At 70.0% G+C, this 230686-nt stretch carries 193 protein-coding genes, 2 tRNA genes and 5 pseudogenes (2 of these 200 cut by a window edge); 114 read left to right on the forward strand and 86 right to left on the reverse strand.

The annotated features are described in order from the left end of the window. Nucleotides 1-204 carry the 5' end (the start) of a 3-hydroxyacyl-CoA dehydrogenase family protein gene (locus tag OHA73_RS33910; protein WP_327656942.1) on the reverse strand. It extends 1587 nt beyond the left edge of the window, so 204 of the gene's 1791 nt are visible here — the first part of the coding sequence; it begins with the start codon at nucleotides 202-204; its stop codon lies beyond the left edge, outside the window. 365 nt (nucleotides 205-569) lie between these two features. Here OHA73_RS33910 and OHA73_RS33915 point away from each other — a divergent pair, with 365 nt between their 5' ends. After that, on the forward strand, nucleotides 570-1142 hold the full coding sequence (locus OHA73_RS33915; protein ID WP_266715420.1) for an adenylosuccinate lyase: 573 nt from the start codon (nucleotides 570-572) through the stop codon (nucleotides 1140-1142). A gap of 57 nt (nucleotides 1143-1199) precedes the next feature. On the opposite strand, the gene OHA73_RS33920 is transcribed toward OHA73_RS33915, so the two are convergent. After that, the gene (locus tag OHA73_RS33920) at nucleotides 1200-1598 is read right to left on the reverse strand and encodes a RidA family protein (protein ID WP_266719003.1); all 399 of its coding nucleotides are present in this window, start codon (nucleotides 1596-1598) and stop codon (nucleotides 1200-1202) included. Between the two features lie 26 nt (nucleotides 1599-1624). After that, a complete protein-coding gene (locus OHA73_RS33925; RefSeq protein WP_327656943.1) occupies nucleotides 1625-2668 on the reverse strand; it encodes an Rv2578c family radical SAM protein in 1044 nt (347 codons plus the stop codon). Nucleotides 2669-2938: 270 nt separating this feature from the next. Here OHA73_RS33925 and OHA73_RS33930 point away from each other — a divergent pair, with 270 nt between their 5' ends. Together OHA73_RS33930 and OHA73_RS33935 are read left to right on the forward strand one after the other, a co-directional pair. Continuing rightward, complete coding sequence (locus tag OHA73_RS33930; protein ID WP_267068637.1) at nucleotides 2939-3382, forward strand: SRPBCC family protein; 444 nt, start codon at nucleotides 2939-2941, stop codon at nucleotides 3380-3382. Nucleotides 3383-3604: 222 nt separating this feature from the next. Next, nucleotides 3605-6010, forward strand: coding sequence for an MFS transporter (locus OHA73_RS33935; RefSeq protein ID WP_327656944.1), 2406 nt, complete (start codon nucleotides 3605-3607; stop codon nucleotides 6008-6010). A 391-nt stretch (nucleotides 6011-6401) separates the two neighbouring features. Here OHA73_RS33935 and OHA73_RS33940 read toward each other — a convergent pair whose 3' ends face one another. Beyond that, nucleotides 6402-6602 (reverse strand): hypothetical protein, encoded by a 201-nt coding sequence (locus OHA73_RS33940; RefSeq protein ID WP_327656945.1) that lies wholly within the window; start codon nucleotides 6600-6602, stop codon nucleotides 6402-6404. A 1812-nt stretch (nucleotides 6603-8414) separates the two neighbouring features. Between OHA73_RS33940 and OHA73_RS33945 the strand changes: the two genes are divergently transcribed. From OHA73_RS33945 to OHA73_RS33985, 9 genes are all read left to right on the forward strand, one after another. After that, nucleotides 8415-10796 (forward strand): ATP-binding SpoIIE family protein phosphatase, encoded by a 2382-nt coding sequence (locus OHA73_RS33945; RefSeq protein WP_327656946.1) that lies wholly within the window; start codon nucleotides 8415-8417, stop codon nucleotides 10794-10796. An 85-nt stretch (nucleotides 10797-10881) separates the two neighbouring features. Then, entirely contained in the window at nucleotides 10882-11607 is a 726-nt protein-coding gene (locus OHA73_RS33950) for a class I SAM-dependent methyltransferase (RefSeq protein WP_266715427.1), read from the forward strand. Between the two features lie 127 nt (nucleotides 11608-11734). Then, nucleotides 11735-12568 (forward strand): M55 family metallopeptidase, encoded by an 834-nt coding sequence (locus OHA73_RS33955; RefSeq protein WP_327656947.1) that lies wholly within the window; start codon nucleotides 11735-11737, stop codon nucleotides 12566-12568. Beyond that, nucleotides 12561-13907, forward strand: a complete 1347-nt coding sequence (locus tag OHA73_RS33960) for a M20/M25/M40 family metallo-hydrolase (protein ID WP_327656948.1) — start codon at nucleotides 12561-12563, stop codon at nucleotides 13905-13907. The genes OHA73_RS33955 and OHA73_RS33960 overlap by 8 nt, the downstream gene beginning before the upstream one ends. A gap of 108 nt (nucleotides 13908-14015) precedes the next feature. Next, nucleotides 14016-16058: a prolyl oligopeptidase family serine peptidase gene (locus OHA73_RS33965; protein WP_327656949.1), complete on the forward strand. Its 2043-nt coding sequence runs from the start codon at nucleotides 14016-14018 to the stop codon at nucleotides 16056-16058. Continuing rightward, a complete protein-coding gene (locus OHA73_RS33970) occupies nucleotides 16055-16975 on the forward strand; it encodes a S66 peptidase family protein (RefSeq protein WP_327656950.1) in 921 nt (306 codons plus the stop codon). The genes OHA73_RS33965 and OHA73_RS33970 overlap by 4 nt, the downstream gene beginning before the upstream one ends. Before the next feature lie 359 nt (nucleotides 16976-17334). Next, entirely contained in the window at nucleotides 17335-19104 is a 1770-nt protein-coding gene (locus OHA73_RS33975; protein ID WP_443063231.1) for a CocE/NonD family hydrolase, read from the forward strand. Between the two features lie 117 nt (nucleotides 19105-19221). Further along, nucleotides 19222-19464 carry a LapA family protein gene (locus OHA73_RS33980; RefSeq protein WP_266715433.1) on the forward strand — a complete coding sequence of 81 codons (243 nt, stop codon included), beginning with the start codon at nucleotides 19222-19224 and terminating at the stop codon, nucleotides 19462-19464. 78 nt (nucleotides 19465-19542) lie between these two features. After that, nucleotides 19543-20127 (forward strand): GNAT family N-acetyltransferase, encoded by a 585-nt coding sequence (locus OHA73_RS33985; RefSeq protein WP_327656952.1) that lies wholly within the window; start codon nucleotides 19543-19545, stop codon nucleotides 20125-20127. Between the two features lie 9 nt (nucleotides 20128-20136). Here the strand turns inward: OHA73_RS33985 and OHA73_RS33990 are convergent, their stop codons facing one another. Next, nucleotides 20137-20478, reverse strand: coding sequence for a DUF6204 family protein (locus tag OHA73_RS33990; protein ID WP_266715435.1), 342 nt, complete (start codon nucleotides 20476-20478; stop codon nucleotides 20137-20139). Between the two features lie 250 nt (nucleotides 20479-20728). On the opposite strand from OHA73_RS33990, the gene OHA73_RS33995 reads away from it, so the two are divergent. Continuing rightward, nucleotides 20729-22708 carry a DUF5107 domain-containing protein gene (locus OHA73_RS33995; RefSeq protein WP_327656953.1) on the forward strand — a complete coding sequence of 660 codons (1980 nt, stop codon included), beginning with the start codon at nucleotides 20729-20731 and terminating at the stop codon, nucleotides 22706-22708. Between the two features lie 73 nt (nucleotides 22709-22781). On the opposite strand, the gene OHA73_RS34000 is transcribed toward OHA73_RS33995, so the two are convergent. The 4 genes from OHA73_RS34000 to OHA73_RS34015 all read right to left on the reverse strand — a co-directional run bounded on the left by OHA73_RS34000 (nucleotide 22782) and on the right by OHA73_RS34015 (nucleotide 26765). Continuing rightward, entirely contained in the window at nucleotides 22782-24101 is a 1320-nt protein-coding gene (locus tag OHA73_RS34000; RefSeq protein ID WP_327656954.1) for an amidohydrolase, read from the reverse strand. Nucleotides 24102-24222: 121 nt separating this feature from the next. Continuing rightward, the gene (locus OHA73_RS34005) at nucleotides 24223-25503 is read right to left on the reverse strand and encodes an amidohydrolase family protein (protein ID WP_327656955.1); all 1281 of its coding nucleotides are present in this window, start codon (nucleotides 25501-25503) and stop codon (nucleotides 24223-24225) included. A 139-nt stretch (nucleotides 25504-25642) separates the two neighbouring features. Further along, complete coding sequence (locus OHA73_RS34010) at nucleotides 25643-26335, reverse strand: GntR family transcriptional regulator (RefSeq protein ID WP_327656956.1); 693 nt, start codon at nucleotides 26333-26335, stop codon at nucleotides 25643-25645. Nucleotides 26336-26390: 55 nt separating this feature from the next. Continuing rightward, complete coding sequence (locus OHA73_RS34015) at nucleotides 26391-26765, reverse strand: VOC family protein (protein ID WP_266715440.1); 375 nt, start codon at nucleotides 26763-26765, stop codon at nucleotides 26391-26393. A 102-nt stretch (nucleotides 26766-26867) separates the two neighbouring features. On the opposite strand from OHA73_RS34015, the gene OHA73_RS34020 reads away from it, so the two are divergent. From OHA73_RS34020 to OHA73_RS34085, 14 genes and pseudogenes are all read left to right on the forward strand, one after another. Next, complete coding sequence (locus tag OHA73_RS34020; RefSeq protein ID WP_327656957.1) at nucleotides 26868-27224, forward strand: phage holin family protein; 357 nt, start codon at nucleotides 26868-26870, stop codon at nucleotides 27222-27224. A gap of 5 nt (nucleotides 27225-27229) precedes the next feature. Beyond that, the gene (locus tag OHA73_RS34025; protein ID WP_327656958.1) at nucleotides 27230-28630 is read left to right on the forward strand and encodes an NAD(P)/FAD-dependent oxidoreductase; all 1401 of its coding nucleotides are present in this window, start codon (nucleotides 27230-27232) and stop codon (nucleotides 28628-28630) included. Beyond that, on the forward strand, nucleotides 28627-30486 hold the full coding sequence (locus OHA73_RS34030) for a transketolase (RefSeq protein WP_327656959.1): 1860 nt from the start codon (nucleotides 28627-28629) through the stop codon (nucleotides 30484-30486). The genes OHA73_RS34025 and OHA73_RS34030 overlap by 4 nt, the downstream gene beginning before the upstream one ends. A gap of 248 nt (nucleotides 30487-30734) precedes the next feature. Then, a pseudogene (ligD, locus tag OHA73_RS34035) lies at nucleotides 30735-30983 on the forward strand (non-homologous end-joining DNA ligase LigD); the annotation flags it as partial. A gap of 104 nt (nucleotides 30984-31087) precedes the next feature. Continuing rightward, on the forward strand, nucleotides 31088-31429 hold the full coding sequence (locus OHA73_RS34040; protein WP_266715444.1) for a gas vesicle protein GvpO: 342 nt from the start codon (nucleotides 31088-31090) through the stop codon (nucleotides 31427-31429). A gap of 82 nt (nucleotides 31430-31511) precedes the next feature. Further along, nucleotides 31512-31946 (forward strand): gas vesicle structural protein GvpA, encoded by a 435-nt coding sequence (locus OHA73_RS34045; RefSeq protein ID WP_266715445.1) that lies wholly within the window; start codon nucleotides 31512-31514, stop codon nucleotides 31944-31946. After that, nucleotides 31943-32692, forward strand: a complete 750-nt coding sequence (locus OHA73_RS34050; RefSeq protein ID WP_327656960.1) for a GvpL/GvpF family gas vesicle protein — start codon at nucleotides 31943-31945, stop codon at nucleotides 32690-32692. Before OHA73_RS34045 ends, OHA73_RS34050 begins: the two co-directional genes overlap by 4 nt. A 4-nt stretch (nucleotides 32693-32696) precedes the next feature. Beyond that, a complete protein-coding gene (locus OHA73_RS34055; RefSeq protein ID WP_266715447.1) occupies nucleotides 32697-32921 on the forward strand; it encodes a gas vesicle protein GvpG in 225 nt (74 codons plus the stop codon). Continuing rightward, nucleotides 32918-33664, forward strand: a complete 747-nt coding sequence (locus OHA73_RS34060) for a DNA primase (protein ID WP_327656961.1) — start codon at nucleotides 32918-32920, stop codon at nucleotides 33662-33664. Before OHA73_RS34055 ends, OHA73_RS34060 begins: the two co-directional genes overlap by 4 nt. Continuing rightward, a complete protein-coding gene (locus OHA73_RS34065; protein ID WP_327656962.1) occupies nucleotides 33657-34790 on the forward strand; it encodes an SRPBCC family protein in 1134 nt (377 codons plus the stop codon). The genes OHA73_RS34060 and OHA73_RS34065 overlap by 8 nt, the downstream gene beginning before the upstream one ends. Next, nucleotides 34787-35104, forward strand: a pseudogene (locus OHA73_RS34070) (gas vesicle protein); the annotation flags it as partial. The gene OHA73_RS34065 and the pseudogene OHA73_RS34070, both read left to right, overlap by 4 nt. Nucleotides 35105-35325: 221 nt before the next feature. Continuing rightward, nucleotides 35326-36117 carry a GvpL/GvpF family gas vesicle protein gene (locus OHA73_RS34075; RefSeq protein WP_267068621.1) on the forward strand — a complete coding sequence of 264 codons (792 nt, stop codon included), beginning with the start codon at nucleotides 35326-35328 and terminating at the stop codon, nucleotides 36115-36117. After that, entirely contained in the window at nucleotides 36114-36311 is a 198-nt protein-coding gene (locus tag OHA73_RS34080) for a gas vesicle protein (RefSeq protein ID WP_266715452.1), read from the forward strand. Before OHA73_RS34075 ends, OHA73_RS34080 begins: the two co-directional genes overlap by 4 nt. Continuing rightward, complete coding sequence (locus OHA73_RS34085) at nucleotides 36304-36585, forward strand: gas vesicle protein K (RefSeq protein ID WP_266715453.1); 282 nt, start codon at nucleotides 36304-36306, stop codon at nucleotides 36583-36585. Before OHA73_RS34080 ends, OHA73_RS34085 begins: the two co-directional genes overlap by 8 nt. 48 nt (nucleotides 36586-36633) lie before the next feature. Here the strand turns inward: OHA73_RS34085 and OHA73_RS34090 are convergent, their stop codons facing one another. Both OHA73_RS34090 and OHA73_RS34095 read right to left on the reverse strand, forming a co-directional pair. After that, complete coding sequence (locus OHA73_RS34090) at nucleotides 36634-37455, reverse strand: class I SAM-dependent methyltransferase (RefSeq protein WP_267068620.1); 822 nt, start codon at nucleotides 37453-37455, stop codon at nucleotides 36634-36636. Between the two features lie 142 nt (nucleotides 37456-37597). Then, nucleotides 37598-39109, reverse strand: a complete 1512-nt coding sequence (locus OHA73_RS34095) for a bifunctional phosphatase PAP2/diacylglycerol kinase family protein (protein ID WP_266715455.1) — start codon at nucleotides 39107-39109, stop codon at nucleotides 37598-37600. Between the two features lie 126 nt (nucleotides 39110-39235). Here OHA73_RS34095 and OHA73_RS34100 point away from each other — a divergent pair, with 126 nt between their 5' ends. Beyond that, entirely contained in the window at nucleotides 39236-40858 is a 1623-nt protein-coding gene (locus tag OHA73_RS34100) for an ABC-F family ATP-binding cassette domain-containing protein (RefSeq protein ID WP_327656963.1), read from the forward strand. A 160-nt stretch (nucleotides 40859-41018) separates the two neighbouring features. Here the strand turns inward: OHA73_RS34100 and OHA73_RS34105 are convergent, their stop codons facing one another. From OHA73_RS34105 to OHA73_RS34115, 3 genes are all read right to left on the reverse strand, one after another. Beyond that, nucleotides 41019-42023 carry a baeRF2 domain-containing protein gene (locus OHA73_RS34105; RefSeq protein ID WP_327656964.1) on the reverse strand — a complete coding sequence of 335 codons (1005 nt, stop codon included), beginning with the start codon at nucleotides 42021-42023 and terminating at the stop codon, nucleotides 41019-41021. A 49-nt stretch (nucleotides 42024-42072) separates the two neighbouring features. Continuing rightward, nucleotides 42073-42615, reverse strand: a complete 543-nt coding sequence (locus OHA73_RS34110; protein WP_266715458.1) for a type 1 glutamine amidotransferase domain-containing protein — start codon at nucleotides 42613-42615, stop codon at nucleotides 42073-42075. A 96-nt stretch (nucleotides 42616-42711) separates the two neighbouring features. Next, a complete protein-coding gene (locus OHA73_RS34115; RefSeq protein WP_327656965.1) occupies nucleotides 42712-43152 on the reverse strand; it encodes a CBS domain-containing protein in 441 nt (146 codons plus the stop codon). A 423-nt stretch (nucleotides 43153-43575) separates the two neighbouring features. Here OHA73_RS34115 and OHA73_RS34120 point away from each other — a divergent pair, with 423 nt between their 5' ends. Further along, the gene (locus OHA73_RS34120; protein ID WP_266715460.1) at nucleotides 43576-44394 is read left to right on the forward strand and encodes an RNA polymerase sigma factor SigF; all 819 of its coding nucleotides are present in this window, start codon (nucleotides 43576-43578) and stop codon (nucleotides 44392-44394) included. Between the two features lie 22 nt (nucleotides 44395-44416). Here the strand turns inward: OHA73_RS34120 and OHA73_RS34125 are convergent, their stop codons facing one another. Further along, nucleotides 44417-45544 (reverse strand): PAS domain-containing protein, encoded by a 1128-nt coding sequence (locus OHA73_RS34125; protein WP_327656966.1) that lies wholly within the window; start codon nucleotides 45542-45544, stop codon nucleotides 44417-44419. 74 nt (nucleotides 45545-45618) lie between these two features. Here OHA73_RS34125 and OHA73_RS34130 point away from each other — a divergent pair, with 74 nt between their 5' ends. The 3 genes from OHA73_RS34130 (at nucleotide 45619) to OHA73_RS34140 (ending at nucleotide 49201) form a co-directional block, all read left to right on the forward strand. Continuing rightward, a complete protein-coding gene (locus tag OHA73_RS34130; RefSeq protein ID WP_266715462.1) occupies nucleotides 45619-46383 on the forward strand; it encodes an ANTAR domain-containing response regulator in 765 nt (254 codons plus the stop codon). A gap of 467 nt (nucleotides 46384-46850) precedes the next feature. Beyond that, nucleotides 46851-48149 (forward strand): aminotransferase class I/II-fold pyridoxal phosphate-dependent enzyme, encoded by a 1299-nt coding sequence (locus tag OHA73_RS34135; RefSeq protein ID WP_267068617.1) that lies wholly within the window; start codon nucleotides 46851-46853, stop codon nucleotides 48147-48149. Then, complete coding sequence (locus OHA73_RS34140; protein WP_327656967.1) at nucleotides 48146-49201, forward strand: MBL fold metallo-hydrolase; 1056 nt, start codon at nucleotides 48146-48148, stop codon at nucleotides 49199-49201. Before OHA73_RS34135 ends, OHA73_RS34140 begins: the two co-directional genes overlap by 4 nt. Here the strand turns inward: OHA73_RS34140 and OHA73_RS34145 are convergent. Together OHA73_RS34145 and OHA73_RS34150 are read right to left on the reverse strand one after the other, a co-directional pair. Further along, complete coding sequence (locus OHA73_RS34145; protein ID WP_266719005.1) at nucleotides 49181-49810, reverse strand: DedA family protein; 630 nt, start codon at nucleotides 49808-49810, stop codon at nucleotides 49181-49183. The two genes, OHA73_RS34140 and OHA73_RS34145, sit on opposite strands and share 21 nt — an antisense overlap. 127 nt (nucleotides 49811-49937) lie before the next feature. Next, the gene (locus tag OHA73_RS34150) at nucleotides 49938-50711 is read right to left on the reverse strand and encodes an MBL fold metallo-hydrolase (protein ID WP_327656968.1); all 774 of its coding nucleotides are present in this window, start codon (nucleotides 50709-50711) and stop codon (nucleotides 49938-49940) included. 89 nt (nucleotides 50712-50800) lie between these two features. Here OHA73_RS34150 and OHA73_RS34155 point away from each other — a divergent pair, with 89 nt between their 5' ends. The 3 genes from OHA73_RS34155 (at nucleotide 50801) to OHA73_RS34165 (ending at nucleotide 55078) form a co-directional block, all read left to right on the forward strand. Further along, nucleotides 50801-51226 carry a hypothetical protein gene (locus OHA73_RS34155; protein ID WP_327656969.1) on the forward strand — a complete coding sequence of 142 codons (426 nt, stop codon included), beginning with the start codon at nucleotides 50801-50803 and terminating at the stop codon, nucleotides 51224-51226. A gap of 288 nt (nucleotides 51227-51514) precedes the next feature. After that, a complete protein-coding gene (locus tag OHA73_RS34160; protein ID WP_443063232.1) occupies nucleotides 51515-53602 on the forward strand; it encodes an alkaline phosphatase family protein in 2088 nt (695 codons plus the stop codon). A gap of 90 nt (nucleotides 53603-53692) precedes the next feature. Beyond that, nucleotides 53693-55078 carry an amino acid permease gene (locus OHA73_RS34165; RefSeq protein WP_327656971.1) on the forward strand — a complete coding sequence of 462 codons (1386 nt, stop codon included), beginning with the start codon at nucleotides 53693-53695 and terminating at the stop codon, nucleotides 55076-55078. 8 nt (nucleotides 55079-55086) lie between these two features. Here the strand turns inward: OHA73_RS34165 and OHA73_RS34170 are convergent, their stop codons facing one another. Next, a complete protein-coding gene (locus tag OHA73_RS34170; protein WP_266715469.1) occupies nucleotides 55087-56715 on the reverse strand; it encodes a DUF6345 domain-containing protein in 1629 nt (542 codons plus the stop codon). A gap of 170 nt (nucleotides 56716-56885) precedes the next feature. Between OHA73_RS34170 and OHA73_RS34175 the strand changes: the two genes are divergently transcribed. Next, complete coding sequence (locus OHA73_RS34175) at nucleotides 56886-57311, forward strand: OsmC family protein (protein WP_327656972.1); 426 nt, start codon at nucleotides 56886-56888, stop codon at nucleotides 57309-57311. Nucleotides 57312-57627: 316 nt separating this feature from the next. After that, nucleotides 57628-58461, forward strand: a complete 834-nt coding sequence (locus OHA73_RS34180) for a tyrosine-type recombinase/integrase (RefSeq protein WP_327656973.1) — start codon at nucleotides 57628-57630, stop codon at nucleotides 58459-58461. A gap of 53 nt (nucleotides 58462-58514) precedes the next feature. On the opposite strand, the gene OHA73_RS45815 is transcribed toward OHA73_RS34180, so the two are convergent. After that, nucleotides 58515-58988, reverse strand: a complete 474-nt coding sequence (locus OHA73_RS45815; RefSeq protein WP_443063154.1) for an HNH endonuclease signature motif containing protein — start codon at nucleotides 58986-58988, stop codon at nucleotides 58515-58517. Between the two features lie 712 nt (nucleotides 58989-59700). Between OHA73_RS45815 and OHA73_RS45820 the strand changes: the two genes are divergently transcribed. The 14 genes and pseudogenes from OHA73_RS45820 to dnaK all read left to right on the forward strand — a co-directional run bounded on the left by OHA73_RS45820 (nucleotide 59701) and on the right by dnaK (nucleotide 74962). Beyond that, on the forward strand, nucleotides 59701-60012 hold the full coding sequence (locus tag OHA73_RS45820) for an HNH endonuclease (protein ID WP_443063155.1): 312 nt from the start codon (nucleotides 59701-59703) through the stop codon (nucleotides 60010-60012). Nucleotides 60013-60647: 635 nt separating this feature from the next. Beyond that, the gene (locus OHA73_RS34185) at nucleotides 60648-62222 is read left to right on the forward strand and encodes a DNA primase family protein (RefSeq protein WP_327656974.1); all 1575 of its coding nucleotides are present in this window, start codon (nucleotides 60648-60650) and stop codon (nucleotides 62220-62222) included. 319 nt (nucleotides 62223-62541) lie between these two features. Then, a complete protein-coding gene (locus tag OHA73_RS34190) occupies nucleotides 62542-62856 on the forward strand; it encodes a hypothetical protein (protein ID WP_327656975.1) in 315 nt (104 codons plus the stop codon). A gap of 328 nt (nucleotides 62857-63184) precedes the next feature. Further along, on the forward strand, nucleotides 63185-63346 hold the full coding sequence (locus OHA73_RS34195) for a hypothetical protein (RefSeq protein WP_327656976.1): 162 nt from the start codon (nucleotides 63185-63187) through the stop codon (nucleotides 63344-63346). A 21-nt stretch (nucleotides 63347-63367) separates the two neighbouring features. Then, complete coding sequence (locus OHA73_RS34200) at nucleotides 63368-63748, forward strand: hypothetical protein (RefSeq protein WP_327656977.1); 381 nt, start codon at nucleotides 63368-63370, stop codon at nucleotides 63746-63748. A 142-nt stretch (nucleotides 63749-63890) separates the two neighbouring features. Continuing rightward, complete coding sequence (locus OHA73_RS34205; RefSeq protein ID WP_327656978.1) at nucleotides 63891-64262, forward strand: hypothetical protein; 372 nt, start codon at nucleotides 63891-63893, stop codon at nucleotides 64260-64262. Nucleotides 64263-64264: 2 nt separating this feature from the next. Next, entirely contained in the window at nucleotides 64265-64552 is a 288-nt protein-coding gene (locus OHA73_RS34210) for a hypothetical protein (RefSeq protein WP_327656979.1), read from the forward strand. After that, nucleotides 64549-64905, forward strand: coding sequence for a hypothetical protein (locus tag OHA73_RS34215; protein WP_327656980.1), 357 nt, complete (start codon nucleotides 64549-64551; stop codon nucleotides 64903-64905). Before OHA73_RS34210 ends, OHA73_RS34215 begins: the two co-directional genes overlap by 4 nt. Next, entirely contained in the window at nucleotides 64902-65807 is a 906-nt protein-coding gene (locus tag OHA73_RS34220) for a hypothetical protein (protein WP_327656981.1), read from the forward strand. The genes OHA73_RS34215 and OHA73_RS34220 overlap by 4 nt, the downstream gene beginning before the upstream one ends. Beyond that, nucleotides 65804-66124 carry a hypothetical protein gene (locus OHA73_RS34225; protein WP_327656982.1) on the forward strand — a complete coding sequence of 107 codons (321 nt, stop codon included), beginning with the start codon at nucleotides 65804-65806 and terminating at the stop codon, nucleotides 66122-66124. The genes OHA73_RS34220 and OHA73_RS34225 overlap by 4 nt, the downstream gene beginning before the upstream one ends. Before the next feature lie 241 nt (nucleotides 66125-66365). Further along, nucleotides 66366-69725 carry a transglycosylase SLT domain-containing protein gene (locus OHA73_RS34230; RefSeq protein WP_327656983.1) on the forward strand — a complete coding sequence of 1120 codons (3360 nt, stop codon included), beginning with the start codon at nucleotides 66366-66368 and terminating at the stop codon, nucleotides 69723-69725. Between the two features lie 634 nt (nucleotides 69726-70359). Beyond that, nucleotides 70360-71101: pseudogene (locus tag OHA73_RS34235) on the forward strand (XRE family transcriptional regulator). After that, nucleotides 71101-71571: an NUDIX domain-containing protein gene (locus OHA73_RS34240; protein ID WP_327656984.1), complete on the forward strand. Its 471-nt coding sequence runs from the start codon at nucleotides 71101-71103 to the stop codon at nucleotides 71569-71571. The pseudogene OHA73_RS34235 and the gene OHA73_RS34240 overlap by 1 nt, the downstream one beginning before the upstream one ends. 1510 nt (nucleotides 71572-73081) lie before the next feature. Next, nucleotides 73082-74962 carry a molecular chaperone DnaK gene (gene dnaK / locus OHA73_RS34245; protein ID WP_327656985.1) on the forward strand — a complete coding sequence of 627 codons (1881 nt, stop codon included), beginning with the start codon at nucleotides 73082-73084 and terminating at the stop codon, nucleotides 74960-74962. Between the two features lie 39 nt (nucleotides 74963-75001). Here dnaK and OHA73_RS34250 read toward each other — a convergent pair whose 3' ends face one another. The 5 genes from OHA73_RS34250 to OHA73_RS34270 are packed head-to-tail and all read right to left on the reverse strand — an operon-like array spanning nucleotide 75002 to nucleotide 82501. Further along, entirely contained in the window at nucleotides 75002-75865 is an 864-nt protein-coding gene (locus tag OHA73_RS34250) for a helix-turn-helix domain-containing protein (protein ID WP_267068614.1), read from the reverse strand. A gap of 21 nt (nucleotides 75866-75886) precedes the next feature. After that, a complete protein-coding gene (gene narI / locus OHA73_RS34255) occupies nucleotides 75887-76609 on the reverse strand; it encodes a respiratory nitrate reductase subunit gamma (protein WP_266715473.1) in 723 nt (240 codons plus the stop codon). Then, complete coding sequence (narJ, locus tag OHA73_RS34260; RefSeq protein WP_266715474.1) at nucleotides 76606-77193, reverse strand: nitrate reductase molybdenum cofactor assembly chaperone; 588 nt, start codon at nucleotides 77191-77193, stop codon at nucleotides 76606-76608. The genes narI and narJ overlap by 4 nt, the downstream gene beginning before the upstream one ends. Next, nucleotides 77193-78815, reverse strand: coding sequence for a nitrate reductase subunit beta (narH, locus tag OHA73_RS34265; protein ID WP_327656986.1), 1623 nt, complete (start codon nucleotides 78813-78815; stop codon nucleotides 77193-77195). The genes narJ and narH overlap by 1 nt, the downstream gene beginning before the upstream one ends. Continuing rightward, complete coding sequence (locus OHA73_RS34270) at nucleotides 78815-82501, reverse strand: nitrate reductase subunit alpha (protein ID WP_327656987.1); 3687 nt, start codon at nucleotides 82499-82501, stop codon at nucleotides 78815-78817. Before OHA73_RS34270 ends, narH begins: the two co-directional genes overlap by 1 nt. A gap of 183 nt (nucleotides 82502-82684) precedes the next feature. On the opposite strand from OHA73_RS34270, the gene OHA73_RS34275 reads away from it, so the two are divergent. Beyond that, nucleotides 82685-83104, forward strand: a complete 420-nt coding sequence (locus OHA73_RS34275; RefSeq protein ID WP_327656988.1) for a hypothetical protein — start codon at nucleotides 82685-82687, stop codon at nucleotides 83102-83104. On the opposite strand, the gene OHA73_RS34280 is transcribed toward OHA73_RS34275, so the two are convergent. Further along, on the reverse strand, nucleotides 83086-83898 hold the full coding sequence (locus OHA73_RS34280) for a helix-turn-helix domain-containing protein (protein ID WP_327656989.1): 813 nt from the start codon (nucleotides 83896-83898) through the stop codon (nucleotides 83086-83088). The genes OHA73_RS34275 and OHA73_RS34280 overlap by 19 nt on opposite strands. A 38-nt stretch (nucleotides 83899-83936) precedes the next feature. Between OHA73_RS34280 and OHA73_RS34285 the strand changes: the two genes are divergently transcribed. The 3 genes from OHA73_RS34285 to OHA73_RS34295 all read left to right on the forward strand — a co-directional run bounded on the left by OHA73_RS34285 (nucleotide 83937) and on the right by OHA73_RS34295 (nucleotide 86875). Next, complete coding sequence (locus OHA73_RS34285) at nucleotides 83937-84236, forward strand: 4a-hydroxytetrahydrobiopterin dehydratase (RefSeq protein WP_327656990.1); 300 nt, start codon at nucleotides 83937-83939, stop codon at nucleotides 84234-84236. 128 nt (nucleotides 84237-84364) lie between these two features. Continuing rightward, nucleotides 84365-84904 (forward strand): hypothetical protein, encoded by a 540-nt coding sequence (locus OHA73_RS34290; RefSeq protein ID WP_327656991.1) that lies wholly within the window; start codon nucleotides 84365-84367, stop codon nucleotides 84902-84904. 93 nt (nucleotides 84905-84997) lie between these two features. Then, nucleotides 84998-86875, forward strand: coding sequence for a rhamnogalacturonan lyase (locus OHA73_RS34295; RefSeq protein ID WP_327656992.1), 1878 nt, complete (start codon nucleotides 84998-85000; stop codon nucleotides 86873-86875). A 60-nt stretch (nucleotides 86876-86935) separates the two neighbouring features. On the opposite strand, the gene OHA73_RS34300 is transcribed toward OHA73_RS34295, so the two are convergent. The 3 genes and pseudogenes from OHA73_RS34300 to OHA73_RS34310 all read right to left on the reverse strand — a co-directional run. Further along, nucleotides 86936-87325, reverse strand: coding sequence for a DUF2568 domain-containing protein (locus OHA73_RS34300; RefSeq protein ID WP_267068606.1), 390 nt, complete (start codon nucleotides 87323-87325; stop codon nucleotides 86936-86938). 61 nt (nucleotides 87326-87386) lie between these two features. Further along, entirely contained in the window at nucleotides 87387-89705 is a 2319-nt protein-coding gene (locus tag OHA73_RS34305; protein WP_327656993.1) for a xyloglucanase, read from the reverse strand. A gap of 111 nt (nucleotides 89706-89816) precedes the next feature. Next, nucleotides 89817-91733, reverse strand: a pseudogene (locus OHA73_RS34310) (glycoside hydrolase family 48 protein); the annotation flags it as partial. A gap of 360 nt (nucleotides 91734-92093) precedes the next feature. Here OHA73_RS34310 and OHA73_RS34315 point away from each other — a divergent pair. The 3 genes from OHA73_RS34315 to OHA73_RS34325 all read left to right on the forward strand — a co-directional run bounded on the left by OHA73_RS34315 (nucleotide 92094) and on the right by OHA73_RS34325 (nucleotide 95696). Beyond that, on the forward strand, nucleotides 92094-93272 hold the full coding sequence (locus tag OHA73_RS34315; RefSeq protein WP_327656994.1) for a glycoside hydrolase family 5 protein: 1179 nt from the start codon (nucleotides 92094-92096) through the stop codon (nucleotides 93270-93272). 14 nt (nucleotides 93273-93286) lie between these two features. After that, a complete protein-coding gene (locus OHA73_RS34320) occupies nucleotides 93287-94648 on the forward strand; it encodes a glycoside hydrolase family 6 protein (RefSeq protein ID WP_327656995.1) in 1362 nt (453 codons plus the stop codon). Nucleotides 94649-94766: 118 nt separating this feature from the next. Continuing rightward, nucleotides 94767-95696 carry a class I SAM-dependent methyltransferase gene (locus OHA73_RS34325; protein ID WP_327656996.1) on the forward strand — a complete coding sequence of 310 codons (930 nt, stop codon included), beginning with the start codon at nucleotides 94767-94769 and terminating at the stop codon, nucleotides 95694-95696. A gap of 68 nt (nucleotides 95697-95764) precedes the next feature. Here the strand turns inward: OHA73_RS34325 and OHA73_RS34330 are convergent, their stop codons facing one another. The 6 genes from OHA73_RS34330 to OHA73_RS34355 all read right to left on the reverse strand — a co-directional run bounded on the left by OHA73_RS34330 (nucleotide 95765) and on the right by OHA73_RS34355 (nucleotide 104539). Continuing rightward, entirely contained in the window at nucleotides 95765-96556 is a 792-nt protein-coding gene (locus OHA73_RS34330) for an aldo/keto reductase (protein ID WP_266719007.1), read from the reverse strand. 154 nt (nucleotides 96557-96710) lie between these two features. Beyond that, nucleotides 96711-97451 carry an ABC transporter ATP-binding protein gene (locus OHA73_RS34335; protein WP_327656997.1) on the reverse strand — a complete coding sequence of 247 codons (741 nt, stop codon included), beginning with the start codon at nucleotides 97449-97451 and terminating at the stop codon, nucleotides 96711-96713. Then, nucleotides 97448-100117, reverse strand: coding sequence for an ABC transporter permease subunit (locus tag OHA73_RS34340; protein WP_327656998.1), 2670 nt, complete (start codon nucleotides 100115-100117; stop codon nucleotides 97448-97450). Before OHA73_RS34340 ends, OHA73_RS34335 begins: the two co-directional genes overlap by 4 nt. A 22-nt stretch (nucleotides 100118-100139) precedes the next feature. Then, entirely contained in the window at nucleotides 100140-101402 is a 1263-nt protein-coding gene (locus OHA73_RS34345; protein ID WP_327656999.1) for an ABC transporter substrate-binding protein, read from the reverse strand. A 132-nt stretch (nucleotides 101403-101534) separates the two neighbouring features. Continuing rightward, nucleotides 101535-103364, reverse strand: a complete 1830-nt coding sequence (locus OHA73_RS34350; RefSeq protein ID WP_266715488.1) for an AMP-dependent synthetase/ligase — start codon at nucleotides 103362-103364, stop codon at nucleotides 101535-101537. Between the two features lie 311 nt (nucleotides 103365-103675). Next, nucleotides 103676-104539, reverse strand: a complete 864-nt coding sequence (locus tag OHA73_RS34355; protein ID WP_327657000.1) for a LysR substrate-binding domain-containing protein — start codon at nucleotides 104537-104539, stop codon at nucleotides 103676-103678. Nucleotides 104540-104664: 125 nt separating this feature from the next. Between OHA73_RS34355 and OHA73_RS34360 the strand changes: the two genes are divergently transcribed. After that, nucleotides 104665-105723, forward strand: a complete 1059-nt coding sequence (locus OHA73_RS34360; protein ID WP_327657001.1) for a bile acid:sodium symporter family protein — start codon at nucleotides 104665-104667, stop codon at nucleotides 105721-105723. On the opposite strand, the gene OHA73_RS34365 is transcribed toward OHA73_RS34360, so the two are convergent. The 3 genes from OHA73_RS34365 to OHA73_RS34375 all read right to left on the reverse strand — a co-directional run bounded on the left by OHA73_RS34365 (nucleotide 105653) and on the right by OHA73_RS34375 (nucleotide 109935). Further along, the gene (locus tag OHA73_RS34365) at nucleotides 105653-106897 is read right to left on the reverse strand and encodes a DUF4185 domain-containing protein (RefSeq protein WP_327657002.1); all 1245 of its coding nucleotides are present in this window, start codon (nucleotides 106895-106897) and stop codon (nucleotides 105653-105655) included. The two genes, OHA73_RS34360 and OHA73_RS34365, sit on opposite strands and share 71 nt — an antisense overlap. A 114-nt stretch (nucleotides 106898-107011) precedes the next feature. After that, nucleotides 107012-108817, reverse strand: a complete 1806-nt coding sequence (locus tag OHA73_RS34370) for an exo-alpha-sialidase (protein ID WP_327657003.1) — start codon at nucleotides 108815-108817, stop codon at nucleotides 107012-107014. Between the two features lie 194 nt (nucleotides 108818-109011). Then, entirely contained in the window at nucleotides 109012-109935 is a 924-nt protein-coding gene (locus OHA73_RS34375) for a quinone oxidoreductase family protein (RefSeq protein WP_327657004.1), read from the reverse strand. Nucleotides 109936-110061: 126 nt separating this feature from the next. On the opposite strand from OHA73_RS34375, the gene OHA73_RS34380 reads away from it, so the two are divergent. After that, a complete protein-coding gene (locus OHA73_RS34380; RefSeq protein WP_327657005.1) occupies nucleotides 110062-110556 on the forward strand; it encodes a MarR family winged helix-turn-helix transcriptional regulator in 495 nt (164 codons plus the stop codon). Nucleotides 110557-110570: 14 nt separating this feature from the next. On the opposite strand, the gene fdhD is transcribed toward OHA73_RS34380, so the two are convergent. Next, nucleotides 110571-111419, reverse strand: a complete 849-nt coding sequence (gene fdhD / locus OHA73_RS34385; RefSeq protein ID WP_266715494.1) for a formate dehydrogenase accessory sulfurtransferase FdhD — start codon at nucleotides 111417-111419, stop codon at nucleotides 110571-110573. A 159-nt stretch (nucleotides 111420-111578) separates the two neighbouring features. Here fdhD and OHA73_RS34390 point away from each other — a divergent pair, with 159 nt between their 5' ends. The 21 genes from OHA73_RS34390 (at nucleotide 111579) to OHA73_RS34485 (ending at nucleotide 137410) form a co-directional block, all read left to right on the forward strand. Continuing rightward, nucleotides 111579-112931: an L-lactate MFS transporter gene (locus OHA73_RS34390; RefSeq protein ID WP_327657006.1), complete on the forward strand. Its 1353-nt coding sequence runs from the start codon at nucleotides 111579-111581 to the stop codon at nucleotides 112929-112931. Continuing rightward, a complete protein-coding gene (locus OHA73_RS45825) occupies nucleotides 112888-113034 on the forward strand; it encodes an MFS transporter small subunit (protein ID WP_327660694.1) in 147 nt (48 codons plus the stop codon). The genes OHA73_RS34390 and OHA73_RS45825 overlap by 44 nt, the downstream gene beginning before the upstream one ends. 153 nt (nucleotides 113035-113187) lie before the next feature. After that, nucleotides 113188-114135, forward strand: a complete 948-nt coding sequence (locus OHA73_RS34395) for a beta-ketoacyl-ACP synthase III (protein WP_327657007.1) — start codon at nucleotides 113188-113190, stop codon at nucleotides 114133-114135. A gap of 149 nt (nucleotides 114136-114284) precedes the next feature. Beyond that, complete coding sequence (locus tag OHA73_RS34400) at nucleotides 114285-114962, forward strand: GntR family transcriptional regulator (protein ID WP_266715497.1); 678 nt, start codon at nucleotides 114285-114287, stop codon at nucleotides 114960-114962. 158 nt (nucleotides 114963-115120) lie between these two features. Next, entirely contained in the window at nucleotides 115121-116872 is a 1752-nt protein-coding gene (locus OHA73_RS34405; protein WP_327657008.1) for a serine/threonine-protein kinase, read from the forward strand. Between the two features lie 250 nt (nucleotides 116873-117122). Continuing rightward, nucleotides 117123-118304: an ROK family transcriptional regulator gene (locus tag OHA73_RS34410; RefSeq protein WP_266715499.1), complete on the forward strand. Its 1182-nt coding sequence runs from the start codon at nucleotides 117123-117125 to the stop codon at nucleotides 118302-118304. A gap of 160 nt (nucleotides 118305-118464) precedes the next feature. Next, nucleotides 118465-119949, forward strand: a complete 1485-nt coding sequence (locus tag OHA73_RS34415) for a sugar ABC transporter ATP-binding protein (RefSeq protein WP_327658581.1) — start codon at nucleotides 118465-118467, stop codon at nucleotides 119947-119949. Between the two features lie 65 nt (nucleotides 119950-120014). Continuing rightward, on the forward strand, nucleotides 120015-121025 hold the full coding sequence (locus OHA73_RS34420) for an ABC transporter permease (protein WP_266715500.1): 1011 nt from the start codon (nucleotides 120015-120017) through the stop codon (nucleotides 121023-121025). Nucleotides 121026-121045: 20 nt separating this feature from the next. Beyond that, complete coding sequence (locus OHA73_RS34425) at nucleotides 121046-122095, forward strand: substrate-binding domain-containing protein (protein ID WP_266715501.1); 1050 nt, start codon at nucleotides 121046-121048, stop codon at nucleotides 122093-122095. A 154-nt stretch (nucleotides 122096-122249) separates the two neighbouring features. Further along, the gene (locus tag OHA73_RS34430) at nucleotides 122250-123404 is read left to right on the forward strand and encodes a Gfo/Idh/MocA family protein (protein ID WP_327658583.1); all 1155 of its coding nucleotides are present in this window, start codon (nucleotides 122250-122252) and stop codon (nucleotides 123402-123404) included. 28 nt (nucleotides 123405-123432) lie between these two features. Continuing rightward, complete coding sequence (locus OHA73_RS34435; RefSeq protein ID WP_327657009.1) at nucleotides 123433-124431, forward strand: sugar phosphate isomerase/epimerase family protein; 999 nt, start codon at nucleotides 123433-123435, stop codon at nucleotides 124429-124431. A gap of 255 nt (nucleotides 124432-124686) precedes the next feature. Further along, nucleotides 124687-127131, forward strand: a complete 2445-nt coding sequence (locus OHA73_RS34440) for a PQQ-dependent sugar dehydrogenase (RefSeq protein WP_327657010.1) — start codon at nucleotides 124687-124689, stop codon at nucleotides 127129-127131. Nucleotides 127132-127146: 15 nt separating this feature from the next. Next, nucleotides 127147-128532, forward strand: a complete 1386-nt coding sequence (locus tag OHA73_RS34445) for a ThuA domain-containing protein (RefSeq protein WP_327657011.1) — start codon at nucleotides 127147-127149, stop codon at nucleotides 128530-128532. Nucleotides 128533-128737: 205 nt separating this feature from the next. Next, nucleotides 128738-129901: an inositol-3-phosphate synthase gene (locus OHA73_RS34450; protein WP_327657012.1), complete on the forward strand. Its 1164-nt coding sequence runs from the start codon at nucleotides 128738-128740 to the stop codon at nucleotides 129899-129901. Beyond that, nucleotides 129898-131070 (forward strand): SCO3242 family prenyltransferase, encoded by a 1173-nt coding sequence (locus OHA73_RS34455; RefSeq protein WP_443063156.1) that lies wholly within the window; start codon nucleotides 129898-129900, stop codon nucleotides 131068-131070. The genes OHA73_RS34450 and OHA73_RS34455 overlap by 4 nt, the downstream gene beginning before the upstream one ends. Beyond that, a complete protein-coding gene (locus tag OHA73_RS34460; RefSeq protein ID WP_327657014.1) occupies nucleotides 131067-131954 on the forward strand; it encodes a sugar phosphate isomerase/epimerase family protein in 888 nt (295 codons plus the stop codon). The genes OHA73_RS34455 and OHA73_RS34460 overlap by 4 nt, the downstream gene beginning before the upstream one ends. Next, nucleotides 131951-132649 carry an EboA domain-containing protein gene (locus OHA73_RS34465; RefSeq protein ID WP_327657015.1) on the forward strand — a complete coding sequence of 233 codons (699 nt, stop codon included), beginning with the start codon at nucleotides 131951-131953 and terminating at the stop codon, nucleotides 132647-132649. Before OHA73_RS34460 ends, OHA73_RS34465 begins: the two co-directional genes overlap by 4 nt. Next, nucleotides 132649-133500, forward strand: coding sequence for a TatD family hydrolase (locus OHA73_RS34470; RefSeq protein WP_327657016.1), 852 nt, complete (start codon nucleotides 132649-132651; stop codon nucleotides 133498-133500). Before OHA73_RS34465 ends, OHA73_RS34470 begins: the two co-directional genes overlap by 1 nt. 3 nt (nucleotides 133501-133503) lie before the next feature. Continuing rightward, entirely contained in the window at nucleotides 133504-134682 is a 1179-nt protein-coding gene (eboE, locus tag OHA73_RS34475; protein WP_327657017.1) for a metabolite traffic protein EboE, read from the forward strand. Beyond that, nucleotides 134679-136241 (forward strand): nucleotide pyrophosphatase/phosphodiesterase family protein, encoded by a 1563-nt coding sequence (locus OHA73_RS34480; RefSeq protein ID WP_443063157.1) that lies wholly within the window; start codon nucleotides 134679-134681, stop codon nucleotides 136239-136241. The genes eboE and OHA73_RS34480 overlap by 4 nt, the downstream gene beginning before the upstream one ends. An 11-nt stretch (nucleotides 136242-136252) precedes the next feature. Continuing rightward, complete coding sequence (locus OHA73_RS34485; RefSeq protein WP_327658585.1) at nucleotides 136253-137410, forward strand: sugar phosphate isomerase/epimerase family protein; 1158 nt, start codon at nucleotides 136253-136255, stop codon at nucleotides 137408-137410. Between the two features lie 107 nt (nucleotides 137411-137517). On the opposite strand, the gene OHA73_RS34490 is transcribed toward OHA73_RS34485, so the two are convergent. The 4 genes from OHA73_RS34490 to frc (OHA73_RS34505) form a co-directional block, all read right to left on the reverse strand. Further along, nucleotides 137518-138897 (reverse strand): OFA family MFS transporter, encoded by a 1380-nt coding sequence (locus OHA73_RS34490; protein ID WP_266715511.1) that lies wholly within the window; start codon nucleotides 138895-138897, stop codon nucleotides 137518-137520. A gap of 1 nt (nucleotide 138898) precedes the next feature. After that, nucleotides 138899-140284, reverse strand: a complete 1386-nt coding sequence (locus OHA73_RS34495; protein ID WP_266715512.1) for an OFA family MFS transporter — start codon at nucleotides 140282-140284, stop codon at nucleotides 138899-138901. 123 nt (nucleotides 140285-140407) lie between these two features. Further along, complete coding sequence (locus OHA73_RS34500) at nucleotides 140408-142561, reverse strand: acetate--CoA ligase family protein (RefSeq protein WP_267068579.1); 2154 nt, start codon at nucleotides 142559-142561, stop codon at nucleotides 140408-140410. A gap of 3 nt (nucleotides 142562-142564) precedes the next feature. Beyond that, entirely contained in the window at nucleotides 142565-143794 is a 1230-nt protein-coding gene (gene frc / locus OHA73_RS34505) for a formyl-CoA transferase (protein WP_327657018.1), read from the reverse strand. Between the two features lie 186 nt (nucleotides 143795-143980). Here frc (OHA73_RS34505) and sucC point away from each other — a divergent pair, with 186 nt between their 5' ends. From sucC to OHA73_RS34570, 13 genes are all read left to right on the forward strand, one after another. Beyond that, the gene (gene sucC, locus OHA73_RS34510; RefSeq protein ID WP_327657019.1) at nucleotides 143981-145120 is read left to right on the forward strand and encodes an ADP-forming succinate--CoA ligase subunit beta; all 1140 of its coding nucleotides are present in this window, start codon (nucleotides 143981-143983) and stop codon (nucleotides 145118-145120) included. Between the two features lie 11 nt (nucleotides 145121-145131). Then, complete coding sequence (gene sucD / locus OHA73_RS34515; RefSeq protein WP_327657020.1) at nucleotides 145132-146016, forward strand: succinate--CoA ligase subunit alpha; 885 nt, start codon at nucleotides 145132-145134, stop codon at nucleotides 146014-146016. Between the two features lie 138 nt (nucleotides 146017-146154). Continuing rightward, complete coding sequence (locus OHA73_RS34520) at nucleotides 146155-147690, forward strand: aldehyde dehydrogenase family protein (protein ID WP_327657021.1); 1536 nt, start codon at nucleotides 146155-146157, stop codon at nucleotides 147688-147690. A gap of 222 nt (nucleotides 147691-147912) precedes the next feature. Beyond that, nucleotides 147913-148587 (forward strand): GntR family transcriptional regulator, encoded by a 675-nt coding sequence (locus OHA73_RS34525; protein ID WP_443063233.1) that lies wholly within the window; start codon nucleotides 147913-147915, stop codon nucleotides 148585-148587. A 130-nt stretch (nucleotides 148588-148717) separates the two neighbouring features. Then, nucleotides 148718-149947, forward strand: a complete 1230-nt coding sequence (frc, locus tag OHA73_RS34530; RefSeq protein ID WP_327657022.1) for a formyl-CoA transferase — start codon at nucleotides 148718-148720, stop codon at nucleotides 149945-149947. Between the two features lies 1 nt (nucleotide 149948). Beyond that, entirely contained in the window at nucleotides 149949-150446 is a 498-nt protein-coding gene (locus tag OHA73_RS34535; RefSeq protein WP_267068574.1) for a beta-class carbonic anhydrase, read from the forward strand. Between the two features lie 137 nt (nucleotides 150447-150583). Further along, entirely contained in the window at nucleotides 150584-151306 is a 723-nt protein-coding gene (locus OHA73_RS34540; RefSeq protein WP_327657023.1) for an acyl-CoA dehydrogenase family protein, read from the forward strand. A 134-nt stretch (nucleotides 151307-151440) separates the two neighbouring features. Further along, nucleotides 151441-151935: an NAD(P)H-dependent oxidoreductase subunit E gene (locus OHA73_RS34545; RefSeq protein ID WP_327657024.1), complete on the forward strand. Its 495-nt coding sequence runs from the start codon at nucleotides 151441-151443 to the stop codon at nucleotides 151933-151935. 3 nt (nucleotides 151936-151938) lie between these two features. Beyond that, nucleotides 151939-153564, forward strand: a complete 1626-nt coding sequence (locus OHA73_RS34550) for a formate dehydrogenase beta subunit (RefSeq protein WP_327657025.1) — start codon at nucleotides 151939-151941, stop codon at nucleotides 153562-153564. After that, entirely contained in the window at nucleotides 153561-156371 is a 2811-nt protein-coding gene (gene fdhF, locus OHA73_RS34555; protein ID WP_327657026.1) for a formate dehydrogenase subunit alpha, read from the forward strand. Before OHA73_RS34550 ends, fdhF begins: the two co-directional genes overlap by 4 nt. A gap of 1 nt (nucleotide 156372) precedes the next feature. Next, the gene (locus OHA73_RS34560; protein WP_266715524.1) at nucleotides 156373-156585 is read left to right on the forward strand and encodes a formate dehydrogenase subunit delta; all 213 of its coding nucleotides are present in this window, start codon (nucleotides 156373-156375) and stop codon (nucleotides 156583-156585) included. A gap of 182 nt (nucleotides 156586-156767) precedes the next feature. Continuing rightward, the gene (locus tag OHA73_RS34565) at nucleotides 156768-157739 is read left to right on the forward strand and encodes a 2-dehydropantoate 2-reductase (protein WP_327657027.1); all 972 of its coding nucleotides are present in this window, start codon (nucleotides 156768-156770) and stop codon (nucleotides 157737-157739) included. Nucleotides 157740-157778: 39 nt separating this feature from the next. Then, entirely contained in the window at nucleotides 157779-158699 is a 921-nt protein-coding gene (locus OHA73_RS34570; RefSeq protein WP_443063234.1) for a LysR family transcriptional regulator, read from the forward strand. Nucleotides 158700-158755: 56 nt separating this feature from the next. On the opposite strand, the gene OHA73_RS34575 is transcribed toward OHA73_RS34570, so the two are convergent. Then, nucleotides 158756-160171 (reverse strand): AMP-binding protein, encoded by a 1416-nt coding sequence (locus OHA73_RS34575; protein ID WP_327657029.1) that lies wholly within the window; start codon nucleotides 160169-160171, stop codon nucleotides 158756-158758. A 280-nt stretch (nucleotides 160172-160451) separates the two neighbouring features. On the opposite strand from OHA73_RS34575, the gene oxc reads away from it, so the two are divergent. The 5 genes from oxc to OHA73_RS34600 all read left to right on the forward strand — a co-directional run bounded on the left by oxc (nucleotide 160452) and on the right by OHA73_RS34600 (nucleotide 166410). Beyond that, nucleotides 160452-162191 (forward strand): oxalyl-CoA decarboxylase, encoded by a 1740-nt coding sequence (gene oxc, locus OHA73_RS34580; protein WP_266715527.1) that lies wholly within the window; start codon nucleotides 160452-160454, stop codon nucleotides 162189-162191. A 111-nt stretch (nucleotides 162192-162302) separates the two neighbouring features. Beyond that, nucleotides 162303-162387, forward strand: a tRNA-Leu gene (locus OHA73_RS34585). Between the two features lie 176 nt (nucleotides 162388-162563). Further along, a complete protein-coding gene (locus OHA73_RS34590) occupies nucleotides 162564-163631 on the forward strand; it encodes a quaternary amine ABC transporter ATP-binding protein (protein WP_266719021.1) in 1068 nt (355 codons plus the stop codon). After that, nucleotides 163624-166236: an ABC transporter permease/substrate binding protein gene (locus tag OHA73_RS34595; protein ID WP_327657030.1), complete on the forward strand. Its 2613-nt coding sequence runs from the start codon at nucleotides 163624-163626 to the stop codon at nucleotides 166234-166236. Before OHA73_RS34590 ends, OHA73_RS34595 begins: the two co-directional genes overlap by 8 nt. An 89-nt stretch (nucleotides 166237-166325) precedes the next feature. Beyond that, a tRNA-Leu gene (locus OHA73_RS34600) sits at nucleotides 166326-166410 on the forward strand. Between the two features lie 64 nt (nucleotides 166411-166474). On the opposite strand, the gene OHA73_RS34605 is transcribed toward OHA73_RS34600, so the two are convergent. The 17 genes from OHA73_RS34605 to OHA73_RS34685 all read right to left on the reverse strand — a co-directional run bounded on the left by OHA73_RS34605 (nucleotide 166475) and on the right by OHA73_RS34685 (nucleotide 184302). Next, nucleotides 166475-167245, reverse strand: a complete 771-nt coding sequence (locus OHA73_RS34605; RefSeq protein WP_327657031.1) for a FadR/GntR family transcriptional regulator — start codon at nucleotides 167243-167245, stop codon at nucleotides 166475-166477. A 4-nt stretch (nucleotides 167246-167249) separates the two neighbouring features. Next, nucleotides 167250-168284, reverse strand: coding sequence for a D-erythronate dehydrogenase (gene denD / locus OHA73_RS34610; protein ID WP_327657032.1), 1035 nt, complete (start codon nucleotides 168282-168284; stop codon nucleotides 167250-167252). Next, nucleotides 168281-169078 carry a 2-oxo-tetronate isomerase gene (otnI, locus tag OHA73_RS34615; protein ID WP_266715531.1) on the reverse strand — a complete coding sequence of 266 codons (798 nt, stop codon included), beginning with the start codon at nucleotides 169076-169078 and terminating at the stop codon, nucleotides 168281-168283. Before otnI ends, denD begins: the two co-directional genes overlap by 4 nt. 29 nt (nucleotides 169079-169107) lie before the next feature. Then, nucleotides 169108-170415: an MFS transporter gene (locus tag OHA73_RS34620; RefSeq protein ID WP_327657033.1), complete on the reverse strand. Its 1308-nt coding sequence runs from the start codon at nucleotides 170413-170415 to the stop codon at nucleotides 169108-169110. 50 nt (nucleotides 170416-170465) lie between these two features. Continuing rightward, on the reverse strand, nucleotides 170466-171146 hold the full coding sequence (locus OHA73_RS34625; protein ID WP_327657034.1) for a class II aldolase/adducin family protein: 681 nt from the start codon (nucleotides 171144-171146) through the stop codon (nucleotides 170466-170468). Continuing rightward, nucleotides 171143-172429: a 3-oxo-tetronate kinase gene (otnK, locus tag OHA73_RS34630; RefSeq protein WP_327657035.1), complete on the reverse strand. Its 1287-nt coding sequence runs from the start codon at nucleotides 172427-172429 to the stop codon at nucleotides 171143-171145. Before otnK ends, OHA73_RS34625 begins: the two co-directional genes overlap by 4 nt. 1 nt (nucleotide 172430) lies before the next feature. Continuing rightward, nucleotides 172431-173408 (reverse strand): L-threonate dehydrogenase, encoded by a 978-nt coding sequence (gene ltnD / locus OHA73_RS34635; RefSeq protein ID WP_327657036.1) that lies wholly within the window; start codon nucleotides 173406-173408, stop codon nucleotides 172431-172433. A 170-nt stretch (nucleotides 173409-173578) separates the two neighbouring features. Then, a complete protein-coding gene (locus OHA73_RS34640; RefSeq protein ID WP_267068558.1) occupies nucleotides 173579-174751 on the reverse strand; it encodes a sialidase family protein in 1173 nt (390 codons plus the stop codon). Nucleotides 174752-174785: 34 nt separating this feature from the next. Continuing rightward, the gene (locus OHA73_RS34645) at nucleotides 174786-175637 is read right to left on the reverse strand and encodes an ABC transporter ATP-binding protein (protein ID WP_267068557.1); all 852 of its coding nucleotides are present in this window, start codon (nucleotides 175635-175637) and stop codon (nucleotides 174786-174788) included. A gap of 55 nt (nucleotides 175638-175692) precedes the next feature. Then, nucleotides 175693-176517, reverse strand: a complete 825-nt coding sequence (locus OHA73_RS34650; RefSeq protein WP_267068556.1) for an ABC transporter ATP-binding protein — start codon at nucleotides 176515-176517, stop codon at nucleotides 175693-175695. Further along, nucleotides 176514-177419, reverse strand: a complete 906-nt coding sequence (locus OHA73_RS34655; RefSeq protein ID WP_267068555.1) for an ABC transporter permease — start codon at nucleotides 177417-177419, stop codon at nucleotides 176514-176516. Before OHA73_RS34655 ends, OHA73_RS34650 begins: the two co-directional genes overlap by 4 nt. 3 nt (nucleotides 177420-177422) lie before the next feature. Then, nucleotides 177423-178358, reverse strand: a complete 936-nt coding sequence (locus tag OHA73_RS34660) for an ABC transporter permease (protein WP_266715540.1) — start codon at nucleotides 178356-178358, stop codon at nucleotides 177423-177425. A gap of 3 nt (nucleotides 178359-178361) precedes the next feature. Further along, the gene (locus OHA73_RS34665) at nucleotides 178362-179933 is read right to left on the reverse strand and encodes an ABC transporter substrate-binding protein (protein ID WP_267068554.1); all 1572 of its coding nucleotides are present in this window, start codon (nucleotides 179931-179933) and stop codon (nucleotides 178362-178364) included. Nucleotides 179934-179977: 44 nt separating this feature from the next. Beyond that, nucleotides 179978-181402: an Nramp family divalent metal transporter gene (locus OHA73_RS34670; RefSeq protein WP_267068553.1), complete on the reverse strand. Its 1425-nt coding sequence runs from the start codon at nucleotides 181400-181402 to the stop codon at nucleotides 179978-179980. Nucleotides 181403-181531: 129 nt separating this feature from the next. Then, a complete protein-coding gene (locus OHA73_RS34675; RefSeq protein WP_267068552.1) occupies nucleotides 181532-182485 on the reverse strand; it encodes a phosphoglycerate dehydrogenase in 954 nt (317 codons plus the stop codon). Further along, nucleotides 182485-183270: an HpcH/HpaI aldolase family protein gene (locus tag OHA73_RS34680; protein ID WP_267068551.1), complete on the reverse strand. Its 786-nt coding sequence runs from the start codon at nucleotides 183268-183270 to the stop codon at nucleotides 182485-182487. The genes OHA73_RS34675 and OHA73_RS34680 overlap by 1 nt, the downstream gene beginning before the upstream one ends. A 51-nt stretch (nucleotides 183271-183321) precedes the next feature. Beyond that, nucleotides 183322-184302 carry an aldo/keto reductase gene (locus OHA73_RS34685; RefSeq protein ID WP_267068550.1) on the reverse strand — a complete coding sequence of 327 codons (981 nt, stop codon included), beginning with the start codon at nucleotides 184300-184302 and terminating at the stop codon, nucleotides 183322-183324. 392 nt (nucleotides 184303-184694) lie between these two features. On the opposite strand from OHA73_RS34685, the gene OHA73_RS34690 reads away from it, so the two are divergent. From OHA73_RS34690 to OHA73_RS34705, 4 genes and pseudogenes are all read left to right on the forward strand, one after another. Further along, entirely contained in the window at nucleotides 184695-185996 is a 1302-nt protein-coding gene (locus OHA73_RS34690; RefSeq protein WP_267068549.1) for a four-carbon acid sugar kinase family protein, read from the forward strand. Between the two features lie 44 nt (nucleotides 185997-186040). Further along, nucleotides 186041-187048 (forward strand): 4-hydroxythreonine-4-phosphate dehydrogenase PdxA, encoded by a 1008-nt coding sequence (gene pdxA, locus OHA73_RS34695; RefSeq protein ID WP_327657037.1) that lies wholly within the window; start codon nucleotides 186041-186043, stop codon nucleotides 187046-187048. Between the two features lie 183 nt (nucleotides 187049-187231). Beyond that, nucleotides 187232-188053 (forward strand): DeoR/GlpR family DNA-binding transcription regulator, encoded by an 822-nt coding sequence (locus tag OHA73_RS34700; protein ID WP_327657038.1) that lies wholly within the window; start codon nucleotides 187232-187234, stop codon nucleotides 188051-188053. Between the two features lie 230 nt (nucleotides 188054-188283). Further along, nucleotides 188284-189393: pseudogene (locus OHA73_RS34705) on the forward strand (pectate lyase family protein); the annotation flags it as partial. Nucleotides 189394-189507: 114 nt separating this feature from the next. Here OHA73_RS34705 and OHA73_RS34710 read toward each other — a convergent pair. From OHA73_RS34710 to OHA73_RS34720, 3 genes are all read right to left on the reverse strand, one after another. Next, nucleotides 189508-189999, reverse strand: coding sequence for a lamin tail domain-containing protein (locus tag OHA73_RS34710; RefSeq protein ID WP_327657039.1), 492 nt, complete (start codon nucleotides 189997-189999; stop codon nucleotides 189508-189510). A gap of 118 nt (nucleotides 190000-190117) precedes the next feature. Further along, nucleotides 190118-191683 (reverse strand): AbgT family transporter, encoded by a 1566-nt coding sequence (locus OHA73_RS34715; RefSeq protein ID WP_327657040.1) that lies wholly within the window; start codon nucleotides 191681-191683, stop codon nucleotides 190118-190120. Then, nucleotides 191680-192921, reverse strand: a complete 1242-nt coding sequence (locus OHA73_RS34720) for a metal-dependent hydrolase family protein (RefSeq protein WP_267068545.1) — start codon at nucleotides 192919-192921, stop codon at nucleotides 191680-191682. The genes OHA73_RS34715 and OHA73_RS34720 overlap by 4 nt, the downstream gene beginning before the upstream one ends. A 90-nt stretch (nucleotides 192922-193011) precedes the next feature. On the opposite strand from OHA73_RS34720, the gene OHA73_RS34725 reads away from it, so the two are divergent. Then, nucleotides 193012-194067 (forward strand): Lrp/AsnC family transcriptional regulator, encoded by a 1056-nt coding sequence (locus OHA73_RS34725; RefSeq protein WP_327657041.1) that lies wholly within the window; start codon nucleotides 193012-193014, stop codon nucleotides 194065-194067. Here the strand turns inward: OHA73_RS34725 and OHA73_RS34730 are convergent. The 20 genes from OHA73_RS34730 to OHA73_RS34825 all read right to left on the reverse strand — a co-directional run bounded on the left by OHA73_RS34730 (nucleotide 194048) and on the right by OHA73_RS34825 (nucleotide 215067). Next, a complete protein-coding gene (locus OHA73_RS34730; protein ID WP_267068543.1) occupies nucleotides 194048-195523 on the reverse strand; it encodes an MFS transporter in 1476 nt (491 codons plus the stop codon). The two genes, OHA73_RS34725 and OHA73_RS34730, sit on opposite strands and share 20 nt — an antisense overlap. Before the next feature lie 207 nt (nucleotides 195524-195730). Then, nucleotides 195731-197053 carry an amidohydrolase/deacetylase family metallohydrolase gene (locus tag OHA73_RS34735; protein ID WP_327657042.1) on the reverse strand — a complete coding sequence of 441 codons (1323 nt, stop codon included), beginning with the start codon at nucleotides 197051-197053 and terminating at the stop codon, nucleotides 195731-195733. A 35-nt stretch (nucleotides 197054-197088) separates the two neighbouring features. After that, nucleotides 197089-197580: a RidA family protein gene (locus OHA73_RS34740; RefSeq protein WP_327657043.1), complete on the reverse strand. Its 492-nt coding sequence runs from the start codon at nucleotides 197578-197580 to the stop codon at nucleotides 197089-197091. An 81-nt stretch (nucleotides 197581-197661) separates the two neighbouring features. Further along, complete coding sequence (locus OHA73_RS34745; RefSeq protein WP_327657044.1) at nucleotides 197662-199254, reverse strand: aminotransferase class V-fold PLP-dependent enzyme; 1593 nt, start codon at nucleotides 199252-199254, stop codon at nucleotides 197662-197664. Nucleotides 199255-199320: 66 nt separating this feature from the next. Continuing rightward, nucleotides 199321-200334 carry a LysR family transcriptional regulator gene (locus OHA73_RS34750; RefSeq protein ID WP_327657045.1) on the reverse strand — a complete coding sequence of 338 codons (1014 nt, stop codon included), beginning with the start codon at nucleotides 200332-200334 and terminating at the stop codon, nucleotides 199321-199323. 119 nt (nucleotides 200335-200453) lie between these two features. Further along, nucleotides 200454-200732: a hypothetical protein gene (locus OHA73_RS34755; protein WP_327657046.1), complete on the reverse strand. Its 279-nt coding sequence runs from the start codon at nucleotides 200730-200732 to the stop codon at nucleotides 200454-200456. A gap of 49 nt (nucleotides 200733-200781) precedes the next feature. Further along, nucleotides 200782-201585: an ABC transporter ATP-binding protein gene (locus OHA73_RS34760; protein ID WP_327657047.1), complete on the reverse strand. Its 804-nt coding sequence runs from the start codon at nucleotides 201583-201585 to the stop codon at nucleotides 200782-200784. Nucleotides 201586-201622: 37 nt separating this feature from the next. Continuing rightward, entirely contained in the window at nucleotides 201623-202447 is an 825-nt protein-coding gene (locus OHA73_RS34765) for an ABC transporter permease (RefSeq protein ID WP_327657048.1), read from the reverse strand. Next, complete coding sequence (locus OHA73_RS34770) at nucleotides 202447-203304, reverse strand: ABC transporter permease (protein ID WP_327657049.1); 858 nt, start codon at nucleotides 203302-203304, stop codon at nucleotides 202447-202449. Before OHA73_RS34770 ends, OHA73_RS34765 begins: the two co-directional genes overlap by 1 nt. After that, nucleotides 203301-204443, reverse strand: a complete 1143-nt coding sequence (locus OHA73_RS34775) for an ABC transporter substrate-binding protein (protein ID WP_327657050.1) — start codon at nucleotides 204441-204443, stop codon at nucleotides 203301-203303. The genes OHA73_RS34770 and OHA73_RS34775 overlap by 4 nt, the downstream gene beginning before the upstream one ends. Nucleotides 204444-204458: 15 nt before the next feature. Beyond that, nucleotides 204459-205433, reverse strand: a complete 975-nt coding sequence (locus tag OHA73_RS34780; RefSeq protein WP_327657051.1) for a sugar kinase — start codon at nucleotides 205431-205433, stop codon at nucleotides 204459-204461. A gap of 7 nt (nucleotides 205434-205440) precedes the next feature. After that, complete coding sequence (locus OHA73_RS34785; protein ID WP_327657052.1) at nucleotides 205441-206094, reverse strand: RraA family protein; 654 nt, start codon at nucleotides 206092-206094, stop codon at nucleotides 205441-205443. Between the two features lie 67 nt (nucleotides 206095-206161). Beyond that, nucleotides 206162-207145: a LysR family transcriptional regulator gene (locus tag OHA73_RS34790; protein ID WP_327657053.1), complete on the reverse strand. Its 984-nt coding sequence runs from the start codon at nucleotides 207143-207145 to the stop codon at nucleotides 206162-206164. A 96-nt stretch (nucleotides 207146-207241) separates the two neighbouring features. Continuing rightward, nucleotides 207242-207745 (reverse strand): 2,4'-dihydroxyacetophenone dioxygenase family protein, encoded by a 504-nt coding sequence (locus tag OHA73_RS34795; protein WP_327657054.1) that lies wholly within the window; start codon nucleotides 207743-207745, stop codon nucleotides 207242-207244. Between the two features lie 44 nt (nucleotides 207746-207789). Continuing rightward, the gene (locus OHA73_RS34800; protein ID WP_327657055.1) at nucleotides 207790-208518 is read right to left on the reverse strand and encodes an SDR family NAD(P)-dependent oxidoreductase; all 729 of its coding nucleotides are present in this window, start codon (nucleotides 208516-208518) and stop codon (nucleotides 207790-207792) included. A 143-nt stretch (nucleotides 208519-208661) separates the two neighbouring features. Further along, complete coding sequence (gene dgoD, locus OHA73_RS34805; protein WP_327657056.1) at nucleotides 208662-209810, reverse strand: galactonate dehydratase; 1149 nt, start codon at nucleotides 209808-209810, stop codon at nucleotides 208662-208664. 31 nt (nucleotides 209811-209841) lie between these two features. Continuing rightward, the gene (locus tag OHA73_RS34810) at nucleotides 209842-210741 is read right to left on the reverse strand and encodes a carbohydrate ABC transporter permease (RefSeq protein WP_403991931.1); all 900 of its coding nucleotides are present in this window, start codon (nucleotides 210739-210741) and stop codon (nucleotides 209842-209844) included. Next, nucleotides 210738-211724: a carbohydrate ABC transporter permease gene (locus tag OHA73_RS34815; RefSeq protein ID WP_327657057.1), complete on the reverse strand. Its 987-nt coding sequence runs from the start codon at nucleotides 211722-211724 to the stop codon at nucleotides 210738-210740. The genes OHA73_RS34810 and OHA73_RS34815 overlap by 4 nt, the downstream gene beginning before the upstream one ends. Before the next feature lie 10 nt (nucleotides 211725-211734). Continuing rightward, the gene (locus OHA73_RS34820) at nucleotides 211735-213066 is read right to left on the reverse strand and encodes an ABC transporter substrate-binding protein (RefSeq protein ID WP_327657058.1); all 1332 of its coding nucleotides are present in this window, start codon (nucleotides 213064-213066) and stop codon (nucleotides 211735-211737) included. Between the two features lie 12 nt (nucleotides 213067-213078). Then, on the reverse strand, nucleotides 213079-215067 hold the full coding sequence (locus tag OHA73_RS34825) for a beta-galactosidase (protein ID WP_327657059.1): 1989 nt from the start codon (nucleotides 215065-215067) through the stop codon (nucleotides 213079-213081). A 160-nt stretch (nucleotides 215068-215227) separates the two neighbouring features. On the opposite strand from OHA73_RS34825, the gene OHA73_RS34830 reads away from it, so the two are divergent. The 6 genes from OHA73_RS34830 to OHA73_RS34855 all read left to right on the forward strand — a co-directional run bounded on the left by OHA73_RS34830 (nucleotide 215228) and on the right by OHA73_RS34855 (nucleotide 221839). After that, complete coding sequence (locus OHA73_RS34830; protein ID WP_327657060.1) at nucleotides 215228-215995, forward strand: SDR family NAD(P)-dependent oxidoreductase; 768 nt, start codon at nucleotides 215228-215230, stop codon at nucleotides 215993-215995. 82 nt (nucleotides 215996-216077) lie between these two features. Next, nucleotides 216078-216809, forward strand: a complete 732-nt coding sequence (locus OHA73_RS34835) for a FadR/GntR family transcriptional regulator (RefSeq protein ID WP_327657061.1) — start codon at nucleotides 216078-216080, stop codon at nucleotides 216807-216809. Nucleotides 216810-217022: 213 nt separating this feature from the next. Beyond that, on the forward strand, nucleotides 217023-218258 hold the full coding sequence (locus OHA73_RS34840) for an ABC transporter substrate-binding protein (protein ID WP_327657062.1): 1236 nt from the start codon (nucleotides 217023-217025) through the stop codon (nucleotides 218256-218258). A 54-nt stretch (nucleotides 218259-218312) separates the two neighbouring features. Continuing rightward, nucleotides 218313-219251: a carbohydrate ABC transporter permease gene (locus tag OHA73_RS34845; protein ID WP_267068525.1), complete on the forward strand. Its 939-nt coding sequence runs from the start codon at nucleotides 218313-218315 to the stop codon at nucleotides 219249-219251. Further along, on the forward strand, nucleotides 219248-220135 hold the full coding sequence (locus tag OHA73_RS34850; protein WP_267068524.1) for a carbohydrate ABC transporter permease: 888 nt from the start codon (nucleotides 219248-219250) through the stop codon (nucleotides 220133-220135). Before OHA73_RS34845 ends, OHA73_RS34850 begins: the two co-directional genes overlap by 4 nt. A gap of 3 nt (nucleotides 220136-220138) precedes the next feature. Further along, nucleotides 220139-221839 carry a hypothetical protein gene (locus OHA73_RS34855; RefSeq protein ID WP_327657063.1) on the forward strand — a complete coding sequence of 567 codons (1701 nt, stop codon included), beginning with the start codon at nucleotides 220139-220141 and terminating at the stop codon, nucleotides 221837-221839. A gap of 12 nt (nucleotides 221840-221851) precedes the next feature. Here OHA73_RS34855 and kdgD read toward each other — a convergent pair whose 3' ends face one another. Next, a complete protein-coding gene (gene kdgD / locus OHA73_RS34860; RefSeq protein WP_327657064.1) occupies nucleotides 221852-222766 on the reverse strand; it encodes a 5-dehydro-4-deoxyglucarate dehydratase in 915 nt (304 codons plus the stop codon). 205 nt (nucleotides 222767-222971) lie between these two features. Then, nucleotides 222972-224150, reverse strand: coding sequence for an L-talarate/galactarate dehydratase (locus OHA73_RS34865; RefSeq protein WP_443063158.1), 1179 nt, complete (start codon nucleotides 224148-224150; stop codon nucleotides 222972-222974). Nucleotides 224151-224259: 109 nt separating this feature from the next. Between OHA73_RS34865 and OHA73_RS34870 the strand changes: the two genes are divergently transcribed. After that, nucleotides 224260-225135: a LysR substrate-binding domain-containing protein gene (locus tag OHA73_RS34870; protein WP_266715578.1), complete on the forward strand. Its 876-nt coding sequence runs from the start codon at nucleotides 224260-224262 to the stop codon at nucleotides 225133-225135. Between the two features lie 134 nt (nucleotides 225136-225269). After that, entirely contained in the window at nucleotides 225270-225692 is a 423-nt protein-coding gene (locus OHA73_RS34875) for a PPOX class F420-dependent oxidoreductase (RefSeq protein ID WP_266715580.1), read from the forward strand. A gap of 23 nt (nucleotides 225693-225715) precedes the next feature. Here the strand turns inward: OHA73_RS34875 and OHA73_RS34880 are convergent, their stop codons facing one another. Then, entirely contained in the window at nucleotides 225716-226771 is a 1056-nt protein-coding gene (locus OHA73_RS34880; RefSeq protein ID WP_327657066.1) for a lipoate--protein ligase family protein, read from the reverse strand. Between the two features lie 220 nt (nucleotides 226772-226991). Between OHA73_RS34880 and OHA73_RS34885 the strand changes: the two genes are divergently transcribed. Continuing rightward, on the forward strand, nucleotides 226992-227792 hold the full coding sequence (locus tag OHA73_RS34885) for an SDR family NAD(P)-dependent oxidoreductase (protein ID WP_327657067.1): 801 nt from the start codon (nucleotides 226992-226994) through the stop codon (nucleotides 227790-227792). A gap of 179 nt (nucleotides 227793-227971) precedes the next feature. After that, on the forward strand, nucleotides 227972-230686 hold the 5' portion of the coding sequence (locus OHA73_RS34890; RefSeq protein ID WP_327657068.1) for a glycoside hydrolase family 2 TIM barrel-domain containing protein. 420 nt of this gene lie beyond the right edge of the window; only the first 2715 of its 3135 coding nucleotides appear in the window; its start codon is at nucleotides 227972-227974; its stop codon lies off the right edge, out of view.

A 230686-nucleotide genomic window follows, 5' to 3' on the forward strand; every position in this document is an offset into this window, starting at 1 on the left:
CTGCTGCTCGGTGAGGTGCTCGCGGCGCACCGCACGCGCCGTCGAGGCCTCCACGGACGCCACGGCCTGCGCGGTGGCGGACTCGCTGATGTCGATGCCGACGACCTCGCGCCCGGCACGGGCCAGGACCTCGGCGATGCCGGTGCCCATCGTGCCGAGGCCGACGACGGCCACAGTTGAGATACGGGACAGGGGAGCGTCCATCTGGGGACTCCAGAAAATGAGGGTGAGGACTGCTGCGACTGATCCGCCGCACGCACGCGAACCGGGCAGGAATGAACTGCGCGAGCTGTGTGAGCTGCGCGTGCTGCCAACGGGTGTGGGCGGTGCGGGAGTTGAATCGAACCGGCGGCCCTGTCCCGGGGCCGAGCCGTACTGCGGTACACACGGGTACCGAACCGACTGACACTCACGACGGCTGCGTCACCAGGCCGCCGCGAGCGGTGCTGCGGGAAGTATGCCCCGCTCACCTGAGCTTAACCAGCGAGTAACGAGCGCGCCAGCCCTCGCCGTTGAAAGGTCGCTGTGATCTACGTCGCCGCAGGCCGTGCGCGTCTACCCTCGACGTCATGGACGAAGAGTCGCGAACGGTAACGGAACGCATCCGGAAGGAATCCGGCGGAACGCCCGCGTTCGAGCAGCTGGCCGCCTCCCACGACCGGGATGAGCTGGCGGCGGTGCTGACCGCGCCGCAGCAGCCGCTGTGGGCGCGGGAACTGGCGGCGTACCGGCTCGGCATGGCGGGCGACGGCCGCGCCTTCGAATCCCTCGTCCTGCTGCTCAACCACCGTGACCCGCAGCGCTGCGCCGCGGCGGCGCAGGCGCTGGCCGCGCTCGACGACCCGCGTACGGCGCGGGCGGCCGCCGCTCTGGCGACGAACGAGCTGCGCGTCGCCTACGCCCTGCACCCCATCCGCCTCCTCACCCAGCTCCGCGCCCCGGAGTCGGCCCCGGCCCTGATCGCCACGCTCCGTCGCCGCCTCGTCCCGCACGACCCGTACCGGAAGGTGGCCCTCGCCTGCGTGGAGGGCCTGGGCAGCCTCGCCGACCCGCGGGCCCGCGAGGTACTGAAAGAGGCGGCCACGCACCAGCGCCTCGCGATGGCCGCGGAGGCGGCGCTGGCGAGGCTGCCGCAGGGGTGAGGCGGGGCTGCCGCAGGGGCGGGCGGGGCGGCTGGGGCCTGTCGTTCGGGTCGGGCCCTACTCCGGCGTGACGGCCAGGGCCTCGATCTCCATCAGGAAGTCCGGCGACACCAGCGACGCGACCTGCACCGCGGAGGCGGCGGGCAGCCGCGCCGGGTCCAGGAACTCGTCGCGGGCCTGCCGCACGGCCGGCATATGGGCCACGTCCGTCACGAAGTACGTCACCTTCACCACGTCGTCGAAGGACGCCCCCGCCGCCGCCAGGCACCGGCGCAGATTCTCGAACACCTGCCGCGCCTGCGCCAACGGGTCGCCCGCGCCGACCAGTTCGCCCTTCTCGTCGAGGGCGAGCTGGCCGGACACGGCGATGAAGCGACCACTGCCCATGACCACGTGGCTGTAGGCGGCGGCCGGCGCGACGCCGTCGGGGGTGGGGATGTGGGTGAGGTGTGTCATGGGTTCATGTGTCATGGGTTCCATCCTCACAGCAGTGTGAGCTGGGTCGGCGCCGGCTCGGGGGCCGGCTCCTCCTCGCGGGCGGGGATGCGTCGGGGTGCGGCCGCCCGGGACGGGCCGATGCCGAACTCCTCGGCCAGTTCGTGGACTTGGCGGGTCACGCGGCGCTGGTACCACTTCGGGGCGTAGGCGCCCTCCGCGTACAGCCGCTCGTAGCGGCGCACCAGGTGCGGGTGGTGCTGCGCCAGCCACCCCATGAACCACTCGCGGGCGCCGGGGCGCAGATGCAGCACCAGCGGGGTCACGGACGTCGCGCCCGCCTGGGCGATGGCGCGGACCGTCGCCCGCAGCTGATCGGGGTGGTCGCCGAGGAAGGGGATCACCGGGGCCATCAGGACCCCGCAGCCGATCCCCGCGTCGGTGAGAGCGCGTACGACACCGAGGCGGCGCTCGGGCGCGGGCGTGCCCGGCTCGACGGTGCGCCACAGCTCGCGGTCCACGAAGCCGACCGAGACCGATATCCCGACGTCCGTCACCTCCGCCGCCTGGCGAAGGACCGGCAGGTCGCGCAGGATCAGCGTGCCCTTCGTCAGGATCGAGAACGGGTTCGCGAAGTCGCGCAGCGCCTCGATGATGCCGGGCATCAACTGGTAGCGGCCCTCGGCCCGTTGATAGCAGTCGACGTTCGTGCCCATCGCGATGTGCTCGCCGTGCCAGCGGCGCGAGGCGAGGTGGTGGCGCAGCAGCTGCGGCGCGTTCATCTTCACCACGATCTGACTGTCGAAGCCGAGCCCGGTGTCGAGGTCCAGATAGCGGTGGGTGTTGCGGGCGAAGCAGTAGACGCACGCGTGAGTGCAGCCGCGGTACGGGTTGACGGTCCACTCGAACGGCATCCGGGACGCCCCCGGCACCCGGTTCACGATCGACCGGGCCCGGATCTCGTGGAACGTCACGCCTGCGAATTCAGGGGTGTCGAATGTGCGGCTCACGACCGCGTCCGCGCCGAACAGCGCGGCATCCCGGGCTCGCCCATGGTCGGCGGGTTCGTCCGTGAGGTTCTCCCAGCGCATGACGCCTCCTCGGTAGCACTGACCACAGAATAGAACACATGTTCCCTTGATCGTGCGAACCCGGTGCGATCCCCGTACGACCCCCGTACGACCCCCGTACGACCCCCGTGCGAACGCCCTACGTAGCAGGTGTGGCCGGGGTCCGGCCCCGATTTGGGCGGCCGGTACGGAGGGTGGTTGGCTTGACACCGCCCATGGGCCGGTCGTCACGCTCCCGTCTGCCCGGCGGCCCGGGCGGTCCCTGAAGAACCAATTGCTGGAGGAAGTGTCATGGCGCAGGTCGAGGCCACCACGGAACGTGTCGTCGCCGCGAAGCCGGACGACGTCTTCGACGCCCTCGCCGACTACAGCGGCACGCGCGCGAAGATGCTGCCCGAGCACTTCAGTGAGTACGAGGTGCGCGAGGGCGGCGACGGCGAGGGCACGCTCGTGCACTGGAAGCTCCAGGCCACCAGCAAGCGCGTGCGCGACTGCCTGCTCGACGTGACCGAGCCGACCGACGGCGAGCTCGTCGAGACGGACCGCAACTCCTCCATGGTCACGACGTGGCGCGTCACGCCGGCCGGTGAAGGCCAGTCGCGCGTCACCGTCACGACCGTGTGGAACGGTGCGGGCGGCATCGGCGGCTTCTTCGAGAAGACCTTCGCCCCCAAGGGGCTCGGCCGCATCTACGACGCCGTGCTCGAGGGGCTGGCCGCCCAGGTCGAGAAGTAACCCGCGTGGGCGGCCAGTTGTGAGGCTCGCGTCGTGACCCTCGCGCACTGATTCGCCGCTCACCGTTTCGAGTGGTTCTCGTTCTGCCGCCGTTGTACGCCGTAGGGCTCCTACCGGCGGATACGTCGATCCGGCCCACCTGAACAGCGACTCGTCGCGCTTGCTCCCAGTTGTCGCGTAATGCGAGAAATGGCCGCGCAAGGGCGACGAGGGGAGCTTCAGGTGGGCACGGTGACGCTGGTGACCGATCCGGTCGGGGATCCGGTGGCCCCACCCGACCACCCGCAGGTGCCGCAACGGCCCGCGGAGCCCGCCGAGTTGCCCGGCCACGGGCTCAGCCCGCGCCGCGTCCGCATGGTCTTCGTCGGCCTGATGCTGGCGCTGCTGCTCGCCGCCCTCGAGCAGATGATCGTCGCCACGGCGCTGCCCCGGATCGTCGGCGAACTGCACGGCCTGGACAAGATGTCCTGGGCGATCACCGCCTACCTGCTGACCTCCACCATCGGCCTGCCGATCTACGGAAAGCTCGGCGACCTCTTCGGCCGCAAGGGCGTCTTCCAGTTCGCGATCGTCGTCTTCATCGTCGGCTCCGCGCTCGCGGGCCGCGCGCAGACGATGGACCAACTCATCGCGTTCCGCGCCCTCCAGGGCGTCGGCGCGGGCGGACTCATGATCGGCGTACAGGCGATCATCGGCGACATCGTGCCGCCGCGCGAACGCGGTCGCTACATGGGCCTGATCGGCGCCGCGTTCGGCCTCGCCTCGGTCGCGGGCCCGCTGCTCGGCGGCTACTTCACCGACCATCTGTCCTGGCGCTGGTGCTTCTACATCAACGTCCCGTTCGGCCTGCTCACCCTCGCGGTGACGGCGGTCGTCCTCAAGCTCCCCAAGCCGACGAAGAAGGCTCGACTCGACGTCATGGGCGCGCTGTTGCTGGCCGCGGCCTCCACCTGCCTTGTGCTGCTGACCAGTTGGGGAGGGACCGAGTACGAGTGGGGCGACCGCGTCATCATCGGGCTCGGCGCGGGCGCCCTCGCCTCGACGCTCCTCTTCCTCCTCGCCGAGAAGTTCGCCGCCGAACCCCTCATCCCGCTGCGGCTGTTCCGCGACTCGGTGTTCAACGTCAGCGGGCTCGTCGGCATGGTCGTGGGCGTCGCGCTGTTCGGCGCGGCGAGCTATCTGCCGACGTTCCTCCAGATGGTCGACGGGGCGTCGGCCACCGAGTCGGGCCTGCTGATGCTGCCCATGATGGGCGGGGTGGTCATCGCCTCCATCGTCTCCGGCCAACTCATCAGCCACACGGGCCGCTACAAGCTCTACCCGATCCTCGGCGGCGCGCTGTCCACGGCGGGCATGTATCTGCTCTCCCGCCTCGAAGTGGACACCCCGCGCCTCGAATACAGCGTCTACATGGCCGTGTTGGGCGCAGGCATCGGCCTGATCATGCCGGTCCTCGTGCTCGCCGTGCAGAACTCCGTACGCGCCTCGGACCTCGGCACCGCCACCAGCGCCAACAACTACTTCCGGCAGATCGGCGGCAGCGTGGGCGCCGCGATCTTCGGCACGCTCTTCGCGGACCGGCTCGCCGATTCCCTCGCCGACCGCGTCCCCAGCGGCGGGCGGCTGCCCGACGCCGAGTCCATCACCCCGCAGCTCGTGCACGCGATGCCCGCGGCGCTGCGCACCCCGTACATCGAGGCATACGCCGACGCGATGCCCCGGATCTTCCTCTACCTGGTGCCGGTCCTCGTCCTTGGCCTGCTCCTCGCCTTCTTCCTCAAGGAGACACCGCTGTTGTCCAGTTCCGCCGGCTCCGTCGGCTCCGAGGCCCATGTCATTCCCGCGCAGGAGCGCACCTCCGGATACGCCGCCGGGCTCCCGGTCTGCGGGACCGTACGGCACTCCGACGGCACGCCGGTGCCGCGCGCCGCGCTCACCCTCATCGACGTGGGCGGCTCACAGATCGGCCGCGGCGCGAGCGGCGACGACGGTCGCTACGCGCTCGCGACGCCGGGTACGGGGTCCTATGTCCTGATCGCGGCGGCCGGTGGCCACCAGCCGCAGGCCGTGACGGTCACGGTCGGCGAGCGCCCCGTCGACCTCGACGTGGTCCTCGGCGGCGCGGGTCGCCTGGCCGGATCGGTGCTCACGGCGGACGGAACTCCCGTACGCGAAGCGATCGTTACGTTGACGAACGTGCACGGTGAAGTGGTGTCGACGACGCGCTCCGGCCGCGAAGGCGGCTACGTCATCACGGAGTTGGTGGCCGGCGAGTACACCCTGGCCGCCAGCGCCCCCGCGTTCAGGCCGGCCGCGCTGCCGGTGACGGTGATGGCCTCCCGCGAGACCCGCCAGGACGTGGAGCTCGCGGGCGGAGCGATGCTGAGGGGGACGGTGCGGGCGGGTGGTGGCCGTCCGGTGGAGGATGCGCGGGTGACGCTGCTCGATGTCGCGGGCAACGTGGTGGACACGCTGACGACGGGCCCGGACGGCACGTTCCGCTTCGTGGACCTGGCGTCCGGCGAGTACACGGTGATCGCGGCGGGTTACCCGCCGGTGGCGACGGTCCTTCAGGTGGCGGGTGGGGGGCGCACGGAGCGTGACCTTCAGCTGGGGCACGAGGACTGACGTCGGGCCGGGCGCGGGGCTGCGCGGCACGGTCCCGTTCGGCCTGCGCCGCGGCCCCATCTCCCACGCGGGGCGTCGGCCGCCGTGTTCCGGGCGTGCCAGATGCGCGGCACCGGGCCCTTGCCGTGGTGGGCCCGCCCGTCCCCGCTGAACGTCCCCGTCCCCTCTCCGGCTGCGCCGGTGCCCGGCCATCTCCCACCCACCCGCCCCCTCCGGGGGCTTCGGCCTCCGTTGCCCTGGCGTAGGCAGGTGCGCGGCATCGGGCCCTTGCCGTGGTGGGCCCTGCCGTCCCGGCTGTACGGCCCCGTGCCCTCTCCGGCTGTGCCGGTACCCGGTCATCTCCCACCCGCCCGCCCCCTCCGGGGGCTTCAGCCCCCGTGTCCCTGGCGAGTCAGGTGCGCGGCACCGGGAGCGTGCCGTGCTCGGCCCTCTCGGCCTCGTCGCGCGGCACCGCCCCGTTCAGGCTGCGCCGCATGCCCATCCCCCCGGGGCTTCGGCGCCTGCGCAGCACTGGGGCCTTGCTGTGGTCGGCCCTCTGGCGCCGTTGGGCGGCACCGTTGCGTTGGGGCTGCGCGGCTGGCTCATCTCCCACCCGCCCGTCTCCTCCGGGGGCTTTGGCCCCCGTGTCCCTGGCGTGACAGGTGCGCGGCACCGGGGCCTTGCCGTGGTCGACCTCCCCGGTTCCGCTGCGCGACACCGCCCTGTCCAGGCGGCGCGGCTGGCTCATCTCCCTCCCGCCCGCCTCCTCCGGGGGCTTCGGCCCGTCCGGGGTCCGGTTGCTGCGCCGGGGCGGGGCCTTCCGTGAGGGGTGTGCTGCACCGGGGTGCCGCCTTGCCCACCCTGCCGCCCCAGGCGGCAGATTGCCCGAGGCGGCGACGGCCGACGGCCTGGGGTGGGGAGCCGTGTTCGCGGCGGGTTGCCCGAGGCGGTGGTGGCCGACCGTCTCGGGTGGGGAGCCGTGCTTGCGGCGGGTTGCCCGAGGCGGTGGTGGCGTCGACCGCAACGGGTGGTGAGCCGTGTTCGCGGCAGATTGCCCGAGGCGGCGACGGCCGACGGCCTGGGGTGGGGAGCCGTGTTCGCGGCGGGTTGCCCGAGGCGGTGGTGGCCGACCGTCTCGGGTGGGGAGCCGTGCTTGCGGCGGGTTGCCCGAGGCGGTGGTGGCGTCGACCGCAACGGGTGGTGAGCCGTGTTCGCGGCAGATTGCCCGAGGCGGCGACGGCCGACCGCCTGGGGTGGGGAGCCGTGCTCGCGGCGGGTTGCCCGAGGCGGGGGTGGCGTCGACCGCAACGGGTGGGGAGCCGTGGCTGCCAGCGGGTTGCTCAAGGCGGCGACGGTCGACCGTCTCGGGTGGGGAGCCGTGCCTGCGGTGGATTGCCCAAGGCGGGGGTGGCGTCGACCCCAACGGGTGGGGAGCCGCGGCCGCCGCCGGATCGCCCAAGGCGGTGGTGGCCGACCGTCTCGGGTGGGGAGCCGTGCCTGCGCCGGATCGCCCAGGGCGGGGGCGCCCCTCGCCGTCACGGGTGGGGGCCGTGGCTGCTGGCGGTTCGCCCAAGGCGTGGCGCGGCCTCCGTCGGGCCGACGCCCCCGGAGGGGGCGGGTGGGTGGGAGATGGGCGCGCCAACGGCGGGCATTTCAAGCGTAACGGCGAGGGCGGCCCCTCAAGCCTCACGGCGGTCGCGGCCCCTCAAGCGCCACGACGGTGTCGGCCCCCAAGCGCCAGGGTGAGGGCGGCTCCTCAAGCCCCACGGCGGTGTCGGCCCTCAAGCGCCAGGGTGAGGGCGGCTCCTCAAGCCCCACGGCGGTCGCGGCCTCTCAAGCGCCACGATGGTGGAGGCCGCTCAAGCGCCACGATGGTGGAGGCTCCTCAAGCGCCACGATGGTGGAGGCTCCTCAAGCGCCACGACGGTCGCGGTCCTCAAGTCCGTAGGCGGCGACGGCACTCTCGAGCCCCGTGTCGGGTGGGCCCCCAAACCCCTGCGGCGGGTGGGCATTTCAAGCCCCCCCTCTGGGACGAGACTCGCGGGGTTCGGGGCAGAGCCCCGTGGCGTGGGACACAGCAGGCCGTGAGTCACGTGGGGCCGCGCACAACAAGCCCCGTCGGCGATTGAGGCGCGGGGTCCGGGGCGGAGCCCCGTGTCCGTAACGCCGGTTCGGCGAAATCAGCCCCGCCGGCGATTGAGGCGCGGGGGCCGGGGCAGAGCCCCGAGGCCGTAACCCCGGTTCGGCACGATCAGCTCCGCCGCCGATTGACCCCCGAGGCCGTGGACCCGCGGGGCCGCAGGGGCCCGTGGCGTCAAGGCCCATGACGTAATTACCGGCAAGAAGCCACCCGCCAACCGGCGGAGCCGTACCGTGGAAAGAGGCGGCGCGCACCCCCGGCGCGCCGGAGGGAAGGAACGCGGCGATGGACGGCACCGGTCAAGCCCCGCAGGGCCGCGTCCCGCTCGCCGTCGTGGTGATCGACCACGCGGGCCGCGTCTCGCACTGGAGCAGCGGCGCCCGCCGCCTCTTCGGCCCGCCGAAGGAGGACGCGGTGGGTCGCCCCGCCGCCGACCTCCTGCCGGTCTCCGGCGCACTCCCGCAAGAGAGCCCCGCGCCGCACGACTTGGAGGAGTCGCTCGGCGGCCAGCTGTCCTACCCGGCCGCGGGACGCGCCCGCCTCGACACCAGCGCGGAGCCCCGCGACCGTATCGACGTCCTGTGGTGGGCGTACCCCCTGGTGGGCCCGGGCCCCGAGCGGCTGCTCGTGCTGGCCGCCGACGCCCAGAAGTTGGGCGGCGACGAGGGGCCGGGGGTCGAGCGGATAGCCCCCGCGTTCGCGCTGCACACGGACTTCCCCGCGGCCGACGAACTCGCCCGCAAGCTGCCCGAGATCCTGCCGAGCATGAGCGTCGCCGAGAGCGCCCGGATCGTGTCGCAGGTGCTCGAACTCGGTTATCCGGTACTCGAGTTCAGTCAGCATGAACAGGTTCCTGTTACCGCGGACTGGGGCGTCTCCCGGCGTACCGAACGCAAGGCGCGCCGCGCGCAGGCCGCCCGCGCCACCGCGCTGGGCGTGCCCTCCCCCCGCGCACCGCTCGACGACGCAGACACCGCGGAGGACCTCGAATACGCGGCCGTGCGCGACCGCCTCGAATTCCTCAATGAGGTGAGCGGGCGCATAGGTTCGTCCCTCGACCTGTCCCGCACCATCGTCGAGGTCAGCCGCGCGGTCGTGCCCCGCTTCACCGATGTGGCGGGCACGTATCTGCGTGAGCAGGTCGTCGCGGGCGAGGGCTTTCCCGAGGGCGCGCCCGACGCCACCACGATGTGGCACCGCGTCGCCCTGGAGCACACCGACGAGCCGGGCCGCTGGGACGATGTCGTACCGGTCGGCGAGTCCATGCCGTTCCCGGTGCACACCCCGTTCTTCCAGTGCATGACCAGCGGTGACCCGGTCCTCGTGCCGTACATCTCGGAGGAGATGGGCAACGCGATCGCGTCGCAGTTCGAGAAGCGCGACATCCGGCCACTGATCAACCACCGGTCGATGCTGGTGGTGCCGCTGAAGGCGCGCAATGTGGTGCTCGGTTTCATGATTCTGCTGCGGCACCAGGAGCGGCCCGTCTTCAACGACATGGACCGCGTGACCGGCGCCGAACTCGCCGCGCGGGCCGGCCTCGTACTCGACAACGCGCGCATGTACACCTACCAGGAGGCCGTCGCCGAAACGCTCCAGGACAGCATGCTGCCGCAGATCGAGCCGCACATGCCGGGCTGCGACATCGCCACCCGCTATCTGCCGGGCACGCTGCTCGGGCGGGTCGGCGGCGACTGGTTCGACTCCATCAAGCTGCCGGGCGCGCGCACCGCGCTCGTCGTCGGTGACGTGATGGGGCACGGGCTCAACTCCGCGGCGATGATGGGGCAGTTGAGGACCGCCGTGCAGACCATGGCGGCGCTCGACCTGCCACCCGCTCAACTCCTGCGCAATCTGGACGACTTGGCTCAGCGGCTCGGCGACAACTATCTGGCGACGTGCCTGTACGCCGTCTACGACCCCATCGTCGGTGAGCTGCACCTCGCCAACGCCGGGCACATCCCGCCCGTTCTGGTGCGCGCTGCCGACGGTGGCAGTGAACTGCTCGAACTGCCCACGGGCGCCCCGATCGGCGTCGGCGGCGTGCCGTTCGAATCCGTACGGGTCCCGGTCGCGCCCGGCGACCGCCTGGTGATGTGCACGGACGGCCTGGTCGAGGTGCGCGGCGAGGACATCGGCGTGGGGCTCGCGACGCTCTGCGAGTCCGCCGCCCACCCGGCCGCCTCCATGGACGACGCCTGCGACACCATCATCCGCTCGCTGGCCACGAGGGGCGGCCGCAAGGACGACGTGGCCCTGCTGCTCGCGCGGCTCAACGGGTTCGAGGCGGACGACGTCGCCCACTGGACCTTCGCCCCGGAGCCCGCCGAGGTGCCACGCGCGCGTGGTCTCGTACGCGAGCGGCTCGCGCGGTGGCGCCTGTCGGGGATCTCGGACTCCGCGGAACTGATCGTGAGCGAACTCGTCAGCAATGCCGTACGTCATGCGCGCGGCGGCCCTGTGCAGTTGCGCCTGGTGCGCTCGAGGACGCTGCTGTGCGAGGTCGAGGACACCGAGCACGCGCTGCCGACGTTGCTCAGCGTGGAGCCCGGCGACGAGTTCGGGAGGGGGCTTCGCGTGGTGGCGCGGCTCTCGCGCGCGTGGGGCACGAGTCGCACGGCGACGGGAAAGACCGTGTGGTTCGAACTTTCCGCGTCGTCTCGGTGAAGGTGCGTACGGCGTTCTTGTGGGGCGTGTCCCGGAGCGGTAGACCGAGCTGACACTTCGGCTGCCGCACCCTGGGGAGGGCTCCATGAGCGTGAGCGAGCGCTACAAGGAAGCGTGGGAGAGCTTCTGGGAGGACGCCTCGCCCGAGCCGGGAGGTGTCTTCTGGGACTCCGAGCCCGCTGTCACGGCGGGGCTTCATCTAGCCCTTTTCGAGCCGGAGTTGGCGGCGCCGGACCTGCCGATGCTTGACCTCGGCTGCGGGAACGGCACGCAGACCCGCTTCCTCGCCGACCGCTATCCGAGAGTCGTCGGCGCCGACCTGTCGGCGGCCGCCCTCGGCCGGGCCCGCGAGGCCGATCCTGCGGGACAGGCCGACTACCGGGAGCTCGACGCCACCGACAACGACCAAATGGGCTCCCTGCACGCCGAGTTGGGCGACGTCAACGTCTATATGCGGGGCGTGCTGCATCAGAGCGAGCCCACCGACCGGCAGTTGCTCGTCGACGCGATCGCGGCGCTCGTCGGCGAGCGCGGGCGCGGCTTCGTGGTCGAGCTGTCGGAGCGGGCGCGGCCGATCCTGGAGGAGCTCGCGACGGGACCGGCAGGGCCGCCGCCCAAGCTGGGCGAGGTGTTCTCGCACGGCATCGCGCCCGGCGAGGTCTCCGACGAGGTGGTGCCGGAGTACGTGGCGGCGGCGGGCCTCTCGGTGCTCGCCGCGGGGGAGCTGCCGCTCGTGACGACGGATTTCTCGGCCGACGGCGGTCGCATCGAGCTGCCCTCGACATGGCTGGTGGTGGGCCGGTCAGACTAATTCCGGGTGCCGCCGCAACGCGCTGACGAGCGAGAACTCCTCTCAACGGGTGGGAAATTGGTATACACCAGTGAGAGTTATCCACAGGTCTGGTGCGTGCTGGCCGGATCCGCGTACCGTTCTGGCCATGAAGATCCTCATCAGCGCCGACATGGAGGGTGCCACGGGCGTGACGTGGCCCGCGGACGTCCTCCCCGGCACACCGCAGTGGGAGCGCTGCCGTTCCATGTTCACGTCGGATGTGAACGCGGCGGCGCTCGGTTTCTTCGACGGCGGCGCCGACGAGGTGCTGATCAACGAGGCGCACTGGACGATGCGCAATCTGCTGCTCGAACAGCTCGACGAGCGGGTGCAGATGCTCACCGGGCGGCACAAGTCACTGTCCATGGTGGAGGGCGTCCAGCACGGCGACGTCGACGCCATCGCGTTCATCGGCTACCACGCGGGCGCCGGCATGGAGGGTGTGCTCGCGCACACCTACCTGGCGAACCAGATCACGGGCGTCTGGGTCAACGATGTGCGCGCGAGCGAAGGCCTGCTGAACGCGCATGTGGTGGCCGAGTACGGGGTGCCCGTCGTCCTCGTCACCGGCGACGACCACGCGTGCGACGACGCGCTCGGGTACGCGCCCGAGGCCCGCAAGGTCGCCGTCAAGGACCACGTCTCCCGGTACGCGGCCGTCTGCCGCACCCCCGCGCGGACCGCCGGCGACATCCGGGCCGCCGCGAAGGACGCCGCGTCGATAGCGGTGCGCCACGAGCCGGTGCGGGGCGGGCCGTTCACGATCCAGGTGGAGTTCGACGCCGAGCACCTCGCCATGGCGTCGACCGTCGTGCCGGGCGTCCAGCAGATCGGCGAGCGCAGGATCGCGTACACCCACGAGACCATGTACGAGGGCATCCGCACCTTCAAGGCGGTCACCACGATCGCCTCGGCCGCGGTGGAGGAACAGTATGGCTGAGCAGACCGTGCCAACCCTGGGGGGCGTGGACCGGCAGGCGCTGGACGAGGTCGTCGCGTTCACCTCCGAGTTGATCCGCATCGACACCACGAACCGCGGCGGGGGCGACTGCCAGGAGCGGCCCGCCGCCGAGTACGCGGCAGAGAAGCTGTCCGAGGCGAACCTGAAGCCGACGATCCTGGAGCGCACCGCGGGCCGCGGCAATGTCGTCGCCCGCATCGAGGGCACCGACCCCACCGCCGACGCCCTGCTCGTCCACGGCCACCTGGACGTCGTGCCCGCCGAGGCGGCCGACTGGAGCGTGGATCCGTTCTCCGGCGAGGTGCGCGACGGCGTCGTGTGGGGCCGCGGCGCGGTCGACATGAAGAACATGGACGCGATGATCCTGGCGACCGTACGCCAGTGGGCTCGCGTCGGATTCCGGCCCCGGCGCGACATCGTCATCGCCTTCACCGCCGACGAGGAGGCCAGCGCCGAGGACGGTTCCGGCTTCCTCGCCGACCAGCACCCCGGTCTCTTCGAGGGCTGTACGGAAGGGATCAGCGAGTCCGGCGCCTTCACCTTCCACGACGGCAGCGGCAAGCAGCTGTACCCGATCGCGGCGGGGGAGCGCGGCACCGGCTGGCTGAAGCTCACCGCGCGCGGCAAGGCGGGCCACGGCTCCAAGGTCAACAAGGCGAACGCGGTGGGCCGGCTCGCCGCCGCGGTCGCCCGTATCGACGAGCACGAGTGGCCGGTGCGGCTCACGCCGACGGTGCGCGCCGCGCTGACCGAGATGGCCGCGCTGTACGGCATCCGGGCCGACGTGGACGCGCCGGACTTCGACGTGGACGCGCTGCTCGCGGCGCTGGGCCCGGCCGCCGACCTGGTGGAGCCGACCGTCCGCAACAGCGCCAACCCGACGATGCTGTCCGCCGGTTACAAGATCAACGTGATTCCGGGGGAGGCCGCGGCGTACGTCGACGGGCGCTATCTGGCGGGCGGCGAGGACGAGTTCAAGGCCACCCTCGACCGGCTCACCGGGCCCGACGTCGACTGGGAGTACCACCACCGCGAGGTCGCGCTGCAGGCGCCGGTCGGCTCGCCCACGTACGCGCGGATGCGCGCGGCCGTCGAGGAGTTCGCGCCCGAGGGCCACGTCGTCCCGTACTGCATGTCGGGCGGCACGGACGCCAAGCAGTTCTCCCGGCTCGGCATCACCGGCTACGGCTTCGCCCCGCTCAAGCTGCCCGAGGGCTTCGACTACCAGGCGCTGTTCCACGGCGTGGACGAGCGGGTTCCGGTGGAGGCGCTGCACTTCGGGGTACGCGTGCTCGACAGATTCCTGCGCACGGCCTGAAGCGCCCGCACACGTATCAGTAGAAACACCCGCAGGGACACGGACTAGGAAAAGATGGCGGACGCGAAGAACATGGGGGCCACCGGACAAATGCGGGGCGGGGACGACATGCTGCACACCCGAGAGTACGGATCCTGGCCGTCGCCGATCGACGCCGCGCTGGCGGCGGCGCACGACGGGCAGCCCGAGTACGTCGGCTTCGTGGGCGCCGAGGCCTGGTGGACCGAACCCCGGCCCACCGAGGCCGGCCGCCGCGCCCTGGTGCGCCGTCTCGCCGACGGCACGGAGCGGTCGGTGCTCCCCGCGCCGTGGAACGTGCGCAGCCGCGTCATCGAGTACGGCGGCCGCCCCTGGACCGGGGCCGAGCGCCCCGCGGGCGGCCCCCTCGTGGTCTTCGTGAACTTCACCGACCAGCGCCTGTACGCGTACGAACCCGACGCCCCCGGCGCCGAGCCGCGCCCGCTCACCCCCGTCTCGGATCTCGGCGGCGGACTGCGCTGGGTCGACCCGCAGCTGCACGTCGAGCGCGGCGAAGTGTGGTGCGTTCTGGAGGAGTTCACCGGTGAGGGCCCCGGCGACCTGCGACGCCTGGTCGCGGCCGTCCCGCTCGACGGTTCGGCGGCCGAGGACCGGGCCGCCGTGCGTGAACTCACCGGCGACGCCCACCGGTTCGTCACGACCGCCCGGCTCTCGCCCGACGGGCGGCGCGCCGCGTGGATCGCATGGGACCACCCGCGGATGCCGTGGGACGGCACGGAACTGCTGCTCGCGGAGGTCACCGACGACGGCTCCTTCGGCCCGGCGCGGACCGTGGCGGGCGGCGTCGACGAGTCCGTCTGCCAGGTCGAGTGGGCGCTCGACGGTGGGCTCCTGTACTCGGGCGACCGCAGCGGCTGGTGGAACCTGTACCGGCTCGACGTGCAGTCGGCGCCCGCGCCGGGTGGGCCGCAGGAGCCCGGAGCCCTGCCGGGCCTGCTCACCAGGGAACGGCCCTTGTGCGCCCGCGACGAGGAGTTCGGCGGGCCGATGTGGAAGCTCGGCCTGAGCTGGTTCAAGCCGCTTGAGGCCGGGCTCATCGCCGTCGTGCACGGCGTCGGCGCCACCGCGCTCGGCATCCTCGACCCGGAGACCGGCGAGGTCGTCGACACGGCCGGGCCCTGGACGGCGTGGTCGGCCACGCTCGCGGTGCACGGCAGCCGCGTCGTCGGCGTCGCCGCGAGCCCGCGCACCGCGCCCGAGGTCGTCGAGCTCGACACCGGCACCGGGCACACGCGCGTGATCGGCGCGGCGCACGACGACCCGGTCGACCCCGCGTACTACCCGGAACCCCAGATCCGCACCTTCGGCGGCCCCGACGGGCGGGACGTCCACGCCCACATCTACCCGCCGCACAGCCCCACCCACGTGGCCCCCGACGACGAGCTCCCGCCGTACGTCGTGTGGGCGCACGGCGGCCCCACCAGCCACGCACCCCTCGTACTCGACCTGGAGATCGCCTACTTCACCTCGCGCGGCATCGGCGTCGCGGAGGTCAACTACGGCGGCTCGACCGGATACGGGCGGGAGTACCGGAACCGGCTGCGCGAGCAGTGGGGCGTGGTCGACGTCGAGGACTGCGCGGCCGTCGCGCTCGCCCTCGCCGAGGAGGGCACCGCCGACCGCGAGCGGCTCGCCATCCGTGGCGGCAGCGCCGGGGGCTGGACCAGCGCGGCATCCCTGACCAGCACGGACGTCTACGCCTGCGGCACGATCATCTACCCCATCCTCGACCTCACCGGCTGGGCCGAGGGGGAGACCCACGACTTCGAGTCCCAGTACCTGGAGTCGCTCGTCGGCCCGCTCGCCGAGGTGCCCGCGCGCTACGCGGAGCGCTCGCCGGCCGAGCACGCCGACCGCCTCTCGGCCCCGTTCCTGCTCCTCCAGGGCCTCGACGACGTGATCTGCCCGCCCGTCCAGTGCGAGCGGTTCCTGGAGCGGGTGGAGAGCGAGGGGCGGCGGGTGCCGCACGCGTACATCGCCTTCGAGGGCGAGGGCCACGGGTTCCGCCGGGCGGACACGATGGTCCGCGCCCTGGAGGCGGAATTCTCCCTGTACGCCCAGGCGTTCGGGCTCCACGCGACCGGCGTCCCCACCCTTGAGCTGACCAAGTGAGGCCACTGCGCCGCCCGGAGCGGCTGGCTCCGGGCGCGCGGGTCGCCGTCGTCGCGCCCAGCGGACCGGTCCCCGAGGAGGCGCTCCAGACCGGCCTCGACATCCTGCGCGGCTGGGACCTGGAGCCGATCGTGGCGCCTCATGTCCTGGACGCCCACGAGGAGTTCGACTACCTCGCCGGCACGGACGCCGACCGAGCGGCCGACCTCCAGCGGGCCTGGTGCGACCCGGACGTGGACGCCGTCCTCTGCGCCCGCGGCGGCTACGGTGCGCAGCGGATGGTCGACCTCCTCGACTGGGACGCGATGCGGGCGGCGCCGCCCAAGGTGTTCGTCGGCTACAGCGACATCACTGCGCTGCACGAGGCGTTCGCGGTGCGGCTGGGTGTGAGCACGTTGCACGGGCCGATGGTCGCCACGGCCGACTTCCTCAAGAACCCGCGGGCCCAGGAGCATCTGCGGGCGACGCTGTTCGAGCCGGAGACGGTGCGGGTGATCTCCGCCGGTGAGGGCCGCGGCGTCCTTGTGCCCGGTACGGCGCGGGGTGTCACCCTGGGCGGCTGTCTGTCGTTGCTCGCGGCGGATCTCGGTGCGGCGGGGGCGAGGGTCTCGGCGCGGGGTGGGCTGTTGTGCCTGGAGGACGTGGGCGAGGAGGCGTACCGGATCGACCGCTACCTGACCCAACTCCTACGTGGGGGCCTGCTGGACGGCGTGACCGGGATCCTCCTCGGCTCCTGGTCGGACTGCGACCCGCTGCGCGCGCTGTTCGCGGACCGGTTGGGCGGGCTCGGGGTGCCGGTGGCGGAGGACTTCGGATTCGGCCACTGCGAGGGGTCGTTGACGTTGCCCTTGGGTGTGGCGGGTCAACTGGACGCCGAAGCCGGGACATTGACGCTGGACGTGCCCGCACTGACCTGACCCGTGGCCCGGGCCCCCGGACCTGTTACGCGGCACCGGGGGCCGCCTTGCCCACCCTGCCGCCCAAGGCGGCAGATTGCCCAAGGCGGTGGCGGCCACCCGATGTGCCCCAGGTGGCGAGCGGGCAAAATTAAGCCCCTGCGGCGTTTGAGCAGCGGGGTCCGGGGCGGAGCCCCGTGGGGTGCAACCCATTCCACCCCACGGCGATCACCCACTTCACGGAATCTCCGCCCAAACACGCAGATTCACCCGGCACGGTCATTGCTCCTTGATGACACGTGCCACACGATGGCCCCGCGCTCACCGCTACCCGCCGGTAAGGCACCCGCACCGTGGAGGTCGCCGTGCTCAGATCCCGCATCACGCTCGCCGCCGCCCTGTCCGTCATCGCCGCGGCCACCCTGGCCACACCCGCCACCGCCGCCCCCGCGGCCCCCGCCCCCGAAGTCACGGTCACACCCCTGAAGCTCACCGTCGACGCCGGCGGCCGCAGCTGCACGGTCGACGCCGACCTCTACCGCCCCGCCGGCGTCGACGCCGCGCACCCCGCCCCCGCCGTGCTCACCACGAACGGCTTCGGCGGCAGCAAGTCGGACGGCTCCACCGACGCGAGCGCCAAGGCCTTCGCCCAGCGCGGCTACGTCTCGCTCGCCTACTCCGGCCTCGGCTTCGGCAAGTCCGGCTGCCTGGTCTCGCTCGACGACCCCCGCATCGACGGCAAGGCCGCCTCCGCCCTCATCGACCTCCTCGCAGGCACCCGCGCCGCCGACGGCGGCACGAAGATCGACTACGTGACCGCCGACAAGAAGGGCGACCCGCGCGTCGGCATGATCGGCGGCTCGTACGGCGGCGCCGTCCAGATGGCCACCGCCGCCGTCGACCACCGCGTCGACGCGCTCGTCCCGCTGATCACCTGGAACGACCTCGCGTACTCCCTCGACCCGCAGAACGCGCAGGGCCCCGAGGCCGCCGACGTGCCCGGCGCCTTCAAATGGCAGTGGACGAACGGGTTCTACCTCATCGGCGAGGGCCAGCCGCTGCTCTCCCCGTCCCTCGACCCCTCCCGGATCAACAAGCTCAGCTGTCTGCACTTCGTCGACGACGCCTGCGCCACGATCCGCACGCTCAACTCCGGCCGCTACCCGGCCGCCGAGACCCAGCGGCTCCTCTCCTACGCCCGCAGCGTGTCCCCGGTGTCGTATCTGAAGCAGGTGAAGGCGCCGACACTGCTCGTGCAGGGGCAGGCGGACTCGCTGTTCAACCTGAACGAGGCCCGCTCGACGTACGACACACTCGCCGCCCAGGGCACCCCCGCCAAGATGATCTGGCAGTCCTGGGGCCACAGCGGCGGTCTCACCGACCCGGCCGCCGGTGAACTCAACCTCTCCAAGGGGAACCTGGAGACCAGCTACGTCGGGCGGCGGGTGCTCTCCTGGTTCGACCGGTATCTGCAGAAGAAGGACGGCACCGACACCGGGCCCGCGTTCGCCTACTACCGCGACTGGATCACCGACCCGAACGGGACGTACGCGACCGCGCCGAGCGTCCCCGCGCTGAACCGCACGCTGTACCTCTCCGGCGACGGAAAGCTCGTCGACAACCGGAAGAAGGTGGCCCGCGGCAGCCGCGAGTACCGCAACTGGCTCGTCCCGACCAGCCACTCCGAATCCTCGCTCGCCGGCCTCATCGGTCTGCCCGACCCCGCCCCGTACGACACAAAGGGCACCCACCTCGACTGGACCACCGAGCCGCTGACCGCCGCCACCGACGTCGTCGGCGCCCCGAAGGCGACGCTCAAGGTGATCTCGCCCAAGGCGGAGAGCACCCAGAACTCCGGCGACGCGGCCGACAAGCTGGTGCTCTTCGCGAAGCTGTACGACGTGGCGCCCGACGGCTCGAAGACGCTGGTGCACCGGCTCGTCGCCCCGGTTCGCGTGCCCGACGTCACGCGCCCCTTCACGGTCTCCCTGCCCGGCATCGTGCACCGCTACGAGAAGGGGCACCGGATCCGGTTCGTGATCGCCGCGAGCGACGACGCGTACGGCGGCAACAAGGGGGTCAAGCCGGTCACCGTCACCAGCTCTCCGGACGACACGGGGACGGTGCAGCTGCCCGTGGTGCCCCAGTAACCTCGGGGGCCGTCACCCGTACGGGCCCCTGACCTGTGCGTTCGCGCCGCTTCCCCGGACATCCTTGGCAGGGGAGGCGGCGACCGGCCTCCGGGGGAACGACGGAAGGGTCCACCGATGAGCCCCAAGGGCGCTTCGAACTCCTCGAGTGGCGGCGGCTCCAGCGCGTTCACCCCGGCCAGGATCGGCGTGATCGTCCTGGCCGTGCTCGGCCTGGTCTTCATCTTCGAGAACACCCGGCACGTGAAGATCCGGCTGCTGATCCCCGAGGTCACCGTGCCGCTGTACCTGGCGCTGCTGATCACGGCGGTCATCGGTGCGATCTGCGGTGGCTACTTCGTGTCGCGCAGACGCAAGTGAGGCAGACGGAAGTGAGCAGGGTGGTGTGATCGCGGACCCCGGCGTCGGGGCCGGTCAACCGCTTCTTAAGCTGGCCCGATGGCCGACCTTCCCACTCCCGACCTCCCCGCTCCGGGCTTTCTCGCCACGGGTGACCGCGTGGGTATCCGCCCCTACTCCCTCGACGCGGCCGACGTCGCCGAGTTCACGTCCCGCGCGCGCGAGAGCGTCGAACTGCACCGGCCCTGGCTGTTCCCGCCGACCGGAGACACGGCCTACACGGAGTACGCGGGGCGGCTCATCGAGGATCCGACCCGGCACGGGTTCCTGGTGTACGAGCGGGACGGCGACGAGAACGGCGCCCTCGCCGGGTTCATCAACATCAACAACGTGGTGCACGGCGCCTTCCGCTGCGGCGCCCTCGGTTACGGCGCCTTCGCGCACGCGGCCGGGCGCGGGCTGATGTCCGAGGGCCTCGACCTCGTCGTCCGGCAGGCGTTCGGCCCGCTCGGGCTGCACCGTCTGGAGATCAATGTGCAGCCCGGCAACACGGCGTCGATCGCGCTGGCCCGCCGGGCCGGTTTCCGCCTGGAGGGGCTCTCGCCGGACTTCCTCTTCATCGACGGCGCCTGGCGCGACCATGAACGCTGGGCGCTCACGGCCGAGATGACGCGACAGCCCTAGAGACGGGTGTCAGCGGCGCGACTTCCGGTTGACCTTCATGGTGTCCATGTCGGTCACCGTCGAGCGCAGCGCCCCGTGCCCGTATCCGCGCTCCTTCAGGTAGGCCTCCGCCTTCTCCTCGGCGAGCGCCGCCGCCATCTCCTCGCCGTCGTCCGGGTCGGACTCGACGACGTAGCGCATGGAGAAGTGCTTGAGCGTGCGGTCGTACGCGAGCGAGCCCTCGGGGCCGAACTTCATGCCGGCGATGCCCTCGTGCTCGGCGACCTCGGAGAGCAGTCGCTCCCGCGCCGCGTCGGTGAGGGCCTCGAAGGTGGCGCGGACGATGACGCGGTAGGTGTGGCTCTCGGCCATGGTGGTGCGTTCTCCTCGGGCGTACGTACTGCCTGCCGGTCTGTCGGCCTGCCGGCCCGTCGCGGCGAAGGCAGGAAAGAGCCAGCGTACGTCGATGCGGACGGGACGCCCACGGAATATTGCGGTGCCCGACGCGGCCGCCTTCCCGGCTTTGCGTAATCCTGACCGGAGGACACCCTGGTCAGCTCCCGCAGGACCCTGTTCGATGGTGATCGGGGCGGGCGGCGTCCCCTGGCGACAGGAGGCACACGTGACCGAGATCCGCCGTGCGGTACTGACCCTGCCGGGCGTGCCCCTGGGCCCGGACAATCCGTTGCCGCCGCTGCGGCCACTCGACGAGATGCACGAGGTCGACGAGCGCGCCAAGGACGACATGCCGCTCGACATGGCACGGCAGGTCGGCTACCGGCCGCTGCGCAGCGTGCTGCCCGAGCGGATCCGCGACGGGTACGGGCGCGACCGGGAGCCGGTCGACCTCGACACGATCGTGATCGAGAACGACCGGCTGCGGGTGACGGTGCTGCCGGGCCTCGGCGGTCGCATCGCATCCCTGTTCCACAAGCCGACCGAACGCGAACTCCTCTACCGCAACCCGGTGTTCCAGCCCGCCGACTTCGCGCTCAACGGCGCCTGGTTCTCCGGCGGCATCGAGTGGAACATCGGCGCGACCGGCCACACCGCCCTGTCCTGCGCGCCATTGCACGCCGCGCGCGTGCCGGCCCCCGACGGTGGCGACATGCTGCGCCTGTGGGAGTGGGAACGGCTGCGCGACCTCCCCTTCCAGGTCGACCTGTGGCTCCCGGACGGCTCCGACTTCCTGTACGTAGGGGTACGCGTCCGCAATCCGCACGAGAAGCCCGCGCCCACCTACTGGTGGTCCAACATCGCGGTGCCCGAGGAGCACCGGGTGCTCGCGCCGGCCGACGAGGCCTGGTACTTCGCGTACGAGCAGACGCTGAGCCGGGTGCCCGTGCCGGAGCACGGGGGAGTGGACCGCACGTACCCGCTCAACAGCGAGTTCCCCGCCGACTACTTCTACGAGGTCGAGGACGGGCGGCGCCGCTGGATCGCCGCGCTCGACGACGCCGGGCGGGGCCTGGTGCAGACGTCGACCGATCTGCTGCGGGGCCGGAAGCTGTTCGTGTGGGGCGCGGGGACGGGCGGGCGGCGCTGGCAGGAGTGGCTGACCGAGCCCGGCACGGGTGGCTACTCGGAGATCCAGGCCGGTCTCGCGCGTACGCAGTTGGAGCACGTACGCCTGGAACCGGACGGGGAGTTCAGCTGGCTGGAGGCGTACGGGCCGCTGTCGGCGGACGCCGAAACCGTGCACTCGACCGGGAGTTGGGCTCGTGCGGTCGACGAGGTGGAGCGGCGCCTCGAGGACGCGCTTCCGCGTGCCGACGTCGACGCCGCGTACGAGGCGTGGCGGGCCTGCGCGGACACGGAGCCGGGGGAGCGGCTCGCCGTCGGCTCCGGGTGGGGTGCGCTCGAAGTGCTGCGTGCGGGGCTGAAGTTGACGGGGACGCCGTTCGACGAGTCGACGCTCGGTGAGGCGCAGGCGCCGTGGCGCGAGCTGCTCGAGTCCGGTGACCTGCCGGAGCAGCGCCGGGTGGGGCCGCCCGGGCCCACCCTGGTTGCTCCGCCCTGGCGGGACATGCTGGAGACGGCGCCGGCCCGGCCGCAGTCCGAGTACCACCTGGGCATCGCGCAGTGGCATGCGGGCGATCGGGCGCAGGCCGTACGCAGTTGGGAGCGCGGGCTCGAACTGGCGCCCTCGCAATGGCCGTTCCTGCGCTGCCTCGCCGTGGCCGACGCGGCGGACGGCAACGTGGAGCGCGCCGCGGACCGCTACGCCGAGGCCTTCGACGACCTGTGCGCGGAGCGGCGCGACGAGGGGGAGCGGTGGCTTGCGGCGTGCGGGGCCCTCGGGCGGGAGGCGATCGGGGCGTTGCTTGCGGTGGGGCGGGTGAGGGTGGCCCGGGGTGTGTGGGACCGGCTGCATCCGGCTACGCGGGAGCGGGGGCGCTTCCGCTTGATCGAGGCGCAACTCCTGTGTGCGGAGGGTGACTTGGGCGCGGCCCGTGCGATCTTCGACGAAGGCTTCGAGGTGGCGGACCTCCGTGAGGGGGCGGAGACGCTCGGCGAGGTATGGGCGGCGGTGGCTCCGGCGGGGGAGCCGTTGTCGCGGCGCTACGAGTTCCGGATGCGGCCGGATTCGACGCCGTCGTAATCGCCGCGCGGCACCGGGGGCCGGGGCGGAGACCCGTGGCGTGGGGGCGAGGGGCCGCCACGCCACGGGGTGGCTAGACCAGTTCCCCGTTGCGTGCCACCACGTGGCCCCCGTGCACGACCACGTCCCGCTGCGGCATGTCCACCACGACCTGAGGCACGCACTCGCCCCGCAACAGCGCAAAGTCCGCCGGATCCCCCGGCTTGAACTCCACCCGGGGCAGCCCCATGACATCCGCACCGCCATGCGCCCCCGCCGTAAAGCACGCGGCAAGCTCATCGTCGAGGCGTACATCGGTGACCCAGCCGAGGAGGTGCGCCCGGTGCAACATGTCCGCGTTGCCGAACGGGCTCCAGGAGTCCCGCACCCCGTCCGACCCGAGCCCGACCCGCACCCCGTGCTCCTTCAGCTTGGCGATGGGCAGCACCAGCTCCGCACTCGGCGCGACCGTGGTGAGGGCGATGTCCAGGTCCGACAAGTCCTCTGCCATTGCCGCCAGTTCGGCATCCTTCAAGAGCGGCAGGCAGAAGACGTGGCTCACCGTCACCTTGCCCCGCAGCGACAGCGACCTCGTGCGCTCGATGATGCCGCGCAGCACCTTCGTGCCCTTCTCGTCGCGGTCGTGGAGGTGGATGTCGACGCCGACGCCGTAGCGGTCCGCGAGGTCGAAGACCAGGTCGAGCTGTTCGTCCATGGCGTTGTCGAAGCTGATCGGGTCGATGCCGCCGATCATGTCGACGAGCCCGTTCCGCGCCGCCGTCCTCAACAGCTCCGCGGTGCCCGGCGTGCGCACCACCCCGTGCTGCGGGAACGCCACGATCTGCACGTCGAGCGCGTCCGCGAGCCGGTCCCGCGCCTGCGCGATGCCCTCGACCCCGGCCAGGCCGTACGCGGGCGCCACGTCCGCGTGCGCCCGCATCGCGCGGGTACCGCGGGTCACCGCGTGTGCCATCAGGCCGTACGCCCGCTCGCCGACCGGGCGCTTCTGCGTACGGAACACCTCGACGTCCTGCTCGCAGTAGTCGGCGATGCCGTCCGCCGGCTTGCGCGAGATCCAGTCGCTGCCCCAGGTCGTCTTGTCGGGATGGATGTGCGCGTCCACCAGGGAGGGCAGGGCGATCCGGCCGCCACCGTCGACGATCTTCGCGTGGGCTGGGGCGGGCCCGTCCGTGAACTTCCCGTCTACCACGGTCAGATCCACTGACTCCCGGGCACCGAAGGGCCGGACGTCACGGAAGACCACGGCCCTGCCGGGACGACGGGCCTCCGCGGCCTGCGCCTGCGCCTGCTTCTGAGACTGTGCCTGCGCCTGTGTTGCCGTCGCTCCAAGGGCCGCTCCGCCGATCGATGCCGCACCCGCGAGGACGCCGCGCCGGGACAGGGGAGGAGTCATGCCGTTCTCCTTCGTTCGAGGGGGAATGCGAGGGGAAGGTGACTGTGCGAGTGAAAGTGACTGGATCGGTGATGGGGAAGGTGGCCAGGTAGGTGACCGAGCAGGTGACCGCGTCCTCCGCTCAGACCGCGATGCCCGAACGCACCACACCCACCGGCTTCTTGAGCACCGACACATCGGCCAGCGGGTCGCCGTCGACCAGCAGCACGTCACCCGCGCTGCCGCGCGCGAGGCGGCCCACGGTGCCTTCGAGGCCGAGCAGCTTCGCCGCGCCCGTGGTGGCCGTACGGATCGCGTCGAGCGCGCTCAGCCCCGCCGAGTGCATCAGCTCGACCTCGCCGCCGATCGGGTCCACGGTGCCGCCGGAGGAGTCCGTGCCGGCGGCCAGCGGCACACCCATCTCGTGCGCGGCCAGCGCCGCCTTCTTGAGCAGCGGCAGATAGGTGCGGCCGCGCTCGTCCAGGACCGGGTCGTCGGAGCCGATCATGCCCGCGATGGCGCTGAGGGTCGGGGTGAAGAACGTGCCGCGGCGGCGCATCTCGGCCAGCGTGCGCTCACTGACGAACGCGCCGTGCTCCAGGGAGTGGATGCCCGCGACCACCGCGTCGTGGCAGCCCTTTTCGCTGTAGCTGTGGCAGAGCACGCCCTTGCCGCCGCGCTTGGCGGCCGCGACGATCTCGGACAGCTGCTCGCGCGAGTAGACCTGCTCCAGCGGGTCCTGCTCGGCAAGGCCCGCACGCTCGTTGACCCGCGTCTTGATGACGTCGGCGCCGCGCTTGAGGTTCACCTCGACGACGCGGCGCAGCGCCTCGGCGGACCGCACGCCGTCCTTGAGGCGGGCCAGCGGGGTGAGGTCCGGGTCGCCGAGGACCGTGTCGCCGAGGTCGGGCGTGACGAAGATGCCGGCGGCCTTCAGGCGGGGCGCCAGTTCGGGGGCCTGGCGGGCCAACTCCCGTACGGCGATGTCCTGGTAGAAGTTCGTGGAGCCGCTGCGCGCGCTGGTGGCGCCCTTGCGGACCGCGTCGAGGGCCTCGGTCGCGGTGTTGAGGTGGATGTGCGCGTCGACGAGTCCGGGCAGCACCCAGCGGCCGTGCGCGGCGAGGCGCGGCACGTCCTTGGGCACGTCGACGCGGCCACGGGCGCCGGCCGCGCGCACCACGCCGTCGCGGATCACGACGACCGCGTCCTCGGTCACCTCGCCGGTGGCCGGGTCGAGCAGGGTGCCGCCGTCGACGACCAGGTCACCGGCGCGGGGTGCGGCGGCCGGGCGGCGGGGTGCGGCGGATGCCGTGGCCGCGCCGGAGCCGAGGGCGGTCGCGGTGCCCGCGAGCACGGCGGACGCGGCGAGGACGCCGCGGCGGGTCAGTCGGCTGGACGGCGGCTCGGCGGGCTCGACGCACATGGGGGCTCCTGGCGGGGATCTACGAGATGAGCTGGCCCGCCTTTTTGTATACCAAGCCCGAGCGCGCGACAAGGCTGCCCCCGCCTATGCGGCTAAAGGTCCTGTTTGTGCAGCGAGCGCCCCGCAAGTGCCCGAGGGTTCACTGGTCCCCGGTATACAAAGTGGTGTCGCCGAACAGCGACCGCAGTGCGACCGCCCGACTGTCCCTGACATGCAGCAGCGAGCTCGCCGCCGCCAACTCCTCGTCGCCCGCCGCGATGTGCCGGAAGATGTCCGCGTGCTGCGCCCGCATGTGCGCGGGCTCCTCGCGCAGCCCGAACAGCAGCTGCAGCTGCCAGCTCAACTGCTCCATCGTGCGGGCGAGCAGCGGGTTTCCGCCGAGCGCCACGATCTCCTCGTGGAACTCGGTGTGCGCGGCCACCTCGCGGGGGCCTTCGTCGGCCGCGGCCGCCCGCTCGGCCCGGTCGAGGCAGGCGCGCAGCGGCTCCAGGGAAGGCGGGTCCTGCGCCGTGAGCGCCCGCGCCGCGAGCCGCGAGGCCTGCACGGCGAGCGGCTCCCACACCTCGTACAGATGACGCACATCGGTCCGCTCCAGGCGGCGCACCCGCACGCCACTGCGCGGCAGCAGTTCCAGCAGGCCCTCGGCGACGAGCGCGCGCAGCGCCTCCCGCACCGGGACCCGCGACATCCGCAGCTCCTCGGCGACCTCCCGCTCCACGAGCCGCGCGCCCATCGGGTAGCGGCGGTCCACGATGCGCTGCCGCACCGCCTCCCGCGCCTGTGCGCTCAGGGACGTACGCCCCTCGTCCGACCCCGCCGTGCTGCCCGCCACGTGCACCGTCCTTCGCCCGTCGTGCCCCGGGCGAGGATACGTGCCGCGCCGCCGGTCAGGCCTGTGCGGCGGATCCTTCGGGCTGTACCTGACGGTCCACGTACTCGAAGACCGAGCCGTCGGGGTGCATCGCGATCAGATTGCGGCCCGCCGGGCTCGGCACCGGGCCCGCGATGACCTTGGCGCCGGAGGCGGCGAGCAGCGTGCCGGCCTGTTCGACATCGGCGACCGCGATCGTCGCCGCGACCTTGCGCAGCACGTCGATCTCCGCCTTGGGGCCGCTCATGAGCAGGAAGCAGCCGACCGCGGCCACCGAGACCCCGCCGCGCTCGAACCGCAGCGCTTCGCTGCCAGTGAGGTTCTCGTAGAACGTGACCGAGGACTCCAGGTCCTCGACGCAGATGCGCAGCGTGGTTCCCAGGATTTCCATGGGGAGAAGCCTAGTCGGACGGGCCCGGGGCGCGTGATCGTTTCACGGAAGCGGGCGCGACGGCCGTCGTTACGCGGCGCGGGGCACGGGTACCCGGCGCGCATGGAACGCATGGGCGAACACATCAACGAGCAGTTGGCCGACGAGCTGGCCGGACGGGTCACGCACGCCGTGCGCGAGTCGCTGCGCGAGGAGTTCACCGCGAGCATGCGGGCGCAGCGCCGCAGGGCCATCCTGTACGCGGGAGCCGGCGCCGCCGCGCTGTACGCGGGGGCGGCCGTGGCGCTCGCGATCGGGCTCGTCCTTGCCCTCGGCATGCCGGACTGGGGTGCGGCCCTGGTGGTCGCCGTGGTGCTTGGCATCGCGGCGTACGTGCTGCGGGGCGCGGCGCGGCCCGGACGGCCCCCGGCGCCCGACGCGCCGCCGATGCCGACCGCACCGCCGACGCCGGGAGCATGAGCACCGTGAGCCGATCCCGAGTCGTCGTTGTCGGTGCCGGGTTCGCCGGATACCGGGCCGCCCGCATGCTGACGCGGGTGGCCCGCGACAGGGCCGACGTCACCCTGCTCAACCCCACCGACTACTTTCTCTACCTCCCTCTGTTGCCGCAGGTGGCCGCGGGCGCGCTCGAGCCGCGACGGGTGACCGTGTCGCTGTCCGGGACGCTGCCGCACGTGCGGCGTGTGCTCGGTGAGGCCGACGGCGTGGACCTCGACGGGCACGTCGTCTCGTACACGGACCCGGAGGGCGGGCGCGGCACCCTGGAGTACGACCGCCTCGTGCTGGCCGTCGGCAGCGTGAACAAGCTGTTGCCGGTGCCGGGCGTCGCCGAGCACGCGCACGGCTTCCGCGGCATGCCGGAGGCGCTGTACCTGCGGGACCACGTGACCCGCCAGATCGAGCTCGCCGCGGCCGCGGACAGCCCGGAGGAGTGTCGGGCCCGCTGCACCTTCGTCGTGGTCGGCGCCGGCTACACCGGCACCGAAGTCGCCGCGCAGGGGCAGCTGTTGACCGACGCGCTGGTGAAGAAACAGCCGCTGCCCCACGGGATCCGCCCGCGCTGGATGCTGCTCGACATCGCGCCGCGCGTCCTGCCGGAACTCGACCAGCACCTCTCCCGGACCGCCGACAGCGTGCTGCGCCGGCGCGGCGTCGAGATACGGAACAGGACCTCCGTGAAGGAGGCCACGAAGGCCGGAGTCCTGCTGGACGACGGCGAGTTCGTCGACACCCGTACGCTCGTGTGGTGCGTCGGCGTCCGCCCCGATCCGCTCGTCGCCGAACTCGGGCCGCCCCTCGAACGGGGGCGGCTGCTCGTCGACCCGTATCTGAACGTGCCCGGCCACCCCGAGGTGTTCGCGTGCGGCGACGCGGCCGCGGTGCCCGATCTGGAGAAGCCGGGCGAGTACACGCCGATGACCGCGCAGCACGCCTGGCGGCAGGGGCGCGTCGCGGGTCTGAACGTCGCGGCGTCCCTCGGCAAGGGTGAGCGCCGCGAGTACCGGCACAAGGACCTCGGCTTCACCGTCGACCTCGGTGGCGTGCAGGCCGCCGCGAACCCGCTCGGTATCCCGCTGTCGGGTCCGATCGCGGGCGCCGTCACCCGCGGCTACCACCTGGCCGCGATGCCCGGGAACCGGGTGCGGGTCGCCGCGGACTGGCTGCTCGACTCCGTACTGCCGCGCCAGGCCGTCCAGTTGGGCCTCGTCCGCTCCTGGTCCGTGCCGCTCGACACGGCCTCGCCGGAGCTGGCCCGCGTACCCGACGACAGCCGCGACGACCACAGTCGCGACGACCACAGCCGCGACGAAGGCAGTCGCGACAAGCAAAAGGCAGAACAGCACGACCAAGGAGGTGCCTCGTGACCACCACGTACAGCGACGCCGAACTTCAGGCACTCGGGCAGCAGTTGAGGGTCGACTCGGTCCGCGCGGCCGACGCCGCGGGCTCCGGGCACCCCACCTCGTCGATGTCCGCCGCCGACCTGATGGCCGTCCTCCTCGGTCGCCACTTCCGCTACGACTTCGACCGCCCCGCCCACCCCGGCAACGACCGCTTCGTCCTCTCCAAGGGGCACGCCTCGCCGCTCCTGTACTCGGCGTACAAGGCGGTCGGCGCGATCAACGACACCGAGCTGCTCACCTTCCGCAAGCAGGGCAGCCGGCTCGAGGGGCATCCGACGCCGCGGCGCCTGCCGTGGGTCGAGACGGCCACCGGATCGCTCGGCCAGGGGCTCCCCGTCGCGGCCGGCATCGCCTGGTCGGGCAAGCGGCTCGACCGGGTCGGCTACCAGGTGTATGTCCTGTGCGGGGACAGCGAGTTGGCGGAGGGCTCGGTGTGGGAGGCCGCCGAGTACGCCGGGTACGAGCAGCTCGACAACCTCACCGCGATCGTCGACGTCAACCGGCTCGGCCAGCGCGGACCCACCCGGCACGGCCACGACCTCGACGCCTACGCCCGCCGCTTCAAGGCCTTCGACTGGCACACCATCGTCATCGACGGGCACGACGTGGCGGAGATCGACCGCGCGTACGCGGAGGCCGCATCGACCGTCGGCCGGCCCACGGCGATCCTCGCCCGCACCCTCAAGGGCAAGGGTGTCGCGGCGGTGGAGGACCGCGAGGGCGCGCACGGCAAGCCGCTGCCGGACGCCGCGGAGGCCATCGAGGAGCTCGGCGGCGACCGCGGCGTACGCGTGTCGGTGCAGGAGCCGCCGGCCGCGCGCATCCTGCACGCGGTGCGCAGCGGGCGCCTCGACCTGCCGCGCTTCGACGTCGGCGACGAGGTCGCCACCCGCGACGCCTACGGACAGGCGCTCACCGCCCTCGGTTCCGCGCGCGGCGACGTCGTCGCGCTCGACGGCGAGGTCGGTGACTCCACGCGCACGGAGATGTTCGCGAAGGAGCACCCCGAGCGGTACGGCGAGCTCTACATCGCCGAGCAGCAACTCATCGCCACGAGCGTGGGGTTGAGCGCCCGTGGGTGGCTTCCGTACGCGGGGACCTTCGCGGCGTTCCTCACCCGCGCGCACGACTTCATCCGCATGGCGTCCATCAGCGGGGCGGACATCAACCTCGTCGGTTCGCACGCGGGCGTCGCGATCGGGCAGGACGGCCCGTCCCAAATGGGTCTCGAGGACCTGGCGATGTTCCGTGCGATCCACGACACCACCGTCCTCTACCCCTGCGACGCGAACCAGACTGCCCAACTCATCGCGAACATGGCCGACTTGACCGGAATCCGCTACCTGCGTACGTCGCGCGGGGCGGCGCCGGTGATCTACCCGCCGCACGAGGAGTTCCCGGTGGGCGGCAGCAAGGTGCTGCGCTCCGGGGACGGTGACCGGGTGACGGTCGTCGCGGCGGGTGTCACGGTCCATGAGGCGCTGAAGGCGGCGGACGAGCTGGCCGCGGCGGGCATTCCGGTCCGCGTGATCGACCTGTACTCGGTGAAGCCGGTCGACCGGCGCACTTTGCGGGAGGCGGCGCGGGCCACCGGGTGTCTGCTGACGGTGGAGGACCACCGGGAGCAGGGTGGCATCGGGGACGCGGTCGCGGAGGCCTTCTCCGACGGGGAGCCGGCTCCGAGGTTCGTGCGGTTGGGGGTCCGTACGATGCCGGGGTCTGCGACGCCGGGGGAGGAGTTGGCGGCGGCGGGTATCGATGCGGCGGGGATCGTGGCGGCGGTCGGCTTGCTGGTCGAGCACGCGGTGACGTCATGACCCCGTGGTTACGCCCCTGGGGCTCCGCCCCAGACCCCGCGCCTCAATCGCCGGCGGGGCTTAAAAGATCGGGGCTCTGCCCCGGACCCCGCGAGTCTCGTCCCAGAGCGGGGCTTGAAATATCAAGCCCCGCCGGCGATTGAGGCGCGGGGGCCGGGGCAGAGCCCCGCAGCCGTAACGCCGGTGCAGCGGATCAGGAAGGAGGCCCCCCAAGACGGACCACCGTGACGTGGAAGTTCAGCGGCCCGTGCGACGACACCGCCACCCTGATCTTCCTCGTCGACCAGGCCGCCCTCACCCTGCACCGCTGGCTGTCCCGCGTCGACGACATCGACCACCCCGACCGGCTGGTCTTCGACCTTGACCCGTACGAGGACGGGAACGGGGACGACTTCGAGGCGGTGCGCGAGGCCGCCCGCCAACTGCACGCGCTGCTGTACGAACTGGGCCTGCCCAGCGCCCCGATGGCCACCGGCTCCCGCGGCGTCCACGTCGTCGGCAGGGGCCGCTCGCTCGGCCCGGCCTGGAGCAAACTCCGGTCACGGTAGGGGAGTTGAGGTTTGCTTCGGGGGGTTGTGGAGACTCGGTGACCGAGGCTGCCATGACATACACAAAGAAGACGCAAGCGTCGTCGGAGCGAGAGCCCGACGACGAAGAGACCACCGAGGCGGGCGGCGCACCAGGCCCGATGGAAGTGCTGCGCGAGGCGCGCACCCAGCTGGCGGAGCTCACCGGGATGGCGGCCGAGACGGTGTCGTCCTTCGAACGCACCGAGGACGGCTGGGAGTTGGAGATCGAGGTGCTCGAAATGGCCCGGGTCCCCGACACCATGAGCCTGCTGGCGAGCTACCAGGTGAGCCTGGACCCGCACGGCGTCCTGACCGGCTACCGGCGCATCCGCCGCTACGAGCGGGGACGCTCCGAGTCGGCACACGGCCAATAGGCCCCCGCGCCCCGCCTCGAACGACCGCGCATCGAACGCTGCGCACTACACAGACCTACACAGACAGGGAGGGCCGGCCTTCATGACCGTTGTCCCCGCACAACAGTCAGGCGGCGGTGGTGGCACCAGCGGCCTGTACGACGTACTCGAACTCGTCCTGGACCGCGGGATCGTCATCGACGCGTTCGTCCGTGTCTCGCTGGTCGGCATCGAGATCCTGAAGATCGACGTCAGGGTCGTCATCGCCAGCGTCGACACCTATCTCCGCTTCGCCGAGGCCTGCAACAGGCTCGACCTGGAGGCCGGGCCGAAGCGCAGTCCCGGACTGCCCGACCTCGTCGGTGAGATCACCGAATCCGGCGCGCGCGGCAAGTCCAAGGGCGCGCTCTCCGGTGCCGCGCAGACCGTCTCCGACGCCTTCAACCAGGCGCGCGAGGAGGGGCAGGCGGAGCCGAGGCGGTCCGGTTCCGGCGGTCGCAGGCCGTCGACGAGCCGTCGGAAGGAGGAGCAGGAGTGAGCGGCACATACATCTACGGCATCGCGAGCACCGAACACCCCTCGCTGCCCGCCGGAATGGGCGGCATCGGTGAACCGGCCCGCGAAGTGCGCGTCGTGAAGGAGGGGCCGCTCGCCGCGATCGTCAGCGAGTCCCCGGAGAATCTGCGGCCCAAGCGCCGCGACCTGCTCGCCCACCAGAGCGTGCTCTCCGAGGCGGGCGCCGGGGGACCGGTGCTGCCGATGCGGTTCGGCTCCCTCGCCCCCGACGACGAGTCGGTGACGGCGGTCCTCGCCGAGCGCGCCGACCACTACCTGGAGCGGCTGCAGGCACTCGACGGCAAGTCCGAGTACAACGTCAAGGCGCAGCACGACGAGGAAGCAGTGCTGCACCAGGTGATGGTCGACAACCCCGAGCTCCGCTCCCTGACCGAGGCCAACAGGAAGTCGGGCGGCGGCAGTTACGAGGACCGGCTGCGGCTGGGCGAACTGGTCGTGTCCGCCGTGCAGACCCGCGAGTCCGAGGACGCCGTCGAGCTCCAGCAGCTGCTGGAACCCACGGCCGCCGCGGTGTCGACGGGGCCCGAGAGCACGGGCTGGCTGGCCAACATCTCGTTCCTCGTCGACAAGAAGGCGGCCGAGCACTTCCTCGCCGCCGTCGAGGAAGTGCGACAGAGCCACTCCCACCTCGACATCACCGTCCACGGGCCGCTGCCCCCGTACAGCTTCGTCGATCCGGGCCCTTCGGAGCCCGCGGCCACGGAGTGAGCCCATGGGCCTGATCTCGGAGGTACTGCTGCTGCCGCTCGCTCCGGTGCGCGGATCCCTGTGGGCCATGGAGCAGGTGCTCGCCGAGGCCGAGCGGCAGTACTACGACCCGGCGGCCGTACGGGCCGAACTCTCCCGCCTGGAAGAGAAGTTGGTGGCCGGTGAGATCGACCAGGAAACGTTCGACCGCGTCGAGGACGAGCTCCTCGACCGTCTGGAGGGACCGTGAACCGAACAGCGCTCGGCCTCGCGATAGGGGCCGGTTACGTCTTGGGACGTACGAAGAAGATGAAGCTGGCGATCGCCGTCGGCACGATGGTCGCGGGCAAGCGGCTGAACCTGAGCCCGCGTGCGCTCGGCGAGATGGTGACCACGCAGTTGCAGAACAACCCGCAGTTCAAGGAGATCGGCGACCAGCTCCGTGAGGATCTGCGCGGAGTAGGAAAGGCGGCCTCGGGCGCGCTCGTCGAGCGCCAGATCGAGGGCCTCGCGGGACGGCTGCACAGCCGTACGCAGGGCGTGCGCGACCAGATCTCGGGCGTCGCCCCTGACGTGGACGACGTGCGCGACGCCGGGCGGAAGGTCACCGGGGTCGTTCCTGGCTCCCGCGGCGCGGACGACGAGCGGGCCGAGGACGAGCCGTACGACGACGCGTACCCGGAAGAGGCCTCGTACGACGAGGACAAGGACCGCGACGACGCCTCGTACGACGAGACCGAGGACAGGAGCGAGGCCGCGGACGAGGGCGAGGCCGAGAACCGGAGCGACGAAGGTGACGGCCGCCGTCGGCGGAGTCCCGCCCGGGCGAGCGGCTCCGGCGGGGAGAAGCGGGCCGCCACGGAGCGGGCCTCCGGCAAGGCGCCCGCCAAGAAGAAGAGCGCCGCCGCGAAGGCGACGGGCGGCGCGCGTGGCACCGTCAAGACCGGGCGCGCCGCGTCCGGCGCCGCGAAGGGAGGCCGGAGCCGTGGCTGACAACAACAAGGCCGGCACGGGGGCGATCGGCGGCCTCGCCCAGAGCGCCGCCGCGGATCACCTCAAGTCCGAACTCCAGGAGTACCTCGCCGCGCAGGCCCAGCGGCTGCTGATGGGCGCGGGTCGCCAGCTCGGCGGGGCGACGGTCAAGCTCAATGACATCGCCCAGGGCAACAGCCCCGGCTTCGCGAAGCTGGCGCTCGACGGCGGCCGCAAGCTCGCCGAGGGCAAGGGCCCGGTGCGCAGCGCCGTGGAACTCGGCGCCGGACGCCTGAAGGACAACGTGAAGAACGCCTTCAAGGGGCTCGCGGGCGGCAAGGGGAAGAGCAAGGGCGGCGCGGGCAAGAAGCCCACCGTCATCATGGAGTTCATCGACGTGGGCGTCGATCTGCGGACCGCCTACGACCAGTGGACGCAGTACCAGGAGTTCAGCACGTTCGCGAAGGGCGTCAAGAGCGCGAACCGGGCCGACGACACCACGTCGGACTGGCAGCTCAAGATCTTCTGGTCCAACCGGAGTTGGAAGGCCACCACCACCGAGCAGGTGCCGGACGACCGGATCCAGTGGACGTCGGAGGGGGCCAAGGGTACGTCGAAGGGTGTCATCTCCTTCCACCCGATGGCCGACCGGCTCACCCGGGTGCTACTGATCATCGAGTACTACCCGAAGGGCCTGTTCGAGAAGACAGGAAACATCTGGCGCGCCCAGGGCCGCCGGGCCCGCCTCGACCTCAAGCACTTCGCGCGGTTCGTGACACTGCGCGGCGAGGCGAGCGACGGATGGCGCGGCGAGATCCAGGACGGCGAGGTCGTCCTCACCCACGAGGACGCGCTCGCCCAGGAGGAGGAGGCCGGAAAGCCCTCGGACGAGTACGACGCCGAGCACTCCGACTCCGAGGACGCCGAAGGGGCCGAGGGCTCCGAAGAGACCGGAGAGTACGGCTCCCAGGAGTACGAGGACGAGGACTCCGAGCGCGGGCCCGAGGACTCCGAACCCTTGCCCGAGGAGGACGAGGGCGAGCTCGAGGACGAGGTCGAGGAGTACGAATCCGATGAGGAGCCCGATGACGAGCCCGAGCCGCCGGCCCGGCAGCGTCAGCGGGCCGGTGCCGGGGCCCGTCGATGACGACGGCGAGCCGACATCCGGAGCCGTTCGGGGGTGGCGGCGGGGCCAACCTCGCCGACATCCTGGAACGGGTCCTGGACAAGGGCATCGTGATCGCGGGTGACATCCGCATCAACCTGCTCGACATCGAACTGCTCACCATCAAACTGCGTCTCATCGTCGCCTCGGTCGACAAGGCCAAGGAGATGGGCATCGACTGGTGGGAGGACGACCCCGCCCTCTCCTCGGGTGCCCGCCGCAAGGAACTCGCAAAGGAGAACGCCGAGTTGAAGCAGCGGCTGGCCGAGCTCGAGGAGGGGAGCGGGAGCCGGCAGATCGAGGCGCGCGACGACGCGCGCGGCGAGAGGCGCGAAGAGAGGCGTGACGAGAGGCGCGGCGAGAGGCGCAGGGAGACCCGAGGAGAGAGCCGCGGAGACAGCCGAGCAGAGAGCCGCGGAGACACTCGTGGAGAGAGCCGCGGGGACAGTCGCGGGGACAGTCGCGGAGAGGGCCGCGGCGAGAGGCGTACTGAGAGGCGCAACGAGAGGGGGACGGCGTGACCACCGACGAGCCGTACGAGCCGCGCGAGCTGCGCTACGTGTACGCCGTGTGCCACCCGCTCGATGCCCCGCTCCAGGCCGAACTCACCGGCGTGGCGGGCGCCCCGCCCCGGCAGCTCGAGCACCAGGGCCTCGTCGCGGTCGTCGGCTCCGTGCCCGAACGGGACTTCGCCGAGGCGCCGCTCCACGCCCACCTGGAGGACCTGGACTGGCTCACCGAGACGGCCCGCGCCCACCAGAACGTGATCGCCGCGCTCACCACGGTCACCAGCCCGCTCCCGCTGCGCCTCGCCACGGTCTTTCGTGACGACGCGGGCGTACGGCTCATGATGGAGCAGGAGGAGCGGCGCTTCCGCGCGGGCCTCGACCGCCTCGCGGGGCGCGTGGAGTGGGGTGTGAAGGTGTACGTCGAGGAGCCTGAGGCCCCCGCGCCCGCCGCTGGGCCGGCCACCTCCGGCCGTGACTATCTGCGCCGCCGCCGCGCCGAGCGCACCGCGCGCGACGACACCTGGCGGCGCGCCGAAGGCTTCGCACAGGAGCTGCACGACGAGCTGTCCCTGCACGCCGCGCACACCCGCGTGCACCCGCCGCAGAACCCGGAACTCTCCCGCGTCAGCGGCCTGAACGTGCTCAACGCGGCGTATCTCGTGGAACGTTCGGACGCCGAGGAGTTCGTGGAGCGGGTCGACGCGACGAAGGACCGCGAGCCGGATCTGCGGGTCGAGCTGACCGGGCCGTGGGCGGGCTACTCGTTCACGGCCGACGACGATGAAGAGGGGCAGACGTGACGGTCGTCGAACGGCGCGAGATCGCCCTGGTGGACCTCCTCGACCGGCTGCTCGCGGGCGGCGTCGTCCTCGCAGGGGACGTCACCCTGCGCATCGCCGATGTCGACCTGGTGCGCATCGATCTCAACGCCCTGATCAGCTCGGTGAACGAGCAAGTGCCCTCGCCCTGGCCGGAGGTGATGAACGATGAGTGAACGCCGCCGCATCGAACTGGAACCCGACACGGTCGAGCGCGACCTGATGAAGCTCGTCCTCACCCTCGTCGAGCTGCTGCGCCAGCTCATGGAGCGGCAGGCGGTCCGCCGCTTCGACCTCGGTGATCTGACGGAGGACCAGGAGGAGCGGGTCGGTCTCACCCTGATGCTCCTGGAGGACCGCATGGAGCAGCTGCGGGAGCGCTACGGGCTGCGGCCCGAGGACCTGAACATCGACCTCGGACCGCTGGGCCCGCTGCTGCCCCGCAGCTGAACCACCTTGTCGGCTGCGGGACTTACGGCATCAGCGGGACTTGTGGCGTCAGCGGGGCTTGCGGCAGAGGATCTCCCCGTGCAGCACGCCGAACCACGCGTCCTCGTGCGTGCCCCACTCGCGCCACGCCTGCGACACGGCCGTCAGCTGCTCCGGCGTCGCGTGGCCGCCGCCCGTCGCCCGCTCGGCGTACGCGGAGGCCAGCGTGCGGTCCGCCCACAGCCCGCTCCACCAGGAGATCTCCTCGGGCGTCGAGTAGCACCAGTTGCCGGCGGAGCACGTGATGTCCTCCTGCGCGAAACCGGCCTTCAGGGCCCATGACTTGAGGAAGCGCCCGGCGTCCGGCTCGCCGCCGTTGGCGCGGGTGACCCGCTCGTACAGGTCCAGCCAGTCGTCCATGGCGGGCAGCCGCGGGAACCAGGAGAACGCCGCGTAGTCGGACTCCCGCACGGCGATGTACCCGCCCGGCTTCGTCACCCGGCGCATCTCGCGCAGCGCCTGCACCGGGTCGCCCACGTGCTGGAGCACCTGGTGCGCGTGCACGACGCAGAACGTGTCGTCCGGCCAGTCGAGCGCGTGCACGTCGGCCGTCGTGAAGTCGACGTTGGTCAGGCCCCGTTCGGCGGCAGTGGCGCGCGCCTGGTCCAGGATGCCCTCGGCGTGATCGGCGCCGGTGACATGCCCGTCGGGGACCAGTTCGGCCAGATCCGCGGTGATGGTGCCGGGGCCGCAGCCGATGTCCAGGATCTTCATGTGCGGCTTGAGCGAGTCGAGCAGGTAGGCCGCCGAGTTGGCGGCGGTGCGCCAGGTGTGCGAGCGGAGCACGGACTCGTGGTGTCCGTGGGTGTATACGGCGGTCTCCTGAGGCATGACTCGGTCCCTTCGCGTACGGCGGACTGCCGGGAACGCCTGCCCCCGACGGTTCGATCACCGTACGCCCGCGAGCCGCATTGTGAGATACCCGTCTTGAATAGTGGACCGATGAAGGTTGCTGGAGGATCGCGGGATCGGGTCAGAGCACCGAGTGCGGCCGGTACACGCGCAGCCCCTCGTGCTCCTTGTCCACCCACAACTCCCCACCGCACTCGGTGACTTCACCGTCGAACGCGAGGGGGGTGCCGGGTGCCACGCCGTCCACCCGCAGTCGCGTCAGGCGGGTCGCCGTGTGGAACGGCGAGCGGGACAGCGGCCCCGAGAGGGCCGCCGCGAGCAGCCGCACACCGGGCAGCCGGCCGCCGTCCACCGTGCGCACGTCGAGCAGGCCGTCGGCCAGGTTCGCGCGCCGGCCCGCGGTGAGGCCCATCCGCCGGTACGTGCAGTTCCCGGCGAACAGCAGCCACAACGGCCGCTTCCTGCCCTGCAGTTCGACGCTCAGCGGATGGTCGCGGCGCAGCACGTACATGGCCCCCACGACATCCGCGAGCCGTCCGCCGACCCGCCCCGACCAGCGCTCACGCTCCCGCACCAGCTCCGGATAGGCGCCCAGGCTCAGGGTGTTGAGGAAGATCCCGGAGCCGTGCCCGGACGAGAAGCGGCCCACGTCCACGGCGACCGCGTGACCGCCCTCGACGGCGCCCACCAGATCGCCGGTGTCCTCGATGCCGAGGTCGTACGCGAAGTGGTTGAGGGTGCCGCCGGGCAGCACCGCGAGCGGCAGATCGTGCCGGAGCGCCACGCGCGCGGCCGTGTTCACGGACCCGTCGCCGCCCGAGATGCCGAGCGCGCGGGCGCGCGGCGCCGCCTTCTCCAGCTGCTGCTCGAGGTCGCCGCCGGTGCACTCGATGTATTCGGCGAGGGGCAGCGCGTCCCGCAGGGCCCGCACACGCTCCGGGGTGCCCGCCCCGGTGTTCACGACCATCACGAGGCCCTCGCCGCCCGGCAGCGCCGGCACGTCGTCCACCAGGGGACGGCCCGGCGCCGGCAGCTGGTCGCGGGTAGGCACCAGGCCGCGTACGGCGAACGCCGCACCCGCGCCGAGGGCCGCGCCCGCGAGGACGTCGGCGGGGAAGTGGGCGCCGGTGTAGACGCGGGAGGCCGCCACGGAGAAGGCCACGGGGGCGACGAGCGCGCCCAGACCACGGGACTCCAGGGCCACGCCCGTCGCGAAGGCCGCGGCGGAGGCCGAGTGCCCGGACGGGAACGAGGTCGTGAACGGCTGCCGCTTCAGCCGGCGGACCAGCGGCACCGGGTCGAGATCCGGCCGCGCCCGGCGCACCGAGCGCTTCCCGAGGGTGTTGATGGTGGCCGAGGCGAGCGCGAGAGAGGCCACTCCGCGCACGGCGGCCCGGCGGGCGCGCGGCGATCCGGACACCGCGAGGGCCCCGCCCACCGCGAACCACAGCACACCGTGGTTCGCGGATTTGCTCAGGCGCGGCAGGATCCGCTCGGCGCCCGGCCAGTTCGCTCCCGCGGCGAACTCGAAGACGCGCAGATCGAGTGCGGCGAGCCGGGCGCGCAACGTCGGGGGCGCGGGTGGCGTCGAATCAAGGAGGGGACCCGAGGTGAACGGCTTCAGCGAATTCATGGACTTCAAATTCAGTGACTTCAGGGGCGACATGCGTGACTGGTACCCCGGCGAGGGGTCCGCATCCGGTGCGCTCAGGCCAATTCGTTTGCCCGTCACCCGCACGGGCGTCCAGAATGCGGGATCATGGGACATCTGGAAGCGGCACATCTTGAGTACTACCTCCCCGACGGGAGGGCGCTGCTCGGCGATGTCTCGTTCCGGGTCGGCGAGGGCGCGGTCGTCGCGCTCGTCGGGCCGAACGGAGCGGGCAAGACGACCCTCCTGCGACTGATCTCCGGCGAGCTGCGGCCGCACGGAGGCTCGGTCACCGTCGGCGGCGGCCTCGGCGTGATGCGCCAGTTCGTGGGGTCTGTCCGTGACGAGACGACCGTCCGTGACCTCCTCGTATCGGTGTCCACGCCGCGCATCCGGGAGGCGGCGAAGGCGGTCGACGAGGCCGAGCACCTGATCATGACCGTCGACGACGAGGCCGCGCAGATGAGCTACGCGCAGGCCCTCTCCGACTGGGCCGAGGCACAGGGCTACGAGGCGGAGACCCTCTGGGACATGTGCACGACGGCGGCGCTGGGCATGCCGTACGACAAGGCGCAGTTCCGCGAGGTGAGCACCCTCTCGGGCGGCGAACAGAAGCGCCTCGTCCTGGAGGCGCTGCTGCGCGGCACGGACGAGGTCCTCCTCCTCGACGAGCCGGACAACTATCTGGACGTCCCCGGCAAGCGCTGGCTGGAGGAGAAGCTCCGCGAGACCCGCAAGACGGTCCTGTTCGTCTCCCACGACCGGGAGCTCCTCGCCCGCTCCGCGGAGAAGATCGTCAGCGTCGAGCCGAGCCCCGGCGGGGCCGACGCGTGGGTGCACGGCGGCGGCTTCGCCACGTACCACGAGGCGCGCCGCGAGCGTTTCGCGCGCTTCGAGGAGCTGCGCCGCCGCTGGGACGAGAAGCACGCGCAGCTGAAGAAGCTCGTGGTCAACCTGCGGCAGGCGGCTTCCGTCAGCCACGAAATGGCGTCCCGTTACGCGGCGGCGCAGACGCGGCTGCGCAAGTTCGAGGAGGCGGGCCCGCCGCCGGAGCCGCCGCGCGAGCAGGACATCACGATGCGCCTGAAGGGCGGCCGCACCGGTATCCGGGCGGTGACCTGCGAGAACCTTGAGCTGACCGGCCTGATGAAGCCCTTCTCGCTGGAGGTCTTCTACGGCGAGCGGGTCGCGGTCCTCGGTTCGAACGGCTCGGGAAAGTCGCACTTCCTGCGGCTGCTCGCGGGCGACGACTCCGTGGGGCACACCGGCGCGTGGAAGCTCGGTGCGCGCGTGGTGCCGGGGCACTTCGCCCAGACCCACGCCCACCCCGAGCTCCAGGGCCGGCCGCTCCTCGACATCCTGTGGCGCGACCACGCGAAGGACAAGGGGGCGGCGATGTCCCTGCTCCGTCGCTACGAGCTGACGGCGCAGGCGGAGCAGAAGTTCGAGCGGCTGTCGGGTGGCCAGCAGGCCCGCTTCCAGATCCTGCTGCTCGAGCTCGAGGGGGCGACCGCGCTGCTGCTGGACGAGCCCACGGACAACCTCGACCTGGAGTCGGCGGAGGCGCTTCAGGAGGGCCTGGAGTCCTTCGACGGCACGGTCCTCGCGGTCACCCACGACCGCTGGTTCGCCCGCGCCTTCGACCGCTACCTGGTCTTCGGCTCGGACGGCCAGGTCCGCGAGACGCAGGACCCGGTCTGGGACGAACGCCGGGTGGACCGCGCCAGGTAACGGGGCTCCGCCCCGGACCCCGCTGCTCAATCGCCGCAGGGGCTTGATCCATCAAGCCCCTGCGGCGATTGATGGATCAAGCCCGATCGCCGGTGGGCATTTCCAGCCCCGCCGGCGATTGAGGCGCGGGGTCCGGGGCAGAGCCCCGCGGCCGTAACCGCTAGTGGGTCCAACGCAGCAGCGCACCCAGGCCACCCGCCGGCCCCGCAGAGGGATCCGCTCCGGCCACGGACAACGCCCCCGCCCCACTCGCGGCAGCACACCGCATGAGGGCGTCGTCGGCCCGCGCCGACACCACCTCACCGGCACCGAGCGCCTCCGCGTCCGTGCGCCGCACGCCCAGCTGGTCCGGGCTCTCGCCCACCCACACCTCACGGTGCGCGTCGGGCCCGTCCGAACGGATCAGCAGCTCCGCGATCCGGTGCTCACGCGCCGCGTCCACCAACGCCGGCACGCCCTCGGCCGCCGCTTCGCCCTGACCGCGCGCCTCGGCGAACAGCGCCAGGTCGTGCGCGGCGCGCTGTGCCACCTGCTGGGCCCTGGCCTGTTCCAGCTCGCTGTCGAGGAGCCGGCTCTCCGCCCCGTGCCGGGCGCGGACGACCGAGCCGTGCAGGTCGGCGGGGAGCCGGTCCCGTACGGCGGCGCACTCCCGGTCCTCGCCGACCAGGACGACGAGATCGGCCCGGGTATCGGCCTGGCAGCGCGCCAACGCCCCGGCGATCTCACCGTCGTTGTGCTCCCAGGTGTGCTCGCCGCGCGCGGAGCGCAGTTCGAAGTCGGCGCCGGCCCGGTCGACGTACGCGACGAGGCACAGCGGGTCCTCGCCCGCGAGGTCGAGCAGCGGCGTCGTGTGCGGCAGCGCCGCCCAGCGCGCCGATGTCCGCCCCGGCGGGGTGCTCAGCGGCGGGTCGAGGACGACCTCGCCGTCGCGTGCGAAGAAGGCCCGGCCGACCGGTTCGCGCGAGTGCCGCAGGTCCTCGACCGCGGCCCGCATCGCGTGGCACGTCGCCTCGTCCGCGCCGGCCGCGGCGAGCGCGCGCTGCACCCCGAGCGCTTCCAACGACCGCTCGTCGGGGGTGGATTCGTTGTGCCGTGACGTGTCGACGTACACGGAGGCCCAGGGGCCGGGTTGATTGCACAGGGGGTTGAGAAACGCCAGGTCCATGGCTGCCTCCCGAAAGTCGTGGGTGCGGTAGTCGTGGGTCCGGTGCGCCTCAGACTCCGCTGACCTGCTTCAGCAGCGCCGCGTCGAAGGCCTTGAGGTCGTCCGGGCGGCGGCTGGTGACCAGCACGTTCGGCCCGGCCGTGCAGACCTTCACCTGCTCGTCGACCCAGGTGCCGCCCGCGTTGCGGATGTCGGTGGCCAGGCTCGGGTACGAGGTCAGCGTGCGGTCGCGCACCACGTCGGCCTCGACCAGCGTCCACGCCGCGTGGCAGATCGCCGCGACCGGCAGGCCCCGGTCGAAGAAGTCCCGTACGAACGCGACCGCTTCGGGGTCCGTGCGCAGCTGGTCCGGGTTGGCCACGCCGCCCGGCAGGACCAGCGCGTCGAAGCCGTCCGCCGACGACCCGAGGGACGCCACCGTCTTGTCGACGGGAAACTTGTCCGCCTTGTCGAGGTGGTCGAAGGCCTGGATCTCACCCTGCTTGGTCGATACGAGCACGGGTTCGCCGTCCGCGTCCCGCACCGCCTGCCAGGGGTCGGTCAGCTCAATCTGCTCGGCCCCTTCGGGTGCCACCAGGAACGCGATCCGCATCGTCGGTCAACTCCTTTGCTACGTAGTGCTGTTCGGTGCTCTCGGGATGCTCTGGTCGGGGTCGGGGTCGGGGTCGGGGTCGGGGTCGGGCCGGGGTCAGGTCGGCGTGCCGCGCGCCCAGCCGTCCGGGTCGGCGCCGCTGATGTCGGCGAGCGCGGACGCCGGGTCCTGGGTCAGCGCCAGATCGCCCAGGCTGACCATCCCGACGGCCTGCCCGTCCTGCACCACCGGCAGGCGACGCACGGCGTACTCGCGCATCAGCGCCACCGCAGCGGAGACGTCGTCGTCCGGGCCGATCGCCACCGGATGCGGAGTGCACACCGCCTCGGCGCTCACCGTGAGCGGATCGGCCCCGTCGGCGACGGCCCGCAGCGCGATGTCCCGGTCCGTGAGCACGCCCACGACCTGCATCTCGTCCGCCACCAGTACATCCCCGATGTCCTGCGCCCGCATCAGCTGGGCGGCCTCGACCAGCGAGGCGTCGGGGCGTACCGCGACCACGCCGGGCGTCATGACTTCCCTCACTACATCGGCCATCGCATTAGGCCTTCCTGCATCTTCGGGTGCACCGGGATCCCGGCCAGGTACCCGACCGACCCGGAGCCAATCCCGCTCATTTATAAGGGCTTCCTCTCCTCCAATGGCTCGGCGGTGCACGACGCGTACCCGACCGCTTCGCGGTGACACCTGGTGGTTTGCCCGCGCGGGGAGGCGGACCCGCGTGAACATGCGGGCCCGGACCGTTGAGGGAACGCTGGAGGGGTCGCGGTGTTTGCGGCCATGCCCCAGGGGCAGGCGAATGACAGTGCTTCGGACAGGAGGCACGTCCGTGGGAGGGATACGACCGCGTCGTATCCGGTCGATCCGCAGGATCGCCCCGGGTGTGTCCGACAGTCTGTGCGGGCGCTACTCCCACGGTGACCACTGAACCCAAGGCACCCTTCAGGGAGTTGCGACCAGATGCGCACGCGTACCAGCTCACCCCAGAACTCGGTGAAGCCCGGTGGACGCCACCCGCACGATGACGCCCCCGACACCGCCGAGGCCTTCGCCCAGATGTCCGACATGCCCGACGGTCCGGAGCGCGATGAACTGCGCCAGGAGGTCGTCGAGGCCTGGCTGCCGATGGCCGACCGGCTCGCAGGGCGTTTCCGCAACCGCGGCGAGGCGTACGAGGATCTGCGGCAGGTTGCCGCTCTCGGCCTGGTCAAGGCCGTGGACCGATACGACCCGGAACTCGGCAACGCCTTCGAGAGCTACGCCGTGCCCACCGTGACCGGCGAGATAAAGCGGCACTTCCGCGACCACATGTGGACGCTGCACGTGCCGCGCCGCGTCCAGGACCTGCGCAACAGGGTCCGGTTCGCACAGCAGGAACTCTCCGCGACCATCTCGGGGCGCGCCCCGACCCTCGCGGAGATCGCCGAGCACGCCAACATGACCGAGGACGAGGCCCGTAGCGGCCTGGAAGCGCTGGAGAGCTTCACCGCGCTCTCCCTCGACGCGGAGCTGCCCGGCAGCGAGGACGGTTACTCGCTGTCGGACGCGCTCGGCGTCGCGGACCCGGCGCTCGACATCGTCGTCGACCGCGAGGCCGTCAAGCCGCGGATCGCGGCGCTGCCGGAGCGCGAGCGGGAGATCCTGTACATGCGGTTCTTCGGCGACATGACACAGAGCCGGATCGCCGAGCAGCTCGGCATCTCGCAGATGCACGTGTCCCGGCTGATCAGTCGCTGCTGCGACCGCCTGCGGGACCAGGTTCTGGCGGACGCCGCATAGGCCGGTGCATCGGCCGACGGCCCTACTTCCGCATCGCCAACGCGATGTGACGGGCCATCATGTCCAGCGTCTTCGCCTCCGCCATCGAGAAGGCGAGGCGGCCCGCGGACCGGAACAGGGTGAGCACGCCCTGGACCGGTTCGCCGGGCGCGGGAATCAGCGGGACACACAGCAGGGAGGTGACATCGGCACGGACGAGAACCGGCGCCCCCGACGCGTCGTCGCCCAGGGCCCGCAGGTCCTCCGGGCGCACGAGCAGCGCCGGGGCGCCGCCGCGCGCCGCCTCGGCGACGAGCGGGGCGGCGGCCGGATCCTGCGCGGCGATGTCCCGAACGGCGTCGTCGTCCGGGCCGAGCACCTCTATTCGCTCCAGGTGCGCGGCCCCCTTGTCGGCCACCACCCAGTCGGCGAACCGGCCGTGCAGCACGTGGGCGGCGTGCCGCAGGAGTTCGGCCGGGTCGCCCAAGGGGCCGCCGAGCAGTTCGCGCGCCATCGCGTCGAGCAGGTCGGTGAGCGCGGCGTGCCGGGTCGTCTCCGCGAGGTCGGGGACCGGCGCGGCGGGCCGGGCCGACGTGGGCCCGAGACCGGCGGCGTCCGCGGGCTGCAGGATCGCGAGGACCGTGGTGCGCCGCTCGTTGCCCGGGCGCAGGCCCGTGAGAATCGTGCGGACGGGGGCCTGCGGGTTCTGCTGCAGATGCACGGTCAGCCCGCGGTCCCCCTCGCCCCGGGCCACCGCCGCGACCTGCGAGCGGAACGCGGCCCGGTCGGCGTGCGCCAGGAACCCGGTCATCGGGCGGCCCGTCGCGTATCCGGCGCGTACGCCGGTGAAGGTCGTCGCCGCGAAGTTGAGGCGGCGCACCACCGCTTCGCGGTCCACGAGGGCAACCGGCAGCGGAAGGCGCTGGAAGACGGCGCGCAGCAGCTGCTGTTCGTGCCGCTCGGCAGCCGCGTTGCGGCTCGTACCCGTGCCCGTGGCCCCACCTTGCTGGGGGTGCGGCCACAACTTCGCTGCTACATGGTCGAGTTCGAAGAGTGCTGCGTCGAGGACGGCGGGCAGTTCCGCCGTCGACACCGAGCGCGCTGTTTTCAACTCCGCCACACGGCGCACGAAGTCCGCAAGCTCTTCATCGAATTCCTCCATCTGCGCCATGCTGAGAACGTATCCCGTCCCGCGTTTTCGGGAGCCCGGTACGGGAAGCCGACCGACGAGGAGGCGTGAACCCGATGCGACAGTACGTGCGGGCCGATCAGGACGACGAAGCGGATCACGTCGGAAGGTATCCGGTGGCGCTGGGCCAACGCGCCACGGGGACACCGGAGTCGGGGCTTCCCGCCCGGCGGCTCTCCGAGCTCGCCGAGGGGGCGCTCCGGTGCACCGCGGAGTGCTGCGGCGCCGTCGCCACCGCGAGCGACGGCACCGACGAGCGGCCGACCGCGGTGACCCACCCCGACCTCGCCGCGCTCGTCTCCGTGCAGGACCGCTTCGGCGACGGGCCCATACCGGCGGCCGAGGAGGGCGGCGACCCGGTCGACGCCGGCGACCTGCTGAACGACCGGCGCTGGCCCGACTACCGTGCGCTCGCCCTGGATTCCGGGGTGCGCTCCAGCATCACCATTCCCTTCCGCAGCGGCGACCTCACGGTCACGCTCAGCCTGTACAGCTTCCGGGCCGGCTCCCTTGAGGCCGCGTCGCACGGGCCGATCCGCGCCCTCGGCGATCTGGCCGCCAGTTGCCTGGTGCGCGACCGCTCCTACCAGGAGGCGCTCACCGAGGTCGACCAGCTGGGCTCGGCGCTGCGCACACGGCCCGTCGTGGACCAGGCCTGCGGCATCGTCATGCATGTGCTGGGGTGCACACCGGACGAAGCGTTCACCGTGCTGCGCCGAATCTCGCAGACGACCAACCGGAAACTGGCGGATGTCGCCTCCGCCGTCGTCGAGCGGCGCGGACGCGGCCTGGAGCGCGAGTTCAGCGCCGTGGCGGACTGACCGCCCGCCCCACTTCCGGCAGCCGCGGTCACCCGACCGGCAGCCGCGGTCACCCGACCGGCCCAGCCGCCCCTTCCCGCCCCGCCTGCCCTGGGGCCTGTCTTCAAACTCCCGTCTGCCCGGCGACGTCTGGCACGCACGCTCGCGGCGTTGCCGAAAAGCCCTAGTAGCTCCGCTACGAGGACTTCCCGGCGCCTTGCGATCGCACGCCCCAGACGCCGCCGGGCCGCCCTCCGGGCGACGACGGGAGTTTGAAGACAGGCCCCATTGCCCGCACGGGTACGTACAGGGGCAGGAGGCCGACACCAGGGCCACGCCGCGCGCGGACACCCGGTCAGGTGTGACGCTGGAGGCAGGACCTGGCGCCGGTCTCCCGGCTGCCCGGACCCGGTGGCCCGCCTGCCCACGGCGGCCGCCCCCGTACAGCGACCCCCACCCGCACAGCGAGCGGACGGCACGGAGGCAGCATGCGGCCATCGGAACCCACGGCCAGGACCTCAGGACCCGGCGCCGCGCGGGCCCGGGCCCCCGAAGGCCGTGGGCCCGTGCGATACGGCCCGCCGCTGCCCGAGCCCGGCCTCCCGGTGCTGCCCGAACTGGCCGCCGTCACCGCGAGCGCCGCGGGGCGCCCGGACTCGGAGCCGCCGGGCGGGCCGCCCGCCCTCCTAGAAGCGGCCTGCGGCTACTGGCAGCGCCGCGGCCTCGACACCGAACGCGAGCAGCTCGGCGCGGCGCCCGGCGCGGCCCCGCTGCTGCTCGCCCTCACCGCCGCGCTCGGCGGCGACATGCTGGTGCCGCGCCCCTGTCCGGCCTGGTGGGTGCCGCAGGCCAGGCTCCTGGGCCGCGCCGTCTACCACGTGCCGACGCCCGCCGAGTGCGGCGGCGTCCCCGACTCCTCGGCCTTCCTGGAGACGGTCCGCCGGGTCAGAGCCGAGGGCGGCGACCCGCGGCTGCTCGTGCTGTCCGTGGCCGACGACCCGACGGCGACCGTGCCGCCGCCCGAGGTGCTGCACGAGGCCGTGGAGGCGGCCGCGTCCGAGGGGCTGCACGTGGTCAGCGACGAGACGTGGCGGGACACCCTGCATCCGGGCGCCGACTCCGTCCTGTTCAGCCCCGCCGAGATGTACCCGCTCGACGTCACCGTCCTCAGCGACCTCACCGGCGCGTTCCTGCCGCCCTCGCTGCCCGCGGCCTGCGCCCGGTTCCCCGCCACCGAGCGCGGCGCCAGGCTGCGCGCCCGCGTCCTCGACTTCCTCACCGCCACGGGGGCGCTGCTCGCGGCGCCGGTCGCCGCCGCGGCCACGTATGTCCTGAACGAGACCGAGGAGATCACCGAGCGCCGCCGCGTCGGTGCCGCGCTGCACGCGCAGGTCGCCGGTGCCCTGCACCGCGCCGTGCTCGGCGCGGGCGGCCTCGCGAGGCCCCCGCGGGCCGGCCGGCACCTCTACATGGACCTGGAGGAGCTGCGGCCCCGGCTCGCCGCGCTCGGCGTCAGCGACTCCCAGGACCTGGAGGACTTCCTCGGCGAACGGCTCGGCATGCCGGTCCCCGGCGGCCACCGCTTCGGCGACGAGCAGGGCGCGCTGCGGGCACGCCTGTCGACGGGACCGCTGCTCGGGTCAACCCCCGAGGAACGCAGGGCGTCCCTCACCTCACCGGAGCCCTTGGAATTGCCGCACGTCGCAAGGCTGTTGACCATGGTGGAGTCGACGCTCCGCGCCATCGGCGGGGAACCGGCAGGCGAAGGATGGGAGACCGAGCGATGACGCAGGCGTCCGAAGCACCGTCGGCCGTGCAGCGAGCCGATGCCACCGCGGCCCCTCCGCCCCTCGTCGAGCCGCGACCGCTCGGCGGGGGCGACGCAGGAGCGCAGGACGTACCGCGCCGCTGGCCCAAATCCTTCGCCCACCGGCTGACCGCACCGCTGCCGGGCCTGCGGGCCTTCGCCAGATTCGCCCGCGAGGGAGCGCTCCGGCCGCCCGCCGAGAGCCTCGCCGACATCCCGAACCTGCCCTTCGCACCGGGCCCGCTGCCGCAGGTCGACGCCCGTACGGCGGCCGTCACCTGGGTCGGGCACGCCAGCTGGATCGTCCGCATCGGCGGCCTCACGGTCCTCACCGACCCCGTCTGGTCCCGCAAGATCCTCGGCACCCCGGCCAGGGTCACCCCCGCGGGCGTCGCCTGGAGCGCGCTGCCCCGCGTCGACGCCGTCGTCATCAGCCACAACCACTACGACCACCTGGACTGGCCGACCGTCAAAAGACTCCCGCGCGACACCCCGGTCCTCGTCCCCGCGGGCCTCGCCCGCTGGTTCACGCGGCGCGGCTTCACGCAGGTCACGGAGCTGGACTGGTGGGAGGCGGTGGAGATGAAGGGAGTCCGCTTCGACTTCGTGCCGGCCCACCACTGGTCCAAGCGCAGCCTCGTCGACACCTGCCGCACCCTGTGGGGCGGCTGGGTGCTCACCGACTCCGAGGGGCAGCGGATCTACTTCGCGGGCGACACCGGCTACGGCCACTGGTTCTCGCAGATCGGCCGCCGCTACCCGGGCATCGACCTCGCGCTGCTCCCCATCGGCGCGTACGACCCGCGCTGGTGGCTCAAGGACGTGCACTGCGACCCGGAGGACGCGGTGCGGGCGGTGCAGGACGTGGGCGCGCGCCGGATGGCGCCGATGCACTGGGCGACGTTCCTGCTGTCGGCGGAACCGGTCCTCGAACCGCTGCACCGGCTGCGCGCCGCCTGGGACAAGGCGGGCCTCCCGCGCACGGCCCTGTGGGACGTGCCGGTGGGCGGCTCACGCGTGCTGACTGCCTGACTCCCGCCCCCGCACCTTGCGCCACACACTCGGCACCGTGCTGACCAGCACCGTCAGCGCGACCGCCGCGACGACGCCCTGCCACGGCTCCGGGAAGAGGGAGCCGCCGAGGATGCCGATGACCTGGTACGTCGCCGCCCACGCGAGGCAGGCGGGGACGTCGCCGCGGGCGAACTGCCGCAGCGGCATCTTCGCCATCAGGCAGGCCAGCATCACGGGGATCCGCCCCGCGGGCACGAGCCGCGACAGCACGAGCACCATCACCCCGTGGTCGGCGAGCTTGTCCTGAGCCTGCGCGAGCCGCTCCTCAGGGGCCCGAGAACGGATCGCCTCAAGCCACTTCGACCCGTTTTTCGAGTGCATGCCGCGCCGCCCCAGCCAGTACAGGACGATGTCGCCGAGGAACGCGGCGAGCGCCGCCACCGCGAAGACGAACAGCAGCGAGAGCGGCGAGCTGTGGTGGAACGCGACGACCGCCGCGGAACTCACGAGCGCGCCGGTCGGAATGACCGGGACGAGCGCCCCGAGGAAGACGAGCAGGAACAACGAGGGGTAGCCGACGGCCTGTTGGGTCGTCTCGGGCGGCACCTGGGTGGCGGCGGAGAGCATCACCGGCGCGCTCCCGACCGAGGGGTTCCGGAGCGAAGGGATCTGAGGGGAAGGGACCCGGGCCGAAGGGTTCCGGGGCGAAGGGATCTGGGTCGACGGGACCCGGGGCGAAGGTTCGCGGGCCGTCTCATCCGGCCACCTCGGGACGTACGCTCTCGCCCTGGTCGAGCCGGTGCACCGCCACGCCCGGCGCGCGCAGCGCCGCCTGCCGGACGAACTCGTCGCCCGGCGCGTGGAACTCGTGCGGCCGCACCGCGTCCATGCCGATCGGCCAGTACGTCCCGTAGTGCACGGGCACCGCGCTGCGCGGGGCGATCCGGGCGAGCGCCTCGGCGGCCCGCCCCGCGTCGAGATGCCCAGAGCCGAGGTACGGACCCCAGCCGCCCACCGGCAGCAGCGCCACATCGACCTCGCCCACGGTCTCCGCCATGCCGTCGAAGAGCCCGGTGTCGCCCGCGAAGTACGTACGGGCCTCGCCGTTCACGACGTAGCCGAGCGCGGGGGCCATGTGCGGACCGACCGGGATCCTGCGCCCGTCGTGCTCGGCGCGGACCACCTCTATCGCCACGTGCCCGATCTCGACGCGCGCGCCCGCCTCCACCTCGATGATCTTCAGCGTGCGGAGCTTGCGCAGCGCGGGCACGGCGCGCGGGGCGCCCTTCGGCACGAGCACCCGCGTACCGGGCGCGAGTCGGGCGAGCGAGGGCACGTGCAGGTGGTCGGCGTGCAGGTGGGAGACCAGGACGACGTCCGCCTCCGCCGCGCGCGGTGGCGGGGGCGCGCCGCGCCGACGGCGCAGATGTGCGAGGCGCCGCGCGAAGAGCGGATCCGTGAGGACGCGCGTGCCCGCGTCCTCGACGGTGCAGGTGGCATGACCCCACCAGGTGATCTCCACCGGCACGCGCTCCTCCTTGTGCTCCTTCGGGCGACTCCCTTGAGCCTACGTGCAGGAGTAGGGTCGGGGCCGAAAGCTGTGGTGAGGGGGGACGCATGGGGGCATCCGACGGGAGCGGCGAAGCGGTGCGGGTCGCGGCGATCGCCAGCCTGATCCCGCTGGAGGAGCTGGACGCCGACCCCTTCCTGGTGGACTCGCGCAGCCAGCACGCCATGTGCGCGCGCTGGGCCGCCGAACGTGGGTATGTGGTCACCCGCGAACTCCTGGTGCACGGGGTCCGTCCCGACCACGAGGTGCTGTGGGCGGACGTCGACGCGGGCCTCGTCGATGTGTTCGTCGCGCCCTGCGAGCGGGTTCTGCGGGCGGCGCTGCGGTCGGTCGACGCGTTCTCGGCGGAGTGCGAGCGGCGCGGTGTCCGCCTGGAGACGGCGGGGTTGGCGGAGCCGGCCTACGACGCGGAAATGAAGGCGCGGGTCCACCGCCGCTTGTCGATGCCGACGGCGGGTTACGACGGCTGCTAGCCGCTGCCGCGTTTCGGCCCCACGTGCTCGACGCCTCGGGGCTCCGCCCCGGACCCCGCTGCTCAATCGCCGCAGGGGCTTGATAGATCAACCCCCGCCGGCGTTTGAGGCGCGGGGTCCGGGGCGGAGCCCCGAGGCCGTAACGCCGGGTGGGCGCAAAAGGTGTGAAACCCTGACCCCACGTGACCAAATGAGGGGAGCCGCAACGTGGCCGGAGGCCGTTGGTGGAGGCGGGCCGGAAGCACCGCCTGGCGATCGGTCGCCGTCTGGGCGGCCTGCACGGTCACCATGATGGTCCTCGCAGGCCTGCTGCCCGACTTCAAGCTGACGTCCGACGACGGCGACAGCATGACCCGTATCGCCGTGACCGCCGCCCTCGGCGCCGCCGCCTTCGCCGTCCTCTCGGCCCTGGTGTGGCCGATCCTCGTACGCGCCCTGCTGCTCGTCCCCGCACTCGTCCTCGGCCTCGTCGTGTTCTTCCTCAACGGCGCCCTGCTGCTCATCGCGCTGCACCTCATCCCCGACGGCAGGGGAGAGGCAGGACCCGAGACCGCGGTCGTCGTGGCCGCGGTGATGTCGGCCGTGGCGTCGGCGGCCGGTGGTGCGCTGGCCGTCCGGGACGACGACGCGTACCGCAGGCGCCTGTACCGGCTCGCCGACCGCAGGCGCCGCAGGGGCTCCGACGCCGACGCCACCTGCCCGCCCACCCCCGGCACCGTCTTCATCCAGCTCGACGGCGTCGGCCACGAGGTGCTGCGCCGCGCCGCACGCGACGACGTCATGCCGACGATCAACGGATGGCTGCGCGACGGCGGCCACCGCCTCACCCCGTGGCGCACCGACTGGTCGAGCCAGACCGGCGCCAGCCAGCTCGGCATCCTGCACGGATCCAATGACGACGTCCCGGCCTTCCGCTGGTACGAGAAGGACACCGGCGAGACCCAGGTGTCCAACCGGCCCACCAGCGCCGCCGAGCTCCAGCGCCGCGCCGTCGCGCACACCGGCGACGGCGGCCTGCTCACCGTCGACGGCGCCAGCCGCGGCAACCTCTTCAGCGGCGGCGCCGAACAGGTCGCGCTCGTACTGTCCGTCGCCGCCCGGCGCGGCAAGGAGAACCGCTCGCGGGCCGGCTACTTCGCCTACTTCTCCGACCCGGCGAACGCCGTCCGTACCGCGCTGTCGTTCTTCGCCGAGGTCGGCCGCGAGATCGGGCAGTCCACGCGGGCCCGCATGTGCAAGGTGCGGCCGCGGATCGGGCGCGGTGGCCTGTACCCGTTCATCCGCGCCTTCGCGACCGTCGTCGAGCGGGACGTCGTCGTCGCGGCCGTCATCGGCGACATGCTCGCGGGCCGCAGCGCCGTCTACGCCGACCTCGTGGCCTACGACGAGGTGGCGCACCACTCGGGCCCGTTCGGCCGCGACGCGCAGAAGGTGCTCGAACGCCTCGACCGCTCGCTCGCGCTGCTCGTCAAGGTCGCCGACCACGCGCCGCGCCCGTACCGCATCGTCGTCCTCTCCGACCACGGGCAGAGCCCCGGCGAGACCTTCCGCGGCCGCTACGGGCTCACCCTTCAGGACCTCGTCCGCGCGGGCTGTGGGCTGCCCGTGCCGCGCAAGGCGGGGCGCACCCGCAGCGGCGCCGAGGCCCGCGCCGCCGTGCGGGCCGCGCTGCACCGGCCCGTCGAGGAGGGCGCGGGCAAGGGAAAGCGCAGCGAACCGATCGTGCTGGCCTCCGGCAACCTCGGCCTCGTCTCGTTCCCCGACGTCCCGCACCGCATGACCCGCGAGGAGATCGACGCCCGCAACCCCGCCCTGCTGCCGACCCTCGCCAACCACCCCGGCATCGGCTTCCTCCTCGTACGCAGCGAAGAGCACGGCGCGGTCGTGCTCGGGGCGCGGGGCGCGGAGGTGCCGCTGGCCGAGCTGGCCGACGGCGAGGGGCCGCTCGCCGACTTCGGTCCCGGCGCCGCCGACGCCGTGCGCCGCACCGACTCCTTCCCGCACACCGCCGACATCATGGTCAACTCCATGTACGACCCGGTGGAGGGCGAGGTCCTCGCCTTCGAGGAGCAGATCGGCTCGCACGGCGGGCTCGGCGGCGCCCAGAGCCGGCCGTTCCTGCTCTCGCCCGCGGAGCTGTCGGAGCCGGTGCCGGAGGTCGAGGCCCTGGTCGGCGCCGAGCAGGTGCACCAGGTGCTGCGCCGCTGGCTGACCGAGGGACACGGACCGCAGATCCCGATGCGGGTCGTGCCGCTGTCCCTGGACCCACCTGCGACGAAGCGGCTGGAACGGCCCGTGGAGAATTCCCTACGGCGCGAGCCCGGCGGTGCATCATTTGCGGCCACGCCCCCCGAGCCGCAGGACAATTCCGCCTGATTTGGAGCGCGGCGGGAGCCCACCGGACCATGGGCCCCGCCATCCGGCGATCCCGCGGTGGCCCAGCACAATCGAGAGGCACTTCCCCCCATGCTCGACACCGGGACTGCCCCCGCTCCCGAGACGGCTCCGGCAGCGGACGAGGACCAGAACCAGGACGGCAAGCACGCCCGCAGGTTCGGTCTTCCCATCGCGACGGCCCTCGTCATGGGCAACATCATCGGCGGCGGCATCTTCCTGCTGCCCGCGTCCGTGGCCCCGTACGGCACGATCTCGCTGGTCGCCTTCGGCGTCCTGACGGTCGGCGCCATCGCCCTCGCGCTCGTCTTCGGGCGGCTCGCGAAGCGGCATCCGCAGACCGGCGGCCCCTATGTGTACGCCCGTGAGGCCTTCGGCGACTTCGCCGGGTTCCTCGCCGCGTGGAGCTACTGGATCACCTCGTGGGTGTCGAACGCGGCGCTCGCCGTCGCGGCCGTCGGCTACCTCAATGTGCTCCTGCCGATCCACGGATCGACGTTCTGGACGATCGTCGCGGCGCTCGCCTGCCAGTGGCTGCCCGCGCTCGCCAACCTCGCCGGCACCCGCTACGTCGGCGCCGTCCAGCTGGTCTCCACCGTGCTGAAGTTCGCGCCGCTGGTGCTCGTCGCGGTCGGCGGCCTGTTCTTCTTCGACGCCGACAACCTCGGCCCGTTCCAGACGGGCGGGGAATCCCCGGTCGGCGCGATCTCGGCGTCCGCAGCGATCCTGCTCTTCAGCTACCTGGGCGTCGAGTCCGCCTCCATGAGCGCGGGCGAGGTCCGCGACCCGGAGCGCAACGTCGGCCGCGCCACCGTCCTCGGCACGGGCCTCGCCGCCCTCGTCTACCTGCTGTGCACGGTCTCCGTCTTCGGCACCGTCGCCCACGACAAGCTGGTGGACTCCACCGCGCCGATGACCGACTCCGTCAACGTGATGTTCGGCGGTACGTGGGGCGGCACGGCGGTCGCGATCGCCGCGGTCGTCTCGATCCTCGGCGCGCTCAACGGCTGGACGCTGCTCTCCGCGCAGGCGCCGTACGCCCCTGCGAAGGACGGCCTGTTCCCGGCCGCGTTCGCGCGCAAGAAGCGCGGCGTCCCGACGTTCGGCGTGCTCGTCGGCGTCGCGCTCGCCTCGCTCCTGACCATCTACAACTACACGGCGGGGTCCGAAGGCGTCTTCGAGAGCCTCGTGCTCATCACGACGTTCACGGCGACGGTCCCTTACCTCCTCGCCACCGCCGCTCAGATCTACTTCCTGCTGTCGGGCCAGGGCCACCGGGTGAGCAAGGGCCGGCTCGCGCGCGACATGACGCTCGCGCTCGCCGCGTTCGGCTTCTCGATGTGGCTGGTCGGCGGCGCCGGCTACGCGGCCGTCTACCAGGGCGTCATCTTCCTGTTCGTGGGCGTCCTCGTCTACGCGTGGATGGCGGCCCGCAAGAAGCGGACCGCCACCACCTGACGCGTCTGTCACCTGGCGATAGGTGCCACCACCCACCGCTGTGTCTTGAACATGCTGTCCCGTGAGCCGATCTCGATCAGCTTCCGCGCAGCGGGATACGCCTCGTTGCCCTCGATCTCGTAGCCGACCTCGAGGGACCCGGGTACGTCCCTGATCTCCAGCTGCGCCTCGATGTCGGCCGCCGACCGTTCACCGTCGGCGGCCATCGCGGTCAGATGGGCGATGCGCCGCTGCTGCGCCTCCTCCAGCGCCTGCCGCGGGTCGCGCGACCCGGGCGAGGCGAGCGCCTGCTGGCCCTTCCCCGACGGGGGCGCGACCGCGGAGGCGGGCGTGCGGGTGTCGCCGGTGGGCGTGCGCGTCGACAGGGTGGCCTGGACGACCGTGCCGTCGTTGTCGAGCGCGACCCGGAACTCGCCGCGGCCCGGCGTGATCACCGGTACGCCGTCGAAGACCTGCCGGAACGTGACGTGCGTCTGCAGCGACACCGGCTCACCGATCTCCGAGCCGTCCTTCTTGCCGCTGTTCTGCATCAGGTCGTGCACGCTGTCCACGACCAGCTCGACGCCCTCCGCGTTCTCCTGCGCGAACCGTTGCGCGATCTCGACCGCGCGCTCGGTCGGCAGCTGGTGCGTGTTGCGGTGGTTGGCCTCGGCGAGCTTCACCCAGCGCACGGCCTGCGGCGCCGTCGACACGAACCGGTCGCCCGAGCTCGCGCTGAGCACGCCCTGCCGCTCGACCTGCACCTCTTGCAGCGCCGCAGCCGGGAAGTGTGCGAGACGGCCCATCGTGGCGAGTTCCTCGCTCGGGTCGCGCGGCGCGAGCTGCACGATCTGCGGGGTCGCCGGCGCCTGCGTCAGCGGGTCGCGCAGGCCCTGGCGCGCGTAGTACCAGCGCCACACGTACCAGTTGTCCGGAACGTGCTCCCGGTAGAAGTTGCGCTCCGAGTTCAGCCGGTTCTGCGCCTCCGCCTGGGTCGCACCGGTGGCGCACACCGAGGGCGCCTGACCGTGGTAGATGTCCCAGCTGGCGTTGAGCCACGCGTCGCAGTACGTCTGGCCGGCCCGCCACTTCTCCCAGAACTTCTTGCCGTAGTCGCCGCTGTCGATGCTCGTCGTCTCGAAGCCGAAGATCATCCGGGAGCCGAGGTTGGGCCCGGCCCACGTGCGGATGGGGGAGTGCCCGTCGAGGACGCGCAGCGAGCTGCACGTCGACCAGAACACGTAGTTGGCCTTCTCGTTGCCGAACGCCATCCGGTTGGAGACCGCGTCCGAGCGGTTGTCCCACTTGGCGCCGAGCGGCGCGAAGAACACTCCGTTGCCGTCCATGCCGCCGTGCCCCGAGTGGTACACCGCGACGACGGCGTCCACTCCGTACCGGTCCTGCCAGTTGTCGTACGTCTCCTCGTACGCCCACACCTGGGCGCCCGCGTCGGCGAACCAGAAGTTGCGGTCGTAGAACTGCTGCAGATACGCGAGCCAGCCGGTCGCGTCCTCGTGCGTGTGGGAGAGCGGGTTCTGGTTGACGAACTTCTGGATGCTGAACGCACCCCACCAGCCGAACGTCGAATCCCGGTCGGTCGCGCCCGGCTTCCCGGTCTCCAGTGGTGACGGACCTTGGTCCGCGTAGATCATGCGCATGGTCTGCCCCCCTGCGAAGCCCCCTGAAACCCCCCCTGGGCGGGAGGCCCCAAACTGTCACCATCGTGCCGACTTGCCCAGTTCGCTTTCCGGCCATGGTGGCGTGCCACGGGCGCGTCGGATGTGGTCGGATAGGAGTCCGAAGCATCCGGAAACGGAAAGGAACCACCGTGGCAACCACGCGCTCCGCACACACCGTGTGGGAAGGCAACCTGTTCGAGGGCAACGGCACCGTCACCTTCGACTCGTCGGGCATCGGGCAGCAGCCGGTGTCCTGGCCGTCCCGCGCAGAGGAGGCGAACGGCAAGACCAGCCCGGAGGAGCTGATCGCGGCCGCGCACTCCTCCTGCTTCTCCATGGCGCTGTCCAACGGTCTGACCGGCGCGGGCACCCCGCCCACCAAGCTGGTCACGTCCGCGGACGTGACGTTCCAGCCGGGCGAGGGCATCACCGGCATCCACCTCACGGTCGAGGGCACCGTCTCCGGCCTCGACGAGCAGGGCTTCCAGGCGGCCGCGGAGGACGCCAAGAAGAACTGCCCCGTGAGCCAGGCGCTCACCGGCACGACGATCACCCTGACCGCCAAGCTGGGTTGACCAGGGAGAACACCGTTCACGGGGTGGGTTGACCAACTCCACACAGGGAGCTAGGCAAGCTGCTCGACAGACAGGGGCTTGCCTAGCGACCGGACTGGGATACCCCGTGAACGAGCTGAGAAGCCCTCTGCGGACCGCAACGAACCGTGCCCCTGTAAGGCCCTTGGCGCTGCGCCCCGAGACGGCACAAAGCGACCCATGGAATCAGGCCAGAGCAGCCCAAGTAGATGAGCTGGTCGTGTACTTGAGTACGACGGTCAACTCGAAGGGGCGACCGTACGCCCCTCGTACCATCACGGCGTACCGGGATGCTGCCGTGTCGTTCAACACCTGGCTGACGCTGGAGGAACGGCACGAAGGTGACTTCACGACCATCACCACAGACCTGTTGAACAGGTACTTCCTGTGGTATCTGAAGACTCACTCAGGACCGGCAGCAACGAACACCAGGCAACGCAACCTCCACCCGCTGTTCTTGTACCTCGTTGAGGACTACGGGCACCCGGACCCCTACTCAGGGCCGTTCCGCTGGTATTCCGGAGAGAGCAGCACCCCGAAGACTCTCAGCCCGGAGTTCATATCCGCGATGCTGGCTGTCACAGGCGGTGGGTCCGCCAAGATCAGGGACTTTCAGACCGTGCGGGATCACGCCATTGTCCGTGTTCTCACAGAGGGGCTACGGGCTGAAGAACTGCTCTCGCTGACTGTGAACTCAGTGGACCTTCCCCGAGGGGTTGTCACCGTGGTGCCGCTCAAGGAAGCCAGGGCAACCGGTACAGGGCGCATCGTGCCAATCCAACCCCCAACCGTGCAGGCGGTTCGCCGTTACCTCCGTGTCCGTCAAAGCCACAAGTATTCGGAGGTTGATTGGTTGTGGCTGGGCACCCGAAACCGAGGACACCTGAAGTACAACGGCCTGTGGCGTCTGATCAAGCGTCTCGCAGAGCAGTGCGGGTATGACCCCTCGTTGTGCTCTCCACACGGGTTTCGGCATTCTTGGGCATCCGATTTGATGGAAGCCGGTATCTCGGACGGAGACATAATGCAGGCGGCCGGTTGGAAGTCGAGCGACATGCTCAGGACTTACGGCCGGGACGTGGCCGGAGATCGCGCCGTAACGGCCATTCACCGGTTGGGTAGCCGCTACTAGCACCGGACAGCAAAAAGCCCCTAGACCGGCGTCTGGGGGCTTTGTTGTGGCGTCTATCGCTGCTGTCGTTGCCGTGCTCCGCGACGGGCGTCAGAGTCTCTTTTGCATGTGCGGCAGTAGCGGTGACCCGCATCGTTTCGACGGGTGTTCTCATTGTCGTAGGCGTGACCCTGGGGACAGTGCGTTATCGTCCTACTGTGATGGGTGCCGTGCCGTAGACAGTCGGCCATGTTCTCCGACTTTGAACCCCACCGCAGATTCCACAGGTGGTTGTTCAGCTGATTTCCGTCACCGTGTAGTACGCACGGCTTGCCGTCCGGAGCGGGCCCGAGGAACGCAAGGGCTACCAAACGATGGACCCTGAGCGTGTATTCCTTGCCGTCCACACAAAGCTTCACACGGGGGTACCCCTCGCTAGGTGGTGTCTTCAGCCACCGGCCCGACTTCTCGGACCACACTCGACCGTCATTTGTGATCTTGTATCCGGGCGCCCAAGGGATCTTTTGCATTCTGAGAATGGTCTCCATGCCAGGGATGAACCCTCGGAACGCAACCGAAATGCGACTTCCCTGAAACGCATCCTAAGAACGGCATGATCACGACCCACGCAAGACCCACAGCACGTCGAATCCAGGCGAAAAGCCGCAATTAGTGAGCGGGTAACTACGTTGAGAGAGGGCGCAAGGTTTTCCCAGGTGGTCTAGACCACTCATTCCGAGCAAGCAAGATCATTCTCACCTGCATTGACCTGGGAAAACGTACTCCATACAGTGTCAACCCGAGGTTGACGACTCCAGGCTGCTTCGAATACCGCACCTATACCGGAAATGACCCCTGAAAGAGCCCTGGAGGGGCTAGGACCCTTCGACCGGTGGGGAAAACCATTTTCCCCGGACCCCAAGTCTCTGACCTGCGCTTTCCTCTCGTTTTTGGCCTCTGGAAGCAAAAAATGCCATTTTTCAAAAACTTCTCTCCACGACATACCCTCTTCTACATATATAGTTTTCTAAATCTTTTTCCCATTTTCCCCTAAGTAGTATTTTTAAGGTTGTTTGTGCAGGTCAGAGGGTGTTTCGAGGTCGGGGAAAATGGCGGGGAAATGGCGGTGAAATGGGGAAAACGGACGTAGAGGGACGCCACGACAGCGTTAAATGTAACGAAACGTGACGGAACGGACGCGCTTCGAGGTCGCCGGCTGGGGGAGCGCTTTCCAATCACGTACCGGGCGTTGACCCAAGCATGAACACATACAAGAGCACGCTTTTTCAGACCAAGCGCATACCTGGATTCCCCAGCTACATCGTCACCGATTCGGGAATCGTATTCGGCCCCAGGAACGGCTTCGACGAGCCCCTGAGTTCCACCCTGCGACCCGACGGGCGCCTGTGGGTCCAACTAGTCGCCCCGAACGGGACGGGCCGCCACAAGGGCATAGACAGGCTTGTCTGCATGACGTTCAACGGGCCATCGCCTACCCCGCGCACGCGGGTACGGCATATTGACGGAGACCCGAGGAACAACCGGGCCGAGAATCTCGTATGGGCCGCGTAGCCGCCATGGCAAAGCCCCGCTACCGGGTTCGAGGCAGTAGCGGGGCTTGACCGCGCGGCCGGGGGAGTTGTTGTGCACCGCATCCCGCGTCCATCGCCATGACTTCCGGCCGCGCAGTCTGATCAACGCACCAGGGCCGGATTGGTTCCGCACGTGCCCGAAGATCACCCTTGGGTATGAACGGGTATCAGGTGTTGACGCATTCCACCCGCGTACCGGGCGTATTACGCAATCGAGAGACCTTCCGGACGCTCCTGTTCCCTCAGCCGCCCGGAAGTATCTCCACCTCGGGGGTTGCGGATAGGGCTCCGAGGCCTTTCTGTCCGTTTATCGAACATTCCCGTATGTCCGTTTCGCGTGGTATCATATAACCACGGGCTAACTCTAGCCAACAAACCCCTTCTAAACCTCAAGGGATACCCCTATGCCTGAACAGCGATCGAATCCAGCAAACACCAAACGAACTGTAATGCGATTCCACTGTCCCGCATGGCTACAGGAAGCCATCGTGGAGGCGTGCAACGAATATGAAATGTCCGCTAGCGAATACGTCCGCATGGTTCTCACCAAGGACCTGTCCGCCCGAGGGTTCTTCGAGAACAAGTGATCCTGAGATGCCAGAGGAGGCACAAGGAATGAGTAAGACCATCATCACAGTTGGTAAGAATCACGAGTATGACCTGGTCGGGCCGCCGTTGGGTGAAGGTGTACCCGGTGCACTGAACGACCAGGACGTTACTCCAGAGCAGTTTGAGAAATACCAAAGGATGTTCCCCAACGTCCGCGTCAGGCGCTGGTCTGACAGTGGCCTTGCGGAAAGGGTGATTGATCTTTACGGAGACCGCATCCGCTACAACCCCGCCTTCAAGACCCACTACGTGTGGAACGAGGAGACGCGGCTTTGGCAAGAGACCGACCACGGGGCGTTCGTACACCTTGTGGGGAAGGTCATTACGGAGCACCTCCCTTGTGAGGATCTGTTCTACAGCGAAGCCAAGGTGGAGCGTGGGGGGAAGCTCGTAAGTGAGCGGGACGACTTCCGCAGATGGCGTCGAAGCGTGGACACGGAAGCCCGCTTCAACGCAGTGGCGCGGTTCCTAACCAGCTTCCCGGAGCTACGCATAACGTTGGACGATTTCGACAAGGACCCTTGGACTCTCAACACCCCGAACGGCGTGATCGATATGCGTGAACGCAGCCGGTCACCGCGCCCCGCCGAGCCCGGAGACATGCTTACCCGTGTGACGGGCGTGGGTATCGACGAGGTAGGGACGGAGCCATTCGAGTTTGAGAAGTTCTTGCACCTGGTGCAGCCCAACCCGGAGCACCGCAAGTACCTACAGGTACTGCTCGGTATGGCCGCGTATGGCGACCCCGGTGAGCACATGTTCGTGTTCCACCAGGGAGAGGGCGGAAACGGCAAGGGTGTGCTTCTGAGGCTCTTGAATATGGTCCTGGGGGACTACTACCGGACGGCCTCACGAACGGGCCTCACAGTGGCAGGTAACACCTTTGAAGAGTCGACGTGGCCCGGTGTTCGTCTACTCGTCGGGGACGAGATGGGTAACGCGGACCTTGACCAGAACAAGCTCAAGGACCTTACGGGTGGTGGCCAGATCATGGCGAACGCCAAACACAAGCCACACGCTCCGTTCACGCCCAGGTTCTCTCTGCACCTCTGTGGGAACGAGTGGCCCACGCTGGCCAACACGGATTCAATCGAGCGCCGCTATCGCCCTGTGGCCTGGACGGTAAAGCCGTCGAGCGACGAATGGGCGCAGTTCCAGCGGAACGGCCAGAAGGACCCTGCCGACTACCTGTTTGAGGAGGAGGGGGAACAGATCCTCTCTTGGATTCTGGCCGGATACCTGACGTACAGGGTCCACGGCCTCAACGTGCCTCAAGATCTTCAGGACATGGCCGCCGAACAGTTGCTAGCCAATGACTCGGTGACCCTTTTCGCGACATCATGCCTTGTGGCCGATGACGGGTGGGACGACGACAGCGCAGACGGTTGCTTCAAAATCTCGCAGAAGGAGATGTACTCGCAGTACAAGAGGTGGTGTCGACAGGCTGGACACACTGCGCAGGGGGTTAAGCAGTTCAACCGGGATCTGAGAAAGTGCGCATCCGGGCTTGGTTTCGCTCACAACGCTTCACGCGGGCGCCCGGCATGGGTCGGCGTGCGGTATGAGGAGTCCGACGACTGACACCGCCACCACAACTCCCGTACAGAATCCGGGAGTTGAGGGCACCGGCTGCTCGCCGGCCTCGGGACGCGTCGGTCCTAGATCGGCGCTCCCCAAACCCGGCCACGTTTCCTAGGACTGCTGTCCGTCTGTGTCGCTCACCGGTGCGGGAGGGTCGTTGTTCAGTTGGTCCATAAATGTCTCTTATGTCCACCAGGGCGTCAAGGGTTTCCGAGGGCATTTCTTTACGTGCCGGTAACATCACGCAAAGTTTTTCAGGGAATTCCGACAAGTGGGCGTAATCTTAACCATATCAACCAAATTCAATAGAGTAAGGAAGGTGAACGTCATGTTCAATAAGCAGAACAAGGAAGACAGGAAAGCCGCAAAGGAGACCGTGAAGGACCAGAAGGGGTCGGTAGAAGATCTCTCAATCACGATCATTCGCACCACCCGGCTGGACGCCGGTTTCGCAGACTGCAAGTGGGGGATAACCAACGGCTACGGCTATCTCGTCAAGGCCGGAGTTTTCCCCGGTTATAACCGGACCCTGACGCACGCTAGGAAGGCGGCTGACAAGCTCCGGGCCAAGGCGGGACTAGAGCCCCTGGAGTATGCCGTGAAGACCGTGAACGCGGTTCGTACGGTCTCGTGATGGACCCGAACCTGAACGCCCGCCTGCGGCACTCAGACGCTTGCCCGAGCTGCGGGCAGCCCCGGCCTGCCAACAAGCCCCCAGGGCCCACAGGGAAGCTGCTTTACAACTGCTCAGGCTGTCAGCGCCGATGGGCGCGATGGCTTCCCTGAGATACGAGCGAAAAGAATCCCTGTAGGCCTCCGAATTTCTCTCCGGAGGCCTTCTTTGTGGGAATTCGCAGGTCAAATGCAATTACGCCCTACATACCATCGAGTATGCGAAATGTCAAGCTGGACCTGCTATAATTAATACATGAGTCACACTGAATCATGAGAAGGGAGTGAGAATGCAGCGCAAAGAGCTGAAGAAGTACCCCGAGCACCTCAATGGGTATTTCCCAAAAGACCAGGCTGACAGCATCCACGCACTCGCCGAGGCGAGAGATGTACCGGCCGCCCACATACTTCGCGAAGCCGTGAAGTTCTATCTCCGAGTACTTGCTGAATAGTTCCTAGAAAGGAATTTGAAAATGTCGAATGTTGAAGTAACCCCGAACTATCTGACCGTGGACACGTCCACCCCCGAGCCAGCAGGGCAAGCCGTCGGTACCGGTGACACCGCCGTACTCACTCCCGACGAGCACAAGCCTTTCAAGGGCCGGTATCTGCTCATCCGCATGAAGGAAAGTGGCTCTGTGGCCACCTCTACCGCCACCGTCAAGGCAGGCGACCGCGCTTCACAGCACGTTCGCGGTGACCGTACCGCCGAGACGTTCACGTCAGGTCAAGTCAAGTATGTACAGGTCGACTTGAACCGGTACCTCCAGGCCGATGGAAGCGTCCACATCGACGTGGGCGGCGTCAGCGGATCGGTGACCTTCACGGTCATCCAACTGAGCAACCGCACCTGAGCAACACCCCTTTTTTTTTTGCAGCACAAGCGTTGACACGAGTCAACGAGGCTAGAAGCCACAGCAACACCAAACCCCGGCCAGGTGCCGGAGATTGAGGGCAAGACCATGACCAATGACTTCTTAAAAGTGAGGCATCACAATGCAGTTCATCAAAAATCACGAGACCCCGCCCATCTGGCCGGATGAGGTCGCCGCAGCGATCTGCGATCCCAACGAGGACTTTGGCGACGGGCCTGCCCCCGCCGACTATGACCCGTACGAGAACTACTTCCTGAACGACGCTTGGGCCAACAAGATCGGATCGTTCGACTCGCTCTATCTTCAGCAGTTCCGACCGTCCGAACCTTGTGGGTGTGGCCAGGAGTTCGACACAGCGGCCGTGTTCGTGATCCACGCCGAGGACTGTCTCCAGGCGCCGGAGTACCGCTACGAGCCCGCCTACCGGGCGATCTTCACTCGCAGGTCTTTCCTAGCCTCACAGCGCGCGCTCAGCGCCAAGGTCGGTGAGTGACCGTGGATTTCATCGTGATCAACCGTGACGCGGTGCTCGACGAGTCGCTGTCCGATATCGAGCTTGCCCACCACTTCAAACCCGCTCGCCCCTGTGACGACTGTGGCCAGGCGTTTGAAACGGCGGCCTTGTACATCGCCCATCACGCCGACTGCCCTGGGCTGGCTTTCAGTTCAACACCGTTCGAGTTCCACAGCGCCACCGAAATTGAGGCCTCCCGCCGCTGGCGAGATGGCGTCGTACGCGCTCTCACAGCACCTGCCACTTTTTGGGGAGGCAACACCAAATGAAGAACACAGAAAACCACCGCAAGCACCCCGTACATGACCTGTCTGTAGACATCACCACTGGTGACATGACGACCGGCTTCTACTACGCCTTTTACAACGTCGACACCAAGCGGAAGTACGTGACGATCGACTTCGTCCAGCACGAGCTTTCTCGACTTGTCGTCGAGTGCTTCCTGGACCGGGAGTTGACTGCCGACGAGCACGTCCACCACCTCAACGGACAGACCGCCCAGGACAGCATCGCGAACCTGGAAGTCCGCGACTACGCCGAGGAACTTCCTCCCGTCGGCACTGTGCCGACGCCGACGTTCAACTTCAACAAGTCACCCAAGAAGCTGGGGGTTTGGTCATGACCGACGTTTTCGATTCTCTACGAAAGGCCGACCCCGAGCGCGAGGCGACCGAAGCGGCAAGGGCAGCCGGTCGACAGAGCAAGCTCGCAAAGGCCGGAGCGCTCGCCCAGGGTGATCTGGAAGCCGCCGCGATAATCGAAGTCGACCGTATCGAGGCGCAGTTGAAGGCCGCGGAGGAGGCGGAAGGTGAGATGCTGTTCCGGCTCACATCGGGGACCGGCGCCCCTGTGAAGCGGGAGGCTCTTGAACAAGCCCGGCGTGACGTCGACTTCTTCGCGAAGCAACTCGTCGGCGCGGGTGCCAAGCTCGACCGTGCCAGGGACGAGATGCGTCGCCGCGAACTGGCGCAACTGGCCAAGGAAGTCGCGGAGTTCGCCGACAGCCCCAGCTCGCCGGCTCGCCGCGCAAGCAAGGCGTACAGGGCCGCTGACGAAGCCCTCCGAGAAGCCCTTGCTGCTGTGGAGGAGCACAACAGTGCAGTAGCAGCCTTCAAGCTCCGTGCACGCGAGCTGGACGCCAAGGAGAGCCGAGGGCCCGCCTATCCGGCTGAGCCTGTGGCGTTCGACTTCAGCAAGCTGGTCAGTGGTCCATACGTCCTTGACCGGGTCGATGGGCGCCAAATGGCCGCGTACGTGGTGAACATCGTGAACCCGGACATCGACACTCGCCCCCACGGACGGGCCGTCACGCACCCGTACAAGGACGTTGGCGCTCTGGCGTCCGTTGTCTCGGGGGTCTGCAACCGGAAGATGCCTGACGCCGAGCGCCTCTACTACCGCGACGCAGACGGCTATAGCTTCGCGTTCGACCAGGCGCCCGGCCTAGTCGAGGTCGCTAACAAGGGCCTGTCGAAGATCTCCCACGATGACGTCTGGGACTGGAACCGGAAGGCTCGCCGATGAGTGAGATCAACGTCTACAACGTCGGCGACGACGACACGGGCTATCAACCGCCAAAAATTCCCGATGTGGTCACACAGGAATGGATCAACGAGGCCAGTCCGGCCGAGATGATGCTAGCGGCGAGTCAGGGCAAGCTCCGAGGGTCCGGCGCCTACGCGGTGCCGGTCGACCCCAACGAGAAGCCCCAGAAGCCGTTCCGGCCGTTCGCTCCCGAGCCTACGGGCCCGACGATTACGCGAGATGACCTCAAGCGCATGAGCACCGAGGACATCAACCGCGCGTACGCCGAGGGCCTACTCGACGATCTCCTCTACTGATACCAGCCTCCGCCTCTTACGACCTTTCGAAGCGGAGGCTTCAAGACCCAACTCCCTGTGGATACACCACATTTCGCGCCACAGGGGGTTGCACCACCCGATAACTCCCGCTGATCGCACCACACACACACAGCTCTGGCCAGCGCTTCCTGTGATCAGCAACCAAGGGCAATCGACGATGTGTCGATTGCCCTTTGTCGTATCCGAAATCAATTTGCTTACTACACCGAAAGGACTTCACATGAGCGAAGTAGCCAGGCTCTCGATAACCGTAAATGCCAATACCCGAAGGGCCGTCACTGAACTCGCCTCACTGGACGCCGTTGTCAGGCGAACCGGTGACTCGATGTCCCGTCACTCGGCCGTCATGGACCGTCAGCGCGACACCATCAACCGGCTTTCACAGAGCCACAGTCGACTGTCCGGGGTTACCCGTCGGAATTCCGGCGACATGGACCGCCTCGGGAACGCCACAGACAACAGCTCTGGCCACATGGGGCGATTCGCCAAGATAGTTGTGGCTACGTCCGTAGCCGCTACTGCACTGTTCCCTGTGATGCAGGGTGGTCTCGCCGTCATAGGTGGTCTGACCAGCGCCTTTACCCTCGCCGGCTCGGCGGCAACAGTGTTCGGCATAGCCGTTACGTCCTACCTGAAGAACACGAAACAGGGACAGGCCGAACTCACCCGGTTGAGCCAGGCATTCGACAAGTTCGGGAAGTCGACTGCCGGGTTCGTATCCCAGCCGGTTCACACGTTCTTCTCGGGCCTGGTTCGATCTCTCCGTAACCTTGTACCCCTTGTGGCCGCAGTAGCCCCGGTAGCCAACAAGGTTGCTGAGGCCTTCCACAAGTGGTCCGGTACGCGACTTCAGCAATGGGTCTCGTTCATTGCATCCAAGGGCGTCCCTATCCTCGCGCACTTCGTGTCTATAGGTAGGTCCCTGGGCAAGACGTTCGGCGCGGCTGTAATTCAGTTCCAGCCGTTCGGTACAACGATCCTGAGCGTCCTGGACAAGGGCGCTGCTGCAATGGCCCGTTGGGCCCAAGGCGGCGGTTTCTCGGCCTTCATGCAGACTGTCCATGCGAACGGTCCCATGGTCGCCAACTTCTTCAAGACCCTGTGGCAGGCCCTTAGCAACATCACACAGGCAATGAGCATTCTCGGCCCGCTCGGGCTCGGCCTTACGACGATGTTCCTGAAGCTGATCGCGGTTCTGCCTCCGCAAGTCCTCGCCCTGATGGCTGTGGGAATCAGCGCTATTGCTATCGCCACAAAGCTTTGGAAGATCCAACAGCAGGGTCTGAACCTGACGATGCTGGCTTCCCCGTTCTTCTGGGTCGTTGCAGCAATCGTCGGACTGGTAGCGGCAATTGTGTGGGTGGCTACCAAAACGACTTGGTTCCAGACGGCATGGAAGTACACGTGGAATGCCATCAAGGCCGCTACTAGCGCCACGCTGAACTTCCTGAAATCCATATTCCACACAGTGATCAACTTCCTCACTGGTAAGTGGGGTTGGCTGATTGCAGTGATCGGCCCTGTGGGTTGGCTGATTGCCCTCGGGGCTCACTGGCGTCAAGTCTGGGGCTTTGTAAAGGCCGTTGGCCAGGCAATCTGGAATTTCCTTAAGCGTGCCTGGTCCGGAACGGTCAACTTCTTCCGCAATGCAGCGAACGCGCTGAGCGGAGCCGTCCACCGTATTTGGTCCTCTCTGTGGAACTGGGCCAAATCAAAAGCCTCTGCTGTTTGGAACTGGCTAAAGGGTGCGTGGTCTCGGACCACAGGCGCTCTCCGTAATTCAGCCCGCTGGGTTAGCGGCGCCGTGACCGGAATTTGGCGCGGCCTGTGGAACTGGGTCGGAGATAAGGCCAAGGCGGTCTGGAACTGGGTTCTGGACAGGGCCAAGAGTTTCGGCAAATCCATCATCAGCCGGTTCAAGGACATCAAAGACAAGATCGGCGATGCCTGGAACAAGCTGAAGTCTATCTTCAAGGCGCCGGTCAAATTCCTGATCGATGTTGTCATCAACAAGGGAATTATCGGCTCGGCTAACTGGCTGATCGATAAGCTTGGTGGCGGTAAGAACACCATTAAGCCGGTCAAGTCCCCCAAGGGGTTCGCCACTGGTGGTTACACCGGTAATGGCGGGAAGTACACCCCCGCCGGTGTTGTTCACCGTGGCGAGTACGTTCTGAACAAGGAATCTACTGCCAAGATCGGTGTTAACCGACTTCACCACATGAACCGTACCGGTCAGGTGCCTGGCTACGCCAAGGGCGGATTTGCCGGAATGGAGCAGAGTTTCCCGAAGATTGCGTCTCTAAAGAGCACCATCTCTGCAAACAAGAAGAGCGAAGGCAACGTCGAGAAGTTTCTCGACTTCGGGGCCAGCGCTCTAGGCTTCGGTGCAGCCGTCGATATCAAGGACGTTCTTAAGGGGGCCGGTAAGTGGATCGGCAACGTCAAGGGCGCGGCGGGTAGTCTCGGCGGCATCATGGGTCCGATCTTCAAAGGACTTGTCGGCAAGCTGTGGCCGCTTCTGAAGGAAGTGTTCAAGTCCGTCTTTGAAGCTAACCAGGCGACCGGTAACGGCTATGTTGCGGGTCCGGACTGGAAGGGGGGAGACGGAAACCGGGTTTCGTACCATGGCGCCACCATGGACGCGTACACGATGCGTCTGCTCAAAAAGGCCGAGAGCATTTACGGTGCGCTGTTCAGTATCTCGCAGGGCTCGTTCCACGCGGGCGTGGGCGCCTCTGCGGGTACCCACGATGGTGGTGGTGTCGTTGACATCGCGCAGCATTCCAACAAGGTTGTTGGCGCTCTGCGCGCGTCAGGCTTCGCGGCCTGGGCACGTACACCGTCTGAAGGTTTCTCACCCCACACGCACGCTGTAGCTGTGAAGGACAAGCTTCTTTCTCCGCAGGCGCGTAACCAGGTATCGGACTTCTTCAAGGGTCGCAACGGCTTGGCGGACAACGGTCCTGACACCTACACCCCTCCGGGTGGTGGCAAGGGTTCGTCCAAGGGTTCCAACCGTTCCATCGTGTCCCGAGTTCTGGCCGAGCTTCACCAAAGTCAGAGCAACATCGACAACGTGATGCGGGCCATCAACAAGGAGTCTGGCGGCAACCCTCGGGTTGTCAACAACTGGGACAGCAACGCCCGACGGGGAACCCCCTCAAAGGGCCTCCTACAGGTCATTGACCCGACGTTCAAGGCTTACGCAGGTAAGTACAAGAACCGTTCGATCTTTGACCCGTACGCCAATATCTACGCAGCTATCAACTACGCCATGCACACATATGGCTCAGGTTGGTCCGCTCGTATGGCCCGGCCGGGAGGCTATGCAACCGGCGTTCGCAACGCCCCTCGCGGGCTCGCGTGGGTCGGCGAGAATGGTCCGGAGCTGATGAACTTCCGAGGCGGGGAGAGCGTTACTCCGAACCGGCAGTCACTGGCTATCGCAGGGTCCGGTGGAGGAGACATCATCGTGAACATCAGTCTCAACGGTGCGAACCTCGCTAGCTCACGACAGATAGAAGACGCTGTGGTTGCCGCTATTGAGTCAGCTAAGCGAAAGGGTCGGAGGATCTAAAAAGCGCGAAAAACCCGTCTCTCCTGTGGAAGCCATCCACAGTGGGGCGCGGGTTTTGCCGTTTAAAGGGGCCTGTACGGCCGCCTGAGCGCCTTTAAGGGGTCGGTGCGTGTAGTTGGTCGCGCGGCGCGTACGCGGCCTGCTAGCGGGCTCACAGAGGACAAGGGGTATCCCTCTGTGAACCCGCCGCTTGTGATCCGGACGCCCGAGGCTTCGCCGTCGTCACCCGGGCGCCCGGAATCCTTGGGCCGTGGCGGCAAGCTAGTGCCTTGTGGACTGATCGGGCCGAGCGTCAAGCCGCCTTGCCGGGGCATTCGCCGTAGTGGCGGTATGGCCCTGGTGCCGGTGGCCCCGAGGGGCGGTCGACAGCCAGTCGCCACACGCGGTCGAGAGCCTTGATCTCCTGTCGACAGAAGGCGCATTTCTCGCCCGCTGGCGCGAACGTCACGTACTCGCCCTGCCTGGCGTCTGTGGTGTCTGTGGTTGCAGCCATGTCCCCGACTCCTCTTGCTCCCTGGGGGTCCAGGGTGTGGCCGGTCGCTGGGACGGGGGTACCTCGTACGTTTCCCACTTGGGGACGTCCCAAGGGTGCTAGAACGTCCCTATGGCTGCTAACGAACGCCTCCGGGCATCCATGACCGGTGGGGGGTGGACCCATGCCACGCTCGCCGAGCAAGTCGGCATAGATCCCAAGAGCGTTGAGCGTTGAGCGTTGGGTGAATCTGGGCCGGGTACCGCGACGGACCACAGCCCACAGAGCCTCGGAGATCCTGGGCGAGGACGTACACGCCCTCTGGCCCTCACTCCGTCAGGCGCGTAACGCTAGGGCCGTGAGTCCAGAACTGGTCGCCCTGTACGAGCGTCGCGCCGATCTGCCCGTGTCGGCGTTCATTGACCTCATCTCGGCCGCTCGCTCGCGGGTGGACATCCTCGTCTACGCGGGGGTGTTCTTGCATGAGGCGTATCCGGGCCTGAACGATCTTCTGGCGCGGGTCGCCGGCTCGGGTGGCCAGGTGCGCATCGCGGTGGGGGACGCCGACTCAACGAACGTCCGAGCGCGTGGACTTGAAGAAAAGTTCGGGCATGGCATCGAGTCGCGTTGCCGACTGGCCCTCATGCACTACATGCCGCTTGTCGGGACTCCGGGGGTCGAGGTCCGGACGCATTCGACCACCCTCTACAACTCGCTCTATCGCGTCGATGACCAGATGTTCGTCAATGCCCACGTGTGGGGCGTGAACGCCTACGGTGCCCCCGTCTGGCACCTGCGGCGAGCCGAGGGCGGGACCATGTTCGCCACGTACTCCGATTCATTCGATGCCGTCTGGGCAACCGGAACCCCCACCCCTGTGGCTACGACTACGGAGGTCAGCTAATGGCGCGCACGGAGTACTACGACGACCCGGACGCCCCGAAGCCGAACAGCATGGTTGTGGCGGCCTCTGCGGTCGTGCTCGACGAGCAAGGCCGGGTGCTGCTCCAGAGGCGCGCAGACAGCGGCCTGTGGGCCTTGCCGGGCGGCGGGATGGAACTGGGGGAGTCCCTGCCGGGGTGTGCCGTCCGGGAGGTCAAGGAAGAGACCGGGCTCGACGTCGAGATCACAGGGCTTGTCGGCACCTACACCGATCCGCGACACATCATCGCTTACACCGATGGCGAGGTGCGGCGGCAGTTCAACATCTGTTTTACGGCCCAGATCGTCGGCGGGTCCCTTGCGATTTCCGATGAATCCACAGAGCTGCGGTTCGTCGCTGTGGGCTCGATTCCCTCGCTCGACATGCACCACACACAGCGTCTACGCCTTGAGCACTACGCCGCCCGCCGTTCCGGGCCGTATCTCGGGTGATTTTCGGAATGTGGACTTCCCCGCGCGGTGAGGTCACCTAGACTTCAGCTTCTGTGAGGCCGTGGACCCACCGGAGTGGCGGGTACCTAGTCGCAGAGTTCAGGCCCCGGACCTTGTGGCCGTCCTGATGAACGAGCGGCGGTCTAACGGTGCCGAGGGAACTTCTTCAGGGCGAATTACCCTTGGCACCCCTACTCGTGAACGCAAAAATACCCGCCTTCCACAGAGAGAGTATGGGCTCTCCGTGAATTGCGGGTATTTCTGTTTAGGGCGAGGCATCGTCCTAGAAAGGGTTCCCAACGGCCAGCCGTGAAGTGAGCCATTGTGAACTAGTTCCCATTCTATCAGCCGCTAAGCCATTTCCTTCAAGATCATTTAGGAATTGGTCTCTGGGATTTTATTCGACCTCGCCTTTGTGTGATCTGTGTCACATTCACCTTTTGAGGCTTGGGTTTAACGAGGTGTCACCGCGCAATATACCCAGGGGGGCCATTTAGGACTTATTAACTATCGACCTGGGGTCTCGATAACCACATGAGCGACTCAATCTGTGGAATGTCGACGTAATCGAGACGAGATCTCTGATCTCTCATCGACCGACAGTCGCGCTCGTCGAGTCGCGAATCAATCATGTCGTGACCAGGAAGAACGTCCGAACGGTGCGCTTCAGGATTCCTACGTTTCAAAGACGAGACATCCGAAACACCTTGGAATCGTATGACCTAAGCTCGCGTTTCCGCAGTAAACGTTCCGCGCTGCCTGTGAGACAGGTACGTGAACTGATCACATAGATGATGTGAACTCAATCGAGAATCGATCAACGACATGACATGACGAACACAACACGATGAACATGATGATGACGAACATGAATGATTGAACGCGATGATGAATGAATGAGATCACGAACAACTCAACACGAATGAACCAAAGAGAACTGTGAACGAACTGAACGAATGAACTAACTCAACGAACCTGAATCAACACAACGAGTAAGAACAACTGAGACAACAACAACGCGTAACTGTGTGGATACACAGAACCAACAGCGCCATTGCGTGTCAGACCACAGTGAGCCTGAGCAACATGAGGGTCACCAAAGGTAGGGGTGTCTGTACGTGGGTATGTCCGAGTAATGTGGGGGTTGCACGCAACCTGCCCCGTGAGCCAGGCGCTCACCGGCACGACGATCACGCTGACCGCCAAGCTGGGTGGCTAGACCTAGGGTCTGTCGTTTGGATCAGGCCGGATCAGGGAGCGGGGTAGTGGGGCCTCCCCTGCTCGAGCGAAGCCGAGAGCTTGGGGAAGCGTGCGATCGCAAGGCGGAGGGGGGAGTCGACGCGGAGCGTCGGCGACCGACGACAACGCCGCGAGCGTGCGTGCCGGGCCCCGCGAGCCCGGACTGATCCAAACGACAGGCCCTAGGCGTCCGCGCTCTTGACGTAGGCCCGCTCACGCCCTGTGCTGGATCCGGACGTGGGCGGGCCTTCGCATGGAATGGGGACGTGTCATGGGGCGTGCGGTAGGTATCGATCTCGGTACGACGAACTCGGTGGTTGCCGTGCTCGAGGGCGGTGAGCCCACCGTCATCGCCAACGCGGAGGGCGCGCGCACCACGCCCTCGATCGTCGCCTTCGCCAGGTCGTCGAGCGCCGAGGTGCTCGTCGGCGAGGTCGCCAAGCGGCAGGCCGTGACGAACGTCGAGCGCACCGCGCGCTCCGTCAAACGGCATATGGGGGACGGGAGTTGGCGCTTCCCCGACTCCGGTGACATCGACGGTCACCGCTACAGCGCGCAGGAGCTCGCCGCCCGCGTCCTGCAGAAACTCAAGCGCGACGCCGAGTCGTACCTCGGCGAGGACGTCACCGACGCCGTCGTCACCGTGCCCGCCTACTTCGACGACGCGCAGCGCCAGGCCACGAAGGAGGCCGGCGAGATCGCGGGCCTGAAGGTCCTGCGCATCGTCAACGAGCCGACCGCCGCCGCGCTCGCGTACGGGCTCGACAAGGGCGACGAGCAGACGGTCCTCGTCTTCGACCTGGGCGGTGGCACCTTCGACGTGTCGCTCCTGGAGATGGGCGAGGGCGTCATCGAGGTCAAGGCCACCAATGGCGACACCCAACTCGGCGGCGACGACTGGGACCAGCGGATCGTCGACCATCTCGCGCGGCAGTTCAAGAACGCCCACGGCATCGACCTCGCCGAAGACAAGATGGCCGTGCAGCGGCTGCGCGAGGGCGCCGAGAAGGCCAAGATCGAGCTGTCCTCGTCCAGCGAGACGACCATCAACCTGCCCTACGTCACGGCCTCCGCCGCGGGCCCCCTGCACCTCGACGAGAAGCTGACGCGCGCTCAACTCCAGGAACTCACCGGGGACTTGCTCGACCGCTGCAAGAAACCCTTCCACCAGGCCGTCAAGGACGCGGGCGTCGAGCTGAAGGACATCGACCACGTGATCCTGGTCGGCGGGTCCACGCGCATGCCCGCCGTCACCGACCTCGTGAAGGAACTCACCGGGAAGGACCCGCACAAGGGCGTCAACCCGGACGAGGTCGTCGCTGTCGGCGCCACGTACCAGGCCGGTGTGATCCGCGGCGATGTGAAGGACGTGCTGCTGCTCGACGTCACCCCGCTGTCGCTCGGCATCGAGACCAAGGGCGGGGTGATGACCAAGCTCATCGAGCGCAACACGACCATTCCCACCCGCCGTTCGGAGAGCTTCACGACCGCCGCCGACAACCAGCCCTCCGTCGGCATCCAGGTCTTCCAGGGTGAGCGGGAGATCGCCGCCTACAACAAGAAGCTGGGCGTCTTCGACCTCACAGGACTCCCGCCCGCGCCGCGCGGCGTGCCGCAGATCGAGGTCACCTTCGACATCGACGCCAACGGGATCATGCACGTCGGCGCCAAGGACCTCGCCACGGGGCGCGAGCAGAAGATGACGGTGACCGGCGGCTCGGCGCTGCCCAAGGACGAGATCGACCGGATGATGAGGGAGGCCGAGGCGCACGCCGAGGAGGACCGCACGCGCCGCGAGGCGGCCGAGGTCCGCAACGAGGCGGAGCAGCTCGTCTACCAGACGGAGCGCTTCCTGCGGGAGAACGACGAGGACACGGGGCGCATCCCCGCCGCGACGCGGGCCGAAGTGGAGGATTCCGTACGGGAGTTGAAGACCGTACTGGAGTCCAAGGAGCCGTCCACGCAGGAGTTGCGCGAGGGCGTGCGCAAGCTGGCCGAGGTCAGCCAGCGGATGGGTCAGGCGATGTACCAGGCGGCCTCGTCGGCCCAGGGAGACGCGCCGCCGTCGGGCGAGCGGCCGCCTCAGGACCGGGAAAAGGACGCCCCCGAGGACGTGGTCGACGCCGAGATCGTGGACGACGACAAGCCCTAGGTGGACGACGACAGGCCCGAGTCGGTCACTGCCGGCCGGTCATCCGAGGGCTGCCCGCTCCCGCTCCAGGATCTCCACCGTCCGCTCGGCCCCGGCCGCCTGTGCCACCAGGTGGTCGAGCACCTCCAGGTGCATGCCGACCTCGTCCCGGGCGTCCAGGTACAGGGCCCCGGTCACGTACTCGCTGTAGACCATGTCCGGCAGCTCCCTGACCGGGAACCGGAACAGCGTGAACGGGCCGAACGTGCCGGGGTGCGGCCCCGACGCGAACTCGGCTATCTGGAGCGTCACGTTGGGGCGCCGCGTCACTTCGATGAGCCGGTCCAGCTGGCCGCGCAGCACCTCGGGGCCGCCGGGCGGGCGCCGCAGCACCGTCTCGTCCATGACGACCCACAGGTGCGGCGAGTCCTCCCGGTCGAGCAGCGACTGGCGGGCCATGCGCAGGTCGATGTGCCGGTCGACCTCCTCGGGCCGGGAGCGGCCCACCGTGCCGGCGTCGAAGACGGCCCGCGCGTACGCCTCCGTCTGCAACAGGCCTGGCACGAAGTGCGGTTCGTAGGCGCGGATCATCGAGGCCGCGCCCTCAAGGCTGACGTACAGGCTGAACCAGTCGGGGAGCACATCGTGGAACCGCTGCCACCAACCCGGCAGATTCGCGTCCTCGGCGAGCGCCACGAAGGCCTCGATCTCCCGCTCCGGCACCTCGTACAGCTCCAACAGCATCTGCACGTAGGGGATCTTGAGCGCGACCTCCGCGGTCTCCATCCTGCGGATCGTCGCGCTCGCCACGCGCAGCGGCCTGGCCGCCTCCTCGCGCTTGAGTCCGCGGGCCTCGCGCAGATCACGCAGGCGGCGACCGAGGACGACCTGGCCCACGGTGGGCGCGGGCCGACGTTCACTCACCTTGGTACGTCTCCCCAGGAGTTAGGAGCCGGTGCGCTCCCACCCCCGACGCTCCGGCCGCGCGCCGAGACGCCGCGGATCGCGGCTGCGGTAAACGACGTACGGGCGGAACAGGTACTGCACCGGCGCGCTGAACATATGCACGAGCCGGGTGAACGGTACCAGCGCAATCAGTAGCATGCCCACTACTGCGTGGATCTGATAGAGCGTAGGCACCCCGTCCATGAGCACCACATCGGGGCTCAGCGTGAACAGGCTGCGCGACCAAGGGGCGATGGTCTGCCGGTAGTCGTAGCCGTTGCCGCCCGAGTGCGTGAGCTTGGCCGTCATGCCGAGGACGATCGCGCCGAGCAGGAACACGTACATGGTCTTGTCGTTGCGCGTCGTGGCCAGCAGCACCGGGGCCTTGGTGCGGCGCCGGTAGACCAGCATCGCGATCCCGACCACCGCGAGCACGCCCGCGAAGGTGCCGCCGATCAGCGAGAACATGTGGTACGTGTGCTCGCTGACGCCGACCTTCTCGGTCCACGACTCCGGGATGAACAGGCCGACGATGTGGCCCACGAGCACGAAGAGGATGCCGTAGTGGAACATCGGCGACGCGATGTTGAGCAGCTTCGACTCGTAGACCTGCGACGAGCGCGTCGTCCAGCCGAACTTGTCGTAGCGGTAGCGCCAGATGGTGCCGGCGATCAGCAGGACGAACGCCACGTAGGGCAGGACACCGAAGAGCGCTGTGTTCACCGCGCGTGCTCCTTCTCGAGGAGGGGAAGTGCGAAGGGTTCGAGACCGACGTCCTCTTGGGGCGGTCCCGACCGGGCGAGCGCCTGTGCCTCTGCACGGTCCTTGGGGGAGGGCCCCGGCAGGGCGGCGCACACCGCGTTGAGGACGGTCGCGTACGGGGTGCCGTGGTCGGTGAGGGCGAACCGCAGCAGTTCGAGGCCCGCGCGGTTGTCCTCCAGCAGGAACGTGCCCTCCTGCGCGGAGAATTCGAGGACGGCGGGCAGGAAGTCCGGGAGTTCCTCGCCGGTGAACTCCATGCCGTGCTCCCGGTAGACCTCCTTCATCCGCACCAGGGACATGCCGCGCCTGCGGGTGTCGCCGTCGCGCCACCACGTCAGATACAGGCTGTGCCGGTTCTTGAAGTCGAAGACCTGGACGTAGTGGGCCGCCAGATCCTGCATCGGCGTGGCCTCGGCGTGCTCGACGAAGGGGGCGAGCGGCGGCGCGGCCGCGCGGATCAGCGGAAGCCGCTGGTAGAACTCCTCGTCCGGGTACGTGAGACAGAGCGCGGAAGCCTGAAGGAGCAGGGAGGTCCGGTCGGTCATCAGCTGTCCTCCTTGTCGGTGCTGTCTGCTGTCTGCCGTTCCTTGCTGAGCTGGAAGTTCTCGACGGAGACGACGGGCAGCAGCTTGCGGCCGTCGGCGACGGTCGTCCCGGAGTCGCCGCCGAAGGGGCCCTCGCCGCCCATGCCGGGGCCGCCCTCGTGGTCGAGCGAGCAGGTGTCCGACGGCAGTGCGGACTCCTCCAGGCGCTGCGCGTCGCCGACCGCCGCGGTCGGGATCACGTAGCGGTCCTCGTACTTGGCGATGGCGAGCAGCCGGTACATCTCCTCGATCTCGTGCGGTGACATGCCGATGGACTCGGCGATCGAACTGTCGGGCAGGTCACCGAGGTTGATGGCCCGCATGTGCGAGCGCATCGCGGCCAGCTTCTCCAGCGAGGCACGTACGGGCTTGGTGTCGCCCGCCGTGAAGATCTCCGCCAGGTATTCGAGGGGGATGCGCAGTGTGTCGATCGCGCCGAACAGGTTCGAGTGGTCCTCGCCGTCGTGCCCGGTCTCGGTGAGCGCGTCGACGACGGGGGAGAGCGGCGGGATGTACCAGACCATCGGCATCGTCCGGTACTCCGGGTGCAGCGGCAGCGCCACCTTGTACTTGCTGATGAGCGCGTGCACGGGGGAGCGCCGCGCGGCCTCCATCCAGTCGTACGGGATGCCCGCCTCCTCGGCGGCCCGCTGCACCGCGGGGTCCTCGGGGTCGAGGAAGATGCCCAACTGCTCCTCGTACAAGTCGTGTTCGTTCTTCGAGGAGGCGGCCTCCGTCACCTTGTCGGCGTCGTAGAGCATCACGCCGAGATAGCGGAGCCGGCCCACGCAGGTCTCCGAGCAGACCGTCGGCAGACCCACCTCCAGGCGCGGATAGCAGAGCGTGCACTTCTCGGCCTTGCCGGTGCGGTGGTTGAAGTACACCTTCTTGTACGGGCAGCCGGTGACACACATCCGCCAGCCGCGGCAGGAGTCCTGGTCGACGAGGACGATGCCGTCCTCGACGCGCTTGTACATCGCGCCCGAGGGGCAGGACGAGACGCACGACGGGTTGAGGCAGTGCTCGCAGATCCGCGGCAGATAGAACATGAAGGTCTGCTCGAACTGGAACTTGACCTTCTCCGCGGCCTGTTCGCGGGTCTTCTCCACCATCGGGTCGAGATCGCCGTACTGGGCGGAGCCGCCGAGGTTGTCGTCCCAGTTGGAGGACCACTCGATCTTCATCGGCTTGCCGCTGATCAGGGAGCGGGGCTCCGCGACGGGATAGTCGTCGCCGAGCGGGGCGTTGGTGAGGTTCTTGTAGTCGTACGTCCAGGGCTCGTAGTAGTCCTTGATCTCCGGCAGCTTCGGGTTGGAGAAGATGCCGAGGAGCTTCTTGAACCGGCCGCCGCCCTTCAGCTTCAGGGCGCCCTTCTTGTTGAGCTCCCAGCCGCCGCGCCACTTCTCCTGGTCCTCGTAGCGGCGCGGATAGCCCTGCCCGGGGCGGGTCTCGACGTTGTTGAACCAGACGTACTCCATGCCGTTGCGGTTGGTCCACGCCTGCTTGCAGGTGACCGAGCAGGTGTGGCAGCCGATGCACTTGTCGAGGTTCATGACCATCGCGACCTGAGCCATGATGCGCATCAGTACTGGACCTCCTGGGAGCGGCGGCGGATGACCGTGACCTCGTCGCGCTGGTTGCCCGTCGGGCCGAGGTAGTTGAACGCCCAGCTCAACTGGGCGTAGCCGCCGATGAGATGGGACGGCTTGAGGATGAGTCGGGTGAGCGAGTTGTGGATGCCGCCGCGCTTTCCGGTCGTCTCCGCCTTGGGCACGTTGACGGTGCGTTCCTGCGCGTGGTGCATGTAGACCGTGCCGGCCGGCATGCGGTGGGAGACGATCGCGCGGGCGACGACGACGCCGTTGCGGTTCACGGCCTCGATCCAGTCGTTGTCCTTGACGCCGATCGAGTCGGCGTCCTGCGGGGACATCCAGATGGACTGGCCGCCGCGGGACAGCGCCAGCATGAACAGGTTGTCCTGGTACTCGGAGTGGATGGACCACTTGTTGTGCGGGGTGAGGTAACGGACCGTCACTTCCTTCTCGCCGTCCGGCCCGAGCCGTGGCTCACCGAACAGCCGGTTCATGTCGAGTGGTGGCCGGTAGACGGGCATCGCCTCGCCCAGCTCGTGCATCCAGTCGTGGTCGATGAAGAAGTGCTGGCGACCGGTGAGGGTGTGCCACGGCTTGAGGTGCTCGGTGTTGAGGGTGAACGCCGTGTAGCGGCGCCCGCCGGACTCGCTGCCCGACCACTCGGGCGAGGTGATGACCGGTACGGGCGCGGCCTGCGTGTCCGCGTACGTGATGCGCTTGCCCTCGTGCTCGGCGGAGAGGTGCGCCATCTCCTGGCCCGTACGGGCTTCAAGGGTGTGGAAGCCCTGCGTGGCGAGGCGGCCGTTGGTGGTGCCGGACAGGGCGAGGATGGTGTTCGCCGCCTTGACCGCCGTGTCGAGCGACGGCCGGCCGTCGGCGGGGCCGCCGCGCACGGCGCCGTTGCGCTCGCGCAGCTCCGTGACCTCCTGGTCGGGCTTGAGGGCGATTCCCTTGGCGGGCAGGCCGAGTTGCTCGACGAGCGGGCCGAGCGCGGTGAACTTGGCGCCGATCGCCGTGTAGTCCCGCTCGACGACCGTGAGGTTCGGCATGGTCTTGCCCGGCACCGGCTCGCACTCGCCCTTGTGCCAGTCCAGGACGATGCCGCCGGGCTGCGCGATCTCACCGGGAGTGTCGTGCTGGAGCGGCGTCGCCACCAAGTCCTTGCGTACGCCCAGGTGTTGGGCGGACAGCTCGCTGAGCTTGTGGGCGAGCGCCTTGAACGTGTCGAAGTCGCTGCGCGCCTGCCACGGCGGGTCCACGGCGGGCGTGAACGAGTGCACGTAGGGGTGCATGTCCGTGGAGGCGATGTCGTGCTTCTCGTACCAGGTCGCGGCGGGCAGCACGACGTCGGACAGGAGCGTGGAGGACGTCTGCCGGAAGTCGAGGGACGTCAGCAGGTCGATCTTGCCCTCGGGTGCCTCGTCGTGCCAGGTCACCGTCGAGGGGCGCTCCTCGGGGGAGGCCTCCTCGGCGCGCAGCGAGGAGTGCGTGCCCAGCAGGTGCTTGGTGAAGTACTCGGCGCCCTTCGCGGACGAGCCGAGCAGGTTCGCCCGCCACAGGGTCATCACGCGCGGCCAGTTCTCGGGCGCGTCCGGGTCCTCGCACGCGAACTTCAGCGAGCCCGCCTTGAGTTCGGAGACCGTGTCCTCCACGGACTGCTCACCGAGCGCGAGCGAGCTCCGGTCGAACGTCGGATACGACGGCATCCAGCCCGAACGGGCCGACAGGGACAGCACATCGGCGCCCGTCATGCCCTCGAAGGCGCCCTTGCCGAGCGGGGACGCGAGCACGTCGGCGCTGAACCTGTCGTAGCGCCACTGGTCGGTGTTGAGGAAGAAGAACCCGGTACCGATCATCTGCCGCGGCGGCCGCGACCAGTCGTTGGCGGAGGCGAGCGAGGCCCAGCCGGTGACCGGGCGGCACTTCTCCTGGCCGACGTAGTGGGCCCAGCCGCCGCCGTTCCTGCCCTGGCAGCCGGTGAGCTGAAGGAGGGACAGGAAGCCACGGTAGGTGGTCTCGGAGTGGAACCAGTGGTTCGTGCCGGCGCCCATCAGGATCATGCAGCGCCCGCGCGACTTCTCGGCGGTCTGCGCGAACTCCCGTGCAATCTTTACGCACTTGGCGGCCGGTACGGAGGTGTGCATCTCTTGCCAGGCCGGTGTGCCGGGCGTCTCCGCGTCGTCGTACGAGGCGGGCCACTGGCCCGGGAGGCCGTCGCGCCCGACGCCGTACTGCGCGAGCAGCAGGTCGAACACGGTCGTCACCAGCGGGCCGCCCTGCCCGCCGAGCCGGGTCGCCGGCACACCGCGCCGCACGACCTCGCCGCGGCCCTGCCCGTGCGTGCCGCCGTCGGTGTCGAAGCGGGGGAGCAGCACCTCCACGCCACCGGCGATGTCCGAGTCGTGCAGGCTCAACTTCGGCTGGATATTGCCCAGTTCGAGGTTCCACTTGCCCTTGCCGGACTCGGTCCAGCGAAAGCCGAGGGAGCCGTTCGGAACGACCGGCTGGCCCGTCGCCTCGTCGAGCACGGCGGTCTTCCACTCGGCGCCCTCGCCGCCCTGACCGAGATCGGTGGCGCGCAGGAACTTCGACGGCACGTACGCCCCGTCGCGCTCCTCAAGTGTCACCAGGAACGGCAGGTCGGTGAACTTCTTGACGTAGTCCGTGAAGAACGGCGTCTGCCGGTCGACGAAGAACTCCTTGAGGATCACATGCCCCATGGAGAGCGCGAGCGCGCCGTCGGTCCCGGGGTGCGGGTGCAGCCACTCGTCGGCGAACTTCGCGTTGTCCGCGTAGTCGGGCGCGACGACGACGACCTTCTGGCCGCGATAGCGCGCCTCCGCCATCCAGTGCGCGTCGGGCGTCCTGGTGACCGGGACGTTCGAGCCCCACATCATCAGGTACGCGGCGTCCCACCAGTCACCCGACTCGGGGACGTCGGTCTGGTCGCCGAACACCTGCGGCGAGGCCACCGGCAGGTCCGCGTACCAGTCGTAGAACGACAGCATCGGGGCGCCGATCAGCGAGTGGAACCGGGCCCCCGCCGCGTGCGACACCATCGACATCGCGGGAATGGGGGAGAAGCCGGCGATCCGGTCGGGCCCGTACGTCTTGATGGTGTGCACGTGCGCCGCGGCGATGATCTCCACGGCCTCGTCCCAGGTGGCACGCACCAGGCCGCCCTTGCCGCGGGCCTGCTGGTACCTGCGGCGCCGCTCGGGGTCGGCCTGGATGTCGGCCCACGCGAGCACCGGATCGTGCAGCCGCGCCTTCGCCTCCCGGTACATCTCCACGAGGACGCCCCGGATGTACGGGTAGCGCACCCGGGTCGGCGAGTACGTGTACCAGGAGAACGCGGCGCCGCGTGGGCAGCCACGTGGCTCGTACTCCGGCCGGTCGGGGCCCACGCTCGGATAGTCCGTCTGCTGGGTCTCCCAGGTGATGATGCCGTCCTTGACGTACACCTTCCACCGGCACGAGCCGGTGCAGTTCACGCCGTGCGTGGAGTTCACGACCTTGTCGTGGCTCCAGCGGTCCCGATAGAAGACGTCCCCGTCCCGGCCGCCCTTGATCTGCACGCTGTGCAGGTCCTCGGAGGCCGTCCCCCTCCGGAAGAACCGCCCCGCGCGCAGCAGCGCGGCGTCCGGCTCGGTCGGGGTGCGTGTCGTATCCGTCACCGTTTGCTCCCTCGATGTCCCGTTCTGGGCACGCTAAGGGTCGTGCGGCGGGGGCACACGTCGGCCGGGGCCGTACGAGTCGGGCGCGGGGCCGGCGGCCGGGCATTACCCCGGACGTAATCGACCCGCCATCCGGGCACGGGCAGGGTGGTGTCACCGACCCGATGACGGAGGGTGATCCCCATGTCCGCCACCACGCTCACCAGCACCCCGGTCCAGGCCCGTCGCACCTGGCTGCGCCGCCTGCTCGGTGCCGACGCGCTGGGCACCGGCCTCAACGGCCTCGCCTACGTCGCCGCCTCCGGGCCGATCGGCCGCTTCCTCGGCATCGATCCGGGGCTGCTGCTCGGACTGGGCGCCGGACTGATCGTCTACGCCGCCGCGGTCGCGGCGCTCGCCGCGCGCAGCAGCCCGCCCGCGCTCGGCGTGCGCACCGTGGTCGAGGTCAACCTCGCCTGGACGGTGCTCAGCTTCGTCGCGCTGTTCGCCTGGCTGGAGCCGAGCACGGCCGGGATGGTGTACGGGTCGCTGCAGGCCGTGGTGGTGGCGGCGTTCGCGGGGCTCCAGTACGCCGCGCTGCGGGGTCAGCCCAGCGCGGAGTGAAGGTATTTCGCCGTCGCCGGGTCGGCCGGGAGCAGCGTCTCCACGGCCAGCTCGGCGACCGTCACGTCCATCGGCGTATTGAACGTCGAGATCGACGACACGAACGACAACAGGTGCCCCTCGTGCTCGATCACCATCGGCAGCGCGAAGTACGGCAGCAGGGGCGCGACCGGCTCGTTCCCGGCCGGGCGGCCAGGCGGCAGCGGATACGCGGACACCTCCTCGTACAGCTCCCGCAGCGGCTGCGACCCGGTCAGCGCGATCTGCTGCTCCATCTGTGCCAGCAGATGCCCCCGCCACTCGCGCAGATTCCTGATCCGCGGCGCGAGGCCCTCCGGGTGCAGGGTGAGCCGCATCGCGTTCAGCGGCTCGGTGAGCAGGTGCGCGGGCGCCGAGGACATCAGCAGGGCGATGCCGCCGTTCGCCGCGATCACGTTGAACGTCGCGTCGACGATGAACGCCGGGTACGGCTCGTAGCCGCGCAGCAGCGTTTCGAGCCCTTCCCGCAGCACGCCGAGCGAGGGATCGTCGAGCGGGGTCTCCTTGAACCGCGGCGCGTAACCCGCCGCAAGGAGAAGGGCGTTGCGCTCCCTCATCGGTACGTCGAGATGCTCGGCGAGCCGCAGCACGAGGTCCTGGCTCGGCCGCGAACGCCCCGTCTCCACGAAACTGATGTGCCGCGCCGAGGAGCCCGCCCGCAGCGCGAGCTCCAGCTGGCTGACCCGCCGCCGCTCGCGCCAGCCGCGCAGCAGGGCGCCCACTTCTGACGTGTTCTTGCGCGCTGCGGCAGTCATGGGAAGACCGTAGCCGGATCCGGTGGCACGCTGGAGGCATGCCTACTGAACCGCTCTCCCAGAAGGACATCGAGGACCGCCTCACCGAACTGCCGGGCTGGTCCGTGGAAGACGGCGCGCTCACGCGCACGTACCGCCTGGACTCGCACTTCGCGGCGGCGGCACTCGTCATGCACATCGCGCAGACCCAGGAGGCCCTGAACCACCACTCGAACCTGACGCTCGGCTATAACACGGTGACCCTCGCGGTGAACACGCACGACGCGGGCGGCGCCCTCACGGCGAAGGACTTCGCGCTGGCGGAGCGGGTCGAGAAGCTGGCTGGGGGACATCTTTAAGCCCCGCCCTGGGACGAGAGCCAGCGGGGTCCGGGGCGGAGCCCCGGTTTCGGGAAGGGGCGGGGTGGGGGAGATCCGCCCACCGCAACCACCCCACCCGACGGACCGCGCAGCTTAAGGTGTCGGTCATGTTCAAGTCAGGGGTGGGGTTCCTCGCACTGTTCGGGCTCGGTTGGTGGTTACTGGCCACGAGCACATTCGAGAGTTCGGCGCGGCTGATCGCGATGGTGGTCGGCTGCGCCGCCGCGATCGGGCTGATGCTCGCCGCGCGGCGTCTTCTTCCCGCGTCGGCCAGCGAACCGTTCCCCGCCGACCTGCGTCGGCGGTTCCTCCAGGTCAACGGCATCCAGTGGCTGCTGATCCTGGTCGTCTCCCAGGTGTGCGTCAGGACCGGTACGGCCGTGCTCATTCCGCCGCTGGTCGCGGTCGTCGTGGGGTTGCACTTCCTGCCGCTCGCGGCGATGTTCGAGCAGCCCCGACTGCGCGTGCCTGCCGCCCTGTTGACCGCGGCCGGAGTCGCGGGCGTGGCGGTGTGGTTCCTGAACGGCCCGGACCCGGTCGTCCGTCTCGTCGTGGGCCTCGTCTCGGCGCTCTCCCTGTGGGGCATGGCCGTCTGGACGGTCACGGAGGCGGCGTCGTCCGCCGCCGTTCAAGTCGTGCCGGAGTAAGTCGTGTGGGAGTAAGGGGCAACCTCGACCGGCCCGGCGGCGACAGATGTACGCACACATCTCACCCGCACGCCTTCACCGAGGAGACCCCCGATGCCCCGCCGCCCCCGCCCCCACCGAAGACGCCGTCGTCTGTTCCTCGCCGCCGCCACGGCCGCCGCCTTGGCCGGAACGGGGCTGACGCTCCTGCCCGGCGACGACGCGTCCGCCGCCACCGCCCGGCAGGCCGAGAAGCTGGACCGCGGACTGGTCAGCGTGCACACCGACGCCGGCAACCTGGTCAGCTGGCGGTGGCTCGGCACCGACCCGGACGACGTGGCGTTCAACGTCTACCGCGCCGGTACGAAGGTCAACTCCGCCCCGATCACCGGCTCCACGAACTTCTTTATCGACGGCGCGCCCAGCTCCGCCGACTACACGGTCCGCTCCGTCGTGAACGGCACGGAACAGCCCGATTCGGCGCACGCGATCCAGCTCCGCAGCGGCTACGCGGACGTACCGATCACACCACCGGCAGGGGGCACGACCCCCGACGGCGTCGCCTACACCTATGAGGCCAACGACGCCTCTGTCGGTGACCTCGACGGCGACGGCGTCCTCGAGTTCATCCTCAAGTGGCAGCCCACCAACGCCAAGGACAACTCCCAGTCCGGCTACACGGGCAACACCGTCGTCGACGCGGTGAAGCTCGACGGCACGCGGCTGTGGCGCGTCGACCTCGGCAAGAACATCCGTTCCGGCGCGCACTACACCCAGTTCCAGGTGTACGACTACGACGGCGACGGCAAGGCCGAGGTCGCCATGAAGACGTCGGACGGGACGAAGGACGGCAAGGGCACGGTGATAGGAAGCTCGTCGGCCGACCACCGCAACTCCAGCGGTTACGTGCTCTCCGGGCCCGAGTACCTGACCATGTTCAACGGGCAGACCGGCGCCGCCATGGGCTCCGTCGACTACGTTCCCGCGCGCGGCACGGTGTCGTCGTGGGGCGACTCGTACGGGAACAGGGTGGACCGCTTCCTGGCCGGGACCGCCTACCTCGACGGCACCCGGCCATCGCTCATCATGGCGCGCGGGTACTACACGCGGAGCGTCATCGCGGCGTGGGACTGGCGCGACGGAAAGTTCACGCGCCGCTGGACCTTCGACACCAACGCCTCCACCAACTCCGGTAAGGGGTACGACGGTCAGGGAAATCACCAGCTGTCCGTCGCGGACGTCGACGGCGACGGCAAGGACGAGATCATCTACGGCGCGATGGCCGTCGACGACAACGGCTCCGGGCTGTGGACGACGAAGAACGGGCACGGAGACGCCATGCACGTCGGCGACCTCGACCCGTCGCGGTCCGGACTCGAAGAGTTCAAGGTCGACGAGGACAGCTCCAAGCCGTCGTCCTGGATGGCCGACGCGAAGACCGGCAGTGTCATCTGGAAGACGGGCACCAATGGTGACAACGGCCGTGGTGTCTCCGCCGACATCTGGTCCGGCAGCGCGGGCGCCGAGTCCTGGTCCTCGGCGGAGTCGGGCGTCCGCGACCCCAAGGGCACGGTCGTGAACTCGCACAAGCCGTCGTCCACCAACTTCTTGTCCTGGTGGGACGGTGACACCACCCGCGAACTCCTCGACGGCACCCACATCGACAAGTACGGCACATCCGCCGACACCCGCCTTCTGACGGGCTCCGGCGTCCACTCCAACAACGGCACGAAGTCCACCCCGGCGCTCTCCGGTGACATCCTCGGCGACTGGCGCGAGGAGGTCGTCTGGCCGACCACGAACAACACGGCGCTGCGGATCTACTCGACGCCGGTCCAGACGTCGACCCGCATCACGACGCTCCTCCAGGACACGCAGTACCGCACGGCCCTGGCCTGGCAGAACACCGCGTACAACCAGCCGCCGCACCCGAGCTTCTTCATCGGCGACGGCATGGCGAAGGCGCCGCGACCGACGATCACGACGCCGTAACCGGCTTGCACCGACCACGGCGCCCCACGACCCGTCCGGGCCGTGGGGCGCCACGCTCTCTCAGTGCCGGAACAGCCAGACCACCCGGTCCCACGACAGGGCGTGGAAGACGACGAGCACACCCACCAGCGTCGTGGCGACGGCATGCGAGCCGGCCGCGTACAACGCCGCCGCGCCCCCGAAGAAGACGCCCAGCTCCAGCAGGAACCGCAGCGGTCCGGGCGTCGCGATCACCGTGTCGCCCGACCGCGACTCGTCACCCGGCGTGGCGAACACCCCCCACAGCACGGCCACCGCCAACGGCACCGCCACCACCAGGACGTAGCGCAGCGCGCCGTTCGCGGTGGCCCACGCCCACACGCCGAAACACACGAGAGCCGTCAGCTCCAGCGCGAACCGCACGCCGAGAACCAATGGGTGAAAGCCGAATCCGTACGCGGACGACGACATGACTGAGTTCCCCTCCCCAGTACCCCTCCGCGGGCGAACGCCGCGCGGCGGGGTCAGTGTGTCAGTCCCCGTGCGTCCGCCGTGCCTTCGCGGTGTCGCCGTAGATGACACCGCGCCCGTTCGTCGACACGTACACGCGGCCGTACACCCGCGGGTCGCCCGTGATTGCCGCGCCCGTCCAACCCCACTGGTGGGCAGCGTCGTTGATGCGGGTCCACGAGGCCCCCGCGTCGGTCGAGCGGAAGATGCCGCGTACGCCGGCGATCTTCGCGCTCGCGTACAGGGTCTGGTACGTCGCGCCCGGTGCCGCCTTGCCGAAGCCGATGGTGTCCGCCTGCTCGACGCCCGACACCTTGGTGAACGTGGCGCCGCCGTCCTTCGAGTGCCACAGGCCGTACGCGCCCTTCGTCGAGCCGCCCGCGAGCCAGATGTCACCCTTGGCACCCGGCACCGCCTTGAAGCGGACAGGCCCGTCCGCGGGGAGGCCGGTCGACGCCTTCGCCGTGAAGGTCGCTCCGGCGTCCGAACTGGCGTAGAACGTACCGGACTTGAAGGCGTAGAAGGTTGACGGGTCCGTGCGGTCCGACTCGACCGTCGCGCCCGCGGGGACCCCGCTCGACGCCGTCCACGACGAACCCGTTCCCGTCTGCACGCCCGCGCCGTCCGGGCTCCACACATACCGGGACCCGTCCGCGGACACCGCCACCGTGCCGCCGCCCGTGACACCCGACGGATCGGCGCCCGCCGCATACCAGTTGGCGCCGTTGTCGTTCGAGAGTGCGACGTGTGCGCCCGAGTCGACGTTGCCGGCGCGCACCACCACGTCCGGCTTGGACTCGGCGAAGTCCAGGCTCGTCGACGACGTGAAGTTGGGGGAGGTGAACATCATCGACGGGACCTTCGTCAGGTCCGTGTGCCGAAAGCCGTCGATGTCACCGAGGGCGCTCAGGAGCGGGGCGCCGGAGGGTGGGGATGCGATGTCGTTGACTGCCGTCTCCTCAAGTCCCTTCACCATGGGGGTGATTGAGAACTTGCCGCCCGTGTCCCATTTCCCGAGGTCCTCGGTTCCGTAGATCGTCGCGCTCGTCCCGTACATCATCCGGTCCGAGTCGAACGGGTCGATCTCCAGCGCCTCCGTCATCCAACCCAGCTTCGGCGACTGCTCGGGCGGGGTGGGGTTCGCGCCCCAGGACAGCCATGGCACGGACGACACGTCCATGGTGTACCGGTTCTCCCGGGTGGGGTACGAGGAGTAGTCCCACGCCTTCGTCCATGTGCCGCCGCTGTCCGTGGAGCGGAAGATCAGTGTGTCGGGCCACCAGGAGCTGTAGCCGGACACCATGACCGTGCCGGGGTGCTGCCGGTCGAGCGTCAGGCCGCTGTAGCCGTAGTACGTGTCCGCGTCGGCCGCCGGGCTGATGTTCTTCCACTCGCCGGTCTTCGTCGCGTACCGCCACACCTGGCCCTTACCGCCGTCGTACGGGCCGCCGGTGTCGCTGTACGCCACGTACAGGTAGCCGTTCTCGGCGTCGAGGACGCTCTTGTGCGGGAGGTAGCCGGTGGGCTGGCCGGCCACCCGCTCCCAGGTCGCGCCCGCGTCCGTCGACCGGTAGACCGAATTCTCCTTGTCGGCGACCCCGGCGTAGAGCGTCTTCGTACGGCCGGTCCCGGTGCTCGTCGACTCGTCGAACGTCACCCACGCCACGCCCTGGTTGTCGGACGAGTAGCCGGAGGTGTCGGACGGGTCCGCCGCGTAGTTGCCGGGGTTCGGGAAGGCCGTGACCTGCGACCACGTAGCGCCCGCGTCCGTCGAGCGCCACAGGCCCTTGCCGCTGGGCGCGCCCAGGTAGAGCACCTTGTTGTCGTGCGGGTCGATCGCGAGGCGCTCACCCATGCCGCGGCCCGGCATGTTGCCGCCGAGCTTGAAGGGGAGGTCGGCCTTCTTCCACGTCGCGCCCCGGTCCGCGGAGCGCAGGATCGCGCCGTTCCCGGGGTCCCAGTCGTTCGTGTACGTGCCGACGGCCGCGTACACCTTGTCCGGGTCGACGGAGTCGGTGGCGAGCGAGGCCACGCCTGTGTGACCCCAGTCGTCCCAGCCGACCGAATCGAGCAGCGGAGTCCAGGACTTGGTGCCTTGCTCCCAGCGGTAGGCGCCGCCGATGTCGGTGCGGGCGTAGGCGAGGTTCTTCTCGCTGCGGTTGAAGACGATGCCGGGGACGAAGCCGCCGCCGTCGATCCGGGCGTTCTTCCAGGTGTAGGTGTCGGCGGCGACTCGCGTCCGCTCGGGCGGATCCGCCTGCGCCGCCTGAGAGTGTGTCAACAGGCTTGCGGTCAGGGCGAGTACGGCTGCCGTGAGCAGCCGGGTGCGTGGTCTTCGCATAGGGGGATCCCAGGGGTGGGTCGTCGGAAACAGGGGTGCGGGCCGGGCGGCCCTCGGGGAGGAGGAAGCCACCCGGCCCGGTGGTGACACGGAGCCGCCTTCAGCGGGTCGCTATTCGAGCAACTCCGCATACGAACCCATGGCGAGCGCGATGTCCGCCTGGGCCCAGAACCGGTGGTACGTGAACGTGGGCGCCTCGCCGCCGGCCAGGTACGCCTCGACCTTCGCCCAGTCGGGGTCGTCCCGGTAGAAGGAGCGGATCGAGGAGAAGGTGGACGTCGAGTCGATCGTGTCGCCGTTCGGCATGGTTCCCGTCCAGCCGCTCGGCACGTACACGGCGTCGTCGAACCGGTTGTAGTCGGCGCGCTTCTCCGGCAGTGCGATGCCCAGGTCGTCCTGGTGGTCGTTCCACATCCCGTCGAGGAGGGCCTTCGCGGTCGTCTTCGACTCGGCGTGGCCGGACTTGGCGGCGTAGTACGTGAGGGTCTTGGCGTACGCCGCGGCCACCCCCACGTCGTTGGTGCGATCGACCACGGATACGTGAAGTCCCGCGTTGGCACCGGGACTTGAGGCATCCCAGCTGTCCGGGGCGCCCGACCAGCTCAGCGTCGAAGGGAACGTGAACGAACCGTCCGCGGCGATCTCCGTCTCGGACAGCGCCCATGCCACCCACTTGTCGAGCACGGCCTTCGCGTCCGCGTCGCCCGTCTCGTGGTAGTACTCGGCGACGCGCTCCATGGACCATGCCTGGAAGCCGAACCACTGGTTCGACGGCGGGTCGTGGTAGACCGGCGCCTCGTCGTAGTACATGCCGTAGAAGGTCGGGGTGCCGGCCGGCGGTTCGGCGTACCGGCCCTTCCAGCTGTTGGTCGCGCCGCCCGCGATGGCACCCTCGTCCGACTGGAGCCAGCGGTAGAACTCCACCTGCCGCTTCAGGCTCGTCGCCCAGTCCGCCTTGCCCGTAGCCGACTTGGGGGCCAGCGCGGCGTACGAGGACAGGGCGTGCGCGGCGAGCGGGTTCTGGTAGCCGCCGTGCGTGTGGCTGCACCCGATGCGCCAGGCCCAGCCCGCCGAGGTGTCGGTGGCGCCGCCCCAGGCGTAGTACCAGGACACCAGGTAGTGCGCGCTGTCCTTGCCGCCACCCGGCGCGCAGCCCGACGGCGAGGTGCACTCGCCGACCTTCTTAAAGTACTTGTCGAACAGGGCGTAGCGCAGGTAGTCGCCCATCTTCGCGGCCTTCGCGACGGTCGCCGCGACATCGGCCTCCTTGCCCTGCGCCGACGCCCACACATGAGCCCAGTACGCGGCCTGCACGGCGCGGGCGTCGGCGTCCGGGGCGTTGGTGTACTTCCACTGTTTCGTGTACGACGCGTCACCGGTGAACAGGTCGAGGTACCCGTTCTTGCCGCCGTATGCGAACTCGTCGCGGCACGGCTGCGGGACGGTCTCCCAGACGGACTCCTGGGCGCCGCGCTGGAAGGTGTTGATGTACGTCGGGGTGGTGCCGTCGCCGCCGTAGCCGTACGTGTTGTCGACGTCCTGGAGCCAGTGCATGCCGTACAGGTCGTCGGTGCCGTACGCGCTCTTCAGCTCGGCCGCGATCGGGTCGGCGCCCGCCGTGATCGACGGGTCCAACTGCGCGGGATACTGCGAGGGTTCGTCCCATTCCGGCGCGTAGGTCGCCGGTTTGGCCGCGGAATAGAAGCTGTTCGTGGGCTGATCGTCATGGGTGGGAATCATGAATTTCTCCATGGTTTCCCAGGCCGCGTTGAACGGCCCCCAATCGCCGTTGACCTTGCCGTACATGGCCTGTAGCCAAATCAGATAGCTATAGGCCTCCGAGGTCGTCTCGTGTCCGTGGTCCGGGGCTTCGCAGATGAGGGTCTCGACCGAGTGGTACGGGATCCCCTCGGGGGAGAGATAGCCGTTCGCCGTGGCGGTGATCTTCGCGTAGAGGTCGAGGAAGCGCTGTTCGTACTCGGTGGCGGCGGCCGCCGCGGGGGCCGCGAACCCCTTCTGAGCTGCGGTGGTGAGCGTGATGCCGGCGGGTGCCGCCACGGTGGCGACCGCTATGGCGAGCAGTTTGCGACGGCTGAGCCCGTCGCGGGCGTGCTGGGGATGGGCTCTGGAGGACATGCGGGTGTCCCTCCTGTCGGTTCGGTTGGGGGAGCTCCGTGCGGAGGGCCGGAACCTGTGGGAGCGCTCCCAAGAAACAGGCGGGGCGGAATGATGTCAAGGGGGCCGACGGGTATTCGGCTGTCGAATCAATTCGACTGAGAATTTCTGGGACGGGCGGCAACCTCCCTTACGGCAGTGGCGACTTGTAGGCGGCATCCACCCGTACAGGGCGCCCATTCATGGGGCGTCGAGACCGGTTAGGACTTGCTCATGCGTCACCCTTCCCACAGCAGAAAACGCAGGAAGAGACGGTTCGCCGTCCTCGCGGGCGCCCTGCTCGCGGCCGTCGGACTGGCGGTCTCCGTACCCTCCCTCCTCCCGGCGGCGGACGCCGCGCCGGCCGCCGCTGCCGCCCCACCCGCCCTGCACGTCGAGGGCAACAAGCTCGTCGACGCGGACGGCGCGAACCATCGCCTCCTCGGAGTCAACCGCTCGGGCGGCGAGTACATGTGCGTCCAGGGCCACGGCATCTTCGACGGCCCCGTCGACGACGCCTCCGTCCAGGCCATCGCGGACTGGAAGGCCAACACGGTCCGCATCCCCCTCAACGAGGAGTGCTGGCTCGGCACCGACAACATCGAACCGGAGTACGCGGGCGCCAACTACCGTTCCGCGGTCGAAGAGTTGGTGCAGCGCGTACTGGACCACGGGATGACCCCGGTCGTGGAAATGCACTGGTCCTACGGCCAGTACACCGGCAACAGCTCCGGCTGCTCCGACGTCCACGCCAGCTGCCAGAAACCGATGCCGGACGCCCGGTACGCGCCGGACTTCTGGTCGTCGGTCGCGAGCACCTTCAAGGGCCGACCGGAGGTCGCCCTCGACCTCTTCAACGAGCCGTATCCGGACCGTGCGACCTCCAACACGGCCGACGCGTGGGCCTGTTGGAAGGACGGCGGGACCTGCCCCGGCATCGACTACGAAGTTGCCGGCATGCAGGACCTCGTCGACGCGGTGCGCGACACCGGCGCCGAGAACCTGATCCTGGCGGGCGGCATCGCGTACTCCAACGACGTCAGCCAGTGGCTCACGTACAAGCCCGATGACCCGACCGGCAATCTCGCCGCAGCCTGGCACGTCTACAACTTCAACACCTGTGCCAGTGAAGCGTGTTGGGACTCCCAGCTCGCGCCCGTCGCGGCCGAGGTGCCGCTCGTCGCGGGCGAGATCGGCGAGAACGACTGCTCCCACGGCTTCATCGACACCGTCATGGCGTGGCTCGACGAGCACGACGCCTCCTACCTCGGCTGGACCTGGAACACCTGGGACTGCTCCTCGGGTCCGGCCCTGATCTCCGACTACACCGGCACCCCCACGGGCTTCGGCGCGGGCCTGCGCGACCACTTGGGCGCGCTCGCCACCGCCCGACCCACCGCCACCACCGACTGAAGGGCACCCCCACCATGAGCCGCAACACCCACCGCAAGCGCCGCAGCCTGCTCCTCGCCCTGTCCACCCTCGTGGCGGCGGGCACCGCGACGGCCGGCCTCGCCCTGGCCGGAAGCGGCAGCGCCCAGGCCGCCGAGCGCGTCGACAATCCGTACGAGGGCGCCAAGGTCTACGTCAATCCGGAGTGGTCGGCGAAGGCCGCCGCCGAGCCGGGCGGCGACAAGATCGCCGACCAGCCCACCGCCGTCTGGCTGGACCGCACCGCCGCCATCGAGGGCGTCGGCGACGGCATGGGCCTGCGCGACCACCTCGACGCCGCCCTCGAACAGGGCGCGGACGTCGTGCAGTTGGTCATCTACAACCTGCCGGGCCGTGACTGCTCCGCGCTCGCCTCCAACGGCGAACTCGGCCCGACGGACATCGACAAGTACAAGACCGACTACATCGACCCGATCGCCGCGATCCTCGCCGACGCGAAGTACGCGGACCTGCGGATCGTGAACACGGTGGAGATCGACTCGCTGCCCAACCTGGTCACCAACACCGGAAGCCGCCCCACCGCCACTCCCGAGTGCGACACGATGAAGGCCAACGGGAACTACGTGAAGGGCGTCGGCTACGCCCTGAACAAGCTCGGCGACGCCCCGAACGTCTACAACTACGTGGACGCGGGCCACCACGGCTGGATCGGCTGGGACGACAACTTCGCCTCGACCGCGCAGGTACTGCACGAGGCGGCCACCGCCGAGGGCGCCACGGTCGACGACGTCGCGGGCTTCATCACCAACACCGCCAACTACAGCGCCCTGAAGGAGGAGAACTTCAAGATCGGCGACACCGTCGCGGGCAAGTCGGTGCGCGAGTCGAAGTGGGTCGACTGGAACCGCTACACGGACGAACTCTCCTTCGCCCAGGGGTTCCGCGAGCAGCTCGTCACGGCCGGCTTCGACTCCGGCGTCGGCATGCTGATCGACACCTCCCGCAACGGCTGGGGCGGCTCGGAGCGGCCCACGGGTCCGGGCGCGAGTACAGATGTCGACACGTACGTGGACGGCGGGCGCTACGACCGTCGGATCCACCTCGGCAACTGGTGCAACCAGAGCGGGGCGGGTCTCGGCGAGCGGCCGCAGGCCTCTCCGGAAGCGGGGATCGACGCGTACGTGTGGGTCAAGCCGCCGGGTGAGTCGGACGGGTCGAGCGAGGCCATCGACAACGACGAGGGCAAGGGCTTCGACCGCATGTGCGACCCGACGTACACCGGTAACCCGCGGAACAACAACAACCTGTCCGGTGCGCTGCCGAACGCCCCAGTGTCCGGGCACTGGTTCTCCGCCCAGTTCCAGGAGCTCATGAAGAACGCCCACCCGGCGCTGTAGCCCGGCTGCCGCAGCCGGAAATTGCCGACTCGGCAACGTGGCTTGCCTGCCCGTATGCCGTCCGCGCACCCTGAGGGCGACGGACGACATACGGGCACGAAGGGCGGCGACACCCGACATGGCACACGGCCACCACCAGCACGAAGAGCACGGTCAGCACCAGCACGGTCAGCACGGCGGGCACGGTCAGCACGACCACACGGACATCGACTGGGCCGACATGATCCCCATGCTGGAGCGCAACGCCTCCGTGTACGAGCCGCTCTACACGCAGGCCCTCGACTGGCTGCGCGCCTCCCGCCCCGTCGGCACCGACACCGGCCTGATCGTCGACGCGGGCGCGGGCCCCGGGGCCGTCTCGCTGCACCTCGCCGAGGCCTTCCCCGAGGCCCGCGTCATCGCGGCCGACCCGGAGGAGAAGCTGCTCGCCCGCGCCACGGAACGGTTCGCGCAGCAGGGGATCGCCGACCGTACGAGCACGCTGCGCGTCGAACTCCCGGACGCCATCGACGAGTTGCCGCACGCCGACCTCATCTGGGCCGCCCGCTCCCTGCACCACGTGGGCGACCAGCGGGCCGCGGTCTCCGCGCTCGCGGGGCGGCTCGCGCCCGGCGGCACCCTCGCGCTCGTCGAGGGCGGACTGCCGCAGCGCTGCCTGCCGCGCGACTTCGGCCTCGGCAAGCCCGGCCTGCAGGCGCGGGCCGACGCCATCGAGGAGGAGTGGTTCGGCGACATGCGCGCGAAGCTCCCCGGCGCCAAGCAGGACACGGAGAATTGGACGGAGCTGCTGACCGACGCGGGACTGACGAACGCCGTCAGCCGCACCTTCCTGCTCGACCTGCCCGCGCCGCTGTCGGGCGAGGCCCGCGAGACCGTCATCGACCTGTGGAAGCGCCGTCTGGATGTCTTCGCCGAGGCGCTCCCGGCCGAGGACATCGCCACGATGGAGCGGCTGATGGACCCGAAGGACCCGCAGGGCCTGTACCGCCGCGACGACCTCTTCCTGCTGACCGCGCACACCGTGCACACGGCGGTCAAGGAGGCCTGAGCCAGTCCTGGCATGGGAAAGGGGGCCCCCGGTCGGGGCCCCCTTTCACGTACGAGTACGCCTACGCGTCACGCCACGTCGAACGTCGCCGGGTCCGGGCCGAGCCGCCGGTCCTCGTTGAGCGCGGAGATCGCGCCGAGGTCCTCGGTGTCGAGCTCGAAGCTGAACACGTCGATGTTCTCCTTGATCCGCGACGGCGTCACGGACTTCGGGATCACCACGTTGCCCAGCTGGACGTGCCAGCGCAGCACGACCTGCGCGGGCGTACGGCCGTGCTTCTGCGCGATCGCGACGATGGCCGGGACCTCCAGGAGGCCCTTGCCCTGGCCGAGCGGCGACCAGGCCTCGGTCGCGATGCCCAGCTCCGCGTGCTTCTCGCGGGAGGCGCGCTGCTGCAGCTGCGGGTGCAGCTCGATCTGGTTGACGGCCGGGATCACGGAGGTCTCGGCGGTCAGCTGGTCCAGGTGCTCCGGCAGGAAGTTGGAGACGCCGATGGACTTGGCGCGCCCGTCGGCGTGGATCTTCTCGAAGGCCTTGTACGTGTCCACGGCCAGGCCCTTGGACGGCAGCGGCCAGTGGATCAGGTACAGGTCGACGTAGTCGAGACCCAGCTTCTCCAGGGAGGTGTCGAAGGCGCGCAGCGTGGAGTCGTAGCCCTGGTCGGCGTTCCACAGCTTCGTCGTGACGAACAGCTCCTCGCGGGGGACGCCGGACTTGGCGATGGCCTTGCCGGTGCCCTCCTCGTTGCCGTAGATCGCGGCGGTGTCGATGCTGCGGTACCCGGCCTCCAGCGCCGTCGTGACGGCCGTCTGGGCCTCGTCGTCCGGCACCTGCCACACGCCGAAGCCGAGCTGGGGCATCTCGACGCCGTTGTTCAGGATGATCGGGGGAACCTTGCTCACGAGGTGTCGATCCTTTTTCGTCCGGTGATGGGTGGCACTGCACAATGCGGTACCCCCATGGTCAACGATCACGGGCGTACGCGCATTCCTGTGGGTGACACCAGCATGACAGTCAGGTATGAGAGCTTTGCGCCGGGGGCTGTGACCCCAGGTACGCCTCGCGTACCCGTGTGTCCGCCCGAATCACCTCAGGAGTCCCCTCGGCGAGCACGGATCCCAGGTCGAGCACCACGACCCGGGAGCACAGCTCCATCACGAAGGCCACGTTGTGCTCGACGAGCAGCACCGCGCAGCCGTCCCCGGCGAGGCGTCGCACCGTCGCCGCGAGCAGCTCGCGCTCCTGGGCCGTCATGCCGGACGCGGGCTCGTCGAGCAGCAGCACGCGCGGCCGGTCGGCGGCCGCCCGCGCCAGCTCCAGCATCCGGGCCCGGCCGACCGGCAGCGTTCCCGCGTACGTACCGGAGAGGCCGTCGAGGCCGCAGTCGCGCAGCAGGCCGTGGGAGCGGTCCGGATCGGCGCCGCCGCGCCGCCACTCCTGCGCGACCAGCAGGTTGTCGGCGACCGTGAGCTGCCCGAACAGCTGCTGGCGCTGGAACGTGCGGCGCATTCCGTGGCGTGCCCGCCAGACGGGGGAGCGGCGGGTGATGTCCGCGCCGTCGAGCAGCACCCGGCCCGCGTCGGGCCGTCGGATCCCGGAGACGACGTCGAAGAGCGTCGTCTTGCCCGCGCCGTTCGGCCCGATGAGCCCGCACACCTCGCCGGCCGTGAGGCGCAGGTCCACCCCGCCGAGGGCCCGTACGCCGCCGAAGCGCACGCCGACGTCCTCGGCCTCCAGTACGTAGGTGTCGCTCATGACCGGGCCTCCTCGGTGCTGGTCGCCGCGATGCCGAGGTAGGCCTCCGTGAGCCGTTCGGCCTCCACCTTCTCGCGCGGCCCGCACCACGTGACGCGGCCCTGCGCGAGGTACGCCACGGTGTCCGCGACGCCGAGGATCTCGGATGCCTTCTCCTCGACGAGCAGCAGCCCGGTTCCCGCGTCGCGGAGTTCGGCGAGCAGCCGGTACACCTCGTCGGCGACGCGCGGCGCGAGGCCGAGCGAGGGCTCGTCGGCGATGAGGACGCGGGGCGGGCGATGCAGCAGCGCGGCCAGCGCCAGGAGCTGCTGTTCGCCGCCGGAGAGCGAACCCGCGGTGACGTCGCGCCGTGCGGCGAGCCCGGTGAACCGCTCGTACACCGCCAACCGGTCTTTGGCGTCCGGGAGTTGGAGCGCAAGGTTCTCGTCGACCGTGAGGGACGGGAAGATGCCGCGCCCCTCCGGCGCGAGCACCACCCCGGCCCGCGCCCGGCGGACCGCGCCTTGCCGGCCCGCCGGGTCCCCGGCGACGTACACCTCGCCCTGGAGCGGTGTCATGAGGCCGGCCGCGACCTTGCAGGTCGTCGACTTTCCGGCGCCGTTGGGGCCGAGGAGCGCCACGATCTCGCCGGGGCGGACGGTGAGATCGACGCCCTGGAGGACGCGGGCGCCGTCGTATCCGGCCTGTACGCCCGCGAGTTGGAGCGTGGCATCGGGGTCGGGCGCCGAAGCCGGTGCGTCGTCGACGACCTGCGTCGTGGCGGTCTTCCGGCGGTGGCGGCGGGCCGGGATCGCCGCGCAGTAGCCGTCCGGATCGTTGGCGAGCGCGAGGCCCGCGAGGCCGAAGAGGATCACCGGGAGCTGCACCGACTCGGTCAGGTAGTCGCTGATGAGATGCGGGACGACAGCGAACGTCAGCCCCGCGATCACCGCGAACTGCGGCCGCCGCACACCCGCCGCGACCACCACCGCGAGCCAGATCAGCCCGGTCATCGCCGTGAAGTCGGTCGCGGTGATACGGGTGTTGTACGACGCGTACATCACGCCGCCGAACCCGGCGAGCCCCGCCGAGATCGTGAACAGCAGCAGCTTCGTACGGATCACGGAGACCCCGGACGCCATCGCCGCGGCCGGCGCCGAGCGCACGGCGAGCATGGCCCGCCCGGCCCGCGAGTTCCGTAGCGCGCTCAGTCCGGCCACGGCCGCCGTGCACAGGACGACCATGGCCACGCCCATCGCCCGGTCGTCGCCGAGGTCGACGGGGCCCGCGACGGCGCGCGGGATCTCCCAGCCGGTGTCGCCGTTCCTCAACCAGCCGAGCTGGAACAGGACTTGGTCCGCGAGGAAGGCGAGCGCGAGCGTGGCGAGGGCCAGCGAGCGGCCGCCGAGCCGCAGCGCGGGCAGCGCCACGAGCGCGCCGAGCATCGCGGCCGCGCACGTCCCGGCCAGCGCCGCCCAGATGAACGGCACACCGTGGCTCATCAGCAGTCCCGTGACGAGCGCCGCGCCCGTCACGAACGCGGCCTGCGCGAGCGACACCATCGCGCCGAGCCCGGTGACGACGGTGAAGGACAGGAACACGAGGGAGATCGCGAGCCCTTGGGCGAGGATCCCGCTCCAGAACGGCGTCGTCACCGTGTAGAAGGCGACCGCCATCAGCACGGCGGCTGTTGCCCACGGTCCCCAACGCCGCGCCCACGACCGCCCCGCCAGATAGTCCACCGGTGGCGCGTCGCTCGCCACCGTGCCCGCCGTGCGCTGCCGCCGCGTGAGCAGCAGAAGCCCGGCGAACAGGATCAGGAACGGGACCGCCGTACGGAACCCGGTGATCTTCTCGGCGAACGTGGCGTACCCCGCGACCAGGTTCTGGAGCACCCCGAGCCCGAGCCCGCCCGCGAAGGCCAGCGGGATCGACATGAAGCGGCCGAGCACGGCGGCCGTCGCCGACACGAACAGGAACAGCGTGAAGTCGTGCGAGGAGAGCCCGAGCAGGGGAGTGGCCAGCACACCGGCCAGGCCCGCGAGTACCGAGGACAGCATCCACGCCACCGACGAGAGCCGGTCCGCGCTGATCCCGCGCAGCTCGACGAGCGAACGGTTGTCGACGGCCGCCCGCAGCTTGAGCCCAAGTGCCGTGTGGCGCAGCAGAATCCACAGCCCGAGCGCGACGACAGCGGTCGTCACCCACGTGATCAGCTGATCGGAGTCGATGCCGACGCCGTCCATCAACTGCCAGTTCTTCGCCGGACTCGGCCCGACCCCGGGAAGACCGAACTGGTTCTCCGCAGGCTTGACCGGAGCCCCCGCGTCCTCCAACAGCTCGACGATCCACAGCCCCAGCGCGGGCAGCGCGACGAGCAGCCCGATCGTCGCCACGATCTGCGCGGTCTCGCCGACCCGCGCCAGTTTTCGGAACATCATGCGGTCAAGTCCCCAGCCCAGCAGGGGAGCCACGACGAGGACGAGCAGCAGCGCCGTCGGCACGGCGGGCCAGCCGAAGCCGGAGTGCAGCTCGTAGAAGGCGAGCGCGCAGAGGTAAGCGGTCGCGCCGTGCGCGAAGTTGAAGAGACCGGAGGCCGAGTAGGAGAGCACGAGCCCCGTGGCGAGCAGCGCGTACAGCGCACCCGACACGAGCCCGCTCAGCACGAAGGCAAGAAGATCCGTCACGTGAACAGCCCTTCTCTCAGGCCTACTTGAAGGGGATCGGCGGATAGCACTTGAACGCGGACGACACCCGGTACGCCCCGTCCTTGAGCTGCGCGAGCGCCCCGCAGCCGAACGACTCGGTGCGCCCGCGCGGCAGCGCCCGGTCGCCGACGAGCGTGCCGGTGTCGGAGAAGCCGTTCGCCGCCTTCTGGAACGACGCGACCGTCAGGTCCTTGCCCGCCTTCTTCGCGATGGAGAGGAACAGGTCGGCGCTCATGTAGCCCGTCATCATGTGCATGTTGAGGGGGATCTCCTTGCCCCCGGACGCCTTCTTGATGTCGGCCTTGAACTGCTTCATCTCGGGCGTGTGAGCCTCGAACGGCTCGAAGGACAGCAGCACGTGCACCCCGTCGAGCGCCTGCTTCGTCGCCTTCTTGGCGAGAAGCCCGGGGTCGTAGTCCGTCGGGTCGGTGAGCACGCCCTTGTACCCGGTGCGCTTGACCGCCGTGAACAGGCCGATGTTGTACGGCGTCTGCATCACGGAGACGACCACGTCCGGCGCCTTCCCGCCGTCGCTGCGCAGCAGTTCCTTCGTGTAGGCCGACCAGTCGCTCGGCACCGCGGTCGCCGGCACGGTCGCCTTCGCGTACGAGACCTTGTAGCCGGCCGACTTGAAGGACTGCTTGTACGTGCGGATGGCGAAGGTACCCGCGTCGTTGTCGTTGGCGAGGATCGCGACGGTCTTCCCCTGCGCCCCGCCCGTGACCTTCTTCAGACCCTCCGGCCAGGTCTGCGAGATGGTGCCGCCCGGCATCGGCACCATGCAGCCGCCGTAGCCGTAGATGTACGTCGGTCCGCAGAACGAGGGGAGCGTGCCCCAGCCGAACGTCGGCACCTTCTGCTTCTGCAGGAAGTCCGCGCCGGAGAACGTCACCGAACTCATCGGCGAGATCGCGAACACCTTGTCCTGCTGCACGAGTTTGCGGGCCGCCGCGAGGTTCTTCGCCGGGTCCTGGCCGTCGTCCTCCGCGCCCAGGTAGTCGATCGTGCGGCCGCTCACGCCGCCCTCGGCGTTGGCCCGGTCGAAGCGGGCCTTCGCGCCGAGGTCGGTGTCCTTCTTGCTGTAGCCGCTCGACGTCGTCATGGAGACGATGCCGCCCACCTTGATGCTGTCGTCGGTCACACCTCGGACCGAACTCCCCTGCCCACCGGCGGAGTTGTTCCCGCTGTTGGCCGTGGAGTTGCAGGCGGTGGCGAGCAGGAGTGCCGCCACGGTGGCGGTGATGGCGCGGATCGGTCGCGACACGGTCGGTCCCCCTCCGTCGGAGTGAGGGTGATTCTGTGTCCGACCTGATGAACCGTCAATAACTGACGCGTCAGTAATTGATGACCCGTCAGTTACCGGCGGCCGCTCGATCGCCGCGGGAGCTTAAGTGGGCTACAGCGTCCCGTACAGCGCGTCGACCTCCGCCGAGTACGCCTGCTCGATCGCCTTGCGCTTCAGCTTCAGGGACGGCGTGAGCAGCCCGTGCTCCTCGGTGAACTGGTGCGCGAGGATCCGGAACGTACGGATCGACTCGGCCTGCGAGACCAGCGTGTTGGCGGCCACCACCGCGCGCCGCACCTCCGTCTCCAGGTCCGGATCGCGCACCAGGTCCGCCGGGGACATCGACTGCTTGCCGCGCATGCCGAGCCAGTGGTCGACGGCCTCCGTGTCGAGGGTGACGAGCGCCGCGATGTACGGGCGGTCGTTGCCGACGACCAGGCACTGCGCGATCAGCGGGTGGTCGCGCACCCGCTCCTCCAGCTGCTGCGGCGAGACGCTCTTGCCGCCGGAGGTCACGAGGATCTCCTTCTTGCGGCCCGTGATGGTGAGGTAGCCGTCCTCGTCGAGGGAGCCAAGGTCACCCGTGGCGAGCCAGCCGTCGTACAGGGAGGAGTCGGTGGCCTTCGGGTCGTTGAGGTAACCCTGGAAGATGTTGCCGCCGTAGACCCACACCTCGCCGTCGTCGGCTATGTGCACGCTGGAGCCGGGTATCGCCTGGCCGACCGTGCCGTAGCGGGTCTGCTCCGGCGGGTTCGCGGTCGCGGCGGCCGTCGACTCGGTGAGGCCGTAGCCCTCGTAGATCGTGACGCCCGCACCCGCGAAGAACAGGCCGAGCCGCCGGTCCATGCCACTGCCACCGGACATCGCGTGCCGGACCCGGCCGCCCAGCGCCGCGCGCACCTTGGAGTAGACGAGCTTCTCGAAGACCGAGTGCTGCATGCGCAGCGAGGCGGAGGGTCCTGGACCCGTGCCGAATGCTTTCGCCTCCTGCGCGTCCGCGTACTTCACGGCGCACTCGATGGCCTTTTCGAACGGTCCCGACTTGCCCTCGTTCTCGGCCTTCCTGCGGGCCGCGTTGAACACCTTCTCGAAGATGTACGGCACGGCGAGGATGAACGTCGGCTGGAACGACTGAAGGTCGGGCATGAGCGCGGACGCGCGCAGCTCCGGCTGGTGGGCCAGCTTCACGCCGCCGCGGATCGTCGCGATCTCCACCATCCGCCCGAAGACATGGGCGAGCGGCAGGAAGAGCAGCGTCGACGGGGTGCGGTCGCGCTTGGAGGAGAACACCGGCTCCCAGCGCGTGATCATCGTGTCGGCCTCGTACATGAAGTTGCCGTGCGAGATCACGCAGCCCTTGGGCCGGCCCGTGGTGCCGGAGGTGTAGATGATCGTGGCCGTCGACTCGGGGGTGATCGCGCGGCGGTGCCTGTGCACCGTCTCGTCGTCGATGTGGGTGCCGGACGCGGTGATCTCGTCGGCGGCACCGCCGTCGAGCTGCCACAGGCGGTGCAGATGGGGCAGCCGCCCGATGACCGTGGCGACGGTCATCGCGTGGTCCTCGTGCTCCACGATCGCCGCCGACACCTCGGCGTCGTACAGCATCCAGAAGACCTGCTCGGCCGAGGACGTCGGGTAGATGGGGACGACCTGGGCGCCGATGGTCCACAGCGCGAAGTCGAACAGCGTCCACTCGTAACGGGTGCGCGACATGATCGCGACCCGGTCGCCGAACCGGATGCCCTGCGCGAGCAGCCCCTTGGCAAGGGCCATCACCTCGTCGCAGAACTGGGCAGACGTGACGTCCTGCCACTTGTCGTGCCGGTCCTTACGGGCCAGGGCTATATGCCCCGGTGTGTCCAGGGCATGGTCGAACACGGCGTCGGCCAGGCCGCCGACGAGCGGCGCCGACGCCACAGGGGGGTTGGTGAACTCACGCAAAGTTGCTCCTTGTGGCGCTCCGCACAGCGTCGGTGACGGTACCCGACCTCGGGCCCTGGCGGGAGTGCCTGCAACGAGCAGAAGGTGCGCGGAATTTGCACAGGTCAGACGTTTATAACGGGCCACATCGGGTGGAGCTGGGCAGAATACTTACGCCACAGTAAGTTTCGGGAGCGTAATCTCCCGGCCCTCTTCACGGGCCTCCATTGGATCTATGCAAAGAGGTCACCGTCGACCGGCGTCCGAGTTTTTAGACGGAGTAGTCGGTTCCGGGGACGGTACCACTGCGACCAGCACGCACTCCGATGCGCCTAACGCGCACTCCGATGCAGCCGGTCCCCGCCCGCCAGGACCGCCTGCGCGAGCGCCCGCGCGGGCTCGCTCTCGTCCCGGGCCGCGCTGCGCACCACGAAGTCGACCTCGCCCAGCTCCGGAAGGCCCACCCGGTCCGGCACCCGCACGAGGCCCGGCGGAATGAGGCCGCGCGAGTGGGCCATCACGCCGAGCCCGGCCCGCGCCGCCGCGACGAGACCGTTCAGCGAGCCGCTCGTGCAGGCGATCCGCCACGCCCGCCCGTGCCGCTCCAGCGCCTCAAGGGCCAGGGCGCGCGAGATCCCCGGCGGCGGGTAGACGATCAGCGGAACGGGCCGGTCCTGGTCGATGCGGAGCCGCTCCGAGCCGATCCACACCAGCCGGTCGTGCCACACCGACTCGCCGCGCGGATCCTCGGGGCGCCGCTTCGCGAGCACCAGATCCAGCTTCCCCGCGTCCAGCTGGGCGTGCAGCGTCCCCGACAGCTCGACCGTCAACTCCAGGTCCACCTCGGGGTGTTCGGCCCGGAACGACTCCAGGATCTCGGGCAGCCGGGTCACCACGAAGTCCTCCGACGCGCCGAACCTGAGCCGGCCGCGCAGCCGCGTCCCCGTGAAGAACGACGCCGCCTGCTCGTGCACCTCCAGAATTCGCCGGGCGAATCCGAGCATCGCCTCCCCGTCCTCCGTCAGCTCCACGGAGTGCGTATCGCGCGTGAACAACGTGCGCCCGGTCGCGTCCTCCAGGCGCCGCACATGCTGGCTCACCGTCGATTGCCGCAGGCCGAGGCGGCGCGCGGCCTGCGTGAAGCTCAGCGTCTGCGCGACGGCGAGCAGGGTCCTGAGCTGTCCGGGGTCGTACATGCCACGAACCGTACCCCCGCTCATCACGCGACGCGATCACAGTCAGAGCGGTATGCAGGATTCCCGATCACGGCCCGGAGGTGGACGATGGAGAGGGCACGACCTGAACCGAGAGCAAGGATCCAATGAAACGCCTGACCTGGCCGAGCTGGATGCCGATCGACCCGTACATCCTGGCGTTGATCGCAACAGTGGGCCTCGCCGCACTGCTCCCGGCCCGAGGGGCCGCCGCCGATGTCGCATCCGGCGCCTCCACAGCAGCCGTCGCCTTCCTCTTCTTCCTCTACGGGGCGCGCCTGTCGACCCGTGAGGCGATGGACGGACTGCGCCACTGGCGGCTCCACGTCACCGTTCTCGCCTGTACGTTCATCGTGTTCCCGCTGCTCGGCCTCGCGGCCCGCGGCCTGGTCCCCGTACTGCTGCCGCAGAACCTCTTCGAGGGCCTGCTCTTCCTCACCCTCGTCCCGTCGACGATCCAGTCGTCGATCGCGTTCACCTCGATCGCGCGTGGCAACGTACCGGCGGCGATCTGCGCGGGCTCCTTCTCGTCGCTCGCCGGCATCGTCCTCACGCCGCTGCTCGCGGCGGGGCTGCTCGGCAACAGCGGCGGCGGCTTCTCCGCCGACTCGCTCGTCAAGATCGTGCTGCAGCTCCTGGTGCCGTTCCTCGCGGGCCAGTTGCTGCGCCGCTGGGTCGGCGGCTTCATCACCCGCCACAAGAAGATCCTCGGCTACGTCGACCGCGGCTCGATCCTGCTCGTCGTCTACACCGCGTTCAGCGAGGGCATGGTGCAGGGCATCTGGCACCAGGTCAGCGCGGTCCGCCTCGCCGGACTCCTGGTCGTGGAGGCGGTGCTGCTCGCGATCATGCTGGCGGTCACCTGGTACGGCGCGAAGGCCCTCGGCTTCAACCGCGCCGACCGCGTCGCCATCCAGTTCGCGGGCTCGAAGAAGTCCCTCGCCTCGGGACTCCCCATGGCGAGCGTGCTGTTCGGCGCGCACGCCTCGCTCGCCGTGCTGCCGCTGATGCTCTTCCACCAGATGCAGCTGATGGTGTGCGCGGTCATCGCCAAGCGCCGCTCGAGGGACGCCGACGACACGGTGGAACCCGAGCTCACCGCTCCCGCAGAGGGCCGAGTCGAAGAGACACGAACCGCGGTCGGTACAGCGACACGTTCCGGCTGAGCTCGGCCTGCGCGGCGGCGGGCGCGGCGTCCAGCCAGTTGACGTCATAGCTCAGGACGAGCCGGCCGCCGCCGCTCAGCGCCGGGTGCGCCTGCGGGTTGTACGCCGCCGTGCGCGAGGGCGTCGCACCGTCGCGGGCGTCGCGGGGGAGCGGCGGCGTGAAGGCCTTCGCGGGGCCGTGCCAGGGCCCGGACGGCGAACAGGCCCAGTACGAAGTGACCTTCGTCAGCCCCTCCGCGCCCGCCGCCGTCGTGAACAGGACGTACGTGCCCGCGTCCCGCACCACCGTGAAGGCGGTGCCCACGCCGCGCTGTTTGCCGTCGCCCAGGACCGGCGCGGCGCGCGTGCCCCACCGCTCGCCGTCCCAGTACCGCCACGCCTCGGGGGAGCTGAACCGGCCGACCGGGACTCGCGCCACGTACGCGCGATGCACGGCCTTCTCCCCGTCGTCGGCCCCGAAGACGTACGTCCAGCCCTGGTGATCCACGGCCGTCGTCCCGTACAGCACGCGCCGCGCCGGATCCCCGACCTGCCGCTGGTCGAGGACCTGGGTGATGCCTTCGAGGCGCAGGTCCGGCAGCGACAGGGTGGCCACCTCGGTCGCGTTCGGCACCCCGTAGACGTACGGCCCCGCGCCCTTGGCCCGCGTCCACAGCAGCACCCGTACGACCTTCTCGCCGCCGCTCTCCTCGACGCGCGCCGCGACCGGCCAGCGCCACTCGCCCGCGGCGGTGTCCGGGAACAGCGGCGCCGCGAGCGTCAGGTCGAGGCGCCCCGAACGGTCCGTCACCACCGCGGAGTTACGGACGAAGGGCGCGTCGGCGGTCCGCCAGGGATGCGACTGCCCTGCCGGGTTCGGGGGCCGGTTCACGGCGCCCAGATACGTGTCGGAGAACAGCCACAGCAGTCGCCCGTCCGGCAGCCGCACGGAGTGCGTGCCGTCGCCGCCGGTCCAGTCGTCGACCCGCTCGGAGTCGTCGCCGTAGCGGGCGAACTCGCCGGTGAGCCGGGTGTCCGCGGACCACGAGGTGACACCACGGGGCCCGCAACGCTCGTCGCCCTCCCGGTCGGGGAGGGCGACGAGCGTGATCAGTATGAGGACGAGCGCGGCGAGCAGGGCGATCCACGGCCCCCGTCGGCTGCGCCGCGTCGACTCCCGCTCATGACCCCGCATGCGAGGCGACGTTAATGTGCGCGGTGCGGTTGGTCCACAATCAAGCCCGCCCTTCGAACGAGAGCCTGCGGAGTCCGGAGTGGAGCCCCGTCATGTGAACCTCGTGGTGCCGGCTCACGAACCGTCCGCGACGCCGGATCCGATCCGGTCCAGCGGCAGCCACAGCACGTCGTCCCCGCCGGAGGTGACCCGGACGTCGTCGATGGATCCGGTGAAGTACGCCCGGCTGTCCATGCGTTGGCCGATGTGGGCGCCGAACGGCGAGTTCCGGCTCACCGATCCGGGGACGTCGGCGGCTTCGGCGACCTGTGCGTCGTCGACGGAGAGGGTCAATCGGCCGTCTGCGCGCCGGAGTTGGATCCGGTGCCAGTTGCCGTCGTTGTACGCGGACGCGGACTGCACCGTCACCGTGCTGGGGGCCGCGGCCCCGTCCCGGGCGGTGATCAGGCCGGTGATCCGGTCGGCGGCGGGCTCGGCGCGCAGGGTCACCTGGGGCTGCGAGGCCCCGGTGCCGCCCAGTGAGAGCAGTGGCTGCTCACCGCTCGTCGCGCTGTAGCGGAACCACAGGGAGACGCTGAACTCCCTTGTGCCCAGGCGTAGTCGGTCGCTGTAGAGGCGGACCGCGTCGTCCGTGCCGTCGAAGGAGAGTGCCCGCCCGGTAGGCCCGTCGGTTGCGGTGGGGCCGCCGAGCACGGCCGCGTCGCGCGCCCCCGGCGCCCGGTCGTCCGTCGTCGGGTCGGGGCCGCGCCGGTCCTTCAGCCAGTCGAGCGTGAACCGGGCGAAGCGGATCTCGTCGCGGGCGTCCACGGCCCCGCCCTCGTACAGCAGCCCCACGTGCCCGCGGTCGGCCTGCACCAGGTCCGAGTAGCCCGACCAGTCCGTGGTCACGACGGTGCCCCGGTCGAAGCTCTCCCAGGTGCGTCCGCCGTCGTACGAGGAGCGGATCATCATGGTCCGCCGCCGGTCGGGGTCGCCGGGGCAGGCGAGCAGCAGCCGGTCGCCGTCCTTGCCCACGGGCAGGGTCGAGCCCTGGACCTGCGGCGCGTAGAGGTCCGGGAGCGCCGCGAACGGGCGGGCGAAGGAGTCGCCGCCGTCCCGGCTGACGGCCTGCGTGCGGTGCCCGAGGTCGCTGCCGTCCTGCTCGTGCCCGCTGACGTGGACCGTGCCGTCGGGCAGCTCGGCGAGCGCCATCTCGGAGGGCTTCTGCCGGAACGTGCCGTCGTCGGCGACCGGCCAGGAGTCCTTCGCCCCGGCCCGCCAGTGGTCGCCGCCGTCGTCGCTGACCATGAGGGCGGCGTGGTTCGCCGAAACTCGACTGCCGTTCCATGTCTCGGCGTTGACGGCGAAGACGAGGCGGCCGCGGTGGTGTCCCCGCGTCAGCTGGATGCCGTGCGAGGGGCCGGTCGCGTACCAGGAGTTGAAGTCGTCGGGCAGCAGCTCGTCGCTCAGGTCGCGCGGCGTCGACCACGTGCGGCCGTCGTCGTCGCTGTGCTGCATGTGCGGGGTCCGGTCGCACGGCACGTCGCAGTTCTTGCCGTCCGTGCGGCCCGTGTTGTACGTCTCCGCCAGCAGGACGCGGCCCGTCCTGCGGTCCACGACCGGCGAGGGGTTGCCGTGGGTGTCGCCCGCGCCCTCGTTGACGACCTGGAGCGGCGACCAGGTGCGGCCGCCGTCCTCCGACCGCTTGACGACGATGTCGATGTCGCCCGCGTCGGAGCAGTCGTTCCTGCGCCCCTCGGCGAAGGCGAGGAGGGTGCCGCGCACCGTCTTCACGACGGACGGGATCCGGTAACAGGCGTACCCGGGATCCTGTCCGGGCTTGAACAACACCTGCTGTTCAAAAGGAGGTTGAGGCTTCGGTGCCGCCTGCGCGGAGGCCTGTACGGGGAGCGCGGCGGCGACCGCGAGCGCCGCCACCATCAGGGATCGAGTCCCTGTCGACCTCGGACCGGTACGGACGGATCTTCTGTGCATGGCGCGGCCCACCCTTCGGGTCGTCCGGAGAACCGGACATCCGACGTCCAATGTCCAACGTCCAACATGTGCGGCACAGACGCTACTTGGGCGTCCCGGGCCCCACAAGGACCGCGACAGTGCGCGACAGCGACCGCACGTCAGGGGACGAGTACGACCTTCCCGAGGTTGGCCCGACCCTCGATCACGGCATGGGCCCGCGCCGCGTCCTCCAGCGCGAACTCCCCGTGAACCACCGGCTTCAGAGCGCCCGTCAGAAACAGCTCCCACAGCTCCGTACGCCACCGCTCGTACGTCTGCGGCCGTCCCCGCGCGATGAGCGCCATCTGGAAGCCGATCACCGACTTCGCGCCCACCAGCAGGTCGTACGCCTCCACGGTGCCGCCGCCCGAGCTGTACGCCACGAGCCGGCCGTGCGGCGCGAGCGCGGCCACGGCCGGCTTCAGCAGTGCGCCGCCGACCGCGTCGAGCGCATAGTCGACGGGCTCGCCCCAGGACCCGGCGTCGTACGTCACCACGTCGTCGGCCCCGAGCGTGCGCACGAAGTCGGCCTTGCCGGCGTCGGAGACCGCGGCCACGACCCGCCGCGCGCCCCTCAACCCGGCCAGCTGCAGGGCGAGATGACCCACCCCGCTCGCCGCCGCGGTCACCAGCGCGGACTCGCCCGGCTCGGGACGCGCCGCGTGCAGCGCCCCGTACGCGACGAGCCCGCTGCGCACGAGCGCCACCGCGTCGACCGCGCTCGCGCCGTCCGGCACCGGCGAGGCCATCGCGGTGTGCAGCAGCGCGTAGTCGGCGTAGCCGTGGCCGAAGACGAGACCGGTGACCCGGTCCCCGGTCGCGTATCCGGTCACGCCCTCGCCGAGCGCGACCACCTCGCCCGCGATCTCGCCGCCGAGCGCGATCGGCTCGGGCGCCTCGCGGACCTTGCGGACGACGGGTAGCGTGACCCCGACCGCCTCGGCGCGCACGAGGAGTTCGCCGGGGCCCGGCGCGGGGACGGGCGCCTCCTCCAGGAACAGGACCTCGGGCCCGCCGCTGTGCTCGTACCGGACGCGACGCATGGACGTGACCACCTCCGCGTACTGTCGGACGTTGCTGGATTCGTTGGGATTCCCAACGGATCCCAACAGGATCGACGATACGCAGGTTTCATTGGGGAGGCCAACGTTTTTCGGTACGGTGACCGCATGAGTGCACCGAGCCCGCCACCCACCGCCCCCGGCACCATCCGTGATCTGCCCAGCTGGCTGCTCGGTCGGGCCGCCGCGCGCGGGCGTGCGCTCGTCGCCGACGCGCTCGCCGAGCAGGGGCTGAAGATGTGGCACCACGTGGTGCTCAGCGCGGTGTCCGACTGGGGGCCGGTCGCTCAGGCCGACCTCGTGCGCGGCGTGGGGCTCGACCCCAAGGGCATGGTCGGCGTCCTCAACGACCTGGAGGCCGCGGGCCTCGTCGAGCGCGCGCCCGACCGCAGGGACCGGCGCAAGAACGCGGTCACGATCACGGCCGAGGGTGTGCGCCTCGTCGGCACCTGCGAGGCGGCGGCGCGCGCCGCGAACGCCGAGCTTCTCGCCCCGCTTTCGGCACGGGAGCGGGATCGGTTCATGGACATGCTGCGGAGAGTGTCGGGCGTGCCCGCCGCAGAGGACGGAAAAGCGGAGGACCACCGAAACGCGGAGGACTGAAAGGGGTCGCCGGGTCAGCCGTGTGCGACCGCGGTCTCCAGGGCGATCCGCTCCTCACCCGCGTACACGTTCATGGAACTGCCCCGCAGGAAGCCGACCAGCGTCAGGCCCGTCTCGGCCGCGAGGTCCACCGCGAGGGACGAGGGCGCCGACACCGCCGCGAGCATGGGGATGCCCGCCATCACGGCCTTCTGCGCCAGCTCGAACGAGGCGCGGCCCGAGACCATCAGGATCGAGCGGGACAGCGGCAGCTCCCCGTTCTGCAGGGCCCGGCCGACGAGCTTGTCGACCGCGTTGTGCCGCCCCACGTCCTCCCGGATGTCGACGAGTCGACCTTCCTCGTCGAAGAGCGCCGCCGCGTGCAGCCCCCCGGTCCGGTCGAAGACGCGCTGGGCCTCACGCAGCCGGTCGGGGAGCGAGGCGAGCAGTTCGGGTGTGATCCGGACGGGGGGAGTGTCGGCGATCGGGAACCGGGCCGTGGTGCGCACCGCGTCGAGGCTCGCCTTGCCGCACAGTCCGCACGACGAGGTCGTGTAGACGTTGCGCTCCAGGGTGATGTCGGGCAGCTCGACGCCCGGCGTGGTCCGCACGTCGACCACGTTGTAGGTATTGCTGCCGTCCTCCGTGGCGCCCGCGCAGTACACGATGTTCTGCAGGTCGTCGGCGGTGCCCAGGACGCCCTCGCTGACCAGGAAGCCGGCCGCGAGCGGGAAGTCGTCGCCGGGGGTGCGCATGGTGATGGCGAGCGGCTTGCCGTTCAGCCGGATCTCCAGCGGTTCCTCGGCGACCAGGGTGTCGGGTCGCGTGGAGACGTGCCCGTCCCGTATCCGGATCACCTTGCGTCGTTCCGTGACTCGTCCCATGGCACCCATTCTCCTGCACCGGTGGCACGCGGTCGTCGCCGACCTCCGTCCCCGGCGCGACGGGATATTGCCTACAGTATGGAAGCGGTCGGGTTCGTCGACAAGGGGGAGGCCGAAAGGGCTTCCCAACTCCCTTGTCACTCCCTTACGTTCGGGATCATGAGGCCCCCCGTCGCGCCGGCCGGCTGGAGCCGCTGGCTCGTTCCCCCCGCCGCGCTCTCCGTCCATCTCTCCATCGGCCAGGCCTACGCCTGGAGCGTCTTCAAACCGCCCCTGGAGTCGGCGCTGGGGCTGAGCGGCACGCAAAGCGCGCTGCCGTTCCAACTCGCCATCGTGATGCTCGGCCTGTCGGCCGCCTTCGGCGGCACGCTCGTCGAGCGCAACGGGCCGCGCTGGGCGATGACCGTCGCGCTCGTCTGCTTCTCCTCCGGCTTCCTGATCTCCTCGCTGGGCGCCGCCACCGAGCAGTACTGGCTGATCGTGTTCGGCTACGGCTTCGTCGGCGGCATCGGCCTCGGCATCGGCTACATCTCGCCGGTCTCCACGCTGATCAAGTGGTTCCCCGACCGGCCCGGCATGGCCACCGGCATCGCGATCATGGGCTTCGGCGGCGGCGCGCTCATCGCGTCCCCGTGGAGCGCCCAGATGCTGGAGTCCTTCGGCGCGGACAACGACGGCATCGCGTTCGCGTTCCTCGTCCACGGGCTCGCGTACGCGGTGTTCATGACGCTCGGCGTGCTGCTCATCCGGGTGCCTCGGCCGCAAGTCCAGCAGGGTGAGCGCAGCGAAGAGGCCGTCGTGAGCGGCCCGCAGGTCTCCGCGAAACAGGCGATCCGCACGCCCCAGTTCTGGTGCCTGTGGGTCGTCCTGACCATGAACGTGACCGCGGGCATCGGCATCCTGGAGAAGGCCGCGCCGATGATCACGGACTTCTTCTCCGACACCAGCACCCCGGTGTCCGTCTCCGCGGCCGCGGGCTTCGTGGCGCTGCTCTCCGCGGCGAACATGGCGGGCCGCATCGGCTGGTCCTCCACCTCCGACCTCATCGGCCGCAAGAACATCTACCGCGTCTACCTCGGCGTGGGCGCGCTGATGTACCTGTTCATCGTCCTGTGGGGCGACTCGTCGAAGCCCCTCTTCGTGCTGTGCGCCCTCGTGATCCTCTCCTTCTACGGAGGCGGCTTCGCGACGATCCCCGCGTATCTGAAGGACCTCTTCGGGACGTACCAGGTCGGCGCCATCCACGGCCGGCTGCTCACCGCCTGGTCCACGGCGGGCGTCCTCGGCCCGCTCATCGTCAACCGGGTCGCCGACAGCCAGGAGAGCGCGGGCAAGGACGGCGCCAGTCTGTACGGCCTCTCGCTCATGATCATGATCGGCCTGCTGGTCGTCGGCTTCGTCGCCAATGAACTGGTACGTCCCGTGCACGCCCGCCACCACGTAGTCCCCGCCCCCAGGGAGCCCGCAGATGACATCGACACCGCCGCCGGAGACCGCAAGGAGCGCGCCTGAGCGGCGCGGACTGATCGCCTTTGCCTGGCTGTGGGTCGGGCTGCCGCTCGCGTACGGAGTGTACGAACTGGTGCAAAAGGCCACACAACTGTTCACCGGGTGAATCTCCGTGACCGGCCCGGCGGCTCCATCGGAACTCTCCGCGACTCCAGCAGAACTCTCCAAGTGAAACGGCACTTTCCTGTCACTGGCCGCATCCGGTTACTCGTGAGTCGCTGACCAGACTGGAGGATCCGCAGCTCACGAGGGGGCCTCCATGGTCGGTTCGCGCATTGTCGGCATCGGGCACCACCAGCCCGCCAAAATCCTCACCAACGAGGAACTGGCGGGCATGGTCGACACCAATGACGAGTGGATCCGCAGTCGCGTCGGCATCCGCACTCGCCACATCGCGGGCCCCGACGAACCGGTCGACGAGCTCGCCGCGCACGCCGCCGCCAAGGCGCTGGCCGCGGCGGGCCTGGCCGCGGACGAGATCGACCTGGTCGTCGTCGCGACCTCCACGGCCGTGGACCGCTCGCCGAACACGGCGGCCCGCGTCGCCCACCGCCTGGGCGTCCCGTCACCGGCCGCGCTCGACCTGAACGTGGTGTGCGCGGGCTTCACGCACGCCCTCGCCACCGCCGACCACACGCTGCGCGCCGGGGCCGCGACGCGCGCCCTGGTCATCGGCGCCGACAAGATGTCCGCCGTCACCGACTGGACGGACCGCTCGACGTGCGTCCTGGTCGGCGACGGGGCGGGCGCCGTGGTCGTCGAGCCCTGCGCCGAGGGCGAGGAGCCGGGGATCGGCCCGGTCCTGTGGGGCTCGGTCCCCGAGATGGGCGACGCCGTACGCATCGAGGGCGAGCCGGCCCGCTTCGCCCAGGAGGGCCAGTCCGTCTACCGCTGGGCCACCCGCTCGCTGCCGCCACTGGCCCGCGAGGCCTGCGCGAAGGCGGGACTCGCCCCGGCGGACCTCGCCGCGGTCGTCCTCCACCAGGCCAACCTGCGCATCATCGAGCCCCTCGCGGAGAAGATCGGCGCCGTGAACGCGGTCATCGCCCGGGACGTCGTCGACTCCGGCAACACCTCGGCCGCGAGCGTGCCGATCGCCCTCTCGAAGCTCGTCGAGCGCGGCGAACTGGTCAGCGGGGCGCCCGCGTTGCTCTTCGGCTTCGGAGGCAACCTCTCGTACGCGGGCCAGGTGATCCGCTGCCCGTGACCCGCTCGCGTACATCCGGCACACAGAGTGTGACGAGGCCAACTCGCCCTAGCCGTGGCGATTGCGCTCGGTAAACTGTATTCCAAAGCCAATCCGGCAATCGTCGGAGCCGGCCTGCCGGATGTTCGAAGCCCAGGAGGGGGACCGCGATGTTGTCCACAGGACTGCCGCAGGGGGCGGTGCCCAAGCTGGAGCGCCCCGGACCGCTGCGCGAGCGGGTCTACGAGGCGCTGCTCGAACTGATCACGACGCGGGCCCTGCAGCCCGGCCAGCACCTGGTCGAGAGCGAACTCGCCGGTCACCTCGGGGTCTCCCGCCAGCCGGTGCGCGAGGCGCTGCAGCGGCTGAACACCGAGGGCTGGGTGGACCTGCGCCCCGCGCAGGGCGCGTTCGTGCACGAGCCGACCGAGGAGGAGGCCGACCAACTCCTCAGTGTCCGTACGCTGTTGGAGGCCGAGGCCGCCCGGCTCGCGGCGGCCAACGCGGGCAAGACCGGCATCGGCGAGCTCGAGGCGCTCTGCGCCAAGGGCGAGCAGGCCGTCGCCGACGGGGACGTGGATCTGGTCGTCGCCACCAACGCGGAGTTCCACGCCAAGGTCATGGAACTCGCGGGCAATGTGGTCCTCGGCGAACTCGCGGGCCAGGTCGACCGCCGCGTCCGCTGGTACTACCAGCCCGTCGCCCGGCAGCGCGGCGAGCAGTCCTGGATCGAGCACCGCCAGCTGATCGCCGCGATCTCCGCGCGCGACGAGGCGAAGGCCACGGCGGTGATGCGGACGCACACCGAGCACACCCGCGAGACGTACCACCACCGCGACGAGGCCTGACTCCCCGGAGACGTACCACCACCGCGACGAGGCCTGACACCGGCGGCAGTTCGCCGTTCCCGGTGATCCGGTCCCAACCCACCTGCGTCTAGGCTGCTCGCGGGGACCGACGGTCAGGGGGCCGGCGGCATGGGGTGAAGGCGTGGGGGCCAGTACCGGTGGACGGCGTGCACGAAGTGTTCCAGCCGCTGCGGGCGGACGATCCGAGGACGGTGGGCGGATACCGCCTGGCGGCCCGGCTCGGCGCGGGCGGCATGGGCCGGGTCTATCTGTCGCACACCAGGGGAGGCCGGCCGGTCGCCCTGAAGGTGGTGCGACCCGAACTGGCCGACGACCCCGCGTTCCGGCGGCGGTTCGCCCGGGAGATCAAGGCGGCCCGGCGGGTACGGGGCGCCTACACCGCCGAGCTGATCGACGCCGACGCCGAGGCGGCACCGCCCTGGCTGGCCACGCTCTACGTGCCCGGCCCGTCCCTCGCGGCGGCGGTGGCCCGGCACGGACCGCTCCCGGTGCCCGCGGTGCTGTGGCTGATGGCCGCGGTGGCCGAGGCGTTGCAGGCCATCCACGGCGTGGGCATCGTGCACCGGGACCTCAAGCCGTCGAACGTCCTGCTCGCCGCGGACGGGCCGCGGGTCATCGACTTCGGCATCTCCGTCGCCGCCGACCTGACGTCGAGCACGGTCACCGGATCCGCCGTCGGCACGCCCCAGTTCATGGCGCCGGAGCAGGCCGTGGCGGGACAAGTGGGCCCGGCGACCGATGTGTTCGCGCTGGGGCAGACCGCGGCGTTCGCGGCTCTCGGCGCGCCGCTGTACGGGGAGGGCCAGTCGGTCGGCGTGCTCTACCGGATCGTGCACGAGAGACCCGATCTCTCCGTGCTGCCCGAGGAGTTGCGGCCGATCCTCGACCGCTGCCTCCAGGCACGGCCCGAGCACCGGGCCACGCCGGAGGAGCTCGTCGCGTGGTGCCGGCGGAGCCTGGGCGGCGGCGCGAGCCCCGCGGTGTGGCGGGAGTTCGCCGGGTCGAACGCCCCGGTCCCGGCGCTGCCGCTGGCCACCGTGCCGGACCCGGCGGCCGACGCCGCCACTGTCCGGGCGGTTGACGCCGTCACCGTCCCGGCGACCGTGGCGGAGCCGGGCGCCCTTACGTTGCCGCACCCCGCGCAGGTGTTCGCCCCGCCGCCCGAGCGGCCCGTGACGCCACAAGAGCGGCGCGCCCGGCGGCGCAGGACCGCGCTCGTCACCGCCGCGGTGACCGCGGGCGTGGCCCTGGCGGCAGGCCTCGCATGGGTCGTCACCGACGGCATGGGTGGGACCCGGGACCGGGGCGCCGCTGGGGCGGGAGTGACCGCCTCGGGCACTGCGGACACGTCGGGTACATCGGGCGGGGAATCGGCCGAGGGGGCAGGCCGCCCGTCCGCGTCGGCCGCGGCGGAGTCCGCGCAGGGCGTCGGCGCCGATGAGCAGAAGGCGGCGGGGGACGGGACCGCGGGGCCTTCGGGGGACGCCGATGGGACGCCGCGGGCCGAGACCTACGCCCAACGTTGGCTGGACGAGAAGTACTCGCTCAGCACCCGGGACCCGGACGCGCGCAAGACCGGCGGCAAGGGCGACATCCGCTTCGTCTGCAAACAGGTCGGCTGCGCACTGGAGAGCGACACCAGCGTCTTCACCCTCCTCTACGACAAGCCGGGCGCCGACCACGACACCTGCAGCCTCGCCGTCACCGGCCAGAAGAGCCACCGACTGCCGCTGGCCGCAGCCGCGGGCGGCAGCGAGATCTGCGTCAGGAACTCCGCCGGGGACATCGCTCTGCTCGTCGTGCAGACGAAGTCGACCGCCCTGTGGGACAAGCCGGGCATCAGCTTCCTCACCGCCGACATGACGCTGTGGCGGGCGCCGAAGGCGTGACCGGGCGGCGAGAGCGTGACCGGGCGCCGAGGGTGTGATCGGACGCCGAGGGCGTGATCGGGCACCGAGGGCATAACCGGGCGGCGCAGCGGGCTTTGTCCTGCGGCCGGAGAAAGTCAGGGGCAATTCCCGCGCAACTTCTTCCCGCGCCGGGTGGGCGCTGCTACGTTCCCCATCGAAAGACGAACGCGAGCGCACGGCACCACCACCCGAAGAGGCCCGAAGCGGCGGGGAGGGGCACGTGAGACGCATGACGGCTCGACCCGCCAACGCGCACCAGGCGCGACTGCTGCGACTGCTGCGCGACGAAGGTCCCAACTCCCGCGCCCAGCTGGGCGATCAGGTGGAACTGTCGCGGTCGCGGCTCGCCGTGGAGGTGGACCGGCTCCTGGAGACCGGACTCGTGGTCGCCGACGGACTCGCCGCCTCGCGCGGCGGCCGCCGCTCCCACAACGTCCGGCTCGCCCCCTCGCTCCGCTTCCTCGGCGTGGACATCGGCGCGACCTCGGTCGACGTCGCCGTCACCAACGCCGAGCTGGAGATCCTCGGACACATCGCCCAGCCCATGGACGTACGCGAGGGCCCGGTCGCGGTCTTCGAACAAGTCCTCGCCATGGCAGCCAAGTTGAAGGCGTCCGGGCTCGCCGAGGGCTTCGATGGCGCGGGCATCGGCGTGCCGGGTCCCGTGCGGTTCCCTGAGGGTGTCCCCGTCGCACCGCCGATCATGCCCGGCTGGGACGGCTTCCCGGTCCGCGAGGCGCTCAGTCAGGAACTGGGCTGCCCCGTCATGGTCGACAACGACGTGAACCTGATGGCGATGGGGGAGCAGCACGCGGGCGTCGCCCGGCAGGCCCGCGACTTCCTCTGCGTCAAGATCGGCACCGGCATCGGCTGCGGCATCGTCGTCGGCGGCGAGGTCCACCGAGGCACCACCGGGTCGGCCGGCGACATCGGGCACATCCGCGTCGAGCAGGACGGCCGGCAGTGCGCCTGCGGCAACAAGGGCTGCCTGGAAGCACACTTCAGCGGCGCCGCGCTCGCGCGTGACGCGGAGGCCGCCGCCCGCGAGGGGCGCTCCCCGGAGCTCGCCGCACGTCTGGAGAGCGCGGGCCGGCTCGATGCCGCCGATGTCGCCGCGGCCGCCGCGGCGGGCGACGCCACCTGCCTCGATCTGATCCGTGAGGGCGGCAACCGCACCGGGCAGGTCATCGCGTCCCTCGTCAGCTTCTTCAACCCGGGGCTCGTCGTCATCGGCGGCGGTGTCACCGGGCTCGGCCACACCTTGCTGGCCGCCCTGCGCACCCAGGTCTACCGTCAGTCGCTCCCCCTGGCGACCGGCAACCTCCCCATTGTGCTGGGGGAGTTGGGGCCCACCGCCGGAGTGACCGGCGGCGCCCGACTGATCAGCGATCACCTGTTCTCACCCGCGTAAGCCCAGCTCTTCCACGCTGCTCCACGCACACCCTGTTCCACGCACACCCTGTACGGCGCTCAGCCCCGCCCTGCCCTTTTTGCCCTGAAACCGGTCCGCACCCGCCCCGAGGGGAACCGTCATGGGACCCGATACGGCCTCCGCACCACCGCTGCTCACCATGTCCGGCATCACCAAGTCGTTCCCCGGCGTGCGCGCCCTGGACGGCGTCGACCTGGAGGTCCAGGCCGGGGAGGTGCACTGTCTGCTCGGCCAGAACGGCGCCGGGAAATCGACGCTGATCAAGGTCCTCGCCGGGGCGCACCAGCCCGACGACGGCGTCATCACCTGGCACGGCGACCAGGTCGCGCTGCGCTCGCCGATCGCCGCGATGCGCCTCGGCATCGCCACCATCTACCAGGAACTCGACCTGGTGGAGGCCCTGTCCGTGGCCGAGAACGTGCTCCTCGGGCACGAGCCGACCGCCGGCGGATTCGTCGTGCGCGGACGCGCGGCCCGCACCGAGACGGCCGCGCTGCTCCGGCGGCTCGGCCACCCGGAGATCGACCCCGAACGCCTCGTCGGCGACCTGTCCGCCGCCCACCAGCAGATCGTCTCCATGGCCCGCGCGCTCTCCCACGACGTACGGCTCATGGTCATGGACGAGCCGTCCGCGGCGCTCGACCCCGACGAGGTCGAGAACCTCTTCCGGATCGTCGGCGACCTGACCGCCGAGGGCGTCGCCGTCGTCTACATCTCCCACCGCCTGGAGGAGATCCGCCGCATCGGCGACCGCGTCACCGTCCTCAAGGACGGCCGCGCCGTGGCCGTAGGGCTGCCCGCCGAGCAGACCCCGACCCGCGACATCATCTCCCTGATGACGGGTCGCAACGTCGAGTACGTCTTCCCGGACCGGCCCAACGCCGGGCCGCACACGGACCCCGTCCTGAAGGTCCAAGGCCTCACCCGTGAAGGGGAGTTCGCGCCGTTCGACCTCGGCATCCGACCCGGCGAGATTGTCGGCCTCGCCGGACTCGTGGGCTCGGGACGCTCCGAGATCCTGGAGACGATCTACGGAGCCCGTAAACCGACGGCCGGTCAGATCCACGTGGGCGGGCGCCCGTTGCGTACCGGAAGTGTCCGTGCCGCCGTCCGGGCGGGGCTCGGTCTCGCCCCCGAGGAACGCAAGGCGCAGGCCCTGCTGATGCTCGAATCGGTCACCCGCAACGTCTCCGTCTCCTCCATGTCCCGCTTCTCGTACGGGGGTTGGATGGACCGCGGCCGGGAGCGCGAGGCCGCCCGCGGCGCCACCCGCGAACTGTCCCTGAGCCCCGCGGACCCCTCCGTGCTGGTGCGCACGCTCTCCGGTGGCAACCAGCAGAAGGCCGTGCTCGCCCGCTGGCTGCTGCGCGGCTGCCGGGTGCTGCTGCTCGACGAGCCGACCCGCGGCGTCGACGTCGGAGCCCGCGCCGAGCTGTACGCCGTGATCCGCCGCCTCGCCGACGAGGGGCTCGCCGTGCTCCTCGTCTCCAGCGAGGTCCCCGAGGTGCTCGGTCTCGCCGACCGGGTCCTGGTCCTCAGGGAGGGCCGGGTGATCCACGAGTCCCCGGCCACCGACCTGGACGAACACGCGGTCCTCGACCTGGTCATCGAGGGCGCGCGATGAGCCCCGCCGAGCCCACGCCGCCCACCCCGCCCGCACTGCCGGCACTGTCGAAGGGAGAGGGCGCCGTGTCACAGCCCGCATCCACCACAAGTCCAGCGGCCCCCAAGTCGGACCCCGCCGCGAAACACCCCCGTGTCCTGCGCCTGGACGTCCGTACGCTCTCGCTCCTCGGCGTCCTCGCCGCCCTGGTCGTGATCGGCGGCATCACCCAGCCGGACTCCTTCCTGGACACGGACAACCTCCAACTCGTCCTCACCCAGGCCTCCGTGATCGGTGTCGTCACCGTCGGCATGACCTTTGTGATCATCTCCGGCGGGATCGACCTCTCCGTCGGCGCGATCGTCGCTCTCGCCGGTGTCTGGTCCACCACCGTGGCCACCCAGGAGTACGGCTTCGCGGGTGTCCTGTTCACGGCGATCCTCGTCGGTGTCGGCTGCGGCCTCGTCAACGGGGTGCTGATCGCGTACGGCGGCATGGTCCCGTTCATCGCCACGCTCGCGATGCTCGCCTCGGGCCGCGGCCTCGCCCTGCAGATCACCGACGGCAAGACCCAAATGGTCACCGTACCGGGGGTGTTGAAGCTCGGCGAGCGCGACTCGTACGTCCTCGGGATCCCGCCGCTCGTGATGGTGTTCGTCGCGGTCACCGTGATCGGCTGGCTGGTCCTCAACCGGACCACCTTCGGCCGCCGCACCGTCGCCGTCGGCGGCAACGCGGAGGCGGCCCGCCTCGCCGGTATCGACGTACGCCGCCAGCGCCTCTATCTGTATCTGCTCTCCGGCCTGTGCTGCGGCATCGCGGCCTTCCTGCTGATCGTGCTCTCCGGCTCCGGCCAGAACACCAACGGCAACCTCTACGAACTCGACGCCATCGCCGCCGCCATCATCGGCGGCACCCTGCTCACCGGCGGACGAGGCACCATCGTCGGCTCCGTCCTCGGCGTCCTGATCTTCACCACGATCCAGAACATCTTCGCGCTGAACAACCTGCAGAGCGACGTCCAGCAGATCGCCAAGGGCGCCATCATCGTCGTGGCGGTCCTGGTGCAGCGGCGCACGGCCAGCACTTCCCATTGAAACGCGGAAAGGGACACGCCATGCCAGAGACAACGAGCCGCCGGGGACTGATCTTCGGCGCGGCCGCGGCCGTCACCGCGGGCGGACTGCTCACCGCCTGCACCAGCAACGAGCCAAGTGACAAGAGCGACGACAAGAAGACCGACGACCAGCCGGTCGCCGACGACAAGAAGGGCAAGCAGGTCACCATCGGCTTCGCGGGGCCGCAGGCCGACCACGGCTGGCTCAACGCCATCAACGACAACGCCAAGGAACGCGCCAAGAAGTACGCGGACGTCACCCTGGAGACCACCGAGGGCTCCAATGACACGGCCGCGCAGATCGGCCAGGTCGAGACCCTCATCAACAAGAAGGTCGACGTCCTCGTCGTGCTGCCCGCCGACGGCAAGGCGCTGACCCAGGTGGGCCTGAAGGCGATGCGCGCCGGCATCCCCGTCGTGAACCTGGACCGCATCTTCAACACCCCGCAGGCATACCGGTGTTGGATCGGCGGCGACAACTACGGCATGGGCCTGAGCGCCGGTCACTACATCGGCGAGCAGCTCAAGGACAAGAAGAACGCGAAGGTCGTCGAGCTCGCCGGGCTCGACAACCTCGAACTCACCAAACAGCGCACCGAGGGCTTCGACGCCGCCCTGAAGAACTACCCCAACATCAAGAAGGTGGCCCGGCAGGCCGCCGAGTTCACGGTCGAGTCGGGGCAGGCCAAGATGGCCCAACTCCTGCAGGCGCAGAAGAACTTCGACGCCCTGTGGAACCACGACGACGACCAGGGTGTCGGCGCCCTGCGCGCCATCAAGCAGGCAGGGCGCGACGACTTCCTGATGGTCGGCGGCGCGGGCGCGCTCTCCGCGTTCGAGGAGATCAAGCAGGACCGGGGCGTGCTGAAGGCGACGGTCCTGTACCCGCCGACCATGGCCGCCTCCGCGATCGACCTGGCCCGCGCGCTCGGCCAGGGCAAGGGCATCAGTGGCATGGCCGAGTTCGAGATTCCCGCCCACCTGACCCTGTACTCGGCCGTCGTCGACAAGAAGAACGTCGACCAGTACATGCCCACCGGCTTCAAGTGAGCCCCGCCCGTACGACCGGAGTGGCAGGGAACACCGCGCGGACGAGGAGGACTTCTGCATGGCAAGCACGGGCAGCACGGGCAGCACGGGCGGCACGGACGCGAACGGGGAGCCGGGCGACGGGAACGACGGACGGCCCGTCCTGGGTGTCGGCATGGTCGGGTACGCGTTCATGGGCGCCGCCCACTCACAGGGCTGGCGCACCGTGGGCCACGTCTTCGACCTGCCGCTCACGCCCCGACTCGCCGCGATCTGCGGCCGCGACGCCTCGGGGGTGCGCGCCGCGGCCGCCCGGCTCGGCTGGGCCGCCGCCGAGACCGACTGGCGGGCGCTGATCGCCCGGGACGACGTCGACCTGGTCGACATCTGCACCCCCGGCGACAGCCACGCCGAGATCGCCGTCGCCGCCCTGGAGGCCGGCAAGCACGTGCTGTGCGAGAAGCCGCTCGCCAACTCGGTTGAGGAGGCGGAGGTGATGACGGAAGCCGCCGAACGGGCCGCTGCCAACGGCCAGTTGGCGATGGTCGGCTTCAATTATCGACGCGTCCCGGCCATCGCGCTCGCCCGCCGCATGGTCGCCGACGGGCGCATCGGCACCCTGCGCCACGTCCGCGCCCACTACCTCCAGGACTGGCTCGCCGACCCGGCCTTCCCGCTCACCTGGCGGCTGCAGAAACCGCACGCGGGCTCCGGCGCGCTCGGCGACCTCGGCGCGCACGCCGTGGACCTCGCCCAGTACCTCGCGGGCGAGCTCGTGACCGGCGTCTCCGCGCTCACCGAGACCTTCGTCCGCGAACGCCCGCTCCTGGACGGGGCGTCCTCCGGCCTCTCCGGGGCCGGGGGCGGCGACACCGGCACCGGTCCCGTCACCGTCGACGACGCGGCCCTGTTCACCGGCCGGTTCGCCTCCGGCGCCCTCGCCTCCTTCGAGGCCACCCGGTTCGCGACCGGCCGCAAGAACGCGCTGACCATCGAACTCAACGGCTCCCACGGCTCGTTGGCCTTCGACCTGGAACGCCTCAACGAACTGTCCTTCCACGACCACACCGAACCCGCCGAACGCGCCGGCTTCCGGCGGATCCTCGCCACCGAGCCGGGACACCCCTATCTGGAGGCCTGGTGGCCGCCGGGACACGGCCTCGGCTACGAGCACACATTCACCCACCAGGCCCGCGATCTCGTCACCGCCCTCGCCGAAGGGGCCCAGCCCCGGCCGTCGTTCGCCGACGGGCTCCAGGTGCAGCGCATCCTCGCCGCGGTCGAGGAGAGCGCGGCCAAGAACTCCGTCTACACCCCGATCCCGGCCTGAGAGCCCCCGACCCGAGAGGAGCACATCCATGCCCCGCCCGTTCACCCTCTTCACCGGTCAGTGGGCCGACCTGCCGCTCGAAGACGTGTGCCGCATCGCCCGCGACGCCGGCTACAACGGACTCGAACTCGCCTGCTGGGGCGACCACTTCGAGGTCGACAAGGCCCTCGACGACCCCGATTACGTCAAGGGACGCCACGCCCTGCTCGACAAGTACGGCCTCAAGTGCTGGGCCATCTCCAACCACCTGGTCGGCCAGGCCGTCTGCGACGCCATCATCGACGAGCGCCACGAGGCGATCCTGCCCGCCCGCATCTGGGGGCACGGCGAGGCCGAGGGCGTCCGCCAGCGGGCCGCCGCCGAGATCAAGGACACCGCCCGCGCGGCCGCAGCCTTCGGCGTCGACACCGTCATCGGCTTCACCGGATCGGCCATCTGGCATCTCGTCGCCATGTTCCCGCCCGCGCCCGAGTCGATGATCGAGCGCGGCTACGAGGACTTCGCCGAACGCTGGAACCCCATCCTCGACGTGTTCGACGCCGAGGGCGTCCGCTTCGCCCACGAGGTCCACCCGAGCGAGATCGCGTACGACTACTGGACAACGCACCGCGCCCTGGAGGCAGTCGACCACCGCCGGGCCTTCGGCCTGAACTTCGACCCCTCCCACTTCGTGTGGCAGGACCTCGACCCGGTCGGCTTCCTCTACGACTTCCGCGACCGCATTCTCCACGTCGACTGCAAGGAGGCCCGCAAGCGCCTCGACGGCCGCAACGGCCGCCTCGGCTCCCACCTCCCGTGGGGAGACCCCCGTCGCGGCTGGGACTTCGTGTCCGCCGGGCACGGGGACGTCCCCTGGGAGGACGTGTTCCGCATGCTCCGCTCCATCGACTACTCCGGGCCGATCTCGGTGGAGTGGGAGGACGCGGGCATGGACCGCCTCCAGGGCGCCCCCGAGGCGCTGACCCGCCTGAAGGCGTTCGACTACGAGCCGCCCACGGCGTCCTTCGACGCCGCGTTCAACAGCTGAGGCGGAGGCCGCGGCCGCGCGACCCGATCCGATGGTCGCGCGGCCGGTCCGGCACGCCCGAAACCGGCTTTGTCCTGAAGTAGGAAAAAGCTCAACTCTTAGCCGTACAAGGTCTGTTCGAGCCGGACAAACGCAGCTAGCGTCCTCCCTCGAACGTACGCACGGCACACACAAGGCACTCACGGCACAGATCCCTCCGGGGCGACGGCGCGCCCCGGCGTATCGCACGACCCGCCCCTCTGTCCGGAGGAACCCGTGCACAGGAAACGCCTGAGAACCCGCAACGCACTCGCCCTGCTCACCGGCACCCTGCTCGCCGCGGCCTCGCTCACCTTCTCGGCGGCCGCGGCACCCGCGCCCGCCGACGAGAAGATCGCGGCCGAGGACTTCCAGCAGGTCACCCTCGCCAAGGGCGCGGAAGAGGTCGGCGAGCCGATGTCGCTGGCCGTCCTGCCGGACCGCAAGGTCCTGCACACCTCGCGCGACGGCGTGCTGCGCCTGACCGACGAGAACGGCACCACCAAGGTCGCCGGCAAACTCGACGTCTACACCCACGACGAAGAGGGCCTCCAGGGCGTCGGCGTCGACCCGAACTTCAGCGAGAACCGCGCGATCTATCTCTACTACGCGCCCCCGCTGAACACCCCGGCGGGCGACGCCCCCAACGACGGCACCGCCGCCGACTTCGCCCCCTTCGACGGCTACAACCGGCTCTCGCGGTTCACGCTCGACACCGACGGCACGCTGAACAAGGACTCGGAGAAGAAGGTCCTCGACGTCGCGACCTCGCGCGGCATCTGTTGCCACGTCGGCGGCGACATCGACTTCGACAAGGACGGCAACCTGTACCTGTCGACGGGCGACGACTCCAACCCGTTCGCCTCCGACGGCTACTCGCCCATCGACGAGCGCGGCACCCGCAACCCGGCCTACGACGCCCAGCGTTCGGCAGGCAACACCAACGACCTGCGCGGCAAGATCCTCCGCGTCAAGGTCGCGGCCGACGGCTCGTACACCGTCCCCGACGGCAACCTGTTCGCGCCCGGCACCGACAAGACGCGCCCCGAGATCTACGCGATGGGCTTCCGCAATCCGTTCCGGATGAGCGTCGACAAGCCCACCGGCACCGTCTACGTCGGCGACTACGGGCCCGACGCGGGCACCGCAGACCCGGGCCGCGGCCCCGCGGGCCAGGTCGAGTTCGCCCGCGTGACGAAGGCGGCGAACTTCGGCTGGCCGTACTGCACCGGCAACAACGACGCCTACGTGGACTACGACTTCGCGACGAGCACCTCCGGTGCGAAGTTCGACTGCGCGGCGCCCAAGAACACTTCGCCGCACAACACCGGCCTCACCGACCTGCCGCCCGCGCAGACCGCGTGGATCCCGTACGACGGCGGCTCCCTCCCGGAGTTCGGCTCCGGCTCCGAGTCCCCGATGGCCGGCCCCGTCTACCGCTACGACGCCGCCAACACCTCCCCGGTGAAGTTCCCCGAGGCGTACGACGGCGACTTCTTCGCCGGCGAGTTCGGCCGGCAGTGGATCAAGCGGATCGAGCAGGACGGCGACGGCAAGGTCACCTCGATCAACCCGTTCCCCTGGACCGGCACCCAGGTGATGGACATGGCCTTCGGCCCCGACGGCGCGCTGTACGTCCTCGACTACGGCCTCTCCTGGTTCGGCGGCGACGAGAACTCCGCCCTGTACCGCATCGAGAACGCCACCGAAGGACACTCGCCGACCATCGACGCCAAGGCCGACAAGACCTCCGGCCAGGCGCCCCTGAAGGCCCGGTTCACCTCCACGGCCTCGGACGCCGACGGTGACGCGCTCACGTACTCCTGGAACTTCGGCGACGGCACCACCGGCACCGGCGCCTCGCCCAGTCACACCTACAAGAAGAACGGCACGTACACCGCGACCGTGACCGCCAAGGACTCCACCGGCCGCACCGGCAGCGCCGACGTGCACCTCGTCGTCGGCAACACCGCGCCCAAGGTGACCCTGCAACTGCCCGCCGACGGCCAGCTGTTCACCTTCGGCGACAAGGTCCCCTTCAAGGTGAAGGTCACCGACCCCGAGGACGGGGCCATCGACTGCGCCAAGGTCAAGGTCACCCACATCCTCGGCCACGACAGCCACGGTCACCCGATCACCTCGGCCACCGGCTGCTCCGGCACCATCCAGACCAGCGCCGACAGCGAGCACGACCCGAACGCCAACGTCTTCGGAGTCTTCGACGCCGAGTACACCGACAAGGGCGCCAACGGCCAGCCGGCGCTGACCACGCACGATCAGCACGTCACCCAGCAGAAGCACCGCCAGGCCGAGCACTACGGCGACTCCAAGGGTGTGTCGGTCGTCAGCCACGACACGGCCAACGGCGGCAAGGCCGTCGGCACCATCGACAACGGCGACTGGATCTCCTTCAAGCCGTACGCGATCGGGAACGCCAAGTCCCTGAAGGCGCGCGTCGCCTCGGCCGGGGCCGGCGGCACCCTCGAGATCCGCACCGGCTCGGCGACCGGCAAGGTCATCGGCAAGGCCAAGGTCGCACCGACCGGGTCGTGGGAGACGTACACCGACGTCACCACGGCCATCAGCTATCCGCCCACCAAGAGCACCACGCTCTACCTGGTCTTCAAGGGCTCGGGCAGCTCCCTGTTCGAGATCGACGACTTCACCTTCACCACGAGCTGAGAGGAGCAGGACAGCATGCGCACCTCCGTACGCATCGGCCTCGCGACGGCCGCTGCCGCCCTGCTCATCGGCGGCCTCACCGCCCCGGCCACCTCGGCGCCCCAGGGCGCCGAGGTGGCCGGGGCCCGGGACCGGGTCCTGGTGTTCTCCAAGACCGCCGGGTTCCGGCACGACTCCATCCCCGAAGGCATCGCGGCCCTGAAGGAACTCGGCGCCGCCGACCGCCTCACCGTCGACACCACCGAGGACGCGACCGCCTTCACCCCGGGCAACCTCGCCCGGTACAAGGCCGTCGTCTTCCTCTCCACCACCGGCGACGTGCTCGACGCCACCCAACAGAAGGCGTTCGAGGGCTACGTCGCCAAGGGCGGCGGCTACCTGGGCGTGCACGCCGCCGCCGACACCGAGTACGACTGGAGCTACTACGGCGGCCTCGTCGGCGCCTGGTTCCAGGGGCATCCGGCGATCCAGCCGGCCACCGTCCGCGTCGAGGACCACCACCATCCGGCGACCCGCGGCCTGCCGGACGCCTGGCAGCGCACCGACGAGTGGTACAACTACCGCTCCAACCCGCGCGACAAGGACCGGCCTGTTCATGTACTCGCCTCGCTCGACGAGACGACCTACACAGGGGGCACCATGAACGGCGATCACCCGATCGCCTGGTGCCAGAACTACGGCGGCGGCCGCGCCTTCTACACCGGCCTCGGACACACCAAGGAGTCCTACGCCGACCCCGCGTTCCGCGGCCATCTGCGCGGCGGCCTGCAGTACGCCACCGGGAAGGTCGCGGCCAACTGCCGCCCGAACACCGGCTACCGGAACATCTTCAACGGCGAGACGCTCGACGGCTGGAAACAGGCGGGGCCCGGCGGCTTCACCGTGGATTCCACGAACGGGACTCTCAAATCCCAAGGCGGCATGGGCCTGCTCTGGTACCAGGCCAAGCAGCTGAAGTCGTACTCCCTGAAGCTCGACTGGAAGATGACCGGCGACGACAACTCCGGTGTCTTCGTGGGCTTCCCGGCCTCCGACGACCCCTGGTCGGCCGTGGACAAGGGCTACGAGATTCAGATCGACGCCACCGACGCACCCGACCGCACCACCGGCGCGATCTACTCCTTCCAGTCCGCCGACCTCGCGGCCCGCGACAAGGCCCTGAAGCCGCCGGGGGAGTGGAACTCGTACGAGATCAAGGTGCGGGGAGAGCGCCTCCAGGTGTTCCTCAACGGAGTCGAGGTCAACGACTTCACCAACAAGGACCCCGAGCGGAGCCTGACCGACGGCTACATCGGTCTGCAGAACCACGGCGACTCCGACCAGGTGTCCTTCCGCAAGGTCCGCCTGAAGGAACTCAACCCCACGTCCGACGCGGGCGCACTGCCCGGCGCGGGCGACTAGGACGGCGGCGGGCGGGGGACGCCGGACCCCCGCCCGCCGCCTTGCCCTGCCGGGAGCGGCGGGGTGTGCGTCGGGGCCGTGCCCGACACCGGGCGCGGCCCCGGGCTCGGCCCCGGGCCCGCCGGTTCTGCGCACGAGGCCGTGATCGACGCCGGACACGGCTTCGGCTTTGCACGTGACGTCACGTTCGACCAGGAGGTTTCCCATGTCCGCCGGATCCTTCCCCGCTCCGTCCTCCCCGTCCTCTCCGTCCTCCTCGAACCGACGGTTCGGTGTGTGGCTGATCGGGGCCCGCGGCTCCGTCGCCACCACGGCGGTCGCGGGCTGCGCCGCCGTCGGCGCCGGGCTGCATCCGCCCTCCGGGATGGTCACGGAGACCGAGCCATTCACCGCGGCGGGCCTGCCGTCCCTGACATCGCTCGTCTTCGGCGGCCATGACACCCTCGACTGCCCGCTGCCCAAACGCGCCGAACAGCTCGCTGCCGGGGGAGTACTGCCGCACGGCCTGCCGGGCGCGGTGCACGGCGAACTCGCCGCCGCCGAACGGGAGATCAGGCCCGGCGGGCCACTTCCCGGCGACGGCCGCACCCAGGACGAGCTGATCGCCGCCTTCACCGCCGACATCCAGTCCTTCGTACGGCGCCACGCCCTGGCAGGGGCCGTCGTCGTGAACGTCGCCTCCACCGAGGCACCACCACGCGGCGACGAGCTTCCGGCCAGCTCCCTGTACGCGGCGGCGGCCCTGCGCGCCGGCTGCCCGTACATCAACTTCACCCCCTCCACGGGACTCCACCACCCCTCTCTTCAGCACGCGGCCCACGCCGCGGGCGTCCCCTTCGCGGGCCGCGACGGCAAGACCGGGCAGACCCTGCTGCGGTCCGTGCTCGGCCCGATGTTCCGCAGGCGCGCGCTCGACGTGCGCGCCTGGTCCGGCACCAACCTCCTCGGCGGCGGTGACGGCGCGGCCCTGGCCGACCCGGCCGCGGCCGCCGCGAAGAACGCCGGCAAGGAACGCGTCCTCGCCGATACCCTCGGCGCCGTCCCGCAGGGCGAGGTCCACATCGACGACGTCCCGGCGCTCGGTGACTGGAAGACGGCCTGGGACCACATCGCCTTCGACGGCTTCCTCGGCGCGCGGATGACCCTGCAGACCACGTGGCAGGGCTGCGACTCGGCCCTCGCCGCGCCCCTCGTCCTCGACCTCGCGCGCCTGCTGTTGCGCTCCGCGCAGTCCGGACTGACCGGCCCCCGCCCGGAGTTGGGCTTCTACTTCAAGGATCCCGACCCCGGCGCATCCTCCGACCTGGACCACCAGTACGCCTCCCTGCTCGCCTTCGCGGACCGCCTGCGGCGCGGCGGTGCGGCATGAGCGGGGCGGCTGCCGGCGGGGCAGGGGAGCGGGGTCGGGGCCGGGCGCCGGTTGTGCGGGGGCCGGGTCGGGACGCGGGCTCCGGGTTGCGGCGGCGGGGCCGGGCGTGGGTCGAACTCCTCCGCCTTCCGGCCCTGTTGACCGTCCCGGGCGACGCCTTGGACGGGGCCGCGGCGACGGGATCCCGCCCGACCCGTGGCACGTTCCTGGCCGTCGGCGCCTCCGTCAGCCTGTACGCGGCGGGCATGGCGCTCAACGACTGGGCCGACCGGGACGAGGACGCCCGCGACCGCCCCCACCGCCCGCTGCCCTCCGGCCGCATCCGACCGGCCCACGCCCTGGCGGCGGCGGGCGCGTTGACGGGCGCGGGCCTCGCCCTGGCCTGCCGGGCGGGCCGGACGACCGGCGCGGTGGCCACGGCACTCGCGGCCACGGTGTGGGCGTACGACCTGCGCCTGAAGGGCACCGCGGCGGGCCCGCCGGCGATGGGCACGGCCCGCGCCCTGGACCTGCTGATGGGGGCGGCGGCGACGCGCCCGGCGGGCGCGCCCGGGCCCCTGCCCCAGGCCCTCACGGCGGCCGCCACCTTGGCCGCCCACACGACCGCGGTCACCACCGTCTCCCGCAACGAAACCCAGGGAGGCTCCGTCACCGGCCCCTTGACGGCCCTGGCCACGGGCACCGCGATCGCCGCCGCGCTCCTGGCCCCGCGGGCGAGAGACGTCCGCTGGGCGCGGGGCGAGGGTCGGGGCGCGTCCGGGGGCGTGAACCCGCGTGCAGCAGGGGACGGGCTCCCGAGCCCGTATGCCGAAGCCGGCATGGGAGTGGGCGCCGCCCTCAGCACCAAGGCCGCCCCCAGGCTGCTGCGCGGCCGCCGGGACAACCCCGCAGGCCCTCTCGCCCAACGCCCCCAGGCCACAAGCCCCGCCCCGATCACCCTCACCCTCCCCGTCACCGCATACGCCACCACCGCCCTGCGCCCCCTCTTCCACGCCGCCCTCAACCCCTCACCCCCGCTCACCCAACGCGCCGTCGGCGCCGGCATCCGAGCGCTCGTCCCCCTCCAGTCCGCGCTGGCCGCCCGCTCCGGCGCCCCGGTGACGGCCCTCGCCACCCTCGCCCTGGCCCCGCTCGCCCGCCACTTCGCGAAGAAGGTGAGCGTCACATGACCGCGAGCGGCACGGAACCGGCCCCGCCCCGCTGGGGATACGGCACCAACGGCCTCACCGACCTGCGCCTCGACGACGCCCTCGGGCTGCTCGCCGACCTCGGCTACGACGGCGTCGGGCTCACCCTCGACCACATGCACCTCGATCCCCTCGCCCCGGACCTGGCGGCCCGCACCGGCGAGGTGGCCCGGACCCTCGACCGGCACCGGCTCACGGCCACCGTGGAGACCGGCGCCCGCTACGTTCTCGACCCACGCCGCAAACACGGCCCCTCCCTCCTCGACCCGGACCCCGACGCCCGGGACGCCCGTATCCGCCTGCTCATCCGTGCCGTCCGGGTCGCCGCCGACCTGGGTGCCCACGCGGTGCACTGCTTCAGCGGCGTCACCCCCGACGGCACCGACCCGGACGCCGCCTGGAAGCGACTCACCGCGGCGCTCACCCCCGTACTGGAGGCCGCCGATGCCGCCGGTGTCCCGCTCGCGATCGAGCCCGAACCCGGTCAACTCCTCGCCACGCTCGCCGACTTCCACCGGCTGCGCCGCGACCTGGGCAGTCCCGAAGGGCTCGGCCTGACCCTCGACATCGGCCACTGTCAGTGCCTGGAACCGCTGCCTCCCGCCGACTGCGTCCGCGCGGCGGCGCCCTGGCTGCGGCATGTGCAGATCGAGGACATGCGCCGAGGCGTCCACGAGCATCTGCCGTTCGGGGAAGGGGAGATCGATTTCCCGCCAGTGCTCGACGCCCTCGCCACCACCGGCTACCGGGGCCTGGCCGTCGTCGAACTGCCCCGCCACTCCCACGCCGGCCCCCAACTGGCCGCCCGGTCCCTCGACTTCCTGCGCTCCGTAACCCGGCCGGCACCGCGAGGAGGCACACCATGACCACGCACGGCACAGGTATAGGTAAAGCAGGCGCCGGTACCCTTCCCGTCCTCGGCGCCGTCCGCGACCGCCTCGACGCCGCACTGGACGCCACCGCCCGCGCCTGGCTGCACGCGGCGCTCGCCGGTGCAGCCGCACACCCCGTCTCCGCCCCGCCCCAAGATGCCCTCCCTCCATGGCAGTTGCGGTTCGCCGAAGCCGGTCGCCGTACCGGCGACGAGCACGCGGACGCCGTCCGGCTCCTCCTGCTGCACGCCGCCCGCGCCGACACCGCCACCCTCACCGCCCTGTACGCGCAGGGCACCGCCGCCGAGCGCCGCGCCGTACTGCTCGCCCTGCCCCACCTGGTGGAAGGCCCGGACGCCCTCCCTCTGATCGAGGACGCCCTGCGCGCCAACGACACCCGCCTGGTGGCGGCCGCCGTCGGGCCGTACGCCGCCGCCCACCTGACCGACCATGCGTGGCGGCACGCCGTTCTCAAGTGCCTGTTCACCGGGGTGCCGGTGGACGCCGTGGCGGGCCTGGCCGACCGCTCCCGTGGCGACGGCGAACTCGCCCGCATGCTCGGCGACTTCGCCGACGAGCGCACCGCCGCGGGCCGCCCTGTCCCCGACGACCTGCACCGCGTCCTGGCCCTCACCGCGCCCGAGTCCCTGACGAACGGCCGGGCCGATCCCCACGGCAAGGAGTCCTGATGCGCATCTTCGACCCCCACATCCACATGACCTCGCGCACCACCGACGACTACAAGGCGATGCACGCCGCCGGGGTGCGGGCCCTGGTGGAGCCGGCCTTCTGGCTCGGCCAGCCCCGCACCTCGCCCGCCTCCTTCTACGACTACTTCGACTCCCTCCTGGGATGGGAGCCCTTCCGCGCCGCCCAGTACGGGATCGCGCACCACTGCACGATCGCCCTCAACCCCAAAGAGGCGAACGACCCACGCTGTACCCCCGTCCTCGACGCGCTGCCCCGCTACCTCGTGAAGGACAACGTCGTCGCCGTCGGTGAGATCGGCTACGACTCCATGACCGCCGCCGAGGACACCGCGCTCGCCGCCCAGCTGCAACTGGCCGCCGACCACGGCCTGCCCGCCCTCGTGCACACCCCGCACCGCGACAAGCTCGCCGGGCTGCGCCGCACCCTCGACGTCGTCCGCGAGTCCGCGCTGCCCGTCGAGCGGGTCCTGATCGACCACCTCAACGAGACCACCGTCAAGGAGGCCAAGGACTCCGGCGCCTGGCTCGGCTTCTCCGTCTACCCGGACACCAAGATGGACGAGGAGCGGATGGTGGAGATCCTGCGCGGCCACGGTCCGGAGAAGGTCCTCGTCAACTCCGCGGCCGACTGGGGCAACAGCGACCCGCTCAAGACCCGCAAGGTCGCCGACGCCATGCTCGCCGCCGGCTTCACCGACGACGACGTCGACCATGTGCTGTGGCGCAACCCGGTCGCCTTCTACGGACTCAGTGACCGTCTGCGGCTCGACGTCCCCGCGACGGAACCCGCCACCCACGAAGGCAACTCGATCCTGCGCGGCGGTGAGTGACCCATGCGCTTCCGGCACCCCGACGGCTCCACCGTCCACCTCGCCTACTGCACCAACGTGCACCCCGCCGAAACCCTCGACGGCGTCCTCGCCCAACTCCGCGACCACTGCGAACCCGTACGCAAACGCCTCGGCAGGGACCGCCTCGGCATCGGCCTGTGGCTCGCGAAGGACGCCGCCCGCGCCCTGATCACCGACCCCGTCGCGCTGCGCGGGCTGCGCACCGAACTCGACCGGCGCGGCCTCGAGGTCGTCACCCTCAACGGCTTCCCCTACGAGGGCTTCGGCGCCGCGGAGGTCAAGTACCGCGTCTACAAGCCGGACTGGGTCGACGAGGAGCGCCTCACCCACACCGTCGACCTGGCCCGGCTGCTCGGCGTCCTGCTGCCCGCCGACGCCACCGAGGGCACCGTCTCCACCCTGCCGCTGGCCTGGCGCACCGCCCACGACCCGCAGCGCGCCGAACGGGCCCGCGCCGCCCTGCGCACCCTCGCCGAACGCCTCGACACCATCGAGGAACTGACCGGCCGCTCCATCCGCATCGGCCTGGAACCCGAACCCGGGTGCATCGTCGAGACCACCGGCGACGCCATCGGCCCCCTCACCGACGTCGCCCGCACCGACCGCATCGGCCTGTGTCTGGACACCTGCCACCTCGCCACCTCCTTTGAACCACCCGACGCCGCGCTCGACGCCCTCTCCGCCGCCCGTATCCCCGTCGTGAAGGCGCAGCTCTCCGCCGCCCTCCATGCCGAACACCCCCATCTGCCCGAAGTCCGGGCCGCGCTCGCCGCGTTCGACGAACCCCGATTCCTGCACCAGACCCGCGCCCGCGCCGACGGCGCCCTGCACGGCGTCGACGACCTCGGCGAAGCGCTGGCGGCCGACGGGCAGGGGCTGCCGCAGGGTGTGCCCTGGCGCGCCCACTTCCACGTCCCGCTGCACGCGGCCCCCGCCGCGCCTCTCACCTCCACGCTCGATGTCCTCAAGGACACGCTGACCCGCCTCGTCGGTGGTGCGCGTCCGCTCACCCGCCACCTGGAGGTCGAGACCTACACCTGGCAGGCCCTCCCTCCGGCCCTGCGACCGCGCGGGCGCCAGCAGCTCGCCGACGGCATCGCCGCGGAACTCGCCCTGGCCCGCGACCTGTTGACCGACCTCGGCCTCAAGGAGCTGCCATGACCTCCGGTCGACCGGCGAGTGCCCGGCGCGGCGACGCCCCCACGCCACGGGGCTCCGCCCCGGACCCCGCTGCCTCTCGTCCGACGGCGGGGCTTGAAAGACCTGCTCAATCGCCGCAGGGGCTGAAGACGCCCACCCCGCTCCTCGTCCTCGACATCGTCGGCCTCACCCCCCGTCTGCTCGAGCACATGCCGCACCTCGAACGCCTCGGCCGGGCCGGATCCCGCGCCCCGCTCGGCACCGTGCTGCCCGCCGTCACCTGCGCCGCCCAGTCCACCTTCCTGACCGGCACGATGCCCGCCGAGCACGGCATCGTCGGCAACGGCTGGTACTTCCGCGAGCTCGGCGACGTACTGCTGTGGCGCCAGCACAACGGTCTCGTCGCGGGCGACAAGCTCTGGGACGCCGCCCGCCGCGCCCACCCCGGCTACACGGTCGCCAATATCTGCTGGTGGTACGCCATGGGCGCCGACACCGACATCACCATCACTCCCCGTCCCGTCTACTACGCCGACGGCCGCAAGGAACCCGACTGCTACACCCGGCCCCCGGCCCTGCACGACGAACTCACCGAGAAACTCGGCACGTTCCCCCTGTTCCACTTCTGGGGCCCGGGCGCCGACCTCGTCTCCAGCCGGTGGATCATCGACGCCACCCGCCATGTCCTGGCCACCAGCCACCCCGACCTGATCCTGAGCTACCTCCCGCATCTCGATTACGACCTGCAGCGCTACGGCCCCGACGACCCGCGCTCCCACCAGGCGGCCGCCGACCTCGACGCCGCCCTCGCCCCGCTCCTGGACGACGCCCGCGCCGAAGGCCGCACCGTCGTCGCCCTGTCCGAGTACGGCATCACCCGCGCCGACCGCCCCGTCCACATCAACCGGGCGCTGCGCCGCGCGGGACTGCTCGAGGTGCACACGCAGGACGGCATGGAGTACCTCGACCCGATGGCATCGCGCGCCTTCGCCGTCGCCGACCATCAGATCGCGCACATCTACGTACGCCGCCCCGAGGACCTCGACGCCACCAGAGCGGCACTCGCCGAACTGCCCGGCATCGAGCAACTCCTCGACGACGAGGGCAAGAAGGCGCACCAGCTCGACCACCCGCGCTCCGGCGAGCTCGTCGCCATCGCCGAGGCCGACGCCTGGTTCACGTACTACTACTGGCTCGACGACGCCCGCGCGCCCGACTTCGCGCAGCTCGTCGAGATCCACCGCAAACCCGGCTACGACCCGGTCGAACTCTTCATGGACCCCCTCGACCCCTATGTGAAGGTCAAGGCGGCCACCGCCCTCGCCCGCAAGAAGCTCGGCATGCGCTACCGCATGGCGGTCGTCCCGCTGGACGCCTCGCCTATTCGCGGCAGCCACGGCCGGCTCCCGGCGAGCGAGGAAGAAGGTCCGCTCATCCTGTGCTCCACCCCCCACGTCCTCTCCGGCCGCGTCGCGGCCACCGAAGTGAAAGCCCTCCTCCTCGCCCTGGCAGGAGGAGCAGTTACAGAGAGTGAAGCACGCGCCACTGACAACGTCCTGACTGAGAGAAGGCACCCGTGACAGAAATCCGCATCACCGCAGGTCCCGACGAGGGATCAAGTCCCGACGAGGCCCTCAGATCCCGCCTCGGCATCAACCGCCGCCGCTTCCTCAGTACCTGCACCGCCGTCGCCGGCGCCGCCATCGCCGCGCCCGTGTTCGGCGCCGCACCCGCACTCGCCCAGCAGGCGGCCGGCCCCTCCGGCGGCGGCCGCGGCACCAAACTGATCCCCGCCGACAAACGCGGCATCATCCTCTACACCGTGCGCGACGCCACCGGCCGCGACCCGCTGAGCAGCAACCTGCCCTCCGGCTTCCGCGAGGTGTTCAAGGAGCTGGCCCGCTACGGCTACAAGCAGGTCGAGTTCGCCGGCTACGGCCAGCACGCCAACGCGCCCGGAGGGGCGAACCTGGAGTCCGTCGCGGGCGCGAAACTGCTGCGCTCGTGGCTCGACGAGTACGGGCTGCGCGCCCAGGGCAACCACGGCTTCATCCCCTCGTCCTGGCCGCTCACCGAGGCCGACAAGGACCAGTTCAAGAAGCATCTGGAGATCGCGAACATCCTCGGCATGGACCACATGGGCACCGGCGGCGACCCCACCGGCAGCTCGTACAAGGCGGACTGGGACGTCGCCGCCGACAAGTGGAACGCGCTGGGGCGGCTCGCGGACCGCGCGGGGCTCAAGCTCTATACGCACAACCACGACGCGGCGTACGGGTTCCTCATCGACGGCGGGCCGCTCGACGACCAGGGCAGGCCCACCCGCAGCTCCGGCATCCGCAAGCTCGAGTACTTCCTGCGGGCCAGCGACCCGAAGACGGTGTGGCTGGAGATGGACATCTTCTGGGCGCACGTGGCCCAGTACAAGTTCCACACCTACACCGCACACGACGGCTCCACGCGCGAGAAGGTCTTCGACCCGGCGGCCCTCGTCGTCGCCCACAACGCCCGCTACCCGCTCTTCCACGCGAAGGACGGCACCCGCAACGACACCAACGGCATGGGCTACGACATGGTCCCGTTCGGTGAAGGTGTCATCGACTACCGGACGTTCTTCAAGCGGGTCGGCGCCCGCAACTACCACCACCCCATGGTCGAGCAGGACAACGCGCCCAGCGCCACCGACCCCGCCCAGTCCCTGACCCACGCGCGCATCGGCTACGACAACCTCGCGGCACTCCGGAAGTAGCTCCGGCGCACGAGCGCACATGAGTGGGGCCCGGCCATCAGGCCGGGCCCCACTCAACTCTTACCGATGCGCTTTACGTGACCAGCGCGGATCAGTCCTTTAGGTGATCATGTCAAGGACACCGCCTTTTCGTTCCGCCCCGGCTGCCGCAGCAGCAGCGCCACGAGCGCCGACAGCATGGATATCCCGCCGGCCATGGCGTACGCGCCGTTGTATCCCCAGGCGCCGACCACCATGGAGCCGAGACCGCCGCCGAACAGGCCGCTGATGAGCTTCCCGCTGTACACCAGGCCGTAGTTGGTGGCGTTGTAGTTCTCCCCGAAGTAGTCCGGGGTCAGCGCCGCGAACATCGGGTAGAACGCGCCGCCACCGAAGCCGGACAGGAACGCGAAGACCAGGAACAGCCACTCGCTGCGGACGTCGCCCGCCCAGATGATGCCGAACTGGGCCAGGCCGAGGACGACGATCACGAGGATCAGGCTCGCCTTGCGGCCCCACAGGTCCGACATCCAGCCGACCACCGCGCGGCCGACGCCGTTGATGACCGCCATGACACCCATCGAGGACGCGGCGACCAGTGGACCGAAGCCGACCTCCTTGGCGAAGTCGACCTGGAAGGAGATGCCGAAGATCGACACACCTGCCGTCAGGACCAGGCTCAGCCACATCAGCGGCAGCTGGCCCGTCTTGATGGCCTCCATGGGGGTGTACTGCTTGACGGCCGGCGGGTTCTTGGCCAGCGCCGCCTGGCTCTTGCTGTCGCCCGACTTCGCCAGCGGGTCGATGTCCGATGGCCACCAGTTCTTCGGCGGGTCCCGGAAGAAGAACGCACACACCAGCACCACGATCAGCACGTAGACGCCGATCATGTCGAGCACCCGGTGGTAGTTCGACGTGTCGAAGGCGTAGTTGAAGATGAAGATGAACGGAAGCGAGCCGTAGGCGAAGCCTCCGTTGACGAAACCTGTCTTGCCGCCTTTGCGTTCGGGGTACCACTTGCCGACCATGTTGATGCAGGTCGCGTACACGAACCCGGAGCCGAGCCCGCCGATCATGCCGAATCCGATGATGGCCAGCCACACGTTGTGCAGGTGCGACAGGGCCAGGAATCCGAACAGGCACATGAAGGCGCCCACGTACATGGCGCGCCGGGCCGGCATGATGCCCTTCTCCCGCAGCCAGCCGGCCGGGAACGCCACACCTGCCTGGAAGAACACCCAGACACTCAGGATCCAGAAGGTGTTGGACTGCGTCCAGCCGTGCGCGGAGGACAACGTGTCCTCCGCTGACCCGTAGGCGTACTCGAAGACACTGATGGCCATCATCGCGGCCCATGGCAGATACACCATGAACTTGCGGGAGTGGCCGAGGATGTCGCGGTCGGTCTCGCCGACGCGATAGATCCGGCCGTGCTCGTCGGTGATTTCTCGGTACCGGCTCCCGGTAGCCGGTGCCGTGTTACTAGCGGAGACAGGTTCCGCCGTCATATCAAGCCATCTCCTCACCAAGGGGGTGTGGGTTGGGGTGGACCCCACGCTTCTTGGGCCTACCGGGCGGGGACAGGAAGATAGCCACGAAGCCGGCGAAGAACGAGATGCAGCCGGCCAGGATGAAGGCTCCGGAGTGTCCCCAGGCGCCGACGACGACGGACCCCATGCCCGCGCCGAGCCCTGAGACGAGCTTTGAGCTGTAGACCATGCCGTAGTTGGTTGCGTTGTTGTTCTCACCGAAGTAGTCCGCGGTCAGGGCCGCGAACATCGGGAAGATCGCGCCACCGCCGAATCCGGAGATCGCGGAGAAGACCAGGAACATCGCGAGCATCTGCTCCGAGGCCGACCAGATGATGCCGAATTGGGCGAGGCCCAGGATGAAGCAGACCGCCAGCAGACACTGCTTGCGGCCGTACCGGTCGGAGAGCCAGCCGATGACACCGCGACCGGTGCCGTTGACGACCGCCTTGAGTGACATCGCGGTGGCCACGATTCCGCCCGCGAAGCCCGCTTCCTTGCCGATGTCGACCTGGAAGGCGATGCCGAAGATGTTCACACCCGACGTACAGGCCAGGCAGAACCACATCAGCGCGACCCGACCGGTCCTCCATGCCTCCATGGGGGTGTACTGCTTGACGGCCGGCGGGTTCTTCTCCAGCGACCGGCGGGCCCGCGGGTCCTCCGGAGGGTTGAGCGGGTCGATGTTCGCCGGCCACCAGTTCTTCGGCGGGTCCTTGAAGAAGGAGCCCGCGACGGCGACCATCGCGGCGAGCAGCACACCCACCGAGACCAGCACCCAGCGGAAGTTGGTCAGATCCATGAACCCGGTGAACAGGAACACGAACGGGACCGAGCCGTAGGCGAAACCGCCGTTGACGAAGCCCGTCTTGCCGCCCCTGCGCTCCGGGTACCACTTGCCGACCATGTTGACGCAGGTCGCGTACACCATTCCGGCGCCCATACCGCTGAAGACACTGAAGCCGATGTAGGCGACGATGACGTGCGGTGCGAAGGCCAGCGACAGATAGCCGAGGAAGGTACCCACGGCGCCGAGCATCATGGCCCAGCGGGCCGGCAGTTTGCCGCTCTCCCGGAGCCTGCCCGCGGGCATGGCCACGGCCGCCTGGAAGAACACCCAGACGGTCATCATCCAGAAGATGTGTCCGCTGTTCCAATGGTGCGCGGTGTGCAGTGTGTCCTCGGCGGACGCGAACGCGTACTCCGCGGACGAGATGCCCATCATGCCCACCCAGGGCAGGATGACCATCCACTTGCGACCGCGACCCATGATGTCGATGTCGCTCTCGCCAACCCGGTACATCCGGCCGTTGGCGTCCGTCACCTCCCTGTAGGGGACGGGACTCGGCAGATCGGTTGTTGTCATGTCGATCGTTTCCCTTGCGTCGAAAGATCTGGGCAGCGCCCCCTGTCCAAATTTCTTTCGTGTGCGCACGGGGCCTGGATCCGGTCGGCGCACACCGCCGACCGGATCCGTCGGTCGCCTACGTCATCGACCGCCCCCCAACTTCCCTGCCGCGCGGGCCCACTTGTACTTGGCGCCGAGCACCGCGACGGGCTTCTCGGTCGTGTACGGGTACGCGACGACACCCCGGTCGAAGAGGTACTGGCACGCCTCCTCGACCTCGACGTCGCCGGCCAGTGAGGCCACCACGGGCTTCTCGATGCCGCGCTCCCTGAACTCCTGGACGACGCGCGCCGTCACCTCCGCGAACACCATGGGCGGGGTGACGATGGTGTGCCAGTAGCCGAGCACCAGCGAGTGGATCCGCGGATCCTCCAGACCGAGCCGGATCGTCGCCTCGTACGTCGACGGGGGCTCGCCGCCCGTGATGTCGACGGGGTTGCCCGCGGCGCCGAACGGCGGGATGAACTTCCGGAAGGCCGCGTCCAAGTCGGCCGGGATCTCCATCAGTTCGAGCCCGTTGTCCATCACGGCGTCCGAGAGCAGCACACCCGAGCCGCCGGCCCCCGTGATGATCACGATGTTGTCGCCCTTGGGCGTCGGAAGCACCGGCAGCGCCCGCGCGTACTCCAGCATGTCGTTGAGGCCGGGCGCCCGGATGACACCGGCCTGCTTGAGGATGTCGTCGTACACGGCGTCGTCGCCCGCGAGCGCGCCCGTGTGGGAACCGGCCGCCTTGGCGCCCGCCGCCGTACGCCCCGCCTTCAGGACCACGACCGGCTTCTTCGGCACGGTCTCGCGCGCGGCTGCCACGAAGGCGCGCCCGTCCTTGAGGTCCTCCAAGTGCATCGCGATGCAGTCGGTGTTGGGGTCTTCGCCGAACCACGTGAGCAGGTCGTCCTCGTCCAGGTCCGACTTGTTGCCGAGTCCGACGATCGCCGAGACACCTGTCTTCGTGGTGCGCGCGAAGCCCAGGATGGCCATGCCGATGCCACCGGACTGCGAGGTCAGCGCGACGCCGCCCTTCACGTCGTACGGCGTGCAGAACGTGGCGCACAGGTCCTGCCACGTCGAGTAGTAGCCGTAGATGTTCGGGCCGAGGAGGCGGGTGCCGTAGCGCTCGGCGATGGCCACGATCTCGTCCTGGAGCTCGTGCTCGCCGGTCTCGGCGAACCCGGAGGGGATGAGGACCGCGTTCGGAATGCCCTTGCGGCCCACCTCTTCGAGGGCCGCTGCCACGAACTTGGCGGGGATCGCGAAGATCGCCACGTCCACGTCGCCGGGCACGTCCGTGACACTCTTGTACGCCTTGCGGCCCAGGATGTCATCGGCCTTCGGGTTCACCGGGTGGATCTCGCCGGAGAAGCCGCCGTCGATGAGGTTGCGCATCACCGAATTGCCGATCTTGCCCTGCTCGTTGGAGGCGCCGATCACGGTGACGGAGCGCGGCTCCATCAGCCGCCGCATCGAGGTCAGGATCTCCTCGCGCGTGTAGGTGCGCCGCCGCTTCGGCTCGCCCTCGGCGAGGATGACGCGGATGTCGGCGGCGAGCGCGCCGTTCGGGGTCGCGATCACCGGGTTGAGGTCGACCTCGGCTATCTCCGGGAACTCCGTGACCAGTTGGGACACGCGGCGGATCTGCTCGGCCAGTGCCTCCCGGTCGACGCCCTTGGCGCCGCGCACGCCGCGCAGTACCTCCGCGGCCTTGATGGAGTCGAGCATGTCGAGGGACTCGTCCTCCGTCACCGGCGCGAGCCGGAAGGTGACGTCCTTGAGCACCTCGACCAGGACGCCGCCGAGCCCGAAGGCGACGACCTTGCCGAAGGTCGGGTCGGTGACGGACCCGACGATGACCTCCTGGGTGTCGGGTCCGGTGGGCAGCAGTTCCTGCACCTGGATGCCGGTGATGTGGGCATCGGCCGCGTACGCGTGCGCGTTGTCGACGATCCGCTGGTACGCCTCCCGTACGGCGCTCTCGCCCTCCACGCCCACGATCACGCCGCCGGCGTCGGTCTTGTGCAGGATGTCGGGCGACACGATCTTCAGCACCACGGGTCCGCCGAAGCGGGCCGCGGCCGCCACCGCCTGGTCGGCATCGGTCGCGAGCTCCTCGCCGGGGACGGCGATCCCGTACGCGTCGGCGATCACCTTTCCCTCGGGCGCGGTGAGCGCTGTACGTCCCTCGGCCCGTACGGTGTCGAGCAGCGCCCGTACCTTGAGCTCACGTTCCTCGGCCATCAATCAGATCACTCCGTTCGACTTGAGCAGGTGCAACTCTTCGTCCCCGAGGCCGAGTTCACCGATGAAGACCTCCGCGTTGTGCTCGCCGAGCAGCGGGGAGGAGGTGACGTCGACGGGGGAGTCGGAGAGCTTGAGAGGGGAACCGACGGTCTTGAAGGAGCCGCGTCCGGAGTGCGGCACCTCGACGACCATCTCGTTGGCCACCAGCGACTCGTCCTCGATGATCTCCTTGGTGGAGAGGATCGGGCCGCAGGGGATGTTGTGGGCGTTGAGCTGGTCGAGGACCTCCCACTTGGGGAGGGTGGACGACCACTCCTCGATCAGCTGGAACATCTTGTTGAGCTTCGGCAGGCGCGCCTCGGGCGTGGCCCAGTCGGCGTCCTCGGCCAGTTCGGGCCGCCCGATCAGCTCGGTGAGCGGCTTCCAGCCCACCGGCTGGACGATGACGTACACGTAGTCGTTGGGTCCGCCGGGCGCGCACTTGACGGCCCAGCCGGGCTGTCCGCCGCCCGACGCGTTGCCGGAACGGGGGACCTCGTCGCCGAAGTCCTCGTTCGGATACTCCGCCAACGGGCCGTGCGTGAGGCGCTGTTGGTCGCGCAGCTTCACGCGGCACAGGTTGAGCACCGCGTGCTGCATGGCTACGTTCACACGCTGCCCGCGCCCGGTGTTCTCGCGCTGGAACAGGGCGGCGAGGATGCCGGCGACGGTGTGGATGCCGGTGCCGGAGTCGCCGATCTGCGCGCCCGTCGCGAGGGGTGGTCCGTCCTCGAAGCCGGTGGTCGACATGGAGCCGCCCATGGCCTGGGCGACGACCTCGTAGGCCTTGAAGTTGGTGTACGGACCCTCGCCGAAGCCCTTGATGGAGGCGTAGATGATGCGGGGGTTGATCTCCTGGATGCGGTCCCAGGTGAACCCCATCCGGTCGACGGCTCCGGGGCCGAAGTTCTCCACCAGCACGTCGGACCGGCGGATCAGTTCGGTCAGCAGCTCCTTGCCGCGCTCTGTCTTGGTGTTCAGGGTGATGCTCCGCTTGTTGCAGTTGAGCATCGTGAAGTAGAGGGAGTCGACGTCCGGGATGTCACGCAGTTGCTTGCGTGTGATGTCACCGGTCGGCGCCTCCAGTTTGACGACGTCCGCACCCAGCCACGCCAGCATCTGCGTGGCGGATGGGCCTGACTGGACATGGGTCATGTCCAGGACGCGCACACCCTCGAGTGCCTTGGTCACGAACGACTCACCTCGCTACTGGTCCACGGTCGGTCCACCGTCGGCTCGTACATTGCATACAGTCGCCGAATACTGTATGAAAACTGGTATCCCGCATTGAGTGGGTGGTGTCCAGGGGGCGTGCAGCACTTTTCCTTTCCTTAGCCGAATCAGCGGCTGAAGCAGGAACCGAGACAGGAGCCGCAAATGGACCTGTACGAACACCAAGCGAGGGACCTGTTCGCGGAGCACGGCATCCCCGTCCCGCGGGCCGAAGTCACCGAATCCGCCAAGGAGGCGCGGGAGTTCGCTCGCCGTCTCGGCGGCCGCGTCGTCGTCAAGGCGCAGGTCAAGACGGGCGGGCGCGGCAAGGCGGGCGGCGTCAGGCTCGCCGCCGACCCGGCCGCCGCCGAACTGACCGCGCGCCAGATCCTCGGCATGGACATCAAGGGCCACATCGTGCGCAAGGTGATGCTGGCCCAACCCGTAGAGATCGACAGCGAGTTCTACGTCTCCTACGTCCTCGACCGCGCGGCCGGCACCTTCCTCGCCATCGCCTCGGCCGAGGGCGGCATGGAGATCGAGGAGGTCGCCGCCACCCGGCCCGAGGCCGTGGCCCGGATCCCCATCGACCCGGCCGTCGGCGTCACCTCGGCCGTCGGGGCGCGCATCGCCGAGGCGGCAGGGCTGCCGTCGCAGACCGTCGACGTCCTCGTCCGCCTGTGGGAGGTCCTCACCCGCGAGGACGCGGTGCTCGTCGAGGTGAACCCGCTCGTGCGCACCGCGCAGGGGCAGATCCTCGCGCTCGACGGCAAGGTGACACTCGACGACAACGCCCGCTTTCGCAATGCCCGTTGGGGCGAGCAGGAGGCGGCGCACGAGGAACCGCTTGAGGCCCGGGCGGCGGCCAAGGGGCTCAACTACGTGAAGCTCGACGGCGAGGTCGGCATCATCGGCAACGGCGCCGGGCTCGTCATGTCCACCCTCGACGTGGTCGCGGGCTGCGGTGCGAAGCCCGCCAACTTCCTCGACATCGGCGGCGGTGCCTCCGCGCAGATCATGGCGGACGGGCTCGACGTCATCCTCTCCGACCCGTCCGTGAAGTCCGTCTTCGTCAACGTCTTCGGCGGCATCACCGCCTGCGACGCGGTCGCCGACGGCATCGTCCAGGCCCTGGAACGCGTCCAGTTGACCAAACCGCTCGTCGTCCGCCTCGACGGGAACAACGCGGCACGCGGCCGGACCATCCTCGAGGAGCGTGCCCACCCCCTGGTCGCCCAGGCCACCACCATGGACGGCGCCGCACGCCAGGCCGCCGACCTCGCCCTCGCCCCCAACCCCCTTTAAGGAGCCGGGACATGGCCATCTACCTGACCCAGGAGAGCAAGGTCCTCGTCCAGGGCATGACCGGCGCCGAGGGCATGAAGCACACCCGCCGCATGCTCCAGGCGGGCACCGGCGTCGTCGGCGGCGTCAACCCCCGCAAGGCCGGGCGCAGCGTCGACCTCGACGGCCGCGACGTCCCCGTCTTCGGCAGCGTCGCCGAGGGCATGGCCGCCACCGGAGCCGATGTCACCGTCGTCTTCGTGCCGCCGGCCTTCGCCAAGGGCGCCGTCATCGAAGCGGCCGACGCGGGCATCCCGCTCGCCGTCGTCATCACGGAGGGCATCCCGGTGCACGACGCCGTCGCCTTCCACGCGTACGCGAAGCAGAAGGGCACCCGCATCATCGGGCCCAACTGCCCGGGCCTCATCTCGCCCGGCGCCTCGAACGCGGGCATCATCCCGGCCGACATCACAAAGCCGGGCCGCATCGGACTCGTCTCCAAGTCCGGCACCCTCACCTACCAACTCATGTACGAGCTGCGCGACATCGGCTTCTCGACGTGTGTGGGCATCGGCGGCGACCCCGTCATCGGCACCACCCACATCGACTGCCTCGAAGCCTTCGAGGCCGACCCCGAGACCGAACTCATCGTGCTCATCGGGGAGATCGGCGGCGACGCCGAGGAACGGGCAGCTGCCCACATCCGCGAGCACGTCACCAAGCCCGTCGTCGGCTACATCGCCGGATTCACCGCGCCCGAGGGCAAGACGATGGGCCACGCCGGCGCCATCGTCTCCGGCTCCTCGGGTACGGCAGCGGCCAAGAAGGAGGCGCTCGAAGCGGTCGGCGTCCGCGTCGGCTCGACACCGACGGAGACGGCACGGCTCGTCCTGGACCGCCTCGCCGACGGGCAGTGACGCTTCTCATAGGCCTCAACTGGCCATCTCAGTAATGACTTTGGCATACGGGAGGTGTCCTTTGGGCACCTCCCGTCCACAGCGCCATCAGCCATGGAACCACCGCCCCGACTGTGCACCGTGAGCGGAGACCGAACAATGGCAACCACCCTCAAGGCGAACACCTCCTGGTCCGACGCCTGGCAACGCTGCCTCGCCGTCGCACCCGAGGCCTTCCAGGACGACCGCGTCCTGAACCTGTGGAACGGCGCATGGCAGGCCGACGGCCGCGCCCTGCCCGCCACCAGCCCCGTCGACGGCAGCCCCATCGCGGGCCCGCCCCGCCTCGACGCCGACACCGCCCACCAGGCCGTGCGCGCCTCCCTCGACCAGCACCGCGCCTGGCGGCACGTCCCGCTGTCCGAGCGGCGCGCCCGCGTCGCCGCGACCCTCGACGCCCTCACCCAGCACCGCGAACTCCTCGCCCTGCTCCTCGTATGGGAGATCGGCAAGCCGTGGCGCCTCGCGCAGGCCGACGTCGACCGCGCCATCGACGGCGTGCGCTGGTACGTCGACGGCATCGACGAGATCCTCGGCGAGCGCACCCCGCTGGCCGGGCCCGTGTCGAACATCGCCAGCTGGAACTACCCGATGAGCGTGCTCGTGCACGCCATGCTGGTCCAGGCCCTGGCCGGCAACGCGGTCATCGCCAAGACGCCGACCGACGGCGGCGCCTCGTGTCTCACCCTGGCCTGCGCCCTGGCCGCCCGCGAGGGCATCCCGGTCACCCTGGTCAGCGGCAGCGGCGGGCAGCTCTCCGAGGCGCTCGTGCGGGCGCCGGAGATCGGCTGCGTGTCCTTCGTCGGCGGCCGGGACACGGGCGCGGCGGTCGCCACGGACGTCGCCGACCTCGGCAAGCGCCACATCCTGGAACAGGAGGGACTCAACACCTGGGGCATCTGGAACTTCACCGACTGGGACAAGCTGACGGCCGCCATACCCAAGCTCTTCGACTACGGGAAGCAGCGCTGCACCGCCTACCCGCGGTTCGTCGTGCAGCGGGAGGCCTTCGACGAGTTCCTCGCCGCCTACCTGCCCGCCGTACGCACCCTGCGCGTCGGCCACCCGCTGGCCGTCGAGCACGCCGACGACCCGTACCCGGCGCTCGACTTCGGGCCGCTGATCAACGCGGCGAAGGCGAAGGAGCTGCACGACCAGGTCGCGGAGGCGGTCGACCGCGGCGCCGTCCCGCTGCACCGCTCCACGGCGGACCCGGCGCTGTTCCTGCCGGGCCAGGACACCAGCGCGTATGTGCATCCGGTGACGCTGCTCGGCCCGCCGCCGTCCTCGCCGCTGCACCACGCCGAGCCGTTCGGCCCGGTCGACACCATCGTGCTCGTCGACACGGAAGCGGAACTCCTCGCGGCGATGAACGCCTCCAACGGCGCCCTGGTCGCCACCCTGTCCACCGACGACGAGGCGACGTACGAGCGGCTCGCGCCGCAGATCCGGGCGTTCAAGGTCGGCCACGGCAAGCCGCGTTCGCGCGGGGACCGTGACGAGCTGTTCGGCGGGTTCGGGGCGTCGTGGCGCGGCGCGTTCGTGGGCGGCGAACTCCTGGTCCGCGCGGTCACCGAAGGGCCGTCGGGGGAGCGGCTGCCGGGCAACTTCCCGGAGTACCACCTGATGCCCTGACGCAGCTGCGGCGGGGTCCCGCGCGACGCAGGGGGCGCTCCCCGTCGCACGTGAACCCCGCCGCCGTGCCGCGGGGCGAGTTCTCGCCCGCCCCGCGCACACGATGTGTCGACGGGATATTGTGTACAGGCTGGGATTGCCCTCGGCAAGAACTACGACAATCCCCATGCGAGAAGCGTGGGTTGAGACACCGTGGACGCAGGACGGAAGGGGCCCCCGATGTTGCCGACCGCAGGACTGCCGCAAGGTGCGGTGCCCAGGCTGGACCGGCCGGGACCGCTGCGCGAGCGGGTCTACGGCGCACTCCTCGAACTCATCATCAACCGCACCCTGCCGCCCGGCGCGCATCTCGTCGAGACGGAACTCGCGGCGCAGCTCGGGGTGTCGAGACAGCCCGTACGGGAGGCGTTGCAGCGGCTCAGCACCGAGGGGTGGGTCGATCTGCGGCCCGCGCAGGGCGCGTTCGTGCACGAGCCGACCGAGGACGAGGCGGACCAGCTCCTGAAGGTCCGCCAGCTCCTGGAGACCGAGGCGGTCCGGCTCGCCGCGGGGAAGGCCGATGCCGCCGCTGTCGCCGCGCTGGAGGAGCTGTGCGAGGCGGGGGAGCGGGCGGTCGCTGCGGACGACGTGGAGGCGGCGGTCGCGCTCAACGCGCAACTGCACGGCGCCGTCATGGAGTTGGCGGCCAACGAGGTCCTCGCTGAGCTGGCCGCACAGGTCGACCGCCGGGTGCGCTGGTACTACACGCCGGTGGCGCGGCAGCGCGGCCACCAGTCCTGGGCGGAGCACCGCGAGCTGATCGCGGCGCTCGCGGACCGGGACGAGGGCCGGGCGGCGCAGGTCATGCGCGCGCACACCGAGCACACGCGCACGTCGTACCACCAGCGCGCGAGGTAGCGGACCGAGCGGCCGACGGCAGGGGAATACTGTCGCCGAGGATTGCATACAGTCGACGGATACTGTATGAACATTGGTATGTGCCGGTCCTCTAACTCCGAACGCGTAAGCGAGAGGTGGGGTGTCGATCATGACCAAGGCTCTTGAGGGCGTGCGTGTCCTCGATATGACACACGTTCAGTCGGGCCCGTCCGCAACGCAGTTGCTGGCGTGGCTGGGTGCGGACGTCGTCAAACTGGAGGCGCCGACCGGTGACATCACGCGCAAGCAGCTGCGTGACGTCCCGGACGTCGACTCCCTCTACTTCACGATGCTCAACTCCAACAAGCGGAGCATCACCCTGAACACCAAGAGCGACCGCGGCAAGGAGATCCTCACGGAGCTGATCCGCCGCTCGGACGTCATGGTGGAGAACTTCGGCCCGGGCGCGGTGGACCGGATGGGCTTCACCTGGGACCGCATCCAGGAGATCAACCCCCGCATCATCTACGCCTCCATCAAGGGCTTCGGCGAGGGTCCGTACACCAACTTCAAGGCCTACGAGGTCGTCGCGCAGGCCATGGGCGGCTCCATGGCCACCACGGGCTTCGAGGACGGACCGCCGACGGCCACGGGTGCGCAGATCGGTGACTCGGGGACGGGTATCCACACGGTCGCCGGCATCCTCGCGGCACTGTTCCAGCGCGAGAGCACCGGGCGCGGTCAACGGGTGAACGTAGCCATGCAGCACGCGGTGCTCAACCTGTGCCGCGTGAAGCTGCGCGACCAACAGCGCCTCGCGCACGGCCCGTTGGCGGAGTACCCGAACGAGGACTTCGGCGACGAGGTCCCCCGTTCCGGCAACGCGTCGGGCGGCGGGCAGCCCGGCTGGGCCGTCAAGTGCGCACCCGGCGGCCCCAACGACTACGTGTACGTCATCGTCCAGCCCGTCGGCTGGAAGCCGATGGCCGAGCTGATAGGCAGGCCGGAGATGGCGGACGACCCGGAGTGGTCGACCCCGGAGGCGCGCCTGCCGAAGCTCAACAAGATGTTCCAGCTGATCGAGGAGTGGTCCTCGACGCTTCCCAAGTGGGAGGTCCTGGACCGGCTCAACGCCCACAACATCCCCTGCGGCCCGATCCTCTCCACCAAGGAGATCATCGAGGACGAGTCGCTGGTCTCCAACGAGATGGTCGTCGAGGTCGAGCACCCCCAGCGCGGCTCGTACACGACGGTCGGCAACCCGCTCAAGCTCTCCGACTCGCCGACCACCATCTCCGGCTCCCCGCTCCTGGGCGAGCACAACAGTGACATCTACGCCGACGAACTCGGCCTGGAGCCTGCGGAGTTGGCGCAACTCGCCGAACAGGGCGTCATCTGAGATGGACGGCACCGTGGTCGACCGCCTCGTCGAGGCGAACGAACGGTACGCCGCCGCGTTCACCGATCCCGGCATGGACGCCCGCCCGGTCCTGGAGGTGGCCGTCGTCGCCTGCATGGACGCCAGGATCGACCTGCACGCCGCGCTCGGCCTGGGACTCGGCGACTGCCACACCGTCCGCAACGCGGGCGGTGTGGTCACCGACGACACCATCCGCTCGCTGGCCATCAGCCAGCGGGCGCTCGGCACCCGCAGTGTGGTGCTGATTCACCACACCGGCTGCGGACTCCAGTCCCTGACCGAGGAGTTCCGGCACGAGCTGGAACGCGAGGTCGGTCAGCGGCCGACGTGGGCGGTGGAGGGCTTCACCGACGTCGACCAGGATGTGCGGCAATCCCTGCGGAAGGTGCGCACGTCGCCGTTCCTGCCGCACACCGGCGACGTCCGCGGGTTCGTCTTCGACGTGGCGACGGGGCTGTTGCGGGAGATCACCGCGTAGCCCCAACTCGCCGTTCTTGCAAGGTGGTTGAAACTCGGCCGCGCACACCTCTGGCCCCGCCGGACCGCATCGGAATACTGTATGCAATTACTGCGCCGCATCGCGGCAGCTCACAAATCTGACGAGGGGGTCGCCCCGTGTCGTACCGCACCGCACTCGCTCACGTCCTGACAGGCGCCGTCGCATCCGGCGGCGAACCGGCCCGCATGCACGGCAGATTCCCCCGGTCCGGCGTCACCGCGCTCGGCCGCGCCGGACTGCTCGGCCTCACCGTCGCCCCCGAACTCGGCGGTGGCGGGCGGGGGTTGGCAGAGGCCGCCGATGTCGTGGCCCGCGTCGCACACGTCTGCCCGGCCGCCGCGACCGTGCTCCGCTCGCACTACGCGGCGGTGGCCGTCGTCGAGGCGTGCGGCGGAGCCTGGGTGCGCGCCGAGATCGCCGCCGGGCGTCATCTCTGCTCGCTGGCCCTGGAGGAGGACGGGCCGGAGACGACGGCGCGCCGCACCGGCGAGGTCGTCACCCTGCAAGGCCGCAAGCGCCATGTGGTCGCCGCGGGCGAGGCCGACAGCTACCTCTGGTCGAGCGGACCGGCCGGGGTCGGGATGGGAGGGCGGAGCCTGTGGCTGGTCCCGGCCCACGCCCCCGATCTGTACGTGCCGGCCCGGGCGGCTGGCCCTGGCCCGAGCGGCAGCGCGACTTCGACGGTCTGCGCCGACCCCGTGCGGGTACCCGCGTCGGCCCTGCTCGGGGAGGACGGGGGTGGCGAGCGCCTTGTGCGGGACCTCGTCCTGCCGTGGCTGGCCGAACTGGCCGCCGTGACGGACCGAACGGACCAGGAGCCCGTGCTCGTGGCCTCGTGAACACCGGCCCGGTGTACGGAAGTCGGTCGATCGACTCCGCTCGATTTCGTCCCGCTTCTTTACACCGGGCTTCTGTATACAGAAGTCTGTATGGGGTAGTGCTGGGGTCCCCTGCACCCGCGCCGGAGGCCCGCATGACGGAAGGCGGATCGATCATGACGACCAGCGGGACGGACGTGTCGGTCGAGAGCGTGGTGAGGAGAGCGGCGGCCGCGCACCGTGGCGAGCGCGGCGCGCTGCTGCCCGTACTCCACGCCGTACAGGCCGAGTTGGGGTGCGTACCGCAGGAGGCGATCCCCGTCCTCGCCGACGAGTTCAACCTCTCGCGGGCCGACATCCACGGAGTGGTGACCTTCTACCACGACTTCCGCCGTGAGCCCGCGGGTCGCTCCACCGTCCGCATCTGCCGCGCCGAAGCCTGCCAGGCCCTGGGCGCCGACCGCCTGCTGAGCCACGTACGGGAGTCGGGCCTGACGCTCGGCGAGACGAGCACCGACGGCGGTGTCACCGTCGAGCAGGTCTTCTGTCTCGGCAACTGCGCGCTCGGCCCCTCGGTGGAGGCGAACGGGCGGCTGCACGGGCGCGTGACCCCGGCCCGGCTCGGCGCGATCCTCAACGGGACGGTGTGACAAGTGACTTCGGAGAACACCACGAGAAACACGGCCACCGTGTACGTTCCGCGCGACGCGGCGGCCCGTTCCGTCGGCGCCGACGAGGTGGCGCAACAGCTCGAACTCGCCCCGATCGAGGGCGGGTTCGGTGTCGACGTCGTCCGCAACGGCTCGCGCGGACTGCTCTGGCTCGAACCCCTCGTCGAGGTCGTGACCCCCGAGGGCCGCATCGGATACGGCCCGGTCACTCCCGAAGACGTCCCCGGCCTCCTCGCCGCCGGAATGCTCGACGGCGCCGACCACCCGCTGCGGCTCGGCCCGGTCGACCAACTCCCTTGGCTGGCACGGCAGAACCGCGTCACCTTCGCCCGCGTCGGCGTCACCGACCCGCTCTCGCCCGAGGACTACGAAGCCCACGGCGGACTGCAAGGACTGCGCGCGGCCCTGGAGATGGAGCCCGCCGACGTCGTCACCGAGGTCACCGACTCCGGGCTTCGCGGTCGCGGCGGCGCCGGCTTCCCGGCGGGCATCAAGTGGAAGACGGTGCTCGACTGCGCCGACGAGCTCAAGTTCATCTGCTGCAACGCCGACGAGGGCGACAGCGGCACCTTCGCCGACCGCATGGTCATGGAAGGCGACCCCTTCCTTCTCATCGAGGGCATGACGATCGCCGCCCACGCCGTCGGCGCGCGCGAGGGCTATCTCTACATCCGCTCCGAATACCCCGACGCCATCGCCACCATGAACACCGCGATCGACATCGCCCGCGGGCGCGGCTGGCTCGGCGCGGGCATCCTCGGCTCCTCGCTCGACTTCGACCTGCACATCCGCGTCGGCGCCGGCGCGTACATCTGCGGCGAGGAGACCTCCATGCTGGAGAGCCTGGAGGGCAAGCGCGGCATGGTCCGCGCGAAACCCCCGATCCCCGCGATCGAGGGCCTGTTCGGCAGGCCGACCGTGGTGAACAACGTCCTCACCCTCACCACCGTCCCCGTCGTCCTCGCCGACGGCGCCAAGGCCTACCAGGACCTCGGCGTCGGCCGCTCCCGCGGCACCCAGGTCTTCCAGCTCGCCGGCAACATCAAGCGCGGCGGCATCGTCGAGACCGCCTTCGGCATCACCCTGCGTGAGCTGATCGAGGACTACGGCGGGGGGACCTTGAGCGGCCGACCCGCGCGGGCCGTGCAGGTGGGCGGGCCGCTCGGCGCGTATCTGCCGGAGGCGCGGTTCGACCTGCCGATGGACTACGAGGCCCTCGCGGAGGCCGGGGCGATGCTCGGGCACGGCGGCGTGGTCGTCTTCGACGACACCGTCGACATGGCGGCGCAGGCCCGCTTCGCGATGGAGTTCTGCGCCGAGGAGTCCTGCGGCAAGTGCACGCCCTGCAGGGTCGGTTCGGTGCGCGGCGTCGAGGTCATCGACCGGATCGTGGCCGGTGAGCAGCAGGACGAGAATCTCGCGCTGCTGGAGGACCTGTGCGAGCTGATGACCGATGGTTCACTGTGTGCCATGGGCGGTCTTACACCGATGCCCGTACGCAGCGCGCTCGCGCACTTCGCCGACGACTTCGTCGGCCGCGGCGACCGTCGGCTCCTGGAGATCCACCCCGTACAGCGGGGCAACACTCGAACGGAGGGCCAGGCATGACGCTTCTGAAGGAACCCGACTTCGGCACTCCGGAACGCCCCGGAGCGCCCACGGTCTCGGTGGAGATCGACGGACAACAGGTGATGGTCCCGGAGGGCACGTCCGTGATGCGGGCGGCCGCCGAGGCCGGCATCGAGGTACCGAAACTGTGCGCCACCGACAGCCTGGAGGCGTTCGGCTCCTGCCGGCTGTGCGTGGTCGAGATCGACGGCCGGCGCGGCACACCGGCGTCCTGTACGACACCGTGCACGGACGGCATGTCGGTGAAGACGCAGACCCCGAAGGTGGAGAAGCTCCGCCAGGGCGTCATGGAGCTGTACATCTCCGACCACCCGCTCGACTGCCTCACCTGCCCCGCCAACGGAGACTGCGAACTCCAGGACATGGCAGGCGTGGTGGGCCTGCGCCAGGTCCGCTACGGCTACGAGGGTGCCAACCACCTCGACGCCGAGAAGGACACCTCCAACCCGTACTTCGACTTCGACCCGTCGAAGTGCATCGCCTGCTCGCGGTGTGTGCGTGCCTGTGACGAGACACAGGGCACGTTCGCGCTGACCATCGAGGGGCGCGGCTTCGAGTCGAAGGTGTCGGCGGGCGCGGGGGAGTTGTTCATGGACTCCGAGTGCGTGTCCTGCGGCTCCTGCGTCCAGGCCTGCCCGACGTCAACTCTCCAGGAGAAATCGGTAGTTGACCTCGGCATGCCGACGCGGTCCGTCGTCACCACATGCGCGTACTGCGGTGTCGGCTGCTCGTTCAAGGCCGAGCTGCGCGGCGACGAACTCGTCCGCATGGTCCCCCACAAGGACGGCGGCGCCAACGAGGGACACTCCTGCGTCAAGGGCCGCTTCGCCTTCGGCTACGCCACCCACCCCGACCGCAAGCTCAAGCCCATGGTCCGCGACCGCATCACCGACCCGTGGCGCGAGGTCGAGTGGGACGAGGCGATCGGCACGGTGGCCCGCCGCTTCAGCGAGATCCAGGGCCGGTACGGCTCCGGCTCCATCGGCGCCATCTCCTCCTCCCGCTGCACCAACGAAGAGGTGTACGTCGTCCAGAAGATGGTGCGCGCCGCCTTCGGCAACAACAACATCGACACCTGCGCCCGCGTCTGCCACTCGCCGACCGGCTACGGGCTCAAGCAGACCTTCGGCGAATCGGCCGGCACCCAGGACTTCCGGTCCGTCGCCGAGGCCGACGTCATCATGGTCATCGGCGCCAACCCCACCGACGGCCACCCGGTGTTCGCCTCCCGGATGAAGCGCCGCCTGCGCGAGGGCGCCAAGCTGATCGTCGTCGACCCGCGCCGCATCGACCTGGTGCGCTCCCCGCACATCGAGGCACAGCACCACCTCCAGTTGCGCCCCAGCACGAACGTCGCCGTCGTCAACGCGATGGCGCACGTCGTCGTCACCGAGGGCCTCGTCAACGAGAACTTCGTCGCGGAGCGCTGCGAAGGTTACGAGGACTGGGCCGAGTTCGTGTCCCGCCCGGAGAACAGCCCCGAGGCGACGGAGGAGATCAGCGGCGTCCCGGCCGCCGAACTGCGCGCGGCAGCACGCCTCTACGCGTCCGCGGGCAACGGCGCCATCTACTACGGCCTCGGTGTCACCGAGCACAGCCAGGGCTCGACGATGGTCATGGGAATGGCCAACCTCGCGATGGCCTGCGGCAACATCGGCCGCGACGGCGTCGGCGTCAACCCGCTGCGCGGGCAGAACAACGTGCAGGGCTCCTGCGACATGGGCTCCTTCCCGCACGAGCTGCCCGGCTACCGGCACATCTCCGACGACGCGGTGCGCGGTGTCTTCGAGAACCTGTGGGGCCGGGAGCTGCTGTCGGATCCGGGCCTGCGCATCCCCAACATGTTCGACGCGGCGATCGAAGGCGACTTCCGCGGACTGTTCGTGCACGGCGAGGACATCGCCCAGTCGGACCCGAACCTCCAGCACGTCACGGCGGCCCTCGCAGCCATGGAACTCGTCGTGGTCCAGGACCTGTTCCTCAACGAGACGGCGAAGTTCGCCCATGTCTTCCTGCCCGGCGCCTCCTTCCTGGAGAAGGACGGCACGTTCACCAACGCCGAGCGGCGCGTCAACCGCGTGCGGTCGGTGATGCCGCCGAAGTCCGGCAAGCACGAGTGGCAGATCGTGTGCGAGATCGCCACCGCCATGGGCTACGCCATGGACTATGACCACCCGTCGCAGATCATGGACGAGATCGCCTCGGTGACCCCGACGTTCGCGGGTGTCTCCTTCGACCTCATCGACAAGCTCGGCAGCATCCAGTGGCCGTGCAACGCGGAGGCCCCCGAGGGCACACCGACCATGCACGTGGACTCCTTCACCCGCGGCAAGGGCAAGTTCGCGGTCACCTCCTACGTACCGACCAACGAACGCAGCACCCGCCGCTTCCCGCTGGTCCTCACCACGGGACGCATCCTCAGCCAGTACAACGTCGGCGCGCAGACCCGCCGCACCGGCAACGTCGCCTGGCACCCCGAGGACATCCTGGAGGTGCATCCGCACGACGCGGAGGAGCGCGGCATCACCGACGGCGACCTCGTCACGATGTCCAGCCGCGTCGGTGCGACGACGCTGCACGCGCAGATCTCCGACCGGATGCCACCGGGTGTCGTCTACACCACGTTCCACCACCCGGTGACGGGCGCGAACGTGGTGACGACCGAGAACTCGGACTGGGCGACCAACTGCCCGGAGTACAAGGTCACGGCCGTGCAGGTCGGTCTCGCGCCGAAGGCCCGGGCCGCCCGCGAGGCGACGGACGAACTCGTCACGGTGGTGGAGTGACATGGCAGGCACCGTCCCGGCGGAACGCCGGATGGCGAACGACATCGCCGCGAACCAGGGCCATCTGTCGGATGCGGCGGCGGCCGAGGCGATCGCCGGACACGTCACGAAGTTCTGGGACCCGAGGATGCGGCAGCGGCTCTACGCGCTCGTGGACGACGGGGCGGACGGCTTCGACCCGCTCGTCGTCGCGGCCGTGAAGCTCATGCGCTGAGGCCCTCCCGGGCCACCTTCCCAGCGGCCGCCGCGCGACAGGGCACGCGCGGCGGCCGCGCCCATTTCTGCATCTCCGTACGTCATGTCATCGGGCACCCCCGTGCTGTGCGGCGCGCGGGTGCGACAGCCGACGGCATGCGTGCACGTACCTCCACACCCTCGAACCCAGGAGGCACCACGATGAAGATCGCAGTTGTCGGCGCCGGAGCCATCGGCGCGTACGTCGGCGCGGCCCTGCACCGCGGCGGCGCGGACGTGCACCTCGTCGCGCGCAAGGACCATCTGCGCGCCATCCAGGCGGAAGGCGTCCGCGTGCTCAGCCCGCGCGGCGACTTCACCGCCCACCCGCACGCCACCGACGACCCGAACGAGATCGGCCCCGTGGACTACGTGTTCCTCGGCCTCAAGGCCCACTCGTACCCGTCGTGCGGCTCGCTCGTCGCCCCGCTGCTCGGCGAACACACCGCGCTGGTGGCCGGGCAGAACGGCGTCCCGTGGTGGTACTTCCACAAGCTGACGGGCCCGTACGAGGGCCGGCGCATCGAGGCGGTCGACCCGGGCGGCGCGACCAGCAAGGTGCTGCCGCCCGAGCGCGCGATCGGCTGCGTGGTCTACCCGGCCACGGTCATCGAATCCCCGGGCGTCATACGGCACTTGGAAGGCACCCGCTTCTCCATCGGCGAGCCGGACGGGAGTCTCTCGCAGCGCTGCACGGACCTCAGCGAGGCCATGGTCGCGGGCGGGCTCAAGTGTCCCGTCGAGCAGAATCTGCGCGACGACATCTGGATCAAGCTCATGGGCAACGCGGCCTTCAACCCGATCAGCGCGCTGACCCGGGCCACCATGACCGACATGTGCCGGCACCCACCGACCCGCACCATGGTCGCCCGCGTCATGGAGGAGATCCTCGACATCGCCGCCCGCGTCGGCTCGACCCCGGAGATCTCCATCGAGAAACGCCTGCGCGGCGCCGAGGGCGTAGGAGCCCACAAGACCTCCATGCTCCAGGACCTGGAAGCGGGAAAACAGCTGGAACTGGACGCCATCGTGACAGCGGTCGTCGAAATGGCCGACATCACCGGCGCCGAGGCACCCACGCTGCGTGCGATCCACGCGGCGACCGACCTATTGGCACGCACCGTGCTGCCGTAGCACGCTACGGATGAAGATCACGTGGCAGAGGAGACGTACATGCTGTTCCGGCAGTTGGAGTACTTCGTGGCGGTGGCGCGCGAGCGGCACTTCGCACGCGCCGCCGAATCCTGCTACGTCTCCCAGCCCGCGCTCTCCGCGGCGATAGCCAAGCTGGAGCGCGAGCTGAACGTCACGCTGATCAACCGCGGCCACAACTACCAGGGCCTCACCCCGGAGGGCGAGCGCCTGGTGGTGTGGGCGAAACGCATCCTCGCGGAGCAGGACGCGTTCAAGGCCGAGGTCGCCGCGGTCCAGTCGGGCATCACGGGCACGCTGCGCCTGGGCACGGACCCCACGGCGTCGACGACACTGGCACTCCCGGTGGGCGCCTTCTGCTCGGCCCACCCTTTGGCAAAGGTCCAGGTCCGCTCGCGCCTCTCCACGAAGGAACTCCACCGCCAACTCCGCGACTTCGAACTCGACGTGGCCATCGCCCACTTCGACCCGGACGACCAGGAGGGCCTGCAAGTGGTCCCCCTCTACCAGGAGCGGTACATGCTCCTGGTCTCGGACGACCAGTTCAAGTCCCGTACGAACAGCCTCACTTGGGCGGACGCGGCGCAACTCCCCCTGGCACTGCTGACACCCGACATGCGCATCCGCCAGATCATCGACAAGGTCTTCGCGAACAAGGGCCTGGAGGTCACCCCCCAGGTCGAGACCGACTCCATCGCCTCCCTGTACGCACATGTGGGCGGCGGCGAATGGGCCAGCGTCGTGCCCCACACCTGGCTGCGCGCGATGCCGGTGGACGGCCGCACGCGAGCGCTGCCGCTGATCGACCCGGAGGCCGGCGCCCAGGTCTCGGTGGCCATCCACGCGGGAACCCCGGGCTCGGTGGCGGCACGGGCGTTCGTGAGCGCGGCGACGGCACTGAACCTGGACGAGGTGTTCGAGCAGAGGGTCCCGGCAAATTAAGCCCCGCTTCGGGACGAGAGCCCGCGGGGTCCGGGGCAGCGCCCCGAGGCGTCCACTCACTCGTACCGCTCCCGCACGGCCAACCGATCCAACCCTCCCTGCGCCGTCCTCGGCAGGGCGGACACGAAAACGATCCGGTCCGGCACCGCCGCCGCGGCCAACCGCTCCCGCGAGTACCGCAACACGTCCTCCGCCCCCACACACTCCTCCCCACGCACCACCACCGCGGCCCCGATCCGCTCCCCACCCACCGCGAACACCGCCGCCTCCGCCACCGACGGACACCCGGCCAGCACGTCCTCCACGTACTCGGGCGAGATCGTCCGCCCACCCCGGACGATGAGGCTCTCGATCCGCCCGGTCAACGACAGGTACCCGTCCTCGTCGAGCCACCCCAGGTCCCCCGTGCGCAACCACCCACCACCCCCACCGGTCACGGAGGGCCCCCGCACCCACACCTCACCCCGCACCCCTGCCGGACACACCTTCCCGTCCTGGTCGACGACGCGCAGCCGCACCCCGGTCGCCCGCCCCACCGTGCCGTGCTTGAGCGGCCCGCGCTCCGGCAGCGGCTCGCTGGAGATCTGGTGCGCGGCCTCGGTCATCCCGTACGCGGACAGCAGTGGCGCGCCGAACATCCGCTCAAGGGCCCGCTGGGACGCGGCGTTGAGCGGCGCGCCACAACTGCGTACGAACCGCAGCGGCGGCGGCGCCCCCACGTCGGCTGCCTCCGACGAGCGGTCGAGCAGCGCCTCGTGGATCGTCGGCACCGCCGTGAACCAACTCGCCCCCGCCGCCCGCAGATCCGCCCAGAACGTCTCGGCCGAGAACCGCCCGCCTGCCGGCAGCAGCACACACCCCCCGCTGGCCAGCGTGGACAGGAGCGAGGCGAAGAGCCCGTGCCCGTGGAAGAACGGCATGACCGCGACGGTCGCGTCGTCGGGCCCCAACGCGTAGGTGGCACAGATGTTGTTGACGGACGCCGCCACATTGGCGTGCGTGAGCGGCACCATGCGGGCGCGGCCCGTGGCCCCCGCGGTGAACAGGACGAGCGCGTCCTCCTTCCCCGCACGGCGCCCGGCGCCGGCATCAACGCCGACGCCGATGGCCCCGTCGTGGCCGAGCACGGCGCTCGCCCCCAAATCACCGACCCGCAAACGCAGTTCGGCATCGGACAGACCCGGATCCAGAGGAGCGGCGACCACCCCCGCGCGAGCCGCACCGAGCAGCGCGACCACGAACTCGACGGTGTTGCCCGCGACGAGCCCAAGCACATCACCCGCCCCCAGACCTGCGGCGGCGAGCCGCTCCGCCTCCTGGTCCGCGAGGGCGTCCAACGCCTCGTACGACAGGGGAACCCGCTCGTCACCGTGTCGGCCGGTGGTGACGAGCGCGGGAGCGTGGGGCCGCGCACGAGCCTGCCGGTCGAGGAGATCGGCGAGCCCCGTGACGGTCAGGGCCGACGTGGCCATGCCTTCCACCTCCCATCCTCAGCGAGCGTGCGGTCAGCGGCCGCGCACGTCCAATACGCACTCACGAACACCCGATAGCAACGGCTTATCAAGACCGAACGACCGCCCACAGCAGGGGATTTGACACCCGCTTGACTCTCGATAGACGCCATTTATCGCCTGGAAGCCGATGGGTCTTGGACGGGGCGCCGCAGCCTGTCGAAGGTGAGAACAGGAGCCGCACCGGCCGTGCGCGCATGAGGCGCACCGGCAGGGACCCGTCCAAGGAGGAACCCGGATCATGACCGCTGACTCGACCGCTGAACAGACCGCCGAGGCCGCGGCAGGAGCCGACGCGCCGGGCGAGCTCACCGACGGCTACCACCTCGTCGTCGACGCCCTGAAGAAGAACGACGTCGACACGATCTACGGCCTCGTAGGCATCCCGGTGACGGACCTGGCCCGCCTCGCGCAGGCCGAGGGCATCCGCTACATCGGCTTCCGCCACGAGTCCAACGCCGGCCACGCCGCCGCGATCGCCGGCTACCTCACCAAGACGCCCGGCATCTGTCTGACCGTCTCGGCCCCCGGCTTCCTCAACGGCCTGGTCGCCCTCGCCAACGCCACCACCAACTGCTTCCCGATGGTGCAGATATCCGGCTCCAGCGAGCGCCACCTCGTCGACCTCAAGCAGGGCGACTACGAGGAGATGGACCAGCTCGCCGCGGCCCAGCCCTTCGTGAAGGCCGCCTACCGTGTCAGCCGCGTCGAGGACATCGGCCGCGGCATCGCCCGCGCCCTGCGCACCGCGGTCTCCGGCCGCCCCGGCGGCGTCTATCTCGACATCCCGGCGGCGGTCCTCGGCGCGGTCATGGACAAGGGGGAGGGGGAGCGGACCCTCTCCCGCCTGGTCGACCCGGCGCCGCGCCAGCTGCCCGCCCCCGAGGCGGTGGACCGCGCGATCGACCTCCTGGAGAACGCGGAGCGCCCGCTGATCGTCCTCGGCAAGGGCGCGGCCTACGCACAGGCCGACGACAAGATCCGTCACCTCATCGAGTCGACGGGCATCCCGTACGTACCGATGTCCATGGCGAAGGGCCTGCTCCGCGACGACCACCCGCAGTCGGCGGCGACGGCCCGGTCCCTCGCCCTGAAGAAGGCCGACGTCGTCATGCTGGTCGGCGCCCGCCTGAACTGGCTGCTCAACCACGGCGAGCGCGGCTGGAACCCGGACGCGAAATTCATCCAGGTCGACATCGAGGCGAGGGAGATGGACTCCAACCAGCCCATCGCGGCGCCCCTCGTCGGCGACATCGAATCCGTCCTCGACCAGCTCGCCGACCGCACCAAGCCCGGCCAGGTCAGCGCGCCCGCCGCCTGGCGCGAGGAGCTCGCGGCCCGCTCGGAGCAGAACGTCGCCAAGATGGCCAAGCGCCTGGAGGCCGACCCGCACCCCATGCAGTTCATGGGCGCGCTCAAGGCGGTCCGCGACGTCGTCCACCAGCACCCGGAGACGTACATCGTCAACGAGGGCGCCAACACCCTCGACATCGCCCGCAACGTCATCGACATGCACCATCCGCGCCGCCGCCTCGACTCCGGCACGTGGGGCGTCATGGGCATCGGCATGGGCTACGCGATCGCGGCCGCGGTCGAGAGCGGCGGAGCGCCCGTCGTCGCCATCGAGGGCGACAGCGCCTTCGGCTTCAGCGGCATGGAGCTGGAGACGATCTGCCGCTACAACCTGCCGGTCGTCACCGTGATCATGAACAACGGCGGCGTCTACCGGGGCGACGAGGTGATCGGTGACGCCCCCGCCCCCACGACCCTGATGAGCGCGGCCCGCCACGACCAGATGATCGAGTCCTTCGGCGGCAAGGGGTACCGGGCCACCACACCCGCCGAGGTCACGGCCGCACTCACCGAGGCGATCGCCTCCGGCGGCCCCGCGCTCATCGACTGCGTGATCGACCCGTCGGCCGGCACGGAGAGCGGCCACATCGCCCACCTGAACCCGAAGGGCATCGGCATCAAGAAGTAGCCGGTCCGCCCGCGTCCGGGGCGCCCCGATACGCAGGTGAAAGCCACTCCGAAACCTTGGTATTGTTGAGGTGTCGCCGCGGGGAACGCCCCGCGCAGCGACGCACACCTTGTCCGGGTGGCGGAATGGCAGACGCGCTAGCTTGAGGTGCTAGTGCCCTTTATCGGGCGTGGGGGTTCAAGTCCCCCCTCGGACACTTACGGAGTGCCGGTCGAGATTCTTCTCGACCGGCACTTTTTTGTGTTTGCGCTGGTCCGACGGGGGCAGGCGCGACCTCGAGCCACGTATATCGCTTTTCAACCTTTCACAGGTCAAAGAGTAAAGAGAATAGAGGTCGGTGTGTCCTCCAGACTGGTGGCCGAACACCTGTACATGGTGTTCGGCGGGAGACAACAGGAGGCTGTGGACAAGCTCCGCGGCGGCGCGGACCGTGAGGAGCTGCGCGCCGAGGGAACCACGGCCGCCGTGATCGACGCGTCGTTCACCGTCGAGCCCGGCCAGATCTTCGTCGTCATGGGCCTGTCGGGATCGGGCAAGTCGACGTTGCTCCGGATGCTCAACGGCCTCCTGGAGCCGACGTCGGGACATGTGAAGTTCGACGGCGAGGACCTGACCGCTCTCGCTCCGCGCGAACTGCGCGAGGTCCGCGCCCGCAAGATCAGCATGGTGTTCCAGCACTTCGCGCTGTTCCCGCACCGCTCCGTGATGGAGAACGCGGGCTATGGCCTCGAGGTGCAGGGCGTTCCGCGTGCGGAGCGCGAGGAGCGGGCGATCGAGGCGCTGCGGTTGGCCGGTCTTGAGGGGTGGGAGAAGTCCTTCCCCGACGAGCTGTCCGGCGGTATGCAGCAGCGTGTGGGCCTGGCCCGCGCGCTCGCGACCGACGCCGATCTGCTGCTGATGGACGAGTCGTTCAGTGCGCTCGACCCGCTGATCCGGCGCGACATGCAGGACCAGTTGCTTGAGCTGCAGAAGACGCTGAAGAAGACGATCGTCTTCATCACGCACGATCTGAACGAGGCCATGCGTCTGGGCGACAACATCGCGGTCATGCGCGATGGTCGTATCGTCCAGATCGGTTCGGCCGAGGACATTCTCGTCACGCCGGCCAACGATTACGTGGCCTCCTTCACGCAGGACGTCGACCGTTCCCGTGTGCTGAGCGCGCGGGCGATCATGGCCGAGCCGGCGGAGGGCTACGCGATGGCGGACGCCCCGGCGAGGGTCCACGAGGACACGCCCATCGTCGAGCTCTTTACGCCGTGCTCGACGAGCGAGATACCCGTGGCCGTCGTGAACGACGCGGGTGACCTTGTCGGTGTGGTGCCGCGCGAGCGGCTGCTGGCCGTGCTCGGTGAGCCGACGAAGACCGTGGAAGCCAATGGAGCGGCCTCCGACCTCATCGAGGACGAGCCGGCGAAGAAGGTGATCGCTGGTGCCTAGGATTCCCTTTGGTGACTGGGTCAATGACGTCGTCCAGTGGATGCTCGTCCACCTGGACTGGCTGTTCGGCTTCTTCGAGAGCATCTTCAACGGTGTCTACAACGGCCTGACCGAACTCCTCCAGGCCCCCGAACCGCTGCTGCTCGCGGGCATCTTCGCCGTGATCGCCTTCTGGCTGCGCGGCACGCTGGCGGCGGTTCTCACGTTCATCGGGCTCTGGTTCATCCAGAACCTGGAGCTGTGGGACAAGGCGATGGAGACCCTGTCGCTCGTCCTCGTGTCGACACTGATCGCGTTGATCATCGGTGTGCCGCTGGGTATCTGGGCGGCGCGTTCGAGCCGGGTCAGCAATCTGTTCCGTCCGGTCCTCGACCTGATGCAGACGCTGCCGGCGATGGTCTACCTGATCCCGGCGATCCTGTTCTTCGGCTCGGGTGCTCCGGCCGGTATCGTCGCGACGCTGATCTTCGCGGTGCCGCCGGGCGTGCGCATGACCGAGCTGGGCATCCGGCAGGTCGACAAGGAGTTGGTGGAGGCCGCCGACGCGTTCGGTACGACGCCGCGCAACACCTTGTTCCGCGTGCAGCTTCCACTGGCTCTCCCGACGATCATGGCGGGTGTCAACCAGGTCATCATGCTGGGCCTGTCGATGGCCGCCATCGCGGGCATGGTCGGCACCGGCGGTCTCGGTGGCGCCGTCAACGAGGCCATCGGCCAGCTGAACGTCGGCCTGGGCGCCGAGTCCGGCGTCTCGATCGTCATCCTGGCGATCTACTTGGACCGGATGACCAGCTCGCTCGGCCAGCAGGTCTCCCCGCTCGGCCGCCGGGCGCTCAACAAGCTGCGGTCCGCGCAGGGCCTGAAGATCTGGTCGTACCGTCCTCGCCCGGCCGTCGCCGTGGTCGGTGTCGTCGTCCTCGCGCTCGTCGCGGGCGGCATGGGCATGTTCGGCCAGAACAGCGGTGGGGCCGCCCCGGCCGCCTCGTCCACGAACGTGGGCCAGGGCAAGAAGATCTCCATCGGCTACATCCCGTGGGACGAGGGCGTCGCCTCCACGTTCCTGTGGAAGGAGATCTTGGAGCAGCGCGGTTTCGAGGTCGAGACCAAGCAGTTCGACGCCGGACCGCTCTACACGTCGCTCGCGGGTGGCACGGTCGACTTCCAGACCGACTCCTGGCTGCCGGTCACGCACGCCGAGTACTGGAAGAAGTACGGCAAGGACCTGGAAGACCTCGGTTCCTGGTACGGCCCCACGTCCCTTGAACTGGCCGTGCCGTCCTACATGAAGGACATCAAGTCCATGGAGGACTTGAAGGGCCAGGCGTCGAAGTTCGACGGCAAGATCACCGGCATCGAGGCGAGCGCCGGTGAGACGGCGCTGCTCAAGAGCAAGGTGCTCAAGGCCTACGGCCTCGACAAGGAGTACAAGGTCGTCGACAGCTCGACGCCGGCGATGCTGGCCGAGCTGAAGCGCGCGTACGCCAAGAAGAAGCCGATCGTCGTCCCGCTGTGGTCGCCGCACTGGGCGTACAACGACTACAAGCTCACCAAGCTCAAGGACCCGAAGGGCGCCTGGGGCAAGGGCGACGGCATCCACTCGCTGGCCCGCAAGGGCTTCGGCAAGGACTTCCCCGAGGTCAACAAGTGGGTCAAGGACTTCAAGCTGAGCGAGAAGCAGCTCACCAGCCTTGAGGCCGAGATCAACAAGTCGGGCAAGGGCAAGCAGCAGGACGCCGTCAAGGCGTGGCTGAAGAAGAACCCGGGCGTCGTCGACAAGCTGGCCCCGGTCAAGAAGCAGTCGACCCCCGCCGAGGCCAAGCGCCCCGTCAACGTCGCCTGGTTCCCCTGGGACGAGGACATCGCGGTCACCTTCCTCTGGAAGCACGTTCTGGAGAGCCGCGGCTACAAGCTCAACCTGAAGCAGATGGACGTCGGCCCGGTCTACACGGGTCTCTCCACCGGTGACCTCGACGTCAACTTCGACGCCTGGCTGCCGTATACGCAGAAGAGCTACTGGGACAAGTACAAGAACAAGGTCGCGACCCTCGGCTCCTGGTACGGGCCCACCTCGCTCGAGATCGCCGTTCCGTCCTACGTGAAGGGCATCAAGTCGGTCGAGGACCTCAAGGGCAGGGCCAAGGAGTTCAACGGCAAGATCGTCGGCATCGAGGGCGGCACCGGAACGATGGACATCCTCACGAAGGATGTCGTGCCGGGCTACGGCCTCGACAAGGAGTACAAGGTCGTCAACGGCTCCACGCCGGCGATGCTCGCCGAGCTGAAGCGCGCGTACGCCAAGAAGGAGCCGATCGCGGTGCTCCTGTGGACGCCGCACTGGGCCTACAGCAAGTACGACCTGACCAAGCTGAAGGACCCCAAGGGCCTCTTCGGCAAGGGCGACACCATCCGCACGGTCACCAGCAAGGCGTTCACCAAGCAGTACCCGCAGCTCACGAAGTGGTTCAAGAACTTCAAGATGACCGAGGACGAGCTCGGCACCCTGGAGATCGAGATCAACAAGCGGGGCCAGGGCCACCAGGCGGAGGCGGTCACGGCGTGGCTGAAGAAGCACCCGGAGGTGGAGCGGCGGATGACGGCGCCGTAGTCGCATAGGTGCTGGTGAAGGCCGCTCCGAGACCTTGATAAGGTTCTCTTCGTCGCCACGGGGCCAGCCCCCGGAGCGGCCGACACCTTGTCCGGGTGGCGGAATGGCAGACGCGCTAGCTTGAGGTGCTAGTGCCCTTTATCGGGCGTGGGGGTTCAAGTCCCCCCTCGGACACAAAAAGATCCCCACGGTCTCCCGGAGACCGTGGGGATCTGTCGTTGCGGAGCCGGACCGGGGCTCAGGCCCCCGTGTCCAGGTCGAGGTCCACGTCCACGTCCAGGGCCTCCGCCTCGTCCCAGAATTCCGGGTCTGCCTTCTGGAGGCGGGTGGCGGCGTGTTTCATGTGGCGGCGGGCTGCCGTGCGGGCCGCCTTGGGGTCGGCGGATTCGATGGCCGTGAGGATCGCCTGGTGTTCGTGGCGGACCGCCTCGAAGAAGTCGTCGCGGCGGGCCTCGTTGGCGCGGGTGACGCGGATGCCGCCGCGGGAGACCTCGCCGAGGTAGTGGACCGTCGAGACCAGGACCGGGTTGCCCGTCGACTCCGCGATCGAGCGATGGAAGGCGAGGTCCTCGTCCGTGCCGTCGCCGCCCGCCGCGACCGCCGTGTCGATCGCCGCCAGCGCCGCACGCATCCGCACGATGTCGGCGGGGCGCGCGCGGGTCGCCGCGAGATGGGCGGCCTCGGCCTCCATCGCGCGGCGGACCTCGACGATCTGGAGGACCTTCGCCTGCGTGCCCGGCGACTCGGTGCCGCCCTCCAGGTCCAGGGGACGGGTGCGGCGGGGCAGCACGAAGACGCCCCTGCCCTGGCGGGGTTCCACCAGTCCCGCGTTGCGCAGGCGGGAGACCGCCTCGCGGATCACCGTGCGGCTGACGCCGAGCTGCTTGACGAGCTCCACCTCGGTCGGCAGCTTGTCGCCCGCCGTGAGCCGCCCCGACTCGATCTCCTCGGTGAGCATCGCGGCGACGCGATCGGCGAGCCGCACGGGCCCGTCCACCTTGTTGAACATGGCGTCAGTCTATCGACGTGGCCGCGGACACCTCGGCGGTGACCGCGTCCGGGTGGTCGGCGACGTACTGGCGGATCACCGATGCGAAGTCCGGGTCGGGAGAGAGGCCCAGCGCTGCCGCGCGGGTGTTGTCGAAGGAGGCCGGCCAGGAGCCGACGATCGACTCGATGGAGGAGTCCGGTGTCACCGTTACCAGGTCGGCGACCGCGTTGCCTGCCACCTCGCGGAGTGTGTGCAGGATTTCGGAGACCGTGACCGTCAGGGCGGGTAGGTTCACCGGGATGTTGCCGGTCAACTGGCCGTCCTGTGTGCCGCGTTCGGCCTGTGCCACCCGCAGGATGCCCTCCACCGTGCGGCGGGGGGAGGCCAGGGCCACCTGTGTGTCCGGGCTCACCGGGCACGTTGCCGGGAGGCCCGCGAGGGGTTCGCGGACCACGCCCGAGAGGAAGCCGGAGGCCGCCGCGTTCGGCTTGCCGGGGCGCACCGACACCGTCATCAGGCGCGTCACGCGGCCGTCCACGTATCCGCGGCGCGTGTACTCGGCGACCAGCTGCTCGCAGATCCGCTTCTGCACGCCGTAGCTGGACTGCGGCGTGGGCAGCGTGGACTCGTCCACCACGGGTGGGAGGGGGAGTGCGGCGTCCGAGCCGTAGACCGCCACGCTGCTGGCGAGCACGAGGCGTACGGTCGGGCCGCCCGCCTCCGACTGGGCGCGGGCCGCCTGAAGGAGAGCCCGGGTCGTGTCCAGGTTGGCGGTCATGCCGAGGTCGAAGTCCGCCTCGCACTCCGCCGACACCGCCGCCGCGAGGTGGATGACCACGTCGACCGGCCGAGCGAACAACTCCGCGAGCCGGTCCGTGAGGTCGCCCTGCACCACCTCCACCAGCGGGTCCGCCGTGAGCGGCGACTCGTCCGGGACGAACTTGTCCGCGAGGATGAGGCGGTCGATGGGCAGGCCGTCGAACGTGCGCCGCTCCAGCAGGGCCTCGGCGACCTGGCGGCCCAGAAAGCCGAAACCGCCCGTGATGACGATCCTCATGCGTGCTGCTCTCCTTGGATGTTCTTCAGCCAGCCGAGACCCTCGCTCGTGCCGGCCTTGGGGATGTACTCGCAGCCGATCCAGCCGTCGAAGTCCAACTCGTCCACGCAGGACATGAGATGACGGATGTCCAGTTCGCCGGCGTCCGGCTCGTGGCGGTCGGGGACGCCCGCGATCTGCAGGTGGCCCACGCGACCCGTCGGCAGGTCGCGGCGGAGGGTGGCGGTGAGGTCGCCCTCGACGATCTGGCAGTGGTACAGGTCGAGTTGGACCTTCAGGTTGGACGCGCCGATCTCCCGTACGACCGCGTGGGCGTCCGCCTGGTGGTTCAGGAAGTAGCCCGGCATGTCACGGGTGTTGATCGGCTCGATCAGGATGTCGACCCCGGCCGGCGCCGCCTGTTCGGCCGCGTACGCCAGGTTGGTCAGGTACGTGTCCCGGCACTCGGCGCGCGAGACACCTTCGGGCACGAGGCCCGCCATCATGTGCACGCGTGGGCTGCCGAGTGCGGCCGCGTAGTGCAGGGCCTTCTCGATGCCCTCGCGGACCTCGGCCTCGCGGCCCGGCAGCGCCGCGATGCCGCGCTCGCCGCCGTCCCAGTCGCCGGGCGGGGCGTTGAACAGGACCTGGCTCAGGCCGTGTTCGTCGAGCCGGGCGCGGAGCTCCCCGGTCCCGTACGCGTACGGGAAGAGGTACTCGACGGCCTCGAAGCCGTCTGCCGAGGCCGCGGCGAAGCGGTCCAGGAAGTCGTACTCGGGATACAGCATGGAAAGGTTCGCCGCGAACCTCGGCATGGTGACTCCTATAGAGAGAGGTGTGTGCGTCAGCGGTTGACGATGTCCTTTTTCGTGGTCAGGACGGCTGCCGCCCCGATGACGAGCGACAGCGCCAGAACGTACATCGGGATCGCCGTGGAACCGGTCGCATCCTTCAGCGAGCCGATCATGTACGGGCTGACGAAGCCGGCGAGGTTGCCGACCGAGTTGATCGCCGCGAGGCCCGCCGCGGCCGCCGTGCCGCCGAGGAACGCGGTCGGCAGCGACCAGAACAGTGGGGCGCAGGTCAGGACGCCGGCCGCCGCGATCGACAGGGAGACGAGGGCCAGCGGGGTCGAACCGGCGAAGCTCGCCGCCATCGAGAAGCCGACGGCGCCCATCAGGGACGGGATCACCAGGTGCCAGCGGCGCTCGCGGCGCTTGTCGGCGGAGAACCCGAAGAGGTTCATGGCGATCAGCGCGGCCAGGTACGGGACCGCGCTCAGGGCGCCGATCGCGAGGCCGCCCTTGACGCCGGTGGACTCCACGAACGTCGGCATCCAGAACGTCAGCGCGTACTGGCCCATCACGAAGCAGAAGTAGATGAGGCACATCAGCCACACCTTGCCGTTGCGGAAGGCGTCGAGGGCGCGGCCGTGCACGGTCTGGTGGGTGGCGTCGGCGGCGAGGGCCCTCTCGATGACCGACTTCTCGTCGTCGGTCAGCCACTTGGCGTCGCGCACGCTGTTGTCGAGCCAGAACAGGCAGACCACGCCGATGACGAGGGCGGGGATCGCCTCCACGACGAACAGCCACTGCCAGCCGCTCCAGCCGGCCGCGTCGTCGAAGACGTCCATGATCCAGCCGGAGAGCGGGTTGCCGAAGATGCCGGCGACGGGGATCGCCGACATGAACATCGCGATGACGCGGGCCCGGCGCTGGGACGGGAACCAGTACGTGCAGTAGAGGATCACGCCGGGGTAGAAGCCGGCCTCGGCGGCGCCGAGCAAGAAGCGGAGTACGTAGAACGTCGTCTCGCTGTTGACGAAGGCGAACGCCGCGGACACCAGACCCCAGCTGATCATGATGCGGGCGATCCAGGTGCGGGCACCGACCTTCTGCATCAGCAGGTTCGAGGGGACCTCGAAGAAGAAGTAGCCGATGAAGAAGAGGCCGGCTCCGAGGCCGTAGGCCGCCTCGCTGAAGCCGAGGTTCGAGGACATCTGCAACTTGGCGAAGCCCACGTTCACGCGGTCCAGGTAGGAGACCATGTAGCAGAGGATCAGGAAGGGGACGATGCGGCGGATCACCTTGCGGAACACCGCGTTCTCACGCGCGAGTTCGGGGGTGTCGGCCGTGGGGACGGTCGTGGACATGAGGCACTTCCTTGTGCGGCTCAGGCGGGGAGGGGAGTGACGAGCGGGTGTTACCAGGCCGCGCCGAACGTGGCTCTCAGCTCGGCGATGGCGTCTTCGGGGAGCGGTGCGGGCTTGCGGTCGGTCGTCAGCCAGAGGCGGGCCGTCTCCTCGAGTTCTTCGAGGACGGCGAGCGCGGAGGCGGCGTCCGGGCCCCAGACGACGGGGCCGAGGCGGTCGAGCAGGACCGCGCGGATCGGAGTGCCTTGCGCGGCACGGGAGTTGATCCGCTCGGTCACCAGATCGGCGACGCGCGGGTCGCCGGGCCGGTGGTACGGGATGTGCGGGACGTGACCCACCTTCATCACGTAGTACGGGGTGATGGGTGGCAGCACATCGTCCTGGTGCCACACGCCGGCGAGGGTGAGCGCGACCAGGTGCGTGGAGTGGGTGTGGATCACGAAGCGGGCCGTGGGGTCGGCCGCGTAGATCCGGCGGTGCAGGGTGAGGGTCTTGCTGGCGCGGTCGCCCGCCACCTGGGCACCCTCGCCGTCGACGAGCGCGAGCCGCTCGGGGGAGAGGAAGCCGAGGGCCGCGTCGGTCGGGGTGATGAGGTGGCCGAGGCCGTCGTCGAGCTTGGCGCTGATGTTGCCGGCGCTCGCGTGGACGTAGCCGCGGGCGAAGAGGCTGGTGCCGACGCGGACGATCTCCGAACGGGCGGACTCCGCGGCCAAGTTGAGGTCCTGGGTCACTGGGACTCCCCGTTGCCGAGCAGGTCGAACGATGCGGTGAAGAAGGACGGGCCGCCGAAGTTGCCCGACTTGAGGGTGATGTGGAGGGTGTCACCGTCGGCGAGCGGCGCCGCACACCACGGCACACCCGGATCGATCTGCGGGCCGATCCGAAGCCCGTCCAGACCGAGGGCCTGCACCACGGCGCCGGAGGTCTCGCCACCGGCGACGACGAGCCGTCGCACGCCGCGCTCGACGAGCCCCTGGGCGACGCGCGCGAGTGTCCGCTCCACCAACTCCCCGGCCTCGGCGGCCCCGAGCTGCCCCTGCACGTCGCGTACGGCGTCGGGGGACTCGGTCGAGTAGATGAGAACCGGGCCGTCGGACGACAGGTGGGCGTCGGCGAAGGCGAGCGCCTCGGCGGCCACGTCCTCGCCCGCCGCGATCCGCAGCGGATCCACGCTGAAGGCCGGCCGACCGGTGTCCAGGAACGCGCGCACTTGGCCGTTCGTGGCGGCGGACACCGAACCCGCGACGACCGCCAAGTGGCCGGAGGCGGCGGGGAGTTCGGCGGCCTCCGGGGACGGCTCGATGCCCCAGTTCGCGGGGAGCCCGATGGCGAGGCCCGAACCGGCGGTGACCAGCGGCAGGCCGGCGACCGCGGCACCCAGGCGTACGAGGTCGTCGTTCGACACGGCGTCGACGATCGCGGCGCCGATGCCGTCCTTGCGCAGCGCGGCGATCAGCTCCGTGATGGCCTCGGGGCCCGCCGCGACCGCCTTGTGGTCGATGAGTCCGACCGGGCGCTCGGTCTGGGCGGCAAGCACGGACACCAGGTTGGAGTCGGTCATCGGGGTGAGCGGGTGGTGGCGCATGCCGCTCTCGCCGAGCAGCACGTCACCGACGAAGAGGTGGCCCTTGAAAACGGTGCGCCCGTTGTCGGGGAAGGCAGGTGTCGCGACGGTGAAGTCGGTGCCGAGCGCGTCCATCAGGGCCTCGGTGACCGGGCCGATGTTGCCGGCCGGCGTCGAGTCGAAGGTGGAGCAGTACTTGAAGTAGATCTGCTCGGCGCCCGCGGAGCGCAGCCATTCCAGGGCGCGCAGCGAGGAGTCGACGGCCTCGGCCGCCGGGACGGTCCGCGACTTGAGCGCGATGACGACCGCGTCGGCGTCCCGCGGCGTCGCCGCGTCCGGAGCCGGTACGTCGATCAGCTGGACGACGCGCATGCCCGCGCGCACCAGGTTGTTGGCGAGGTCGGTGGCGCCGGTGAAGTCGTCGGCGATGCATCCGAGGCGGATGGCCATGTCAGGCCCCCTTCTCGTCGTTGTCGTGGGTGTTCGGCCGGTGGTGGGGCGGTTCGATGCCCGGTTCTGGCAGTTCGATGCCCGGGAAGATCTTGATGACCGCGCTGTCGTCCTCGCCGCCGAGGCCGGACGCGGAGGCCTGAAGGAACATCTGGTGGGCGGTCGCGGACAGCGGCAGCGGGAACTTCTCCGGCCGCGCGGAGTCGAGGACGAGGCCGAGGTCCTTGACGAAGATGTCGACGGCGGAGAGCGGCGTGTAGTCCCCGGCCAGCACGTGGGCCATGCGGTTCTCGAACATCCACGAGTTGCCCGCGCTGTGGGTGATCACCTCGTACAGCGACTCGGCCGGCACGCCCGCCTTGATACCGAGGGCCATGGCCTCCGCGGCGGCGGCGATGTGCACGCCCGCGAGCAGCTGGTTCACGATCTTGACCTTGGAGCCGAGGCCCGCGGTGTCGCCGAGTCGGTAGACCGTGGCGCTCATCGCGTCGAGCACCGGGTCGGCGAGTGCGTACGCCTCCGGGGAGCCGGAGGTCATCATCGTCAGCTCGCCGGTCGCGGCGCGGGCGGCGCCGCCGGAGATGGGGGCGTCGAGGAAGCCGACGCCCAACTGCCCGAGCCTACCCTCCAGTTGGGCGGAGAAGGTCGGGTCGACGGTGGAGCACATGACGTAGACGGAACCGGGGCGCAGGCGGTGGGCCGCGCCGCCGTCGCCGAAGAGGACCGACTCGACCTGCGCCGAGTTGACCACGACACCGACGAGGACGTCGACGTCGGCCGCCAGGTCACCGGCCGTGTCGTACGCGGCGCCGCCCTCGCGTGCGAAGTCGGCGGCCACGTCGGCGCGCAGGTCGTGGACCGCCACGTGGAACCCGGCGGCGCGCAGGCTGCGCGCCATGCCGAGCCCCATGGCCCCGAGGCCGACGACGCCGACGCGGGTCGTGGGGGCGGTCGGGGCCGGCTGATCCTGGTCGTGCATGGGTGTCTGTCCCTGTCTCTCGCCGTGGGCCGAGGGCCGTGGGTCGAGGCCCGTGGGGCCGTCGAACGCAGGTCATATGATGACCTGACGTCCACGCGGAGTACAGGGTGATGCCGATCACATGGGCAGGAGTGGGGGCGGGAGCGGGGTAGGTGTGCTGTCCCCGGCGGTCAGGCGTGCGGTGTGAGCTGGATGTGGCGGATTCCCTTGCGGTGGTGGGTGTACGCGATGTGCAGCGCGCCATCGGCGGACTGGGTCACGGACGGGTAGGACAGCTCGCGGTTGAGGCCGTCGCGGGAGTTGTTGGTCATGCAGTGGCCGTCGCCCGTGACCAGGTCCGCGGCGCGCTGCCAGGTGCGGCCGCCGTCGGGGGAGAGGGCGAGGCTCAGCGGGGCGCGCGGGGCGCCCCAGAAGGCGGAGCCGACAGTGTCGTCGTCGGCTGTCCCGGCCTGCGTCGCCAGGTCGCCCGACTCGTCGATCTCGTCGTACAGGGACACGCGGCGGTCGGTGGCGTCGGCCGCGCTGCTGTGGTTGTAGACGAGCGCGAGGCGGCCGTCCGTCAGGGGCACGTACTGGACGGAGGAGTTGTTGTTGGGCAGGTCGAGCGGTTCGGGTTCTGTCCAGGTGGTGCCCTCGTCGTACGAGACCGAGCGGTGGACGTGGTCGGCGCGGCGGCTGCGGTAGAGGGCGAGCAGGGAGCCGTCCGGCAGGGCGTGGACGTTCATGTGCACCAGGCCGGTCGACGCCGGGACGGTGTGCTCGCGCCACGTCGTACCGCCGTCGTCGGACACCATCACCGCGCTGGTGTCGTGCTCGCCGGTCCACGCCACTCCCTCGGGGGTCGTGCAGCGGAACACCGGCAGCAGGATCCGGCCGGTCGGCAGCACCACCGGAGGCTGCCGCACGAATACGCCGCCGGACTCGGCGCTGAACAAGGTGCGCGGTGCCGCCCAACTCCCGCCCCGGTCACGGCTGATGCGCAGCCGCACCTGTGCGGTGTCCTGGCGTCCGCCCTGCTGGGCGGTGTGCAGCAGCCACCACTCGCCGCTCGGCAGGACGGTCAGGATCGGGTTCTGCTCCGAGCGGTCGGGGTCGTCGGAGAGGCGCTGCGGCTCGGACCACTCGGCGGCCCCCGCCGGGAGCCGGGAGAACCAGACGCAGATGTCGGCCATGCCCTCCTGCGTGCCGCCGAACCACACGCAGCCGAGTTCGCCGTCCGGCAGCACGGTCAGGTTGGCGGCGTGGCTCTGGACGGTGGGGGTGGGGAGGGCGCGGTCGGTGCGGGTGTGGCCGGGCAGGGTGGGTGTCTCGGTAGTCCGGGGTGTAGGCGTCGTGGGTGTCATGGGCGGCATGGGTCCTCTCCAGTGGGGTGGTGTGTCACGCCGGGGTGTGGGCCCGGCCGCGCGCGTGCAGCAGTTCGCGGGGCTTGCGGCCGCGGATCGCCGCCGGGTCGAGGGCCGCGCGGCGCAGATCGCGGGTGTACGGCTCGGTGGGCGAGGCCAACACGTCGGCGGTGCGGCCCTGTTCGACGACCCGGCCCGAGCGCAGCACGACCACGTCGGTGCTGATCTCCCGTACGAGGCCCAGGTTGTGGGCGATGACGAGGTACGTGATGCCGGTCTCGGCCTGGAGTTCGCGCAGCAGCTCCAGGACGCGGGCCTGGACGGAGACGTCGAGTGCGGAGGTCGCCTCGTCGCACACCAGCAGGTCGGGTGAGGAGGCGAGGGCGCGGGCGATACCGATGCGCTGGCGCTGGCCGCCGGAGAACTCGGAAGGGCGGCGGTCGCGGGCCGAGGCGGGCAGGCCCACCCGGTCCAGGAGCTCGGCCGCGCGGCGTGTGCGGGCCGTTCTGTCGCGGGTGCCGGAGAGGGGGCCTGAGAGGCGGAGGGGTTCCGCCACGATGTCCTGGGCGGTGAGGTGGGGGTCCAGTGAGCCGTACGGGTCCTGGAAGATCATTTGGAAGCGGGGGCGCAGGGGGCGGAGGCGGCGTTCGGGGAGGGCGGCGAGGTCGGTGCCGTCGAAGAGGATGCGGCCTGCGGTGGGTTTCAGGAGGCGGACCACCGCGTGGGCGATGGTGGATTTGCCGCTGCCGGATTCTCCTACCAGGGCGAGGGCGCTGCCGCGCGGGATCGTGAAGGTGACTCGGTCGACCGCGGTTGTGGCTCCGCCGGGGGCGGGGTAGGTGACGACGAGGTCCTCGACGTGGAGGAGAGGATCGGGAGTGGTCATGGGCTGGCTCCTTGCCGGGGTTGCGGACTCGGGGCGCTGCCCCGGACCCCGCTGCTCAATCGCCGCAGGGGCTTACAAATGGGCCGAGCCGTGGCACCGCGGCCAGCAGTGAACGGGTGTAGTCCTCCGTCGGTGACTCGACGATTTGTTCTGCCTCGCCGGACTCGATGAAGCGGCCGTCGCGCATGACGTGGATGCGGTCCGAGATCAGGCGGGCCACGCCCAGGTCGTGGGTGATCATCAACAGGCCGACGCCATCCGTCTCCTGGAGGGCCATGAGGAGGTCGAGGACCTCGGCCTGGACCGTTGCGTCGAGGGCCGATGTCGGTTCGTCCGCCACCAGGAGGCGTGGTTCGGCGGCGAGGGCGATGGCGATCAGGACGCGTTGCAGCATGCCGCCGGAGAATTCCTGCGGGTAGGCCTTCCAGCGGCGTGCGGGATCGCTGATGCGGACCCGTTCCATCAGGGCCGTGCCCCGGTCGCGTATCTCCGCGCGGCCGATGCCGGGGTGGCGCAGGCGGAGGGCGTCGCCGAGTTGGCGGCCGATGGTGTGCACCGGGCTGAGCGCCGTCATCGGGTCCTGGGGGATCAGGGAGACGGTGCGGCCGCGGGCCCGACGGGCGGCCGCGGGGTCGGCGATCACGTCCTCGCCGGCGATCCGCGCGCTGCCGGAGAGGACGGCGAGGCCCTCGGGGAGGAGGCGCAGTACGCCCATGGCCGTGGTCGACTTGCCGGAGCCGGACTCGCCGATGAGGGTGACCGTCTCGCCCTCGTGGACCGTGAAGCTCACGCCGTCCACGGCGCGTACGATGCCGCGGCCCGTGACCAGTTCGATCTGGAGGTTCGTCACGTCCAGGAGTGGTTGCTGAGTGGGTGTCATGTCTGGGCTCCCTTCGTCGACTTGAGGGCGGGGACGCGGTCGCGCAGGCCGTCGCCGACGAGGTTGACGCCGACCACCAGCAGCGCGATGACCAGGCCGGGCAGTGTCACCAGCCACCACGACGTGGTGAGGTAGGCCTGGCCGTCGGAGATGATGCGGCCCCATGTCGCGAACGGGCGTTGGGGGCCGGCGCCGAGGAAGCTGAGCGAGCTCTCCAGGAGGACGGCCTGGGCCAGGAGCAGCAGGATCACCAACGCCGCCGGGCGCACGATGTTCGGGATCACGTGGCGGCCGAGGACCGACCATCCGCGCAGGCCCAGGAGGCGGGCGGCAGCCACGTACGGCTTCTCGCGTTCCACGAGGACGAGGGAACGGGTCAGGCGGGCCACCTCCGGCCACTGTGCGACCGCGATCACCGCCGTGATGACGGGGATCGACGGGCCGAACAGGGCGACGACCAGAAGGAGCATCATCAGGAGGGGCAGGGCGAGTTGGGCTTCCAGGAGGCGGGAGACGACCGTGTCGACCCAGCCGCCGAAGTAGCCTGCGGCCGAACCCGCGGCGATGCCGATCAGGCCGGACACGATCACGGCCAGCACACCCACCGTCAGTGACACCTGGCCGCCCAGCAGGATCCGGGCGAGCAGATCGCGGCCCAGCTGGTCCGTGCCGAACAGGTGGCCCTCGGTGAGCGGCGGGAGCCTGCGGGCCGCCAGGTTCTGCGCGTTGGCGTCCGGCAGGGGGAGTACGCGGGCGAGTGCGACGGGCAGCACGACCATCGCCGCGCACACCGCGCCCACCCAGAGTTTGAAGCGGGCGCTGCGCCGCTGGCGGGTCGCCGTGGCCCGCCTGAGGTCGCGGGCGGTGACGGCGCTGGGTGCGGGGGAAAGCGTGGCGGACATGGCTCAGGCCGCCTTTCCGAGTCGTACCCGCGGGTCGAGCAGCGGGTAGCAGAGGTCGACGACGAGTTGGACCAGCAGTGCGAGTGCGGCCGTGACCAGGACCGTTGCCTGGATCAGGGGGTAGTCGCGGGTGTCGAGGGCGCGGACGACGAGCGAGCCGACGCCCGGCCAGCCGAAGACGACCTCGACGACCACGACACCGTTGAGCAGCGCCGCGAACCGGGTGCCGACGGCGGTGACCAGCGGCACCGCCGAGTTGGCGAGTGCGTAGCGCCAGGTCAGGGCGCGCTCGCTGACACCGCGCGAGCGGGCCACGGTTACGTACGAGGAGGCGAGCGCGGTGGACATCTCGCGGCGTACGAGCCGGGAGACCAGGGCGAGTTGGAGGAGCGCGACGGTGATCGTCGGCAGGACCAGTCCGCCCCAGGAGGTGAAGCCCGAGGCCGGCAGGACGGGGAACAGGACCGCGAAGACGGTGAGGAGCATGACGCCGGTCCAGAAGTCGGGCATGGACTGCCCGGTGATCGTGAAGATGTTGGCGCCCAACTCGCGTGCGCTGTCCGCGTGATGGGCCATCCACACGCCGAGCGGCACCGCCACGACGACCGTCACGGCGATCGCCGAGACCGCGAGCGTGAGGGTGTACGGAAGGCGGTCCATGACCACGTCGAAGGCCGGGGCGTGGAACGAGTAGCTGGTGCCGAAGTTTCCGCTGACCAGGTCCCGTAGATAGATTCCGTACTGCTCGAAAAGTGGTCTGTCGAGGCCGAACTGGGCTCGGATGCGCGCGAGTTCGGAGGTCGATGCCGTCGGGCCCGCGTACGCGGACGCCGGGTCGCCCGGTGCCATCCGGATCAGCAGGAACACGACGGTCAGAGTGAGGAAGACGGTCAGGACGCTCTGGCCGAGACGCCGAGCGAGGTACGTGGCCGTGGCCATGGGTCAGCCCTCCAGCCGTACGGTCGACAGGTCGTAGCAGTTGAGCGGGGCCAGTTCGAGGTCGGTGACGCGGTCGCGGCGGGCCTGCACCGTCTTCGGCACGAAGGACCACAGGCACGGCCAGGTGTCCCAGACCGCACGCTGCGCCGCGTTCAGCTTTTGGGTGCGCGTCTTCGCGTCCGTCTCCTCGGCGGCGTCGGACAGTTGACGTTCGATGTGCGGCTTCACGTAGCCCATGAAGGCGTCACCCGTCTTGTCGTCCTCGGCGGTGCCCGCGTACATGGCCTGGAGGCTGGTGAGGGCCTGTCCCGTGGTGCCGGGGAAGCCGTTGCCGATCACGTCCCAGTCGCCGCCGCGGCCCTGCCGCCAGGCGAGGATGTCGCCGCCCGGCTGGAACTGCTTGAGCTGCGCGCGCACGCCGGCGTCCCGCAACATCTCCACCAGCGCCTCCATTACGGAGGCGTCGCCCGCGAACTCGCCGCTCTCCCAGATGATGGTGAGCCGCATCCCGTCGGCGCCCAGCGCCCTCAACTGCTTCCGGGCGGCGGCCGGATCGTGGTGGTACGACCCGGTGCGCACGGCCCCTTCGAGGGCCAGTGGCAGCACACCCTGCGCCTCCACCGCGGACTTGGTGAGGACGTCCTTGATGAGCGCGTCCCCGTCGACGGCGTGGGTGAGGGCCTTGCGGACGCGCGCGTCGGACAGCGGATACGACCTGGGCTTGCGGAAGTTGTAGAACAGCTGGCAGATCCGCACGCCGGGGACGCGGTCCAGGCGTACCCCGGGGAGCCCGTCGAGCTGGTCGGCGGAGTCCGGGGTGAGGGTGTCGACGACGTCGAGTTCGCCGCTGCGGATCCCGACGACCCGGCTGGACTCCTCGGGCACGAACCGGACTTGCACCCGGTCGACGCCCGGCGGTGTGCCCCAGTAGTTCGGGTTGCGGGCGAGCGTGTACTCGCCGGTGCCGCTGTTCGCGGCGACCACCCGGTACGGTCCCGTGCCCACACCGGACCGCAGTTCCTCGGCGCGGTTGTCCGCGGCCGGGGTGATGAGGATGTTCGCCATCAGGCGGTCGAGCACGGGCACCGGGCGGCGTGTGTGCAGGAGGAACGTACGCTCGTCGACCCGTTCCACGGTGGGGAGTTCGGGGAAGAGGCCGCGGATGAACGAGCCGTCGACCTTCCCGTACAGGCGCAGCGCGGTCGCCACGTCCTCGACGCGCACGGGGCGCTTGTCGGAGTAGTGGATGCCGTCGCGCAGTCGCACCGTCCAGGTCGTCGGCGACGTCATCTCGAAGCGGTCGGCGAGGACTTGGGCGACCGACAGGTCCGGGCGGATCGCGGTGAGCGCCTGCCGCACGCCGCGCTGCACGGTGACGGCGGCGTCGAACTGGTTGAGCTTGTTGTCCAGGCTGACCAGGGAGCGGTTCAGGCCGAGCGAGAGCGTCCGCGGTCCTGGCGCACCCGTCGGTCCCGCGCAGGCGGTGAGCGGGCCGAGGGCCAGGCCGGCGCCACCGGCCGCGAGAGTGCGCAGCAGCGTGCGGCGGGAGGGATGGAGGTGAGGTGGGGAGGGCATCGTCGACCTCTCGGGGGAGGGGCTCATCGGAAGCGGGGCGAGGCTCAGGCGCCGGGTGTCAGGCCCAGCGTGTCCAGGACCGCGTACACCCCGAGGCAGACGATCGCCGCGCTGCTGATCACGAGGGCGGCGGTCAGCCAGGGGTTGGCGCGGAAGCGGGGCGGGACGCCGGTGTAGCGCAGGCGCCACACCGCGATCACGACGGCGAGCAGGAAGACGCCGCCGCCGATGCCACCGATCTGGACCATCAGGACGGGGGACTGCACCCACAGGAAGAAGCACATCCACACCGGGGGCAGACACCAGGTCAGGACCCGGATGGTGCGTGTGCGGGAGCGCACGTCGTGCCAGTCGATGACACCGAGCAGACCGAGGGTGTTGGCCCACAGGCGTGGCACGCTCGCCGACGACGCGACCGTCACGGAGAAGAGGACCGCGATCGCGCCGGCCAGGAAGAGGTACTGCGCCCACGGGCCGAGCACGTCGGTGTACATGTGCGAGAGCGTGGTGATCATGTCGTTGCCCTCGGGGACCAGGCCCTGCGGGTGCAGTACCGAGGCGCCGATCGTGTAGAAGGACAGCGTGCACAGGGTGCAGATGAGCCAGGAGACACCCACGTCGAGGCGCATGACCTTGAGCCACCCCTCGGCCCGTCGCGCCCGCTCCTCGGTGCCGTCGTCGGGGCCCGTCCAGCGGGCGTAGCCCTTCTCCAGACACCAGTACGTGTACGTCGTCATCTCGTCGGCGCCGACACCGGTGATGCCGAACATGGCGAGGGCGATGCCCACCGTGCCCGCCGGGATCTGGAAGCTCAGGCCCTCGGCGAGGTCGGCGGAGCCGTAGCCGAACGCGGTGAGGGGGAGGGCCAGGGCGAGGCCGACGGTGATGACCGTCTTGAGCGTGATGCCGATGACTTCGACCCGCTCGACGACGTGGTACTTGCCGGTCTGGAGGATGAGTACGGCGCCGGCCGTGACGATGACCGCCCAGATGGTGAGCGACGTGACGCTGAGCGAGCCGCCGTGGATCGGGAGCAGGATCGAACAGGCGGCGGCCGTACCGCCGATGATGCCGCCGCGCTGGAACATCTTGGCGAAGTCCATGCCGATCCAGAGCCAGTTGATCCAGCTCAGGCGGCCGATCCGGGGGCCGATGTCACGGAAGCCGTCCAGGGCGGGGCGGCCGGTGAGGATGGTCCAGCGGGCCAGCTCCATCTGCACCCACACCTTGACCGCGGTGGAGATGATCACGAGCCAGAGCAGCGCGAAGCCGGCCCTGGCGCCGAGCGAGGTGGTGGTGATCAGCTCACCGGAGCCGACGACGGCCGCGGAGAGGATGAGCCCGGGACCGAGCCGGCGCAGTCGGCCGCGGAAGGTCTCGGGGGCCGGGCGGGCGTCTTCGGCGCGCAGGGCGTACGGGTCGGCCTGCGCGGGCGCCGGGGGGACGGCGCCGGTCGTGGTGGTGGACATGTGTCAGGTCCTCGGGGGTCTTCCGGCGTCTTCGCCGGAATCCGGACAGGGAGGTGTGGGAGGTGGCGCGGGTGGGGCTCGGTGTCTCGCTGGGGTCGGTCGATCAGGCGGTTCAGGTGGCCTGTCGGCTCAGGTGGCTTCGTGGTGTGCCGGCTCGCCCGCGAGGACGCGCACCACGTCCTCCGCGACCATCGCGCCCATCGTCCGGTTCGCCTCGGGGGTGCAGGCCGCCATGTGCGAGGTCAGCAGCGTGCGGGGCGCCCCGCGCAAGGGGTGATCGGCGGGGAGCGGTTCCGTGGTGAACGCGTCGAGGGCGGCCGCGCCGAGGTGGTCGGTGCCCAACAGCTCGGCGAGTGCCGTCTCGTCGATCAGGCCGCCGCGCGCGGCGTTGACCAGGATGGCGCCGCGCTTCATGGACTCCAGGCGGGCCCGGTCGAGGAGCGGGGCGCCGGACGGGTCCGGTGGGGTGTGCAGGCTGATGGCGTCGGCGCGCGCCAACAGGGCGTCCAGGCGCGCCGGTTCGGCGTCGAGTGCTCGGATGGTGTCGTCCGGTACGTAGGGGTCGTGGGCCAAGACCGACATGCCGAAGGCCCGCGCGTAACCGGCGAGCAGCCGACCGATCCGGCCGAATCCGACGATGCCCAGCGTCCTGCCGTGCAGCTCGGGGCCGAACAGCTTCGGCCAGTCGCCGAGTGACACCGCGACATGGGAGGCGGTGAGCGAGCGGGCCGCGGACAGCAGCAGGCCGAAGGTGTACTCGGCGACGGCACGGGAGTTGCTGCCGGGCGCGCACACCACGGGGATGCCTCGGTCGCGGGCGGCGTCCAGGTCGATGGTGTCGACGCCCACGCCGTGCTTGGCGATCACCTTCAACCGCGGTGCGGCGTCCATGACTTCGGCGGTGATCGGGTCCATGCCGACGATCAGGGCGTCCGCCTCGGCGGCGAATTTCAGCAGCTCGGCTCCCGGCAGCGCCGCGTCCTCGCGCGGGCGCAGCGGACCCGCGCCCGCCGACTCCAGGATCTGCCACGGGCGGGCGGAGTGCCGGGCGAAGGTGGGTGTGGTGATGAGCGTCGTCGGCATCAGTGCGCGCCGCCGCGGGCCGCGTCCAGGTGGGACGTGGCGATCTGCTGGAGGTGGACGACGTCGGCGGCCACCGTGGCGAACGTGAAGCCCTCCGCGAGGCGGCGGGCCGCGCTCGCGCCGTCGGCGTTGTGGATGCCGGCGGCGATGCCCGCGTCCTCCGCCGCCTTCCGTACGCGGATCAGGGCCTGCTCGAACTCGTCCTGCACGGACGGGTCGGACGACGTCGCGCCGCCGATGGCGAGGCGCAGGTCGGAGGGGCCGACGTAGATGCCGTCGAGTCCGGGCGTCGAGCAGATCTCCTCGACGTTGGCGAGCCCGTCGGCCGTCTCGATCATCGCGAGAACGGCGGTCGCGTCGTGCGTGTCGGCCGGGTTCGGGCCGACGCGGAGCTGGGCGCGCATCGGCCCGTAGCTGCGGCGGCCGAGCGGCGGGTAGCGCACGGCGGCCACGGCGTCGGCGGCGTCCTGCGCGGTGTCGATCAGCGGCACGATGACGGCGGTCGCGCCCGCGTCGAGGGCCTTGCCGATGTACGTGAGGTCGTTGGCCTCGACGCGCACCATCCCGACGGCCGTGGAGCCCTTGGTGTCGGTGGCGAGGAGGTTGTTCAGCATGCCCTGGTAGCCGAAGAGGCCGTGCTGGGCGTCGAAGGCGAGGTAGTCGTAGCCGACGCGGGCGAGGCGCTCGGCGGCGACGGGGGAGTCGAGCAACGACCAGTAGCCGATGAGCTGTTCGCGGTTGCGCAGCGCGGCGGTGAACTCGGCGGAGGTGCGACCGGGGGCCATGGGTGTCTCCAGTAAGAGAGGTACGAGGGGGGAGGTGCGAGGGGGTGGGGGTCAGCGGTTGTAGGCGGGCATCGGGCCGCGCAGTCGGGCGCCGACCTCGTCGCAGGCGGTCAACACGTCCTCCGGCAGCCGGCCCTGGGCCGCGGCCGCGATATTGGCCCTGAGGTGGTCGACCTTGGAGCCGCCGAGCAGCAGGGCATCGGTGGAAGGGCGGGAGAGTAGCCAACGCAGGGACAGGTCGGTGAGCGGCAGTCCCGCGTCGGACGCGATCCGGGTCAGATCGCCCACCGCGCGGAACAGGTCCTCGTTCCAGTACCGCTGCCGGTACATCGCCGCGACCTTGGAGTCACCGAACCGGCCCTCCTCCGGGGCCTGTTCGAAGGTGTGTCGGCCGGTGAGGAGGCCGCCGCCGAGCGGGTTGTAGACCATGGTGTGCAGCCCGGTCTCCGCGGCGAACTCGACGTACTCCTCCTCGATGCGGCGCGCGAGCAGGTTGTGCAGCTGCTGCGCGACAACGGGGCGCGGGGCGCTCACCTCGTCGGCCACCCGGTTCAGTTCGGCGATCTGCCAGGCCGCGTAGTTGGAGACGCCGAGCGCGCGCACCTTGCCGGCCTTCACGAACTCGGCGACGGTGTCGAGGGTTTCGGAGAGCGGCGTCGCACGGTCCGGCTGGTGCAGGTAGAAGAGGTCCACGTGGTCCGTGCCCAGGCGGCGGAGGCTGCCGTCGAGCGCGGCGCGCAGGCCCTCGGCGGACAGTGGCGCGTGCTCGCCCTGGTCGGGGTGCGGGATGCCGGCCTTCGTCGCGAGCACGACCTTGTCGCGGCGTCCTGGCAGCAGTTCGGCGAGGATGCGCTCGCTGTCGCTGCCCGCGTAGCCGTTGGCGGTGTCCACGCCCGTGATGCCCGCGTCGAGTGCGGCGTCCAGCATCGCGGCGGCCGTCGCGCGGTCCGCGGTGTCGCCGAAGGTCATGGTGCCGAGGACGAGGCGGGACAACGGGACGGGGGCGTGCGGGAGTTGGATGCCGGGGGTCACGGTGGGGGTCCTTCCGGGGGAGCGGGTGGCGCGGTGCGGTGCGTTGCGGGTGGGTGGTGGCTGGCTGCGGTGGATGTCGGGTGGGTGGTGCCGGGGCGGGGGTCGGAGCGGGGTGCTGCCCGCACCGGGGGCCGCCCCTGTGCCCACCCGTACCGCCCCTCTGGGGCGGCCCGATTGCCCACAGGGGCGGCGGTCCGATGCCCGCAGGGGGCGGCGGTTCGATGCCCGCAGGGGCGGCGGCGGCGCGGTTGTTCACAGGGGTGGCGCTGCGGTCATCGGAACGCTCGCATGGCTGCGTGATCCGCGCAAGAGGTCTCGCGCAGATCGCGCAACCTGTGCCATGATCCGGGCGGGCCGCCCAACGCCGGGCGTTCCCAAGGAGGTTCGATCCTGTGGCTTCGTCGCCCCCGCTCCCCGCTGTGCTCGCGCTCGCGGACGACCTGTCCGGCGCGGCCGAGGTCGCCCGTGCGCTCGGCGGCCCGGTGCGCCTGTGCCTCACCACTCCGACCGGCGGTGCCGCGGCCGGGGCGCACGACCTCGTCGTGGACCTGAACACACGGCATCTGCCACCTGCCGATGCGGCGGATGCCGTGCGTTCGGCCCTGGGCTCCGGGCGTTCCGGCGCTCCGGGCGCTGCGGGCCCCGGCGCTCTGGTCTTCGGGGGTCCTGACGCGTACGGGCTGCTCTACAAGAAGATCGATTCGCAGCTGCGCGGCAACGTCGCCGCAGAGGCCGTGGCGTACGCCGAGGGTGCCGAGGCCCTCGTCGTCGCGCCCGCGCTGCCCGCCGCCCGGCGCACCGTGACGGGTGGTGTCGTGCACGTGGACGGGGTGCCGCTGCACGAAACGAACGGCTGGCGCGCGGAACGCGCAACGCCGCCGCGATCGGTGGCGGAGGCGTTCTCGGGGCTGCCGGTGCGGACGATCCCGTTGGAGGTCGTACGCTCCGGACTCCCGCACCTCGAAGCTGAGTTGAAGAGTGTGGTGGCCTCCGGTGCCCACCCGGCCCCGGACGCCGAGACCGACGCCGACCTCGACGCCATCGTGGCGGCCGCCCTGCGTCTGGGTCCCGGGCTCCGGCTGCTCGGCAGCGGAGGCTTGGCGGGTGCACTCGGCCGGGCGCTCGCGCGGCCCGCCGTGCCCGCGCCCGCACCGCAGCCCGCGCGTGCCGCCACCCCGCTGCTCGTGGTGGCGGGAACGGCGGAACCGGGGGTGGTGCGGCAGATCGCGCACCTCACGGCGCTCGGCATGCGCCATCTTCCCATCGCCCCGGCGGAGTTGATGGCCGGAGCGGTGGAGGTGCGGGCGGGTGCGGTGGAGGTGCGGGCCGGTGCGGTGGAGGTGCGCGCGGGCGACGCGCCGGTGGACACCGTCCTGTCCATCGACGGCTCGGCGGGACTCCACCCCGGCGGCGGACGCGCGCTCAGCGCGGCCCTCGCCGCGCTCACCACCGCCTGGCCCGGCCGCCCCGACCTCGTCCTCACCGGCGGCGAGACCGCACGAGCCACACTGGACGCCCTGGGCGTACGAGAGTTGGAGCCGGTCGACGAGATCCACCACGGCGCCGTCCACTCCCGCACCCCCGACGGCCGCAGCGTCGTGACCCGCCCCGGCAGTTACGGCGCCGAGGACTCGCTCCTCCGCATCGCGACGGCCCTGCGCCCGCACCTGGCAGCCACCCCGGCGGCGGGCTGAACCCGCCGCCGCGTGCCCGACCCACCTTCCCCCTAGGAGTCACCATGAGCCCCGACCTGCCCCAACTCCCGCTCATCGCCGTCACGATGGGCGACGGCGCCGGCGTCGGCCCCGAGGTCGTCGTCGCCGCACTGCTCGATGAGGCGGTCCTCGGACGCTGCCGCCCCGTCGTCATCGGCGACGCGGCGCGGCTGCGCGAGGCGGCCCGCATCCTGAACCTGGAGTGCGAGGTGGCCGCGGTCGACCACCCCCGCGACGCGGTCTTCACGCCCGGCCGCGTGAACGTCGTCGACCTCGCCCTGCTCCCCGCCGACCTGCCCTGGGGCAAGCTCTCCGAGGTCGCGGGCGACGCGGCGTACGAGTTCGTGAAGCGCGCCGCCGAACTCGCGCTCGCGGGAGACGTCCAGGGCATCTGCACGGCCCCGCTCAACAAGGAGGCCCTGCACGCCGCCGGACACATCTACCCCGGACACACCGAACTCCTGGCACACCTCACCGGCACCGAAGAGGTGTCGATGATGCTGTCCACGGAGAAAGTCAAGGTCATCCACGTGACCACGCACATCGGCCTCATCGACGCGGTCAACCGCATCGAGCCGGGCCTCGTCGAGCGCACCGTGCGCCGCGGCCACGAGGCGATGGTCCGCGCCGGAACCCCGAATCCCGTCATCGGCGTCTGCGGCATCAACCCGCACGCGGGCGAGAACGGCCTGTTCGGCTACGGCGAGGAGGCGGAGAAGATCGAACCGGCCCTGGAGAAGCTGAAGGCCGCGGGCGTGGACGCACGGGGCCCGCTCCCCGCCGACACCGCCTTCTTCCTCGCCTCGCGCGGCGATTACGACCTCATCGTGGCGATGTACCACGACCAGGGACACGGCCCCGTGAAGGTCCTCGGCATCGAGGCGGGCGTGAACCTGACGGTCGGCCTGCCCGTGATCCGCACGTCCGTCGACCACGGCACCGCGTTCGACATCGCGGGAACCGGCAAGGCCGAGGCCGGTAGCATGGTCGAGGCCCTTCGCCAGGCGGCCGAGATGGCCACAGCGTCGTAGCAGACGGGCCTTCCGCCCCGGCGGTCGAACCGCCATCCGCCCCGGCGGACTGAACCGCCATCCGCCCCGGCGGTCCGAGCCGCCTTCGGCCCAGGCGGCCCGAACCGCCCTCCGACCCGGCGGCCCGAACCGCCTTCCCCTGCACCGCCGTTGACCGCCGCCGCACCGTAGAGGACCGACCAGATGTCGTCACCGAGCTCCCAGCCGCCCGGCTCTCCGCCGCCCACCTCCCAGGCGCAGGGCTCCCGGGCCCGCCGGGACCGCATCGTCGACCTGGCCACCACCACAGGACTCGCCAACGTCGAGGAACTCTCCCAGCTCTTCGAGGTCACCCCGTCCACCATCCGCCGCGACCTCGCACGCCTCACAGCGGAGGGCCGGCTCGCCCGTACCTACGGCGGCGCGATGGCCCTGTCCGCGCACCCCGAGGCCTCGCTGCGGCAGCGCACGGGGGAGGCGTACGACGAGAAGCGTGCCATCGCGCAGTGGGCGGCGCGCGCGGTGGAGCCGGGCGAGACGCTGCTCCTCGACGCCGGTACGACGGTCGGCGCGCTCGCCCATGAGCTGCGCGCCATCAAGGAGTTGACCATCGCGACGACGGGCCTGACCGCGCTGCACGCGCTCGCCGACGCGGAGGGCGTGCACGTCGAATGCCTCGGCGGCACGCTGCGCCCGCTCAGCCAGGGGTTCGTGGGTCCGCTCACCGAGGCCGCCCTGGAGCGGATGTCGTTCGACCGCGTCTTCCTCGGTGCCGACGGCGTCACGGTCGACCGCGGCATCTGCGAGGCGGACCTGCGCCAGACCCGCCTCAAGGAGCTCATGGCCCGCAGGGCCGACCACGTCTACGTCCTCGCCCACGGCAGCAAGCTGGGCCGCGCCCCGTTCCACGCGTGGGCGACGCTGAAGGAGGGCTGGACCCTGGTGACCGACGCGTCGGCGCCGGCGGAGCAGGTCAGAGCGTTCGAGGCGCGCGGGGTGCGGGTGGAGGTCGCGGGAAGCGGGTGACCGTACCGGCCCGCCAAGTGTCGTTGGGGCTGGGGTAGTTGAGTCACAAGGGGTGCGCGGGGCCTTGCCACCGGATCCGGCGGCACTCTATTGTCCCGCGCAGAAAGCGCTTTCCCCCTCTCGTTGCCGGTCGTCACACCGGTTGCACCGGCATGCCCAGAGCACACCTGAATCAGTGCACTGCACCGCGCTGCGCTGCACCTGCACTGCACCGGAAGGGAACCACGACGATGAAGTTACCCAGATCCGTCTCGCTCCGCCTCACCGCCGGGATCGGCGCGCTCGCCCTCGCGGGAGCCGCCGCGATGACGCTGTCGACGTCCGAGGCCTCGGCGGCCGTGACCGGCACCGCCACCGGCTACGCCACGCAGAACGGCGGGACCACCGGAGGCGCGGGCGGAACGACCGTACGGGCCACCACCGGGACCCAGATCCACGCGGCGCTGTGCAACCGCGCGAGCGACAGCACCCCGATCACCATCGAGGTCGAGGGCACGATCAACCACGGCAACACCAGCAAGGTGTCGGGCGACAGCTGCAACACGGCCGCCGGTGTGATCGAGCTCAAGCAGATCAGCAACGTCACGCTCGTGGGTGTCGGCAACGGCGCGGTCTTCGACCAACTCGGCATCCACATCCGCGAGTCCAGCAACATCATCATCCAGAACGTGACGGTCCAGAACGTCAAGAAGTCCGGCTCGCCCACCTCCAACGGCGGCGACGCCATCGGCATGGAGAGCGATGTCCGCAACGTCTGGGTGGACCATGTGAACCTGCGTGCCTCGGGCGGCGAGTCGGAGGGCTACGACGGCCTCTTCGACATGAAGGACGACACCAGGTACGTCACCCTCTCGTACAGCACGCTGCGCAACTCGGGCCGTGGTGGCCTCATCGGCTCCAGCGAGACGGAGCTGTCCAACGGCTTCATCACGTTCCACCACAACCTGTACGAGAACATCGACTCCCGCGCACCTCTGCTGCGCGGTGGCACGGCGCACATGTACAACAACTACTACGTGAGCCTCAACGAGTCGGGCATCAACTCCCGCGCGGGCGCCAAGGCCAAGGTCGACAACAACTACTTCAAGAACTCGAAGGACGTCCTCGGCACGTTCTACACGACCGCCGCCGGGTCCTGGCAGGTCAGTGGCAACACCTTCGACAACGTGACCTGGTCGGCCGCCGAGAGCGACTACAAGCCGGCCGGACCGAACCCGGTGTCGAACACCACGGTCTCGATCCCGTACTCCTTCAAGCTCGACTCCGCGTCCTGCGTGCCGAGTGTCGTGGGCGAGACGGCGGGCGCCAACAAGGGCATGAAGGTGTCGGACGGCAGCTGCTAGCTCGCGGTGGCCGACCTCAACCGACCCGAGGTCTCACGCGACATCGGGCCCGTCCACCGGTGCCTCACCGGTGGCCGGGCCCTGCGCTACGGGTGGCGGGCCGTGGCCCGGTCAGCCGTGGTACGCGATGTACCCGTTGCGGTCCCGGTCGTTCGTCGACGCCTTGTACGAGTGGACGTCGGAGCGGGGGCCCGACGGCTTGTACAGGTAGATGGTGTCCTTGTCGTTGTTCCACATGAAGTTGCAGTTGTCGCGGTAGACGACGTTCTTCGCGTCGGAGTCGCTGCCGTTGCCGCCGCGCAGCTTGACGTAGTCACCGGGCTGCAGGGAGTGGCTCGCGGTGAACTTGAAGCGGTTCCCCGTGGCGTCCTTCACGAGGTACCCCTTGAGGTTCACCGTCGCGGTCCGCGAGTAGTTCTTGATGGTCAGGTACTCGTTCTTGGTGTTGCCGCCCGAGCAGCGGTTGGAGTCCGGGCCCGGGGCGTTGTACTGAACGCCCCGGATCTTCAGGGCCGATGAGTACTCGGCGGCCTGCGCGGGCGTCACGGCCGCGGCGAGCGCGGCGGCGGCGAAGACGGCGGGCAGGGCGTAGCGGTAGCGCATGAGGTTCCCCCCTCAGTTGTTCTGGTGAAGCTCCGAGAGCATATGACACGTGAATGCCTAGTGGAGTACATGTGTAGAAAATGTACGCATGCTGGTATGGAGGGGGGATGGCTCGACGTCAGGGCGTGCTGATCGACGCCCCCGGCCCCAGCGGTATGTCGAAGCCGTAGAAGATGCCGAGCACGGCCAGCCACGCCACCAGGAACGGCACCACGAAAACCGACAACCGCGAGAGCAGGGAGCCCAGTTGGGCCTCCGGCTCGTAGCGTTTGAGGACCGTCAGGAGCAGGAAGACGTAGGGGTTCAGCGGCGTGATCATCTGGGTGGCCGAGTCACCGATGCGGAACGCCGCCTGGGTGACCGCCGGTTCCATGTGGAGCAGCATGAAGGCCGGGACGAAGACCGGGGCCACCAAGGACCACAGCGCCGAGCCCGACGTGATGAACAGGTTCAGTACGCACACCAGCAGGACGAAGGCCACCAGGCCCAAGTAGCCCGTCAGGCCCACCGATTCGAGCAGCGCCGCGCCCTTCACGGCCAGCAGCGTGCCCAGGTTCGTCCAGTCGAAGACGCCGATGACCTGCGCGATGACCAGGATCAGCACGATGTACGCGGACATGCCCGTGATCGCGTCGGCCATCATGCGCGGCACGTCCTCGAAGCGCGTCACCGCCTTGACCGTACGGCCGTAGACCGCGCCGGCCAGGAGGAACGCCAGGAAGAGGAGCGGGACGATGCCGTCCAGGACCGGGGAGGGGACCAGCGCCCCGCCTTCGCCGCGCAGCGGGGAGCCGGGCAGCAGCCAGCAGGTGATGACCACGGCGGCGTAGGCGAGGACCGCGAGTCCGGCGCGGAGCATGCCGCGGCGTTGGAGGTCGGTGACCTCTGTAGTCACCGCGTTCCCCGCGCCGTCGGTGTCATCGGCCGCGGTCGGCTGCGGCAGTCGCGGCTCCAGGACCCGCGAGATGAGGAAGCCGCCGATGAGGGCGAGGACGACGCTCGCGGACGCCGTGTAGAAGTAGTTGATCAGGATGTGTGTCGGGGCGTCCGCGCCCTGCGGGAGTACCTGCGCGGCCTGATGGGTGATGCCCGTGTAGAGGGCGTCGAGGGCGCCGATCGTGAAGCCCGCCGCGTACCCCGCGCACACGCAGGCGAAGCCGCCGATCAGGCCCGCGACCGGGTTGCGGCCCGCGTTCTTGAACACCAGCGCGGCCAGCGGCGGGATCACCAGGATCGCCACGTCGCTCATCAAGTGGGCCTGCGCCGCCACGAAGGCGACCAGGTAGGGGAGGAGCCACCCGGGGGCGCGGGAGATCGAGGCACGGACCACCGTCTCCAGGAGGCCGGTGCGTTCGGCCACGCCCACCGCCGCCATCATCAGCAGCACCGTGCCGAGCGACGGGAAGCCCGTGAAGTTGGGGATGAAGTTCTCCAGGAGCCAGACCACGCCGTCCCCGGTGAACACCCCCTGCACCGCGACCGTCTTGTCCTCGCCGGGTATGCGCACCGTCGCGCCCGCCGCCGCGAGCGCCGTGGAGACGGCGCCCACGAGGACGAACAGACCGAGGAAGAGGAGGACCGGGTGGGGCAGCTTGTTGCCCACCCGCTCGATGCCGGACATGGCCTTGTCGATGAACCCCCGTCTGGTGGGGGCCTTCTCGGGTGCCGGCGCCTGTGTCGTCATGTCCCGAGTCCGTTCTTGCGCAGTGTGCCGCCCTGCGCGACGAGGACGACGTTCGCCGGGTCGGCGAGCAGCGCGATGTCCGCGAGCGGGTCGCCCTCGCACAGCACCAGGTCGGCCCGCTTGCCCGCCTCCAGCGTGCCGATCTCGGCTTCCAGGCCCAGGAGTTCGGCGGCGGAGCGGGTGCCGGTGGTGATCGCCTGCAGCGGTGTCATGCCGAGGGCCACGAGGTGGGTGAGCTCGCGCAGGTTGCGGCCGTGCGGCACCATCGCCGCGTCCGTGCCCATGGCGATCTTCACGCCCTCGGCGATCGCCGCGGAGATGTTCTCCTTGGTGATCCCGGACCAGCGGATCTTCTTCTCGTAGTGGTACGGCTCCATCGTGGCCTTGTCGATGCCGTCGAAGACCGTGGAGAGCGTCGGGACGACGAACGTGCCCCGCTCGCCCGCGAGTTCGCGGGCCTGCGCCGACATGCCGTAGCCGTGCTCGACGCTGGTGACACCGCCGCGGATCGCGTTGAGGATGCCCGCCGTGCCCTGCGCGTGCGCGGCGACCGGGCGGCCGCCGTGTCGGGCCAACTCCTCGACGACGGTACGGATCTCGTCCTCGGTCAGGCCCTCGTCGTCGGGGTGGTCGTAGGGGCTCGACATGCCGCCCGTGGCACACACCTTGATGACATCGGCGCCCGCGCGCAGCAGCTTGCGCACGGCGAGCCGCACCTCGTCCGGGGTGTCGGCGATCTCGCCCATCCCGGAGCTCGGGTCGAAGCCGCACTCGGTGGCGAAGTCGGCGTGGCCGCCGGTGTGACTGAGGATGCGGACCGCCGTGTGGATGCGCGGTCCCGTGGTGAGTCCCTGGGCCACGGCCGTGCGGTAGCCGGCGGGCAGGCCGCCCAGGTCGCGGACCGTGGTGACACCCGCGTCGAGGGTGGCGCGCAGCCGCTGCGCGGTGCGGAACACCTCGACCGTGGTGTCCTGCTCGTAACGGCGCACCATCTGGCGGGCGGACTCGACACCGAGGTGGACGTGGGTGTCGATGAAGCCGGGGAGCAGGGTGCGGCCTGCGGCGTCGATGGTGACTACGCCGGGCAGGGCGTCCGGCGCCGTCGCGGCGGGCCCCGCGTAGGCGATGAGGCCCTCGGCGTCGACGACGAGCGTGGCGTTCTCGACGGGCGCGGCGCCGGTGCCGTCGATCAGGCGGGCGTTGGTGATACGGAGCGAGGAAAGCTGTTGGGAACTCATGAGCGAACACTGTCGGATTCGGCGATGACGAACACGTAAAATCGCAGGAACCCGACCTGGTCCACCTATCTGTGCAGGATTTCGGCCACCGTGAGCACGCAGCATTCGGAACCTTCCGCGGCGGAGCGCGCCCGGATCGACGAGCTCGATCTCGCGCTCGTGCACGCCCTTCAGGTCAACACCCGCGCCCCGTGGACGCTCATCGGCGAGGCACTCGACATCGACCCCGTCACCGCCGCCCGGCGCTGGGAGCGGCTCGCGCGCAGCGGGGCCGCCTGGGTCGACGGGTATCTCGCGCTCGACCGCGACGAGGGGTCGGTGTACGCGCAGGTCGAGATCGACACCGGTGGGCATCTGCCGGAGGACGTGCTGACGTCGCTCGCCGCGGACTCCCGGATGCTCAGCCTCAAGCAGACGTCCGGCGGGCGCGACCTGCTGGCCATCGTGGGCGCCTCGTCGTTCGACGACCTCGCCCGGTACACCGGGGAGCGGATCTCCCGGCTGCCCGGTGTGCGCGGCACCCGGATCCATGTCATCACGGCGGTGCCCTTCGAGGGCGCGCAGTGGCGGCTGCGGAGCCTCACGCCGAGCCAGCGCGCGGTGCTGCGGCCCGAGCACGCGGACGCCGAGAGCCCGGTACCCGACGAGCCGATACGCCCCATCGACCGGCGCATCGCGCACGCGCTCGGCACGGACGGGCGGATGCCGCTGTCAGGGTTGGCCCGGGCGACCGGGGCGAGCACCGTCACGGTCCGGCGCAGGCTGCGGGTGCTGACGGCGGGCGGGCGGCTCTCGCTGCGGTGCACGCTGGCCCGGCCGCTCACGGAATTCCCCGTGTCCGCCGTCTACTTCGGGTCCGTGCCCGCCGAGAACCTGGACCCCGCCGTGCAGGCCCTGCGCACCCTCCCGGGCCTGCGCATGTGCAGCATCACCGCGGGCACCCACAACCTCATCCTGGACATCTGGCTGCGCACACTGGCCGAGGTGCACACCACGGAGGCACTCCTCAACCGCCGCCTCGCCGACCTCGGCCTGCGCATCACGGAGCGCGCGGTGGTGCTGCGCACGCTGAAGCACGCCGGCCGACTGCTCGACCGGCGCGGCCACAGCGTGGGCGCGGTACCCCTCAGGTCGACCGGAGACTGAGCTCCCGCTCCTCCGCGTCCGCGTCGAAGCCCACCGGCTCCCAGCGCTTCACGAGCAGCGCGATCAGGCCGAGGACGGGCGCGCCGAGAATCACCCAGTACACGCCGGTCCCGAGGCCGGTGCTGAGGATCGGGAAGAAGAACAGCGTGAGCGTCGAACCGAGGCGGAGCACCGCCTGGTTGAAGCCGATGCTGACGCCGCGCATGGAGGTGGGGAAGCCCAGCGAGGCGTAGCTCATGATGTGTGCGCCGGGGCCGAATCCCTGGGCGAACATAAAGGCGCCCAGCATGAGGATGCCCGCCGTCACGACGGCCGTGCCCGACGGCTGTCCGATGAGCGCGAGGACCGTGATCGCCACCAGCTGGATCGCGAAGCCCAGCGACATCATCGGCCAGGCACCCTTCGTCGACGCCCAGCGGATGCCGAGCAGTCCGCCGGTCAGGGCGAAGACGAGGTTCAGGGTGAAGGAGGACGCGATGGTGGTCAGCGGGCCCTGCGTCATGAGCGTGGCGATGATGATCGGCAGACCGAACGCGACCGCGTTGTAGCCGAAGGTCTCCGCGAGGCCGACCGCCACCGACTGGATGGTGCGGGTGCGGTACGGGCCCTTGAACAGGCGCGCGTAGGAGGCGAGCCCGGGGCGCTGCGGGCGCTCCGTCTTCCCCTCGACGTCATCGGGGACGTACGCCTCGACACCGTACGACTGCCGCAGGATGCCCGCCGCGCCCTCCAGGTCGCCCTGGTCGGCGGCCCAGGTCGGGGACTCGTTCATGTAGCGGCGGCGCAGCAGCAGGACCACGAGCGCCGGGATCGCGCCGAAGCCGACGGTGAAGCGCCACAGCCAGCCCAGGTGGGCGTCGGGCAGCAGGAAGTACAGCGCCATGATCACCAGGTAGCAGCCGCTGGTCGCCGCGTACCAGGCGGGGGACCAGGCGGCCGTGCGGGAGCCCTTGCTGCCCTTGCCGCGAAGCCGGGAGAACTCGGCGAGGAACGCGATGGCGACCGGGATGTCCATGCCGACGCCGATGCCCATCACGAAGCGGGCGCCGATCAGCGTCCACACGTCCTGCGCCACCGAGCACACCAGCGCCGTGATGACGAAGAACAGCATGTTGGCCATGAAGACCCGGTAGCGGCCTATTCGGTCCACGAGCCAGCCGCCGACGAGCGCGCCGATCAGCGAGCCGACGCTGATCGACGCGGTGACGACGCCGGCCATCGTGGAGCTGAGGCCGAACTGCTTCGTGATGTCCGGCAGCCCGTACGCGAGCGAGCTGAGGTCGTACGCGTCGAGGAAGATGCCGCCGAGCGCGATGATCACGATCATCCGGGCGTGCTTGCCGCGCGCCGTGCCGGAGTTGACCAGGTCGGAGACGTCGGCCGCGGACCGGATCGGCACGGGGCCGGACGCCGCCTCCGCCGGCGTGGGTGAGGGCAGGGAGGAAGTGGTGCTCACGGGGGCCTTCCGGGGTGCTGGTGTGCTGCGGGTGACGGGTGTGTCACGGATGCGGGTGACAGGTGTGTCGCAGAATCGTATGCAGCCACCGGAAGGGATTCGTCCACTTGTCCGCATGCTGGTCACAGGGGTTGTTCGCATGCTGGTCACAGCGGTGAGCGGTCCCCGGCCTTCGACCGGGGCCCGCTCGGTGCGTGCGCTCGTCGCTCAGTGCTCGTGTTCCCCGGTGTCGCGCTTCGCGCCCGGAGTCCACTTCTGCGCGGACTCTCCGTTGAGGTCCCACACCACCTTGCCGTCGCGGACGGTCAGTTGAGTGGTGAGCTTGCGGCTGCCGTCGATCCGGTAGCCGAAGCTGTCGACGTAGCCGAACCTCCCCTTGTCGAGGGAGAACAGGGCCAGGTCGGCCGGCGCGCCGACCGAGAGATTGCCCAGGTCGGAGCGGCCGACGGCCTTCGCGGGCTTCCAGGTGGAGGCCGCGACCACGTCCTTCAGCGGCATGCCGAGCGTGAGGAACTTGCCCATGATGTTCGGCATGTCCTTCATGCCCGCGTTCATGCTGGTGATGTGCAGATCGGTGGAGATGGTGTCGGGCGCGAAGCCCTCTTTCATCGCCTCGACGGCCACGTCCCAGCTGAAGCTGCCGCCGCCGTGCCCGACGTCGAACAGCACACCGCGGTCCCGGCCCTTGTGCAGGCCCGAATTGAGCTTGCCGCTGTCGAGCAGCTCGTTGCGCAGGCCCGAGTACACATGCGAGTAGATGTCGCCGGGGCGCAGCTTCTCGCCGAGGAGCTGCTCGATCGGCCGCTCGGGGTGGTTGGCGCCGAAGTCGACCATGACGGGGAGGTCCGCCTTGTCGCCCGCCTCCACCGCGTTGTCGACGGCGGCCCAGTCCTTGCCCTCGTAGTGCGCGGTCTTGATGCCGACGACGGTGTCCGGGTACTCGGCCGCCTTCTCGGCCGCGGGCCCCGGCTTCATGTCGCTGACGTCCTGCTCGACCTTGGCGCCGCCCATGCCCTTGCCGACGATGTTGAGGAACGCGAGGACACGGGTCTGCGACCGGTCGATGATGTTCTTCTTGAACAGTTCGAAGTTCGCCGCTCCCGAGGAGCCCGCGTCCACCGCCGTGGTGACACCGGTGCGGAACGTGAAGCCGTCGGGCGACACCCCGTTCTTGCCGTTCGCGTAGTCGTCCTCGGGGCCCGGGAACAGGTGGGCGTGCAGATCGATGAGGCCGGGAGTGAGGTACTGGCCCGCCGCGTCGACCTTCTGTTTCGCGGCGGAGGCGTCGATGTCCCTCGCCACCTTCGCGATCTTCCCGCCCTTGACCGCGACGTCGCGGACCGCGTCCACGTGGTTCTTCGGGTCGATGACATGGCCGCGCTCGATCACCAGGTCGTAGGCCTCGGCCTTCTCGGCGGAAGGGGCCGAAGGTGTCGAGGCGCCCGCCGTCGCCGCGCCGAGCACCAGCGTCAGCGCCGCCGGGAGCACCAGCCAGTGGGCCCGCTGTCTTATGTCCTGTCCTACGTTCATGAAGCCTCCCTCGTCGTTCGGTGCGGTGAGCCGACTCAGATGACGGCGATGCAGTCGATCTCGACCAGCGAGTCGCCCGGGATGCCGGCCGCCGCGGCGATCGTGGTGCGCACGCCCGGTTCGGGGCCCCAGCGGCCGAGGAAGACCTCGTTCATCCCGTCGTAGTCGTCGAGGGTGTTCAGATAGACGTTGATCTTGAGGACCTTCGCCATCGAGGAGCCGACGGACTCCAGATAGCGCTCCACCTCGTTCAGCACGTGGTCGGTGTGCGCGCGGATGTCGCCCTCGAAGTGGGCGCCGATACCGGAGATGAAGACCATCGAGCCGTACGTGACGATGGGGCTGAACAGGGGGTTCTCCGGCGGCTCCGCACCGTCCGGGTAGTGCACCTCCTTGCGCGGCTTGCCCGGCCGGCCGTGCTGGGCGTCGGCCGCCGAGGCCGTGCCCGCTCCCGCCACGGCCGGTACGGCGGCGACGGCCGCCACTGCGGGGGCCCTGCGGATGAAGTCCCGTCGGTTCGAGGTCACGCGTCCTCCGATGAAGGGTTGATCGGGTGGGGTGGTGCCCTTCAGGTGCTCAAGTGCTCAAGTGCTCAAGTGCTCAAGTGCTCAGGTCTTACGGGTCGCCTTCCAACTGCCCTTGAGGTACTCGCCCAGATCGACGCTCCCGCTCATCGCGTCGCCGGTGAGCTTCCCGGTGAAGGTGTAGGAGAGGGAGTCGCCGTGCTCCTCCCCGTACGAGCTGCTCACCGTCACCTCGTCGGCGCTTACGGAACCCGTGGCGGAACGAGACACGAAGTCGCCGCGGTGGGTGCCGGTGAGTTTCGCGCCGTCCTGCTTCAGCGTCAGCTGGTGCGCGCTGGAGGCACCGGCCGCGTAGGTGATCTCCAGGGACCAGGTGCCGCTCGCGTCGACGGAGGGCGGCTTCGGCTTCGCGGGGGCCGGGGGCGGGTTCTTGAGCCGCTTGACGATGTGGTCGGCGATGATCTTCTCGTCGCCGGGTTCCAGCATGTACGGGGTGACGGCCAGGCCAGAGAGCGCCGGATCCTTGCTGCTCGCCGGGTTGATGGCGATGCGCGGCTCGCCCTCCCACAGGGCGTCCACGATCGTCTGCCCGACGACGCCGCGCTTCTTCGCGTCCCAGAACAGGTTGAGCGTCGGTGTGCGGTTGGACAGGCCCTCCGGCTGGACGAGCTCGGAGGTGACACCGGGGACCGCGGTGGAGACCCGCTTGGCGATGGTCCTCAGCCATGAGGTCCACTTCGCGTACTCGGCCTTGTGGTCGCGGCGCACCCACATCTCGACGGCCGCGAGCATGCCCATGGCCTCTTCCTTGCCGACCTTGAAACCGCGCGCGTAGCCGTGGTGCGGCGCGCTGTGCACCCACGCGGCGCGCACCAGGTCCTTCCGGCCGAGCAGGATGCCCGCCGACTGCGGTCCGCGCAGCGCCTTGCCGCCGCTGTACGCGACGAGGTCGGCGCCGCGCTCCAGATGGACGTTGGGAATGGTGAGGACCTCGGCGGCGGCGTCGACCAGGACCGGCACGTCCTTCGCGTGCGCGAGCTCGGCGATGGTCTTCAGGTCCAGCTCGCTCTCGTCGACCCGCGGCATCGCGAAGACGTACACGAGCGCGGTCTGCGGGCCGAGCGCCGCCTTCATCTCCTCGCGCGTCGCCACCTCGACGACCTTCAGGCCGACGGCGCTGATGGCGGCCTCGTACACGTTCCGGGAGTGCTTGGGGATGACGGCCTCGGTCTTGGTGAAGCCGCTCAAGTTGGGGATCTGGATGTGCAGGTCCGGGTTGCCGCCCGCCGTGCAGGCCGCGGACGCGTGGGTCAGGGCGGCCGAGCAGCCGGAGCTGACCATGCCGAACTCGGCGCCTGTCAGCTCGCCGAGCCGTCTGCCGACGCCGTCGGCCAGCTCGTCCAGCTGCACGTACTGCCGGGACGCCGCGTCGATGGCCTCGCGCACCTCCGGCAGGATCAGCGAACCGCTCAGGACGGTGTAGGTGCCACGGCCGTTGATGAGGGGGCGTACGCCGATGCGCTCGTAGCCGCCCTTCTTCGGTGCGGCGCTGCTCTTCGGTGTGGCCCCGTCGGCCGCCACCGCCTCTCCCGCGAACAGCGGGCCGAGCGCGAGCGCCCCGCCGGCCGCTGCGCTGCGCCCGAGCATCGCCCGACGTGTGACTGGGTCAGTACGCATCCGAACCCTCAACTTCCGCCTCGTTGACCGGTGTTGGACACACGCTAGGAACGCCGCCGTCCGGCGTTAAGCGCGTCGTGCTGATGCGGGTATTCGCAACTTGGATGAACCGGGGGATGAACCGTGGGGTGAACCTTGCGGGGTGTCTCCCGTCAGGTCCCGCGTGCCGGGCGGCGCCTCCGAAGCCTCGATCTCGCGCAACAACGTGCGCGCGGGCGGGGTGAGCGGCCGGGTGGTGGACCAGTGCACCGCGACCCTGCGCCCGCAGGGCACGTCGAGTCTGCGGGCCACGACGCCGGAGGTGTCCGCGGTGGCGACGGCGAGGAGGTTGGTGACACCGATGCCGAGACCGCTGCGGACCAGCGAGATGAGGGTCTGCGGCTGGTTGGTGGCCTGTACGGCGTTGGGTTCGAGGCCGCGTTCGCTGAAGGCGCGGTACGTCTCGAAGCCCATGGCCTCGGACGAGCCGAGCCGGCCGATGGTGATCAAGGGGTGCGCTGCCACCGCGGCGAGCGGCAGCGGCTCCGGCAGCTCGGCCAGCAGATGGTCGGGCGGATGGACCGCGATCAGGCCCTCCCACCACAGCGGCCGCGACTCCACCGAAGGGCCCGGCGGAGGTGCCATCGGGCGCAGGCAGATGTCCACCTCGCCGCTGGCCAGCGCCGCGTCGAGCTCCAGGGTGGACCGCTCGACCAGAACCACCTTGATGGCGGGACGCGTACGGGCCATGCGCTCAAGGAGCTGCGGCACGAACGCCACGCTCGCGCTCGGGTAGCTGCCCAGCGTCACCACGCCGCGCGCGGCGCCGCGGTACCCGGCCATCGCGGCCTCGGCCCCGGCGAGCCGGCGCAGGATGGCGCGCGCGTGGTCGGCGAGGACCGCGCCCGCGTCGGTGGGTGTCACCGGACGCCGGTCGCGGTCGAACAGCGGCACCCCCGCCTCCCGTTCGAGGGCGGCGACATGCATGCTCACGCGCGGCTGGGAGCGGTGGGTCAGCTCGGCCGCCGCACTGAAGCTGCCGGTGTCCACGACGCCGAGGAAGGAGACGAGCCATTCGAGACGCAGATCGGAACGGAGCATGCCTCTCGTCTACCGTCGCCCGTGTGCCACGGACCAGACAGGACCGCCTTTCAGAGGAGGGCCGATACGGTTTCCGAATAGCGTGCGGAACCCTGAATCCACCCGTCTGGCAACGGAGTTCAGCGCGGCACCCCCGCCGGTGCCTCGATGTGCTCGATCCAGTACTCGCGGGTCAGCGCGTCCACCCCGGCCGGTGCCACCCCGCGCAGATGCACCACGTCGCCGTCCGTGCCGGCGATGCGGCCGTGCTTCTGCAGCTGCAGGATGTGGTAGCGCTCGGGCTTGAAGCCGAGTTCGACGTCGACGGCGAACCGGCCCCGGGGATCGCGGAGTTCGCCGACTCCGGGGGCGACCTTTCCGGTGGCCTGCACGCTCAGCCACGCCTGGTAGACGATCACAAGGAGAACGACGATCGCGATCTTGCGCAGCGTGGGACTCTTCGCGGTTCTACGGAGAAGTGACGACGTCGGTGGCACCGTCCTCAGCTCCTTCCCCTGTCAGCAGCGCGTTGACCCGGTTGACCGTGGCCCGGAACTCCGGCAGGGCCACCGCGGTGTCCCAGCGCCGTGGCCGGGGCAGTTCCACGTCGACGATCTCCCTGACCCGGCTGGGGCGCCGGGAGAGCACCACGATGCGGTCGGAGAGGAACACCGCCTCGTCGACGTCGTGGGTGACGAAGAAGACCGTCGGGCGGCGGGACTCGAAGATGCCGGTGAGGTCTTCTTGCAGCTTGCGCCGGGTCTGCGCGTCGATGGAGGCGAACGGCTCGTCCATGAGCATCACCGCCGGTTCGTTGGCGAGCACGCGGGCCACGCCGAGCCGCTGCTGCATGCCGCCGGACAGCTCGTGCGGATAGCGGTGCTCGAAGCCGCCGAGGCCGACCAGGTCGAGGAACTCCCGTGCACGGGCGGCCCGTTCGGCCTTCGGGACCCCGCGCATGCGCGGACCGAAGGACACGTTGCCGAGCACCGTCTTCCACGGGAAGAGCGCATGGCTCTGGAACACCACGCCCCGGTCGGGTCCCGGTCCGTGCACGGGCGCGCCGTCCACGGACACTGTGCCGCCGCTCGCCTCGACGAAGCCGGCGACGATGTTCAGGACCGTCGTCTTGCCGCAGCCGCTGGGGCCGAGGACCGACACGAACTCGCCCTGTTGGACGCCGAAGGAGACGTCGTCGATGGCCGTGACCTCCTCGCCGCTGTAGTCGTCGGCGTAGGCCTTGCGCAGTTTGCTGATCTCCAGAGCGGTCATGAGTCGTTCTCCCACCAGCTCATCCGTCGGCCGCCGATCACCCGTCGGCCTCCAACCTGCGTACCATTCCCCAGCGTTCGACGGTCGCCCGCTCGAACGGGGCCAGAATCAGCGCGTCCAGCGCGTACCAGAGCGCGCCGAGCACGACCATGCCGAGGAACACCTGACTGATGTCACCCACCCGGCGCGCGTCGAACATCATGTAGCCGATCCCGCTGGTGCCGACGATGATCTCGGCGGCCACCAGGGCTCGCCAGCCGTAGCCGAGCCCGGTGCGGATGCCGCCCGCCACCGATGGCAGCGACCCCGGCACGATCACCTCGACGAACACCCGCCACCGCCCGGCCCCCAGGCTGCGCGCCGCCCGCACCAGCTCGCGGGGCACCTGCTCGACACCCGCGACGACGCTCAGCATCAGCGGGAAGACGATGGTGTAGACGATCACGAAGGTGACGGCGGTCAGGCTGAAGCCGAACCACACGATGACGATCGGCAGCCACGCGATGTCCGCGATCGCCTGGAAGAACAGCAGGATCGGCCAGAAGAACCGGCGCAGCCGCCCGATCATCGCCACCGCGAAGCCCAGCGGCAGGCCGATGAGCAGCCCGAACCCGACGCCGTACGCGAGGCGGGTCAGGGAGTCGGAGAGATAGCCCGGCAGGATGCCCTTCTCCAGGAGGCCGCCGAGCGTCGCGAGCACGGTGCCGGGTCCCGCGAAGAACGACCGGGGGAACACCTCGAACTCGGCGAGCAGCCACCACAGCGCGACGACCGGCACGAACGGGCCGAGCGTGCGGACCGTGCCGCTGCGCGACAGGCGCCGCCACACGGGCATGGTGGGCGCCGTGGACAGTGCGGCCATCAGCGGTTCACCCCCGTCATGCCCCAGCGCTCCACGGTCCGCCGTTCGAGCGGCGCGAGCAGCAGCCGGTCCATCAGCAGCCACAGCACCCCGATGATCACCATCGAGGCGATGATGACGTCGGTGCGGAAGTACTTCTGCGCCTGGAACAGCGCGTAGCCGAGGCCCGCGCTGCCCGCGATGATCTCGGCGGCGACCAGCCCGCGCCAGCCGTAACCGAGCCCCACGCGCAGCCCGGTGACGATGCTCGGCAGGGCGCCCGGCAGCAGGATCTCCCAGAACATCCGCAGCCGGCTCGTCCCCAACGACCGCGCCGCGCGCAGCAGTTGGACCGGGATCTGACGCACGCCCAGCATCGCGTTGTACGTCAGCGCGAAGAACATCGCGTTCCACACGATGAAGATCACCGCGCGGTCGCCGTAGCCGAACCACAGCGTCGCCACCGGGATCCACGCGATGCCCGCGAGCGCCACAGAGAACCGCAGCAGCGGAGCGAAGAACGCGGACAGCGCACGGCTCGACCCGAGGGCGATACCGAAGGGGAGCGCGGTGACCAGCGCGAGCACGATCCCGAGGCCCATCCGTCGCAGGCTCGCGCCCAGGTGCCGGGCCAGATCGCCGCTCGCCGCCATGTCACCGAGCGCCCGGGCCACGTCGGTCACCTGGGGGAACACCCGCAGCGGTGTCCCCGTGACGGCCACCGCCACGGCCCATGCGAGTGCGAGCGCGGCGAGCGGCCCGAGGAACCAGAGCGCGCGGCCGAGGCGGGATCCGCGCCGCTTGCGGGGCTTTCGCGCGTGGCGCGGCAGGGCGGCCGCCGGGCGCGCGGGAGCCACCTTCGTCGTCGGCGGGGTCACGACGGGCAGGCCTTCGAGGCGCTCGCCCGGTCGAAGCGGTAACCGCCGTCGACGGCCGCCGCCTTCGGTACGTCGGGCAGATCACGGAAGAGCTTCGGCTCGGCCGCCATCACCTTCAGGATCGGCTTGGGGTCGAAGTACTTGTCGACGTCGAAGCCGCCCTTGACGGCGCCCTGCCCGGCGAGCAGCCGCGCCTGGGTGTCGAGGGCGAGGTAGTTGCAGGCGGAGAAGCGCGGGTCGAGCTGCTTCACGTTGTGCTTCATCGCTTCCTCTGCCACGGCCTTCTTTGTGCCGGGCAGCCACCGGGTCGCGGAGTCGGCCGCGTCCCCGGGGTTCTCGCGCATCCACTGGTCGGTGCGTGCCCGCGCCGTCAGGAAGCGCTCGACGACCTCCGGGTGCTTCTTCGCGTACGAGGGTGTGGTGACGATGTAGCCGATGAACGGGATGTGGCCGCCGCCCCGCAGCACCTCCTTGGCGCCGTCGACCTGGTCGACGACCGTGATGGGGAACGGGTCCCAGACGATGGCGGCGTCGATGCCTCCCGTCTTGAGGGCGACCGCCATGTCCGGCGGCTCGGTGTTCACGATCTTGACGTCGCTCGACTTCAGGCCCGCCTCGTCCAACAGGCCGAGCAGATAGAGGTGGTTGATGGAGCCCTCGGAGACACCGATCTTCTTGCCGCGCAGTGTCTTGAGGTCCTTGCCGTCCACGCCGGACTTGGCCGCGGCGACCACGGCCATCGTCTCGTCGATGCTCTTCCGGCTGGACGAGCCGGTGTAGTTGCCGACCAGGGACAGGTCGATGCCCTTCTGCGCGGCGGCGATCGCGGGCGTGCCGACCTGGATGAAGTCGACCTCGCCCGCTTGCAGCGCGTTGAGCGCGTCGACACCCGTCGGGTACGGCTGGGCCAGCTTCACGTTGAGGTTCTGTTCGTCGAAGTACCCGGCCTCCACGCCGGACGGCAGGCCTATCTGGTCGATGGCGGACACATATCCGGCTCTGACGCGGGTCGGCGCCGCCGCGCCCGCGCCGGATGCACCCTCCACGGCATCGTCCACGGTGGAACCGTCGGAGCACCCCGCGAGCAGCAGGATTCCCGAGCATGCCGCCACGGCGATGTGGCGTTTGGCGCGAACCATTGGCTTCTCAACTCCTCATCGGACCGGTGTGCTTGCTGACGGTGGTGGCCGGTCGGCGCCCTGGCTCCGGCGTGCGGCGTCGACGTCCTCGCGGCGCGGGATCGGCGTGACGGCGCCCGGCCCGGTCGTGGTCAGCGCCGCCGCGACCGCCGCGTACTGGGCGGCCTCCGGTGGCGTGGCCCCGGCCAGGAGGCGTGCCGCGAACGCGCCGTCGAAGGTGTCACCGGCGCCGGTGGTGTCCACTGGGTCGACCGGGTGCGGCGCGATGCGGGTGACCGCCCCGTCGTGCGCGAGGAGCGCTCCCCGGTCACCCATCTTCAGGACCACGACGGAAGGCCCGCGGCGTACGAACTCCGCGAGGACCTCGTCCGGATCGTGCAGCCCGGTGAGCAGCCGCCCCTCGTCGAGGTTCGGCAGCGCGATGTCGCACAGCTCGACGCTGCGCCAGGCCACCGCGCGGGCCCGTTCGGCGGGCCACAGGGCGGGCCGGATGTTGGGGTCGTAGCTGACCAGGGTGCCGTTGTCCCGGGCCAGTCGCATCGCGTGGAAGGCCGCGTCGCAGGCGGACGTGGAGATCGCCTGGGTGATGCCGCTCAGGTGCAGGAGGCGGGCCCGCGCGATCGCCCCGGCCGGGATGTCGGCGGGCGCGAGGCGGCTGGCGGGGGACCGCGCCCGGTAGTACGTGAAGGAACTCTCGGTCGGGGTGCGGGCGATGAAGTAGATCCCGGTCCGCCCGCCCGGTTCGCGGACGACGTGCTCGGTCGCGATGCCCTCCCGCTCCCACAGCCGGAGGAAGGAGGCGCCGAAGTCGTCGTCGCCGATGCGCGTGATGTACCCGGTGTCGGCGCCGGAACGGCGGGCGGCCACACAGAAGTTGGAGGTGTCACCGCCGTGCCCGACGGTGAAGGAGGTGCCCGCGCCGACAGGGCCCGGCGCGTCCGTGGACGTGTTGAACTCGAGCAGCGGCTCACCGGCCGCGAGGATGTCCACGCCGGCCTCAGATCCGGTGGTACTTCTCGAGCCCGCCCCGCAGCGAGCCCGATTCCAGGATCAGGACGGTCTGTTCGCGCTCCCGCCGCTCGATCTCCTGTGCCGCTACGAGGACTTGGGGCACGCGGTCGGCGGGCACGCACACCACGCCGTCGCTGTCCGCGACGATCAGGTCGCCGGGGTACACCCGCGTACCGCCCATCTCCACCGGCTCGTTGAGGCTGACCGTGCGGTAGCGGCCGACGGTGGTGGCCGGCACGCCGCCGCGGGCGTAGACGGGGAACTGCGGGTAGTCGCGGCGGATCTCCTCGATGTCGCGCACCCCCGCGTCGAGGACCGCGCCCGCGACGCCGTTGGCGACGGCTCCCGCGCTCATCAGGCCGCCCCACACCGCGACGTCTGCGCCGCCCGCCGCGATGCAGACGACGTCGCCCGGCGCCGACTCGTCGATGGCCCGCAGCGCGTGCTCCGGCGGGACGGGCTCGGGCGAGGGAACCTCCAGGACGGTGACGGCCGGGCCGACGAGCTTGCCGGGCAGGACCTGGCGGATGGTGCCGGAGAGATAGCCGCGCGCTGCGAACTGCTCGACCGCGTCGGCGACGGACGCCGTGGCGATCGAGCGGAACGCCTCGATGGTCTCGGGGGAGAAGGAGTTGGCCATGCGGGATGTGCTCCTGTCCAGGTCGGCGAATCGACTGGGGCAACCGTAGGAGCGCACTGATGGGCCGTCAGTGTTCGGTCGCGAATGCGGCTATTCGACTAGCGGATGGCGCGGGCCCGGCCGGCGCGTCCCACGGCCAGGTGGGCCCCGGCAGCCGGTCGAGACACTCCCGTACCGCCGCGACCGCGGGCGACTCCTCGCCTGTCCGCCACCACGTGGCGACGGCCCGCTCGCAGCCGGCGTCGCGGACCGGCACGAGGGCCACGCCCTCGGTGTCGGCGGTGGTCATGGCGAGCGCGTTGGTGACACCGACGCCGAGCCCGTGCCGGACCAGAGAGATCAACGTCTGCGGCTGGTTGGTGCGTTCGCGGATCACCGGTTGCAGGCCGAGGTTGGCGAAGGCGAGATTGGTCTCGTACTGGCGGCTGTGCCCGTCGTCGCTCTCCCCGATGCTGATCACCGGCTGGGTCACCGTCTGCGCGAGCGCCACCTCGTGCGCGCCGGCCAGCGGGTGGTCGGCGCGGAAGACCGCGACGAGCGGCTCGCGCCACAGCACCCGGTTGGCCACCCGGTCGGAGCTGACCAGCGGATGCAGCGGTCTGACGGCCAGATCGACGCCCCCGTCGACGAGTTGCTCGCCCAGCTCCAGGCTCGGCCCCTCGTGCAGGACGAGCCGCACCCGCGGATACGCGGCGCGCAGGGCCCGCACCGCCCGCGGGTACAGGTAGGCGGCGGCGCTCGGATAGCAGCCGAGCCGGACCGTCCCGCACACCGCCCCCTCGGTGCTCTCCGCCATCAGGTCGAGCCGCCGCAGGATCTCCTCGGCGTGCGGAAGCAGACCCCGCCCCTCCGGGGTGAGCGTCGCGGGCTGAACGGAACGGTCCACGAGCCGCCGCCCCACGAGCCGCTCCAGCGCGGCGATGTGGCTGCTCACCCGCGGCTGGGAGCGGTAGAGCGTCTTGGCGGCGGCGGAGAAGCTGCCGTGCCGGGCGACCGCCACGAAGCTGGCGATCCAGTCGATGCGGTAGTGGTGCACGCTTGTGAGGTCCATGACGCCTCCAGTCACCGAGATCGACCGGAACGCTACCCTCGGTGAGCCGTCAAAAGAATGGTGCGTGATCACCTCATCCGCCGCCCTTCCCGGACATCAGCGGATGAACTGGTCCACGTACTCGGCTCCGAGCCCGACCTTGTCGTAGTGCTCCCGGCACATCTCGATCTTCGTGAAGGTGTCCTCGTAGCCGATCTGGACACCGTCCTCGTCGACGTACGCCATCGCGCCGGTGATGTTGAAGAACGTGATCATCTCGGCGCAGTCCTCGGGCACGGCGAGCGTGTGGATCTCGCCGGGCGGCTCGTAGACGAAGTGGCCCGCCTCGGCGACCCACTCGTGCTCGTAGTAGTGCCACTTGCCCTTGATGACATAGCCGAAGACGACTCCGGGGTGCCGGTGCCGGGACACGATGCCGGCGGCGGTCACCTTCAGCAGGTTGCACCACTGCCCGGTCACCGTGTTGAACATCAGCGGCCGGAACCACACGTTCGGCGCCTGCGGCACCCACACCCGTTCGTCCTCGGGCAGGGCCGCGACGGCGATCTCCGGCGGGACGACGGAGGAGACGGGAATGACCGGGCCTCGACTCTGTGACATGGCGTTACGTTCCTTTCCTCGTAAGGGGGTTGGAGGCGGACGGGTCACGCGGCGAGATAGCCGCCGTCCACCGCGAGCACGGCCCCCGTGATGAACCCGGCGTCCGGGCCCGCGAGGAACGCGACGGCCCCCGCGATCTCGGCGGGTGTGCCCCAACGCCCCATCGGGGTGCGGTCGATGATGCGTCGGCTGTTCTCCGGGTCCTCCTGAAGGTCACGGGTGAGCGGGGTGCGGATCCAGCCGGGCGCCACCGCGTTGACCCGGATCCCCTGGTCGGCCCAGGCGACGGCGAGGGACTTCGTCAGTTGCATCACCCCGCCCTTGCTGGAGCTGTACGCGGGCACCTTGGGGCCGCCGAAGTAGCTCAGCATGGAGGCGACGTTGACGATGCAGCCGCCGGTGTCGGCGAGCGCCTTGCGGGCCGCGACGCAACTGCGCATCGTCCCGGTGAGGTTGACGCCGACGACTTCGGCGAAGACCTCCGGTTTGTACTCCCGGCCGCGGGCGATCACCCCGGCCGCGTTGACCAGCACGTCGAGCCCGTCGAGCCCGTCCAGGAAGGCGCTCAGCGCCTCCGCCCGTGTGACGTCGAGTTCCACGGCCCGTACGGCTGTGGGGAGTTCACCGGCGCACCGGTCCGCGTCGAGACCCGCGACGACGACCTCGTCCCCGTCGGCGGCGAAGCGCCGAGCGATCGCGGCACCGATGCCGCTGGTGCCACCGGTGACCACCACGGTCCGCCCGCCGGGCCCCGCCACCTCGTCCTGGTGCACATGTGCCCCCTTCTGTGTCCGGCTCGGAAGCGATCGCGAGCGCGATCGTTCCGAGTCGACCACGGGGGGTGTTCAGGCGTCAGTTCTCATACGCGGGCAGAATGAGGGCCATTCGGATGCGGGCCCGCTCCGGTACCGAAGTGTCACCACTCCGCGAACGACCCGTCCCGGTGCCGCCACACCGGGTTGTGCCAGCTCGTCGCCGAGTCGTCCGCCGCGCGGACCGCCTTCTCGTCGATCCGTACGCCGAGGCCCGGCAGGGTGGGGCGGGCGAAGTGGCCCTCGTGGAAGCGGAAGACCTCGGGGTCCGCGACGTAGTCGAGGAGTTCGGAGCCGTTGTTGTAGTGGATGCCGATGGACTGTTCCTGGATGAGGAAGTTGGGTGTGCTGAAGGCGAGTTGGAGGCTGGCCGCCAGGGCGATCGGACCCAATGGGCAGTGCGGGGCGACCAGCGCGTCGAAGGTCTCGGCGAGCGAGGCGATGCGCCGCGACTCCGAGATGCCGCCCGCGTGCGAGAGGTCCGGCTGGACGACCGCCACCCCCGACTGGAGCGCCGGGAGCACCTCCGTACGGGAGTACAGCCGCTCGCCCGTCGCGACCGGCGTCGTCGTCGACTCCACCACACGCCCGATGCGGTGCGTGTACTCGGGCAGGACCGGCTCCTCGACGAACATCGGGCCGTACGGTTCGAGGGCCGCCGCCGCGCGGACCGCGCCCGCCACCGTGAACCGGCCGTGGAAGTCGACCGCGAAGTCCCCATCAGAGCCCAGGACTTCGCGGGCCACCGAGGCGCGGGTCGCCATCGCTTCGAGGTCGGCGACCGTCGGCAGGCGGTCGGTGCGGCCCGAACCGTTCATCTTGACCGCCGTGAAACCGGCCGCCGCCTGCTCGGCGATCTGGTCGCGCAGCTCGGCCGGTTCGTCGCCGCCCACCCAGCAGTAGGCGCGCACCCGTTCACGTACAGGACCGCCCAGGAGCTGGTGCACGGGCGCGTCGTACGCCTGGCCCGCGATGTCCCACAGCGCCTGATCGAGGCCCGCGACGGCGCTGGAGAGGACCGGGCCGCCCCGGTAGAACGAGCCCTTGGTCATCAGCTGCCAGTGGTCCTCGACGCGCAGCGGGTCCGCGCCGACGAGGAACTGGTCGGCGAGTTCGTGGACGGCCGCGCGGACGGTGTCGGCGCGGCCCTCCACCACGGGCTCGCCCCAGCCGACGAGACCGTCGTCCGTCTCGATCCGGCACATCAGCCAGCGCGGCGGGACGGCGAAGGTCTCGACTCGGTTGATTTTCAAGCCAGTTGCTCCCTTGCGGTGTGGCGCCGGGTCACTCCTTGACGCTTCCCTCGGTCAGACCCGTCCGCCAGAAGCGCTGGAGGACGAGCATCGCGAAGGCCAGCGGGATGACGGAGACGAAGGCACCGCCGATGGTGTACTGCGTCAGCTCCGGGACCCGGTCGGCGGCCTGCTGCCAGGTGACGAGGCCGAGCGTGATCGGGTACTTCCGGTCGTCGGAGAGCATCACCAACGGCAGGAAGTAGTTGTTCCAGATGTGCACGAACTGGAAGAGGAAGACCGTGACGAGCGCCGGCGTCATGATGCGAAGCACCAGCGTCGCGAAGATCCGCTCCTCGCCCGCGCCGTCCACCCGCGCCGCCTCCAGGAGCGAGTCGGGGATGGACGCCTCCGCGTAGATCCGGCAGAGGTAGACGCCGAAGGGCGAGACGATGCTGGGGATCAGGACGGCCCAGTACGTGTCCGTCAGGTGCAGCTTGCTGAAGAGCAGGTACAGGGGGAGCGCCAGGGCCGTCGACGGGAGCAGCACGCCCGCCAGGACGAACTTGAACACCGCCTCGCGGCCCCGGAATTGGTACTTCGCGAGGGCGAAGCCGGCCGCCGCGGAGAACAGCGTCGCGAGCACCGCGCCCACCCCCGCGTACAGCAGGGAGTTCAGCGCCCACTGGAGATAGATGTGGCGGTCGTACGCGAAGACGTTGCCCAGGTTGTGCAGCAGCTGCGGGTTGTCGAACCAGAAGCCGAAGGAGCCGTAGAGGCTGTCGTTGTTCTTCGTCGTGGCGACGATCAGCCAATACACGGGGACGAGGAAGTAGATCGCGGCGATCGTGAGGACCGCGACCAGCACGATCCGGCCCGGCGTGAGGCGCCGTGGCCTGCGCGCCGGTGCCACGGGTGTGGCGGGGGGAGTCTTGACGTCGACAGCGGTCACCGCTCGCTCCTTTGCTTGCGGGTGACGAGGCTCAGGAAGCCGAAGGACAGGACCATCGCGACCACCGCGAGGATCACGGACTTGGCCGCCGCCACATAGATGTTGGCGTTGGAGAAGGCGTCGAAGTACGCGCTGAGGTTCGGCGTGTAGTCGGGGATGACGGCCGGCGCGATCTTCTTCAGGACCAGCGGCTCCGCGAACAGCTGCATCGTGCCGATGATGGAGAACACGCAGGTGAGGATGAGGGCCGGGCGGACGAGCGGGATCTTGAGGCGCAGCGCGATCTGCCAGGGGCCCGCCCCGTCGATCCTCGCCGCCTCGTACAGCTCCTGCGGGACGGACTTCAGCTGGGCGACGATGATCAGCATGTTGTAGCCGGCGAACTCCCAGATCACGATGTTCGCGATGGACCACAGCACGGTGTCGGGGCCGAGGAAGTCCGGCTGGAAGCCCAGGTCGCCGAGCATTTCGGTGATCGGGCTGATGCCGGGGACGTACAGGAAGCCCCACAGGATCGTCGCGATGACGCCGGGGATGCCGTACGGGAGGAAGTACGTCGCCCGCATCAGGCCGGCCCAGCGGTCGGATATCTGGTCGAGCAGCAGCGCGAGGACGAGCGAGAGCAGCAGCATCACCGGGACCTGCACGATGCCGAAGAGCAGCACCCGGCCGAAGCCCTCCAGGAAGGCGTCCTGCTGGAGAGCGATGGCGTAATTGTCGAGGCCGCCGAAGACGACCTTGGGGGCGCCGAGCCCGAGCGGTCCCGAACGCTCGACCTTCAGCAGGCTCTGGTAGATCGCGTAGAACACCGGGATGATCATCGCGAACAGATAGACCGCGAGGAACGGGCCGAGGAACAGCCACGCCTTGCGGTCGGGCCTGGCGCGGCGGGTGCGCCGGCGGCCGGTGGCCTTCGGGGGCGCGGTCGGGCGCGCGGAGTCGCCGGCGCCGGGCTGCGCGGACTTCACGGACGATGTCGTCATCGTGCGCTCCTCATCGTGCGCTCCTCGCCTTGAGTCCCTTGGCCTTGAGGTCGTCGACGAACTTGGTCTGCGCGTCCTTCAGCGCGTCCACGAACGAGCCCTTGCCCACGAGGGCGAGCGCCAGGTTGTCCTGGATGTGCGTGAAGGACTGCGTGGTGGTCGGCGCGTACCGCCAGGACGTGTCGACGTTGCGGTCGGAGACCTGGAAGACCTCGTTGTAGCGCTGGCCGCTGAAGAACGGGTCGGGCTTACCCAGCGGCGATTTCGGCAGGTCGATCTTGGCGGCGGGCCAGCCGTACCCGGCCTCGATCAGCAGCTTCATGCTGTCCGGGTTCGTGTTCAGCCAGTGCGCCACCTTCAGCGCCTCGACCGGGTGCTGGGAGCCCTGGAGGACCGCGGTGGAGGAGCCGCCCCAGTTGGAGGAGGCGTGCGCGCCCGCCTCCCACTGCGGCAGTTCGGACACCGCCCACTTGCCCTTGGTGCGCGGGGCGTTGCCGCGGATCAGCGCGTCGTACCACTGCGCGCCCGGCCAGGTCACCAGCTCCCCGGTCTGCAGCGCCTTGTAGAAGGCGCTCTGCGCGTCCTGCGTCTGGAGCACGAAGCGGTCGCGCACCATGCCGTCCCAGTAGTCGGCGACCTCGAGGGACTCCGGGGAAGTCAGGTCGACGATCCAGGTGTCACCTTCGGTGCGCACCCAGTGGGCGCCGCGCTGCCAGGGGAAGCTGGCGAACCACTGGGCGTTGGAGGGCGGGAAGGCCGTGATGTACGAGCCCCGCTTCTTGGCCTTCTTCGCGGCGGCGCGGTACTCGTCCCAGGTTTTGGGGGCCTCGATGTCCCACTTCTCCAGGACGTCCTTGCGGTAGAAGAGACCCATGGGGCCCGAGGCCTGCGGGATCGCGTACGTGCCGCCCGAGAAGACGCCCTGCTTCCACTGCCAGTCGACGTAACTGTCCTTGAGCTTGTCCGCGCCGTACTCGCTCAGGTTCGTCAGGCCGCCCTCGAGCATGAACTCGGGCAGCGCGTAGTACTCGACCTGGGCGAGGTCCGGCGGGTTGCCGGCCTTCACGGCGGCGTGCATCTTCTGGTAGCCGCCGGAGGTGTTGGCGGGCACCATCTGGGCGACGACCTGGATGTCCGGGTTGCGCTTGTTCCACAGCGCGACCGCCTTCTGCAGCGGGACCCAGGTCCAGAGCCTGAGGGTGACCTTCTGGCCCGGCTTGCGGCCGTGGTCCTTCGTCATGCGGGCGGCGCCGGCGGATTCACCGCAGGCCGCGAGGGCGGGGGCCGCGGCTGCGGCGGTGGCCCACGTGAGGACCTTTCGGCGGGTGGTTGGTTGGGGCATCTGACCTCCTTGTCAGTGCAACGTCTGGGCCTGGAGCACGGCGACGCCGTACGCCGGTAGAGACACGCTGGTGGTGGGCTCCGGCTCGGCGGTGAGGCGGTCCCGCATGGGGGTCGGAAGAGAGACCTCTGCCTCGTTTTCACCGTGGTTGAGCAGGAACAGGAAGTGGCCGGCCGCGCCTTCGCGGACGGTGGCCTGTACCTGCTCGGGCAGGTCCGGCAGGACGGGGGTGACTCCGGCCTCCGTGCGCACCCGGTCCAACAGGGCCCGCAGCGCGGACGGTTCGAGGCGGGTGCCGAGGTACCAGGCGGTGCCGTCGCCATACGTGTGGCGGGTGACGGCGGGGCGGCCCGTGAGCTCGCCGTCCTCGAAGACGGCGACGGCTTCGGCGCCCTCCAGGTCGATGGCCTCGGACCACAGATCGGCGCGTCCGGTCAACTCACCGCTCACCGTGAGGTGTTGGCCCTCGTCGAGCGGCCAGAACTCCTCCGTGCGGATGCCGAGCAGTCGCCGCAAGTGGGCGGGGTACCCGCCGAGTTCGACCCGGTCGCAGTCGTCGACGATGCCGGAAAAGAACGACACGACGAGATGTCCGCCGCCCTCGACGTACTCCGCGAGCCGCTCGGCGTTCTCCTGGCTGAGCAGATACAGGTTCGGCACGACGACGAGCTTGTACGAGGAGAGGTCGCGGTCCGGCGGGACGACGTCGCACGGCACACCCGCGTCGAACAGGGCGCGGTGGTGCGCGAGGTTGATCTCGGTCTGGTTCAGGGCCGTGGAGGGATGCGAGTCCAGCTCGAGGGCCCACCAGCTGTTCCAGTCGGTGAGGAGCGCGGCGTCGGCGGTCGAACGGGTCCCCGCGATCTCGGGTACCGACGCCAACTCGCGGCCCAGGTCCGACACTTCGCGGAAGATCCGGGTGTCGGTCCCGGCGTGCGGCACCATCGCCGAGTGGTACTTCTCGGCGCCGCCGCGCGACTGGCGCCACTGGAAGTAGAGGACCGCGTCGGCTCCCTGCGCGACGGCCTGCCAGCTCCACAGGCGCATCCGGCCGGGCTGCTTCGGGCTGTTGCGCGGCCGCCAGTTGACCGCGCTGGGCGCCTGCTCCAGGAGCAACCAGGGCTGCCCGCCGCGCGCCGAGCGCATCAGGTCGAAGTTGTACGCGGCGGTGAGATGGGGATCCGGCTCGTACGGATCCTGGTAGTGGTCGAGCGCCATCACGTCCATGTGCTCGGACCAGGCGAAGGCGTCGACCGGCTTGTGGTTCGGCATCAGGTTCGTGGTGATCGGCACGCCCGGTGTGACGCGACGCAGCACGGCCTCCTCGGCGAGGTAGCACTGGCGCAGCGCGTCGTCGCTGAAGCGCCAATAGTCCAGCTGCTGGGCCGGGTTGGCGAAGGTGGGGGCGAGGCGTGGCGGCAGGACCTCGTCGAAGTCGTCGTAGCGCTGCGACCAGAAGGCCGTGGACCAGGCCTCGTTGAGCGCGTCCACGGATCCGTAGCGCTCGCGAAGCCAGCGGCGGAAGTCGGCGGCGGACACGTCGCAGTAGCACTGGCGGGTGTGGCAGCCGTACTCGTTGCCGATGTGCCACGTGTCCAGGGCCGGATGCCCGGCGTAGCGGGTCGCGAGCCGTTCGACGAGGCGGGTGGCGTGCTCGCGGTAGACGGGGCTGGAGGGGCAGTAGTGCTGGCGGCCGCCGGGCCACTTGCGCCGGCCGTCCTCGGTCTCCGGGAGCATCTCCGGGTGCAGCCGCGAGAGCCACGGGGGCGGAGAGGCGGTCATGGTGGCCAGGCAGACCCGGATCCCCGCGTCGGCGAGGTTGTCCATGACGCGGTCGAACCAGTCGAAGTCGTAGGCGCCGGACCGGGGTTCGACCTTGGCCCAGGAGAAGATCCCGGCTGTGACCATGGTGACCCCGGCCTCCTTCATCAGCCGGGTGTCCTCGGCCCAGACCTCCTCGGACCACTGCTCGGGGTTGTAGTCGGCGCCGAAGTGGAGCATCGCACCTCACTCGATCGTCGGGCTGCACGGCTCTGTTCAATCCATTAATTAGGAATTAACGTGGCGGAATATATGAGCGAGGGTGGAGGGGGTCAACCCCCTTGACCAGCCGGACAGTTGACGATCACGTCCCCGATTCACCGGACCCCGGAGGCAGCCAATGACAGCCCCGCGCGCCACCGACCGCTTCGCCGGGCGCACCGCCATCGTGACCGGAGCCGCCGCGGGCATCGGCGCGGCGACCGCGCGGCGGCTCGCCGCGGAGGGCGCCGCCGTCGTGCTCGCCGACATCGACGAGCGGCACGGGGTCGAGGTTGCCAAGGAGATCGAGCGGGACGGTGGTCGCGCCGCGTTCGTGCCCGCCGACGTCGCGCGCGAGGAGGCCTGGCGGGAGGCGCTGACCGCCGCGCACGCCTTCGGGCCCGTCGGGGTCCTGGTCAGTAACGCCGTGAAGATCGAGGTCGCCCCGGCGCACGAGACCTCACCCGAGTCCTGGAACCGCCAGCTGACCATCGGGCTCACGGCGGCGTTCCTCGGCGTGCGGACCTGCCTCGACGACCTGCGCGAGCAGGCGGGCGCGGTCGTCCTGGTCTCGTCCGTGCACGCCCGGCACGGCATCCCGGGCCACCCGGCGTACGCGGCGGCCAAGGGCGGACTGCTCTCGCTCAGCAGCCAACTCGCCGTGGAATACGGCCCGTCGGTGCGGGTCAACACGGTCCTGCCGGGGCCGATCCTGACCGGGGTGTGGGACCGGGTGCCCGAGGAAGAGCGGGCGGCCAGCGTCGCGGAGACCGCGGCCCGCCGCTTCGGCAGCCCCGACGAGGTGGCGTCGGCGATCGCATTCCTCGCATCGCCCGAGGCCTCGTACGTGACCGGGACCAGCCTGGTGGTCGACGGCGGGTGGAGCGTGATGAAGTCCTCGGCGTGAACGGGCGCCGAACACGGGGTGAACTCCCGCTGCCCCGGCGATACTTGGCGGGCCGGGACGTCGAGAGAACAGCAGGTAGGACATGGCGGGGTACGCGCGCCGCGGAGTGCACGGGCAGACCGTGGAGACCATCGCGCACCGGGTGCTGAGCGGCCGGATCGGGGAGGGTGCGACCCTCGACCTCGGCGCGCTCCAGGACGAACTCGGCGTCAGCCTCACCGCGTTGCGGGAGTCCCTGAAGGTGCTCGCCGCGAAGGGCATGGTCGACGCCCGGCAGAAGCGCGGCACCTTCGTGCGGCCCCGCGCGGACTGGCATCTGCTCGACGCGGACGTGCTGCGCTGGCAGTTCGAGACGCTGGACGGCGGCCTCGCGGCGGGCGCGGGCAACCCGCTGCTCGGCGACCTGGACGAGGTGCGCGGCATCGTCGAGCCGGCCGCCGTCCGGCTCGCGGCGCGCCGCCGCACGGAGGCCGATCTGGCCGCGCTCGACGCGGCGTTGGAGGCGATGGGGAAGTCGGGTGGTGAGGGCGGCGCGGCCCACGCGGTCGAGGCGGACCTCGCCTTCCACGGCGCCCTGCTCCGGGCCTCCCACAACGAACTGCTGGAGCGCATGGACCTGGTGATCGCCGCGGGCCTCGCCTACCGCGACCGCCTCGTCCACGGCACGGGCCGCCACCCCAAGGACCCTGTCCCCAGCCACCGCGCCGTCCTCGACGCGGTCCGCGCGCAGGACCCGGACGCGGCGGAGTCGGCGATGCGTACGCTCCTGGACCAGGCGGCGCGGGACCTGGGGCGGATCCGCAAGGGGCAGTGAGCGATTCGGGGCTTCCTTCTCCCCGGCCGCGTCATGTTGTCAGTACAAAGTCCCTGCAGAACCCTTGACGCTAGCAAGCGCTTGCCCTGATCTTTGACCCCGTTGCCGGAGGCTCCACTTCCGGGCGTCCGGGCGGCAGTTGGTCACGTGCGGGACCGGGCGGGCGGAGAAGGGCGGGGAGCCATGCGGGCGGGTCGCAGAAGGACGATGGCCGTGGCCGGGGCGAGCGCGATGGTGCTGCTGCTCAGCAGTTGTGCCTTCGCCGAGAACACCGGGGTGGCGGGCGGCGATCCGAACAAGCTGACCTTCTGGCTGTCCGGCGACACCGCTCAGGGCGGCGGCTTCGCCAAGATGGCCGCCGAGTACACCAAGGAGACCGGCGTCGAGGTCGAGGTCGTCGACATCCCGTACGACGACCTGGTCACCAAGATGCGCAACGCGGCGATGGCGGGCGAACTGCCGGCGCTCGCCCGTGTGCCGGGCATCGACCCGATCTGGTCCGGTGCGCTGATGGACCTCGGGGGCGTGGCGAAGGACCACCACATCAAGAAGGACCTGCTCGCCGCCAACGAGAAGGGCGTGGTGAACGCCCTGCCCACCGACCTCACCGCGGTCGGCCTCTTCGTCAACAAGTCGCTGTTCAAGAAGGCGCACGTCGACTACCCGCGCGACAGCGGCGGTTGGACCTGGGACCAGTTCGTCGCCGCCGTGAAGAAGGTACAGAAGCGCACCGACGCGAAGTACGGCATGGTGATGGACGCCTCCAGCCACCGGCTGCGCTCCTTCATGTACCAGTTCGGGGGCAATGGCTTCCGCGAGGGCAAGGACGGCGAATTCAAGGGCGATGCCGACTCCGTCAAGGCGCTCAAGCGGTTCAAGGAACTCAACGACGGCTCCTTCAGCCCCAAGTCCGTGTGGCTCTCGAACGACGACCCCAACGCCATGTTCAAGTCGGGCCGCGTCGTCGCGTACTACTCCGGGGTCTGGCAGATCGCCGACTTCGCCAAGAACATCAAGAACTTCGACTGGGACTCGGCGCTCATGCCGCACCAGCCCGTGCGGACCACCAACCTCGGCACCAACTACCTCGTCGGCTTCGACGGCCCGGCCGCCAAGAAGTCCGAGCGGTTCGTGAACTGGCTCTACAGCAAGAAGAACTACCGCAAGCTGTGCGAGACCTCAGGCTTCCTGCCGGTCGAGGACGGCGTGCAGGTCCGCTACGCCGCGCGCCAGCGCGACTTCGACCTCTACAACAGGATCATCGATGAGGCCGGTCCCCTCGGGCCCGCCCAGATCAAGGACTCGCTGCGGCAGGCCTACGCGGGCCATGTCACCGAGGGCGATCCGCTGCACGACGAGACGGTCAAGTATCTGGGCGGTTCCCAGAGCCTGGACGCGACGGTCGGTGCCATCGAGAAGCAGCTGAACGAACAGCTCGGCGACGGCTGACCCGCCACCCACCACCGAAGCCCTGGCCATTCCCGAAGACCGAGGTCGACGACGATGACGATCACCGCGGCCACCCGCCGCACCTCCACGCAGCCCGCCGCCGCGGCCCCACCCGGCCGACGCCCACGGCGCCGCCACCGCTGGGCCCCCGTGGCCTTCGCGTCGGTGAACATCGTGATGTTCCTGCTCTTCTTCCTGTGGCCCGGCGCACTCGGCCTGCTCTACTCGTTCACCGACTACCGGGGCCTCGGCAAACCCGACTTCGTCGGCCTGGACAACTACACGACCCTGTTCGCCGACTCCAACTTCTACTCCGCGCTGACCAGGACCGGGCTGTACGTGGTCCTCTCCGTGCCACTCGTCTACGTACTGTCGCTCGCGGTGGCGGTACTCCTGGTCAACCGGTACGCGCGCGGGGCCACGCTCGCCAAGACCATCTTCTTCCTGCCGTGGCTGATCTCCCCGATCGTCACCGGCGTGGTGTGGCGCTGGCTGTTCGGCGAGGACTTCGGGTTCATCAACTTCGTCCTCGGACAGCTCGGCCTCGGCGGCGCCAAGTGGTCCTCCGACCCGAACCTCGCGCTCATGGTCATGGTGGTCGCCACCGCCTGGGGCGGCACCGCCTTCAACATGCTGCTGTTCATCGCCGCGCTGCGGAACGTGCCGAAGTCGTACTACGAGGCCGCCGCCCTGGACGGCGCGAACGCCTGGCAGCGCTTCCGGCACATCACCCTGCCGTCGATCGCCCCGACCTCCTTCATGGTCGTCCTGCTCGCCACGCTGAACTCGGTGAAGGAGTTCGGGATGGTCCAGGCCCTCAACGGCGGCGGCCCCGGCATCGACAACCGGCTGATCGTCCAGTACGTCTACGAGACCGGGTTCAAGTACGCCAAGGTCGGCTACGCCAGCGCCGTCTCCATGGTCCTGATGGCGATCCTCATGGCCATCGCCCTCATCCAGCTCCGCGTCGGAAAGGGGCGTGGCGCCTCGTGAAGCTCCAGGAATCCCAGGAGATCCGGGAAGCCCGGGACATTCGGGAAGGCGCCGAGCCCCGCCGCCAGGCGGCGGCCCGTTCGGTCCTGCCGACGCTCGCCCTCTGGATCCTCGCCCTGCTGTTCGCGTTCCCGGTGCTGTGGTTCGTGCTCAGCGCGTTCAAGCCGGGCAGCGAGCTGTTCAGCACACCGCTGAGCATCCTGCCCGAGCACTGGACCGTGCAGGGCTTCGTCGACGCCTGGAACCGTATCGACTTCAGCCGGTACTTCGGCAACACGCTCGTGGTGGCCACGCTCTCCACGGCGCTCACCGTCGTGGCGAGCGCGGGTACCGGCTACGCCCTCGCGAAGTACCCGGCGCGCTGGCTGAAGGTGTTCTTCGTCTGCGTCCTCGCCACCACGATGCTGCCGACCGAGGTCATCCTCACCCCGTCGTTCACGGTGATCCGCAACCTCGGCCTCTACAACACGCTGACCGGCGTCATCGTCCCGTCGATCATGACGGCGACCGGCATCTTCATGTTCCGCCAGTTCTTCCTGACCGTCCCCGACGAACTCCTGGAGGCAGCCCGCATCGACGGAGCGGGCGAGGCCAGGATCTTCCTCACGATCATGATGCCGCTGGCCCGGCCCATCGCGATCACGCTGGCGATCTTCTCCTTCCAGTGGCGCTGGAACGACTACATCTGGCCGCTGATCGTGCTCGGCGACCCCAAACAGTTCACGCTGCAGGTCGCGCTGCGCGGCCTGGTGGGCGCCGAGAACATCGACTGGCCGACGCTGCTCGCCGCGTCCGTCATCTCCATCGTGCCGCTCCTCGTGATGTTCCTGGTGTTCCAGCGGTACGTGATGAGCGCCGACCTCGACGCCGGCCTGAAGGACTGACACATGGACAGGGGCATGGACCACGACTTCCTCGCGGCACTCACGGGGCCGCTCGCCGACCGCACAGCCCGACTCGCCTCGCCCGAAGGGCCGCCGCACACGACCCGGCACCGGGCGCTCGCCTCGGACGCCAAGGCGCTCGTGGCGGCGTGGGTGTGGGAGCGGCCCGAAGCGTCCGGCCACGTGACAGTCGCTCTGCAACGTGCCCTGAATCTACGGGAGTTGCAGGGCAAGGACGGGCTCTTCGGCGGCGACAACCTCGCCTCGCCGCCCGACTCCTCGTTCACCATGAACGACGTCTGTCTGCTCACCCAGCTGATCGACACGGTCGCCCGGGAGCGGCAGCCCAGTGAACTCGCCGACCTGCGGGCCGTGTTGACCGACATCCGCGAGGCCGCGACCCCCGCCCTCCTCGTCGGCGGAGTGCACACCCCCAACCACCGCTGGGAGTTGTGCGCGGCCCTGGCCCGGCTGCACCGGCTCGCCCCCGACCCGCGGATCCCCGAACGCATCGACGACTGGCTTGCCGAGGGCATCGATCTGCAGCCGGACGGCATGTACAGCGAACGCAGCCCGCTGTACGCCGCCCACGTCACCAACCCGTCGCTGCTCGCGATCGCCGACGTCCTCGACCGCGACGAACTGCGCGAGCCGGTGCGCCGCAACCTGGCCGCGTTCGCCGCCCTGTACGACGCCGACGGCTGCCTGGAGTCCGTGCACTCGCGGCGCCAGGACCAGCGGGCCCGCTTCTTCGGCGACCGGTTCCTCATGCCGTACCGCGCACTCGCCCTGCGCGCGGACGAGCCGGAGCGCGCCCTGTTCGCCCGGATGGCGCGGACGGTGCAGGAGCACGGCGTGGACGGGGAGACGGCGGCAGACGCGCTTACCGCCGTGCTGATCGACCCGGCGCTCGCGGAACCGCTGCCGTCGCCGTCCAGGCCTGCGGAGCGCACGGAGAGCGTGTTCGCCACCTCGGGGCTCGCCCAACTGCACGATGGTGCACGGACTTTGACCGTCTACGGTGGCGGCGACATCGCCACCACACCCCGCATCGGCTCGGGGATCGCCACCAACCCGACGTTCCTGCGGCTGCGGCAGGGTGCGGCCGTGCTCGAATCGGTGCGGCTGTACGTCGACTTCTTCTCGCTCGGGCCGTTCCGCGCCGAAGGCCTGGAACGCCTCGGCCCCGGCAAGTACCGCCTGGCGAGCGACCGTTCGGCTTCCTTCTACCAGCCGCTGCCGCCGTCGGCCCGCCGCGCGGACGGCGCCTACCCGCTCGGCGACGAGGGCCGGTTCCACGCCGCGATGGACTTCGCGGCCAGGCCCGCCGACACCCATCACCTCACGGTCACGGCCGAGGTGACGGCCACGGCCACGGGTGTCCGTGTCGATTTCGACCTGGACTCGACCCCGACGACGTACGCCCTGGAACTGGCCTTCCGCCCCGGCGGCACGCTCACCGGGACGACGGTGACGGCCGGGCCCGACCGCTGTGTCATCGGCGGGCCCGAGGCGACGTACACGGTCGGCTCCGACATCCTGCGCGTCACCCACACCGCGCCCGCCTGCGACCGCGAGCCGTCCACCGACCCCGGCGAACAGTTCGGCTACCTCGGGGCGAGCGACACCGCGCCGGGCGTGAAGGCGTACATCACGGGCACGACACCAGCGCGGTTCACGCTCACCGTCGATGGGACGGTGTGAGGCGGCGCCGCCTCACACTCGCTTGATCAGCGCCTTCAGCTCGGCGAGTTCGGCCTCGGTCAGGTCCGTGAGTGGCGGGCGGACCGGGCCCGACGGGTGGCCCGTCGCGGTCATGCCCGCCTTGACGATGCTGACCGCGTAGCCGGCCTTGCGGTTGCGGAGTTCCGTGTACGGGAGCACGAAGTCGCGCAGGTGCTTGAGGACGGTGGCGTGGTCCCGGCCGCGGACGGCGGCGTAGAAGTCGAGGGCGAACTCCGGCAGGAAGTTGAAGATGGCCGACGAGTAGGTGGTGACGCCGAGTTCGAGGTACGGGAGGGCGTACATCTCCGCGGTGGGCAGTCCGCCGACGTACGTGAAGCGGTCGCCGAGGCGGGTGTAGATGCGGGTCATGGCGTCGATGTCGCCGACGCCGTCCTTGTAGCCGATCAGGTTCGGGCAGGACTCGGCGACGCGGGCCAGGGTGTCCGCGCTGTACTTGGCGTTGGCCCGGCCGTAGGCGATGACTCCGAGGTTCGTGGCCTTGCAGACCGCCTCGACGTGCTCGGCCAGGCCGTCCTGCGAGGCCTCCGTCAGGTACGGCGGGAAGAGCAACAGGCCGTCGGCGCCCGCTCGTTCGGCCGCCTGCGCGTACTCGATCGCGGTGCGCGTGCCGTACCCGGCCGGGGCGAGGATCGGGGTGCCCTCGGGCGCCGCCTGCACGGCCGCGGTCACCACCTGCTCCGTCTCCGCGGCGGTCAGCGAGAAGAACTCGCCGGTGCCGCCCGCGGCGAAGAGACCGCCGACCTCGTGCTCGGCCAGGCGCTCGATGTTGGCGCGGTAGGCCTGCTCGTCGAACGCGAGGTCCGCGGCCTTGAAGTGGGTGACCGGGAAGGAGAGCAGGCCCGAGCCGATGCGGGCGCCGAGCTCTGACGGGGTGAAGGACGACATGGGTGGTCTGCTCCTGCTGAACGCTGGTGGACGGTGAAGGGGTGGTGTGAGTACGACATTACGAGGCGTCACTCATGCCCGTCCAACACTGTTTTTGCATTCAGTGATACCTGGTCAGCATCAGTGGGTGTTCCGGACATGGCTCTGGCGCGGGTCCCGCGCTGTCCGTCAGCGGGCCCGCGCCAGAGGGTGGGGGAGAGGTGGATTACGGGCGCGCGCCCACCTCGTGCGTGGCGATGGTCCAGGCGCGGGCCTGCTCGCTCAGGGTGATGCCGAGGCCCGGGCGGGACGACAGGTGCATGCGGCCGTCGCTGATCGCCAGGCGCTCGTTGAACAGCGGCTCCAGCCAGTCGAAGTGCTCCACCCACGGCTCGATCGGGTAGGCCGCGGCGAGGTGGAGGTGGATCTCCATCGCGAAGTGCGGGGCCAGCTGCAGGTTGTTGTGCTCGGCGAGGGTGGCCAGCTTGAGGAACTGGGTGATGCCGCCGATGCGCGGGGCGTCGGGCTGGATGATGTCGCAGGCGTTCGCCTTGATCAGCTCGACGTGCTCGGCGACCGACGCGAGCATCTCGCCGGTGGCGACGGACGTGTCGAGCGAGGCGGCGAGCGCGGCGTGGCCCTGCGCGTCGTAGGCGTCGAGCGGCTCCTCGATCCAGACGAGGTTGAACTCCTCCATGGCCCGGCCCATGCGCTGGGCGGTGGGCCGGTCCCACTGCTGGTTGGCGTCGACCATCAGCGGGACGTCGTCGCCGATGTGCTCGCGTACGGCGGTCAGCCGGGCGAGGTCGGCCTTGCGGTCCGGGTTGCCGACCTTGATCTTGATGCCGCCGATGCCGCTGGCCAGGGAGGCGGTGGCGTTGTCGAGGACCTGGTCGGTCGGCGTGTGCAGGAAGCCGCCGGAGGTGTTGTAGCACTGCACCGAGTCGCGGTGGGCGCCGAGCAGCTTGGCGAGCGGCAGGCCGGCCCGCTTGGCCTTGAGGTCCCACAGGGCGATGTCGATCGCGGCGATGGCCTGCGTGGCGACGCCGCTGCGGCCGACGGAGGCGCCGGCCCACACCAGCTTCGTCCACAGGCGGCCGATGTCGCTGGGGTCCTCGCCGATCAGGTTGTCGGCGATCTCCTTGGCGTGTGCGAACTGGGCGGGGCCGCCGGCGCGCTTGGAGTAGCCGAAGCCGATGCCGGAGTGGCCCTCGGTGGTCTCGATCTCCGCGAACAGGAAGGCGACCTCGGTCATCGGCTTCTGCCGGCCGGTGAGCACCTTGGCGTCGCTGATCGGCGTCGCGAGGGGCAGCGTGACGGACGAGAGCTTGATCCAGGCGATGGTGTCGATGGTCGCCTCGCCCTGACGGGAGGCGGCTGAACTGGCTGTGGACGTGCTGGTCACCACTGCGAATCCCTGGGGGTGTGAGCCGTTGGTTCCTGTTGACGCTAAGGTCGGCGATTGATCCACGTCAAACATAGTTTTTGGATGATTCAATACCTGGAGGGCATCGTTGTTCACGCTTGCGCAGCTGGCGAGCTTCGTGGCCGTCGCGGAGGAACTGCACTTCACGCGGGCCGCCGAACGGCTGCGGATGACACAGCCCCCACTCAGCCGGCAGATCCAGCTCCTTGAGCACGAGCTGGACGTGCAGCTCCTCGACCGCACCAACCGCACCGTCCGGCTCACCCCGGCGGGCCGCGCCTTCCTCAACGAGGCACGCACCATCCTGCGGCAGGCCGAGGCGGCCACGCTCGCCGCGCGGCAGGTGTCCACGGGTGAGGCGGGCGCCATCGCCGTCGGCTTCACCGCGGCGAGCGCCTACTCCGCGCTCGGCCCGCTGCTCGACGTGGCCCGGACCTCCATGCCCGGTACGGAGATCGTGCTCCGCGAGAAGGTGACCCGCGACCAGCTGGAGGCCCTCACCGAGGGCTCCCTCGACCTCGGCATGATCCGCCCCTCCAGCACCGGCCCCGACCTGGAGACCCGCTCGACCACCCGCGAGGGGCTGCTCGCCGCGGTGCCGAGCGCGCATCCGCTCGCCGAGGGTGAAGGGCCGCTGCCGATGGGGGAGTTCGACGGGCAGGACGTGCTCATGTACTCGCCGATCGAGGCCCGCTACTTCCACGAACTGCTGGTCAGCATCTTCCGTGAGGCGCGGGTGCGGCCGCGCTTCACGCAGTACCTCAGTCAGGTGCACAGTCTGCTTGCCATGGTGCACGCCGGGTGGGGCATCGCCTTCGTGCCCGAGTCGGCGGCGCAGATGCGGTTCCCGGGTATCGCGTTCCGGCCGTTGGAGCTGTCCGATGCGGCGCCGGTCGAGTTGCATCTGGTGTGGCGGAAGGCGAATGACAATCCGGCGTTGCATGCGCTTCTGCGGTTGCTTTAGGCCGGGATTGTTGCGGTCGGCCGGTCCTACGTCACGGGGCTCTGCCCCGGACCCCGCTGCTCAATCGCCGCAGGGGCTTGATGTGACTAGGGTCGACCGTGTACCCCTCGACGTATGACGTAACAGGAGGAACCGTGTCCAAGCCCCCACTGTCCGCAGAAGCCGTCGCCATGCTCGAGCAAGCGAACCCGGCCACCGTCGCCACGCTCCGTTCGGACGGGGCGCCCGTGTCCGCGGCGACCTGGTACCTCTGGGAGGACGGCCGGGTGCTGCTCAACATGGACGAGGGGCGGGTCCGCCTCGGGCACCTGCGCCGTGACCCGCGGCTCACCCTCACCGTCCTCGACAAGGACAGCTGGTACACGCACATCACCCTCATCGGCCGAGCCGTCGACATCCGCGAGGACAAGGGCCTCGCCGACATCGACCGGATCTCCACCCATTACGCGGGCGGCCCCTACCCGGAGCGCGAGCGGGCCCGGTTCACGGCGGTCATGGAGATCGAGCGCTGGCACGGCTGGGGCGAGTTCCGCGACAGCAGCCAGGCGACGGTGTAGCCCCGGGGTCGCCCGGCTGAGGACTACGGGACCCGCGCCGTCCACTCGTCCGTGCCGAACTTGGTGCGTACGAGGTCCTGGGCGCGGGCCAGTTCCTCGTCGGTCACCTTGCCCTCGGTCAGGCCGTACCGGCTGCGGAACGAGTCGATCATGCGGGAGATGACCTCCTCGCGGGGCAGGCCGGTCTGGCGGCGGAGCGGATCGACGCGCTTCTTGGCGCTCTTCGTGCCCTTGTCGGACAGCTTCTCCTTGCCGATGCGCAGCACGTCGACCATCTTGTCGGCGTCGATGTCGTACGACATCGTCACGTGGTGCAGCACCGCGCCCTGCCCGGCCGCGACCCGCTTCTGCGCGGCGCCCGCGACCTTGCCGACGTCCGTGGCGATGTCGTTGAGCGGCTGGTACCAGGCCTTGATGCCCATGTCGGCGAGGGCGCCGAGCACCCAGTCGTCCAGGTAGGCGTAGGAGTCCTGGAAGGAGAGGCCGGAGACCAGGGACTCGGGGACCGCGAGCGAGTACGTGATGGTGGACTTCGGCTCCGCGAACATGGCGCCGCCGCCGGAGACACGGCGGACGACGGTCACCCCGTGCCGCTCGACGCCCTCCGGGTCGACCTCGTTGCGCAGCGACTGGAAGCTGCCGATGATCACCGCGGGCCGGTCCCACTCCCACACGCGCAGCGTCGGCGGCCGCTGCCCGAGCGCGACCTGCTCCACCATCACCTCGTCGAGCGCCATGTGCAGGACGGGGGACTGGGGCGCGTCGTGGACGAGCTGCCAGTCGTAGTCCCGCCAGTCCGTGGCCTGGGCGAGCGCGCGGCGCACGGCGGTGGCGACGCCCTCGGTCGTCAGGCCGAGCATCACCGTGCCGGCCGGCAGTCCCGCGTCGATCCGGGCGGCGAGGGTGGCGGTGTCGGCGTCGGCCGGGGCGCCTTCGAGCGCGGCGTTGATCGCGAGGAGCGCGTCGTCCGGTTCGAGGAAGAAGTCGCCCGCCACCCGGACCTGGCGCAGCACGCCGTCCGCCACGTCCACGTCGACGACGACGAGCTTGCCGCCGGGGATCTTGTACTCGCCGTGCACGGTGTGCCGCCTTCCACCAGGTTGTCTGTGTATTTGTCTGTGTATTTGTCGGTGCTTTTTCTGTGCTTTGTCTTGCTCGCGGACAACGCTAACCGGAGTCCGGACATTCCCGGGCACGGGCGGGCCCGCGTCGGCCCCCGTCGGTATTGACACTTCGTCAGATCTCCCGCATCGTCGGCCCGCGCCCGCCCACCGGACCGGCTACCGGAGGAGCTCGTCCATGGACCTCGACGACACCCCAGTGCCCGACTACGGCGCCCTGCACCGGGTCGACGGCCGCACCTTCGTCCTGCTCGGTGCGGGCAACGGCATCGGGCGGCAGACCGCCCACGCGCTCACCTCGGCGGGCGCGTGCGTCTTGTGCGTGGACGTCGACAAGGAGCGGGTGGACGCGGTCGCGGCCCAGACCGGTGGCGTCCCGTACGTGGCGGACGTGACGCGGCGACAGGACATGCGGGAGCTCTTCGCGTACGCGCAACGGGAGTTGGGGCCGGTCGGCGGCGTCGTCGACATCGTCGGCATGGCCCGTTACGAGGCCCTGGACGGGCTCGACGACGACGCGTGGCAGTGGCACTTCGACCTGGTCCTGCGGCACGCCTGGCTCGCCGTTCAGTACGGGGGAGCGGCGGTGGCGGCGGCGGGCGGCGGGCCGCTGGTGTTCGTGGCGTCCGTGTCGGGGCTCACGGCGGCTCCGCTGCACGGCGCGTACGGAGCCGCCAAGGCGGGGCTGATGTCCCTGGTGCGGACGGCTGCCGTCGAGTACGGGCCGCGCGGGGTGCGGGTCAATGCGGTGGCGCCCGGTGTGGTGTGGACGCCGCGGGTCGCGGGGCTGCTCGGGGAGGAGGGGCGTGCTGTCAATGCGGCGAACGCACCGCTCGGCCGTGTCGCCCAGCCCGCCGACATCGCCGCGGCCCTCCTCTTCCTGGCCTCGCCGCTCTCCTCGTACGTGACCGGGCAGACGCTCGTCGTGGATGGCGGCACCGGGGTCAAGTTCCCGTACCCGACGATCGGCGACACGTAAGGGCTTCGGCCCGCCGCCCGTCCCTCCCTGCTGAGGAGTGGCCTGAAGTCTCAGGTGTCACGGGCTCCTCACGCACCTTATTCGGTAAGGCTATTGACTAATCCCCACGCGAAGCCACAAGAATCTGTTGGCTCACGTTTGCTTATGGCGAGTCCTGTTGGCTTCGAGGGGATTTCCGCATGTCTGCTAGTCGTAGATCCGTCAGTCGTAGATCCGTGCTGGCTGCGAGCGCGGCCGCCCCCGTCGTGGGGGCGCTCGCAGCGCCCGCCGCCGGCGCCGCCGAGGGTCGCGCGGGGAACGTCGGGCGCCGCACCGTCGAGCTCGCCGACGGCTGGCGCTTCGCGCTGGTCAGCCCGGACGGCATCACCGATCCGACCGGCGCGTACGCCGACGCCGAGCGGCCCGACTACGACGACGCGAAGTGGCGGAAGGTCGCCGTCCCGCACGACTGGTCCATCGAGCAGACCCCCACCACCGAGCACAACACCACGAGCGGCACGGGCTTCCTCCCCGGCGGACTCGGCTGGTACCGCAAGACGTTCACGGTGCCGAAGGCGTACGCGGGCAAGCGGATCTCCGTCGAGTTCGACGGCGTCTACATGGACGCCAACGTCTACGTGAACGGCGAGCTCGTCACCCACCACCCCTACGGCTACACCGGGTTCGCCCACGACATCACCGACCTGCTGCACGTCGACGGCGCCACCTCCAACCTCCTCGCCGTCGAGGTCCGCAATCGCCTGCCCAGCAGCCGCTGGTACTCCGGCAGCGGCATCTACCGCAGGGCCCGCCTCGTCGTCACCGAACCGGTGCACGTCGAGCGCTGGGGCACGTTCGTCACGACGCCCGACCTCGCCGAGACCCTCAAGAAGGGCTACGCCACCGTCGACGTAAGCACGACCGTCGCCAATGCCTCGGGCGCCGCACGCGACGTGACGGTCCTCTCCACGGTCCGCGACGCGAAGGGCCGCCGCGTGGCGCGCGCCGAGTCGACCCTCGCGGGAGTCGGCAAGGACGGCAAGACGGATCACCTTCAACTACGGATCAACAAGCCGGAGTTGTGGTCCATCGGGACTCCGGGGAACCGCTACACGCTCGTCACCGACCTGCGCGTCGACGGCCGCACCGTCGACACCTACCGCACCCGCTTCGGCCTCCGGCACGCCACCTTCGACCCCGACGAGGGCCTCTCGCTCAACGGCACCCACACGAAGATCAAGGGCGTCGACCTGCACCACGACCTCGGTGCGCTCGGCGCCGCCGTGCAACCCGACGCCGTACGCCGCCAGTTGACCATCATGAAGTCCATGGGCGTCAACGCGCTGCGCACCTCGCACAACCCGCCCGCGCCCGAGGTCATCGAGGCCTGCGAGGACCTCGGCCTGATCATGCTCGTCGAGGCCTTCGACTGCTGGCGCACCGGCAAGAACACCTACGACTACGGCCGCTTCTTCGACGAGCACTCCGACGCCGACATCGCCGAGATGGTGCGCGCCGCCCGCAACTCCCCGGCCGTCCTGATGTGGTCCATCGGCAACGAGATCCCCGACTCCACTCAGACGCAGGGCATCGCCATGGCGGAGCGTCTCATCGCCGACGTCAAGGAACTCGACGGCACCCGCCCGGTCGTCATCGGCTCCGACAAGTACCGCTCGCTGCCCGCCGTGGGCTCGCCCGCCGACAAGATCGTCGCCGGGCTGGACGGCCTCGGCCTCAACTACAACACTGCCGCCTCCGTCGACGCGCTGCACAAGCGCTACCCGCACCTGTTCCTCTTCGAGTCCGAGTCCTCGTCCGAGACATCGAGCCGGGGTACGTACCAGGAGCCGGAACACCTCAACACGGGCGAGAACCACACCCCCGGCAAGCGTGCCACCTCCTCCTACGACAACAACCTCGCCTCCTGGACCATGAGCGGCGAGTACGGCCTGAAGAAGGACCGTGACCGGCGCTTCTTCGCCGGTGAGTTCCTGTGGTCGGGCATCGACTACATCGGCGAACCCACCCCGTACGACGTGTTCCCGGTGAAGGCCTCGTTCTTCGGCGCGGTCGACACGGCCGGCTTCCCGAAGGACATGTACCACCTCTTCCGCAGCCAGTGGGTCGACGAGCCGATGGTGCATCTGCTGCCGATGGACTGGACGACGTACGAGGACGGTCAGGAGGTGGAGGTGTGGGCGTACGCGAACGTCGCCGAGGTCGAGCTTTACCTCAACGGCCGTTCCCTGGGCACCCGTTCCTTCGACGAGAAGAAGACCGTCGACGGCCGCCCGTACCTGGAGACCACGGAGGCCACGCACGACGACAAGACCGTCACGTCCGGCGCCTACCCCGGCAGCTACACCTCGCCGAACGGCAGCGCGGGCAAGCTGCACCTGACATGGAAGGTGCCCTTCGCGGCCGGTGAGCTGAAGGCGGTCGCGCGGCGCGGCGGCAAGACGGTGGCGACGGACGTGCTGCGTACGGCCGGAGCCCCGCATGCCGTGCGTCTGACGGCGGACCGGAAGTCGGTCGCGGCGGACGGGCGGGCCCTCGCCTTCGTCACCGCGGAGGTAGTCGACGCGAAGGGAACCGTCGTCCCCGACGCCGCGCAGCTCCTCGAATTCAGCGTGAAGGGCGGCCACTTGGCGGGCGTCGACAACGGGCAGCAGGAGTCCGCCGAGCGCTACCAGGCCAGCACCCGCACCACGTTCCACGGGCTCGCGCTCGCGATCGTGCGCGCCGGCACCGAGCCGGGTTCCCTCACCGTCACGGCGCGCGCGGACGGACTGCGGCAGGGCAGGGCGACGCTACGCGTCACGGGCCCGGCGGGAGAACCCGTCACCCCGGCCGAGCCCTTCGCCCCCGACCCGGGCCCGGGCGCCACCAAGTACCCGCACGCCGACGCCAGTTAC

Origin of the sequence: Streptomyces sp. NBC_00483 (assembly GCF_036013745.1) — a bacterium.
Taxonomy (GTDB): domain Bacteria; phylum Actinomycetota; class Actinomycetes; order Streptomycetales; family Streptomycetaceae; genus Streptomyces.

Bases quoted from the DNA above. Each gene is read 5' to 3' on its own strand.
- OHA73_RS33915 (WP_266715420.1), top strand. From the start codon at position 570: ATGGACGAAGAGTCGCGAACGGTAACGGAACGCATCCGGAAGGAATCC.
- OHA73_RS33920 (WP_266719003.1), bottom strand. From the start codon at position 1,598: ATGACACACCTCACCCACATCCCCACCCCCGACGGCGTCGCGCCGGCC.
- OHA73_RS33925 (WP_327656943.1), bottom strand. From the start codon at position 2,668: ATGCGCTGGGAGAACCTCACGGACGAACCCGCCGACCATGGGCGAGCC.
- OHA73_RS33930 (WP_267068637.1), top strand. From the start codon at position 2,939: ATGGCGCAGGTCGAGGCCACCACGGAACGTGTCGTCGCCGCGAAGCCG.
- OHA73_RS33945 (WP_327656946.1), top strand. From the start codon at position 8,415: ATGGACGGCACCGGTCAAGCCCCGCAGGGCCGCGTCCCGCTCGCCGTC.
- OHA73_RS33950 (WP_266715427.1), top strand. From the start codon at position 10,882: ATGAGCGTGAGCGAGCGCTACAAGGAAGCGTGGGAGAGCTTCTGGGAG.
- OHA73_RS33955 (WP_327656947.1), top strand. From the start codon at position 11,735: ATGAAGATCCTCATCAGCGCCGACATGGAGGGTGCCACGGGCGTGACG.
- OHA73_RS33960 (WP_327656948.1), top strand. From the start codon at position 12,561: ATGGCTGAGCAGACCGTGCCAACCCTGGGGGGCGTGGACCGGCAGGCG.
- OHA73_RS33965 (WP_327656949.1), top strand. From the start codon at position 14,016: ATGCTGCACACCCGAGAGTACGGATCCTGGCCGTCGCCGATCGACGCC.
- OHA73_RS33980 (WP_266715433.1), top strand. From the start codon at position 19,222: ATGAGCCCCAAGGGCGCTTCGAACTCCTCGAGTGGCGGCGGCTCCAGC.
- OHA73_RS33985 (WP_327656952.1), top strand. From the start codon at position 19,543: ATGGCCGACCTTCCCACTCCCGACCTCCCCGCTCCGGGCTTTCTCGCC.
- OHA73_RS33990 (WP_266715435.1), bottom strand. From the start codon at position 20,478: ATGGCCGAGAGCCACACCTACCGCGTCATCGTCCGCGCCACCTTCGAG.
- OHA73_RS34000 (WP_327656954.1), bottom strand. From the start codon at position 24,101: ATGACTCCTCCCCTGTCCCGGCGCGGCGTCCTCGCGGGTGCGGCATCG.
- OHA73_RS34005 (WP_327656955.1), bottom strand. From the start codon at position 25,503: ATGTGCGTCGAGCCCGCCGAGCCGCCGTCCAGCCGACTGACCCGCCGC.
- OHA73_RS34015 (WP_266715440.1), bottom strand. From the start codon at position 26,765: ATGGAAATCCTGGGAACCACGCTGCGCATCTGCGTCGAGGACCTGGAG.
- OHA73_RS34020 (WP_327656957.1), top strand. From the start codon at position 26,868: ATGGAACGCATGGGCGAACACATCAACGAGCAGTTGGCCGACGAGCTG.
- OHA73_RS34040 (WP_266715444.1), top strand. From the start codon at position 31,088: ATGACATACACAAAGAAGACGCAAGCGTCGTCGGAGCGAGAGCCCGAC.
- OHA73_RS34045 (WP_266715445.1), top strand. From the start codon at position 31,512: ATGACCGTTGTCCCCGCACAACAGTCAGGCGGCGGTGGTGGCACCAGC.
- OHA73_RS34055 (WP_266715447.1), top strand. From the start codon at position 32,697: ATGGGCCTGATCTCGGAGGTACTGCTGCTGCCGCTCGCTCCGGTGCGC.
- OHA73_RS34085 (WP_266715453.1), top strand. From the start codon at position 36,304: ATGAGTGAACGCCGCCGCATCGAACTGGAACCCGACACGGTCGAGCGC.
- OHA73_RS34090 (WP_267068620.1), bottom strand. From the start codon at position 37,455: ATGCCTCAGGAGACCGCCGTATACACCCACGGACACCACGAGTCCGTG.
- OHA73_RS34095 (WP_266715455.1), bottom strand. From the start codon at position 39,109: ATGAATTCGCTGAAGCCGTTCACCTCGGGTCCCCTCCTTGATTCGACG.
- OHA73_RS34100 (WP_327656963.1), top strand. From the start codon at position 39,236: ATGGGACATCTGGAAGCGGCACATCTTGAGTACTACCTCCCCGACGGG.
- OHA73_RS34105 (WP_327656964.1), bottom strand. From the start codon at position 42,023: ATGGACCTGGCGTTTCTCAACCCCCTGTGCAATCAACCCGGCCCCTGG.
- OHA73_RS34110 (WP_266715458.1), bottom strand. From the start codon at position 42,615: ATGCGGATCGCGTTCCTGGTGGCACCCGAAGGGGCCGAGCAGATTGAG.
- OHA73_RS34115 (WP_327656965.1), bottom strand. From the start codon at position 43,152: ATGGCCGATGTAGTGAGGGAAGTCATGACGCCCGGCGTGGTCGCGGTA.
- OHA73_RS34120 (WP_266715460.1), top strand. From the start codon at position 43,576: ATGCGCACGCGTACCAGCTCACCCCAGAACTCGGTGAAGCCCGGTGGA.
- OHA73_RS34125 (WP_327656966.1), bottom strand. From the start codon at position 45,544: ATGGCGCAGATGGAGGAATTCGATGAAGAGCTTGCGGACTTCGTGCGC.
- OHA73_RS34130 (WP_266715462.1), top strand. From the start codon at position 45,619: ATGCGACAGTACGTGCGGGCCGATCAGGACGACGAAGCGGATCACGTC.
- OHA73_RS34135 (WP_267068617.1), top strand. From the start codon at position 46,851: ATGCGGCCATCGGAACCCACGGCCAGGACCTCAGGACCCGGCGCCGCG.
- OHA73_RS34140 (WP_327656967.1), top strand. From the start codon at position 48,146: ATGACGCAGGCGTCCGAAGCACCGTCGGCCGTGCAGCGAGCCGATGCC.
- OHA73_RS34145 (WP_266719005.1), bottom strand. From the start codon at position 49,810: ATGCTCTCCGCCGCCACCCAGGTGCCGCCCGAGACGACCCAACAGGCC.
- OHA73_RS34155 (WP_327656969.1), top strand. From the start codon at position 50,801: ATGGGGGCATCCGACGGGAGCGGCGAAGCGGTGCGGGTCGCGGCGATC.
- OHA73_RS34160 (WP_443063232.1), top strand. From the start codon at position 51,515: ATGATGGTCCTCGCAGGCCTGCTGCCCGACTTCAAGCTGACGTCCGAC.
- OHA73_RS34165 (WP_327656971.1), top strand. From the start codon at position 53,693: ATGCTCGACACCGGGACTGCCCCCGCTCCCGAGACGGCTCCGGCAGCG.
- OHA73_RS34170 (WP_266715469.1), bottom strand. From the start codon at position 56,715: ATGCGCATGATCTACGCGGACCAAGGTCCGTCACCACTGGAGACCGGG.
- OHA73_RS45815 (WP_443063154.1), bottom strand. From the start codon at position 58,988: ATGGAGACCATTCTCAGAATGCAAAAGATCCCTTGGGCGCCCGGATAC.
- OHA73_RS45820 (WP_443063155.1), top strand. From the start codon at position 59,701: ATGAACACATACAAGAGCACGCTTTTTCAGACCAAGCGCATACCTGGA.
- OHA73_RS34185 (WP_327656974.1), top strand. From the start codon at position 60,648: ATGAGTAAGACCATCATCACAGTTGGTAAGAATCACGAGTATGACCTG.
- OHA73_RS34195 (WP_327656976.1), top strand. From the start codon at position 63,185: ATGCAGCGCAAAGAGCTGAAGAAGTACCCCGAGCACCTCAATGGGTAT.
- OHA73_RS34200 (WP_327656977.1), top strand. From the start codon at position 63,368: ATGTCGAATGTTGAAGTAACCCCGAACTATCTGACCGTGGACACGTCC.
- OHA73_RS34205 (WP_327656978.1), top strand. From the start codon at position 63,891: ATGCAGTTCATCAAAAATCACGAGACCCCGCCCATCTGGCCGGATGAG.
- OHA73_RS34215 (WP_327656980.1), top strand. From the start codon at position 64,549: ATGAAGAACACAGAAAACCACCGCAAGCACCCCGTACATGACCTGTCT.
- OHA73_RS34220 (WP_327656981.1), top strand. From the start codon at position 64,902: ATGACCGACGTTTTCGATTCTCTACGAAAGGCCGACCCCGAGCGCGAG.
- OHA73_RS34225 (WP_327656982.1), top strand. From the start codon at position 65,804: ATGAGTGAGATCAACGTCTACAACGTCGGCGACGACGACACGGGCTAT.
- OHA73_RS34230 (WP_327656983.1), top strand. From the start codon at position 66,366: ATGAGCGAAGTAGCCAGGCTCTCGATAACCGTAAATGCCAATACCCGA.
- OHA73_RS34240 (WP_327656984.1), top strand. From the start codon at position 71,101: ATGGCGCGCACGGAGTACTACGACGACCCGGACGCCCCGAAGCCGAAC.
- dnaK (WP_327656985.1), top strand. From the start codon at position 73,082: ATGGGGCGTGCGGTAGGTATCGATCTCGGTACGACGAACTCGGTGGTT.
- narJ (WP_266715474.1), bottom strand. From the start codon at position 77,193: ATGACCGACCGGACCTCCCTGCTCCTTCAGGCTTCCGCGCTCTGTCTC.
- narH (WP_327656986.1), bottom strand. From the start codon at position 78,815: ATGCGCATCATGGCTCAGGTCGCGATGGTCATGAACCTCGACAAGTGC.
- OHA73_RS34275 (WP_327656988.1), top strand. From the start codon at position 82,685: ATGTCCGCCACCACGCTCACCAGCACCCCGGTCCAGGCCCGTCGCACC.
- OHA73_RS34280 (WP_327656989.1), bottom strand. From the start codon at position 83,898: ATGACTGCCGCAGCGCGCAAGAACACGTCAGAAGTGGGCGCCCTGCTG.
- OHA73_RS34285 (WP_327656990.1), top strand. From the start codon at position 83,937: ATGCCTACTGAACCGCTCTCCCAGAAGGACATCGAGGACCGCCTCACC.
- OHA73_RS34290 (WP_327656991.1), top strand. From the start codon at position 84,365: ATGTTCAAGTCAGGGGTGGGGTTCCTCGCACTGTTCGGGCTCGGTTGG.
- OHA73_RS34295 (WP_327656992.1), top strand. From the start codon at position 84,998: ATGCCCCGCCGCCCCCGCCCCCACCGAAGACGCCGTCGTCTGTTCCTC.
- OHA73_RS34300 (WP_267068606.1), bottom strand. From the start codon at position 87,325: ATGTCGTCGTCCGCGTACGGATTCGGCTTTCACCCATTGGTTCTCGGC.
- OHA73_RS34305 (WP_327656993.1), bottom strand. From the start codon at position 89,705: ATGCGAAGACCACGCACCCGGCTGCTCACGGCAGCCGTACTCGCCCTG.
- OHA73_RS34315 (WP_327656994.1), top strand. From the start codon at position 92,094: ATGCGTCACCCTTCCCACAGCAGAAAACGCAGGAAGAGACGGTTCGCC.
- OHA73_RS34320 (WP_327656995.1), top strand. From the start codon at position 93,287: ATGAGCCGCAACACCCACCGCAAGCGCCGCAGCCTGCTCCTCGCCCTG.
- OHA73_RS34325 (WP_327656996.1), top strand. From the start codon at position 94,767: ATGGCACACGGCCACCACCAGCACGAAGAGCACGGTCAGCACCAGCAC.
- OHA73_RS34330 (WP_266719007.1), bottom strand. From the start codon at position 96,556: ATGCCCCAGCTCGGCTTCGGCGTGTGGCAGGTGCCGGACGACGAGGCC.
- OHA73_RS34335 (WP_327656997.1), bottom strand. From the start codon at position 97,451: ATGAGCGACACCTACGTACTGGAGGCCGAGGACGTCGGCGTGCGCTTC.
- OHA73_RS34355 (WP_327657000.1), bottom strand. From the start codon at position 104,539: ATGTACGACCCCGGACAGCTCAGGACCCTGCTCGCCGTCGCGCAGACG.
- OHA73_RS34360 (WP_327657001.1), top strand. From the start codon at position 104,665: ATGAAACGCCTGACCTGGCCGAGCTGGATGCCGATCGACCCGTACATC.
- OHA73_RS34365 (WP_327657002.1), bottom strand. From the start codon at position 106,897: ATGCGGGGTCATGAGCGGGAGTCGACGCGGCGCAGCCGACGGGGGCCG.
- OHA73_RS34370 (WP_327657003.1), bottom strand. From the start codon at position 108,817: ATGGTGGCGGCGCTCGCGGTCGCCGCCGCGCTCCCCGTACAGGCCTCC.
- OHA73_RS34375 (WP_327657004.1), bottom strand. From the start codon at position 109,935: ATGCGTCGCGTCCGGTACGAGCACAGCGGCGGGCCCGAGGTCCTGTTC.
- OHA73_RS34380 (WP_327657005.1), top strand. From the start codon at position 110,062: ATGAGTGCACCGAGCCCGCCACCCACCGCCCCCGGCACCATCCGTGAT.
- fdhD (WP_266715494.1), bottom strand. From the start codon at position 111,419: ATGGGACGAGTCACGGAACGACGCAAGGTGATCCGGATACGGGACGGG.
- OHA73_RS34390 (WP_327657006.1), top strand. From the start codon at position 111,579: ATGAGGCCCCCCGTCGCGCCGGCCGGCTGGAGCCGCTGGCTCGTTCCC.
- OHA73_RS45825 (WP_327660694.1), top strand. From the start codon at position 112,888: ATGACATCGACACCGCCGCCGGAGACCGCAAGGAGCGCGCCTGAGCGG.
- OHA73_RS34395 (WP_327657007.1), top strand. From the start codon at position 113,188: ATGGTCGGTTCGCGCATTGTCGGCATCGGGCACCACCAGCCCGCCAAA.
- OHA73_RS34400 (WP_266715497.1), top strand. From the start codon at position 114,285: ATGTTGTCCACAGGACTGCCGCAGGGGGCGGTGCCCAAGCTGGAGCGC.
- OHA73_RS34410 (WP_266715499.1), top strand. From the start codon at position 117,123: ATGACGGCTCGACCCGCCAACGCGCACCAGGCGCGACTGCTGCGACTG.
- OHA73_RS34415 (WP_327658581.1), top strand. From the start codon at position 118,465: ATGTCCGGCATCACCAAGTCGTTCCCCGGCGTGCGCGCCCTGGACGGC.
- OHA73_RS34425 (WP_266715501.1), top strand. From the start codon at position 121,046: ATGCCAGAGACAACGAGCCGCCGGGGACTGATCTTCGGCGCGGCCGCG.
- OHA73_RS34430 (WP_327658583.1), top strand. From the start codon at position 122,250: ATGGTCGGGTACGCGTTCATGGGCGCCGCCCACTCACAGGGCTGGCGC.
- OHA73_RS34435 (WP_327657009.1), top strand. From the start codon at position 123,433: ATGCCCCGCCCGTTCACCCTCTTCACCGGTCAGTGGGCCGACCTGCCG.
- OHA73_RS34445 (WP_327657011.1), top strand. From the start codon at position 127,147: ATGCGCACCTCCGTACGCATCGGCCTCGCGACGGCCGCTGCCGCCCTG.
- OHA73_RS34450 (WP_327657012.1), top strand. From the start codon at position 128,738: ATGTCCGCCGGATCCTTCCCCGCTCCGTCCTCCCCGTCCTCTCCGTCC.
- OHA73_RS34455 (WP_443063156.1), top strand. From the start codon at position 129,898: ATGAGCGGGGCGGCTGCCGGCGGGGCAGGGGAGCGGGGTCGGGGCCGG.
- OHA73_RS34460 (WP_327657014.1), top strand. From the start codon at position 131,067: ATGACCGCGAGCGGCACGGAACCGGCCCCGCCCCGCTGGGGATACGGC.
- OHA73_RS34465 (WP_327657015.1), top strand. From the start codon at position 131,951: ATGACCACGCACGGCACAGGTATAGGTAAAGCAGGCGCCGGTACCCTT.
- OHA73_RS34470 (WP_327657016.1), top strand. From the start codon at position 132,649: ATGCGCATCTTCGACCCCCACATCCACATGACCTCGCGCACCACCGAC.
- eboE (WP_327657017.1), top strand. From the start codon at position 133,504: ATGCGCTTCCGGCACCCCGACGGCTCCACCGTCCACCTCGCCTACTGC.
- OHA73_RS34480 (WP_443063157.1), top strand. From the start codon at position 134,679: ATGACCTCCGGTCGACCGGCGAGTGCCCGGCGCGGCGACGCCCCCACG.
- OHA73_RS34490 (WP_266715511.1), bottom strand. From the start codon at position 138,897: ATGACGGCGGAACCTGTCTCCGCTAGTAACACGGCACCGGCTACCGGG.
- OHA73_RS34495 (WP_266715512.1), bottom strand. From the start codon at position 140,284: ATGACAACAACCGATCTGCCGAGTCCCGTCCCCTACAGGGAGGTGACG.
- OHA73_RS34500 (WP_267068579.1), bottom strand. From the start codon at position 142,561: ATGGCCGAGGAACGTGAGCTCAAGGTACGGGCGCTGCTCGACACCGTA.
- sucC (WP_327657019.1), top strand. From the start codon at position 143,981: ATGGACCTGTACGAACACCAAGCGAGGGACCTGTTCGCGGAGCACGGC.
- sucD (WP_327657020.1), top strand. From the start codon at position 145,132: ATGGCCATCTACCTGACCCAGGAGAGCAAGGTCCTCGTCCAGGGCATG.
- OHA73_RS34520 (WP_327657021.1), top strand. From the start codon at position 146,155: ATGGCAACCACCCTCAAGGCGAACACCTCCTGGTCCGACGCCTGGCAA.
- frc (WP_327657022.1), top strand. From the start codon at position 148,718: ATGACCAAGGCTCTTGAGGGCGTGCGTGTCCTCGATATGACACACGTT.
- OHA73_RS34535 (WP_267068574.1), top strand. From the start codon at position 149,949: ATGGACGGCACCGTGGTCGACCGCCTCGTCGAGGCGAACGAACGGTAC.
- OHA73_RS34545 (WP_327657024.1), top strand. From the start codon at position 151,441: ATGACGGAAGGCGGATCGATCATGACGACCAGCGGGACGGACGTGTCG.
- fdhF (WP_327657026.1), top strand. From the start codon at position 153,561: ATGACGCTTCTGAAGGAACCCGACTTCGGCACTCCGGAACGCCCCGGA.
- OHA73_RS34560 (WP_266715524.1), top strand. From the start codon at position 156,373: ATGGCAGGCACCGTCCCGGCGGAACGCCGGATGGCGAACGACATCGCC.
- OHA73_RS34565 (WP_327657027.1), top strand. From the start codon at position 156,768: ATGAAGATCGCAGTTGTCGGCGCCGGAGCCATCGGCGCGTACGTCGGC.
- OHA73_RS34570 (WP_443063234.1), top strand. From the start codon at position 157,779: ATGCTGTTCCGGCAGTTGGAGTACTTCGTGGCGGTGGCGCGCGAGCGG.
- OHA73_RS34575 (WP_327657029.1), bottom strand. From the start codon at position 160,171: ATGGCCACGTCGGCCCTGACCGTCACGGGGCTCGCCGATCTCCTCGAC.
- oxc (WP_266715527.1), top strand. From the start codon at position 160,452: ATGACCGCTGACTCGACCGCTGAACAGACCGCCGAGGCCGCGGCAGGA.
- OHA73_RS34590 (WP_266719021.1), top strand. From the start codon at position 162,564: ATGGTGTTCGGCGGGAGACAACAGGAGGCTGTGGACAAGCTCCGCGGC.
- OHA73_RS34605 (WP_327657031.1), bottom strand. From the start codon at position 167,245: ATGTTCAACAAGGTGGACGGGCCCGTGCGGCTCGCCGATCGCGTCGCC.
- denD (WP_327657032.1), bottom strand. From the start codon at position 168,284: ATGAGGATCGTCATCACGGGCGGTTTCGGCTTTCTGGGCCGCCAGGTC.
- otnI (WP_266715531.1), bottom strand. From the start codon at position 169,078: ATGCCGAGGTTCGCGGCGAACCTTTCCATGCTGTATCCCGAGTACGAC.
- OHA73_RS34620 (WP_327657033.1), bottom strand. From the start codon at position 170,415: ATGTCCACGACCGTCCCCACGGCCGACACCCCCGAACTCGCGCGTGAG.
- otnK (WP_327657035.1), bottom strand. From the start codon at position 172,429: ATGGCCATCCGCCTCGGATGCATCGCCGACGACTTCACCGGCGCCACC.
- ltnD (WP_327657036.1), bottom strand. From the start codon at position 173,408: ATGCACGACCAGGATCAGCCGGCCCCGACCGCCCCCACGACCCGCGTC.
- OHA73_RS34640 (WP_267068558.1), bottom strand. From the start codon at position 174,751: ATGACACCCACGACGCCTACACCCCGGACTACCGAGACACCCACCCTG.
- OHA73_RS34645 (WP_267068557.1), bottom strand. From the start codon at position 175,637: ATGACCACTCCCGATCCTCTCCTCCACGTCGAGGACCTCGTCGTCACC.
- OHA73_RS34650 (WP_267068556.1), bottom strand. From the start codon at position 176,517: ATGACACCCACTCAGCAACCACTCCTGGACGTGACGAACCTCCAGATC.
- OHA73_RS34655 (WP_267068555.1), bottom strand. From the start codon at position 177,419: ATGTCCGCCACGCTTTCCCCCGCACCCAGCGCCGTCACCGCCCGCGAC.
- OHA73_RS34660 (WP_266715540.1), bottom strand. From the start codon at position 178,358: ATGGCCACGGCCACGTACCTCGCTCGGCGTCTCGGCCAGAGCGTCCTG.
- OHA73_RS34665 (WP_267068554.1), bottom strand. From the start codon at position 179,933: ATGCCCTCCCCACCTCACCTCCATCCCTCCCGCCGCACGCTGCTGCGC.
- OHA73_RS34670 (WP_267068553.1), bottom strand. From the start codon at position 181,402: ATGTCCACCACCACGACCGGCGCCGTCCCCCCGGCGCCCGCGCAGGCC.
- OHA73_RS34675 (WP_267068552.1), bottom strand. From the start codon at position 182,485: ATGCCGACGACGCTCATCACCACACCCACCTTCGCCCGGCACTCCGCC.
- OHA73_RS34680 (WP_267068551.1), bottom strand. From the start codon at position 183,270: ATGGCCCCCGGTCGCACCTCCGCCGAGTTCACCGCCGCGCTGCGCAAC.
- pdxA (WP_327657037.1), top strand. From the start codon at position 186,041: ATGAGCCCCGACCTGCCCCAACTCCCGCTCATCGCCGTCACGATGGGC.
- OHA73_RS34700 (WP_327657038.1), top strand. From the start codon at position 187,232: ATGTCGTCACCGAGCTCCCAGCCGCCCGGCTCTCCGCCGCCCACCTCC.
- OHA73_RS34710 (WP_327657039.1), bottom strand. From the start codon at position 189,999: ATGCGCTACCGCTACGCCCTGCCCGCCGTCTTCGCCGCCGCCGCGCTC.
- OHA73_RS34715 (WP_327657040.1), bottom strand. From the start codon at position 191,683: ATGACGACACAGGCGCCGGCACCCGAGAAGGCCCCCACCAGACGGGGG.
- OHA73_RS34720 (WP_267068545.1), bottom strand. From the start codon at position 192,921: ATGAGTTCCCAACAGCTTTCCTCGCTCCGTATCACCAACGCCCGCCTG.
- OHA73_RS34735 (WP_327657042.1), bottom strand. From the start codon at position 197,053: ATGAACGTAGGACAGGACATAAGACAGCGGGCCCACTGGCTGGTGCTC.
- OHA73_RS34745 (WP_327657044.1), bottom strand. From the start codon at position 199,254: ATGCGTACTGACCCAGTCACACGTCGGGCGATGCTCGGGCGCAGCGCA.
- OHA73_RS34750 (WP_327657045.1), bottom strand. From the start codon at position 200,334: ATGCTCCGTTCCGATCTGCGTCTCGAATGGCTCGTCTCCTTCCTCGGC.
- OHA73_RS34760 (WP_327657047.1), bottom strand. From the start codon at position 201,585: ATGACCGCTCTGGAGATCAGCAAACTGCGCAAGGCCTACGCCGACGAC.
- OHA73_RS34765 (WP_327657048.1), bottom strand. From the start codon at position 202,447: ATGGCCGCACTGTCCACGGCGCCCACCATGCCCGTGTGGCGGCGCCTG.
- OHA73_RS34775 (WP_327657050.1), bottom strand. From the start codon at position 204,443: ATGGTTCGCGCCAAACGCCACATCGCCGTGGCGGCATGCTCGGGAATC.
- OHA73_RS34785 (WP_327657052.1), bottom strand. From the start codon at position 206,094: ATGGCCAACTCCTTCTCCCCCGAGACCATCGAGGCGTTCCGCTCGATC.
- OHA73_RS34790 (WP_327657053.1), bottom strand. From the start codon at position 207,145: ATGGACCTCACAAGCGTGCACCACTACCGCATCGACTGGATCGCCAGC.
- OHA73_RS34795 (WP_327657054.1), bottom strand. From the start codon at position 207,745: ATGTCACAGAGTCGAGGCCCGGTCATTCCCGTCTCCTCCGTCGTCCCG.
- OHA73_RS34815 (WP_327657057.1), bottom strand. From the start codon at position 211,724: ATGACGACATCGTCCGTGAAGTCCGCGCAGCCCGGCGCCGGCGACTCC.
- OHA73_RS34820 (WP_327657058.1), bottom strand. From the start codon at position 213,066: ATGCCCCAACCAACCACCCGCCGAAAGGTCCTCACGTGGGCCACCGCC.
- OHA73_RS34825 (WP_327657059.1), bottom strand. From the start codon at position 215,067: ATGCTCCACTTCGGCGCCGACTACAACCCCGAGCAGTGGTCCGAGGAG.
- OHA73_RS34830 (WP_327657060.1), top strand. From the start codon at position 215,228: ATGACAGCCCCGCGCGCCACCGACCGCTTCGCCGGGCGCACCGCCATC.
- OHA73_RS34835 (WP_327657061.1), top strand. From the start codon at position 216,078: ATGGCGGGGTACGCGCGCCGCGGAGTGCACGGGCAGACCGTGGAGACC.
- OHA73_RS34845 (WP_267068525.1), top strand. From the start codon at position 218,313: ATGACGATCACCGCGGCCACCCGCCGCACCTCCACGCAGCCCGCCGCC.
- OHA73_RS34855 (WP_327657063.1), top strand. From the start codon at position 220,139: ATGGACAGGGGCATGGACCACGACTTCCTCGCGGCACTCACGGGGCCG.
- kdgD (WP_327657064.1), bottom strand. From the start codon at position 222,766: ATGTCGTCCTTCACCCCGTCAGAGCTCGGCGCCCGCATCGGCTCGGGC.
- OHA73_RS34885 (WP_327657067.1), top strand. From the start codon at position 226,992: ATGGACCTCGACGACACCCCAGTGCCCGACTACGGCGCCCTGCACCGG.